Here is a 227713-nt window from a genome sequence, read left to right as displayed (position 1 = left end):
GCGCATCGGTGACAACAAAGGCGCCCCGTACGCCTCCGACAACTTCTGGACCATGGGCGATACCGGCCCGTGCGGCCCCTGCACCGAGATTTTCTACGACCACGGCGCCGACATCTGGGGCGGCCCACCCGGTTCCCCGGAAGAAGACGGCGACCGCTACATCGAGATCTGGAACAACGTCTTCATGCAGTTCAACCGCACCGCCGATGGCGTCCTGCACCCGCTGCCAGCCCCTTCGGTAGACACCGGCATGGGCCTGGAGCGTGTCAGCGCGGTCCTGCAGCATGTTCACTCGAACTACGAGATCGACCTGTTCCAGAACCTGCTCAGCGCCGCGGCCAAGGCCATTGGTTGCAGCAATGACAACCAGGCGTCGCTCAAAGTGGTTGCCGACCATATCCGTTCTTGCGGCTTCCTGATTGCCGACGGCGTGCTGCCGTCCAACGAAGGCCGTGGCTATGTGCTGCGCCGCATCATTCGCCGTGCTTGCCGCCACGGCAACAAGCTGGGTGCCAAGGGCAGCTTCTTCTACCAGATCGTTGCCGCACTGGTGGCCGAAATGGGTGAAGCCTTCCCAGAGCTCAAGAGCCAGCAGGCGCATATCGAGCGCGTGCTCAAAGCTGAAGAAGAGCAATTCGCCAAGACCTTGGAGCAAGGCCTGCGCATCCTCGAACAGGACCTGGCGCAGCTGCAGGGTGACGTGGTCCCAGGTGACGTGGTGTTCAAGCTGTACGACACCTATGGCTTCCCCATGGACCTGACCGCCGACATCGCCCGTGAGCGCGAGCTGACCATCGACGAAGCCGGTTTCGAACGTGAAATGGACGCCCAACGTGAGCGCGCTCGCTCTGCCAGCGCCTTCGGCATGGACTACAACAGCCTGGTCAAGGTCGATACCGCCACGGACTTCCTGGGTTACACCACCACCGAAGGCCAGGCCAAGGTCATTGCCCTGTACAAGGACGGCCAGGCCGTCGAGCAGCTGGGTGAGGGCGAGCAGGGCGTGGTGATCCTCGATCGCACGCCGTTCTACGCCGAGTCCGGCGGCCAGGTGGGTGACAGCGGCTACCTGCAGGCTGGCGCCGTGCGCTTCGACGTGCGCGACACCACCAAGACCGGCGGCGCTTTCCTGCACCACGGTGTAGTGGCCAGCGGCGCGCTGAGCGTCGGTGCCGAGGTCGAAGCCAAGGTCGATGCTGATGTGCAGCACGCCACCTCGCTGAACCACTCGGCCACCCACCTGCTGCATGAAGCCCTGCGCCAGGTGCTGGGCGATCACGTTCAACAGAAAGGCTCGCTGGTCGACAGCCAGCGCCTGCGTTTCGACTTCAGCCACTTCGAGGCCGTCAAGCCAGAGCAGATCAAGGCGCTGGAAGACATCGTCAACCGTGAAGTGCGCCGCAACACCGAGGTGCTGACCGAGGTGACCGACATCGAGACCGCCAAGCGCAAAGGCGCCATGGCCCTGTTCGGCGAGAAGTACGGCGATACCGTGCGCGTGCTGAGCATGGGTGGCGATTTCTCGGTAGAGCTGTGCGGGGGTATCCATGCCAAGCGCACCGGCGACATCAGCCTGTTCAAGATCATCAGCGAAGGCGGCGTGGCCTCTGGCGTACGCCGTATCGAAGCAGTTACCGGCGCGGCTGCGCTGGCCTACCTGAACGCTGCCGAAGAGCAGGTCAAGGAAGCCGCGCAACTGGTCAAGGGTAATCGTGACAACCTGATCGACAAGCTGTCGGCTGTGCTTGAGCGCAACCGTCAGCTGGAGAAGCAGCTGGAACAGCTGCAGGCCAAGGCCGCTAGCGCCGCCGGGGATGATCTCTCCACTGCGGCCGTTGAGGTCAAGGGTGCCAAGGTGCTTGCCGCTCGCCTGGATGGGCAGGATGGCAAGGCCTTGCTGGCCCTGGTCGATCAGCTGAAGAACAAGCTCGGCCACGCAGTGATCCTGCTGGGCAGCGAGCATGAGGGCAAGGTCGTGCTGGTGGCCGGCGTGACCAAGGACCTCTCCAGCCAACTCAAGGCTGGCGATCTGATGAAACAAGCCGCTGCGACAGTGGGTGGCAAGGGCGGTGGCCGTCCGGACATGGCCCAGGGTGGCGGCGTCGATGTCGCTGCGCTGGACCAGGCCTTGGCGCTGGCCGTGCCGTTCGCAGAGCAGGGACTTTGAGATGAAGGGGGTGGCGGTCTAGTCGTCGTCCCCTTCATGTTGGATTGTTTTTTGGGGCCCTGTATGGGCTGAGGCACCATTGAAATGGCGTTGATCGTACAGAAATTTGGCGGCACCTCTGTCGGTTCCATCGAGCGGATCGAGCAGGTAGCCGAAAAGGTCAAGAAACACCGTGAGGCAGGCGATGACCTGGTGGTCGTGCTGTCGGCCATGAGCGGTGAAACCAATCGCCTGATCGAGCTGGCCAGGCAGATCACCGATCAGCCGGTTCCGCGTGAGCTGGACGTGATCGTCTCGACCGGGGAGCAGGTCACCATTGCCCTGCTGACCATGGCCTTGATCAAGCGTGGTGTGCCAGCGGTGTCTTACACCGGTAACCAAGTGCGCATTCTGACTGACAGCTCGCACAACAAAGCCCGCATCCTGCAGATCGACGACCAGAAGATTCGCGCCGACCTCAAGGAAGGGCGTGTGGTCGTAGTCGCAGGTTTCCAGGGTGTCGATGAGCACGGCAGCATCACCACCCTTGGCCGTGGTGGTTCCGACACCACCGGCGTGGCCCTGGCGGCGGCGCTCAAGGCCGACGAGTGCCAGATCTACACCGACGTCGATGGCGTCTACACCACTGACCCGCGCGTCGTGCCACAGGCGCAGCGCCTGGAGAAGATCACCTTCGAAGAGATGCTGGAAATGGCCAGCCTCGGCTCCAAGGTGCTGCAGATCCGTTCTGTGGAGTTCGCCGGCAAGTACAACGTCCCGCTGCGCGTGCTGCACAGCTTCAAGGAGGGTCCAGGTACCCTCATTACCATTGATGAAGAGGAATCCATGGAACAGCCGATCATTTCCGGTATCGCCTTCAACCGTGATGAAGCCAAGCTGACCATTCGCGGCGTGCCGGACACCCCGGGCGTGGCCTTCAAGATCCTCGGCCCGATCAGCGCTTCGAACATCGAGGTCGACATGATCGTGCAGAACGTGGCGCACGATAACACCACCGACTTCACCTTCACCGTACACCGCAACGAGTACGAGAAGGCACAAAGCGTGCTGGAAAACACCGCCCGCGAAATCGGTGCCCGTGAAGTGATCGGCGACACCAAGATCGCCAAGGTCTCGATCGTTGGCGTTGGCATGCGCTCCCACGCGGGCGTTGCCAGCCGTATGTTCGAAGCCCTGGCCAAGGAGAGCATCAACATCCAGATGATCTCCACCTCCGAAATCAAGGTTTCGGTCGTGATCGAAGAGAAGTACCTGGAGCTGGCCGTACGCGCGTTGCACACCGCGTTCGAGCTGGATGCTCCTGTTGCCCGACAGGGCGAGTAAGGCGCTGCCTGGAAGGGCGCGGCTTGCCGCGCCCTTCGCGTTTCTGCTCGCCACGCACGCGCTGCTGCGGGGTGGGCAACCAGGGCTGGGTCGTCGTCCGCGACCAGGCCCCGATACCAAAGACTGTTATCCCTGAATGTATTGCGTAAGGAGAAAGCTATGTTGATTCTGACTCGTCGGTGCGCCGAGAGCCTGATCATTGGAGACGGCGAGATCACCGTGACGGTGCTCGGCGTCAAAGGCAACCAGGTGCGTATTGGCGTCAGCGCCCCGAAAGAAGTGGCTGTGCACCGCGAGGAAATCTACCTGCGGATCAAGAAAGAGAAGGACGAGGAGCCAAGCCTTTAATTCTTTTGAAGTTTTTTTCAAAAAAAGGGTTGCAAAGGTGAAAGAGGTTCTTTAATATTCGCCTCGTGTTGCGGTGAGGTGGCCGAGTGGCCGAAGGCGCTCCCCTGCTAAGGGAGTATACCTCATAAGGGTATCGGGGGTTCGAATCCCCCCTTCACCGCCATTATTCGCTTAGGGCGCTGTAAACTGTAAGAACGCTAAGTCGTTGAAATTAAACGAAAAAAGTTCTTGCAAAAATGTTTCAGCGATCTATAATGCGCGGCAAGACACGGACTCATAGCTCAGCTGGATAGAGTACTCGGCTACGAACCGAGCGGTCGCAGGTTCGAATCCTGCTGAGTCCGCCACTTTTAAAGTGGCTTTGCTTACAAAGCTACTTTAAAGAACCAGTGGTAATCTGGTCTAAAACTACCAACCACGGACTCATAGCTCAGCTGGATAGAGTACTCGGCTACGAACCGAGCGGTCGCAGGTTCGAATCCTGCTGAGTCCGCCACTTTTTGAAGTGGCTCTGCTTGCAAAGACGCTTCAACAGCCAGTGGTAATCTGGCCTAAAACTACCAACCACGGACTCATAGCTCAGCTGGATAGAGTACTCGGCTACGAACCGAGCGGTCGCAGGTTCGAATCCTGCTGAGTCCGCCATACATCAAGAAGCCCGCTCAATTGAGCGGGCTTTTTGTTTTCCCTCGCTCACTGATTTATCAGTGACGCCCGCTAGACTTCACATCAACTGGCCCGACATTCTTTTGCGCGGCACATGTGTTTTTTCTTTCGCCCCCGCCGTCGCACAGATAGCTTCGAGCGTTGTCCTAGCTTTAGTTCGCAAACGATTGTTCTGGCCAAAAATTTAAACGATCTGGCCGCTTAGGCAGTGTATGATTGCGCCCGTCAGCCCCGCCGGGGCTTGTGGAATACCACCATGGACTTACCCAGTAGTTACTCCTTAACACGTTTCATACAGAAAGATCTGACCGATTGATTCCCCCGGCGTGCTCCGCTGCTGGGAGTGGAGTTCGCCTATGACTGAAGTAGAAGTAAAGAAAGCGCAAGAGAGCCTGCAGGATCGCCTGGCCCAGGTGGTCGAACTGCTGCAGCGCCAGCGCGTGGTCGAAGACCTCACCCACCGCCAGGAGGGTGCTCACCACGACCTGGTCGAGAACCTCGTCCACCGCCAGAACCTTGTCGAGCTGCAGCGCAAGCTCGATGACCTGCACCCCGCCGACGTCGCCTACATCCTCGAAGCATTGCCCCTGGAAGACCGCCTGACGGTCTGGCAGCTGGTGCGCTCGGATCGCGACGGCGACATCCTGCTTGAAGTATCCGATTCGGTTCGCCAATCGCTGATCGCCGACATGGACGATCACGAACTGCTCGCCGCTGCCAAGGAAATGGACGCCGACGAACTGGCCGACCTGGCGCTAGAGCTGCCGCGCGACGTCGTTCACGAGTTGATGGAAACCCTCGATGCCCAGCAACGCGAGCGTGTACGTTCGGCGCTGAGCTACGACGAGGAGCAGGTCGGTGCGTTGATGGACTTCGAGATGGTGACCATCCGCGAAGACGTCAGCCTCGAAGTCGTACTGCGTTACCTGCGTCGCCTGAAAGAACTGCCGAACCATACCGACAAACTGTTCGTGGTCGACTATGACGGCATCCTCAAGGGCGTATTGCCCATCAAGCGTCTGTTGGTCAACGACCCGGAGAAGAAGGTAGCGGAGGTCATGGCGACCGACCCGGTGTCCTTCCACCCCGAGGAAGATGCCTACGACGCCGCTCAAGCCTTCGAACGTTACGACCTGGTCTCCGCCCCGGTGGTGGACAAGAGCGATCGCCTGATCGGTCGTTTGACCATCGACGAAATGGTCGACCTCATCCGTGAGGAGAGCGAGAGCGAAGTGCTGAACATGGCTGGTCTGCGCGAAGAAGAAGACATCTTCGCCTCGGTCTGGCGTTCGCTGCGCAACCGCTGGGCGTGGCTGGCCATCAACCTGATCACGGCGTTCCTGGCTTCGCGGGTGATCGGCCTGTTCGAGGGCTCGATCGAGAAGCTGGTGGCGTTGGCTGCGTTGATGCCCATTGTGGCAGGTATTGGCGGTAACTCCGGCAACCAGACCATCACCATGATCGTGCGCGCCATGGCGCTGGACCAGGTGTCGCCGGGCAACACAAGCCGGCTGATGCGCAAGGAGCTGGCCGTGTCGCTGCTAAACGGCCTGATCTGGGGTGGTGTGATTGGTGCGGTGGCGTTCTGGCTGTATGACAGCTGGTCGTTGGGCCTGGTGATGACCGCGGCGATGACCTTGAACCTGCTGTTGGCCGCGCTGATGGGGGTATTGATCCCGATGACCCTGACGCGTCTGGGGCGCGATCCGGCAATGGGGTCCAGTGTGATGATTACCGCCGTGACCGACAGCGGCGGGTTCTTCATCTTCCTGGGGCTGGCAACGCTGTTCCTGCTCTGAAAAATGTGGGCTGCAAAGCAGCCCCATTGGCCTTAACAACGAAAAAAGCCAGCTTACGCTGGCTTTTTTGTGCTCGCTTGCAACCTTCAGGAAGCGTCTGCGGCCATTTCCACATCGTGAGCGATGAGGGCGACCAAGGCGTTCTGCTGGCGGTGGGAGAGTTGGCGGAAGCGTTGTAGCAGCTCGCGCTCATGCAGGGACAGTTCAGGGCTGTCCAGGCGCATGCTCAGCTCTTCACCCAACGCGCCTTCCTGGATAAGGCTCTGTTCCAGGCGCGCGATGATTTCGGAGTTCATGCTGCGGTGATGGTTGCGCGCTACCTCGGCAATGCGCTCACGCATCCCGTCAGGCAGGCGGACGACGAACTTGTCAGCAGTGCGGCTCGAATAAATAGCCTGTTTCATTGGGCGCATATAAATTGACCGGATTTTCTGGTTCAGGGGACGCGGTTCTCAAATTGGCCGCACGGGATGGTAGTACGACCGTGGCGACGACAAAATGTTCAACCGTCATGGAAAATTGGATGCTCATCTTGTCTCATGGTCGCCGTTTCCTTGGCGTCAATTCTGTGACAAATAGTGAGCTTGATAAAGGCTTTCTGCCAGTACCAATTATCAGAAATGAGCACTGGTTTGAAAAGTTTTACATGCTCCCATTTGTCCCGCCGTCAGTCTTCTGCCGTCAAAAACTGGTAAAACGCAGCAAAAGGCCAAGAAAACTCCTAGAATGCGCGGGTTTCCTTCCATAGAGCATAGTGGCTATGCAACATGACGCAAGCGCTCGGCGATCAGCGACAGGCCGACTGATATTTCTGATAGGACCCTCGGGTTCCGGCAAAGATTCCCTGATCGATGCTGCGCGCGAGCAACTGGTTGCGGCCGGGGTGGAAATTGCCCGTCGCGTGATCACCCGCTCGGCCGAAGCCAAGGGCGAGGCAGCCCATGGCGTTACTGCCGAGCAGTTCGAAGCGATGCGCGCGCAAGGTGCGTTCGCCATGCACTGGCGGGCCAATGGCCTGGATTACGGGATCCCGCAGCAGGTTGATCAATGGCTGGCGGCGGGCAGGCCAGTGCTGGTGAATGGTTCCCGGGCCTACCTGGGCGAAGCACGGCAGCGCTACCCGGATCTTCTGGCAGTGCTTATCGACGTAAAGCCCCACGTACTGCGCGAGCGCCTGCTGGCCAGAGGCAGAGAGACCCCGGAAGAGATCGAACAGCGCCTGGCGCGTAACGCCAGGCTGCAGGCCTTTGATGACCCCGCCGTGCACGTGCTGGACAATTCCAGCACGCTTGACGCAGCGGTGATCGGCTTGTTCAAGCTGCTGCATGATGAAGGCGTGATCCCAAGCGCAGCGCAGCCAAACGCGGGCCCTCAGAAAAGGATTACGTGAAAAAGGCCTGTTGCAGCATGACAAACGCCAGCATGCTGGTTAACATGCTGGCCGTCCAACCGTGCAGTGTTCACTGCCGGTTCTTGCGTCTCAGTAGCTCAATTGGATAGAGCATCCCCCTCCTAAGGGGAAGGTTGCAGGTTCAATTCCTGCCTGGGACGCCATTTCTTCAAGCGTGTTCCACGCTTTCGCTACCCAGCGACGCCGTTACCCATTCAGCCCGGTCTGCCAGCCCTTGCGCTCGGCGTATGATCGTCTCGGGCGCATCATCGCTTGTAATCGTCAGCCGAAAGCACCCGATGGGTGATCAGCACGATGGTCAGCCCCAGGCGTTTATTGATGTCGCGCAACAGGTCAAGGACCGACTGGGTGCTTTGCGGGTCGAGGGCCGAGGTCGCTTCACCGCACAGCAGGATTTCGGGTTGCAGCACCAACGCCCGGGCGATCCCGACACGTTGTTTCTGCCCGCCCGAAACGACTCATTTTTGGTATCCCATGGCGCCTTGGCCACAAAGGTTAGAAACCCGGTGCGATCTGGCCTTTGTAACGGGTCAGGATGAAGTTGCGCACCTCAGGGGAATTCAACGCTTTCGCCAGTTTCTGGATGCTTGGGTCCTGCAGGTTGTCCGGGCGCGCCACAAGGTATTCGACGTAGAGGTCTTTGCCTTTTTCGACGATGAGGGCGCTGTTGGTATCGATCCCGGCCTCCAGTGCGTAGTTGGCGAAAACGAACGCGAGGTCGACCTGGTTTACTGAGCGGGCCAGCATGGCCCCTTCCAATTCGCGGATCTTCAGGTGGCGAGGGTTCGCGGTGATGTCGCGTTGGGTTGATTGTGGGTTGCTCGCATCCTTCAACGTGACCAGCCCGGCCTCGGCCAGCAACACCAGGGCCCGCCCGGTGTTCACCGGGTCATTGGGGATGGCCACGCTGGCGCCGTCAGGCAGGTCGGCCAGGTGCTTGTACTTGGCGGAGTACGCCCCGAACGGCTCGATGTGCACGCCCACCACCGGCACCAGGTCGGTGTGCCGCGCCTTGTTGAAGTCGTTGAGAAACGGCCGGTACTGGTAGTAGTTGGCATCCAGGTTCTTTTGCGCCAACTGCAGGTTGGGCTGGATGAAATCGTTGAACACCTTGATGTCGAGTTCGACACCTTGTTTGGCCAGCTCCGGTTTGACGAACTCAAGGATTTCAGCATGAGGCACCGGGGTGGCGCCGACGACCAGATGTTCTGCTGCGTGAGCACCGAGAGCGCTGAAGGTAACGCAGACGGCCAGGGTGGAAAGGATTTTTTTCATGGCAGGTACCTGAAGCGTGTAGAGGGGAGGGTTCAACGTCGAGTGAAGTGCCTGACCAGGCGGTCGCCGCTCATCTGCAGCGCTTGCACCAGTAGAATCAGGAGAATGACCGTCACGACCATGACATCGGTCTGAAAGCGCTGGTAACCGAAGCGGATGGCCAGGTCGCCCAGGCCGCCGCCGCCGATTACCCCAGCCATGGCGGTGTAGTCGACCAGTACGATCGCGGTCACCGTGATTGCCGCAATGAGGCCCGTGCGAGCTTCGGGTAGCAGCGTGTACCAGATGATTTGCCGGATGCTGCCGCCCATGGCCTGGCTGGCTTCCACCAGCCCCCGGTCCACTTCCCGCAGCGCGGTTTCCACCAGGCGCGCAAAAAAGGGTGTGCACCCGACCACCAGTGGTGGGATCGTGCCCCTGACGCCCAGTGAAGTGCCGGTTACCAGGGTGGTGATCGGGATCAGAACGATCAGCAGGATGATGAACGGCAGCGAACGCAGCACGTTCACCACCACGGACAACCCACGGTACAAGGGGCCGTGGGCCAGCAGCTGGCGTTGCCCGGTCAGGTACAGCAGCACCCCCAGTGGCAAGCCGAGTAGTACGGTGAGCCCCAGGGCCGCACCGAGCATGCTGAGCGTTTCGACACCGGCCTGGGCGATCTCCATCCAATCGACATTGGCGAGCAGTTCGTTCATGGGCGCGCCCTCAGTTCCAGTCGTGCCGGGTGGGTTTGATGCCGTTCAACGCCCAATTGCCCACCAGGTGATACTTCCACCGCACCGGGTCGTGAAGGGTATGCACACGCGCGTTGCGCCAGTGGCGATCGTGGTTGTAGCGGGTCAGCGACGAGCGCGTGCCACCGAGTTCGAACAGGCGGTTACTGGCCTCGATGGCCACTTCGGTGGTCAGCACCTTGGCCTTGGCAACGGCGATAGAGGCTGCGGCAACATTGTTTTCGTCCGGCGCCGGTTTGGCCGCATCCAGCACCCAGCCGGCGCGTTCGAGCAAGGCTTCGGCCGCCTCCTGGCGGATTTCCAGGGCGCCGACCTGAATGATCGTCAAAGGGTCTTCGCTGGCCTTCTCGACCTTGGCATCGACCCATGGCCGGGCGTGCTCGCGGACGAAGGCAATGGTGTCGTCCAGGGCCGCCCGGGCGATGCCTGCGTCGATGGCGGCCGTGGTGAGTTGGGCGAAGGGGCCTGCCAGCGTCGGGTTGTCGTAGGAGCGGTAGGTGGGGAAGAGGTTGAACGCCGGTACCCGCAAGCCGTCCAGCAGCACGGTGCCGCTTGAAGTGGTGCGCTGGCCCATGCTGCTCCAGTCATCGATCACCACCAGGCCCGGGGTGCCACGCGGTACGAATGCAAGCTGGGCGCGGCCCTGTTCATCCAGCGCCAGCACGCCTATCCAGTGGGCGTACAACGACCCTGTGCAGTAGCCTTTTTTGCCGTCGATGCGGTAGCCGTCACCCTCGGCGACCAGGCGTGTACGGATGTCCTGGACGGTCTTGCCGCCGGTTTCCGACAGCGCATTGGCAAAGCGATGCCCTTGCAGGGCTAGATTGAAGAAGTAGTGCTTCTGCTGCTCGGTGCCTTGCAGGCGGATGTCTTCGAGCAGGCAATAGTGGTTTTGCGGGATCTGCCCCAGCGACGGGTCCGCCGCCGAAACAATGGCAATGACCTGCGCCAGCGTGGCAAAGGACACTTCGGCACCACCATGCACGCGTGGCACGGTAATGCCCCAGAGCCCACTGTTGGAGAATGCATCGACGATGTCGGCGGGTACTTCGCGGGTTCGATCACGTTGCGCAGCCTCTTCGCGAAGCAGGGCTGCTATCTGGTGGGCGACTGAAAGCGCTTCGGCATCGTCGCGGATGACATGGGCCGCTGGGTCGCGGATTTCGTAAAAGGCAGAGATGAATTCGGTAGACATGGACTGCTCGTGTGAGGTCGGTTGTCTATCGATAGCATCTGTCATGCCAAAGATTAATTTCAGTTAAATCAATGTGTTGAGAGGGTGTTACGGCAGTGCTCCTGTTTGCCTGCGCGGCTAATTGTTGATCCCCTGTCTGTGTCCCAACAGTGCCTGCAAAGTCAACGAGCCTAAAGCCCCCAGTGCTTCAATGCCCACAGCACGCCCATACCCACGCCCAGCGTCAGCAGCGTGCTACGTGTACGCCAGGCAACCAGGCCCGCCAGTATCGCTGCGGGAATCTGCGGGTTCATCCAGTCGAAGTCGGCGTGTCGGTCAGGGAACACCACGGCGGGCAGCACCAGCGCGGCCAGTACGCTGGCCGGCACATAGGCCAGCGCGCGACGAAACAGCGGCGGGATGCGCAGCACGGTGTAGAACTCGATGAAAGACAACCGGACAGCGAAGGTGCCCAGGCCGATCAACAGGAAGGTTATCCACTGGCTTATTTCGCTCATCATGCATCCTGCTCGACTTTTTCATCCGCCACGGGCTGTACGGTTTTTGTTTTCTGCAGGCCCTCAAGGGTCAAGCCGGTGATGATCCCGCCCAGTGCGCCCGCCAACAGGCCCAGGTTATAGGGCAGGTCGATCGCCAGCACCGCGAGCACCCCGCCGACCAGCGCTGCGCCGAGCGTCGCCCGGTTGCGAATGCTGGGGACCAGCAGCGCCAGGAACGACAAGGGGATGGCAAAGCCCAGCGACCAGTCTTCGGGAATCCCTGCACCGAGGTACATGCCCGCCAGCACCGAAAGGTTCCAGCCGAACCACATGGTGATCGCCGTGCCGGCGTAGTAGTGAAAGGCGAAACGCCCGAGCTCGCCCGAAGACATTTTCAACGAACACAAGGCAAAGGACTGGTCCGAAAGCAGATAGGCCATCGGCCATTTGTGGCGTCGTGGCAGGTGGCCAAGGTGCGGGGCGAGGCTTGCGCTGTACATCAGGAAGCGAAGGTTGATCACCAGCGCGGTGACCACCATGGTCACCGGGAGGGCGCCGTTTTGCATCAACTGCATCACCACCATCTGCGCCGAGCCGGAGTAGAACAGCAACGTCATGCCGAGGGCATCGGCTGGCGACAGGCCCATGCCAATGGCCGTAACCCCGGTGATCAAGCCGAACGGCACGACGCCGGAGGTCAATGGCAGAACGCTGTGTGCGCCTTGCCTGAACGCTTGGCTCGCACTGGGGTACGGCATGATAATTCCTTGACGATAGTCGGGAGGGGCGATGGGCTATGCCAAGGTAATGCGCGTGAGCGTTGGCCACAACGACAGATTTCTGAAATATTAGGCCTAAATCGCTGCGTGCCACTGGGCATGGCCATCGTCGCGTGGAAGCTGCCTGGGGCCAAGGCTAACCAGCGGGTGGCGGCAGTGGAGGAGGCGCTGGTGCAGTTAGCGTGATCGGTGGGGGGTGGTGCCCCCTTGCCTCAGGCCGGGGGCAGCCAAACCAGTCCCCTGTTGCCTCACGCCTGGCGTGCTGTCAGGCCCTGTTCAACTGAGGCGCCTTCCTGCTCGGCTACCTGCTCCTCGATCTTCGCCTGGGTCTTGTGCGCCATGTCGTCTTTCATACGCTGTGCGGGAGAGCATTCATGATTCAGGAAATCACGCCGGCACCCGCCGGCTTCAGTGAGCAGCAGCTGCTGACCTTGTTCGAATTGATCAGCGACGGCATCTGGGACTGGAATGCCAACACCGGCTACGTTTATCGCAACCCGGGCTGGTACGCCCTGCTCGGCTACGCCAGCCATTCCATGGCCAACTCGGTGCTGACGTGGGAAAGCGTCATTCACCCGGAGGACTATCCGCGGGTCATGGCGCATTTTGAGGCCTATATCAACCAGCGCAATGAGCGCTACCTGATCGAGTACCGGTGCCGCTGCCAGGATGGCAGCTACCTGTGGATCGAAGACAGCGGCTACATCATTGCCCGCAACGACGACGGCTCGGTGGCCCGCATGCTCGGCGCCCACCGCAATATCGATGCCGGCAAACGGCGGGTGGCGCAGCTTGAACAGCAGAACCTGTCGCTGGAGAGCCTGGTGGCCGAACGCACCCGTGAGCTGTCTTGGGTCAACCAGCAATTGCAGCGCCAACTGGATGAAAACCGCGAACTGGCCGAGCGCGATGCGCTGACCCGCATCGCCAATCGCTATCGGCTGGAAAAGGTGTTGCAGCTGGAATGCGAGCGCGCCCATCGCTTCCGCCAGCCGTTGTCGCTGATAGCCATGGACGTGGACGACTTCAAACCGATCAACGACCACTACGGCCATGCCCGTGGCGATGCGGCGTTGATCCAGGTAGTCGACAATCTGCGCACCTGCCTGCGCGAGCATGACCTGCTGGCCCGTTGGGGCGGTGACGAGTTCGTCATCGTGCTGCCGCAGACCTCACTGGCCGAGGCGCTTGAGGTGGCGGCCCAGTTACGCCAGGTGATGGAGCAGGTTGAGCCGGTCGGCGACTGTCGCCTGACCATGAGCTATGGGGTGGTGCAATGGCAGGAAGGTGAGGACCAGCATGACGTGCTGGCCCGTGCGGACAAGGCCCTGTATCGCGCCAAGGGGGCGGGCAAGAACGCCGTAGCCGAATGACCTGACGGCCTCTTCGCAGCACAAGGCTGCTCCACAGTCAGAATGAAAAAAGACCCGCTGCGCCTTGGGCGCAGCGGGCCAAATCGGCCTCAGCCGCTTCAGTGTCAGATATGCAGGGCGTGGCCCAGTGCGCGCAATGCGGCTTCCTGTACCGCTTCACCCAGCGTCGGGTGGGCGTGGATGGTGCCGGCGATGTCCTCCAGGCATGCACCCATTTCCAGCGACTGGGCAAAGGCCGTGGACAGCTCCGAGACCGCCACGCCTACCGCCTGCCAACCCAGGATCAGGTGATTGTCGCGGCGCGCCACCACGCGTACGAAGCCGGCCTTGGACTCAAGGCTCATGGCCCGGCCGTTGGCGGCGAACGGGAACTGCGCGACGATGCAATCCAGGCCTTGTTGGCTGGCTTGCTCAGGGGTTTTGCCAACCACCACGATCTCCGGGTCGGTGAAGCACACCGCAGCGATTGCACTGGGTTCGAAGCGTCGTGCCTTGCCGGCGATGATCTCGGCGACCATCTCGCCCTGGGCCATGGCCCGGTGCGCGAGCATCGGCTCACCGGCCACGTCGCCGATGGCCCAGACATTGCGCATGCTGGTCTGGCAGCGCTCGTCGATAGCGATGGCGGCGCCGTTCATCTTCAGCTCGAGCGATTCCAGGTTGAAACCTTGCGTACGCGGGCGGCGACCTACAGCCACCAGCACCCTGTCGGCTTCCAGGCGCAGTTGCTCGCCCTGGCCGTCACGGGCCAGCAGGCAACCGTTGTCGTAACCTTCGACGCTATGGCCCAGGTACACGGCAATACCTAGCTTCTTCATCGCCTCGGCCACGGGGGCGGTCAATTCGCTGTCGTAGGTGGGCAGGATGCGCTCGCGCGCTTCCACCACGCTCACCTGGGCGCCCAGCTTGCGGTAGGCAATGCCCAGCTCCAGGCCGATATAGCCACCGCCCACCACCACCAGGTGCTGCGGCAAGGCCTCAGGGGCCAGTGCCTCGGTCGAGGAAATTATCGGCCCGCCGATGGGCAGCATGGGCAGTTCGACGCTGTTCGAGCCTGTGGCCAGCAACAGGTGCTCGCACTGAATACGCTGGCCGTCGACGTCGACATGCTTGCCGTCGAGGATCTTCGCCCAGCCATGGATCACCTTGACCCCGTGCTTTTTCAGCAAGGCAGCCACGCCAGTGGTCAGGCGGTCGACGATGCCGTCCTTCCAGGCCACGCTGCGGGTGATGTCCAGGCGTGGCGAGCTGACACTGATGCCCAGTGCCGACGGCTCGGTATAGCGCGAGGTCTGGTGGAACTGCTCGGCGACATGGATCAACGCCTTGGACGGAATGCAGCCGACGTTCAGGCAGGTGCCGCCCAGCGCCTGGCCTTCCACCAGCACGGTGGGGATACCCAGTTGCCCGGCGCGGATGGCGGCCACATAGCCGCCAGGGCCACCGCCGATGATCAGCAGGGTGGTTTCGATAGTCTGTTGCATGCTCACTCCACGAACAGGCAGGCGGGTTGCTCAAGCAGGCCACGCACGGCCTGGATGAACAGCGCGGCATCCATGCCGTCGACCACGCGGTGGTCGAACGAGCTGGACAGGTTCATCATCTTGCGTATGACGATCTGGCCGTCGATCACCATCGGCCGTTCGACCATGCGGTTGACGCCGACGATCGCCACTTCCGGGGTGTTGACTACCGGCGTGCTGACGATGCCGCCCAGCGCGCCGAGGCTGGTCAAGGTGATGGTCGAGCCGGACAGCTCGTCGCGGCTGGCCTTGTTGCTGCGTGCGGCGGTTGCCAGGCGCGCGATCTCGCTGGCATTGCTCCACAGGCTGCCGGCCTCGGCATGGCGCAGTACCGGCACCATCAGGCCGTTGTCGCCCTGGGTAGCGATGCCCACATGCACCGCACCATGGCGGGTGATGATTTGCGCTTCGTCGTCATAGGTGGCATTGATCTGCGGGAAATCGCGCAGGGCCACGACCAGGGCGCGGACCAGGAACGGCAGCAAGGTCAGCTTGCCGCGGCTGTCACCGTGCTTCTGGTTGAGCTGCTGGCGCAGGGCTTCCAGGGCGGTGACGTCGATTTCTTCAACGTAGCTGAAGTGCGCGACCCGGCGCTTGGCGTCCTGCATGCGCTGGGCGATCTTGCGGCGCAGGCCGATGACTTGCACCTGCTCGCTGTCGGTACGCTTGGCGTAGCCGCCAGGGGCTTGCCCAGCGGTGGTTTGCGGCTTGCTCATGAAGGCGTCGAGGTCTTCGTGCAGGATGCGCCCGGCTGGGCCGCTGCCATGTACGTAGCGCAGTTCGATACCGGCATCCAGGGCGCGCTTGCGCACGGCCGGGGAGGCCAGTGGCTTGTCGCCGGCCTGGCGCGGCACGATCGGCGCGGCCGCCTGGGTAGCGGCGGCCTGGCAGGCGGGTGCTGGCGCTGCGGCACGCGCTTGCGGCGCGCTGGCCACTGGCGCGGCTACTGCCTCGGCCGGCTTGGCTTCGGCTTGCTGGGGCTGCGGCGTGTCGACATGGTTGCCGCTGCCTTCCACTTCGATGCGGATCAGCTCGCTGCCGACCGCCATCACTTCACCTGGCTGGCCGCCCAGGGCCAGCACCTTGCCACTGACTGGCGAAGGGATTTCCACGGTTGCCTTGTCGGTCATGACATCGGCCACCACCTGGTCTTCGGCGATCACATCGCCGACCTTGACGAACCACTCGACCAACTCGACTTGCGCGATGCCTTCGCCGATGTCCGGCATCTTGATGACGTGCGTGCCCATTCAGACCTCCATGACCCGTTTCAATGCCGCACCTACCCGCGAAGGCCCTGGGAAGTAAGCCCATTCCTGTGCGTGGGGGTAGGGGGTGTCCCAACCGGTGACGCGCTCGATCGGCGCTTCGAGGTGATGGAAGCAGTGCTCCTGGACCAGCGACACCAGCTCGGCACCGAAACCGCAGGTGCGGGTAGCCTCGTGCACCACCACGCAGCGGCCGGTCTTTTTCACCGACGCGACGATGGTTTCCAGGTCCAGCGGCCACAGGCTGCGCAGGTCGATGACCTCGGCGTCGACACCGGTCTCTTCAGCGGCCACTTGTGCCACGTAAACCGTGGTGCCGTAGGTCAGCACGGTAACGTCGTTGCCGGGGCGGGTGATGGCGGCCTTGTCCAGCGGCACGGTGTAGTAGCCATCCGGCACGGCGCTGTGTGGGTGCTTCGACCACGGCGTCACGGGGCGGTCGTGGTGGCCGTCGAACGGGCCGTTGTAGAGGCGTTTGGGCTCAAGGAAGATGACCGGGTCGTCGCATTCGATCGAAGCGATCAACAGGCCCTTGGCGTCATAGGGGTTGGACGGCATGACCGTGCGCAGCCCGCACACCTGGGTGAACATTGCTTCTGGGCTCTGGCTGTGGGTCTGGCCGCCGTAGATGCCACCACCGCACGGCATGCGCAGGGTCAGCGGGGAGATGAACTCACCGGCCGAGCGATAACGCAGGCGGGCCATTTCCGACACGATCTGGTCGGAGGCCGGGTAGAAGTAGTCGGCAAACTGGATTTCCACCACCGGGCGCAGGCCGTAGGCACCCATGCCCACGGCAGTACCGACGATACCGCTTTCGGAGATCGGCGCGTCGAACACGCGCGACTTGCCGTACTTGGTCTGCAGGCCTTCGGTGCAGCGGAACACGCCGCCGAAGTAACCGACGTCCTGGCCGTAGACCACGACATTGTCGTCACGCTCAAGCATGATGTCCATGGCCGAGCGCAGGGCCTGGATCATGGTCATGGTAGTGGTGGCCATGGCGGTTTCCGGGTTGATGCTGTTGTTGTGGTCGTTCATCTCAAACCCCCAGTTCCTGGCGTTGACGGCGCAGGTGTTCGGGCATTTCCTTGTACACGTCCTCGAACATCGAGGCCGCGCTTGGGATATGGCCGTTGGCCAGGGTGCCGTACTGTTCGGCTTCTTTCTGTGCAGCGATGACGGCGGCCTCGAACTCGGCGGTAACCGCCTGGTGTTCTTCCTCGGACCAGTGGCCGATCTTGATCAGGTGCTGCTTCAGGCGGGTGATCGGGTCACCCAGCGGGAAGTGGCTCCAGTCATCGGCAGGCCGGTATTTGGACGGGTCGTCGGAGGTCGAGTGCGGGCCGGCACGGTAGGTGACCCATTCGATCAGGCACGGGCCCAGGCCACGGCGGGCGCGTTCGGCGGCCCAGCGCGAGGCTGCGTACACGGCGACGAAGTCGTTGCCGTCGACGCGCAGGGAGGCGATGCCACACCCCACGCCACGGCCGGCAAAGGTGGTCGATTCACCCCCGGCAATGGCCTGGAAGGTGGAGATTGCCCACTGGTTGTTGACCACGTTGAGGATGACCGGCGCGCGGTACACGTGGGCGAAGGTCAGGGCGGTGTGGAAGTCCGACTCGGCAGTGGCGCCATCGCCGATCCAGGCCGAGGCGATCTTGGTATCGCCCTTGATCGCCGAGGCCATGGCCCAGCCGACCGCCTGCACGAACTGGGTCGCCAGGTTGCCGCTGATGGTGAAGAAGCCTGCCTCGCGCACCGAATACATGATCGGCAGCTGGCGGCCCTTGAGCGGGTCGCGCTCGTTGGACAGCAGCTGGCAGATCATCTCCACCAGCGACACGTCGCGGGCCATCAGGATGCTTTGCTGGCGATAGGTGGGGAAGCACATGTCGGTGCGGTTCAGGGCCAGGGCCTGGGCGCTGCCGATGGCTTCTTCGCCCAGGCTCTGCATGTAGAAGGACATCTTTTTCTGGCGCTGGGCTACCACCATGCGGCTGTCGAAGATGCGCGTCTTGAGCATGGCGCGCATGCCTTGACGCAGTACCTGTGGGTCGATGTCTTCGGCCCATGGGCCCAGGGCGTCACCGTGCTCGTCCAGCACGCGGATCAGGCTGTTGGACAGCTCTGCGGTGTCGGCAGCATCGACGTCGATAGAAGGTTTACGGACAACACCTGCATCGTTCAGACGCAGGTAGGAAAAATCGGTCTGGCAGCCTGGCCGGCCGGTGGGCTCGGGCACATGCAAACGCAGGGGGGCGTACTCGTTCATGCTTTTTACGCTCGCTCGAATGTTGTTTTTGTGAGCTCTGAAGCGGCCGCCGCTGAGTACCGGCTTGTGACTGGTAAGTCAGCGTCCTGTACATCTTAGTGGCACAGCAGAAGAATTTTTCTCTCAAGTTGGTTGCCTTTGCCTACGGGCGCAGATAAACATTCCGCATAAACACAAAAAACCGGTGAATTTGTCTCATGCGCAAACTCGATCGTACGGATATCGGCATTCTCAACAGTCTTCAGGAAAACGCGCGCATCACCAATGCGGAGCTGGCGCGCTCGGTGAACCTGTCGCCCACCCCCTGTTTCAACCGGGTCAAGGCCTTGGAAGAGCTGGGGGTGATCCGCCAGCAGGTGACGTTGTTGTCGCCTGAGGCGCTGGGGCTGGATGTAAATGTATTCATTCATGTGAGCCTGGAAAAACAGGTGGAGCAATCGCTGCACCGCTTCGAGGAAGAAATCGCCGAACGCCCCGAGGTGATGGAGTGCTACCTGATGACCGGGGATCCGGATTACCTGCTGCGGGTGCTGTTGCCGAGCATTCAGGCGCTGGAGCGGTTTCTCGATTACCTGACGCGGTTGCCGGGGGTGGCGAATATCCGGTCGAGTTTTGCCTTGAAACAGGTGCGGTATAAAACGGCGTTGCCGTTGCCTTCCAATGGGATGACGTTGCGGGAATGAGGGTTGCCCATTCCGGCCTCTTTGCGGGGCAAGCCCGCGCCCACGGGTACATGCTTTCGCTCAGTATCGGCGGTATATCTGTGGGAGCGGGCTTGCCCCGCGAAGAGGCCAGCACAGCAATCAAGTCAGGTGCTTGATATTTTAAACACCCCCAGCCTATGTTGTTGTCAGCCTATAACAACAAGGACAAGCGTCATGACCACCCCCGGCCCGAATACTCTCGCCGAGCACCTCCAGGGCATCGATGAAATCGAATGCGTCACCCCCGACCTCAACGGTGTACCGCGCGGCAAGGTGATGACCGCCGAGGGGTTCCTCGAAGGCCGGCGCCTGCAGATGGCCCGTGGCGTACTGCTGCAATGCATCATGGGAGGCTACCCCCCGGCAAGGTTTTACGGCAGCGATGACGGTGATCTGGCGCTGGTGGCTGAGCCCAGCCAAATCCATCGCCTGCCCTGGAGTGACGACGGGCGCGCCTTGGCCATTTGCGATGCCAACGAACTGGATGGCAGGTCTTCTGCGTTGTCCACCCGTGGTCAGCTCAAGGCGGTGATCGCCCGCTACGCAGCCTTGGGCCTGGCGCCCGTGGTGGCGACGGAGCTCGAATTCTTTGTCTTCGCACCCAATACCGACCCGCTGCAGCCGTTTGTGCCGCCGCTGGGCAAGGATGGCCGCCGGGAGCTTGGTCATTCGGCGTTCAGTGTCAGCTCCAACAACGGCTTGCGACCGTTCTTCAACGAGGTCTACGCGTGCATGGCGGCGCTCGGCCTGCCGCGTGACACCTTCATGCACGAGATGGGCATCAGCCAGTTCGAGATCAACCTGTTGCACGGTGACCCACTGCTGCTGGCCGACCAGACGTTCCTGTTCAAGCACCTGCTCAAGGAAGTGGCGCTCAAGCATGGGCTGACCGTGGTGTGCATGGCCAAGCCGTTGGCGAAAACCCCCGGCAGTTCCATGCACATCCACCAGAGCCTGGTGGAGATCGGCAGCGGGCGTAACGTGTTCAGCGATGACCAGGGGCAGCCGACCGAGACCTTCCTGCACTTTATTGGCGGTTTGCAGGCGTGCATGGCGGACTTCACCGCGCTGTTCGCCCCCAACGTCAATTCCTACCAGCGCCTGTGTCATCCCTACGCCTCGCCCAACAATGCCTGCTGGTCGGAGGACAACCGCGCGGCAGGCCTGCGCATACCGGCCAGTGCGCCGGTGGCCCGGCGCGTGGAAAACCGTCTGCCCGGTGCCGACGCCAACCCGTATCTGGCGATCGCCGCGAGCCTGGCCGCAGGGTTGCACGGCATCGAGCAACGCTTGCAGCCGACTCCGGCCATTCAGGGCGAATTCGAGGTGCCGGAGCACCTGAGTCTGCCCTGTACCCTACACGCGGCGCTTGAACGCCTGAAGCGCAGCGCGCTGGCGCGGGAACTGTTCGGCACTGAGTTCATCGAAGGCTACGTCGCCACCAAGACCCTGGAACTGACCGACTTCTTCGACGAGATCACGCCCTGGGAGCGTCGGGTCCTGGCGGCACAAGCCTGATCGCGACACGACCGCTACTGGACGCGTCCCCTGTTCTGCTATTTCGCCGGCAGGGGACTGCGCTGCGGCACATTTGCTTTTATGCTAGCCAACAAGCCAACGCCACCTGACCAGGGAGCCCGACGGGACGTATGCGAAACATCTGGAAGCCGTTTCAGTCGCTGTATTTCGCTGCCTTGATGATGCTTATCGGCTCAGGCCTGCTCAGTACTTACCTGGCACTGCGCCTGGCGGCCGATCATGTCGACAGTTTGTGGGTCGGTGCGTTGATGGCGGCCAACTACTTCGGCCTGGCCGTGGGCGGCAAGGTCGGCCACCGGCTGATCGGCCGGGTAGGGCACATCCGCGCCTATGCGACCTGCGCGGGCATCGTCTGCGCGGCGGTGCTCGGCCATGGCATGACCAACTGGCTGCCGGCTTGGGTCGGGCTGCGGATGGTGGTCGGCTTGGGGATGATGTGCCAGTACATGGTCATCGAGAGCTGGCTCAATGAACAAGCCGACGCCAAGCACCGTGGCGCGGTGTTCAGCGGCTACATGATCGCCTCTTACCTGGGCCTGGTGCTCGGCCAGCTGATCCTGGTGGTGCACCCCGAGCTCGGCCCTGAACTGCTGATGTTGGTCGCCATGTGCTTCGCCCTGTGCCTGGTGCCCGTGGCGATGACCCGGCGCATTCACCCGGCGCCTTTGCGCCCGGCACCGATGGAGCCCAAGTTCTTCATCAAGCGGGTGCCCCAGTCGCTGAGCACGGTACTCGGTTCGGGGCTGATCGTCGGTTCGTTCTACGGCCTGGCGCCGCTGTATGCTTCTAGCCAAGGGCTGTCCACCGAGCAGATCGGTCTGTTCATGGGCAGCTGCATCTTTGCCGGGTTATTGGTGCAGTGGCCGTTGGGCTGGCTGTCCGACCGCTACGACCGCGCGGTGCTGATTCGCAGTGCCGCAGTCGGCCTGGCGCTGGCCTCGGCGCCGTTGGCGATTTTACCCAGCGTGCCGCTGGAGTTGCTGTTCGGCATCGGCTTTGTCATCTCGTTGCTGCAGTTCTGCCTGTATCCGTTGGCGGTGGCGTTCTCTAATGACCATGTCGAGAGCGAGCGCCGCGTATCGCTGACGGCCATGTTGCTGGTCACTTATGGCGTGGGCGCCTGTATCGGCCCGCTGGCAGCCGGGGTATTGATGAAGGTGCTGGGCTCGCAGATGCTCTATGCCTTCTTCGTGTTCTTCGCGCTGGTGCTGGTGTGGCGGATTCGGCCGAAAGCGGTCACCGGGCTGCACCAGGTGCAGGACGCACCGTTGGGCCACGTGGCGATGCCTGCAGCCGGTTCGCCGTTGTCGGCGGCGCTGGACCCACGGGTCGATGAACAAACCGTGCAGGACGTGATGCAGGCACCGGTGGCGGCGGAAGATACCGAGCAGGATCAGGCGTCGAGCGCCGAGGGCGTCAAGCCTGAAGCTGAGGTGCAGCGGTCGGTTTGACCCGCTCCCCCCATGAACAGAGCTGAGTGAGTCTCCTCGCATGTCATCGGTACTCAGCCAGCCGTCCTGATCAGCCGAAAAAAAAGGATGGGCGCCCAGCGGCGTATCAACCACGCCAATCTGGCCGAATTGGCAATGCAGCTCGGCGGTGAATGTGCAACGAATCATAAAGGGCATGTTCCGCGAAGCGCCCGAGGTGGGCAGGCGCCAAACGAAAACGCCACCCGATTGGGTGGCGTTCAGGCCTGAAGCGGCGCTATCAATAGTCGTCTTTATCGAACCGCCGCGCCTCACGCTGCAGTTGGTAGACAAAGCTCTCGATCTTGCGCTGCGCCTGGCCGCTGAGGTTATGGAAACGTACGCCAGCGAAGGTGGTGTTGATACGCTCTTCGAAGTGCAGGTGGCGCAGTTCGACCATGGTATCGCCCAGGCCCAGTGGGTTGCCAGCCTTGAAGCGCTCGTACACCTGGCCCAGTTGCAGGCGGTCCTCGACATTGCCTTCGAAGCGCAGCTTGCAACCGGTGGCCGAGATGTCCAGCAGCTTGCCGCGCAGGGCGCCGTTGCCCTTGAGGTGAGTGCCGTCGAGGGTGATGTCGACCAGCTGTGACAGCTTGAGTGCGGCGCGGAATGCGTTGCGGCGCTGGTGGTAGGTCATTTCTTCCGGCATCGCGCCGCGGTAGCAGCGGTGGCCGTTGACTTCACTGATGGTCAGCGGGGCATTGCATTCCCAGGCGATGCGCACACCATCGTGGAAGCCTTCGACGCGAAACGATTCGCCGTTCTCGATGAATTTTTCGCCGTCGCGGGGGATCATCTCGTCCAGTGCCAGGGTTTTGCTGTCGCGGTCGACATGTACCACGTAGCTCTGAAAGCGCTGGCTGCGATCATGGAAGGTGATGATCAGGGGGTCATGACTTTCCTGCAGCTGTCGCAGGTTGGCCGCGATCTCCAAAGGCGTACTGAGCACCTTTGGCGGCTGCGGGGCATCGGCTTCATTGAACACGGCTAATCAATCTCCAGGCAAAAACGACACACGCAAGTAACGGCATTTTGCCAGTATGTTCTGTGCCTTGATAGAAGTATCACACTTGGCTGAGTGCGCGCGGCTTGGCCAGCAGCGAGGTGCTGCCCCGGCTGTCGTAGAGCGACGGAGAATCGCCACCCATGAGGATTCTGATCTGGTTGTTGGTGACGTGTTGCTGAACCTGGATGATCCGGCCGTTAGTCTCGTTGACCTGCCGGCAGGTGTCCATTAGCTGGGTCAGCACGTCGAGTTGCTGCATGAGCACTTCACCATTCGCTGACTGTGCGGCCACGGCCTGTATTCCGGCGCGGTTGGCACTCAGGCCGAGGCCGGCAAGCAAGTTGTTGCGCCGCTGGCCTTGCTGTTCGAGCAACACGATCAGCGACTGCTTGCGGGCCAGGATGCCCTCCAGTGGCGCCATGTCGCGCCCATGCAAGGCGACTGCTTCCTGTTGAAGAAGGTCAAGCAGCTCCTGCATCGGGGCAATGTCATCTTCGATCAGTTGCAGCAAAGTGATGTCGTGCATGGCTAACTCTTGGCTTCAGTAAGCGTCCATGAAGTCAGCGCGCCGAACGGTCAGCGCTGGGCTTCGAAATCGAGCAGTTTGCTGGCGACCCGGCCGGCATCGACCTGGTAGCTGCCATCGGCGATCGCCTGTTTCAACTGGGCCACGCGGGCACTGTTGACGACGGGCTGCTCGCGCAGCGTGTCGCTGACTTTTTGCAACTGCTGTGCCTCTTGGCTGAGGTGTACTGCTTCTCCGCTGGCGACGGTGCTTTTAGGCGTTTCCTGGCTCGCGCCGGGCTTTTCGGCGGTGCCGGACGCGGCAGAGCCACGAACGCCGCCCGTGACGGACGGAGAGTTATTCAAACGACTGAAGTCGATGACCATGATCAGAAACCCCTGGGTATTTGGACGCTTGCCTTGTTTTCGGCCAACCCGATAGAAACTTTAGGCACAAATGCTTAGCCGCCTGTCAGCAAGCTCGCGAACCCGTTTTCTGACACAGTTTAGGAAAAGCCGTTCCACACTGCCAGCGCAATCCTGCTACATCGTCACCTCGACCTGGCCGGGGCCGGTCACTCTGGCCTTGATCACGCGTTTGGAATTCAGGTTGCGCACCCGGATCTGTTCGCTCAGGCCGCCCTTGCTCAATGCTTCGCCCGGCATGCGCACGCTCAGGCTGCCGCTGCGGGCGATGATTACCACCTGGTCGCCCTTGCGCACCACCTCGGCCTGCTCAAGGTGCTGCGGGGTGAGCACCTGGTCGATGACGGTGGGCCGTAGCATCTTCATGCCCACTGCCTGGTCGAGTTCGCTGAGAAAACCCTGGCCGAGGGTGCCGACATCGCGCTCGCGCAGGGCCACGTCGCCTTCGCCCACCACGTTGTCGCGCTTGAGCGGGCGGGTAACCACCACCACATCGCGGAACAACCGCACCGTTGCCGGCACGAACACGGTCCATGGCGCGGCACTGTCGCAGCGTACCCGCACGGTGACCCGGCCTAGTGGCTGCGAGGGGCTTTCCAGTGACGCGTCCAGCGGCTGGCTGCACAGTGGCATGCGCAAACGAGGGTCGAGCGTGCTGACCTGGATCTCGTAACGGCCGACGGTCTGGGTGGTGGCCAGATAATCTTCTACGGTGAATTCAAGAAACCCTTGGGTGACACCGATAAGCTGTTCAGGCAAGGTAAACGCGTCCGCCAGCGTGCGAACGCCGGGCACCAGCAGGCACAGCGTGGCCAGCGAGCCAGTCAGCAGGTGCGTCAATCGTCGGAAAAATGTCGTTTTCGTGTACATGGCGCTCAAAAAAGCAAAGCCCGTGCCGACTCGGTACCTGATTTGCAACGAAAGGCTGAAACGTAAAGGAGTCTGGCATGGCGGGTGTTATGGATTCGGTCAACCAGCGTACACAGCTGGTGGGGCAGAATCGCCTGGAATTGTTGCTGTTTCGCCTCAATGGCGGGCAGCTCTACGGCATCAACGTGTTCAAGGTCAGAGAAGTACTGCAGTGCCCAGCGCTGACCTTGCTGCCCAAGTCCCACCCGGTGGTGCGCGGCGTGGCCAACATTCGTGGGGCGACCATCCCGATCCTCGACCTGTCGATGGCCACCGGGCTGGCGCCGCTGCAGGAAGACACGCGCAACAGTTTCGTGATCATCACTGAGTACAACACCAAGACCCAGGGCTTCCTGGTGCACTCGGTCGAGCGCATCGTCAACATGAACTGGGAAGAAATCCATCCGCCACCCAAGGGCACCGGCCGCGACCACTACCTGACTGCCGTCACCCGGGTGGACAATCGCATGGTCGAGATCATCGACGTAGAGAAGGTGCTGGCCGAAGTGGCGCCGTCGTCCGAGCAGGTGTCTGCCGGGGTGGTCGATGCCGAAGTGCAGGACAAGGCCGTGCTGCTGCGGGTGTTGACCGTCGACGATTCGTCGGTGGCGCGCAAGCAGGTCAGCCGCTGCCTGCAAACCGTCGGTGTCGAGGTGGTGGCGCTGAACGACGGCCGCCAGGCGCTCAACTACCTGCGCCAGCTGGTGGAGGAGGGCAAGCGTCCGGAAGAAGAGTTCCTGATGATGATCTCGGACATTGAAATGCCAGAAATGGACGGTTACACGCTCACGGCGGAGATCCGCAGCGATCCGCGCATGCAAAAATTGCACATCGTCCTGCATACTTCGCTCTCTGGGGTATTTAACCAGGCGATGGTCAAGAAAGTCGGCGCCGATGATTTTTTGGCCAAGTTCAAACCGGACGACCTGGCCCAGCGCGTGGTTGATCGGATCAAAGCAACGCATTGAAGCAGCCGGGAGCCCGCTCCCGGCACCAGCGATTGAAAAGAGGCGGCAAGAGTGTCTACGGGTAATTTGGATTTCGAACAGTTCCGGGTCTTCCTGGAGAAAGCCTGTGGCATCCTGCTGGGCGAGAATAAGCAGTACCTGGTCTCCAGCCGTCTCAACAAGCTGATGGAGCAACAGGGCATCAAGAGCCTGGGTGAGCTGGTGCAGCGCATCCAGACCCAGCCGCGCAGCGGCTTGCGCGAACAGGTGGTCGACGCGATGACGACCAACGAGACCCTGTGGTTCCGCGATACCTACCCCTTCGAGGTGCTGAAGAACAAGGTCATCCCCGAGTTCATCAAGAATAACCCGGGCCAGCGCCTGCGCATGTGGTCGGCGGCCTGCTCATCGGGGCAGGAGCCTTACTCCATCTCGATGGCCATCGACGAGTTCGAGCGCAGCAACCTGGGCCAGTTGAAGATGGGGGCGCAGATTGTCGCCACCGACCTGTCCGGGACCATGCTGACCAACTGCAAGACCGGCGAATACGACAGCCTGGCGATTGCCCGCGGCTTGTCCCAAGAACGCCTGCAGCGTTACTTCGACCCCAAGGGGCCGGGGCGTTGGGCGGTCAAGCCGGCCATTCGCAGCCGCGTCGAGTTCCGCTCGTTCAACCTGCTCGACAGCTACGCCAGCCTGGGCAAATTCGACATCGTGTTCTGCCGCAACGTGCTGATCTATTTTTCGGCCCAGGTGAAGAAGGACATCCTGCTGCGCATCCACAGCACGCTCAAGCCTGGGGGTTACCTGTTCCTTGGGGCTTCGGAGGCGTTGAATGGGCTGCCGGACCATTACCAGATGGTGCAGTGCAGCCCGGGGATTATCTACCAGGCCAAGTAAGGCCAGGTGGGTATGCCTTGAGGGTTGTGGTGCCTGTGAGATCGAGCGCCGCCCGGGCGGCGCTCGATCTCACAAGCGCCAAATCGCTATCGTCAAACCCTGACGTCAATATTTTGTTTTGCCGCTTTTGCCGCCCGGCAATTGCCGCTTTTCCCTCCCCAGGCGGAAGCACTTTGCCGCTTTTCTGGCATCAAGCCTGCCAGTTCATCCCTCGCAACCCCGTGTTTCCGGCCTTTCCGGTGGTTGGCACAGCCCTTGCTATACCTTGCTCAACGACACTCCGGTCAACCTTTGAAGGTTTCCCCGACATGAGCATCAGCTTCGACAAGGCGCTTGGCATTCACGAAAAGGCTCTGGGCTTCCGCGCCCAGCGCGCTGAAGTGCTGGCCAACAATATCGCCAACGCCGACACGCCCAACTACAAGGCGCGTGACATGGACTTCTCCTCGGTGCTCGCTGCCGAGAGTGAAAAACAGCAAAGCGGCCGCTTCGCCCTGGACCGTACCAACAGTCGGCACATCGAGGCCGACGGCCTGGCCATCGCCGACGACACGCTCAAATACCGCACCCCGATGCAGCCATCGATCGACCAGAACACCGTCGACGCTCATCTAGAGCAATCGAACTACACCGAAAACGCCATCGGATTCCAGGCAAGCTTCACCTTGCTCAACAGTAAATTCAAAGGGCTGGTTTCGGCCCTGCGCGGAGAGTAATCATGTCCCTTTCCAGTGTCTTCAATATTGCCGGTAGCGGCATGAGCGCGCAGAACACCCGCCTCAACACTGTGGCCTCGAACATCGCCAACGCCGAGACCGTGTCGTCGAGCATCGACCAGACCTACCGCGCCCGTCACCCGGTGTTCGCCACCACCTTCCAGAATGCGCAGGGCGGTACCAGCCAGTCGCTGTTCGAGGATCAGGGCGAAGCCGGGCAGGGTGTGCAGGTCAAAGGCATCGTCGAGGACCAGAGCAACCTGGAGGCGCGCTACGAGCCAAACCACCCGGCGGCGAACAAGGACGGCTACGTCTACTACCCAAACGTCAACGTGGTCGAGGAGATGGCTGACATGATCTCTGCCAGCCGTGCGTTCCAGACCAACGCCGAGCTGATGAATACGGCCAAGGCCATGATGCAGAAGGTCCTGACCCTGGGTCAGTGATAAGGAATTCAGACCATGGCAATCGATACTACTGGCGTTAATCTCAAAGACGTACTCGCAGCGTCGGGTGTCGGTACTGCTGCCAAGAAGGCTGCGGACACGGCATCCAAAACTGGCAACGACTCGCTTGGCAAGGACGCGTTCCTGCAATTGCTGGTCACCCAGATGCAGCACCAGAACCCGCTAGACCCGCAGGACAACGGCGAGTTCGTTGCTCAGTTGGCGCAGTTCAGCAGCCTGGAAGGGATTACATCGCTGAATGACTCGGTCAGCGCGATCACCAGTTCCCTGGGCTCGTCCCAGGCCCTGCAGGCCTCTTCGCTTGTCGGGCGCTCGGTGGTGGTACAGAACAACAAGGCGGTGGTCGACACCACTGAAAGCTTCAACGCGCAGTTCGTTGTGCCGCAGGCGATCAGCGAAGCGAAGATCACCATCAAGGACAAGGACGGTAACACCGTCAAGACCATTGAATTGGGTGAGCAGAAAGCCGGTTATGCGGACTTCATCTGGGATGGCACCAATGCCAGCGGCGAAAAAGTCGACCCAGGTACCTACACCTTTACCGCCAGTACCACCGTGGATGGCAAGTCGGTGCAGATGAGCACGTTGCTCCCGGCAAAGGTCACCAGCGTCAGCTTCAGCGCCGCTGGCGAGATGGTGTTGAACCTTGCTGGTGTGGGCAAGGTTTCCCTGTCTGACGTACAAACCATCGGTATCTAAGGCCGGTCAACACGGCAAATGGAGTGTCCTTATGTCTTTCAATATCGGCCTTAGTGGTCTGTACGCAGCGAACAAGCAGCTTGATGTCACTGGCAACAATATTGCAAACGTCAATACCACCGGGTTCAAATCGTCTCGTGCCGAATTTGCAGACGTCTATGCAGGTTCCAACCGCCTGGGCGTAGGTAAGAACCAGATCGGTAACGGCGTGCGCTTGGCTGCTGTTTCCCAGCGGTTTGCCCAGGGCGATGTCAACACCACCGGGAATGCGCTGGACATGGGCATTCAAGGGCAGGGGTTCTTTGTGCTGTCTGACAATGGCTCGCATGTCTACACCCGAGCGGGCGCCTTCCAGCCCAGTAAAGACAACTTTGTGATTACCTCGGATGGCCTGCGGCTGCAGGGTTATGCGGCCGACGCGAGCGGCAAGATCCAGAAGAGTGGGCTGACTGACCTGAAGATTGATACCTCGGCATTGCAGCCCAAGGCGACTTCGCTGATCGATCAGGGCATCAACCTGAACTCGTCGGCAAAATCGATTCCATTCCAGGTCTATGACAACACCACGCCGCCGACCATGGGTGCGTTCAACCCGGCGGATGCAAGTACCTATCAGCGTTCGACGTCCAGCACCGTGCAAGACAGTGACGGTGTCGACCACACCGTGGAGCAGTACTACCGAAAGACCGGTACCAATGAGTGGACCATGTACACCTTGGTCGATGGGCGCAATCCGTTCGATCCGACCAGCACAACCCCGGTGGCGGGTGTCATCGACTACAACAGCGATGGGTCCATCAGTGGCATGCTTGCTGACAGCAATGGCGTGCCGAGCGGGGCGTCGTTCACCGTAAGCAACGGTAACTTCAACATGACCGGCTGGGTGCCTGCCATGCAGGATGCCAATGGTGACTGGGCCGCCAGCGGTGCTACCGGTGCTGCTCAAACGCTGGGCGTCACTTCGCCAGCCTTGGTTGCGAACAAACCGTTCGATCCGGCCGACGAAGCCACTTATAACCGTTCATTCCCAACCAAGGTGTATGACAGCCAAGGCAACGAGCACACCCTGGAGCAGTTCTATCGCAAAACTGGCACCAACGAGTGGACCATGTACACCCTGGTCGATGGGCGTAACCCGTTCGATCCAAGCAGCACCCAGCCGCTGGTGGGCACCATCAATTTCAATAGCGATGGCTCGGTCAACTCAATGACGGCGGACAACACCGGCCTGCCTGTCGGTACGTCGTTCACTGTTGCCAACAATACCTTCAGCATGGTGGGTTGGGTGCCGGCGTCCCAGGGGGCTTCGGGTAACTGGGGTGCCAATGGCGCGGTGGGCAATGCCACTGGCATGAAGCTGTCGATGGCCAGCACGACCTCCTACAACACTGAGACTGCACGTATGTCGCAATCTCAGGATGGCTATGCCACCGGTATTTTGTCGAACTTGAGCATCGATGCGACAGGCGTGCTGTTCGCCAGCTTCAGCAATGGGCAGTCCCGCGCCATTGGCCAGGTGGCGTTGGCCAGTTTCGCTAACGAGCAGGGCCTTCAGCAGATCGGTGGTACCCGTTGGACTGAAACCTACAACTCCGGCATTCCCGGTATCGATGCGCCGAAGACCGGTACCCTGGGTGCTATCGAGTCCAATGCGCTGGAAGGGTCGAACGTCAACCTGACTCAGGAGCTGGTGGAGCTGATCAAGGCACAAAGCAACTACCAGGCGAACGCCAAGACCATTTCGACTGAAAGCACCATCATGCAGACCATCATCCAGATGGCCTGATGGACGCTTTTTGATGGTGTGTAGATAAACCCCTTTCTTGTGAAGGGGTTTGTCGTTTTGTAGGAGGGCTCATGAAAAAGCAGCTTGTCGCTTGGCTGGCAGCGTTCTGCCTCTATCACGCGCAGGCAGGTACCGCGCCGTGGTGGCGCTGGGAGAGCCAGGTGGATGGGCGCTTGGTGTGTTCCCAGTGGTCGCCAGGGGAGGGGTGGAAGCGGTTCGCGGGGCCTTACAACAATGGTGGGTGTCGTGAACGCTAGCGGTCGCTTTGCCGTTATCGGCAATCCGGCGCCGGATAACCGACGTTCAGCGTGTGGGGGGTTCCCGCAAGAGCCCGTATCCACGGGCTTTTTCATGATTTCATGAAGTTGGTTCGGAACTTGCTTTACTGCCTCCATAGCGACGGCGAGCGGCAAACGACCGCCACTGCAGCGGAGGATAACTGTGGACAAGATGCTTTACGTGGCCATGACCGGCGCCAGCCAGAACGCGCTGGCGCAGAAGGCCCATGCCAACAACCTGGCGAACATTTCCACCAACGGCTTTCAGCGCGACCTGGAGCAGGCGCGCTCGATGCCGGTGTTTGGCGACAGCTTTCCGGCGCGCGCCTTCGCCATGACCGAACGCCCGGCCACCGACTTCAGTGAAGGCCCGATGGTCGAGACCGGCCGCGAGCTGGACGTGACCGTGGCCGGCAAGGGTTTCATCGCCGTGCAGGCCCCGGATGGCAGCGAAGCCTACGTGCGCACCGGCAGCCTGAACATCGACGCCTTGGGCGTGCTGCGTGCCGGCAACGGTATGCCGGTGATCGGCAACGGCGGCCCGATTGCCATTCCGCCGGAGCAGAAAGTTGAAGTGGGTGCTGACGGCACTATCAGCATTCGCGCCATGGGTGAAGACCCACGCGTGATGGCCGAGGTCGACCGCATCAAACTGGTCAACCCCGACATCAAAGGCCTGACCAAGGGCCTGGACGGCATGATCCACACCACCAATGGCCAACCGGCAGATGCCGACGTCAACGTTCGCGTGGTGTCGGGCTTTCTGGAAGGCAGCAACGTCAACGCCGTCGAGGAAATGACCTCGGTGCTGGCGTTGTCCCGCCAGTTCGAACTGCACGTCAAGATGATGAACGCGGCCAAGGAAGGCGACGAAGCCATGGCGCGTGTTTTGCAAATCGGCTAATCACATTTGAACGGGTGCCGTAAAACAGGCGCACGAGGAGAACAGCATGCTTCCGGCTCTTTGGGTCGCTAAAACCGGCCTGTCCGCCCAGGACACCAACCTGACGGTCATTTCCAACAACCTGGCCAACGTCTCGACCACCGGTTTCAAGCGTGATCGCGCCGAATTCCAGGACCTGCTCTACCAGATCAAGCGTCAGCCCGGCGCCCAGTCGACCCAGGACAGCGAGCTGCCTTCGGGCCTGCAGGTAGGTACCGGTGTGCGCATTGTCGGCACCCAGAAAAACTTCACTACCGGCAGCCTGCAGACCACCGAGAACCCGCTGGACATGGCGGTCAATGGCCGTGGCTTCTTCCAGATCCTGCAGCCCGATGGCACCGTTTCCTACACCCGCGACGGCACCTTCCACCTGAACTCCGATGGCCAGATCGTCAATGCCGACGGCATGGCGCTGGAACCTGCCATCGTCGTGCCAAATGACGCACAGACCTTCACCGTCGGCCAGGATGGCACGGTGTCGATCACCGTCGCGGGCAACCCGGCGGCGCAGGTAATCGGCAACATTCAGACCGCCGACTTCATCAACCCCGCTGGCCTGCAGGCAATGGGCAACAACCTGTTCCTGGAAACCGCCGCCAGCGGCGCGCCGCAAGTCGGCACCCCAGGCCTGAACGGCTTTGGCACCACCCTGCAGCAGACCTTGGAAAACTCCAACGTCAGCACCGTGGAAGAGCTGGTGAACATGATCACCACTCAGCGTGCCTACGAGATGAACTCCAAAGTCATCTCCACCGCCGACCAGATGCTGTCGTTCGTCACCCAGCAGCTGTAAGCCCCTGAACCTGGCCCCGTAGCCCAGTTACACCGTGAGGTAAGCGTCATGAATCGTCTGTTGTCCGTCTTCGCCCTGGGGGGGGCGGTGTTGTTGGCAGGTTGCGTCGGCCCGACGCCCAAGCCCAACGACCCGTACTATGCGCCGGTGTTGCCGCGCACCCCGTTGCCGGCGGCGGCCAACAACGGTTCGATCTACCAGGCCGGGTTCGAGCAGAATCTGTACAGCGACCGCAAGGCGTTCCGGGTGGGTGACATCATCACCATCACGCTTAACGAACGCACTTCTGCCAGCAAGAACGCAGGCTCGCAGATCCAGAAGAACAGCAAGGCCGACATCGGCCTGAGCTCGCTGTTCGGCAGCACGCCCAACACCAACAACCCGTTCGGCGGCGGTGACCTGTCGCTGGAAGCCGGTTACAGCGGCGAGCGCGCTACCAAGGGCGACAGCAAGGCCACCCAGGGCAACACCCTGACCGGTTCGATCACCGTGACCGTGGCCGAAGTGCTGCCTAACGGCATCATCGCCGTGCGCGGCGAGAAGTGGCTGACCTTGAACACCGGCGAAGAGCTGGTGCGCATTGCCGGCATGATCCGCGCTGACGACATCGCCACCGATAACACCGTGCCGTCCACTCGTGTGGCCGATGCGCGTATCACCTATTCCGGGACCGGCTCGTTTGCCGATGCCAGCCAGCCCGGGTGGCTGGACCGCTTCTTCATCAGCCCGCTTTGGCCTTTCTGAGTACGGATGACCATGTTCAACGTGAGGCAGCTGATTGCCGCAACCCTGCTACTGTCCTGCGCCTTCGCGGCCCAGGCCGAGCGCCTGAAGGACATCGCCAGCATCTCTGGCGTGCGTTCCAACCAGCTGATCGGTTACGGCCTGGTGGTGGGGCTCAACGGCACGGGTGACCAGACCACCCAGACGCCGTTCACCCTGCAGACCTTCAACAACATGCTGTCGCAGTTCGGCATCAAGGTGCCGGCGGGTTCTGGCAACGTGCAGCTGAAAAACGTCGCGGCGGTGTCGGTGCATGCCGACCTGCCGGCGTTCGCCAAGCCCGGCCAGGTGGTGGACATTACGGTGTCGTCGATCGGTAACTCCAAGAGCTTGCGCGGTGGCAGCCTGCTGCTGACCCCGCTCAAGGGTATCGACGGCAACGTCTACGCCATCGCCCAGGGCAACCTGGTGGTGGGCGGCTTCGATGCCGAAGGCCGCGATGGCTCGAAGATCACCGTCAACGTTCCGTCGGCCGGGCGTATTCCCGGTGGCGCCAGCGTCGAGCGGGCGGTGCCGAGTGGGTTCAACCAGGGCAACAGCCTGACCCTGAACCTCAATCGCCCAGACTTCACCACCGCCAAGCGGATCGTCGACAAGGTCAACGAACTGCTCGGCCCTGGAGTCGCCCAGGCTGTGGATGGTGGTTCGGTGCGTGTCAGCGCGCCGATGGACCCGAGCCAGCGGGTGGACTACCTGTCGATCCTTGAAAACCTCGAGATCGACCCGGGCCAGGCGGTGGCGAAGGTCATCATCAACTCGCGTACCGGCACCATCGTGATTGGCCAGAACGTCAAGGTTTCGCCTGCTGCGGTGACCCACGGCAGCCTGACCGTGACCATTACCGAAGACCCGATCGTCAGCCAGCCGGGCGCGTTCTCCAATGGCGAGACCGCCGTGGTGCCACGCTCGCGGGTCAACGCCGAGCAGGAAGCCAAGCCGATGTTCAAGTTTGGCCCGGGTACCACGCTGGATGAAATCGTCCGCGCGGTGAACCAGGTCGGTGCGGCGCCCAGCGACCTGATGGCGATCCTCGAAGCCCTGAAACAGGCCGGCGCCTTGCAAGCCGACCTGATCGTGATCTGAGGACGCAGCGGATGAACAGCAAAAGCCTGGTTTCCGGCAGCGTCGACAGCGGCGCCTACACCGACCTCAATCGCCTGAGCTCGCTCAAACACGGCGACCGCGACAGCGAAGGCAACGTGCGCAAGGTGGCGCAGGAGTTCGAGTCGCTGTTTATCAGCGAAATGCTCAAGGCCTCGCGCAAGGCCAGCGATGTGCTGGCCGACGACAACCCGATGAACACCGAGACGGTCAAGCAATACCGCGACATGTATGACCAGCAGTTGGCCGTGAGCATGTCCCGCGAGGGCGGCGGTATCGGCCTGCAGGACGTACTGGTGCGCCAGTTGACCAAGAGCAAGAGCACGGCCGGCACCAGCAGCCCGTTTGCGCGCGGCGAGGGCAGTGGCCCGGCGCTGTGGGGCAACAAGGTGGCGGAGCCTGTGCGTGCCGCCGAGTCGGGCGCGCCCCGTAACGACGTCGCTGCCCTCAATTCGCGGCGCCTGGCGCTGCCGAGCAAGCTGACCGACCGCTTGCTGGCCGGCATCGTGCCGTCGGCCGCAACCAGCAACAGCGCTGCCGTGCCGCCCCGTGACGGCCAGCAGGTGGCCAAGGCCTTTGCCGTGCCGGACAACGGCCTGCGCATTGTCGGGCGTGCCGTGGCCCAGCCACCGCTGGCGCCGAACAAGGCGTTCTCTGACAGCGACACGTTCGTTGCCACCATGCTGCCGATGGCCGAGCAGGCCGCCAAGCGCATCGGTATCGACCCGCGCTACCTGGTGGCCCAGGCGGCCCTGGAAACCGGCTGGGGCAAGTCGGTCATGCGCAACACCGATGGCAGCAGCAGCCACAACCTGTTTGGCATCAAGGCCAGTGGTAACTGGCAGGGCGAGCAGGCGAGGGCGATCACCAGCGAATTCCGTGATGGCCAGTTCGTCAAGGAAACGGCGGCGTTCCGCTCGTACGATTCCTACCAGGACAGCTTCCACGACCTGGTCAGCTTGCTGCAGAACAATTCGCGCTATCAAGATGCGGTGAGTGTGGCCGATAAACCCGAACAGTTTGTGCGAGAGCTGCAGAAGGCCGGTTACGCCACCGACCCGAACTACGCCAGCAAGATCTCGCAGATCGCAAGACAGATGAAGTCGTACGAGCGCTACGCAATGCTCGGTACCACAACGAAACTTTAAGGGCATGCAACCATGGCGAGTCTGATCAACATTGGTATGTCGGGGCTTGGCGCCGCGCAGTCGGGGATGTACACCCTCGGTAACAACATCGCCAACGCCGATGTCGAAAGCTATTCGCGCCAGCAGAACGTGCAGAAGACCAAAGGCGGCCAACAGGTTGGCCAGGTCTTCATCGGCAGCGGTACCACCTTGGCCGATGTGCGCCGGGTGTACAACGCGTTCCTCGAGAACCAGCTGCGTACCACCACCTCGCTGAGCAGCGAAGCTGGCTCGTATCTGAAGCAGATCACGCCGCTGGATACTGCCCTGTCCAGCAGCGACACCGGCATTACTGCCGCGCTGCAGAGTTTCTTCAGTAGCATGCAGGACGCTGCTGCCAAGCCTACCGAGGATGCCTCGCGACAACTGTTGCTGACCAGTGCTCAGTCCCTGGCCAAGCGCTTCAACACCTTGTCTTCGCAGCTGAACCAGCAGAACAGCAATATCAGCAGCAACATGGCATCAATAGCCGATCAGGTTAACAACCTGACCAAGACCGTCGCAGATCTGAACGATCAGATTGCCAAGGTGAGCGCGGTCACCGGCCAGCCCAACGACCTGCTTGACCAGCGTGATGGCGCGGTACGCGAACTGAACGCATTGATTGGCACCGATGTGGTGGAGCGTGATGGCAACTACGACATCTACCTGAAGAACGGCCAGGCACTGGTGCTGGGCAAAACCACCCAGACCCTGGGTGTCGAGCCAAGCGCCACCGACCCGACCCGCACGAGCCTGATCCTCAATCGCGGCTCGACCAAGATGGACATCACCAGCAGCGCCACCGGTGGTGAGCTGGGCGGCCTGCTGCGTTACCGCAGGGAAACCCTCGATCCGGCGCTCAATGAACTGGGGCGTGTGGCCCTGGTGGTGGCCGACGCGATCAACAGCCAGTTGGCCCAAGGCATCGACAGGAACGGCGACTTCGGCGCCACCCTGTTCGGTGACATAAACAGCGCCAAAGCCATCAGTGAGCGCAGTGTTGCCAAGTCGGGCAACAGCGCCGGCTCCGGCAACCTCGATGTCACCATCAAGGACACCGGCAAGCTGTCGATCAGCGATTATCAGGTGACCTTCACCAGTACCACCGGCTACAGCGTGCGCAAACTGCCTGAAGGCACTGACATGGGTAGCTTCGACCTGAGTGACAGCCCGCCACCGGTGATCGATGGCTTCACCTTGTCGCTTAATGGCGGTGGTTTGAGTGCCGGCGACAGCTTCAAGATCACCCCCACCCGCAATGCCGCGGCCAGCATCGAAACCGTGCTGACCGACCCCAAACGCCTGGCGCTGTCGTCGTCGCTGACCGCCACCAGCGGCTCTGGCAACAAGGGCACTGGGGTGATTACCCAGCCGAAGCTGACCTCCGAGCTGGACATCTATGACGCTGCCCAGCGCTCGCAACTGCAGGCCGGGTTGAAGTACTCGACCCCGGTGAAATTGGTGTTCGCTGACGACACCGCCTCGCCGCAGGCTTACAAGCTTTACGACGCCAAGGGTACCGAGATCGGTAGCGGTACCATTGTGCCGGGCCAGGATAACAAGCTGCAGTTGTCGGTGCCGATGGTCGATGGCAATGGCAACTCGTTGGGCAGCAACTTCACCTTCGAGATGAGCGTTTCCGGCGCACCGAAGAATGGCGATAGCTATACCGTGGCCTTGACCGGTGCCGGCTCAGCGGACAACCGCAACGCCCTGTCGGTGATCGACCTGCAGTCCAAATCCACCATTGATGTGGGCGCCAATGGCAAGGGCATCAGCTTCACCGATGCCTATGCCAAGCTGGTATCCGGAGTTGGCGGCAAGGCTGGCCAGGCCCAGATGGACGGCGACGCCACCAGTGCATTGCACGCCTCGGCACTGGACAGCCGCAACGGCCTGTCGGGTGTATCGGTCGACGAAGAGGTCGGTAACTTGGTCAAGTTTCAGCAGTACTACACCGCGTCGTCGCAGATCATAAAGGCGGCCCAGGAAACCTTCGCCACCCTGATCAACAGCCTTTAAGGAGTCGTAGACCGTGAGCGTACGCATTTCTACTTCGCAGTACTACAACACCACCAGTGCAAACTATCAGCGTAATTTCGCCAATTCGCTGAAGACCCAGCAGGAGGCCAGCGATGGCATCCGTGTACGTTCTGCAAAGGATGACCCGGTGGGTGCCGCACGCTTGCTGCAGTTGGAGCAGCAACAAAGCATGCTCAAGCAATACGCCACCAATACTGTCAATGTTCGTAATGCCCTGGGCACTGCGGAAAGCACGTTGAAGTCGATTGGTAACGTCCTGCAGCGGGTCAACGAGTTGGCAGTGAGCTCCGGCAACGGCGCGTTCACCGACTCTGACCGTAAGGCCAATGCCGATGAACTGGCTTCGCTGGAAGACCAACTGTTCAACCTGATGAACAGCAAAGATGAGAGCGGAAAGTACATTTTCTCGGGTTCCAAGGGCGAGACGCCACCCTACCAGCGCAACGCCGATGGCACCTACAGCTACCAAGGCGACCAAGGCAAACTGAACCTGCAGGTGGGGGACATGCTCAGCCTGGCCGCCAACGAGACTGGCTACGATGCCTTCGAGCAGGCACTCAACACCAGCCGCAGCGAGACCAAGCTGACCGCGCCTGCTACGGACGATGGCCGCGTCAGCCTGTCCAACGGCCAGGTATCCGGTAGCGCGACGTTTAACGACCGTTTCCGCAGTGGCGAGCCTTACACGCTCGAGTTTGTCAGCAGCACCGAGTACAAGATCACGGATGCCAAGGGTAATGACGTTACGCTCGAGGCCAGCCAGGGCGGTAAATTCGATCCCAAGGGCGAAAACACTTCAGTCAACTTCCGCGGTGTCGATCTGCGCCTGGCCATCACCTACAAGGATGGCGACAAGGGTAACGAAGATGCCGCCATCGCGGGTCATACGTTCAGCTTGAGCTCCAAGGCCGATGAGGTGTCCGGAACGCGAAGCCCAGGTAATAGTTCTTCTGAGCAGGTCACCGGTGCAACCATCACCGACCCGGACCTCTACAAGGCAGCCTTCCCGTCAGGCGGCGCCGTGCTCAAGTTCACCGGCAGCAATACTTTCGAGCTGTATGCATCGCCTGTCACTGCCGACAGCCGCCCGGTCGCCAAAGGTGCGCTGGGTGGGCCGAACGGTACTACCGCGTCGGCTGCGGGTGTCAGCTTCGAGCTGTCGGGTGCGCCGAGTGCCGGCGATTCGTTCGAGGTGAAGGTCGACACTCACCAGACCCAGAACGTGCTCGATACCATCAGCAAGCTGCGCACCGCGCTGAGCACGCCGATGGACGGTGATCCGGCAGCAAAGCAGAGCTTCCTGGTCTCGCTGGATTCGGCGATGGGCAACGTCGCTAGCGCCATCAACCAGGTCTCTTCGTCGGTCAGTGCTATCGGCGGTCGCGGCCAGGCGCTGGATGTGCAAGCAGAAACCAACGAGGCGTTGAGTACTGAAAACACCAAGACCCAAAGCTCGATTCGCGAAAGCGATCCGGCCGAGGTGATGCTGCGCCTGAACATGCAGTCCAACATGCTGCAGGCTTCCTTGCAGGCCTATGCAAAAATCGCCGGGCTGTCGTTGGTCAATTACATCTGATCGAGGCTTTTTGGGGTGAGGTGATCTGCATGTAAAGGGTCATCTTGCCTTCCCTCGCCGCATAAAATGCTTTACCGCTTAAGTGAGTAACCTGTGAGCGCACAGCCCCTCGTCACTATCGCCATTCCAGCGTTCAATCCAGAGTTCTTTCGCAGCACGCTGAGTAGCGCGCTCATTCAGGACTACCCCAGGCTGGAGGTGGTCATTTGCGACGACAGCCCTGGCCAAGAGATCGAGGCGATTTGTGAGGAGTTGGGCAGGGCTTCCCCGCTGGTCGTGCGTTATGTGCGCAATCCCCAGCGCTTGGGCTTTGCCCGCAACTTGCTGGCTTGCTTGAGCCACGCTTCAGGTGAGCTGATCAAGTTTCTCTGTGATGATGACCTGTTGTTGGAGCAGTGCATCAGCCATCAGGCGAAGGTCATGTGTGACCATGAGCAAGTGAGCATGGTGAGTAGCCAGCGTTTGCTTTGCGATGCGGATGACATTCTTCTGCCCTCTCGAGGGCTTAATGCAGTGATCGCCCCGACCAGTGCCTTGCTTCATGGCACTGACCTGCTTGCATGTATAGCGGACAGTACTGCCAACCTTTTTGGTGGCATCAGCCATGCCCTGTTCCGTCGTGCTCAGGTTGAGGAATACTTGGCAACACTGGTGCAGGATGGTCAGGGGTTCTCCGCACGCCTCGATATGGCCCTGTTTATCTGCTTGTTGCGTCGTGGGCATCTGGCCAGCCTGGAGCACGTGCTGAGTATTGAGCGTATTCATGCGGGCAGGCTCAGCCATCACGTGTCGATGAGAGAGGCGACCAAGGTCGAGACGGATTGGCTGCACCAGATGCTGGCTGCACGAGCGGGAGAACACGAGCCTGCCGAGGGGTGGGTACGCTACTTGCCTCTGGCATTGTGCAGCGGCGATATCGAAGAGCAGTGGCAAGAGCTGGACTTCCGAAATTTCACCACCCGGCAGATCGCTTCCTTCCAGATGCAGGTCGGTACTTACAGCCTTAGCTTCACGGAGTTGTACGCTGAATGGCTGGAGTCTCGCTCATTGTCGCAAGGCCAGCAGCGCCTGCTGCCCAAGCGTATCGAGCAGTGGCCATGCCAACCCCGTATCGTGCCTGTGGTGTTCTACAACGAGGACGAAGAGCTTGCCCTGCGCGCTACGCTGGATAGCTTGGCTGCGCAGTCCTATGGTGCCAGCCGTATTCAGTTACTCGGCCCCGCTGATCTGCCGCCGCCGGCCATTGCAGGGGTACAGCATCAGATTCGCCACGATGACGGCTTCGGTGATGTCAATGCACTGCTGCTGGACGGCCAGGCCGATTGGATCGTCCTGCTGCGCGCAGGGGATCGTCTGCACCCCCATGCACTGGTGATCATGGCCGAACGCATGGCCTTGAACACGGGTAGTTTGTGCCTGTACAGCGATGAAGGTGCGTACAACGGGCGGGAGTCGAACCAGCCGATCTTCAAGCCCGACTTCAATCTGGATTTGATGCGCAGCCTGCCTTATGTAGGCCGTCAATTAGCGTTCAAATGTGACGCTGTGCGTGCCGTTGGCGGTTTTGATTCGCAGTTCGCCAGCCTGGCGCCGCACGATTTGCTCTGGCGGCTGGTCGAGGTGCATGGCTTGCAGGTGGTTGAGCACATCCCCGAATTGCTGGTACAGAGCCAATACACCTATGCCGACTGGATGCATGACCCGGCAGTGCAAGCGCATGCCGCAGCGGTGTTGCGGGCGCATTTGAAGCGAGTGGGTGTGGCGGCCGAAGTGGAGGCTGTTACGGGTAGCATGGCCACTCAGGTGTGTTATCAGCATGAACAGCAGGCGAGTGTGTCCATTCTGATCGTGGTTGGGAGTGATCTGCTCGCGCTGCGTCGCTGTGTTGAGTCCTTGTTCGAGTACACCCGCTACGGCATTTACGAAGTGTTGTTGATCGCCAGTGGTGATGAGTCGGTTGAGGTGCGTGACTGGTTGGCGGCCATGGGCGGGTTGGGCGGCGACCAGTTGCGCATACTTGAGGTGCAGGCTCAAGGGAAGGCTGCATGCCTGAACATGGGCAGTGAATATGCCCGCGGCGAATACCTGCTGTTACTCGATGTCGGGTGCGTCCTGTTTGACGCGCACTGGTTGCAAGCGTTGATGAGCCAGGCCCAGCGCCCGGAGGTTGGGGCCGTCGGGCCAAAGCTGTACGCACGTGACGGTACTGCGGCTTGCAGTGCAATGGTTCTAGGGTTGGGGGGGGCTGCTGGTAACCCATTTGCGGGCAATGCGGCAGATGCTGATAGCTACCTGGATCGGTTGCGCCTGGTGCAAAACTGGAGTGCGCTCAACCTGGATTGTCTGTTGGTTCGGCGCGAGTTGTTCCATGAGCTGCAGGGCTTGGATACGCAGGCATTTCAACAAGATTGGTTTGATGCAGATCTCTGCCTGAGGGTGCGTGAGGCGGGTTATCTCGTAGTCTGGACGCCGTTTTCGAGGGTCATCCGGTTGCCTTCGAGCATGCCCGGCAAGGGGCGTGCTGACCAACAGGCGTTTTACCAGCGCTGGCTGGGCCTTGTTGCCAATGATCCGGCCTACAACAAGAACCTGAGCCTTAAGCAGGGGAACTTCAGGCTTGAGCCAGGGTTGCGTAGCGGTTGGGATCCTTTCATTGCGCGAGCGATGCCGTCAGTGTTGGCGTTGCCATTCAATGCGTCTGCAGTCGGGCATTATCGAGTCATCCAGCCGTTCACGGAGCTGGAAGGCGCAGGCTGGATTCAGGGGCGGATCGGGTACCAGATGCCGGAACCCATTGTGTCGGAGCGTGAGAAGCCTGATGCGATGATCCTGCAGCTTCGGTATTCCGCTGAACATTTGAAGGAGTTGACTGAAATCAGGCAGTTCTCCAATGCTCGGCGCATCTTCGAAATCGACGATTATGTAATCCAGCCGCCTGAGAAAAACGACCATACCCGGAATTGGCCGAAAGACATTGGCGAGTTGCTCAGCCAGGCTGTTGGTCTTTGTGATCGGCTGGTGGTTTCCACCGAGCCCTTGGCTGACGCTTTGTCGCACATGCACCACGACATCCGTGTGGTGCCCAACATGTTGGCCGCTTCGCTGTGGACAGGTCTTTCCAGCCAGCGCCAGACCAGCATGAAACCTCGTGTGGGCTGGGCAGGTGGTACCAGCCACAGAGGGGATCTGGAGTTGATGCTGGGCGTTGTCCGGGCTTTGGCGGATGAGGTCGACTGGGTGTTCTTCGGCATGTGCCCGGAGGTGCTGCGTCCCTATATCAAGGAGTTCCACAAAGGCGTACCACTGGCTCAGTATCCGCGTAAGTTGGCCAGCCTCAATCTTGACCTGGCGCTGGCTCCGCTTGAGCAGAACTTGTTCAACGACTGCAAGAGTAACTTGCGCCTGCTGGAGTATGGCGCCTGTGGGTTCCCTGTCATTTGCACTGATACCAAGGCGTACGCTGGCTACCTGCCCTGCACGCGAGTCAAAGACAATACGACCGAACAGTGGCTAGAGGCGATACGCATGCACCTTTGCGATCCTCAGGCCAACTACCGTCAGGGTGATGCCCTGCGCGAAGCGGTACTGCGGGACTACGTACTGACGCCGCAACACTTGCAGCATTGGGCTAATGCCTGGTTGGCAGACTGAGCCTATGGCTCGGCGCCGGGCGCTGAATCGAAAAATTGAAGAGGGTATTATGGCCGAAATTGCAACTGCGCCGAGTAGTGAAGTCACCGTCGTTTTGCTGGGGCAGGGCAAGGCCGATTACTGTGCTCGAGCGCACTACCATTACCAGCAAGCCGGTATCCCGTCAGTGGTGGTGGGTTCGGTTTCGGCGGGGCAGGCAGGGGAAGACCTGCGCGAGCAACTGCAAGAGGTACTGCAGCGGATCGCTACACCATTCGTGGTGCTTGCCATGGAGACCGACTTTGTCTTGGTCGATGCGCTGCAGGGGGCAGTGGCCTGCTTGCATGAGCAGTCACAGGCGCTCGCAGCCCAGGGCTGTGCGCTGGGCTTCGTCGTGGGTAATGCCAAGATGAAGTACCACAAACTCGGTAGTGCGCTGCCAGTATCGGCAGAGCCTGGAGCGAGAGCGCGCCTGCTCCAATACGCTCAGGCTGGCCGCCAGGCTTGGCGTGCGATGGTCCGTCGGCCTGCCTTGCAGGCGGCGCTGGCCAGTGTGCCTTCACATGCGGATGTCGCCACGTTCCAGTTGGCGTTGTCCTACGCGATCCTTGCGCTTGGCGAGATAGCCCAGCTTGATCAGACCGATGTGCTTTGCGCGTATGAGCCACTTGCCTCCAGCCGGGTAGCGCGTGAAGAACAGTTGAACAAAGCGCTGCGCTATCTGCGTCAGCACGATGCCGAGTATCAGGCGTTGTGTGTCGACGATGCTGGATATGCCGTACTCAATCAGTATGTCCGCAGCACCTACGACCATGGTGAGGCACCTTTACTGTTCACTTCCAGCTGGAGCAGTGTGAATGGTGATCCTCAGCGCGTGTTTGAACCTAGCCAGTATGTGGAGATGCCCTATTACAATAGTGCGTTGTTCGCTCAGCTGTCGGCTGTGGAGTTCATTTGCCATGCCTGGCCGGCGGGCGTGGAACAGTACAGGGCGCTGGAGGGGATGTGGGTTCGCCAGCATCACCTGGCAAGGGTGCATGCTAACGATACTGCGGAGAGTTTGCAGTTGCGCTATTGGCAGGCGATGGTCCTAGGGCTTTTCGATCCGCAGATCTGCCGGCAGTTGGTTGCGACCCTGACCGGACCAGACGAGGGCGATCGTGTCCGAGAACTGAACGAATGGCTCCTGCGCCTGGAGCGGATACCTGGTATTGCTCAACTCCCGCGTCTGGAGGCAACGCCCTCGGGGCAGCTTCTGTCAGACTTGCAGGCAGCTACGCCAGATGCCGCCGCGCTCAAGCGCGTGCAGGGCTATCTGGCCAATCGCTCTGCTGGGCAGATTGCCTTCGTGGTGTTAGATCTGGCCAACGATGATGTCGGCCTGCAAAATACTTTCGATAGTGTGCTTGCCAGTGGTGCACAGGGCTTCAAGCTGGTGGTGCTCAAGGCAGGTAAACCGCCAGTCATCACCACCGCTCGAGATACCCTGCATTTCATCCAGGTCAATGACAGCAACTGGGTGGCCCACTTGAACCAGGTGGTGCGGCAGTTGCCGAGCGAATGGTTGTTGATGCTGCAGGCGGGTGATGAATTGCTTGCTGGTGGCTTGATGCAATTGTTGGTCGAGCTCTGCGAGTCGCCCGCTTGCCAGGCCATTTGTGCCAATGAAGTGCAGCGCGATGAAGAAGGGCGGATGCATGCGGTCGTCCGCCCAGGCGCCGACGTGAATCTGCTTCGCAGTCAGGCGGGGCTGATGTCGCGGCACTGGTTGTTGCGCCGTCAGGCGGTGCTGGATCTTGGTGGCTATAGCGAAACCCATCGTCAAGCTTTGGAGCTGGACTTCTTGCTTCGGCTGGTCGAAGCCCAAGGTCTGAGCAGCTTGGCACATCTGGACGATTACTTGGTCATCGGTGAGCAGGCCAGCCCTGCGTTGGAAGGGGAGGCCGTTAAGGTGGTTAGCCGGCACCTCACGCAATTGGGGTATCGCGCTCAGCTCAAGGAGCAGGAACTCGCTGGCGTGTCGATCGACTACCGGCATGACGCCACGCCGCTGGTTAGCATTCTGGTGGCGAGTGAAGGGGATGCGGCCCTGTTGCAGGCTTGCCTCACCAGGGTGGTACAGCGTACCCGTTATCCACGTTATGAGGTGCTGGTGGTCTGCGCCGATCATGAAGCGCCGATGCTTCAAGGCTTCGGAGGGCGGGTCCGAGTGCTGGTCGGTCAGGTGGGTGAGTCACGCAGCAGCTGGCTGAACCAGGCGGCCGGTCAGGCTCTGGGGGACTACCTTGTGTTGTTGTCCGCACGCTGCCAAGTCATCACCCCTGCCTGGCTCGAGATGTTGCTCAATGAGGCGCAGCGCCCGGAGGTCGGCGTGGTGGGGGCATTGCTGCAAGCGGCTGATGCGACCTTGTTGCATGCTGGGTATGCCTTGCTCGATGGGCCGAAAGTCGCCATGCCTTGGCAGGGTTTGTCGCCAGAGGAGCGTGGTGAGGCGCGTTGGTCACTCTCGGTGCGCAGTTGTCAGGCGGTCAGTGCGGACTGCTTGATGGTCAGTAAGGGTGTGTTCGAGCACTGTGGGGGTTTGCAGATCGAGGAAGGGGCTGACATCGACTTGTGCTTGGCTGCCATGGAAGCTGGGCAATCGGTGGTCTGGACACCTCAGGCGCAATTGCAGGTTTGCGCTATGCCTAGTGCAAGTGAGGGCTTGGCGCAGGCGCTGTTTGTACGCTGGCCGTCGGCTTTCACGGGGCGTGTTGGGTCTGCCTCGACGCTGGACTGGCTGTCTCGGGTTGAATAGCCAACCAGGCGGTTTATTGACGGTGCTGCGATCCTGGCCATCGTAGCCCCTGAGTCATGGACCGATGATCGGCCAGTTCTCCATTCGCTGGCCGCGCTTACCGTCAAGGGTTTACTGCTTATTATTCTATCTGGCGGCGGCTGCTTGCTCCGACGCCAAGCCTAATTGGCAATCTTTTTGCTAGGTAGCTGCAACTTACTGAATTGGTCAGTATTTTGTCAGCCCTCTGAGGGCGCTAGCCCGTCAAGGTGGGTCGACAATGAAAGCAGTCATCCTGGCCGGAGGCCTGGGTACCCGTATCAGTGAAGAGTCACATCTTCGCCCCAAACCGATGATCGAGATTGGTGGCAAGCCGATCATATGGCACATCATGAAGATCTATTCCCATTACGGGATTACCGATTTTGTGATCTGTCTGGGCTACAAGGGCTATGTGATCAAGGAATACTTCGCTAACTATTTCTTGCATATGTCCGATGTCACCTTCGACATGTCGGAAAATCAGATGCACATCCACAACCGTCATGCCGAACCTTGGCGCGTGACGCTTGTGGATACCGGTGAGAATACGGCAACCGGTGGGCGCCTCAAGCGCGTGCGCGACTATGTTGGGGACGAGGCCTTCTGCCTGACCTATGGTGACGGCGTAGCCAACGTCGACTTGTCTGCATTGCTCGAATTCCACAAGTATCACGGCAAGCTGGCAACGGTCACCGCCGTCCAGCCGCCGGGGCGTTACGGCGCATTGGATGTTCGTGGTGAGCAGGTCCATGGTTTCCAGGAAAAGCCTTTGGGCGACGGCGGCTGGATCAATGGCGGATTCTTCGTGCTCGAACCGGGGATCTTCGACTACATCGAAGGTGACACGACCACCTGGGAGTACGAACCAATGCGCGCCTTGGCGCAGGACGGCCAGCTGATGAGTTATGTGCATCGAGGGTTCTGGCAGGCTATGGACACCCTGCGTGATCGCAATTACCTGGAAGAGCGGTGGAAGGCGAGTGAGGCGCAATGGCGAGTATGGCAGTAAGTCGCAGCTTCTGGTCGGGGCGCCGGGTCTTCTTGACTGGGCATAGCGGTTTTAAAGGTGGTTGGCTTGCCCTTTGGTTGAGAGAGCTCGGTGCCGAAGTCCATGGCTACTCGCTGGCACCCGACACGTCACCGGCACTTTACGATAGCGCTCGGCTGGCCGCGTGCGTCGGGGGGGAATTTGCCGATGTCCGTAATGCCGAGCATGTGCTGCGCAGTGTGGTGGCATTCCGCCCGGAAATTGTAATGCACCTGGCTGCGCAGCCGTTGGTGCGTGAATCCTATCGCAGCCCGGCGCAAACCTATGCGACCAATGTCACCGGCACGCTCAACGTGCTAGAGGCTGTGCGTCAGTGCGCGTCGGTGCGTGCTGTATTGGTGGTGACCAGCGACAAGTGCTACGAGAACCGCGAGTGGATATGGCCTTATCGCGAGCAGGATGCTTTAGGCGGGCATGACCCCTACAGCAGTAGCAAAGCCTGCGTCGAGCTGCTTTGTGCTTCATGGCGCGAGTCCTTCCTGCGTGAACGGGGTGTCGCGCTGGCGACGGCACGCGCGGGTAACGTAATCGGTGGTGGGGACTGGTCCGCTGACCGTCTGCTACCAGACATCCTGCGTACGTGGGGGGCAGGTGAGTCGCTGACGCTGCGTTATCCAAGTGCTGTGCGTCCGTGGCAACACGTGCTTGACCCGCTTCAGGGCTATTTACTTCTGGCGCAGGCGTTGGTCGAACACGGTCAGGACATGGCTCAGGCCTGGAATTTCGGGCCAGACAGTGAGGGTACGGCAACCGTTGGTGACGTGGTGAAAACCATGGCGCAGCTATGGCCCAGCGAGGTCCGCTGGGCCATCGAGCCGCAAGCCCAGCCCCATGAAGCTGGGCTACTGACCCTCGATTCGTCCAAGGCGCGTCAACTGCTGGGTTGGCGCCCGCGCTGGGGGTTGAGGCAATCCTTGCAAAAGACGCTGGAGTGGCATCACGCCTGGCACGAGCATCAAGACATGCAGCAATACTGCCGCACGCAGATAGCGGCCCATGAAGGTGAGAACCAATGACTGATCAAACGGCGCAGCAGTTGCGCCAGCAAATTGCCGAACTCGTAGGCCGCTATGCAGAGCTGGAACTGGCTGCGCACCCGTTTGTACCGGGCCAACATGCGGTTCCACCGTCAGGCAAAGTCATTGGTGCTCCAGAGTTGCAGGCCATGACCGAGGCGGTGCTTGACGGCTGGTTGACTACCGGGCGTTTCAACCAGGCGTTCGAGAAGCGTCTGGCACGTTACCTTGGCCGACGCGGTGTGCTGACTGCCAACTCCGGCTCTTCAGCCAACCTGTTGGCATTTTCTGCCCTGACTTCGCCGCGACTGGGTGATCGCGCAATTCGCAAGGGGGACGAGGTCATCGGTGTGGCTGCTGGCTTCCCCACAACGGTTAACCCGATTCTGCAGTTTGGCGCCGTGCCGGTTTTCGTCGATATCGAAATGGGCACTTACAACGTCGACCCGACTTTGATCGAGGCGGCCATCGGCCCAAGGACCAAGGCCATAATGCTGGCCCATACCTTGGGCAACCCGTTCAATCTCAAAGTGGTGCGCGAGTTGTGCGACCGCTATGGGCTGTGGCTGATTGAAGACTGCTGCGACGCCCTGGGCGCGACCTACGATGGCCGTCAAGTGGGTGGTTTCGGCGACCTGGGAACGTTGAGTTTTTACCCGGCGCACCATATCACCATGGGAGAGGGGGGGGCGGTATTCACGGATTCTCCTTTGCTCAAGCGTATCGTCGAGTCGTTCCGTGATTGGGGGCGTGACTGCTATTGCGGGCCAGGCGAGGACAATACCTGCAGCAAGCGTTTCTGTTGGCAGTTGGGCGATCTGCCGCAAGGGTACGACCACAAGTACACCTATTCCCATTTGGGCTACAACCTGAAAATTACTGACATGCAGGCCGCTTGTGCCCTGGCGCAGATGGACCGAGTCGATGACTTCATCGCTGCCCGCAAACGCAATTTCGCCTGGCTCAGCGATCGGCTCGCTGGTTGTGCCGAGCAGTTGATTCTCCCGCATGCCACGCCTAACAGCGACCCTTCTTGGTTCGGCTTCCCCTTGACGTTGCGTGATGGTTGTGGCGTCGAGCGTCTGGACCTGTTGCGCCACCTTGATGCACAGAATGTCGGTACCCGGCTGTTGTTTGCGGGCAACCTGATTCGACAGCCTTACATGAAGGAGCAGCAGTACCGGGTGGCCAGTGAGTTGCCGGTGACCGACAAAGTGATGAGAGATACGTTCTGGATCGGCCTGTGGCCTGGCCTTGGCGAGGATCACCTTGAGCACGCCGCGAGCAGTATCGAAAGTTACGTGCGGAGAGTGCGCTGATGTCCACCTTCAATCGTGCGCTTGTTATCAGGCACGGTCGTCAGTGGTTCGATCGAGCCACCGCCCGGCCAACTTCGACACAGCGACCCGGATATAGCCTGTGATTACTCAAGGTCTCCCGCCCCTGCATGTGGCTTCCCCGCGCCCTTATTACATATTCGCGCCGGATTACCGTCAGAACTCGGCAGGCGTCCGGGTCATGCACATGCTTTGTCATCTGCTCAATCGCTGCGGCCAGGACGCCTACCTGGCCCCCGCCGTTACCAACCCGATGTGGCACACGCCTTTACTGACGGATGAGCTCAAGTTTCAGCATGAGCAAGCAGGGCGCGAGCCTATCGTGGTGTATCCGGAGGTGGTCCCGGGTAACCCGATTAAAGCACGATCGGTCGTGCGTTATCTTTTGAACATACCAGGGCTGATTGGCAGTGATACGGAGTTCGCGGATTCGGAAATGATCTTTGCCTACGGCCAGCATCTGTTGCCCGAGGGTGAAAGCGCCGAGCGGATACTGTTCCTGCCTCCGATCGATACTTCGCTGTTCAACAACCTCGCCAACCCCTATGACAAGCATCGCAAGGGTTGGTTGATTTACCCAGGCCGGCATGCGGACGCTCTCAAGGAGCATCCAGATCTGGCTGCGAAGTGCACCGTCATCACCCATGCGTGGCCGGCTACCCCGCGGGAAATGGCCGAACTTTTTCGGCGAAGCGAGGGCATCTATTGCTTTTCTTCCACGGCCACAGCTTTGGAAGCCATGTTGTGTGGTTGCCCCGCCGTTGTACTGAAATCCCCCTTCTTCGATGGTACGCCGCTCGGTGTTGGGGAGTTCGGGACGCATGGACTGGCGTTCGAAGATGCGCCAGAGGCGATTGAGCAGGCCAGGAGTGGCCTGGCCATCGTCCAAGAAAGGTATACGGACCTACAGAATCGATTTTGGGGGCAATTGGGCAGATTTATCGAGCTAACCCAGGCGATGCCGTATATCACTCAGCAACGAGACGGGGCGTCTGGGAATAATGAGGGTCAGGCGGGGCATCAGCAAGAGAGTCACGGTATTGGTCAGTGGTTGCGGCAACGTTGCCCCACAGATACACAAGTGGCGTTGATCGCTCGTCGTCTTGAAGCGCGGCAACATGACTTGCCGCACTTTGACTTCATCATTGTCCCGGATGGACTGCCCGCGGCGATTGAGGCAACGCGACAAAGCCTGCGGGAGCAAATTTATCAGCATATCCACATTCACCTTCCAGCCGATGGTGAGCTCGTCACCCTCAATCAGATGGTCGAACGGCAAGCAGAGGGTCAGTGGCTTTGCTTTGTGAGCGCCGGCACGACGTTTACACCGTTTGGGCTGTTGATGCTCGCACTTGAATTACTTGACGCAGGCAATGTCCGAGCGGTCTACGCGGATGAGCTGGTCTCAATCCCCGGGGGGGCACAGCAGGCTCTCTTGCGGCCGGATTTCAACCTGGACATGTTCCTTGCCCAACCTGCGCAGATGGCCCGTCATTGGTTCTATCGCCGCGATGTATTCCTCAATGCGGGAGGCTTCGCGCCTGAGAGCAAGGGCGCGGCAGAGGTTGGCTTGCTGTTGCGGCTGATCGAAGAGGCCGATGGGCTGGACGGGTTGGCGCATGTCAGTGAGCCCGTGTGTATCACGCCTATGGCTGAGCCTGCGCACAGTCCTCAGGAGCAGGCGGTGCTGCTCCAGCATCTGCATCGGCGGGGGTATGGACAGGCGCAGGTGCAGATGCACCTGCCAGGCATCCACCGTATCGTTTACGGCCACCTCGACAAGCCACTGGTTTCAGTGGTGGTCCCAATCGGGGAGCGATTCGAGCCGTTGCGTCGTTGCATTAATTCTTTGATGGGAATCACCACCTATCCCCATTACGAGATTCTCCTGGTGGGCGATGGCAGCAGCGATCTGGCCACCCGCACATGGCTCGATGGTCTTGTTGCGCAGGAGAGCCGGCAGATAAGAGTGCTGAGTAACTCATCCGCACGTGATTACGCTTCTGCCAGCAATCTGGCAGCCCAGCATGCGCTCGGTGAATATCTGGTATTGCTGCACGACGATACCGTCATTGTGCAGAGCGACTGGTTGGATGCCTTGCTCAATCATGGGCAGCGTCCGGAAGTGGGAATCGTCGGCGCCAAGTTGATGCACCCCAATGGAATGGTTGAGCAGGCAGGTCAGATTCTGGGCTTGAATGGACCCGCTGGCACGGCATTTTCAGGCGTGGCTGACGACGGGTGCATGAGGCGCCTGGAGCTGGATCAAAACTTCAGTGCTGTGTCCGGTGCCTGCCTCATGATTCGCCGAGCGCTATACGAAGCCTTGGGGGGGATGGGTATGCCCCAGGTGCAAGGGGCCGGCGCAAGTATCGATCTTTGCCTGAAGGCCGGGCATGCCGGTTATCTTACGGTTTGGACACCCCATGCGGTCGTCATGTGCGAGGGGCGCGGTGCCAAGAACGGGCCAACCTACGCGCTTGAGGCGGAGCAGGATGCGCTGTATTTCAAGTGGTTGCCCCTCATTGCCCGCGATCCTGCTTACAACCGCAACCTGTCTCTGCAGGGGAGAGGTTTCGAGCTTGAGACAGATCCAGGCCTGACCAGCAGTCTCTTGCCTTGGCGTCCCTTGCCTGTAGTGCTGGCAATGCCGGGCGATCTGGAGGCCAGCGGCCGCAACCGGATAATTAACCCCGCATTGTCTATGCGCATCGCTGAGCTTGCTGATGTCCGCCTGGGTCTACGCCCCTATCTGCCAGCTGAACTGGAGCGGCTTAAGCCGGATACCTGGGTGATGCGGCCGCCCGCAACCGAGGCACAGGTCGAATCGTTGCGCCGTAATGCCCAGTTCACCCGGGCATTCAGAGTGGCCGAAGTTGACGCCTGCTTGGCGAGCTCGCCTGTGGGAATCTGGCTTCAAGGGGGGCGGTGTGAGGATGCAGAGTTTGCATTGCACCGTTTTGCAGGGCTGGTGGATCGTCTGGTGGTGCCCACTGAGGCCTTGGCTGAAGCGCTGAGGGGCTTGAGCCCGGATATACGGTTAATACCTGAGCGTTTACACCCTGCGCACTGGGGCTCGTTGGAGATTCGCCGAAACGCAGGCCAACGTCGGCGAGTGGGTTGGGTCGAAGGCTCATTCGACGCAAGCCTGCACGCGCTGATGCTGGAGGTTATCCAGGCCTTGCATGCCGATGTGGATTGGGTGTGCTTGGGCGATTGCCCGCAGCAGATTCGCCCCTATCTCAGTGAGCTGCATGAACAAGTGCCATTCGATGAGTACCCGCAAAAACTTGCGTCGCTTCGCCTTGATCTGGCGTTAGCCCCCTTGGGCGGTGGCCTGTTCAACGAATGCATGAGCAATGTGCGGGTATTGGAATATGCCGCTTGCGGTTACCCCGTTGTTTGCAGTGACGTGCCGGCCTATCGGGAATTGCCTGTGACAAGAGTCATGAACACCACAAGGGATTGGGTGGGCGCGATTCAGATGCACCTCGCCGAGCTTGAGGCAAGCGTGAAGGGGGCAGATGCCGTGCGTGAATTGGTCTTGGCCCAGCACACACAGGATGATCGCCATATACAGCAGTGGCTCAACGCGTGGCTTCCTGATTAAGGACTGCGCGAGCATCGACAGCGAACATCCATGAAGCACACGACGGGCCGCCTTGCGCTTTCAGCAGCGGCTCGACAAGTAGAAGTGGGCCGTCCCGGTAAAGCATGCCCTGGCGCCTCTTTCAATCGAGCAACGGCAAATAGGGGAGTATTCAGTGAAAACCATTAGCCAGCGTGACAAAGATTTATTTGAAAACCTGTTTGTTCTGGAACTCGCCAACAACCATTGGGGCAGGCTCGAACGTGGGCTGAAAATCGTCCGTGACCACGGCGCGATTGCCCGTTTCAATAACGTCAAGGCTGCCATCAAGCTGCAGTTTCGTGATGTGGATGAATTCATTCATCCTGATTTCAAAGGTACCTCCGCGCTACGCTACGTCAAAAAAACCGAGGACACTCGGTTAAGCAAGGCCGAATTCACCCGGATGGTGGAAGAGATCAGGAATCTGAGCTGCATTCCCATGGCCACGCCATTCGACGAAGCGTCTGTTGACCTGTGTGTCGAATTCGATATGCCGATTATCAAGATTGCCAGTTCCGATATGAACGATTGGCCGCTAATCGAGAAAGTTGCATCTACCCGTCGCCCCACCATTATCTCGACCGGCGGCGCGTCGGAAAAGGACCTTGACGATGTCGTCCGCTATTTTGAGAAGCGCGACATTCCGCTGTCTATCAACCATTGTGTTTCGCTTTACCCCAGCGAAGACGACGAACTTCAGCTAGACCAGATCGACTACCTGCGCAATCGCTACCCAGACCATGTCATCGGTTTGTCCACGCATGAGTACCATGACTGGCACTCGTCCATGTTGATTTCCTACGGTAAAGGCGTTCGTACCTGGGAGCGACACATCGACATTCAATATGAAGAGGTACCGGTGTCCAACTACTGCTCGCTGCCCGAGCAGTGTGATACTTGGTACAAGGCTTTCCATAAGGCCAAGGAAATGTGCGGGGGTGTTAGCGGCTCTCGGCGCATCATTTCGCGTAAGGAAACCGAGTACCTCAATGCGCTGGTGCGCGGCGCTTACGCGCTGCGGGATCTGGAGCCGGGTTATGTACTGAGTCGAGATGAATTTGAGAAAGATTTTTATCTTGCCATCCCCTTGCACAAGGGGCAGCTGTCGTGCCGGGAAGTAATGAATGGCGAGAAGTTGCTGCGGCCGATCAAGGCGAACGAGCGTTTGACCATTGACCATATCGACGGACCTTACAGTGAAACGCCTGCTTTGAAGAGTTTGATTCAGGGGCGAGGGATTTGATTATGCCGACTGTTTCTCAGCAAATCGCGCAGTGGCTGGTGCGCGAAGGTGTCGAGCAGGTTTTCAGTGTTACTGGTGGCGGCGCCATGTTCCTCAACCAGGCACTGGGTGGGCACGAGCAGTTGCGTTGCACCTTCATGCATCATGAGCAGGCTTGTGCCATGGCTGCCGAAGGGTACGCACGCATTACCGGTAAACCGGCAGTGGTGATGCTGACCACAGGTCCAGGCTCGATCAATGCGTTCAATGGCGTGCACGGTGCCTTCACAGACTCCATACCGATGATCGTGATTTCCGGACAGGTCAAACGAGAGACCTGTATCGATTTCCAGGATGTGCCGGGCCTGCGCCAACTGGGTGACCAAGAAGGGCCGACGATCGCAATGGCCAGTGCGATCTGCAAGTACGCGCAAATCGTACGCTCGGAGAAAGATGTTGAGGTGATGTTGCCCGAGGCCTACGCGCAGGCTGTAGGCGGCCGCCCGGGGCCGGTGTGGCTCGACATTCCGCTGGATATTCAGCAATCGAAGGCGACCATCGACATCCCAGCGCCGCTACGGGTTCAGCCTTGTGCTTCCGAAGGTTTGCGCGTTGCATGCCGGGACATCGTGGGCAAACTGTTGCAGTCCCACCGCCCATTGATTCTGGGGGGCACTGGAGTACGCCTTTCGCGTACCGAGAAGCGGCTTCTGGCGCTGGTGGAGCGTTATGGTATTCCCCTCGCAACCGCCTGGACGCATGACCTGATCGCTTCTGATCATCCCTTGTTTGCGGGTCGCCCAGGCACTATTGGCACCCGCGCTGGCAACTTCTGCGTGCAAACCGCCGATTTCGTGCTGGTACTGGGGTCGCGCTTGAATGTCCGGCAGGCCAGCTATAACTGGCAGGCGTTTGCCAAGCATGCCTGGGTGGCACAGGTCGACGTCGATGCCGCCGAGCTTAATAAGCCCACCGTCCGGCCTGACTTTGGCGTTGTCGCCGACGTGTCGGAGTTCCTGGATGTACTGGAGCAAGAGTTGGCGAAAGCAACCCTGCAGAGTTTCACGCCTTGGGTGCAATGGTGTCAGCAGATCGGGCGCACCTATCCGGCGTCGGCAGAGCACACTCAAAAAACAGGTGCTGCGCTCAATCCATATGTGATGGTCGAGCGTATTTTCGCGCAGATACGTCCAGATGACATCGTTGTGTGTGGTAATGCCTCTGCCTGCATTCTGCCGTTCCAAGTAGGGGCATTGCAGAAAGATCAGCGTTTGTTCAGTAACTCGGGTTCTGCCTCGATGGGTTACGACTTGCCGGCGGCTATTGGCGCGGCAACGGCCGCTCAAGCTGAAGGTTCCCGGCGCGTGATCTGCTTTGCCGGAGATGGCAGCTTGCAGATGAACATCCAGGAACTGCAGACCCTTAAAACCCTCGGCGTCAATGTGATCGTGATCGTGCTCAACAATCGCGGATATCTGTCCATTTGGCAGACGCACGAGAACTTCTTCGGGCGTGTTATCGGTGCCACGCCGGAATCAGGCGTGGAGTTCCCTGACTTTACGGCCGTGGCCAGGGCTTATGGTCTGCGTGCTGAGAGTATTGCGACTGAGGGCGACCTGGCGAAACTCGACGCGCTGCTCGAAGGTGATGGGCCGTTGTTGATCGACCTGCACGTCGATCCCCGCCAGGAGTTCGTTCCGCGTATCAAGTCGCGGGTCGATGCTCAGGGTGCGTTTGTGACGCCGGAGCTTGACGATATGCACCCGTTTCTGGACCCGGCAACGATGGCGCAGATTCGTGGCGAAGCGCTGGCGATACGCGCCATTCCCTATATCGAAAAAGACTGAGGATGCAACGGCGATGGCTGACAAGACCTACCGCTCTGAAGATTTCACTGCACTGCGTGATCGGGTGCGCGATGCCGTGCCAATTCGCATTGACGTGAACCGACCGCTGTGGATTTTTGGAGCTGGGAATTTCGGCCGTAGTCTTGCCGCTGCAATGAAGCAGCAAGGTATTGTAGTCGCGGGGTTTGTAGAAACGTCGCCTCGGGTGGCTACAGCACTTGGATTGCCGGTATGGGATTGGCAATCGTTGTCCCAGAAGTGCCCTGAGGCACAACTGGCGCTCGGTATTTTCAACCGTGATACACCGTACGACGAGTTGTTGAGCCTTATCGCCAGTGCCGGCTTCGCGCCCCCCTTGATGCCTTGGATGCTTTATGAGCAGTTTTCGCAAGCCCTGGGGTGGCGCTTTTGGCTGGGCGCGCGTTCAGTCTTGCTGGGGGCGATGGAGCGAATCGGGCGCGTGGCCGACGCGTTGGCGGACGATGAGAGCAGGAAAATCCTGTATCGGATGTGCGCTTTCCGGCTTGGCCTGGATACGGAATATTCGAGTTTCTTGTCACCCGAGACCAGGTACATCAATGAGTTGACTTTGCCTGCTTTACAGGGGCGTGACATAACCTACGTGGATTGTGGCGCCTATGACGGCGACAGCTATGAAGAGCTGATTGCATGGCCCGAGATTTCTTGCAAGCTGGCGTTCCTGCTAGAGCCCGATCCAGAGAATTTTGCTCGCCTGGTTCAGCAAGTGGCACAAAAGGGCACCCCGGCAATCTGCTTGCCAATGGCGGCTGCTGAGGCCTATAGCATCTTGACTTTCAATGCGGGGCAGGGCGAAGCCTGTTCCATTAGTCAGCAGGGTGTGGGGGTATCAATTGCAGCGGTTGCGCTGGATCAACTGCTGCCCTGCGTGCCAGTCGATCTCATCAAGCTTGATGTGGAGGGCGCCGAGGTGCAGGTGTTGCGAGGGGCGGAGCAACTTATTCGACGTAGTCGTCCGGTTCTGGTCGTGTCGCTGTACCATAATCCGGAAGACGTTTGGGCGCTGCCCGAACTGCTGTTCGAGATGTGCTCGAACTACAGATTCCATATTCGACAGCATGGTATGAATACCTTCGACTCCGTCCTTTACGCCGTGCCAGTCTGATGAATCTGTTATTGACGGGGGGGACCGGGTTCTTTGGCAAAGCGCTGTTACGCTACTGGACCGCTGGAGGTGATACTGGCTCGCCAAGGCCGTCAGTCACCGTATTGAGTCGATATCCCGAAGTTTTTCTGGCGCAATTCCCAGAATTCGATGGCCAGCCATGGCTGCGCCTGCATCGTGGTGACATTCTGGACCCTGCGTCTTTACCTGAGGGCGGCGATTTCACGCATGTGTTGCACGCCGCAGCCGATTCCACGGCAGGGCCGCAACTCAGCCCGTTGCAACGCTACACCCAGATTGTCGATGGCACTCGCCATTTGCTGGAGTACGCGGCGGCAAATCAGATTCCGCGTTTTTTGATGACCAGTTCTGGTGGTGTCTACGGCCCACAGGCGCCGGAGTTGGAACAGATCCCCGAGCATTACCATGGCATGCCCGATCCGTTAGAGGCGGCGCATGCCTATAGTGTCGCCAAGCGCTGTGCCGAGCACCTTTGCATGCTGTACCAGCAGCAGTTCGGTATTGAGGTTTTGATTGCCCGTTGCTTCGCTTTCGTGGGTCGCGACTTGCCGCGTCACGTGCACTTCGCGATTGGCAATTTCATTCGTGATGCCCTCGAAGCGCCTGCTATTACTGTCAGCGGCGATGGTACGCCTGTGCGCTCGTACATGGACCAGCGCGACCTGGCCCGCTGGCTGGATGTACTGTTACGCAAGGGGCGGGCCGGTAACGCTTACAATGTTGGTTCGGACCAGGCCATCACCGTCCGTGACCTCGCTTATTTAGTGCGCGATACACTCTCGCCACACAAGCCGGTGCTGATTGCCTCGGCAGGGGCGGCGGCGGGGAGTTTTCGAAATCGCTATGTGCCGCAGATCTCCAAAGCGCGCTTGGAGCTAGGGTTGCGATTGCAGTACACCCTGGCTCAGTCGATCAAGGATGCGGTGGATTAGAAGCGCATGAAGCGGGTGCGCAGATGGTAATAATGGCGAAGGCTGAAACATTCCAACATTCTCGATGTGCCAGGTATCTATCGATGATAAGAGACGTATCCTCACTGGAACGTGAGCGAGTTGCCACGCGATGCGTGTGCTGTGGAGGAGCACAGTTGCAGAGGTCTCCGGCTGTCCTCATGCCTTTTGTATCGCATCGGGCACTGGGGTGGCCGCCTGCGGCCATCGACGACACCTGGGGCTTGAATACCATCGCGCAAGGAATGGCATATTGTGTGTGCAGTACCCTTCATTGCGCGCATTGCGAGTTTTTGTTTCTGGATATCCGCTTCTCGGATCAAGAAATGGAGCGTTTGTACGAGGGGTATTATGGCAAGGCCTATGAAGCGCTCCGTGAGCATTACGAGCCGGGGTTCAGGGAGCGCAACAAGGTGCTGAACGCCCCGAGTGGGCTGCTGGAAATCACCAGGTCATACATCCTTCAATACAGTACGCCGGAGCATATTCTAGATTGGGGAGGAGGGGACGGGACCAATACGCCATTCAAAGGTGACGGCTATTCGATCGATATTTTCGATATAAGTAACAAGCCCACCGTGCCTGGCACTCGGCGTGTCTCCATGGGCGATATGCGCGACCGCGCCTATGACCTGGTCGTCTGTCGGCACGTCCTGGAGCATGTGCCCTATCCAGCGGAAACCCTCGCGCAGATGCGCCATTGCATGCAAGATGACACATTGCTCTATATCGAGCTTCCGCATGAGGCATTGATGGTGGGAAATCGTGAGGTCTCGCCTGAGCAGAAGCGGCATTGGCATGAACACATCAACTTTTTCTCGGTTGCGGCGCTCAACAACCTCCTCGATGCTGGTGGGTTCAGTGTTCTTAATGTGCAGTCAACCCCTATTGATGGCGATGCGCGACGAGGGTCGGCGTCCTATATCCTGCAAGCTATCGTGAAAAAAACGCAGCCAGTGGGTTGATGGCCTTGGGTAGGAAAGGCAGCCATGGCGTTGCGGCTTGCAACGCTTTGGTCGTATAACCGTGACTTGGCAGTCGAAACGCGCATCTCTAATCTATTGAGTCAGCGGGCAGCCACGTCGACGCGCCTGGCTAGGTCTGTCATAGGCCTGATCCCGCAATATCCGCCATGTCTACCGGGAAGCCACAATGATTGGCATAAAAAACATCGCCAGTTACGTACCTGTCGAGGGTGTCGACAACTATGCCCAGGGTGCGAAATTTGGCAAAGATCAGGATTTCATTTTCGGCAAGATCGGCTCCACCTTCTTGCCGCGCAAGGGTGCTGAGCAGGAAACCTCCGATCTGTGTGTCGAGGCCGCAAAGAATCTGTTTGCTGCTAATCCTTCATTTGACCCGGCATCCGTCGACATTGTCATTGTCGTGACCCAGAACGGGGATGCTGAAGGCCTGCCGCACACTGCTGCCATCGTCCAGCATAAGCTTGGCCTACCGACAGCAATTGCCGCCTTCGATATTTCCCTGGGGTGCTCCGGCTATGTCTATGGCATTTATGCCATGAAAGGCTTCATGGAGGCTGCCGGGCTGAAAAACGGCTTGTTGCTTACTGCTGACCCGTATTCGAAGATCGTCGATCCTGAGGATCGCAATACCACCATGTTGTTCGGTGATGCCGCCACCGCGACCTGGATGGGCGAGGATGCCACCTGGCAGCTCGGCAAATCGCTTTTCGGCAGTGATGGTGCGGGCGCCGAGCATCTGCGTACGACCGACGGCAAGTTCTTCATGAATGGCCGTCAGGTATACAACTTTGCCTTGGTCAAAGTCCCGGCACACCTGCAGGAGCTACTCGAAGCCAGCCAGTTGCAGGCCGATGACATCGATTTGTATTGCCTGCACCAAGGTAGTGCTGCGATCGTCGATGCAGTGTCGCAGCGTTTCAAAGACGGCGAGCACAAACAGAAGTTCGTCAAAGACATGGTTGAGACCGGTAATACCGTGTCGTCGAGCATTCCGCTGCTGCTGGAGAAGCATGTGCTTGGCTCGCAGCACAAGCGCATTGCGTTGAGCGGCTTTGGCGTGGGGTTGTCGTGGGGCTCGGCAATCATTGAGCGTCGTGACTGACAGTTTTTACCAATAAACAAACGCCGCCGACTCCCGGGCGGCGTTTTTGTTTGGGTCTTTTTTGAACGTGCCAGCCCCTTCGTGGAGGTGCTCCTCCCTCCATAAAGGAAGGGGCGCCCAGGGCTAGGTCGTAGTCGAAATCTTGGCGTCAAAACCTTGATTTCATTGGGCTGGCAGGATGCCATTAATTTTTTTTAAAAATCCGCTAAAGCAACCCGGCCTGACGACGATAACTATTACGAAGGTTCTCTGTGCCACACCCGGCGAATTGCCAAGGCCGGAAGCCGTAGTACACACTCCAACGAGGAATTCGTCATGGCTTTGACTGTTACCACCAACACCACCTCTCTGGGCGTTCAGAAGAACCTGAACCGTGCTTCCGACGCACTGGCCACCTCGATGACCCGTCTGTCCTCCGGCCTGAAAATCAACAGCGCCAAAGACGACGCCGCCGGCCTGCAGATCGCAACCCGCATGACTTCGCAGATTCGTGGTCAGACCATGGCGATCAAAAACGCCAACGACGGTATCTCCATCGCCCAGACTGCTGAAGGTGCGATGCAAGAGCAGACCAACATGCTGCAGCGTATGCGTGAACTGGCACTGCAAGCACGAAACGACAACAACAGCTTCAAGGACCGTGACGCGCTGAACGGCGAGTTCCAGTCGATGCTGAAGGAAATCAACCGTGTTGCTGACAGCACCGAGCTGAACGGTAAAAAGCTGCTGAGCGGCGCTGCCGGGACCATGACCTTCCAGGTGGGTTCCAACGGCGGTAGCGGTAACCAGATCTCGATTACCCTGAGCGCAGCTGTTGACAGCACCTCTAGCGGTGTTCTGTCTGCTCTGGGTACCAACTCGAGCATTGCCATGACTGGCACTGGCATGGCTGCTTCTGACTACGACGCACTGTTCCAAAAAGTGATCACCGGTATTGATGACGCGCTGCAGAACATCAACAGCACTCGTGCTGATCTGGGTGCTGCCCAGAACCGTCTGACCAGCACCATCAACAACCTGCAAAACATCAACGAAAACGCCGAAGCGGCCCGTGGCCGCGTACAGGACACCGACTTCGCTGCTGAAACTGCCCAGCTGACCAAGCAGCAGACTCTGCAGCAAGCGTCGACCTCGGTTCTGGCCCAGGCCAACCAGCTGCCATCGGCAGTTCTGAAGCTGCTGGGCTAATCTGCCTGACAGTCATTAGCGGGGGAGTGCCCATGTGGCACTTCCCCGCTTTTTCATTGCGAGGTGGCAGAGATGGACATGAACCTCAAGTTGAACCTGTCTTATCAGTCAGCGCGAACGGCGGAGCAGCTTGCCGACAAGCCGATTGCCAAGTCGATAGGGGTTTCTGCTGATAGCAAGAAAGACGACCCGGTGAAGGTTCAAGGCGTTGACGATGTTAAAAGCGCCGTTGCCGAGATCGAAAAGTTTTTGAGCGAAACTCGACGAAATCTGCAGTTCTCCACCGACGAGGAGTCCGGCAAGATTGTAGTCAAGGTCATCGCCAGTGACAGTGGAGAGCTGATTCGCCAGATACCCTCCGAAGAGGCCCTGCGGATCGCCCACAGCCTGAGCGATGTCAACAGTATTCTGTTCGACGCCAAGGCTTGATCGGCGGCGAACACCAAGGATGTAATCACGTCAGCACTTGCAGGTAGTGGGGCTGACGCTGTAACGAGAGGAAAACTTCATGGCAAGCCCGATTCTTCCCTCTACTGGCCTGGGTTCTGGTCTTAAAATTACTGAAATCGTCACGGCGTTGGTCCAGTCCGACACCGCTGCGAAGCAGGCGCAGATCACCCGGCAGACCAGCAATAACAGTGCGATGATTTCGGGTGTCGGTGCGCTGCGCAGTGCGCTTACGGCGTTCCAGAATGCCATGAAGAAGCTCAATGATACGAGTGCGCCTGCATTCAATGCGTATGCGGCCACTTCATCCAATGACAAGGCAGTGAAGGTGACCTCCGGTAATACTGCAGTGGCCGGTAGTTATGACATTCAGGTGACCAAGCTGGCCGCGGGTTCAAAGGTGGCCAGTCAGCAATTTGTCGGGGGTGCCAGCACAGCGATTAGCAAGGGTGTGCTGACTATTGGGCAGGGCGACCCCGCGAAGGGTGGTAAAGCCTATACGCTCGATATCGGTCCGGATTCCACGTTGCAAAGCGTTCGCGACCAGATCAACAAGGAAATGGGGGCTAATGGTATTAGCGCCAACATCGTCAATGGCGAGGGCGGTGCACGCCTGGTGTTGTCGTCCACTGTCACGGGGAAGGGGTCGGACCTGAGTTTGTCAGGGATTCCTGAGTTGATCATTGATGGCACCCAGTCTATGGCGGAAAGCGATAACGGTGCTGGCCATATTGCGGGTGTGGCCCATGATGCGGAGCTGACCATCGACGGCCTGAAGGTCACCAGCGCTACCAATAAGCTCACGGACGCGGTCAGTGGCTTGAGTCTGGAATTGTTGAGCGAGACGGTAACGGCTGCCAAGGTCACTGTAGCGCCCAACAATGACGGCCTGAAAACCTCGGTGCAGTCTTTTGTCGACGCTTATAACACTTTGCAAAAGGCAATTACGTCCCTCACGGCGACCGAACGTGATAAAGATGACAACCTAGTGTTGGGCTCCTTGACCAATGACCCGACCACTCGTTCGTTGCTCGGTGATATTCGCAAGGTGCTTGCCGAGGTTGGTTCCGGGAATCAATTGACAACCTTGGGGCAGCTCGGGATCAATACCCAGAAAGACGGTACCCTGGAGTTCAATAGCACCAAGTTCACGGCGGCGCTGGACGACAAGAAGCTGGGGGCCGAGGTGCAAGAGCTGTTCACGGGCACCAATGGTGTCTTCGAGCGTATGAACAAGGCCATTGATCCTTACAATGGGACGGATGGTAGCTTGGCCAATCGGAAGGCCAGCCTGGATAAGGCGGCCAAGAACCTTACGGACCAGCAGGCCGCGCTTGATCGCCGTACCAGCTCCTTGACCGAGTCGTTGACCCGAAAATACGTAGCCCTGGATACCGCGCTGGGCAAGATGAAGGCGCAGTCGGACCAGATTACCTCGATCTTCGAAGCGATCAACGCTCAAGCCAAGAAGTCCTGATTGGCACATGCCAGTCGAAAAGCCCGGCCACGCCCTAGGTGTGCCGGGCTTTTTGCTGGGGGTTGCCGCTAAAGTTTTTTGACGGGCCACCGATAAACCGGGTATACGCAACCTTTACCGCAGCAACGAGGTAGACCATGAATCCGATGTTGGCCCTTCGTCAGTACCAGAAAGTAAACAGCGTGGCGCAGACTTCCGAGGCCAGCCCGCACCGCCTGGTACAGATGCTCATGCAAGGCGGCCTGGATCGTCTGGCGCAGGCCAAGGGTGCTATCGCCCGCAAGGATGTGGCGCAGAGGGGCATTCTGATCGGTAAGGCCATCGATATCATCGGCGGGCTGCGTGAAGGGTTGGACCTGGAGAATCATGCCGACACCCTGAGCGACCTCGACAGCCTCTATACCTATATGAGCCGTCGCCTGATCGAGGCAAATGCCAAGGGCGACCCGGCAATTATTGATGAAGTGGCGCGTTTGCTGATCACTGTCAAGGAAGGTTGGGATGCGATTGCCGATCAGCAACCCGAAGCAGTCTAGGAGAGCGGTATGAGCGAGGTGATCGAGCGTATCGAGCAGACCCGTGAGGCGCTGGTGTCTGCACTGGCCTCGCGCGACTGGAATGCAGTCGGCGAGCTCGACCTCGAATGCCGCTTGTGTGTCGATGATGTACTGGCCGAAGCCCGTGAAAATGAGGCCGAGGTGCGTGGCAGCCTGGAGCAGTTGCTGGGCGTTTATCGGCAATTAATTGAGGTCGCAAGTGACGAGCGTCAATCAATGGTCGATGAAATGACGAAAATCCGTCAGGCGAAAAACGCCGCAAAGGTATACCATCTGTTCTCGTGACCACAGATCTTGCAAAAAACCATGCGTCATTAATTTGACTGGATGGTGTTTTTTGACTTTACTAGTGGCTGTTTTCGAATTTCGTACGTCCGAACGCTGACCGTTCAGTCGGAATGATGTCGAGCACGCCCCAAAGGGCGCCGATATGACTAGGGAAGTTGCTATTGCATGTGGCGTGAAACCAAGATTCTTCTGATCGATGACGACAGCGCTCGCCGCCGCGATCTGGCGGTGGTCCTGAATTTTCTAGGCGAAGAAAACCTCGCGTGCTCGAGCCAAGACTGGCGGCAGGCGGTGGAATCGTTGTCTTCGAGCCGGGAAGTGCTGTGCGTGCTTGTCGGTGCTGTGGATGCTCCGGGTAATCTCCTTGGGCTCGTTAAGACAGTGGCTGGGTGGGATGAGTTCCTTCCAGTGCTGCTTTTGGGTGAAAATTCTTCTGCGGAGTTCCCGGAAGAGCTTCGCCGTCGGGTCCTTTCCAACCTCGAAATGCCGCCGAGCTACAGCCAGTTGCTCGATTCGCTGCACCGTGCCCAGGTCTATCGCGAGATGTACGACCAGGCACGCGAGCGCGGGCGCCAGCGCGAGCCAAACCTGTTCCGCAGCCTGGTCGGCACCAGCCGCGCCATTCAGCATGTGCGGCAGATGATGCAGCAGGTGGCGGACACCGATGCCAGCGTGTTGATCCTCGGCGAGTCGGGCACCGGCAAAGAGGTGGTGGCGCGCAACCTGCACTACCACTCCAAGCGCCGTGATGCGCCCTTCGTGCCGGTCAACTGCGGCGCGATTCCGGCTGAGCTGCTGGAAAGCGAACTGTTCGGTCATGAGAAGGGGGCCTTTACCGGTGCCATCACCAGCCGTGCCGGGCGTTTCGAGTTGGCCAACGGCGGCACTCTGTTCCTCGACGAGATCGGCGACATGCCGCTGCCGATGCAGGTCAAGCTGTTGCGCGTGTTGCAGGAGCGCACTTTCGAGCGGGTTGGTAGCAACAAGACTCAGAGTATCGATGTGCGCATCATCGCCGCGACCCACAAAAACCTCGAAAGCATGATCGAGGATGGGAGCTTCCGCGAAGACCTGTACTATCGCCTGAACGTCTTCCCCATTGAAATGGCGCCCCTGCGTGAGCGGGTGGAAGACATCCCGTTGCTGATGAACGAGCTGATCTCGCGCATGGAGCACGAGAAGCGTGGTTCCATCCGTTTCAACTCTGCCTCGATCATGTCGCTGTGTCGGCATGGCTGGCCGGGCAACGTGCGCGAGCTGGCCAACCTGGTCGAGCGTATGGCGATCATGCACCCGTACGGGGTGATCGGTGTGTCCGAACTGCCGAAGAAATTCCGCTACGTCGATGATGAAGACGAGCAGATGGTCGACCACCTGCGCAGTGATCTCGAAGAGCGCGTCGCCATCAACGGCCATGCGCCGAACTTCGCCAGCCCGGCTATGCTGCCGCCTGAAGGCCTTGATCTCAAGGACTACCTGGGCAGCCTGGAGCAGGGCCTGATCCAGCAGGCGCTGGACGATGCCAACGGTATCGTTGCGCGCGCGGCTGAACGTTTGCGTATCCGTCGCACCACCCTGGTCGAGAAGATGCGCAAGTACGGCATGAGCCGTCAGGGTGGCGAGGAGCAGGCGGAGGATTGAGGTGTTGCCTGCGGGGTGTAGGGCTTTAGTTTTGTGTCGCGCTCGATCTCCCAGGCACCCAATACCTCAAGGCCAGCAATAAAACCCCATCTCCGGCACGGCTATTGCTACATCGCTGGCACCACACCGTTTTTATGACGGTCAGCCACGCGAGAGAGCACGATGCCCCAGGCCGCCCACGTTTCCCGAGCCCCCGATCTGCAGGGGCATACCCAGGTCGAGCAGGAAAGCCGACAGGGTGTCGAGCAGGCTTTCGCCTTGTTCAATCAGGTCTCCAGCCAGCTAAGCCAGTCGTACAGCCTGCTCGAGGCCCGCGTCAGCGAGCTCAAGGGCGAGCTGGCTGTGGTCAGCGCCCAGCGCATGGATGAACTGAACGAAAAGGAACGCCTGGCCAACCGCCTGCAGAACCTGCTGGACCTGTTGCCCGGCGGGGTGATCGTGATTGATGGCCAGGGCAGGGTGCGTGAAGCCAACCCGGCCGCCTGCGAGCTGCTCGGCGAGCCGCTGATCGGTGAGCTGTGGCGCCAGGTAATTGCCCGCAGCTTCGCCCCGCGCAAGGATGACGGTCACGAGGTGTCGCTGCGTGACGGTCGCCGCCTGTCTATCGCTACCCGTTCGCTGGATGCCGAGCCCGGCCAGTTGGTGCTGCTCAACGACCTGACCGAAACCCGTCGCCTGCAAGACCAGCTGGCGCGTCACGAGCGCTTGTCGTCCTTGGGGCGCATGGTCGCCTCGCTGGCCCATCAGATCCGCACGCCACTGTCGGCAGCCATGCTCTACGCCAGCCACCTGGCCGATAGCGAGCAAGACTTGAGCGCTGAAACCCGGCAGCGCTTCGCCGGCACCTTGAAAGAGCGCCTGCACGAGCTGGAGCACCAGGTGCGCGACATGTTGGTGTTCGCCCGCGGCGAGCTGCCGCTGGGCGATCGTGTGACCCCAAAAGCATTGTTCCAGGCCCTGCAGCAGGCGGCACAGTCGCACGTGCAAGGGCATGCCGTGCGTTGGCAGTGCGACAGCCACCTGGGCGAGCTGCTGTGCAACCGCGACACCCTGGTCGGCGCCTTGCTCAACCTGATCGAGAATGCCCTGCAAGCCTGCGAAGAACCGGCCCGGCTCAAGGTGCACGTGTTCCGTCGCGAGCAGGTGTTGCACCTGTGCGTGAGTGATGCCGGCAGCGGTATCGACGTCGATTTACTGAGTCGCCTGGGCGAGCCATTCTTGACCACCAAGGCCACTGGCACTGGGCTGGGCCTGGCCGTGGTCAAGGCCGTGGTGCGCGCGCACCAGGGCACCCTCAGTGTGCGCTCGAAGGTTGGGCGCGGGACCTGCGTGCGGGTGGAGCTGCCGCTGATCGATGGGCAACTGGCGGAGGCGGGCTGATGGCGATCAAGGTGCTGCTGGTCGAAGATGACCGCGTATTGCGCCAGGCGCTTGGCGACACTCTGGAAATCGGCGGTTTTGCCTACCGCGCCGTGGGCAGTGCCGAAGAGGCGCTGGAGGCGGTGCTGGCCGAGGCGTTCAGCCTGGTGGTCAGTGACGTGAACATGCCCGGCATGGATGGGCATCAGCTGCTGGCGCAATTGCGCCGCCAGCAGCCGCAACTGCCGGTGCTGCTGATGACGGCGCATGCCGCAGTCGAGCGTGCCGTGGAGGCGATGCGACAGGGCGCTGCCGATTACCTGGTCAAGCCCTTCGAGCCCAAGGCATTGCTGAGCCTGGTGGAGCGCCACGCCGCCGGGCGTGTGAGCGCGGCGGACGAGGAGGGGCCGGTGGCCTGCGAGCCAGCCAGCCGACAGTTGCTGGAGCTGGCGGCGCGGGTGGCGCGCAGCGACTCGACCGTGTTGATCTCTGGCGAGTCGGGCACCGGCAAGGAAGTGCTGGCACGCTACATTCATCAGCAATCGCTGCGGGCAGCCCAGCCCTTTGTGGCGATCAACTGCGCCGCCATCCCCGACAACATGCTCGAAGCCACCCTGTTCGGTCACGAGAAAGGCGCCTTCACCGGCGCTATCGCGGCCCAGGTCGGCAAGTTCGAGCAGGCCGAGGGTGGCACCTTGTTGCTCGACGAGATTTCCGAGATGCCTCTGGGTCTGCAGGCCAAGCTGTTGCGGGTGCTGCAGGAACGTGAGGTGGAGCGGGTGGGTGGGCGTAAGCCGATCAGCTTGGACATTCGTGTGTTGGCCACCACCAACCGCGATCTGGCTGGCGAAGTAGCGGCTGGGCGCTTTCGTGAAGACCTGTATTACCGACTGTCGGTGTTCCCCCTGGCCTGGCGCCCGCTGCGCGAGCGGACCGGCGACATCCTGCAGTTGGCCGAACGCTTGCTGGCCCGTCACGTTGCCAAGATGAAACACGCGCCGGTGCGTTTGTCTGCCCAGGCGCAGGCCTGCCTGCAGTCGCATGCCTGGCCGGGTAACGTGCGCGAACTGGACAGCGCCTTGCAGCGGGCGCTGATCCTGCAGCAGGGCGGGGTGATCGAGGCGGCAGATTTCTGTCTGGCAGGCGCCATTCCATTGTCAGCTGGTGCGGCGCCTTCTACGGCCGAGGTGGCCGCTGAGGCCAGTGCCCTGGGTGATGACATGCGCCGCCATGAGTACCAGATGATCATCGACACCTTGCGCGCCGAGCGCGGCCGCCGCAAGGAAGCTGCCGAGCGCCTGGGCATCAGCCCGCGCACCCTGCGTTACAAGCTGGCGCAGATGCGCGACGCCGGGTTCGATGTCGAGGCCAGCCTCTTCGGCTGATAAGCCGCAGGTGCGTGTTATGTCGGTGCGGCCCATTCGCGCCACGAGGCCGCTCCCACAAAGGCGCGTCAAATCAGAAGGGGTGGCAAGGCTGGCACCTTTGTTGCTTTACACGAGCTATCCGCCGCATGAGTGTCAAAAAAATGCGGCCGCCGGAGAGAGAAGGTCATGAGCCAAGGTGTTGAATTCAATCGTCTGATGCTGGACATGCGGGCCATGCAGGCCGATGCCATGTCGCTGCCCAAAGTGTCCGCCGCCCCTGAGCTGGCGCCGGGCCAGAGCAGCTTTGCCGACATGCTCGGCCAGGCCATCGGTAAAGTGAGTGATACGCAACAAGCCTCGACTCAGTTGGCCAATGCCTTCGAGATCGGCAAGAGTGGCGTCGATCTGACCGACGTGATGATCGCTTCGCAAAAGGCCAGCGTCTCCATGCAGGCACTCACCCAGGTACGCAACAAGCTGGTCCAGGCGTACCAAGACATCATGCAGATGCCGGTTTGAGGACGGACGTAACCCATGGCTGAAGCAGTCGTCGATAACGCCCCCGCCAAGAGCGGCCAGCCAGCGGCCAAGCCGCCGCTGTTCGGCATGGCGTTTCTGGAAAACATCTCGCAGATGCCCATGCTGCGTCAGGTCGGCCTCATGGTCGGGTTGGCGGCAAGCGTGGCGATCGGCTTCGCCGTGGTGCTGTGGTCGCAGCAGCCGGACTACCGGCCGCTGTACGGCAGCCTGTCGGGCATGGACACCAAGCAGGTCATGGAAACCCTGGCCGCCGCAGACATCCCCTACAACGTCGAGCCCAATTCCGGCGCTCTGCTGGTCAAGGCCGACGACCTCTCCCGTGCGCGCCTGAAGCTTGCGGCCGCAGGCGTGGCACCGAGCGATGGCAACGTCGGTTTCGAGTTGCTCGACAAGGAGCAGGGCCTGGGCACCAGCCAGTTCATGGAGGCGACCCGTTACCGCCGCAGCCTGGAGGGCGAACTGGCGCGTACGGTGTCCAGCGTAAACAACGTCAAGGGTGCACGGGTGCACCTGGCGATCCCGAAAAGTTCGGTGTTCGTGCGTGACGAACGCAAGCCCAGTGCCTCGGTACTGGTCGAGTTGTACCCTGGCCGCGCATTGGAAGCCGGGCAGGTGATGGCGATCGTCAACCTGGTCGCCGCCAGCGTGCCGGAGTTGGACAAGTCGCAGGTTACCGTGGTCGACCAGAAGGGCAACCTGCTGTCCGAGCAGTTGCAGGACACTGCCCTGACCATGGCGGGCAAGCAGTTCGACTACAGCCGGCGCATGGAAAGCATGCTCACCCAGCGCGTGCATAACATCCTGCAACCGGTGTTGGGTAACGATCGCTACAAGGCTGAAGTGTCCGCCGACCTGGACTTCAGTGCGGTCGAATCGACCTCCGAGCAGTTCAACCCAGACCAGCCGGCGCTGCGCAGCGAGCAGTCGGTCGATGAGCAGCGCGCCAGCAGCCAGGGCCCGCAAGGCGTGCCGGGCGCGCTGAGCAACCAGCCACCCGGTGCTGCGTCCGCGCCGCAAACCACCGGCGCTGCCGCCACCCCGGCCGCCGCCATCCAGCCCGGCCAGCCCCTGGTGGATGCCAACGGCCAACAGATCATGGACCCGGCCAGCGGCCAGCCGATGCTCGCGCCGTACCCGTCAGACAAACGTCAGCAGAGCACCAAGAACTTCGAACTGGACCGCTCCATCAGCCACACCCGTCAGCAACAGGGCCGCATGACCCGCCTGTCGGTGGCGGTGGTGGTCGACGACCAGCTTAAGATCGACCCCACCAGCGGCGAGAGCACGCGGGCCCCATGGGCTGCCGAGGACCTGGCGCGCTTTACCCGCCTGGTGCAGGACGCGGTCGGCTTCGATGCCAGCCGTGGCGACAGCGTGACGGTGATCAACGTGCCGTTTGCCGCCGACCGTGGCGAAGAGATCGCCGACATCGCCTTCTATCAGCAGCCGTGGTTCTGGGACATCGTCAAGCAAGTGCTGGGCGTGGTGTTCATCCTGGTGCTGGTGTTCGGCGTGCTGCGCCCGGTGCTCAACAACATTACCGGGGGTGGCAAGCAGGCTGCCTCGGACAGCGACATGGAGCTGGGCGGCATGATCGGTCTGGATGGCGAACTGGCCAACGACCGCGTCAGTCTGGGTGGCCCGACAAGCATTCTGTTGCCAAGCCCGAGCGAGGGTTACGAGGCGCAGCTCAACGCAATCAAAGGCCTGGTGGCCGAAGACCCGGGCCGCGTGGCCCAGGTTGTGAAAGACTGGATCAACGCCGATGAGTGATAACCGAGCCGTTACCGCCAAGCTGAGCCGCGTCGACAAAGCGGCGATCCTGTTGCTCTCGCTGGGCGAGACCGATGCTGCCCAGGTACTGCGGCACATGGGGCCCAAGGAAGTGCAGCGGGTGGGCGTGGCCATGGCGCAGATGGGCAACGTGCACCGCGACCAGGTCGAGCAGGTGATGAGCGAGTTTGTCGACATCGTCGGCGATCAGACCAGTCTGGGTGTGGGGTCCGACGGTTATATCCGCAAGATGCTCAACCAGGCCCTGGGCGAGGACAAGGCCAACGGCCTGATCGACCGCATCCTGCTGGGCGGCAACACCAGCGGCCTGGACAGCCTCAAGTGGATGGAGCCGCGTGCCGTGGCCGATGTGATCCGCTACGAGCACCCGCAGATCCAGGCCATCGTGGTGGCCTACCTGGACCCTGACCAGGCCGGTGAAGTGCTGAGCAACTTCGACCACAAAGTGCGCCTGGACATCATCCTGCGCGTGTCGTCGCTCAACACCGTGCAGCCTGCGGCGCTCAAAGAGCTGAACCAGATTCTCGAGAAGCAGTTCTCGGGCAACTCCAATGCCGCGCGTACCACCTTGGGTGGCATCAAGCGTGCCGCCGACATCATGAACTTCCTCGATAGCTCCGTGGAAGGTGCGTTGATGGACTCGATCCGCGAAGTTGACAACGACCTGTCGGAGCAGATCGAAGACTTGATGTTCGTCTTCAACAACCTGGCCGATGTCGACGACCGCGGTATCCAGGCGCTGCTGCGCGAAGTGTCTTCGGACGTGCTGGTGGTGTCGCTCAAGGGCGCTGACGAGCGGGTCAAGGACAAGATCTTCAAGAACATGTCCAAGCGTGCCTCCGAGCTGCTGCGCGACGACTTGGAAGCCAAGGGGCCGGTGCGGGTCAGCGACGTGGAAACGGCGCAGAAAGAAATCCTCACCATCGCCCGACGCATGGCCGAGGCCGGCGAGATCGTGCTCGGTGGCAAGGGCGCCGAGGAAATGATTTAAGCCGCAGCTCTGCAGAGTGCTACTGGCCCGCTCCCACAGGGGCCAAGCCCGTCTACCTGTCGAACAGGGTTTTGAGTACCTGAGAACATGTCCAGCAAAGAGCATCACCCCAGCGACCTGATCCGCGCCCGCGACCTCGAGGGCGTCGATGTCTGGGCGTTGCCCAGCTTCGACCCGCAGCCCGAGCCTGAACCCGAGCCTGAGCCCGAAGTCATCGAAGAGGAAATCGAGGAAGTGCCGCTGGAAGAAGTCCAGCCGCTGACCCTCGAAGAGCTCGAAGCCATTCGCCAGGACGCCTACAACGAAGGTTTCGCCACCGGTGAGCGCGAGGGCTTTCACAGCACCCAGCTGAAGGTGCGCCAGGAAGCCGAGCAGGCCCTGGCAGCCAAGCTGGAAAGCCTCGAACGGCTGATGGTGAACCTGATGGAACCCATCGCCGAGCAGGACACGCAGATCGAAAAAACCGTGGTGCACCTGGTCGCGCACATGACCCGCCAGGTGATCGGCCGCGAGCTGCGCAGCGATTCCAGTCAGATCGCCCATGTACTGCGCGAAGCCCTGAAGTTGCTGCCGATGGGCGCGGACAACATCCGCATTCACCTCAATCCCCAGGACTTCGAGCTGGCCAAGGCCCTGCGCGAGCGTCACGAGGAAAACTGGCGGCTGCTCGAAGACGAAGCCCTGCTGCCAGGTGGCTGCCGCATCGAAACCGCCCATAGCCGTATCGACGCCAGCATGGAAACGCGTATCGAGAAGGCCGTGGCGCAGCTGTTCGATCAGCTTCACGACCATTCGCTGCACCCGGCACCGGCGGATGTTTCCATCGACCTGGATCACCCCGATGCGCCTTGATCGCACCAGTTTCGGCAAGCGCCTGGGCAGTTACGCCGAGACCATAGAGCTGCCGACCCAGCCGGTTGTCGAGGGTCGCCTGCTGCGCATGGTCGGCCTTACCCTGGAAGCCGAAGGCCTGCGCGCTGCGGTGGGCAGCCGCTGCCTGGTGATCAATGATGACAGCTACCACCCGGTGCAGGTCGAAGCTGAGGTCATGGGCTTTGCTGGCTCCAAGGTGTTCCTCATGCCTGTCGGCAGCATCGTCGGCATTGCCCCTGGGGCGCGGGTGGTACCGCTGGATGACGGTGGCCGCTTGCCCATGGGCATGAGCATGCTCGGGCGGGTGCTCGATGGTGCCGGGCGCGCCCTCGATGGCAAAGGTGGCATGAAGGCCGAAGACTGGGTGCCGATGGACGGCCCGGTCATCAACCCGCTCAACCGCGACCCCATCAGCGTGCCGCTGGATGTGGGCATTCGCAGCATCAATGGCCTGCTGACCGTAGGTCGCGGCCAGCGCCTGGGCCTGTTTGCCGGTACCGGCGTGGGTAAATCGGTGTTGCTGGGCATGATGACGCGTTTTACCGAAGCCGAGATCATCGTCGTCGGGCTGATCGGTGAACGGGGCCGTGAGGTGAAAGAATTCATCGAGCATATCCTCGGTGAGGAAGGCTTAAAGCGCTCGGTGGTGGTCGCATCGCCTGCCGATGATGCACCGCTGATGCGGTTGCGCGCTGCCATGTATTGCACGCGCATTGCCGAGTACTTCCGGGACAAGGGCAAGAATGTCCTGTTGTTGATGGACTCGCTGACCCGTTTTGCCCAGGCCCAGCGCGAGATCGCCCTGGCCATCGGCGAGCCGCCCGCGACACGCGGTTACCCACCGTCGGTGTTCGCCAAACTGCCCAAGCTTGTGGAGCGGGCGGGTAATGGCGAGCCCGGCGGCGGTTCGATCACCGCCTTCTACACAGTATTGTCGGAAGGCGATGACCAGCAGGACCCGATCGCTGACTCGGCGCGGGGTGTGCTCGACGGGCATTTCGTGCTGTCGCGCCGCTTGGCCGAAGAAGGCCACTACCCGGCAATCGACATCGAAGCCTCGATCAGCCGGGTCATGCCCCAGGTGGTCGATGCCGATCATCTGCGTCAGGCGCAAAAGTTCAAGCAGCTGTGGTCGCGCCTGTCGCAGAGCCGTGACCTGATCAGCGTGGGTGCCTATGTGCCCGGGGGCGACCCGGAGACCGACCTGGCCATCGCCCTGCAATCACGGCTGGTGGACTTTCTGCGCCAAGGCCTGGACGAGAACGTCGGCATGGCGCAGAGCCGCGAGCAGCTGGGGGCGATTTTCACGCCTCCGGCGGGCGGTTAACAGGCCATGGCGCTGCCCGGACGTGCTGCGCGCCTGGCGCCGGTGGTGGCTATGGCCGAAGAAGCCGAGCGCAAGGCCGCCCAGCGTCTGGGGCATTTCCAGCAGCAGGTGGCCCAGTCCCAAGTCAAGTTGGCCGAGCTGGAGCGGTTTCGCGAAGACTACCAGCTGCAGTGGATCAACCGCGGCGGGCAGGGCGTCAATGGCAACTGGCTGGTCAACTACCAGCGTTTTCTCGGGCAACTGGAAACAGCCATGACCCAGCAGCGCCAGAGCCTGAGCTGGCACCAGAACAACCTGAACAACGCCCGCGGCACCTGGCAGCAGGCCTATGCCCGGGTGGAGGGGTTGCGCAAGCTGGTACAGCGTTACCTGGAGGAAGCGCGGCGGGCCGAAGACAAGCGCGAGCAGCGTTTGCTGGACGAGTTGTCGCAACGCTTGCCCCGGCAAAATCATCTGTAGCCGGTGCTAGCTTGCCACGCCCACTTCAGGCTGCTAAACCTTAAAGTTGCATCCGCCATCATCGAAGGAATCGCTAGCATGGCAGTCGAGACTGTTTTTTCGCAGGACGGGAAAAAGCTCACGATCAAGATCAAGGGGCGCTTCGATTTCGGCAAGCATCAGGAGTTTCGCGACGCCTACGAGCGCCAGCCTGATCGGCCGGACTCGGTGGTGGTCGATCTGAAAGACACCACCTACCTCGATAGCTCCGCGCTCGGCATGCTGCTGTTGCTGCGCGATCACGCGGGCGGCGACGACTCGGATGTGCGCGTGGTGCATGCCAGCTCCGATGTGCGCAAGATCCTCGCCATCTCCAATTTCGAAAAACTGTTCGATATCAGTTGAGCCTGGTGATGGCTGCCGAACAGGCGTTGACCGTGCTGGTCGCTGAAGACGGGGCGGCAGACCGCTTGCTGCTGGCGCAGATCGTCCGGCGCCAGGGCCATCAGGTGTTCACGGCGGAAAATGGCGAGCAAGCGGTGGCGCTGTTTGTCGAGCGCCGCCCGCAACTGGTGCTGCTCGATGCGTTGATGCCGGTCATGGACGGTTTCGAAGCGGCCCGGCAGATCAAGGCCCTGGCCGGCGAGGCGCTGGTGCCAATCATTTTCCTGACCTCGCTGAACGAAGAAGATGCGCTGGTGCGCTGCCTGGAAGCGGGCGGCGATGACTTCATGGCCAAGCCGTACAGTGCGGTGATCCTCGCGGCCAAGATACGCGCCATGGACCGCCTGCGCCGGCTGCAGGCCACCGTGCTCGCCCAGCGCGACGAGATCACCCGCCACCATCACCACCTGCTTAACGAGCAACGGGTGGCCAAGGCGGTATTCGACAAGGTGGCCCATGCCGGTTGCCTGGCCGCGCCCAATATCCGCTACCTGCAATCGCCCTACGCATTGTTCAACGGTGACCTGCTGCTGGCAGCGTTCACGCCCTCCGGGGACATGCAGGTGCTGCTGGGGGATTTCACCGGCCACGGCCTGCCTGCCGCCGTCGGCGCCATGCCCCTGGCCGAGGTGTTCTACGGCATGACGGCCAAAGGCTATGGCCTGGCGCAGACCCTGCGCGAGATGAACGCCAAGCTCAAGCGCATCCTCCCGGTGGATATGTTCTGTTGTGCCTTGATGCTCAACCTGAGCGTGCAGCGGGGTTCGGTGGAGGTATGGAACGGCGGCATGCCCGACGGCTATCGCTTGTCGGCGGGCGGCGTAGTGCTGTCGACGCTTGCCTCGCGCCATCTGCCGCTGGGCATTCTTGCCCCCGAGCGCTTCGATGACAGCACCGAAGTGCTGCCGCTGGCGGCGGGCGAGCGCTTGTTGCTGTTGTCGGACGGGGTGCTCGACACCGCCGATGATCAGGAGCGCTTGTTCGGAGTCGAGCGCCTGCATGAGGTGTTGGCCGACAACCGTGACCCGGCGTGCCTGTTCGACGAGGTGATGCTGGCCTTGGAGCGTTTCGGCGGGCGCCCTCGGGATGACATCAGCCTGTGTGACATCCGCATGTTCACGGCTGATGAGCGGGTGCCGGCGCCAATGATCTACGCTGAAAGCGGCCGCCCCAGCCCGCTGGATTGGTCGCTCGGTTTCGAGCTGCGCAGCGAAAGCCTGAAGCGGTTCAATCCGGTGCCGTACCTGGTGCAGTTGTTGCAGGAGATTCACCCACTGCAGTCGCGTACCGGCAATCTGCACAGCGTGCTCAGCGAGCTGTATTCCAATGCCCTGGAGCATGGCGTGCTGGGCCTGAATTCGCGGCTCAAGCGTGATGTCCAGGGCTTTGCCGACTACTACCGGGAGCGTGCCCGGCGCTTGGGCGAATTGGCCGACGGCTTCGTGCGTATCGACCTCAAGGTGGAACCCCTTGCCGAAGGCGGGCGTCTGATGATCGAGGTGCGGGACAGCGGTGCAGGGTTCGATGTACAGCGCGTACTGTCGCGGCCATCCCGGGAGCACGGCTTGAGTGGCCGTGGTTTGAACCTGGTACAGCGGCTCTGCAGCGACGCCCAGTGGTGCGAGGGTGGTCGCTGTGCGCGGGTCGAGTTCGTGTGGTGAGCGCTTATGGTGAGCGCTTTAATAAAGAGCCACGCCCTGGCTTGATCAAGGAGTGAACAAGTGACAGAGATTCATATCGACCACAAGGTGCTCAGTGATCTGCGTGAGGTCATGGAGGATGGCTACCTGCACCTGGTGCAGACGTTCCTGGACGACTCCGAGCGGCGCCTGAGCGAGTTGCACGCCGCCAAGAGTGCTGAAGAACTGGGCTCGGCGGCCCACAGTTTCAAGGGCAGTAGCAGCAACATGGGGGCTGTCGCCCTGGCCGCCCTGTGCCAGCAACTCGAAGACCGCGTACGGCAGCCACCCTTGTATGGCATCGAGGACCTGATCAACCGCATCGACAAGGAGTATGTGGAGGTTCGGCGCTTCTACCGCGGCGAGGGGCAAGGTATCTCGGCTGGCTGATGCGCGAGTTGGCGCGAGTTTTGCCTGTCTTTGCCCGGATGACTTTTCAGTTTCTGGCGCGGAGACCGCTCAATGCCTGTCGCACCCAATCCTTTGTTGCAACCAAGCGCCGTAGGCAAATCGTCGCGAGCAACCGGCTCGATTGCCGACAAGCCGTTGCAGGCGCAGGGCGACGCGGGCGGCGGCTTCGGCCAGGTCATGGCCAAGCAGCAAGCGTTCGGGCACGACGACAAGGTCGCCCAGGCCAAGCCCAAGGATAAACCTGAGGTGGCACACGGCGGCAAGAAACACGCTGCCGACAAGCCGTCGGTTGCCGATGACGGCAACAAATTGCCAGCCGAAGATCAGGCGCCAGCCGCAAACGACACGGGGTTGCGTGATGCCAGCCTGGTGGCCGGCCAGGTCACTGATGCGCAACCTGGGGCGCAATTGATTCAAGCCCAGGCCGAGGCGGTGGCGCCGGTGCTGCAGGCTGCCACGGCACAATCGCAGGCGCTTGCCGAGCTGCCTGAGGAGCCACTCGCTGCAGAGGCCTTCGACGCCGACGCCGACCCCTTGGCTAACCTGCCGACCTTGCGCCTGGCCCTGGAGCAGAGCGCTCAGGCCAAGGGCACCACCTCGGCACACGCCGTGGACCCTTCGCAGGTCCAGGGCGACGAGGGGCGGGCAGCCGTCAATACCTTGGCGAATCTGATCGACAATGCCGAGGGTGACGCGGGTGAGCCCGGCGACAAGGCGTTCGGCGCGCTGTTCGAAGATGGCTTGAAAGACACCAAGAGCGCCAGCAGCGACACGCGCATCGACGATTTCGCCGATCGACTGGCCAGCCTGACCCAGGCCGCCACGGCCAAGACCGCCAATGCCGTGCCAGCGAGTACCAGCCCCTTGCACCAGCCATTGCCGATGAACCAGAGCGCCTGGACCGAGGGCTTGGTCAATCGGGTCATGTACCTGTCCAGCCAGAACCTCAAGTCGGCGGATATCCAGCTGGAGCCGGCAGAGCTGGGGCGGTTGGACATCCGCGTCAATGTTGCGACGGACCAGTCGACCCAAGTGACGTTCATCAGCGGCCACGCCGGTGTGCGTGACGCCCTCGACAGCCAGGTGCACCGCCTGCGCGAGTTGTTTGCCCAGCAGGGGCTGGCGCAGCCGGACGTCAACGTTGCTGACCAGTCGCGTGGGCAGCAGCACCAGCACGCGCAGGAGCAGGGCAGCAATCTCTCGGGCGTTGCAGCGCGGCAGCAGGCCGGGCAGGGCGGCGCCGAGCAGGTCGACAGTGCAAGACCGGTTGAGCAGCAGGTGGTGATTGGCGACAGTGTGGTCGATTACTACGCGTGATGTTCTGTTGTCTGTGCTGGCCTCTTCGCGGGCAAGCCCGCTCCCACAGGTGTTGTACTGGCTTCTAGGGCAGTGAGGTACCTGCGGGAACGGGCTTGCCCGCGAAGAGGCCAGCACCGGTAAACCTGGATAAACCCTGGGGTCGCCAAATCTGGCATAACACTTGCTCAAGCCACGTCATCCTCCTTTGAACCCCCGATGGACGACGGATTATTGGCATGGCGAATACCGAAGCAGTAAAAGACCCCGCCACAAATGGCAAACTCAAGCTGATCCTGCTGTTGGTGCTGGGCCTGGTGCTGGCAATCGGCCTGTCGGTGGGCGCTACCTGGTTCATCATGCACAAGAGCGAGCCTGCGCCGGCCACCGACCCGGCAGCTGCCAACGTCAAGCCTGCAGCCATCTACGAGGTGCTCACCCCGGCCTTCGTGGTCAACTTCAACCAGAACGGCCGCCAGCGCTACATGCAGTTGAGCGTCACCCTGCAAGGTCGCAGCCAGGCTGATCTGGATGCCCTCAAGGTGCACATGCCGGTGATTCGCAACAACCTGGTGATGATGTTCTCTGGGCAAGGCTTCGACACCCTGGCCGCCAGCCCGGTCGGGCAGGAGATGCTGCGTCAGAAAGCCACCGCCGTGGTCCAGGAAGTCGCCCAGAAGGAAGTCGGCAAGCCGGTCATCGACCAGTTGCTGTTCACCAATTTCGTATTGCAGTAGGAGTCCGCAATGGCCGTACAGGACCTGCTGTCCCAGGATGAAATCGATGCGCTGTTGCACGGTGTCGACGATGGTCTGGTGCAGACCGAAAGCGCTTCCGAGCCAGGCAGTATCAAAAGCTACGACCTGACCAGCCAGGATCGAATCGTCCGCGGTCGCATGCCGACCCTGGAAATGATCAACGAACGCTTTGCCCGCTATACCCGCATCAGCATGTTCAACCTGTTGCGCCGCTCCGCCGACGTGGCGGTGGGCGGCGTGCAGGTGATGAAGTTTGGCGAATACGTGCATTCGCTGTATGTGCCGACCAGCCTCAACCTGGTCAAGATCAAGCCGCTGCGCGGCACGTCGCTGTTCATCCTCGACGCCAAGCTGGTGTTCAAGCTGGTGGACAACTTCTTCGGCGGTGACGGCCGTCACGCCAAGATCGAGGGCCGCGAGTTCACCCCGACCGAGTTGCGCGTGGTGCGCATGGTCCTCGACCAGTGCTTCGTCGACCTCAAGGAGGCCTGGCAGGCCATCATGCCGGTCAACTTCGAGTACATGAACTCTGAGGTCAACCCGGCCATGGCCAACATCGTCGGCCCCAGCGAGGCGGTGGTGGTGTCGACCTTCCACATCGAGCTGGACGGCGGTGGCGGCGACCTGCACGTGACCATGCCGTACTCGATGATCGAGCCAGTGCGCGAAATGCTCGACGCGGGCTTCCAGTCCGACCTGGACGACCAGGACGAGCGCTGGGTCAAGGCCCTGCGCGAGGACGTGCTGGACGTCGCCGTGCCACTGACCGCCACCGTTGCCCGCCGCCAGCTGAAGCTGCGCGACATCCTGCACATGCAGCCTGGCGATGTGATCCCGGTGGAGCTGCCCGAGCACCTGGTGCTGCGCGCTAACGGCGTGCCGTCGTTCAAGGCGCGCCTGGGTTCGCACAAGGGCAACCTGGCGCTGCAGATCATCGACCCGATCGAACGCCGCTGACGGCGTGCCGGTCGCTCACTACGAATTGAATGCCTGTCGAGGAAATCATGGCTAACGAAAACGAGATCACCTCCCCAGAGGACCAGGCCCTGGCCGACGAATGGGCCGCGGCGCTGGAGGAAACCGGTGATGCCGGCCAGGCCGATATCGATGCGCTGCTGGGTGGCGACACCGGCAACAGCGGTGCGGGCCGCCTGCCAATGGAAGAGTTCGCCAGCTCGCCGCGGCCGAACGAGAACGTCAGCCTCGAAGGCCCAAACCTGGACGTGATCCTGGATATTCCGGTGAACATTTCCATGGAAGTGGGCAGCACCGAGATCAATATCCGCAACTTGCTGCAGCTGAACCAGGGTTCGGTGATCGAGCTTGATCGCCTGGCTGGCGAGCCGCTCGACGTGCTGGTCAACGGCACGCTGATCGCCCATGGCGAAGTGGTGGTGGTCAACGAGAAGTTCGGCATCCGCCTAACCGACGTGATCAGCCCCAGCGAACGTATCAAGAAGCTGCGCTGAGTGAAGGGCTCGATGCGCGCCGGCGCCGCCGTTGCCGGGCTGTTCGCCAGCCAGTTGGCTTGCGCGGCGGCAAGCCCCACGGCGAGCACTGCCGCCGCACCCGGCAGCCTGGGTGGGCAGCTGGCGCAGATGGTCTTTGGCCTGCTGTTGGTGGTTGGCCTGATCTTCTTCCTGGCCTGGTTGTTGCGCCGTATGCAGGGCGCGGCGGTCAAGGGCGGGCAGGTGATCGAGATCGTCGGCAGCCGGGCCATCGGCCCGCGTGACCGGCTGTTGCTGGTGCAGGTCGGCAAGGAGCAGATCCTGATCGGCCACACCCCAGGCAGCATCGAGGCCCTGCATGTGCTGGCCGAACCCGTCGAAGTGCCCGCTGCTGCCCGTCAGGCGGCGCCGGAGTTTGCCCAGCGGCTGATGGAGCTGATGGGCAAGGATCAGAAGGACAAGAAGTGATGACCGGCGTGCTGCGCATGATGTTGACCTTGGCGCTGCTGCTGGCCGCGCCGTTGGCCCTGGCCGCCGACCCGCTGTCGATCCCGGCCATTACCCTGTCCAATGGGGCGGACGGGCAACAGGAGTATTCGGTCAGCCTGCAGATCCTGCTGATCATGACGGCGCTGAGCTTCATCCCGGCGTTCGTGGTCCTGATGACCAGCTTCACCCGCATCATCATCGTGTTCTCGATTTTGCGTCAGGCCCTGGGCCTGCAGCAGACGCCTTCGAACCAGATTCTGACCGGCATGGCGCTGTTTTTGACGATGTTCATCATGGCCCCGGTGTTCGACCGGGTGAACCGGGATGCGCTGCAGCCGTACCTGAAGGAGCAGATGACCGCCCAGCAGGCCATCGACAAGGCCCAGGTGCCGCTCAAGGACTTCATGCTGGCGCAGACCCGGCAGAGCGACCTGGACCTGTTCATGCGTTTGTCCAAGCGCACCGACATCGCAGGCCCCGACCAGGTGCCGCTGACCATCCTGGTGCCGGCCTTTGTCACCTCCGAGCTCAAGACCGCGTTCCAGATTGGTTTCATGATCTTCATCCCCTTTCTGATCATCGACATGGTGGTCGCCAGCGTGCTGATGGCCATGGGTATGATGATGCTGTCACCGCTGATCATCTCGCTGCCGTTCAAGATCATGCTGTTCGTTCTGGTTGATGGCTGGGCGCTGATCATGGGCACACTGGCCAGTAGTTTCGGCGGCGTCTGACGCCGTCAAGGAGAGCCATGCATGACCCCTGAAGTTGCTGTCGACCTGTTCCGCGATGCCCTCTGGCTGACCACGCTGATGGTCGCCATCCTGGTGGTGCCGAGCCTGCTGGTGGGCTTGATGGTGGCGATGTTCCAGGCCGCCACGCAGATCAACGAACAGACCCTGAGCTTTCTGCCGCGTCTGTTGGTGATGCTGATCACGCTGATCGTCGCCGGGCCTTGGTTGGTGCAAAAGTTCATGGAGTACATCACCACCCTCTACACCAGCATCCCGCAGCTGATCGGTTGACACGGCCATGCTGGAGCTGACCAACGCACAGATTGGCACCTGGGTCGCCACCTTCATCCTGCCGTTGTTCCGGGTGACGGCGGTGCTGATGACCATGCCGATCTTCGGCACGCGCATGCTGCCGGCACGGGTGCGCCTGTACGTGGCGGTGGCCATCACCGTCGTGATCGTCCCGGCGCTGCCGCCCTTGCCCGAGTTCGAACCGTTGAGCCTGCAGGGCCTGTTGTTGTGTGGCGAGCAGGTCATCGTCGGCGCGTTGTTCGGTTTCTCGTTGCAGTTGCTGTTCCAGGCCTTCGTCATCGCCGGCCAGATTGTCGCGGTTCAGATGGGCATGGCCTTCGCTTCGATGGTCGACCCGGCCAACGGCGTCAACGTCGCGGTGGTCAGCCAGTTCATGACCATGTTGGTCAGTGTGCTGTTCTTGCTGATGAACGGGCATTTGGTGGTGTTCGAGGTGCTGACCGAGAGCTTCACCACCTTGCCGGTGGGCAATGCGCTGATGGTCAACCAGTTCTGGGAAATGGTCGGGCGCCTGAGTTGGGTGTTCGGTGCTGGGCTGTTGCTGGTCTTGCCAGCGATAGCGGCGTTGTTGGTGGTGAACATCGCCTTTGGCGTGATGACGCGCGCGGCGCCACAGTTGAACATCTTCTCCATTGGTTTCCCGCTGACCCTGGTCATGGGTATGGGGATTTTCTGGGTCGGCCTGGCCGATATTCTTTCCCATTACCAGGCATTGGCCAGCGACGCGCTGCAATGGTTGCGTGAACTGGCAAGGGCGCGCTGAGCATGGCTGAAAGCGAGAGCGGTCAGGACAAGACAGAGGACCCCACCGAAAAACGCAAGCGCAGCGCGCGCGAAAAAGGCGAGATCGCCCGCTCCAAGGAGTTGAACACGGTGGCGGTGACCCTGGCCGGCGCCGGCGGCCTGCTGATGTTTGGCGGGTACTTGGCCGAGACGCTCCTGAGCGTGATGCGCATGAACTTCAGCCTGACCCGTGACATGATCGTCGACGAGCGCGCCATGGGTGCGTTTTTGCTGGCCTCGGGCAAGATGGCGATCTGGGCAGTGCAGCCTGTGCTCATCCTGCTGTTCGTGATCTCTTTCGTAGCCCCGATCATGCTGGGTGGTTTCCTGTTTTCTGGCAGCCTGCTGCAGCCGAAATTCAGCCGCATGAACCCGCTGTCGGGGATCAAGCGCATGTTCTCGATGCATGCCTTGACCGAGTTGCTCAAGGCGTTGGCCAAGTTTTTCGTGATCCTGATCGTCGCGGTGGTGGTGTTGGTCGGTGACCGCCAGGCATTGCTGTCCATTGCCAATGAGCCCTTGGAGCAGGCAATCATTCACAGTGTCCAGGTGGTGGGGTGGAGTGCGTTGTGGATGTCGGCGGGGCTGCTGCTGATTGCGGCTGCGGACGTGCCGTTCCAGCTGTGGCAGACGCACAAGAAAATGAAGATGACCAAGCAGGAAGTGCGTGACGAGTACAAGGACTCGGAGGGCAAGCCTGAGGTCAAGCAGCGTATTCGCCAGTTGCAGCGCGAGGCATCGCAGCGGCGCATGATGGCGGCCGTACCGCAGGCAGACGTAATTATCACCAACCCGACGCACTATGCCGTGGCCCTGCAGTACGACCCGGAGAAGGGCGGGGTGGCGCCATTGCTGCTGGCCAAGGGTACCGATTTCATAGCGTTGAAGATTCGTGAGATTGGTGTCGAGCACAAGATCCAGATCCTCGAATCGCCGGCCCTGGCGCGGGCGATCTATTACTCCACCGAGCTTGAGCAGGAGATCCCGGCGGGGTTGTACCTGGCGGTGGCGCAGGTGTTGGCGTATGTGTTCCAGATTCGTCAGTACCGGTCGGGCAAGGGCAAGCGGCCGGAGCCGTTGAAGGACGATTTGCCGATCCCGCCGGATTTGCGCCGCGACAGTTAGCTTTGTGCCAGGGCTGCTGGCCCTTTTGCGGGCAAGCCCGCTCCCACAGGTTTTCTACATGACTTCAGGGCATGGATGATGCCTGTGGGAGCGGGCTTGCCCGCGAAAGGGCCCGCCCTGACCGCGCAAATGTAAAAGTTGGAAGGCTTCTTGCAGAGCCACGCCCAGGCGCCCCCTGGGCGTCAAAGTTTTGCATCAAGAGGACTCGCGGTGGATCGCACTCAGTTAATCAACAACGCACGCCACAACCTGGCCGGCCTCGGCCGGGGCAACTTGGGTGTGCCGCTGTTGCTGCTGGTGATGTTGGCAATGATGATGCTGCCAATACCGCCGTTCCTGCTCGACGTGTTCTTCACCTTCAACATCGCCCTGTCGATCGTGGTGCTGCTGGTCTGCGTCTACGCCCTGCGCCCGCTCGACTTCGCCGCGTTCCCGACCATCCTGCTGGTGGCGACCCTGCTGCGTCTGGCGCTGAACGTGGCGTCCACGCGTGTGGTCATGCTCCACGGCCAGGAGGGTCACGGCGCCGCGGGCAAGGTGATCCAGGCCTTCGGTGAAGTGGTCATCGGCGGTAACTACGTGGTCGGTGCGGTGGTGTTCGCCATCCTCATGATCATCAACTTCGTGGTCGTCACCAAAGGTGCTGGGCGTATTTCCGAGGTGAGCGCACGCTTTACCCTCGATGCGATGCCTGGCAAGCAGATGGCCATCGACGCCGACCTCAACGCCGGCCTGATCGACCAGGCCCAGGCCAAGGCCCGCCGGTCCGAGGTGGCGCAGGAGGCTGAGTTCTACGGTTCGATGGACGGTGCCAGCAAGTTTGTGCGCGGCGACGCCATTGCCGGCCTGCTGATCCTGTTCATCAACCTCATCGGCGGCATGCTCATCGGCATGCTCCAGCACGGCATGCCATTCAGCGAAGCCGGTAAGGTGTACGCTTTGCTGACCATCGGTGACGGTTTGGTGGCGCAATTGCCATCCCTGCTGTTGTCCACGGCGGCGGCCATCATGGTTACCCGGGCTTCGGGCTCGGAAGACATGGGCAAGCTGATCAACCGGCAGATGTTCGACTCGCCCAAGGCCCTGGCGGTCTCCGGTGGGCTGATGATCGTCATGGGCCTGGTGCCGGGCATGCCGCATGTGGCGTTCCTCGGCCTCGGCCTGTTGGCCTGTGGCGGCGCATACCTTGTGTGGAAGAAACAGCAACAGGTCAAGGTCAAGGCCCAGCAGGAGGCGCAGCGTCAGCAAGACCTGCTGCCCTCGCCACAGCGTGCGCTGGAGACCAAGGAGCTGGGCTGGGACGACGTCACCCCGATCGACATGATCGGCCTTGAGGTCGGCTACCGCTTGATTCCGCTGGTCGACCGCAACCAGGGTGGCCAGTTGCTGGCGCGGATCAAGGGCGTGCGCAAGAAGCTGTCCCAAGACCTGGGCTTCCTCATGCCCACCGTGCACATTCGCGACAACCTCGACCTGCAGCCCAGTGCCTACCGCCTGACCTTGATGGGGGTGATCCTGGCTGAAGCGGAGATTTACCCCGACCGGGAGCTGGCGATCAACCCAGGTCAGGTATTTGGCACCCTCAACGGCATTGCCGCGCGCGACCCGGCCTTTGGCCTGGAGGCGGTGTGGATTGACGTGGGTCAGCGGTCCCAGGCGCAGTCGCTGGGGTATACCGTGGTCGATGCCAGTACCGTGGTGGCCACCCACCTCAACCAGATTTTGCAGAAGCACTGTCACGAGCTGATCGGCCACGAAGAGGTCCAGCAACTGCTGCAGGTGTTGTCCAAGGCATCGCCTAAACTTGCAGAAGAGTTGGTGCCGGGTGTCATTTCCTTGTCGGGCCTGCTCAAGGTGCTGCAGGCGTTGTTGTCCGAGCAAGTGCCGGTGCGCGACATCCGCAGCATCGCCGAGGCTATCGCCAACAACGCCGGCAAGAGTCAAGATACCGCCGCGCTGGTGGCAGTGGTGCGCGTCGGATTGTGTCGCGCCATCGTGCAAAGCATTGTCGGCGTTGAGTCGGAGCTGCCAGTGATCACCCTTGAACCAAGGTTGGAACAGATTTTGCTCAATAGTCTGCAAAGGGCCGGGCAGGGTCAGGAAGACGGTGTTCTTCTGGAACCGAGCATGGCCGAAAAGCTGCAGCGTTCGCTGATTGAGGCGGCCCAGCGCCAAGAGATGCAGGGCCAGCCGGCCATTCTTCTGGTCGCCGGCCCGATCCGCGCCATGTTGTCGCGCTTCGGTCGCCTGGCTGTACCGAATTTGCATGTTCTGGCGTATCAGGAAATACCTGACAACAAGCAAGTCACCATCGTTGCCACCGTGGGCCCTAACGGCTGAGGTAGTGGATAATGCAAGTTAAGCGATTTTTCGCCGCCGATATGCGTCAGGCCATGAAGCTGGTCCGGGATGAGCTTGGCTCCGATGCCGCCATCATCGGTAACCGCCGCATCGCCGGTGGTGTTGAATTGACAGCCGCGCTGGACTACAAGTTGTCCGCCCTGGCCCCGCGCGTGCCCAACGCCGAGCTTGAAGAAGAGCTGCGCAAGACCCACACGCGTATCGCCACGGCCCAGGCCGAACTGGACCAGCGCAGCGACAACAGCGACAACAACCGCCAATTGTTCGCCGGTCAGTCGCTGACCGCCTCGGAGCCGCTGGTCGAGCCGCACGTGGATGCCCCGGCGCCTGCTGCTGCGCCTACCCCGGCACCGGTCGATCCTCGGCTGTTCGATGCCATGCGCTCGGAGCTGTCGGGTTTGCGCGAGCTGCTGGAAGTGCAGCTCGGCTCGCTGGCCTGGAGCCAGCTGCAAGGCAGCAAACCGCAGCAAGCCAACCTCTGGCGCCGTCTGCAGCGCATCGGCCTGTCTGGGCCGATTGCCCGTGAACTGCTCGAACTCACCACCGAAATCGAAGAGCCGCGCCAGGCATGGCGCATGCTGCTGGCGCACCTGGCGCGGATGATCGAAGTCCCTGAGGTCGAGCCGATCGAAGAGGGCGGTGTGATCGCCATGGTCGGCCCCGCCGGCATGGGCAAGACCACTACCCTGGCCAAGCTGGCCGCGCGCTATGTGCTCAAGTACGGCGCGCCGCAGTTGGCGTTGGTGAGCATGGACAGCTTCCGCATCGGTGCCCAGGAGCAGCTCAAGACCTTGGGGCGGATCCTCAACGTGCCGGTGACCTACGTCGACCCGGGCCAGTCCCTGGCCCAGGCGCTGGAGCCGCTGCTGCGCAAGCGCGTGGTGCTGATCGATACCGCCGGCCTGCAGGCCAGCGACCCGGCCCTGCGCATGCAGCTGGAAACCCTGGCCAGCCGCGGCATCGCCGCGAAGAACTACCTGGTGCTGGCAACCACCAGCCAGAAGCAGGTGCTGACCGCCGCCTACCACAGCTACAAGCGCTGTGGCCTGGCCGGTTGTATCCTGACCAAACTCGATGAAACGGCAAGCCTCGGCGACGTGCTGAGCCTTGCCATCAGTCATGAATTGCCGGTGGCCTACCTGACCGATGGGCCACGCATTCCTGACGACTTGCACTTGCCACGGGCGCACCAGCTGGTCACCCGCGCGGTCAATGTGCAGCAGCAGGACGAGCCCAGCGAAGAGGCCATGGCCGACATGTTCGCTGATCTCTACCACAACCCGCGGCGAGCGGGCTGATGATGAAGCGTGTGCAAAGTAGCTATGCCAAGGGGCACGCAGAATTGCCTCACGTGTGGCCTGAGTCCCAGCGAGACAAGGTAAAGAACAGACATGGGTAGCATGCATCCCGTACAGGTGATCGCCGTCACCGGTGGCAAAGGTGGCGTCGGCAAGACTAACGTTTCAGTGAACCTGTCTCTGGCGCTGGCCGAGCTTGGCCGCAGGGTCATGTTGCTGGACGCCGACCTGGGCCTGGCCAATGTCGACGTATTGCTTGGCTTGACCCCAAAACGCACCCTGGCCGATGTCATCGAAGGGCGCTGTGAGCTGCGCGATGTGATGCTGCAGGGGCCGGGCGGTGTGCGCATCGTGCCGGCGGCCTCCGGCACCCAGAGCATGGTGCACCTGGCGCCGGCCCAGCATGCCGGCCTGATCCAGGCCTTCAGTGACATCGGCGACAACCTCGACGTACTGGTGATCGATACCGCTGCGGGTATTGGTGACTCAGTGGTCAGTTTCGTTCGCGCGGCCCAGGAAGTGTTGCTGGTGGTCTGCGACGAACCCACCTCGATCACTGATGCCTATGCCCTGATCAAGCTGCTCAACCGTGACTACGGCATGAACCGCTTCCGCGTGCTGGCCAACATGGCTCAGAGCCCGCAGGAAGGGCGCAACCTGTTCGCCAAATTGACCAAGGTCACCGACCGCTTCCTAGACGTCGCCCTGCAGTACGTGGGCGCGGTGCCGTACGACGAGTGCGTGCGCAAGGCGGTGCAGAAGCAGCGCGCGGTGTACGAAGCCTTCCCTCGCTCCAAGTGCGCGCTGGCCTTCAAGGCCATTGCGCAGAAGGTCGACAGCTGGCCGTTGCCGGCCAACCCGCGCGGGCACCTGGAGTTCTTCGTCGAGCGTCTGGTGCAGCCCACCAGCGCAGGACCGGTGCTATGAGTGCGAGCGGCTTCAAGATGTACAGCAGGGCGTCGAAAGACGCCCAGTACGAGCTGATCGAACGCTACGCCCCGCTGGTCAAGCGCATCGCCTATCACTTGCTGGCGCGGCTGCCGGCCAACGTCCAGGTCGAAGACCTGATTCAGGCCGGCATGATCGGCTTGCTGGAAGTGGCCAACAAATATGACGCCAGCAAGGGCGCCAGCTTCGAGACCTACGCCGGCATCCGCATCCGCGGCGCGATGCTGGACGAGGTGCGCAAGGGCGATTGGGCGCCGCGTTCGGTGCACCGCAATACACGCATGGTCAGTGATGCAATGCGCGCCGTGGAAGCAAGAACCGGTCGCGACGCTAAAGATCATGAGGTTGCTGCCGAACTCCAATTGAGTCTCGACGATTACTACGGGATTTTGAACGATACCCTGGGCAGCCGACTGTTCAGCTTCGACGACCTGTTGCAGGACGGCGAGCACGAAGGGCTGCACGAGGACGGCGCCAGTGGCCAGGTCGAACCGTCGCGGGACCTTGAAGACGAGCGCTTCCAGGCTGCCCTGACCGATGCGATCGCCAACCTGCCAGAGCGCGAGCGGCTGGTGCTGGCGCTGTACTACGACGAAGAGCTGAACCTCAAGGAAATCGGTGAGGTGCTGGGGGTCAGCGAATCGCGCGTGAGCCAGTTGCACAGCCAGTGCGCCGCACGTTTGCGCAGCCGTCTGGGTGAATGGCGGGCGCGCTAGTCGCCGCCGTTCGCCGTTGAAGACGCTGCAGTCGTTTCACGTTGTGCCGAATTGAATGAATGCGTGCTCGGGGACCGAGCGCGTCTGAGACTGCTTGGAGGTCTAATTGGACAAGAACATGAAAATCCTCATCGTTGACGACTTTTCGACGATGCGGCGGATCATCAAGAACCTGCTACGTGATCTGGGCTTCACCAACACCGACGAAGCCGACGACGGCACCACGGCGTTGCCGATGCTGGAAAACGGCCACTACGACTTCCTGGTGACCGACTGGAACATGCCGGGCATGTCCGGTATCGACCTGCTGCGCAAAGTCCGCGCCAGCGAAAAGCTGAAAACCATGCCGGTACTGATGGTGACCGCCGAAGCCAAGCGTGACCAGATCATCGAAGCGGCCCAGGCCGGCGTCAATGGTTACGTGGTCAAGCCGTTCACCGCTCAGGTGCTCAAAGAAAAGATCGAGAAGATCTTCGAACGCGTCAACGGCTGAGTCACGTCAGGGGGCGCGCCATGGATTCATCAGAAACGTCTTTGGGGGAGTTCGAATCGACCCTGAAGAAGCATGCCCAGGAGCTGGTCGAAAGCCTGGAACGAGGGCGCTTCGGCGAGGCGGTGCAGCTGATCCATCAGCTGAACCAGACCCGCGACCGCGGCCTGTACCAGGAAGTCGGCAAGCTGACCCGTGAGCTGCACAGTGCAATTGTCAGCTTCCAGATCGACCCGCACATGCCGCAGGCCGAGGAGGTCTCGCAGATCACCGACGCCACCGAGCGCCTGTCCTATGTGGTCAAGCTGACCGAGAGTGCGGCCAACCGCACCATGGACCTGGTCGAAGAAAGCACCCCGGTGCTCAACGACCTGGCGGGCGAGGCCAAGGCCCTGAGCGTGGACTGGCAGCGCTTCATGCGCCGCGAAGTTGCCGCGCCGGAATTCCGTGACCTGGTCAAACGTGTCGACAGTTTTCTGACGCACAGCGCCGAAGGCAATCGCAAGGTTTCCGGCCACCTCAACGACATTCTGCTGGCTCAGGACTATCAGGACCTGACCGGCCAGGTGATCAAGCGCGTCACCGCGTTGGTCACCGAGGTGGAAAGCAACTTGCTCAAGCTCGTGCTGATGGCCAGTCAAGTCGACCGTTTTGCCGGTATCGAACATGACCACCAGCAGCTGCGTGCTGAAAAAGATCAAGAAAAACATCCGACTCGGGGTGAAGGTCCGCAGATTCATGCCGATAAGCGTGAAGACGTCGTGTCCGGTCAGGACGATGTCGATGATCTGCTGTCCAGTCTGGGTTTTTAAGGAGCACGTTTAATGAGCTTCGGCGCCGATGAAGAAATCCTTCAGGATTTCCTGGTAGAAGCCGGCGAAATTCTTGAGCAACTGTCCGAGCAATTGGTCGAGCTGGAAAGCCGACCCGATGATGCCGACCTGCTCAATGCCATTTTTCGCGGTTTCCACACTGTAAAAGGGGGCGCCGGCTTCCTCCAGCTCAACGAGCTGGTGGAGTGCTGCCATATCGCCGAGAACGTGTTCGACATCCTGCGCAAAGGTGAGCGCCGGGTCGACGCAGAATTGATGGACGTGGTGCTCGAAGCGCTGGACACGGTCAACAGCATGTTTGGCCAGGTTCGCGAGCGCAGCGAGGTCATCCCGGCCACCCCAGAGCTGCTGGCGGCGTTGTCGCGTCTGGCCGAGCCTGCGGCTGCCGACGAAGTCGCCGCCGCAGTGCCTGAGGCCGCCGCTGAACCGGTCGCTGCGGCACCTGCTGAAGAGCCGGACATCACCGACAGCGAATTTGAACAGCTGCTCGACTCGCTCGACGCGGTCAAGGCCCAGGCCGCCGCCGATGAGCAGATGCAAGGCGAAACCGTCAGCGGCGCCGGTGATGAAATCACCGACGCCGAATTCGAATCGCTGCTCGACCAGTTGCATGGCAAAGGCCAGTTCAGCGCCGAAGTCGCTGCCGAACCGGTGGCAAGCGCCGCGACGCCCGTCAGCGACGAAATCACCGATGAAGAATTCGAGTCGCTACTCGACCAATTGCATGGCAAAGGCACGTTCCAGGCCGACGCTTTGCCCGCGGCCAATGCGCCGGCGGCGACAGCGCCCGAAAGCGTTGCACCGGCCAGCACGACCAGCGACGAAATCAGCGAGCACGAGTTCGAAGCCTTGCTCGATCAGTTGCACGGCAAGGGCAAGTTCTCGGGCGATGCCGTTGCGGTCGATGCGCCAGTCGCCGCCAAGGTCGAGAGCAAGCCGGTGGCCAAGCCGGCCCCGGCCCCGACAGCCGCCAGCAAGCCTGCGCCTGCACCCCGCGCGCCGGCCCCAGCGGCAGAAAAGCATGCGGTCAGCGAGGCGGAAACCACCGTGCGCGTCGACACCGCGCGCCTGGACGAGATCATGAACATGGTCGGCGAACTGGTGCTGGTGCGTAACCGCCTGGTGCGCCTGGGCCTGAACAGCGGTGACGAGGCCATGTCCAAGGCCGTGTCGAACCTCGACGTGGTCACCGCCGACTTGCAGACGGCGGTCATGAAGACCCGCATGCAGCCAATCAAGAAAGTCTTCGGCCGCTTCCCGCGCCTGGTTCGCGACCTGGCCCGCCAGCTCAAGAAAGAAATCAACCTGGAGCTGGTCGGTGAAGAGACCGACCTGGACAAGAACCTGGTAGAGGCCCTGGCCGACCCGTTGGTGCACTTGGTGCGCAACGCGGTCGACCATGGCGTCGAGATGCCTGACGAGCGTGAAGCCGCCGGCAAGGCACGTACCGGCCGGGTGGTGCTGTCGGCCGAGCAGGAAGGCGACCACATCCTGCTGTCGATCTCCGATGACGGCAAGGGCATGGACCCCAATATCCTGCGTGCCAAGGCGGTGGAAAAGGGCCTGATGGACAAGGACGCCGCCGAGCGTCTGAGCGAGTCGGACTGCTACAACCTGATCTTCGCCCCGGGCTTCTCGACCAAGACCGAGATCTCCGACGTGTCCGGCCGTGGTGTCGGCATGGACGTGGTGAAGACCAAGATTTCTCAGCTCAATGGCTCGATCAACATCTACTCGGCCAAGGGCCAGGGCTCGAAGATCGTCATCAAGGTGCCGCTGACCCTGGCGATCATGCCGACCCTGATGGTGATGCTGGGCAACCAGGCCTTCGCCTTCCCGCTGGTCAACGTCAACGAGATTTTCCACCTCGACCTGTCGCGCACCAACGTGGTCGATGGCCAGGAAGTGGTGATCGTGCGCGACAAGGCGCTGCCGCTGTTCTACCTCAAGCGCTGGCTGGTGCAGGGCCAGGTGCATGAAGAGCAGCATGAAGGCCACGTGGTGATCCTGTCGGTGGGCACCCAACGCATCGGTTTTGTCGTCGATCAACTGGTCGGCCAGGAAGAAGTGGTAATCAAGCCGCTGGGCAAGATGCTGCAGGGCACGCCGGGCATGTCCGGGGCCACGATCACCGGCGACGGTCGCATCGCGTTGATCCTCGACGTCCCGAGCATGCTCAAGCGTTACGCCGCGCGGCGTATTTGATTTCGGTGGCGCACCCTGGCGGGTTGCGCCGCCTAATGGAGTGTTTATGGCAGTCAAGGTCCTGGTGGTGGATGATTCCGGTTTCTTCCGCCGCCGTGTCTCGGAAATCCTCTCGGCGGACCCGACGATCCAGGTAGTGGGTACCGCGACCAATGGCAAGGAAGCAATCGACCAGGCGCTGGCGCTCAAGCCCGATGTCATCACCATGGACTACGAGATGCCCATGATGGACGGCATCACGGCGGTGCGGCACATCATGCAGCGCTGCCCGACCCCGGTGTTGATGTTCTCTTCGCTGACCCATGAAGGCGCCCGGGTAACCCTGGACGCGCTGGATGCCGGTGCGGTGGATTACCTGCCGAAGAACTTCGAGGACATCTCGCGCAACCCCGAGAAGGTCAAGCAGATGCTGTGTGAGAAGGTGCATACCCTGTCGCGCAGTAACCGTCGTTTCGGCAGCTACAACCCAGCGCCCGCCGCCGTGCCGGCCGCTGCCAGCAGCCCTGCACCGACCAGCAGCTTTGCAAGCCCCGCACCGGCGCGCACGGTGGCGCCGGTACGTGCGGCGCCAGCACCCGCGGCACATGCCCCGGCGCCCAAACGCAAGCCTTACAAGCTGGTGGCCATCGGTACCTCCACTGGCGGCCCGGTGGCACTGCAGCGGGTACTGACGCAACTGCCTGCCAACTTCCCGGCGCCGATCGTGTTGATCCAGCACATGCCTGCGGCCTTCACCAAGGCGTTTGCCGAACGCCTGGACAAACTGTGCAAGATCAACGTGAAGGAAGCCGAGGACGGTGACCTGTTGCGCCCAGGCCTGGCGCTGCTGGCCCCGGGTGGCAAGCAGATGATGATCGACGGCCGTGGCACGGTGAAGATCCTGCCGGGTGACGAGCGCCTGAACTACAAACCGTGCGTGGACATCACCTTCGGCTCGGCAGCCAAGTCGTACGGCGACAAGGTGCTCTCGGTGGTACTCACCGGCATGGGCGCCGACGGCCGTGAAGGTGCGCGCCTGCTCAAACAGGGCGGCAGTACCGTGTGGGCCCAGGATGAAGCCAGCTGCGTGATCTATGGCATGCCCATGGCCATCGTCAAAGCCAACCTGGCCGATGCGGTGTACAGCCTGGACGAGATCGGCAAGCACCTGGTCGAGGCCTGCGTCTGATGGACGTGCTAAGCCTGATCGGCCTGATCCTGGCGTTCGTCGCGATTGTCGGCGGCAACTTCCTCGAAGGCGGGCATGTCGGTGCGCTGCTCAATGGCCCGGCGGGCTTGATCGTGCTCGGCGGCACCCTGGCGGCGGCGCTGTTGCAGTCGCCGCTGCCGGCCTTCAAGCGTGCCTTGCAGATTCTGCGCTGGATCCTCTTTCCGCCCCGCGTCGACCTGGCGGGCGGTATCGACCGGGTGGTCAACTGGAGCCTGACGGCGCGCAAGGAAGGCCTGCTTGGCCTGGAAGGGGTCGCTGAAGCCGAGCCCGACCCGTATGCGCGCAAGGGCCTGCAGCTACTGGTCGACGGTGCCGAGCCAGAAGCCATTCGCAGCATTCTTGAAGTCGACTTCCTGACCCAGGAGGGCCGTGATATCCAGGCCGCCAAGGTGTTCGAGAGCATGGGCGGCTACGCGCCGACCATCGGCATCATCGGTGCGGTCATGGGCCTGATCCATGTGATGGGCAACCTGGCCGACCCCTCGCAACTGGGTAACGGCATCGCCGTGGCGTTCGTCGCCACCATCTACGGCGTGGCCAGCGCCAACCTGATCCTGTTGCCGATCGCCAACAAGCTCAAGGCAATCGTCATGCGCCAGTCGCGCTACCGCGAAATGCTGCTCGAAGGCCTGTTGTCGATTGCCGAGGGTGAAAACCCGCGCTCGATCGAACTGAAGCTGCAAGGCTTCATGGAGTAACCATGCGTCGCCGTCGTCATACCGAGGAACACGAGAATCACGAGCGCTGGCTGGTGTCGTACGCCGACTTCATCACCTTGCTGTTCGCGTTTTTCGTGGTCATGTACTCGATTTCCTCGATCAACGAGGGCAAGTACAAGGTCATCTCGCAGGCTTTGCTCGGGGTGTTCAATGACCCCGAGCGGAGCATGAAGCCGATCCCCATCGGTGATGAGCAACCGCTGAGCGTGCGCCCGGCCGAGCCGCTGGTCAGGGACAGCGAGCAGACCGAAGCGGGCCTGGCGCAGACCAACGTCGACCCGCTGAAGACCATCAGTGATGACGTGCGCGACGCCTTTGGCGACCTGATCAAGACCGACCAGATGACCGTGCGCGGCAATGAGCTGTGGATAGAGATCGAGCTTAACTCCTCGCTGCTGTTCGGCAGCGGTGATGCCATGCCCAGTGACAAGGCCTTCGACATCATCGAAAAGGTGGCGAACATCCTCAAGCCGTTCGCCAACCCGGTGCATGTCGAAGGCTTTACCGACAACCTGCCGATTCGTACCGCGCAGTACCCGACCAACTGGGAGCTGTCGTCGGCACGGGCGGCGAGCATCGTCCGCCTGCTGGCCATGGAAGGGGTGAACCCTGCGCGCATGGCGTCGGTGGGCTATGGCGAGTATCAGCCAGTCGCCAGCAATGACAGCGCCGAGGGGCGTGCCCGCAATCGTCGCGTGGTACTGGTGATTTCGCGCAACCTCGAAGTGCGCCGCAGCCTGACCGGCTCCGGCAGCGCCAATGCCACGCCGGATGCGGCATTGCGCCGGGCTGGCACACAAAGTGCACCGGCAACAGCGAGTCACTAACTCGTCAATTCTCCGTCACTGCGTGTTGTCGTGCTTGCTGAGCGCGGTCCCTGTGGGAGCGGGCTTGCCCTGCGAAGCCGGCGACGTGGTGGATGGCACGGGCTACGCCCGTGTTCGCGGGACAAGCCCGCTCCCACAAGGGTGGGCGCTAAATTTATGAGTCAAGAGTTGTCCTATGAGAGTCTGGGCAGTAGCCAATCAAAAAGGTGGCGTCGGCAAGACCACCACGACCATCGCCCTGGCTGGCCTGCTGGCTGAGGCGGGCAAGCGCGTGGTCGTCGTCGACCTCGACCCGCACGGTTCGATGACCAGTTATTTCGGGCATAACCCCGATGCGCTGGAGCACAGCTGTTATGACCTGTTTCTGCACCAGGGCAGCGTGCCCGAAGGTTTACCTGGGCAACTGCTGCTGCCTACCAGCGATGAGCGTATCTCGCTGTTGCCTTCGAGCACTGCGCTGGCGGTGCTGGAGCGCCAGTCACCGGGGAAAAACGGCCTGGGCTTGGTGATCGCCAAGAGCTTGGCGCAGCTGTGGCAGGATTTCGACTTTGCCTTGATCGACAGCCCGCCCTTGCTCGGCGTGCTGATGGTCAATGCCCTGGCCGCGAGCCAGCAACTGGTGATACCGGTGCAGACCGAGTTCCTGGCGGTCAAGGGCCTGGAGCGCATGGTCGGTACCCTGGCCATGGTCAACCGTTCGCGTAAACAGGCGTTGCCTTACCAGATTGTGCCGACCCTGTTCGACCGCCGTACCCAGGCTTCACTGGGCACGCTCAAATTGTTGCGCGACACCTACGAGCAGCATGTCTGGCAGGGCTACATCCCGGTAGACACCCGCTTGCGCGACGCCAGCCGCAAGGGCGTCACGCCTTCGCAGTTCGATGGCAAAAGCCGTGGGTTGATTGCCTACCGGGCGTTGCTCAAGCACTTGCTCACTTACAAAACCGCAGTGCAGGTAGCCTGATGACCCAGACCCGGCAAACCAGCACGCGGCCGCAGATGGCGCTGCAGTCTTACCTCGATGGGTTGTTGCAGGAGGCCACCGAGGCCGACGACCTGATCGAGCAGCCGGCAGCGCCGCAAGCATTCGCCGACGCGGTGCGTGAGGAACAAGCGCCTGATGCGCGCCAGCCTGCCCAGGCCGCCAGCGCCGCGCCGCGACCCTTCGCCGAGCCACGCCTGCAGGTATTGCCCAGCGTGTTGCCGGTGGAAGAACCGGTGGTTGCGGTGGCCGAGAGCCAAGTGCTGGCCGAGGCCAGCATCCCGGTCCTGATCGAAGAGCACGCAGTGGAACCGGCGGTGCCGCTGGTGGATGTGCACCTGCCCGCGCCGAACCTGCCGGTACCCCCGGCGAGCGTCGATGGCCGCCCAGCCTGGGCGGCGGAACCCTTCGAGTGCCTGCTGTTCGACGTCGCCGGCTTGACCCTGGCCGTGCCCCTGGTGTGCCTGGGCTCGATCTACAACCTGGCCGGCCAGGAGCTGACGCCGCTGTTTGGCCAACCGGACTGGTTTCTCGGCATCCTGACGTGCCAGGCCGGCAACCTGAAGGTCCTCGACACCGCGCGCTGGGTCATGCCCGACCGCTACCGCGAGGATTTTCGTCAGGGCCTGCAGTATGTGATTTCCGTCCAGGGCTATGAATGGGGGTTGGCCGTGCACCAGGTCAGCCGCTCCTTGCGCCTGGACCCGTCCGAGATCAAGTGGCGCAGCCAGCGTGGTCAGCGTCCGTGGCTGGCCGGCACGGTGATCGAACACATGTGTGCCCTGCTCGACGTCGCCGAACTGGCCGAGCTGATCGCCAGTGGCGCGGTCAAGCAGATGCACGCCAAACACAAATGACACCGAACACACCGCCTATGGCGGATTTTGAGGGGTAGGGGAATGAAAAAGTCGTCTGCACAAGGTTCCGAAGATCCGATCCTGCAGTGGGTAACCTTCCGTCTGGACAACGAGTCCTACGGGATCAATGTCATGCAGGTGCAGGAAGTGCTGCGCTACACCGAGATCGCCCCGGTGCCGGGCGCGCCGAGCTACGTGCTGGGCATCATCAACCTGCGCGGCAACGTGGTGACGGTCATCGACACTCGCCAGCGTTTTGGCCTGATGTCGACCGAGGTGACCGACAACACCCGTATCGTCATCATCGAGGCGGACAAGCAAGTGGTCGGCATCCTGGTCGACAGCGTGGCCGAGGTGGTCTACCTGCGTCAGTCCGAGATCGAGACGGCGCCGAATGTGGGTAACGAAGAGTCGGCCAAGTTCATCCAGGGCGTTTGCAACAAGAACGGCGAACTGCTGATCCTGGTCGAGCTGGACAAGATGATGACCGAGGAAGAGTGGTCCGAGCTTGAGAACATCTGAGTTGATCCTTGAGGTTGCTGTCATCTTCCTGGCGTTGCTCTGGGCGCTGGGCTTGTGGATGTTCCTCAACCATGCCAAGCGCCAGCGCGAGCTGGCCGCGCAACAGGCCGAGGGCGACGCCCTGCGTGATCAGCGCATCAAGGACCTGGCCAAGCGCCTGGACGACTACCAGAACGGTACCGTGCGCATGGGTGAAGCCATTCATGAGCTGGGCGAAACCTTGGCCACCTTGCCTGACCGGCTGGAGCGGCTGGAGCAGCGCGACCCCAGCAGCGTCACCTTCAGCCAGGCGGCCAAGCTGGTCGGCATGGGCGCGAGTGTGTCCGAGCTGACCGAAACCTGTGGCCTGACCCAGGCCGAGGCGGAGTTGATGAGTAAGCTGCACCGCACGGAGTAAGAAGAAGGCGACCCTGAGGTCGCCTTTTTTGTGCCTGGTGCGAGCTTCAGGTATTGGCCCATGAATGCATCCCACCCACCTTGGCCAGGCGGCTGAGAGGCATGCGCTCACGCTGCACGGCAGTGAAGGTCTCCATCTGGACATACATGAAGCTGTTGATGCGCGGCATCATGTACAGGTTGTAAATCTGGCGCAGGCGATAGAGATCCGGCTGTAGTCGCTTTATCACGGCGTCCAGCATCGCCGGGCCGCTCAGTTGGCTCAAACGGTTGGCGTAGTTGTAGAAGCCTTGCGGATCGTTGGCCAGCGTGGGGCGGTACTGGTAGAAGCCCGAATCGACCAGGTAACGGGCACGCATCTCTTCTGAAATAGCGATCAGTGTCGGGTTGCCAGCGTGGCTGCCGATCATGCTGGTGTTGTACAGGGAGTTCATGCCGAGTTTCTCGTTCTGCATCGGTGGGTGCAGCAACAGCCCGTCATCGCTGGTTGCCAGTTCGACGGTATCGATCGCAGCGCCCGCGTGCGGTGTGCCATCGGCCGCCGTTTGTGCCAGCAAGTGGTCGTCGACGTCCATATAGAGCCCACCTTCACTGTGCAGCATCGGGTAACGCAAGACGTCTGATGCGGAGGAGAAGTTGGTAGCCACGCCGCCATTGCCATCGATGGCCGCCTGGTACTGGGCGAAGTACTCGCTCTGGGCGAAGGCTGTGAAGAAAGGCTGCTCTTCCAGCGTCAGAACCTGCAAGCCGGGCGCTTTTGCACTCAGCTCGCCGAGATTGTGCGCAAAGGCCTGAGGGTTTGCCTTGGACAGGTACAGCCGGTACTGGTACGGGCTGTTGCGCAACCTTCCTGCATTGGCCGCTAGCGTGTCTATCAGTTCTGGGGCCAGCGCTTTGTCCCCGACCCATAGCGAGGAGATGAGCTTGGGAATGGGGTGTGCGCCGATTGCAACCGGGCTGGGCATGTGCACGGGAAGCGGTAGATCAATGCCCAGGGCACGCAGGGATGCCATGCGCATCTGATTAGTGACCGGCCTGCCTGCGGGGTCGACGATGCGCATGTTGCCCGTTTCAGGCTCGGCTTCGTAGAACGTCGGGTTGACCTCGTTCGTGCCGTGTTCGGTCATGAACAGGTCGGACTGCATGTCATAGACCAGATCAAGATGTTCTGCATAGTCAGGTACGGGTTCGTAGTAGCCGGTCAGCCGATCGACATCGCCATCGTACCGGGGGTAGCGCCTGACTGAATAAGCGACTGCGGGGTTGGCCTCCTCCAGCGGGGCGATGCGGGCAGGGCGGTTAAAGAAGGGCGCGATATCCATTTCCGGCAAGTGCGGTGGGCTGACAGGGCTTAGCGGGTACCCCCACTGATCGTTGATGCGGCGCGGCACAACGAAGCCGTCTTGCTGGAAGTGGAACAGGGCATCACCCTTGACCACGGCTTCAATAGCCAGTGGTGTGGCATTCAACAGCCCATAGGCGATGTTGCCGATGCCCTCGCGCTTGTCTTGCAAGGTCTTGCCATTGATTGCCTGATCCAGGCCCAGGCCCAGGCCCAGTTGCACAATGCCGCCGAGGGCCAGCAAGGGGGCAAGCCCAGGTACTACAAAGGTGAGGGGCGCGACCAGGTTGAGCGTGGTGTTGAGGTAGCTGCGCCACTTGCGCTTGGTTACTTCGCTGTTGCTGGTGATGAGGAAGTCGGCATCGTCATAGCAACGTTGGCGCTGGCGCTCGGCCATGGCCTGAAACAGGTCGCCGGTGATTCTCGGGTTGTACTTGCCCGGCCGGTAGTTGACGTAGGTGCGGGGCGGCCAAGCGCCATCGTCATTGAAGAAACCATGCTCTGGCGGCAGCCTGTGGTTGCGTGGATAAACGCCCAACCCTTCCAGAGCAGTGTCCAGGCCGCTGAAATCGATACCCTGGGGGCCATCGGCCAACCTGAAGTGCTGTTTGAGCGCCTGGCGTTTGGCGGCGTCCTTGCATTGCTGGCCAACCCAGTCCTTCAGCAGGTTTTCATTGGCGAACTCCAGCAGTGGTGAGCTATTGCCGGGCGCATAGAGCAGCGTGAGTTGTGAGTTGACGTCGTGGATGTAGAGCAAGTCGGTGGCGGCGTAGCCATAGATGCTCAAGGTACTCAGGCGCAAGCCCTTGCCCCGGGGGATCAGCGCGGCGGCGCGCCAGGCGAGTTTGCGTGCGGCGTCGCTGAGCCTGCCTGCGCTGACCTGTTGGTTGCAGGCAGCAATGAAGTTCAGCTTGCAGCAAAGGCGATAGCTTGCCAGGTGCTGGTGCCAGTAAGTGTCGAGCGAGGTCTTGTAAGCGGTGTGGAAATCCAATGCCTCGATGTGGCGCTGCAGTTCATCAGCACGGATGTTTAGCAGAGTCGATTGGTCGTAAAGGGCCGGTTCGGTGCGCCGGAACAGGCCATTGAAGACCTCATAGCACGCGCCGTTGTCGTATATCGGCTGCGGGGGGAGTTGGGCGACGAGGGTGATCGGGCCATCCTCGGGTAGGGTGCCGGCCCAGGGGGCCTTGAACAGCGCACCGAAAAAGTCGTTGTTGGACTCACCTTGCCAGTTCATCAGTACTGCTTGTGTCAGGCTGACGCGCTGCATTACGACAGCCTGGTAACCGTCGATGTCGTGCGGATGCAGGTGCAGTGTGACGACATCGATCTGGTCGGGGTCCAGGTTTACGCCTTGTGTCGCAAGCCAGCCCTTGATGGCGCGCTTGGCGTCGCGATCGGGCCGGGGGAGGGTGGCGAGATGGTCGCGTACGTACTGCACGCCCTCTGCGTTGATGTGGGGGGTGGGCATGTGGGTCTCCGTGGTGCGGGGAAAACCACAGGATCGACCGACGGGCCCGGCGTGCGACGGTACATAATGCTTGCTGGGCGCTTCAGCCCGCCTGGCCGGGCAGGTGCGGTAAGCGCTCGGTCACGTCTCGCTCGCCTTTGGGCGTGTCGTCGAAGCCTGGCGGCACCTTGCCGCGCAGTTGCCAGGCGAAGGCAATGATCTCGGCAATGGTCAGGTACAGCGCTTCGGGGATCTGTTCGCCCAGTTCCAGGCGTGCCAGCAGGCGCACCAGCTCGGCGTTTTCGTAGATCGGCACTTCGTGTTGGCGGGCCAGGGCGAGAATCGCTTCGGCCAAGGCATCGTCGCCCTTGGCGCTGAGGGTGGGGGCCTGTTGGCCGTCGTAGCTTAGGGCAATGGCCTGGCGGGGTGTCTTGGCACTCATGCGTTTTCGTCCACCCAGCGTTGTTCGACCCGCGTGCGTGGCCCTTGGGGAGGTATGCCGGGGTGGCATTGCAGGTCGCCGACGTCCAGGCCGCGAGCCAGCAGGCGCTCGCGCAGGGTGCCGAGCTGGCTGTCGATCAGCCGTGCGGTTTGTTCGCGTTCTGCCCATAGCTGGCCACTCAAGCGGCCTTGGCTCAATTGTGCCTGGACTTGCAGTGGGCCAAGCGGCGCTAGGTCGAAGGCCAGCTCGATACGCCACAGGGCTTGCAGCGGGTCTTGCGCTTCGTGCTGGCGATCGGCCTGCTGTTGCGGCGTCTCTTCGCGCTGCAGCTTGACCTGCAGCGGGATGAACTCCTGGCCATGGCGGATGGGTACTTCAGTTTGCCAGGTGGTCTGCAGGTTGCCGTTTTCAAGGTTGCCGGTCTGCTGCAGGCTGCTCATGGCATGGCTTTGCAGGCGCGAAATGGCCGCAGCGGCCAGGCGCAGCAGGTGTTGCAGGTCGCCTTCGTCTTCCATGGCCTTGAGCAGCCGTGAAGGCAGCGGAAACGCCCCTGGCTGAGGTTTCGGGCTGACCCGGTCGAGCATGCCCAGGGCGCCGCGAGCCAGGGCTGGAAGGGCCAGGGCCAAGGTGCTTGGCGCCAACCCTGGTGCGCCGGGCATGGTGACCGAGGCCTGGGTGATCAACCTGAGTAGATGGGCCTTGAGGTCCGTAGCCACGCTTGCGGGGAGGCCGCCCAGCAACTTCGCCTCAAGGAAGGTGCCGCTGTTGTTCAGGGCCTGGGCGAGGGCCTTGGTATCGCCGAGTTGACGCGCGTCCGGCAGGCCGGCGAGCAATCGCTCGGCGGTAGCGCGCAGGTCGCTGTCGGCGCCGGGGTCGCGGGCGACCTGTTGCAGGGCGCTGAGCAGGCCAGGCAACGAGGCCTGACGGTTTTGCTGGGTGAGCAGTTGCTGGGCGATGCTGAGCTGGTCTTGCCGGCCGCTGAGCGGCACGAACTGCAGCGATTGGTCGCCTTGCACCCGCGCGCTGAGCAGGCTGCCCACCGGCAGTGGGCGTGGGCTGTCGATGGTAAGGGTGGCGCCGGCCTGGGCACTGTTGAGCAGGCTCACCAGCGAACGGTAACCGGCGGATTGGCCGGGCGCTTGAGGGATGGGCTGGTTGGTCAGGACCTTGCCTTGCAGCAGGGTGCCGACCGGGACCTTGGCCGTGTCCAGGCGGGTGAGGGTGGCGAGGTTACTGGCGCTGGCCTGCTGCAACATGATCGCCAGGCGATTGCCTTCGGTCTGGCTGACGGTGACCTGGCTGCCCTGGGGCAAGGGCTGACTGGCGCTGGCCTGCAATTGAGTCTGGGCGCCGTTGGCCAGGATCAGCCGCAGCACGAACTGGAACTCCCGGCCCAGCTGACGCATCGACAACACCTCGGCCTGCGCCGTTTCGCCCGGTGCCAGCAAGCCGGGTTGCGCTTGCGTGAGGCGCAGCAGTTCGCCGGTCATGCCCGCCTTGATGGCCTGGGCGCTGATCGCGGTTTGTGCGCCGAGACTATTGATTTCAGTCATGATTGTATACAACCTGTCGAACCCGCCCTCTTGGCAGCGAGGCCGTGCATGTAATAATGCCGCCCGTCCGCCACTGCCACTGTAACGGCAGCGAGGGGGGCGACTTGAGACACTGGGTTGAAGTTCGGCGTCGCCTGCTTCGCGGGCAAGCCCGCTCCCACAGGTGCGCGCAGGCCTTGAACCCTATTGAGATAAGGCGAAACCGTGACCCTTCACCTCCAAGCCGCGGGCCTGGCCTGCGAGCGCGACTGGCGCCTGCTGTTCGAACACCTCGATTTCGAGCTGCGGCCCGGCGACATGCTGCAAATCAGCGGCCCCAACGGCAGCGGCAAGACCAGCCTGCTGCGCCTGCTGGCCGGGCTGATGCAGCCGACTGCCGGGCAGGTTCTGCTCGGTGGCAAGCCGTTGGCCGAACAGCGCCATGCCCTGGCCAGCATCCTGCTGTGGATTGGCCATGCGGCGGGGATCAAGGACCTGCTCACCGCCGAAGAAAACCTCACCTGGCTCTGTGCCTTGCACCAACCAACCAGCGCCGAGGCCATCTGGGCGGCGCTTGCGGCGGTCGGCCTGCGCGGTTTCGAAGACGTGCCTTGCCATACCTTGTCCGCCGGCCAGCAGCGCCGTGTGGCCCTGGCCCGGTTGTACCTTGCCAGCCCGCCCTTGTGGATTCTCGACGAGCCGTTCACCGCCCTCGACAAGCAAGGCGTGGCGCAGCTCGAAGCGCACCTGGCGGCGCATTGCGAGCAGGGTGGCACGGTGGTGCTGACCACCCACCACAGCCTCGAACGCAAACCTTCGGGCTACCGAGAACTGAACCTGGGGCAATGGGCGGCATGAGCGTATTCATCCTGTTGCTGCGCCGCGAAGCGCGGCTGTTGTTCCGCCGCCCGGCCGAGCTGGCTAACCCGCTGGTGTTCTTCGCCATCGTCGTTGCCCTGTTCCCCTTGGCGGTAGGCCCTGAAAGCCAATTGTTGCAAACCTTGTCGCCGGGGCTGGTGTGGGTGGCGGCCTTGCTTGCCGTACTGCTGTCGCTCGATGGCCTGTTCCGCAGCGATTTCGAGGACGGCTCGCTTGAGCAGTGGGTACTGTCGCCCCATCCGCTGGCGCTACTGGTGCTGGCCAAGGTGCTGGCACACTGGATCTTTTCCGGGCTGGCGCTGGTATTGTTGGCCCCACTGCTGGCGTTGATGCTGGGGCTGCCTAGCCATTGCCTGCCGGTGCTGCTCGCCTCGCTGCTGCTGGGCACGCCGGTACTGAGCCTGTTGGGCGCGGTGGGGGCGGCGCTGACGGTCGGTCTCAAACGCGGTGGTCTGCTGCTGGCATTGCTGATTCTGCCGTTGTATATCCCTGTATTGATCCTGGGCAGTGGTGCGTTGCAGGCGGCGTTGCAGAATATGCCAGCCACCGGCCATCTGCTCTGGCTCGCCAGCCTCACGGCCCTGGCGGTGACACTGGCACCCTTTGCGATAGCGGCCGGCCTGAAGATCAGCGTCGGCGAATAACGAGTCCTGGGCTCTCAAGCCTGGCAAATACCCTGGATGTACCCTGATGAAAATGAGTTGGACGTGGTTCCACAAACTCGGTTCTCCCAAATGGTTCTATGCCATCAGCGGCCGCATGCTGCCGTGGCTGGCCGTCTCTGCCATCGTGCTGCTGCTGGTGGGCGTCACCTGGGGCCTGGCCTTTGCGCCCCAGGATTACCAGCAGGGCAACAGTTTCCGCATCATTTACATTCATGTGCCGGCGGCGATGCTGGCGCAGTCCTGCTATGTACTGCTGGCGGTGGCCGGGGTGGTGGGGCTGGTGTGGAAAATGAAACTGGCCGACGTCGCCCTGCAGTGCGCAGCGCCGATCGGCGCCTGGATGACCGCCGTGGCGCTGGTCACTGGCGCCATCTGGGGCAAGCCGACCTGGGGCAGCTGGTGGGTGTGGGATGCGCGCCTTACGTCGATGTTGATCCTGTTGTTCCTGTACTTCGGCATTATTGCTTTGGGCCAGGCAATCAGTAATCGTGACAGCGCGGCCAAGGCCTGTGCGGTGCTGGCGATTGTCGGTGTGATCAACATCCCGATCATCAAGTACTCGGTGGAGTGGTGGAACACCCTGCACCAGGGCGCCACCTTCACCCTTACCGAAAAGCCGGCCATGCCCGCCGAGATGTGGCTGCCATTGCTGTGCACGGCACTGGGCTTCTACTGCTTCTTCGGCGCCGTGCTATTGCTGCGCATGCGCCTTGAGGTGCTCAAGCGCGAGGCACGCGCCAGTTGGGTCAAGGAGGAAGTGTTGAACAGCCTGGGGCGGAGGGCCGCACAATGAGTTTTGCCTCGTTCGGCGATTTTCTCGCCATGGGCCACCATGGCCTGTACGTGTGGACGGCCTATGGCATCTGCCTGGCGGTGCTGGCGCTCAACGTCGCCGCGCCGCTGCTGGCCCGCCGTCGCTACCTGCAAGAAGAGGCGCGCCGATTGCGCCGGGAGAACAACCAGTGAATCCGCAGCGCAAGAAACGCCTGTTGCTCATCGTCGGCCTGCTGGTCGGTGTCGGGATTGCCGTCGGCTTTGCCCTGAGCGCCTTGCAGCAGAACATCAACCTGTTCTACACGCCGACCCAGATCGCCAATGGCGAGGCGCCACAGGATACCCGTATCCGTGCCGGTGGCATGGTCGAAAAAGGCTCGGTGCAGCGTTCGGCCGACTCGCTCGACGTGCGCTTCGTGGTCACGGACTTCAACAAGTCGGTGCCGATCACCTACCGTGGGATCCTCCCCGACCTGTTCCGCGAAGGGCAGGGTATCGTCGCCCTCGGCAAGCTCAATGCCGAAGGCGTGGTGGTGGCCGATGAAGTACTGGCCAAGCACGACGAGAAATACATGCCGCCCGAGGTGACCAAGGCCCTGAAGGAAAGCGGCCAAGCCGCCGCAGGCGCGGAGGCGAAACCATGAACGCGGCACTGGTGATACCCGAACTTGGCCAGTTGGCGATGATCCTGGCCATCTGTTTTGCCGCCGTGCAGGCCAGCGTGCCGCTGCTCGGTGCCTGGCGCGGCGATAGCCTGTGGATGAGCCTGGCGCGGCCGGCGGCCTGGGGGCAATTTGCCTTCCTCAGCTTTGCCTTCGCCTGCCTCACCCATGCCTTCATGACCGACAACTTCTCGGTCGCTTACGTGGCCAGCAACTCCAACAGCGCCTTGCCCTGGTACTTCAAGTTCAGTGCCGTGTGGGGCGCGCACGAGGGCTCGTTGCTGCTCTGGGCGTGGATCCTGGGGGGCTGGACCTTCGCCGTGTCGGTGTTCTCGCGCCAGCTGCCGCAAGTGATGCTGGCCCGTGTGCTGGCGGTGATGGGCATGATCAGCGTGGGCTTCTTAAGCTTTTTGATCATCACCTCCAACCCGTTCCAGCGCTTGCTGCCGCAAGTGCCGACTGACGGTCGTGACCTCAACCCGTTGCTGCAGGACATCGGCCTGATCGTCCACCCGCCGATGCTGTACATGGGCTACGTGGGCTTCTCGGTGGCCTTTGCCTTCGCCATCGCCGCGCTGCTGGGCGGGCGCCTGGACGCGGCCTGGGCACGCTGGTCGCGGCCGTGGACCATCGTTGCCTGGGCTTTCCTGGGGGTGGGTATCACCTTGGGCTCGTGGTGGGCTTACTACGAGCTGGGCTGGGGCGGCTGGTGGTTCTGGGACCCGGTGGAAAACGCCTCGTTCATGCCTTGGCTGGTGGGCACGGCATTGATCCACTCACTGGCGGTGACCGAGAAGCGCGGGGTATTCAAGAGCTGGACCGTGCTGCTGGCGATCGCGGCCTTCTCGCTGAGCCTGCTGGGCACCTTCCTGGTACGTTCCGGGGTGCTGACGTCGGTGCATGCGTTCGCCGCCGACCCTTCGCGCGGCGTGTTCATCCTGATCTTCCTGCTGTTCGTGGTGGGTGGTTCGCTGACCCTGTTCGCCCTGCGCGCGCCGGTGGTCAAGAGCCAGGTCGGTTTTGCCTTGTGGTCGCGCGAGACGCTGCTGCTGGCCAACAACCTGGTGCTGGTGGTGGCAGCGTCGATGATCCTGCTGGGTACGCTGTACCCACTGGTGCTCGATGCCTTGACCGGGGCCAAGCTGTCGGTTGGCCCGCCGTACTTCGATGCGTTGTTCCTGCCGTTGATGGCACTGTTGATGGTGGTGCTCGGGGTGGGCGTGGTGGTGCGCTGGAAAGACACCCCCGGCAAGTGGCTGGCGAGCATGATGACGCCGGTACTGATCGGCAGCGCAGTGCTTGCCCCGCTCGCCGGCTTTATCGTCGACGACTTCGACTGGCCCACGCTGACGGCCTTTGCCCTGGCGGCCTGGGTGGTGCTCAGCGGGCTGCGCGATGTACTCGAGAAGACCCGCCACAAGGGCCTGGCCAAAGGCATGCGCGGCCTCACCCGTAGCTACTGGGGCATGCAGCTGGCGCACCTGGGCCTGGCGCTGTGCGCGCTGGGCGTGGTGCTGTCGAGCAACAACAGCGCCGAACGCGACCTGCGCATGGCGCCAGGTGAAAGCGTCGAGCTGGGTGGGTATCACTTCCTGTTCCAGGGTGCCAAGCACTTCGAGGGGCCGAACTTCATTTCCGACAAGGGCACCGTGGTGGTGTCCCGTGATGGTCGCGAAGTGAGCACGCTGCACCCCGAGAAGCGCCTGTACACCGTGCAGCAGTCGATGATGACCGAAGCCGGCATCGACGCAGGCTTCACCCGCGACCTGTACGTCGCCCTCGGCGAGCCGCTGGAAAACGGCGCCTGGGCCGTGCGCGTGCATATCAAGCCTTACGTCCGCTGGATCTGGCTGGGCGGTCTGCTGACCGGCCTGGGCGGGTTGCTGGCGGCCCTCGACCGGCGTTACCGCGTCAAGGTCAAGACCCGGGTGCGTGATGTCCTGGGCGTGTCTGGAGCAGCTGCATGAAGCGTTGGATCATGGTGGTGCCACTGGCGGTGTTTCTGCTGGTGGCGGTTTTCCTCTACAAAGGGCTGTTCCTCAAGCCCGACGAGCTGCCTTCGGCAATGATCGGCAAGCCATTCCCGGCGTTTTCCCTGGCCTCGGTGCAGGGCGATCGCAAGCTGACCCAGGCCGACCTGCTGGGCCGCCCAGCGCTGGTCAATGTGTGGGGGACCTGGTGCCCGTCGTGCAAGGTCGAGCACCCCTACCTGAACCAGCTGGCCGAGCAGGGCGTGGTGATCCACGGGGTCAACTACAAGGACGACAATGGCGCAGCATTGAAGTGGCTGGCCGATTTCCACAACCCTTACCAGCTGGACATCCGCGACGAGCAGGGCACCCTGGGCCTGGACCTGGGCGTGTATGGCGCGCCGGAAACCTTCCTGATCGACGCCAAGGGCATCATCCGCTACAAGCACGTGGGCATCGTCGATGCCAGCGTCTGGCGCGAACAGCTGGCGCCGCTGTACCAGGGCTTGGTCGATGAGGCCAAGCCATGAAGCGGGGGCTTGCAGCTGCCGTACTGGGGTTGGCCCTTGGCCTGGGCGTGGCGGGCGTGGCCAGGGCGGCCATCGATACCTACCAGTTCCGCGATGACGCCGAACGTGAGCGCTATCAGCAACTGACCAAGGAACTGCGCTGCCCGAAGTGCCAGAATCAGGACATCGCCGACTCCAACGCCCCGATTGCCGCCGACCTGCGTCGTGAGATCTTCCGCATGCTGGGCGAAGGCAAGAACAACGAGCAGATCGTCGATTTCATGGTCGACCGCTATGGCGATTTCGTGCGCTACAAGCCGGCGCTCAGCGGGCGCACCTGGCTGCTGTGGTTCGGGCCGGGGATCTTGCTGGCCGGTGGCTTTGTGGTGCTGCTGGTGATCGTTCGCCGACGCCGCAATGCCGCGGCCCAACCTGCGAATGAGCTGTCCGTCGAAGAACGCGAGCGTCTCGCCAAACTGCTGGAAAAAGAACAGACCCATGATTGAATTTTGGCTTAGCGCGGGCCTGCTGCTGCTCGCTGCCCTCAGCTTTCTGCTGATCCCGATCCTGCGTGGCCGTCGCCGTCAGCAAGAGGAAGACCGCACCGCTCTGAACGTCGCCTTGTACCAGGAGCGCGTTGCGGAACTTGCGGCGCAGCAGGCCGCCGGCGTGCTCGATGACGCGCAGCTGGCCAAGGGCCGTGACGAAGCGGCTCGCGAGCTGCTGGCCGACACCGAAGGCAGCGAGGCTGCGCGCCAGGGCCATCTGGGCAAGGCCTTGCCGCTGCTGGCCGCGGTGCTGGTGCCGTTGATGGCGTTGGGGCTGTACCTGCACTTTGGCGCGGCCGACAAGGTCGAACTGACCCAGGAGTTTGCCCAGGCGCCCAAGACCATGGAGGAGATGACCACCCGCCTTGAGCGTGTGGTCAAGGCCCAGCCGGATTCGGCCGAGGCCCTCTACTTCCTTGGCCGTGCCTACATGGCCGAACAGCGTCCGGCCGATGCGGCGCGCACGTTTGAACGTGCCGTGGCCCTGGCGGGCCGCCAGCCCGAGTTGCTCGGGCAATGGGCCCAGGCGCAGTACTTCGCTGCCGACAAGCAGTGGAGCCCGCAGTTGCAGGCCTTGACCGACGAAGCCCTCAAGGCCGACCCGAACGAAGTGACAAGCCTGGGGCTGCGCGGGATCGCTGCTTTCGAGGGTGAGCGTTACCAGGAAGCCATCGACTACTGGAAGCGCCTGCTGGCGCAACTGCCTGAAGGCGATACCTCGCGTGCGGCCTTGCAGGGTGGTATCGACCGGGCTGCCGAGCGCCTGGGTGATGCGCCTGGGCAAGCGGACGCACCGGTGGCAGCACGCCTGAAAGTGCGCGTGGAGCTGGCGGCGGCGCTCAAGGACAAGGTCAAACCTGACGACACGGTGTTCATTTTCGCCCGAGCCAGCAACGGCCCGCCCATGCCGCTGGCGGCGAAGCGGGTGACCGTGGCGCAATTGCCGATCGAGGTGGAGTTGTCCGATGCCGATGCGATGATGCCGCAAATGAAACTGTCGGACTTTACTGAAGTCCAACTGGTTGCCCGTGTCTCGCGTGCCGGCCAACCTACCCACGGCGAGTGGATCGGCCAGGGTTCGCCACTGGCTACTGCCACCCAGGCCACGCAGCACCTGACCATCGACAGCCCTGACCCGTAAGAGAGCATTGCCATGCACAGCACCGTCCGCCTGACCCTGATCACCCTGGCCCTGGGTTTGTCCGCGTGTACGGTGCATGAGCCTTACGAGCAACCCGCGCCGCCCATCGAGCGCGTGCCGCCGCACCAGGGGCCGGTGGTCAAGCCGTTGCCGGGCGGTCAGCCTTCGACCCAGCCGAGCAAGCCTGCGGCGACGCCCAAGCCGATGCCGCGCACGTCCGCCAGCTTTGCACCGCCGCCAGGGGGGGCCAGCCACTGGGACCCGAAATTGGGCGTCTATGTGCTGGAGAAAAAACCCAACACCTTCTACCGCCAGCGCACCTACTACCGCTATGACGGTGGCTGGAGCTGGTCGCTGAGCCCGGATGGCCCGTGGCAGGACACCGACAGCAGCGGTGTGCCGGGTGGCCTCGGGCGGGCCTTTGCGCAATAGGTTGACCCCGGTACAGTACAGTTTTCGGCGCAATTACCGATTGACTGTACCGCCCGCTGACTCCGCATAATGCCCCCTCGTACAGACGCGGAGGTGGCATGAGCAAGACAGTCCTGGTGTTGGTGGAAACCGTCGACGATTACTTGCCCTTGCTGGAGCAGGCGGGTTATCGGCTGATCCGCGCACCGTCGCCGCAACTGCGCGCCGAAGCTGTTCAGCGTCACGCCGGCGAAATCGATGCAGTGCTTACCCGTGGTCCGTTAGGCCTGACCGCCGTGGAAATCGCTGCGCTGCCCGCGTTGCAGATCATCTGCGTGATCGGTGCCGGCTACGAGCAGGTTGACCTGGCCGCCGCCGCCGCGCGCGGTATTACCGTCACCAACGGCGCCGGGGCCAATGCGGCGGCAGTCGCCGATCACACCCTGGCGATGGTGCTCGCGCTGTTGCGCGACATTCCTCGTGCTGACGCCAGTACCCGCCGTGGCGAGTGGAACCGGGTAATCAGCCCTTCGGTGAGCGGCAAGCGCCTGGGCATTCTCGGCCTGGGTGCGGTGGGGCTGGCGATTGCCAAGCGTGCCCACCTCGGCTTCGATATGAGCATCAGCTACCACAGCCGCACGCCGCGCCAGGATGTGCCATACACCTGGTACGACAGCCCGCTGCACTTGGCCGATGCCGTCGACATCCTGGTCGTGGCCACGCCTGGCGGCGCCCATACCCGTCATCTGGTCGATGCACCCGTGCTCGAAGCCCTCGGCGCCGAGGGTTACCTGGTGAACATCGCCCGTGCCAGCGTAGTGGACACCCGCGCCCTGGTGGCGGCGCTGTCGAACGGGCAGCTTGCCGGCGCCGCACTGGACGTGTTCGACGACGAACCCGCAGTGCCCGATGCCCTGAAAGCCCTCGGCAACACGGTGCTGACCCCTCATGTGGCAGGCCAGTCGCCGGAGGCCGCGCGGGACACGGTGACCCTGGTGTTGCGCAACCTGCAGGCGTTCTTTGCCGGTGAGCCGGTGCTGACCCCGGTACGAAACTGATCTTTTTCATCCAGATGCCTGGCAGCGGCCCGGTCAACAAGGAGTGTGTGCATGCAACTTGAGATTTTCCAGGTCGATGCGTTTTCCGCCGAACCGTTCGGTGGCAACCCGGCGGCAGTCATCCCGCTGCAAAGCTGGCTGCCAGACGATGTGCTGCAGCGCATCGCCGAAGAGAACAACCTGTCCGAAACCGCTTACTTCGTGCGCAACGGGGAGGCTTACGACCTGCGTTGGTTCACCCCTACGGTTGAAGTCGACCTGTGTGGCCATGCCACCCTGGCGTCGGCCTATGTGCTGTTCGAACAACTGGGCGAGCAGGCGCACGTGCTGCGGTTCAATACGCGCAGCGGCGAGCTGCGCGTCAGCCGTGGTGCCGACGGGCTGCTGGCGATGGACTTCCCGGCCAAGCAGCCGGAAGCGGTGGATGCCCCTGCTGGCCTGCTGAAGGCGCTGGGCCTGAGCAGCGCGCGTGCGGTGTATCGCAGCGATGACTTTGTGGTGGTGATCGATGATGCTTCGCTGCTTGACCCACTGAAACCGGACTTCGTTGCGCTGTCGGCTTTTGATGTGCGCGGTATCGCCGTGACTGCGCCGGGGCGCGGATATGATTTTGTCACGCGGTGGTTCGGGCCACGGGTGGGTGTTAACGAGGACCCGGTGACGGGGTCAGCGCACACCTCGCTGGCGCCGTTGTGGGCCGAGCGGTTGGGCAAGAACGTCCTGAGCTGCGAGCAGGGTGGGGTGCGCAAGGGGCAACTACTGTGCGAGGTGCCGGGCAATGGCCGGGTGATCATCAGTGGGCGGGCAGCGTTGTATCTGCGGGGCAGGTGTACATCTGATTAGCGAGTGTCACGCTGGCACCGGCTTCGCCGGTGTTCGCGCTCTATACTGATCGGCCCAAGCCCACATCGAGGAGCCTGCCATGGCCCTGAAAAAACAAGGCACATGCCTTTGTGGTGAAACCCGTCTGCACGTGACCGTCGACAACACTCATATCAGCGCCTGCCATTGCAGCATGTGCCGCAAGTGGACGGGTGGACCGCTGCTGGTCGTGCATTGCAGCCAGCCGCCGGTCGTCGAAGGGCGCGCCCCTGGGGTCTATGATTCGTCCGAGTGGGCTCAGCGCGGCTTTTGCAACCGCTGCGGAACGCATCTCTACTACCGTCTCAAGGTAAATGATTCCTACGCTATACCGGTGGGCCTGCTCGATGGCGATGAAGACTGGGACTTCGACTTGCAGATCTTCGTAGAACAGAAGCCTGCATGGTATTGCTTTGCCAACCAGACTACAGAACTGACGGGGCAGGAGGCCTTCGACCAGTTCGGCTGATGCCGACATGAGCAAAGGCAACCTGGTCTATTTCGTTTTCCTGGTGGCCGCCATCCCGCCATTGACCCTGAGTGGCCAGCTGATCGTTTTCGAAACCCTGTTTGCCCTGCTCTACGCTTTCCTTTGGCGGCAGACCGGGCCGAGCGTGCTGGAAGCGGCCGCGATCGTCCTGGTGATGGGTGGCGTGCTGTGGTCCATGCGCCAGCACAGAACGCCGCGAGCGCTTGCCAAACCGGTGCATACCTGAGAAAAGGGCGGCTTTGATTTTTCAGCGTTGGAGCATGCCCATGAGCAGCGAACTGCAGATCATCGACCTCGTCGAAGGCGAGGGTAAAGCCGCCGTCAAAGGCGCCCTGATCACCACCCAGTACACCGGCTGGCTGGCCGACGGCAGCGAGTTCGATTCGTCGTGGTCACGCGGCAAGCCCTTTCAATGCGTGATCGGCACGGGGCGTGTGATCAAAGGGTGGGACCAGGGCCTGATGGGCATGCGCGTTGGCGGCAAGCGCAAATTGCAGGTGCCGGCGCACCTGGGGTATGGCGAGCGCAGTGTGGGGGCGATACCGCCGAATTCGGACCTGACGTTTGAGATCGAGCTCTTGGAAGTACTGACACGGGATGATTGAGTAGTCCCCGTCCTACGCCAAATGAAAAAAGGATTACACACCTTGTCGGCCTCCGTCTGATTGAGCGGTCACTCAGGGATGGCTACTCTTCCAAATGACTTGAGTGAAGAGGGCTTGGCTATGAAATCGCATTTTTCCTCGCGAGTGGTGCGAGAGGCAAATGCCTTGTTGGTGGCATCCGGAACCCGACTGGAGATTTCGCTGCCGCGCGAATTGGCAGGCGTCCTTACCTGTACGCAAAAATCCCGCTCGGAATTGAAGGCAGCATTCAAAGCGGCGTATTCACGCTTGCGCAAGGAGTAACAGCCCGATGGCCGATGGCTGCTACAACCCTATTGACTCGGTCCTTGTAGAAAATGAGCAAGACACGCTGGGTATCATCGCCTACTCGCTGTACAAGAGGCAGAAGATCGAATTCATTCAGGCCTTCAAGGTCAAGCATGACAGGGAACCAAAAGACGAAGACCTGGCGCCTTTCCACGATGTCAGCAATAGTCCCACACAGCTTGAGAGTTACCGTAACCAGGCCAGTCAGCTTGCTCAGGGGTTTCTCGATGCTTCTTTAGCTGGCTGCTTACGCGTGTATTTGCTTGGTCAGGAAATAATTCAGCAACACACGTCCTCTAATGTTGGCCTTGCCTAGGGAACGGCAATCACGCTCAGGGAGGAACCAAACGGGTTGACGGCACTCTGACCCTCACTCGTTGCCAAGGATGGCACTCACTACAAGGACGCCTTGCGGCTGCGGCGCAGGGCAACGTGGCGGGTCAACCCGATTTTCTCTGCCACAAGAGCCTGCCTTGATGAAGTTGCCAACCTTTCTCCGCCGTCGTCGCCACTTGCTGCTAAGCCTGGTGGTCACGGCCGTCGCCATACCGCTGGCGCTGGATGCTGTCGAAAGCCGTGCGCAGCCGGTCGATGGCACCCAGACACTGGTCTTCCTGCGCCACGCCGAGAAGCCTGGAGAAGGGCTGGGGCAACTCAACTGCCAAGGCCTCAATCGTGCGCTGGACCTGGCCACGCTGCTGCCGGAGCGCTTTGGCAATGCCGACTATGTGTTCGCCGCCAACCCATCACGGCATGTCGAGGAAGGCAGCAAGGACGAGAGCTACAGCTACATCCGCCCGTTGATGACCATCACCCCCAGTGCCATCCGCCTGGGCCTGCCGGTGAACATCGACTACGGTGCCAACGACACCGATGAGCTGGCCGAAGAGCTGTTGAGCGACAAGTACCGCAACGCGACGGTGTACACAGCTTGGTCCCATGGTTACCTCCCAGAGCTCATCAATACCGTGGCCGGCAAGGCCCTGGGTGAGGAGCGGGTGATCACCGAGGACTGGAACGGCGACGATTTCGACACCTTGTACGTACTCACCCTGACCTGGCACGACGGCAAGGCCAGCCTGCTCAGCCGTAATGTGCGGCAGGGCCTCAACGATGGTGCCCATAGCTGCCCGACCTGATCCGCTGCTACTGTCTTGGCAGGGAAGCCGAAACAGGGGCCATGCATGAAGCACAAGGTGACGGTCATTGGGGGCGGTGTGATTGGCCTGGCGACGGCCTATGCGCTGGTGCGTGAAGGGCTATCGGTAGAGCTGATCGAGGCGCGGGACAGCCTGGCGTCTGCCACCAGTTTTGCCAATGGTGGGCAGCTGTCATACCGCTATGTGGCGCCACTGGCCGATGCCGGTGTGCCCTGGCAGGCGTTGGGCTGGATGCTGCAGGGGGACTCGCCGCTGCGTTTGCGGTTGCGCGTGGACCCGGCGCAGTGGCGTTGGTTGCTGGCGTTCATGATGGCCTGTCGCAGCAGTGTCAATGCTCGCAATGGTGCACAGCTACTCGCGTTGGCGCTGGAAAGCCAAGCCGCGTTGACGCGCTGGCGTGAGGAGGATGGGCTGACGGATTTTGCCTGGCGGCGTAACGGCAAGCTGGTGGCCTATCGCAGTGAGCGGGCGTTCACCCAGGGGCGCGGGCGCCTGCTCGATCAGCACGGCCAACGGGTGCTCGATGCTGCCGAACTCCGGGCCCTGGAGCCAGCATTGGCCGAGGCACCGTTCGTGGGGGGTGTGCTAACCCCTGATGAGGAAGTCGCTGACTGTCATCGTTTTTGTGAACGCCTGGCCGAGCGCTTACGCGCATCGGGGCAGTGCCGGTTTTTGCTCGGCAGGCCGGTGACGCGTTTGCTCGCGCAGCAGGATCAGGTGGTTGCACTGCAGCTGGGGCGCGAGCAGGTCGATGTGCAGCGCCTGGTGCTGTGCGCAGGGCATCGCAGTGCGGGGTTGGCGCTAGCGGGTTTGAAATTGCCGGTCTATCCGCTGAAGGGCTACAGCCTGACGGCGCCGATCAACCAGGAGCATCGGGCGCCGGAGGTCAGCGTTACCGATTACGAACGCAAGATCGTCTATGCGCGCCTGGGCCGCCAACTGCGGGTTGCGGCGATGGTGGATATCGTCGGCTACGACGAATCGGTGGATGCGCGCCGGCTCGACAGTATGCGTCGGCTGGCCCGTGATACGTTGCCCAATGCGGCGGACTACGGGCAGGCGGTGGAGTGGGCGGGGATGCGCCCGGCGACGCCTACCGGGGTGCCTATTATTGGGGCTACGGCTTACCGAAACCTGTGGCTGAACCTGGGGCATGGGGCTTTAGGCTTTACCTTGGCCTGTGGCAGTGGGGAGCGCTTGACCAGGATGTTGCGCTGACTGTACCGGCCTTTTCGCGCAACGCTCACGCCATCGGCGGCAGGCGTCGCTTCACCGGGCTCTTCTTGATGATTGCAGTGTTGGTCTCGGCCAGTACATTGATCCGGTCGAGCAGGGTGTCGAGCTGTTCCATCGTGCGCACATGCAGACGGGCAATGAAACAGTCCTCGCCGGTGACCTTGTCGCATTCGGTAAACTCAGGGATCGCAATGATCTGCCGCTCCACTTCCTGCAACTGCCCCGGCAGCGGGCGAATACGCACGATCGCCTGCAACTGGTAACCAAAACTGCGTGGGTCGACATCCACCGTATAACCACGCAATACGCCGCGCTCTTCAAGGCGGCGCAAACGCTCGCTGACGCTTGGCGCGGACAGCCCGCTGATCTGTGCCAGGGCTTTTAGCGAACGGCGTGAATCGTCCATCAACGCGTTGATCAGGAGTTGGTCGATAGCATCGGTCATGTTTCACCTCGTCAGGCCATTCCAATAATTAGCCTTGATAGTAAAGGCAAGTTGGCCGATGTGCCTTTGATATCCGCTGGAAGGCCCCCTGCCTTCCTTTGCATACTGTTGCCATCGTCAACGGGAGGTGTGAGATGGACAGTTCATTGCGCCGTGGCTCGCTGGAAATGGTCGCCGCCATGCTGATTTCCGGGACCATCGGCTGGTTTGTATTGGTGTCGGGCCAGCCGGTACTCGAAGTGGTGTTCTGGCGCTGCGTGTTCGGTGCCGGCACGTTGCTGGTGATCTGCGCGGCCTTGGGCTTTCTCAAGCCTGGGGTGATCAGCCGTACGGCGTTTCTGCTGGCGATTGCCAGCGGGGTGGCCATCGTTGGCAACTGGGTCTTGCTGTTCGCCTCCTACTCGCGCGCTTCGATTGCCATTGGCACTGCGGTGTACAACGTGCAGCCGTTCATGCTGGTGGGGCTGGCGGCAGTGTTTCTGGGCGAGAAGATCACACTGCCCAAAGTCACCTGGTTGAGTGTTGCCTTCCTGGGCATGCTGGCTATTGTCAGTGCCCACGGTGCGGGGCAGGGCAGCGGCGAGGATTATCTGCTGGGCATTGCCCTGGCGCTGGGCGCGGCATTTTTGTATGCAATCGCTGCGCTGATCATCAAACGCTTGAAAGGCACGCCGCCGCACCTGATTGCGTTGATCCAGGTCACCACCGGTGTTCTGTTGTTGGCGCCGTGGGTCACACTGGGCGGGTTGCCTGGCGAAACGTCGGCACTGGCCAGCCTGTTGACCCTGGGCATCGTTCACACCGGTGTGATGTATGTCTTGCTGTACAGCGCTATCCAACGCCTGCCCACGGCACTGACCGGTGCGCTGTCGTTTGTTTACCCGATTGCCGCGATCCTGGTTGACTGGGTGGCGTTCGGGCACCGGCTGGCCCCCTTGCAATGGTTGGGCGTGGCGCTGATTCTGCTTGCAGCGGCCGGGATGCAGCAAGGGTGGTGGTTCCGTTCGGCACCCGTCGCGGCCAAAGGGTAGAATGTCCCCTTTTACGTGCTTGCGACCCGCCATGACTTCACCGATCCAGACCCTCGAACAGCATCTGCTTACTGCCCTCGACCCCGCCCCCCAGGAAACCCGCCGCCTGTTCCACGGCCGCGGCCGCTGCTGGCCGGGCCTGGAGCAGGTGACGGTGGACTGGCTGCAAGGCGTGCTGTCGGTGGCGCTGTTCCGCGAACCCGCTGAAGGCCAACTGGCCGAGCTGGAGGCCATGCTGGGTAATCTCGCCCAGCGCCCGCAATGGACCGGACAGGCCATCCTCATTCAGCACCGCTACCTGCCGGACAGCCCTGGCCAATGGCTATGGGGCGAGCCATGCCAGCAGCGAGAGGTGATCGAGGACGGCCTGACCTACTTGCTGGACCTGGGCGTGCGGCAAAACACCGGCCTGTTCCTGGACATGCGCTATGGCCGGCGTTGGGTTCGTGAACAGGCGGCGGGCAAGCGGGTGCTCAACCTGTTTGCCTATACCTGCGGTTTTTCGGTGGCGGCCATCGCGGGTGGCGCCGAGCAGGTGGTGAACCTAGACATGGCCAAGTCGGCGTTGTCCCGTGGGCGTGACAACCACCGGCTCAATGGCCACGATGCATCGCGGGTGGCGTACCTTGGGCATGAGCTGTTCAAGTCCTGGGGCAAGGTGCGCAAGTACGGGCCCTATGACCTGATCATCATCGACCCGCCGACTTTCCAGAAGGGGAGCTTCGTGTTGACTCAGGATTACGCGAAGATTTTGCGGCGTTTGCCTGAGTTGTTGAGCGAAGGCGGGACGGTGTTGGCGTGTGTCAACGACCCGGGGATCGGGCCGGAGTTTCTGATCGAAGGCATGGCCGAGCAGGCGCCGGCGTTGGCCTTTGTCGAGCGGTTGGAGAACCCGCCGGAGTTTCCTGATGCCGACCCGGCTGGGGGCTTGAAGGCCCTGGTGTTCAGGCAGGCCTGAGTCTGCCTGTACCGGCCCTTTCGCGGGGCAAGCCCGCTCAAGAGGCCGGTACTGCCTGCATCAATTACTGGTTGGTGTAGATCTGGTCGAACACGCCACCGTCGTTGAAGTGGGTTTTCTGCACGGTGCGCCAGTCACCAAAGGTTTTTTCCACCGACAGGAAGTCCACTTTCGGGAAGCGGTCGGTGTACTTGGCCAACACCGCTGCATCACGCGGGCGCAGGTAGTTGTTCGCCGCGATTTCCTGTGCCGCTGGCGACCACAGGTACTTCAAGTATTCCTCGGCCGCAGCCTGGGTACCTTTTTTCGCGACTACCTTGTCGACCACACTCACCGGTGGCTCGGCTTCGGCGGACACGCTCGGGTAGACCACTTCAAACTGATCGCGGCCGAACTCGCGGGCGATCATTTCGGCTTCGTTTTCGAAAGTCACCAGCACGTCGCCGATCTGGTTGGTCATGAAGGTAGTGGTGGCGGCGCGGCCACCGGTATCGAGCACCGGCGCCTGCTTGAACAGCTTGCCGACGAAATCTCGGGCCTTGCTCTCGTCACCGCCTTGCTTGAGCACATAGCCCCACGCCGACAGGTAGGTGTAGCGGCCGTTACCCGAGGTCTTGGGGTTGGGTACGATCACTTGCACGCCGTCCTTGAGCAGGTCAGGCCAGTCTTTGAGTGCCTTGGGGTTGCCCTTGCGCACGATGAACACGGTGGCCGAAGTGAACGGTGCGCTGTTGTTCGGCAGGCGCGTGACCCAGTTGTCCGGCACCAGCTTGCCGTGGTCGACCAGGGCGTTGATGTCGGTGGCCATGTTCATGGTGATGACATCGGCCGGCAGGCCATCAATCACCGCGCGCGCTTGCTTGCTCGAACCACCGAAGGACATCTGCACATTGACCTTCTCGTTGTGCTCGGCTTCCCAGTGCTTCTGGAAGGCTGGGTTGTAGTCCTTGTAGAAGTCGCGCATCACGTCGTAGGAGACGTTGAGCAGGGTCGGGGCGGCCTGGGCGAGGTTACCGAGGGCCAGGCCTGCGGCGAGCAGCGAGGCGGTGAAGAGTTTTTTCACGTTGCTTCCTTGTTCTTGAGAAGTTATGGGCAGATAGCCAGCGACTATAGCGGGTGCCTTTGCAGGGGTTAAAGAACAAAAAACACTTTGGTTATGCCGCTGCCTGTACCGGCCTCTTCGCGGGCAAGCCCGCTCCCGCAAGATCAGCGCAGGCCTGAACATCATGCCGTCCAAGTGGGAGCGGGCTTGCCCGCGAAGAGGCCGGTACAGGCAGCATTACTGCTTGGGAAATAGCCCATTGCCGCAGCGCGAACAGAATGACGCATCATGTTCGTGGCTGCTCTTGCGGCAGGTTGGGCAGTCATGCTGCAACTGTTCCCCGCGCATGGCATTGGCCAACTCGGCGGTAAAGATGCCGGTAGGCACGGCAATGATCGAATAACCGGTGATCATCACCAGCGACGACAGCACCTGCCCCAGCGGCGTCTTCGGCACGATGTCGCCGAACCCCACGGTCGTCAGGGTGACAATCGCCCAGTAAATGCCCTTGGGAATGCTGGTAAAGCCGTGCTCCGGCCCTTCGATCACGTACATCAAGGTGCCGAACACGGTCACCAGGGTGGACACAGTGACCAGAAACACGATGATCTTCTGCTTGCTGCCGCGCAGCGCGGCCATCAGGTAATTGGCCTGCTTGAGGTATTGGCCAAGCTTGAGCACGCGGAAGATCCGCAGCATGCGGATGACCCGGATGATCAGCAGGTATTGCGCGTCGCTGTAGTAGATGGCGATGACCCCGGGGACGATCGCCAGCAGGTCGACCAGGCCGTAGAAGCTGAAGGCATAGCGCAGGGGTTTGGGCGAGCAATACAGGCGGGTCAGGTACTCGACAAGGAAAACTGCGGTGAAACCCCATTCGATGGCAGCCAGCAGGCCGGCGTAGCCCTGGTGGACCTCATCGATGCTGTCGAGGATCACTGTGACCAAGCTGGCGAGGATAATCAGTAGAAGGGTCTTGTCAAAGCGTCTTCCAGCCACGGTGTCGGTCTGGAAGACGATGACGTAGAGCCGCTCACGCAGGCTCACAGGGTTATTCATTGGCTCGTTCCACAAGGCGCTAGAAAGTGCGATGGGGTGAGCCTAGGGGCTGCATTTCAGCCGTGCAAGCGCGTTGTGTTACGCCGTTGATTGAGCTCAGCCAGGTAGTTGCCCAGGTGCATAAGCCAGCAAGCGGTGACAAAGGGGGCGGTTAGCCCGGCAACGGGCAGCAATTTGAACAGGGTTTGCAGCAACAGGGCCAGTGCAATCGCCAGCAGTGCCACCCACGGGCGTTCGCCCTGCCTGCTGAACGCCAGTGCCGCCAATGCAGCATTGAAACCGTACAAACCCATCCAGGCAGCCTGTGCCTGATCGGTCAGCAAGGCCACACCACCGCCGATGGCAGAACCGATCACCGCCCAGGTTGCCGCGTAGGGGTTGGCAAGGTACATCCCGATTACGATCAGCAGGCCAGCCATTGGTTTGTCGAGCAGGAAGATCTGGCCCACGCCACGCAGCAGTGCATACAGCGGGTCGGCATCCACATGAGGTGCGGCCGAGGGTTCGGCCAGTAGCAGGGCGCCCCAGCCCAGCAGTACGAATGGCGCGGTGTAGGCGATCAGCAGCTTGCCGCCACGCTTGCGCCATTGGTGGGTAATGATGCTCGACAACCCGCCCGCAGCGATGATCAGCGGCGGCATGATCGCCGACCAAGGCAGTACCGCACTGATCAGGATGCCGATCAGCACACCGTTGTAGCAGTACAGCCCAGCCTGGCGGTCAGCGCGGTCATAGCCGCGACGTTGCGCGGTGAGCAGGCCGGCGAGGGCGCCGAGCAGTGCGCCGCCGACCAGTGTAGGGGCGGTCAGCAAGATGGCCAGCAGGCAGCACAGGCCGCACAGGGGGTTGCGCAGCAGCAGCACCTGGCTGAAGCCGTTGAGCAGCGCCGTGGCCCAGTCAGGGCACGGGTTGACGAAATTTTTGGTGTACATGGGGCAGTCGGTAAGGTTGAGGGTTGAGCGGTGGGCCTCTTTGGGCCTCGGGTTTTCCGCAGGGTTGTTGTATCGGTGTTCGGGGAGGGCGTTGCCCTCCATTCGCGGGGCAAGCCCGCTCCCACAGGTACTGCATGGCATTCAATTTCCAGATGCACCTGTGGGAGCGGGCTTGCCCCGCGAAAGGGCCCCGGCGTTAGACCAAGGTCTCGATCCGCAGCGTATTAGTCGAACCCGGCTTGCCGAAAGGCACACCGGCAGTAATCAACAGCGTGTCGCCGCGGCTGGCCATGCCTTGTGCCTGGGCAATCTCCAGCGCAGTCGAGCAAATTTCGTCAACCTGGCGCAGGCGGTCGTTGACCACCGAGTGCACACCCCAGGCCACGCTGAGGCGGCGCGCAGTGTTCAGGTTTGGCGTCAGGTTGAGGATCGGCGCCCGTGGTCGCTCGCGGGCGGCGCGCAGGGTCGAGGCGCCCGACTCGCTATAGTTGACCAGCACCGCCACCGGCAGGATGCCGCTGATACGGCGGATCGCGCAGCTGATGGCGTCCGACACAGTGGCTTCGGCTTTTGGCCGGCCCACGTCGAGCTGGGCTTGGTAATCCGGGCCGTTTTCCACCTGGCGAATGATCTTGCTCATCATCTGCACGGCTTCCAGCGGGTAGTCGCCCGACGCGGTCTCGGCCGACAGCATCACCGCATCGGCGCCTTCGGCCACGGCGTTGGCCACGTCGGTGACTTCGGCGCGGGTCGGGGCGGGCGAGAAACGCATCGATTCGAGCATCTGCGTGGCCACCACCACCGGTTTGCCCAGCTGGCGGCAGGTGCCAATGATGCGCTTCTGGATCTGCGGCACGCTTTCGGCCGGCACTTCCACGCCCAGGTCGCCACGGGCCACCATGATTGCATCGGAGAGCTCGGCGATCGCTTGCAGCTGTTCGACGGCGGAGGGCTTCTCGATCTTGGCCATCAGGTAGGCGCGGTCACCGATCAACTGGCGTGCTTCGGTAATGTCTTCTGGGCGCTGGACGAACGACAGGGCCACCCAGTCCACACCAAGCTCAAGGCCAAAAGTCAGGTCGCGGCGGTCTTTCTCGGTGAGCGGGGAGAGGTCCAGCACCGCTTGGGGCACGTTCACCCCCTTGCGGTCGGACAACTCGCCGCCGTTCAGCACGTTGGTGTCGATGGCGTCGGCGTGCTTGGCGGTCACCCGCAGGCGCAGGCGGCCGTCGTCCACCAGCAGGTCCATGCCCGGTTCCAGCGCGGCGATGATTTCCGGGTGGGGCAGGTTGACCCGCTCGCTGTTGCCCGGCGTCGTGTCCAGGTCCAGGCGCAGTGACTGGCCGCGCTGCAGTTGCACCTTGCCTTCGGCCAGGCGGCCAACGCGCAGCTTAGGCCCTTGCAGGTCCATGAGGATGCCCAGCGGGTAGTTCAGCTGCTGCTCGACTTCGCGGATCCACTGGTAGCGCAGGGCGTGGTCGGCGTGCTCGCCGTGGCTGAAGTTGAGGCGGAAGATGTTCACCCCGGCTTCGACCAGCTGGCGGATGTCGTCAATACCCTTGGTTGCAGGGCCGAGGGTGGCGAGGATTTTGACTTTTTTATCAGGCGTCATGATTGCGGAGTCTCGAGGATCAGAATGGCGCGGAAGTCGTTGACGTTGGTACGTGTCGGCTCGGTGACGATCAACGCATCAAGCGCGGCGAAGTAGCCGTAGCCGTTGTTGTTGTCCAGTTCATCGCTGGCCGACAGGCCCAGGGCTTCGGCACGGGCATAGCTGCTCGGGGTCATGAAGGCGCCGGCGTTTTCTTCCGAGCCATCGATACCGTCGGTGTCACCGGCCAGCGCGTAAACGCCCGGCAGGCCTTTGAGGTTTTCGGTGAGGCTGAGGAGGAACTCGGCGTTGCGCCCGCCACGGCCATTGCCGCGCACGGTGACGGTGGTTTCGCCACCGGACAGGATCACACAGGGCGCCTTCAGCGGTTGGCCGTGCTGGACGATCTGCCGGGCAATGCCAGCATGCACCTTGGCCACTTCGCGCGACTCGCCTTCCAGGTCGCCGAGAATCAGCGGGCTGAAACCGGCCTGGCGGGCTTTGACCGCAGCGGCTTCCAGCGACTGCTGGGGCTTGGCGATCAGTTGGAAATGGCTGCGGGCCAGGGCCGGGTCATCGGCCTTGACGGTTTCTGACGCTGGGTTGTTGAGCCAGTCGATGACCGCCTTGGGTGCCTCGATGTTGTAGCGCTTGAGGATGGCCAGGGCGTCGGCGCTGGTGCTCGGGTCGGCGACGGTAGGGCCGGAGGCGATGACCGTGGCCAGGTCGCCGGGTACATCGGAAATCGCATAGGTGTAGACCGTGGCCGGCCAGCAGGCTTTGGCCAGGCGGCCGCCCTTGATCGCCGAGAGGTGCTTGCGCACGCAGTTCATCTCGCCGATGGTGGCGCCGGACTTGAGCAGTGCTTTGTTGATGTGTTGCTTGTCAGCCAGGGTCAGGCCCTCGGCGGGCAGCGCCAGCAGGGCCGAACCACCGCCAGACAGCAGGAAGATGACGCGGTCGTCTTCGTTCAGATTACTGACCAGCTCCAGCACGCGTTTGGCCACGGCCAGGCCGGCGGCATCGGGGACCGGGTGGGCGGCTTCGACCACTTCGATCTTCTGGCAGTTGGCGCCGTGGCCATAGCGGGTGACGACGAGGCCGGAGACTTCGCCCTGCCAGCTTTTCTCGACCACTTCGGCCATGGCGGCTGCGGCCTTGCCGGCGCCGATGACGATGACCCGGCCGCTGCGGTCGGCGGGCAGGTAGGGTTCGAGGACTTGGCGCGGGTGGGCGGCGGCGATGGCTGTGTCGAACAGCTCGCGAAGAATTTTTTGCGGATCGACCGACATGGCAGGCTCCCAATTATTGTTGTTCTGCAAAATCGAAAACGCCCCTGGAACTGCCTCCGTGCAGGCCGAACCAGGGGCGGGTGTTGCTCGGTGTTGGCTTCTTCGCGGGCAAGCCCGCTCCCACAGGGTTGTCATGGCCCTCAGGCCTTGTAGAGAACCTGTGGGAGCGGGCTTGCCCGCGAAGGGGCCAATGGATGCTTACTTGTCGTCGCGGATCGAGAAGTTGGCCATGTGCTCCAGGCCTTTGATCAGCGCCGAGTGGTCCCAGTTGCCGCCGCCCAGTGCCTGGCAGGTGTTGAACACTTGCTGGGCGTTGGAGGTGTTGGGCAGATTGATGCCCAGTTCCTTGGCGCCTTGCAGGGCCAGGTTCAGGTCCTTCTGGTGCAGGTTGATGCGGAAGCCTGGGTCGAAGGTGCCTTTGATCATGCGCTCGGCGTGCACTTCGAGGATTTTCGACGAGGCGAAGCCGCCCATCAGTGCTTCACGCACCTTGGCAGGATCGGCGCCGTTCTTGGCGGCGAACAGCAGCGCTTCGGCAACGGCCTGGATGTTCAGCGCGACAATGATCTGGTTGGCCACTTTGGCGGTCTGGCCGTCGCCGTTGCCACCCACGCGGGTGATGTTCTTGCCCATGGCTTCGAACAGCGGCAGGGCGCGCTCGAAGGCTTTTGGGCAGCCGCCGATCATGATGCTCAGGGTCGCGGCCTTGGCACCGACTTCACCGCCGGACACCGGGGCGTCCAGGTAGGCGGCGCCGGTGGCCTTGATTTTCTCGGCGAAGGCTTTGGTGGCAGTAGGCGAGATCGAGCTCATGTCGATCACGACCTTGTTCGGGCCGACGCCTTCGGCCACGCCGTTTTCACCGAACAGGACAGCTTCTACCTGCGGGGTGTCGGGGACCATGACGATGATGAATTCAGCTTCCTGGGCCACTTCTTTCGGGTTGGCCAGGGCCACCGCGCCAGCGGCGATCAGGTCGGCCGGGGCGGCGTCGTGGTGGGTGGAAACGAACAGGCTGTGACCTGCTTTTTGCAGGTTCTGGGCCATGGGCTTGCCCATGATGCCGGTGCCGATAAAGCCGATTTTAGCCATGAGAATGTGCCTCTTGTATTTGTATATTCAGATTCTCGGGGTAGCCCTGAACCCCGTGGGAGCGGGCTTGCCCCGCGAATGCGGTTGATCAGGCCGTGGTGGTGTCCTTGCGGACGCTTTCGCGGGGCAAGCCCGCTCCCACATGGGTCTTCAGCCAGCCCAGGCCGGCTTCGGTCGTGGTCAGTGGCTTGTACTCCGCGCCCACCCAGCCCTGGTAGCCGATGCGGTCCAGACGCTCGAACAGGAAGCGGTAGTTGATCTCGCCGGTGCCTGGCTCGTTGCGGCCTGGGTTGTCGGCCAGTTGAATGTGGTTGATCAGTTTCAGGTTGGCTTCCATCGTGCGAGCCAGGTCACCTTCCATGATCTGCATGTGGTAGATGTCGTATTGCAGGAACAGGTTGTCGCTGCCGACTTCGGCCTGGATTTCCAGGGCTTGTTGCGTGGTGTTCAGGTAGAAGCCTGGGATGTCGCGGGTGTTGATCATTTCCATGACCAGGCGGATCCCGGCGGCTTTCAATTTTTCGGCGGCAAACTTCAGGTTGTCGACGAAGGTCTTGCGTACGTCGGCGCACTGCAGGCCTTGTGGACGAATGCCGGCCAGGGCGTTGACCTGGGTGTTGCCCAGGACCTTGGCGTATTCGATGGCCTTGTCGACACCGGCGCGGAACTCTTCAATGCGGTCGGGGTGGCAGGTGATGCCACGCTCGCCTTTCGCCCAATCGCCTGCCGGCAGGTTGAACAGCACCTGGGTCAGGCCGTGAGCGTCGAGCTGCTGCTTGATTTCGGCAGCGCTGAAATCGTACGGGAAGAGGTATTCGACACCGCTGAAACCAGCATCGGCGGCGGCCTTGAAGCGGGCCAGGAAGTCCTGTTCGGTGAACAGCATGGACAGGTTGGCAGCGAAGCGAGGCATGGTTGTCTCCTTGCAGATTAAAGCCCCCGGCGCCACTTGGGCTCGGTGCACGGGGGCGTCAGGCAATCAGTCGAGCATCGAGATCGCGGTTGGCGCGTCGTTGCCGACCAGCGCCAGGTCTTCGAACTCGTTGACGGCGTTGATCTCGGTACCCATGGAAATGTTGGTGACGCGCTCGAGGATCACCTCGACCACCACCGGCACGCGGAACTCTTCGGCCATCTTCTGCGCCTTGAGCAGGGCAGGGGCGATCTCGCCTGGCTCGAATACTCGGATAGCCTTGCAGCCCAGGCCTTCGACCACGGCGACGTGATCCACACCGTAGCTGGCGGCGTCGGTCGAGTTGATGTTCTCGAATGCCAGTTGTACACAGTAATCCATGTCGAAGCCACGCTGCGCCTGGCGGATCAGGCCGAGGTAGGCGTTGTTCACCAGCACGTGGACATACGGCAGGTTGAACTGCGCACCGACTGCCAGCTCTTCGATCATGAACTGGAAGTCGTAGTCACCCGACAGGGCGACGACCTTGCGCGATGGGTCGGCCTTGACCACACCCAGGGCGGCAGGGATGGTCCAGCCCAGCGGGCCGGCCTGGCCGCAGTTGATCCAGTGGCGTGGCTTGTACACGTGCAGGAACTGCGCGCCGGCGATCTGCGACAGGCCGATGGTGCTGACGTAGGTGGTGTCCTTGCCGAACACCTGGTTCATCTCTTCGTACACGCGCTGGGGTTTGACCGGCACGTTGTCGAAGTGGGTCTTGCGCTGCAGGCTGGCTTTGCGCTGCTGGCAGTCTTCCAGCCAGGCGCTGCGGTCCTTGAGCTTGCCAGCGGCTTTCCACTCGCGGGCTACTTCGAGGAACACGTCCAGCGCCTTGCCGGCGTCCGAAACGATGCCCAGGTCCGGGGTGAATACGCGGCCGATCTGGGTCGGTTCGATGTCCACGTGCACGAACTTGCGGCCTTCGGTGTAGACGTCGACGGAGCCGGTGTGGCGGTTGGCCCAGCGGTTGCCGATACCGAATACCAGGTCGGATTTGAGCAGGGTGGCGTTGCCGTAGCGGTGCGACGTCTGCAGGCCGACCATGCCGACCATCAGTGCGTGGTCGTCCGGGATGGTGCCCCAGCCCATCAGGGTCGGGATCACCGGTACGCCGGTCAGTTCGGCGAATTCGACCAGCTTGTCGCTGGCGTCGGCGTTGATGATGCCGCCACCGGCAACCAGCAGTGGGCGCTCGGCGTCATTGAGCAGGGCCAGGGCTTTTTCGGCCTGTACGCGGGTGGCGGATGGCTTGTTGATGGCCAGCGGCTCGTAGGCGTCGATGTCGAATTCGATCTCGGCCATCTGCACGTCGAACGGCAGGTCGATCAGTACAGGGCCTGGGCGGCCGGTGCGCATTTCATAGAAGGCTTTCTGGAACGCGTAAGGCACCTGGCCTGGCTCCAGCACGGTGGTCGCCCACTTGGTCACCGGCTTGACGATGCTGGTGATGTCGACGGCCTGGAAGTCTTCCTTGTGCAGGCGTGCACGCGGGGCTTGGCCGGTGATGCAGAGAATAGGGATGGAGTCGGCCGACGCACTGTACAGGCCAGTGACCATGTCGGTGCCGGCAGGGCCGGAAGTGCCGATGCACACGCCGATATTGCCTGGGTTGGCACGGGTGTAGCCCTCGGCCATGTGCGAGGCACCTTCGACGTGACGAGCGAGGACGTGATCGATGCCACCGACTTTCTTCAGGGCTGAGTACAGCGGGTTGATGGCAGCCCCTGGGATGCCGAACGCGGTATCTACACCTTCACGGCGCATGACCAGAACGGCTGCATCGATTGCTCTCATTTTGCTCATGGGTTGTGCCTCATCGATTTTGTAATTGTATACAACTTTCTGTGCGGCAGAGTGTATTCACGCCTGCCTGCTTAGGTCAATGGATTTTCATCGGGGAGAATGGCTTTCGTCGGAGAGCCCATGAAAACCGCGTTCCGTCGGATCGAGTACGATCGATTTAAAATATTGTATACAAAAATATCCTTCGTTGTGTTCTATTTGCGCTATTGGTTTTCAACTGCCCTTAGGGCTTCTCACAACAAGAAGAGGACCTTTTCATGAACGTTCTGAACCTGAAAGTCGCGGTAAGCCTGGTCAATGCCGCGCTGGCCGCAGGCCGCAAGATCAATGCGGCGCCTTTGACCGTGGCGGTGCTGGATGCTGGCGGGCACGTGCTGGCGCTGCAGCGCGAGGATGGCGCCAGCCTGATTCGCCCGGAAGTGGCCACGGGTAAGGCCTGGGGTGCGATTGCCCTGGGCAAGGGCTCGCGCCTGCTGGCGCTGGATGCGCAGCAGCGGCCGGCGTTTTTTGCCGCGTTGAATGGGCTGGGGGAGCGGCCGGTGGTGCCGGCGCCGGGGGGCGTGCTGATTCGTGATCAGGACGGCAAGGTGCTGGGTGCGGTGGGGATCAGCGGGGATACGTCGGATATCGACGAGCAGTGTGCGATCAGTGCGATCGAGGAGGTGGGGTTGAAGGCGGATGCAGGGGTGGCTGCCTAAACCTCTATTGGCTGTACTGGCCTATTCGCGGGCAAGCCCGCTCCCACAGGTCACCGCAATGCTGGAAACTGCGGTGAACCTGTGGGAGCGGGCTTGCCCGCGAATGGGCCCTGTCAGGCCGCCTCAGGCTCACAACCCTTGAGCACCAGCCGAATGATGGTCTCGGCCGCCGCATCATAATCACTCTCGGCCAACTTGGCCTTGCCCGTCACCGCTGAAATCTGCCAATCGAAATCGGCATAGGTCTGGGTCGCCGCCCAGATGCTGAACATCAGGTGATGCGCGTCCACATTGGCAATCTGCCCACGCTCGATCCAGCCCTGGATGCACTCGATGTTGTGCCGCGCCTGCTCGTTGAGCTGCTCGACCTGGTTGGGCGACAAATGCGGCGCGCCGTGCATGATCTCGCTGGCAAACACCTTGGAGGCATGCGGCAGGTCGCGGGAAATGCGAATTTTCGAGCGGATGTACGCACTCAGCACTTCCTTCGGGTCACCGTCGGCATTGAACGGCGTCGAGGCCTGCATGATCGGCGCGATGATGCTCTCCAGGACCTCGCGGTAGAGGTTGTCCTTGGATTTGAAGTAGTAGTACACGTTTGGCTTGGGCAGGCCGGCCTTGGCCGCGATATCGCTGGTCTTGGTGGCGGCGAAGCCCTTGTCGGCGAATTCCTCGCTGGCTGCGCGCAGGATCAGTTCCTTGTTGCGCTCGCGAATGGTGCTCATTGTCGGGGATCTTCCTCGTGTCTGGCCGCCTCTAAGAGGGATCGCGCATGTTAGCACCGCGTCTGACGGGCGCTCAAGGCAGCGACTTTCGGCTAGACTCCGGCACATTCATTTCACGGGAAACAGGCACATGGCAGGAAGCAGTCTACTGGTACTGATCGACGACATCGCCACGCTGCTCGACGACGTCTCGCTCATGACCAAAGTCGCGGCGAAGAAGACTGCGGGTGTGCTGGGTGACGACTTGGCGCTCAACGCCCAGCAGGTGACCGGCGTGCGCGCCGAGCGTGAAATCCCGGTGGTTTGGGCGGTGGCCAAGGGCTCGTTCGTCAACAAGGCGATCCTGGTGCCGGCGGCGCTGCTGATCAGTGCGTTCATTCCGTGGGCGGTTACGCCCCTGCTGATGATCGGTGGCGCCTACCTGTGCTTCGAAGGCTTCGAGAAGCTGGCGCACAAGTTTTTGCACAGCAAGGAAGAGGACGACGCGCAACACCAGGCCCGCAAGGAAGCCGTGGCTGACGCCACTGTCGACCTGGTGGCCTTCGAGAAGGCCAAGATCAAGGGCGCGGTGCGCACCGACTTCATCTTGTCGGCCGAGATCATTGCCATCACCCTGGGGATTGTGGCGGATTCTCCTCTGCCCCAACAGATCATCGTGCTGTCGGGCATCGCCATCGTCATGACGGTTGGCGTGTATGGGCTGGTGGGCGGCATCGTTAAGCTCGATGACCTGGGCCTGTGGATGACCCAGAAGGCATCGAAGCTGTCTCAGGCGGTGGGTAACGGCATTTTGCGCGCCGCGCCTTACATGATGAAGAGCCTGTCGGTGATCGGCACTGCAGCAATGTTCTTGGTCGGCGGCGGGATTCTGGTGCATGGCATCGCGCCCCTGCATCATGCCATCGAGGCCTTCAGCGAGGGGCGCGGTGGTGGGCTGACCGTGGCCCTGCTCAACGGCCTGGCCGGTGTAGTGGCCGGGGCCGTGGTGCTGGCGGTGGTCAGCGCTTTTTCGAAGTTGTGGCGGGCGATCAGGGGCTGACGGCCACGCCGCTGTCCTCTGGTTTCCAGGCAAGCAGGCCCTGGTTGAAGCCGTAGGCGGCGCTCTGGTAATAGGCAATGGCCCGACGTATCAGCAGGTTGTCGTTGCCAACCGTGGTTTCGCGACTGTTGCCCAGGGCATCTTCATGCACGCGCATGCCACCGCGTGGGCTGAGGATGGCCAGGTTGTTGCCGTCGAACAGGCCCAGGTGCTGGTAGTTGCCAATCAGTACACGCGGTGGCAGGGCATCGTCCTTGAGCAGGTCGCGGCCGAAGAACGTCGAGGTGTAGTCGATGTTGAGCAGGCCGAGCAGGGTTGGCGCCAGGTCGATCTGGCTGGCCAGCTTGGCGTCCTCACGGGGTTCGATGAGCTTCGGTGCGTAGATCCACAGCGGGATCTGGTAGTTGCTCACCGGCAGGTCTTCGACACCTGCGCTGCCAGCAGTGTGGTCAGCGACGAAGATGAAGAGGGTGTTGTCGAACCACGGCTTGCCCTTTGCCTCGCGCAAAAATTGCGCGATGGCGTGGTCGGTGTATTTCACCGCACCTTCACGGCCTTCACCTGAGGGGATGTCGATTCGGCCTTCCGGGTAGGTGTAAGGGCGGTGGTTGGACGTGGTCATCAGCTGCAGGAAGAACGGCTGTTGCTTGGCATGGTCGGCATCGGCCAGCTTGAGGGTTTGCCGATACAGGTCTTCATCGGCCATGCCCCAGGCGTTCTTGAAGCTGATTTCGCTTTCATCGATGCTGCTTTGGTCAACGATGCGGTAACCATTACCGCTGAAGAACGCGTTCATGTTGTCGAAGTAGCCGCGCCCGCCGTAGACGAACACGGCGTCGTAACCCCTGGCCGTCAACTGCTGGCCGAGGCTGGCATAGCCGCTTTCGCGGCCGATGCGTTTGACGATCGAGCGCCCTGGGGTTGGCGGGATCGACAGGGTGATGGCTTCCAGGCCGCGGTCGGTGCGGGTGCCGGTGGCGTAGAAATTGTTGAAGTACAGGCTCTCACGGCGCAAAGCGTCGAGGTTTGGCGTGAGGTTGCGCGCGTCGCCGTTGCTGCCCATGTATTTCGCGCTGAAGCTTTCAATGGTTACCAGGATGATGTTCGGGGTGCGCTGCGGGCCATCGGCGCTGATGTGGCGGCGAATGTCCTGAGGCTCCTGGCCCTGGAAGCGGGCGTTGGGTTCGGCCAGTTCCTGATGCATGTGCGCGCCCACGTCAGTGGCGTCGAGGCTGGCATAGAACTGCGTGTAGTCCAGTTCATTGTTACGGAAGGCCGCGAAGAACTGGTACGGCCCATTGCTGGCCAGCTCGCGCTGGTAGGCGTTGCCGCCCTGGCCACGCGGAAACTGCTGGTCGATCACCAGCACGTTCAAGCCTCCCAGGGCCGCCAGCAAGGCAATACCCAACAGGCGTTGACGCAGGTTTACGCCGGGGCCTGACATGGCCTTGGCCAGCGGTTTGCGCAGCAGCACCGCGAGTATCACCGCAAACAACGCGATAGCGCTGAGCAGCGTGGGCAATGGGTAGGATTCGCGGATGTTGTCCAGTACTTCCTTGGAGTAAACCAGGTAGTCGACGGCGATGAAGTTGAAGCGTACGCCGAATTCGTCCCAGAACAGCCATTCCGACACTGCGACGAACAGCATCACGAACAAGCTGACTACCAAGAGCCCGGCCAGCAGCCCGCGGTGGGCGCGTGTACGCCACAAGGAGGTTGGGCAAAGCGCGAGGTACAGACCCAGTGGCAGGGCTGCGTAGACGAGGAAACTCAGGTCGTAAATTGCGCCGTCTAAGAATAATGAGAAGTAATTGCCACTGACTTCGTCCAGGTGGGTGACCAGCAATACAAACCGCGTCAGCAGGAAAATGCCGAACCAGAGTGAACAAAGTAGTACCAGGTAGCGCCAAGGGGCGGCGAGGGTAGTGCGCATCAATCAGGCCTGTTTTCTTTTTTAGTTGTGCGAAGAAAGTCAGGCTAGAACAGCGGTTGCAAAAAAAATGTCAAAATTTTGCGGTGCGTTCATTGAAAGCCGGATTTATAGTCGGACCTTGTCGCTTACAAACTCGATGAGGAGGTGTGCACATGTTTGGCAATGTACTGACCTACGACGCCTATCACTTGGCGCTGTACCTGATCACGGCGATGGCCTGGGTAAGCCTGGGCTTTTGTTTCCTGCTGCGTGGGGTAGACGTGCAGGCCCTCTACAAGGGGTGTGCCATGTTTGGCGTGGCGTTGACCATCAGTGTGGTAATGCTGGTGGTGGATATCATGCGGATGCTTGAGCACCATCAGGTGGAGATGGCATTGGTGATAGTCGGCATGGTATTGCCGGTTATGGTTGTTTTGACCTTCAAGGCAAGTTCTTTGCTAAGTAAGCCTTCTCTTAAAAGAATGTAAGAAGTTTCTTACAGCTTGGCGCGTAACAGCGTCGCCTTTTGGTAACGCTGTCACGTTTCAGCGGGTTAGAAGTGCACTTTTACCAGGAAGCTTGCAGTGTTCTGATCAGTGGTGAACGCGTCGGAATCTTTGATGCCGTACTTGTTCTTCCAGTAGTCGTATTCAAAACCGACATACAACTGCTTCTCACCCAGGTGCAACGCCTTGCCTAGGTCGTATTTGACCTGCGGGTTGAAGTGCAGGTTGGCCTGATAGGTGCCGCGACGGTTCTCGTCGTTGTCCACCACCCAGTCCATGAAACCGTCGATAAGAATGTCGGACGAGCCCACCGGAATGGTGTAGGACCATACCGGGGTAATCTGCCAGACGTTGTCACCGGCGCGGCTGCCGTCGGTGGTGCGCTGGTAGAAGTTCAGCTGGAAGTAGTCGAAGCCTGGGATGTCGAGGTCGAAGCCAGGGCCGATCAGGTAGGACTCGGTATCACCCTCGCCGAACTCGTAGGTCATCGCCAGCAGCACATCCTTGACCGGGCCGAACGCCAGCTTCTGGTCGAAGATCTTGCCAAACGACAGGCGTGGGCTGATTTCACCGTAGTAGGTGTTCGGGCCGTTACCCGAGTCTTTCTTGCCCTGGTAGAAGATCTTGTCGACGAAAATGAAGTTGTCGCCGTACTTCCAACCATCGGCATGCTCGAAGGTGACGGTTTGCTGGATTTCGGGGTTGACCTTGAAGTTCTTGCCCCACAGGTAGGTGAGGCTGTTGTTCTGCCACTGCAGCAGGTCGCCGCCGAAGGTGGTGCCGCAGGCCAGCAGGCCGCCCGCGAGGATCAGGCTGTTGATGGTACGCATTGTCGCTCCCTTGATTGATCTGTTGTCAGCGCTCGGTGGTGGCGCTGTTTTTGTCTTTTGAGTCAGCTTTTTTCGATAGGCCACAGCTGTTTGGCAAGAGTTGCGCCAACTTTTCCGGGTTGGCACAACCTTCCTGCTCGACTTCGTTCTGAACGGATGAAAAGGGTCTTTCAGGCTGGCAACACGTTGGCCAACCGCCCGTATTCATTGACTGAGCGGTCAGTAAACGCAGGCAGAATCCGTTCTGCCCTGATCGAGGGGGCGCGCAGATTACTGGCTTGCGCGCCGGTCCTCAAGTGCTCCGTCCTGGAGCGTGGTGAAACAAACTTGTGCGTTTGGTCAGGTTCTTAGAAGTGGACTTTGACCAGGGCGCTTGCGACGCTCTGGTTGCTGTCCACATTGCCGCGGCTGTCGATGCCGTACTTGTCCTTCCAGTAGCTGTATTCAAACCCCACGTACAACTGCTTGGCGCCCAGGTTCAGGGCTTTGCCCAGGTCGTATTTGACCTGTGGGTTGAACTGCAGGTTGGCGTGGTAGGTGCCACGGCGGGTCTGGTCGTTGTCCACTACCCAGTCCATGTAGCCATCGATGAGGATGTCGGACCTGCCCACGGGAATGGTGTACGACCAGGCCGGGGTAATCTGCCAGACATTGTCCCCAGGGCGGCTGCCCTCGGTGTTGCGCAGGTAGAAGTTCAGGGTGAAATAGTTGAAGCCGGGGACGGCCAGGTCAAAGCCTGGTCCGATCAGGTAGGCCTCGTTGTCGCCTTCGCCTCGCTCGTAGGTCATGGCGATGAGCACGTCCTTGATCGGGCCGAACTCGAACTTGTGGCCGGTCATCTTGCCAAGCGACAGGCGTGGGCTGAACTCACCGTAGTAGGTGGTCACGCCTTTGCTGCGGTCGGCCTTGCCGTTGTAGAAAATCTTGTCGACGAACATGAAGGTGTCGCCGTACTTCCATTTGTTGGCGTGCTCGAACGTGATGGTCTGCTGGATATCAGGGTTGACCTTGAAGTCCTTGCCGTACAGGTAGCTCAGGCTTTCGCCGTGCCATTGCAGCCATTCGCCTGCATGCGAGGGGAGGGTGGCCAGCAGGCTGCTGCCCAACAACAGGGACGTGGTGATGCGCTTCATGTCGTGATTCCCGGACTTATTGTTTTTGTTGGCGGTTTTTTTAGCGCGCAGGGGCGCCCCGAGCGGCCCATTCCGGCGGGCCGACGGTATAGCGGTTACTGCGGGTGTGAGTGAGGGGCGGCCATTGCGCCGCCCCGTCTGGCTCAGTGCTGGTGACAGGCGTCGTTATGCGCCGCGCGGTCGGCACCACCTAAGATGTTGAACAGCACGTTCAACACCAGGGCGCTGACCGTGGCCATGGCGATGCCACTGTGGGTGATCGGTTCCATCCACTGCGGCATCTGTGCGAAGAACTCCGGGCGCACCACTGGGATCAACCCAAAGCCGACGCTCACCGCAACCAGCAACTGGTTGCGACGGTCGCCGATGTCCGCTTCCTGAAGGATCTTGATCCCGGTGGCGGTGACCATGCCGAACATGGCAATGGACGCGCCGCCCAGTACCGCAGGCGGGATCGAGGCGATCAGGAAGGCTGCCTTGGGCAGCAGGCTGAGCAGGATCAACAGCGCGCCAGCCACGATGGTGACGAAGCGGCAGCGTACCCCGGTCATCTGCACCAGGCCGATGTTCTGCGCGAACGAGGAGTGGGTGAAGGTGTTGAAGAACCCGGCGATGAACGACGCACCGGCGTCGCACAGCAGGCCACGGCGGAGCATGCCTGGGGTGACTTCACGATCGGTTACCTTGCCCAGGGCCAGGAACATGCCCGTGGACTCGACGAAGATGATCACCACCACCAGGCACATCGACAGGATCGGTGCCAGGCTGAAGGTCGGCATGCCGAAGTGCAGTGGGGTGACCACTTGCAGCCACGGTGCGTCTTTCAGGCCCGTCAGGTCGACCATGCCGATGGAGCCGGCCAGGATGTAACCCAGGCCCATGCCCACCAGCACCGACACGTTGACCCAGAAGCCACGCATGAAGCGGTTGATGAGCAGGATCACGGCCAGTACCAGGCCTGCGACCATCAGGTAGATGGGCGAGCCGAAGGCTTCTGCCTCATGGCCGCCACCGGCCCAGTTGACTGCCACCGGGAACAGCGACAGGCCGATCGAGGTAATGACGGTACCGGTGACCAGCGGTGGGAAGAAGCGGACGACCTTGGACATGAACGGCGCGATCAGCATGCCGAAGAACCCGGCGGCGATGGTCGCTCCGAAAATCCCCTGCAAGCCGACGCCGGGCATGCCGGCCATGGCCACCATGCTGCCGACGGCCGCGAAACTGGCGCCCATCATCACTGGCATGCGAATCCCTACCGGGCCGATACCGAACGACTGGATGATAGTGGCGACGCCCGCGACCAGCAGGTCGGCGTTGATCAGGAAAGCGACTTCTTCACGGGACAATCCGGCGGCTTGGCCAATGATCAAAGGCACGGCAATCGCGCCTCCGTACATCAGCAGAACGTGTTGCAGGCCAACCAGGATCAGTTGGAACAGGGGCAGAGGCTCTCGCGGCGGCGCAACAGGGATGTACGCCATGCGTGACTCGGACATGCAGCACCTCGAGTTTTGTTTTTATTCTCGGATCCAAGCGCCAGGCTGCAGGCCTGGGCGCTCGATGCTTGCTAGTTGCGTATTGCCTTGAAGCAGAGGCCGGACATGCCGGCCTCTTCGCGGGTAAACCCGCTCCCACAGGGAGCGGAGTGTGCCCGGTGCATCAGTTGACCGGGGCGCCTTTGGCGATCCAGTCACCGACGAGCTTGCGCTCTTCGGTGGTCATCTGGGTGATGTTGCCCAGCGGCATGATCTGGCTGGCAACCGCTTGCGCCTGAATGCGCGCGGCCTGGGCCTGGATCTGCTGCGGGGTATCGAACATCACACCGGCAGGGGCGGCGCTGAACAGTGGGCTGGTCGGTTTGGACGAGTGGCACACGGTGCAGCGTTCCTGGATGACATTGTGGATCTTGTCGAAGCTGTCGCCGCCTGCCTGGGCAGTGGCTTGCGCCGGTGCCGCGGCGGGGGCTTCGGCGGCCTTGGTGGCTTCCTCGGCGCGCAGTTCGGCAGCGGTCTTGCCGCCGACGGCGGTGGCGGGCAGCGGCTGGTACTCGACTTTCGCAGCAGCTTGCTCAGGGCTGACGGCCATCGGCTTCGGGCCGGTGACGTAGGCCAGGCAGATCATCGCCAGGGCGCCGACGGGCAGGGTCCAGGCGTACTTGGCGCTGTCATGGCGGGTGTTGAAGTAGTGACGGATCAATACCGCAGCCACTGCAATGCCGGCCAGGATCAGCCAGTTGTACTGGCTGCCGTAGGTGCTCGGGAAGTGGTTGCTGATCATGATGAACAGCACCGGCAGGGTGAAGTAGTTGTTGTGACGCGAACGCAGCAGGCCCTTGGCCGGCAGGCGCGGGTCGGGGGTAGTGTTGGCTTCGATCGCGGCTACCAGCTGGCGCTGGGCAGGCATGATGATGCGGAACACGTTACCGACCATGATGGTGCCGATGATCGCGCCGGTGTGCAGGTATGCGCCACGGCCGCTGAATACCAGGCTGAAGCCCCAGCAGGCAGCGATGATCAGCACGAACAGCACGCCGCCCAGCAGCATCGGGCGCTTGCCCAGCGGCGAGTCGCAGAGCAGGTCGTAGATGAACCAGCCGGCCACCAGCGAACCGATACCAATGGCCACGCCCTCGGCACCGCTCAGGGTGCTGCCAGGGGCCAGCAGGTACAGGGTCGGGTTCCAGTAGAACACCACGCACAGCAGGGCGATACCGGACATCCAGGTGAAGTAGGCTTCCCATTTGAACCAGTGCAGGTTCTCGGGCATTTTCGGGGGTGCCAGCTTGTACTTTTCAAGGTGGTAGATACCACCGCCGTGGATGGCCCAAAGGTCACCCGACAGCCCGTCACGCGGATTGCTCCGGTTCAGGTTGTTTTCCAGCCAGACGAAGTAAAACGATGCACCGATCCAGGCGACACCGGTGATCATGTGAACCCAGCGAATGCTCAGGTTCAGCCATTCGTGAAGGTGTGCTTCCACAGTATGTACCTCTGCCGATCACCTTACGATGATCGACCTTTTCTTATTGGTGGGGATTGAGGATCAGCATCTGTTCCTCGGTGAAGTAATGCTCATCGCAGTTGTTGCCAGAACCACTGCGATCAACCACCAGGAAATCATCCCGCTTTTCGATCGTCAGCACCGGGTGGTGCCAGACGCCGCGATGGTAATTGATGCCCTGCCTGCCGTTACTGCGGAAGGCGCGGACCAAACCTGATACAGGTGCATCGCCAACGGGCGCGACCACGATCAGAAAGGGGTTGCCGAGCAGCGGGATGAAAGCCTGGCTGCCCAGCGGATGGCGTTCCAGCATGCGTACGGTCAGCGGCATGTCCAGCGCGTCGGCGCGGAAGATGCTGATGATCGCCTTGTCTTCAGGCTCGGCGGTTTCGACCGTGGCGAGCTTGTGAAAGCGCATGGTCGAGCCGTTGTTGATCATGAAGTGGTCACTGCCATCGGTTTCGATCACGTCACCGAACGGGGCGAAGGCTTCTTTGGTCAGGGGCTCGATCATCAGGGTGCGCATGCGGTTATCTCTTCTAAGTTCGTTATTCTGGATAAGGCTCTAACGTTGCTGCGGCGTTTTACAGCTGCAGCAGGCGGAACAGGGCGATCAGGTTGATCTGCGCCAAGGCTTCCTTGAATTCGGCATCCGCGTCGTTGTGGATGCGTTTTTCGAAAGCGGCGAGGATCTGGTGCCGGTTGCTGCCCTTCACGGCCATGATGAAGGGGAACTGGAACTTGGCCTTGTAGGCGTCGTTGAGCTCGGTGAAACGGGCGAACTCTTCGGCGGTGCACTGGTGGATACCGGCGCCGGCCTGCTCGTTGGTGCTCGATTCGGTCAGCTCGCCCTGGATGGCGGCTTTGCCGGCCAGGTCCGGGTGAGCGTTGATCAGGGCCAGTTGGTCGGCGTGGTTGGCGCTGAGCAGGATGTCGCTCATGCGCTGGTGCAGTGCCTCGATTTCGTCCAGTTCGCTCAGGTTGCCCAGGTCATAAGCTTTTTCAGCGACCCACGGCGAGTGCTCGTAGATGTCGGCGAAGGTGGCGACGAACGCGTCACGGCCCAGGGTCGATGGCTTGAGGGTCTTGAAGGCGGTCATCAGGCGTTCTCTTTCTTGTACGGGTGGGTGGTGTGCCAGTGGCGGGCGATGTCCGCGCGACGGGCGAACCAGACCTGGTCATGGCTTTTGGCGTAGTCGACGAAACGCTTGAGCGCGGCCAGGCGCGCTGGGCGGCCGACCAGGCGGCAGTGCAGGCCGATGGAAAGCATCTTCGGTGCTTCGGCGCCTTCTTCGTACAGCACATCGAAGGCGTCTTTAAGGTACTGGAAGAACTGCTCGCCGCAGTTGAAGCCCTGTACCTGAGTGAAGCGCATGTCGTTGGTGTCCAGGGTGTAGGGGATCACCAGGTGCGGCTTGCCGGTCGGGTTGTTCGGCTCCCAATAGGGCAGGTCGTCGTCGTAGGTGTCGCTGTCATAGAGGAAGCCACCTTCCTCCATCACCAGGCGGCGGGTGTTCGGGCCGGTGCGGCCGGTGTACCAGCCCACCGGGCGCTCGCCGGTCAGTTCGGTGAGGATGCGGATGGCTTCGAGCATGTGCTCGCGCTCTTGCGCCTCGTCCATGTTCTGGTAGTCGATCCAGCGGTAGCCGTGGCTGCAGATCTCGTGGCCGGCTTCGGCCATGGCGCGGATCACGTCGGGGTGGCGCTGGGCGGCCATGGCCACGGCGAACACGGTCAGCGGTACGCCGCTGTCCTTGAACAGCTTGAGCAGGCGCCACACGCCGGCACGGCTGCCGTACTCGTACAGCGACTCCATGCTCATGTTGCGCTGGCCCTGCAACGGCTGGGCGGCGACCATCTCGGACAGGAAGGCTTCGGACTCTTTGTCACCGTGCAGGATGTTGCGCTCGCCACCTTCTTCGTAATTGAGGACGAAAGACAGCGCAATGCGGGCGTTGCCCGGCCATTGCGGGTGAGGTGGGTTGTTGCCGTAACCGATCAGGTCGCGAGGATAGTCAGCGCTCACTGCAGTCTTCCTTCTTGTGCGTTAGTGCGGGGGTGGGCGGACCGCGTCGGTATGTCGCACCACCGGATGGGCTGATTGTATACAACTTCTGAAATCTTTTGTAAGCCTGTTTTTCCGCATTTCTTCCCTTTTGTCGCTTGAGAATCCCTTGCAATAAACCTGCCTGCTTGGTCAGCTAATGACGTCGACGTCGGCATGGTGCCTGTATTTGCGACGGATAGGGGCTTTGCCAAGGGCGCGACAGACGGGTTCAAAAAATTGTGTACAATTTGGCGATGGAATGTCTTAATAACGTCATTCCCGCACATCGCAGGCCGGTTGGCGTGATGATGGCCGTGTATTTTTTGCCCACAGATTGAACAAGAGGCGACAAGCAATGGGACGTTTGACCACACACGTACTGGATGCCGCGCATGGCTGCCCGGGCAGCTCGATCAAGGTCGAGCTGTACCGCGTCGAAGGCCAGCAGCTGGAGCTGGTGAACACCGCCCTGACCAACAGCGATGGCCGCGTCGATGCGCCGTTGTTGCAGGGTGACGATTACCGTACTGGCGTTTATCAGTTGCAGTTCAGCGCTGGCGATTACTACCGCGCTCGCGGTGTGCAACTGCCGGCCCAGGCGTTTTTGGATGTTGTCGTGCTGCGCTTTGGCATCGACGAGCAGCAAGATCACTACCACGTGCCCCTGCTGATCTCGCCGTATAGCTATTCGACCTATCGCGGAAGCTAGTTGGTCGCTAGAAGAATCTTCGTAGGTCCTTTGGCCCGCTCTCACACTGGCGGGCTTTTTTTATTGGCGAATGGCGGTTTGTTGATTTGTTGGCGCGGACAGTATCCGGCCTGTTTTGTAGTCTGAGTGAACTGCAGCACCTACCATGATCCCACCTGCAGAGTTGAAGGTGAGCCCCACCACTGCAGCCCCCACCTGTTCAGTGTTACCGCGTTGCCAGGCATCTACTGCCACTTGGCCCCACTCGAAACTCGAACCGAAGAACAGCGTCGGCTCGCTCAAACTGCTTTTCTTGTTTGCGCTCAAACTGGCTGAGGCATTCTGTGATCGCTGGATATAGCTGTCCGCTTTCCAGCTAGGAATGCTGCTATCCCCGTTGCTACCCAATGCCTTGTTGATGGACGCTGTGGCTTGCCCCCATCGGGAAGACGTGTCGACCTGCTCGTGTAGCTGTTTGCGTGTAGGGGAGAACTGTTCAACCGGAATATCGCCTGTGATGAATATATTCTTCATCGTTTTAGACACGCCTTTTAAAAAAGGGCTTCTTCCTTCGGGGTCGGTGAGGTTTATTGGGTCTCCCAGGCAATAGGCATAAGCATTCAAGCCACCTTCTCTAAATGGGCTGTAACTGTCATGGCTCAAGAACCTCATCAGCATGGGGCGGAATATCCTGTGGCCTTTACCGAGAGGGTACGACCCGGAAATCGGATCCCGGAACTCGCCATTGAAACCAATCGGGCTTTTGCCTGCCTCTGAGTGGCCATAAGGGGTGTAAGCGCATATGCGCAGAGTGATAATGTTCATTGGGTATCTTCTGGAAATGACGCCTGTGCCGTTTGTATCAAGCTCCGAAGGACTTCACAGCTAGTACAATTACCAGTCCGGTGCTGTGGGAACACCCCGGCAAGGCCGCTCTCACAGGGGCGTATTTGCAGAGAATGAGCGATGAACGAAGGGCGCCGAAGCGCCCTTTGTCGACCGAGTGGAGGTCAGAGGAACACAAACTTGGCAATGAAAATCGCGCACAGCACCCACAGGCTGGCCGAGATCTCTTTGTACTTGCCGGTACCCGCCTTCAGCGCTACATAGGTGATGAAGCCCAGGGCAATACCGTCCGCCACCGAGAAGGTCAGCGGCATCATGATCACCGTGACGATCGCCGGAATGCTGTCGGTGGCTTCGTCCCAGTGGATGTGCGCCATGCTGCCCATCATCAGCATCGCCACGTAGATCAGCGCACCGGCGGTGGCATAGGCCGGAATCATCCCCGCCAGCGGGGCGAAGAACATCGCAGCGACGAATAGCAGGCCGACCACGACTGCAGTCAGGCCCGTACGCCCACCCGCCGCAACCCCCGCAGCACTTTCCACATAGCTGGTCACTGGCGGCACACCTACCACGGCACCGAACACGCTTGAAGCACTGTCGGCCTTCAATGCCCGCGACAGGTTTTCGATGCGGCCATCCGCTGCCACCAGGTTGGCCCGCTGCGCCACGCCCATCAGCGTGCCAGCAGTGTCGAACATGTGCACGAACAGGAATGCCAGCACCACGCTGATCATGCTGACGTTGAACACGCCGGCCACATCCATGGCCATCCAGGTGGGCGCCAGGCTTGGCGGCATCGACATCACCCCGCCAAATTTCACCAGGCCCAGGCCCCAACCGGCCAGGGTGACGCCGATGATGCTGATCAGGATCGCGCCGAATACCCGTTTGTAGCTGAGGATGGCAATCGACAGGAAGCACACTGCCGCCAGCAGTGGGCCGGGTTCATGCAGCGAGCCCAGCTTGATCAGCGTGGCCGGGCTGTCGACGATGATGCCAGCAGTCTTGAGGCCGATCAGCCCGAGAAACAATCCGACGCCGGCCCCCATCGCATGGCGCAGGCTCACTGGGATGCTGTTGAGCAGCCATTCGCGCACTTTTGACAAGGTCAGGAACATGAACAGCACACCCGAGACGAACACTGCGCCCAGTGCCGTTTCCCAGTTGTAGCCCATGGTGCCGACCACGGTGTAGGTGAAGAAGGCGTTAAGCCCCATGCCCGGCGCCAGGCCCACCGGCCAGTTGGCGTACAGCCCCATCAGCAGGCAGCCCAGCGCGGCGGCGATGCAGGTGGCGACGAATGCCGCGCCGTGATCGATGCCGGCGTCGGCCATGATGTTGGGGTTGACGAAGATGATGTAGGCCATGGTGATGAAGGTGGTCACCCCGGCGATCATTTCGGTTTTGACGGTGCTGCCATGTTGCTTGAGTTTGAAAATCCGTTCCAGCCAGCTCGTTTCGAGCGGTGGGGCGAGATCCAGCGTAGGGGCTTCGGATTTGCGGCTTTCCACAGCGGGTACTCCTCAAGTCTTTCTTGTTGTTTTGGAGCCATTGTCCTGCGCATGCACTTGGCGGCTCCGCGAGGGAAGGCAGACGCCTGACCGTTTTGTTGACTTATGGGTCAGGAAGTTGCACGGTGGATTATGCTTTTGTGTACAAAGAATGCAAATAATGTTTTATATTTTATGTGCGCAATGCGTCGTACAACGGCTATATAGGTAAAAGGCCACCTGCAGAAACGGCTCAGCCTGTGTACAATGGCGCCATACTTTGGTCCTTCATCCCTTTTTCAGGACTTGCCAGCCACCCTCTGACACGCGTTACAGTCAAGGTCCGACTGGTGGATCCACGTGCTCGAGTGCCCATGAACGAACAGCTGCAACCTCTGAAAAAACCTGTGCGCGCTGGCAAGGCCGGGCGCAGCGGTACCCAGGACGACATCGTCTACGCACATATTTTCGAGGCGATCCTCGAACAGCGTCTGGCTCCGGGCACCAAGTTGAGCGAGGAAGCGCTGGGCGAGATCTTTGGCGTCAGCCGCACCATCATCCGCCGCGCCCTGTCGCGCCTGGCCCACGAGAGCGTGGTGCTGTTGCGGCCCAACCGCGGTGCGGTGGTGGCCAGCCCGACGGTAGAAGAGGCACGCCAGGTGTTCTTCTCGCGGCGCATGGTCGAACGCGCTATCACCGAACTGGCCGTGCAGCACGCCACCCTCGAGCAGCTCAACGAGCTGCGCCAGATGGTGCGTGAGGAGCGCGACAGCTTCTCCCGTGGCGATCGTGGTGCGGGCATCCGCCTTTCCGGCGAATTCCACCTCAAGCTGGCCGAAGCAGCAGGTAATGCGCCGCTGGTCAGCTTCCAGCGCAGCCTGGTGTCGCAGACTTCGCTGATCATCGCCCAGTACGAAAGCGGCAACCGCTCGCATTGTTCGTATGACGAGCACATGCAACTGATCGATGCCATCGAAGCGCGTGACGCTGAGCTTGCGGTGAGCCTGATGATGCATCACATGGATCACATCGACAGCAAGCTGAACCTGGACGAGGAAAGTGCCTCGGACGATCTGCATGCGGTGTTTTCGCATCTGTTGAAAAAGCCCAAGGTTTCGGCCAAGGGTTGATCGTTTGTTTGCATGAACAAGGGGCCGCTTCGCGCCCCATCGCAGGCAAGCCAGCGCCCACAGAATGACGCCAGCCTCAAGGGCAGTGCATACCTGTGGGAGCTGGCTTGCTTGCGATGGGGTGCGATGCGGCCCTTTGGTTATTACTGGCCATTGGCTAAACGTCTGCTAAATTCTTGTGAGCAAACCTTCATCAAGCAGTTGGGCTTGCGCATTCGTTGCGTTCAACTTCTTGAGGAAAGGATTCATGAGCATGTCCCTCGGTAAACGCATGGGGGCCGAACTGATCGGCACCTTCTGGCTGGTCCTCGGCGGCTGTGGCAGTGCGGTACTCGCAGCCAGTTCCCCGCTCGGCATCGGCGTTCTCGGTGTCGCCTTCGCGTTCGGTCTCACTGTGCTGACCATGGCGTTCGCCATCGGTCATATCTCTGGCTGTCATCTCAACCCTGCCGTTTCGTTCGGGCTGGTGGTGGGTGGGCGCTTTCCGGCCAAAGAGCTGCTGCCCTATGTCATCGCCCAGGTGATCGGCGCGATCCTCGCGGCTGCGGTGATCTACCTCATCGCCAGTGGCAAGGCCGGTTTCGAGCTGTCGTCGGGGTTGGCGTCGAACGGCTACGCCGACCACTCGCCCGGCGGTTATTCGCTGGGGGCGGGGTTTGTCAGTGAGGTGGTGATGACGGCCATGTTCCTGGTGGTGATCATGGGGGCTACCGATGCCCGTGCGCCAGCAGGCTTCGCGCCGATTGCCATCGGCCTGGCCCTGACCCTGATCCACCTGATCTCGATCCCGGTGACCAATACTTCGGTCAACCCCGCGCGTAGCACGGGGCCGGCACTGTTCGTCGGTGGCTGGGCCCTGCAGCAGCTGTGGCTGTTCTGGCTGGCGCCGCTGATCGGGGCTGCGATCGGCGGCGCGTTGTACCGGGGCCTGGCGAAAGAGCCTTAGCGCTGGTGCACGCAACGCCCGGCGGCGTAGGTTTCGCGCACGGTGCGGTCATCGCCCAGGGTAGTGAGCACGAACAGGGTCTCTTCAATGCTGTTGGACTGCTGGATACGGTAGTCCAATAGCGGCGTGGCCTTGTAGTCGAGCACCACGAAGTCGGCATCGTTACCGGCGCGCAGGCTGCCGATGCGGTCGTCCAGGCGCAGCGCGCGGGCGCCGCCGAGGGTGGCCAGGTACAGCGACTTGTACGGGTGCAGACGTGCGCCCTGCAGCTGCATGACCTTGTACGCCTCGTTGAGGGTGTTGAGCAGCGAGAAGCTGGTACCGGCGCCCACGTCGGTGCCCAGGCCCACATTGACCTTGAAGCGCTCGGCCTGGGGCAGGTTGAACAGGCCGCTGCCCAGAAATAGGTTGGAAGTCGGGCAGAAGGCCACGGCCGAGCCGGTTTCGGCCAGGCGCTGGCATTCCTCGTCGCACAGGTGCACGCCGTGGGCGAACACCGAGCGCTCGCCAAGCAGCTCGAAGTGGTCGTAAACGTCCAGGTAACCCTTCTGCTCCGGGAACAGCGACTTGACCCAGTCGATTTCCTTGAGGTTCTCCGACAGGTGCGTGTGCAGGTACACGCCTGGGTGCTCCTTGAGCAACTGGCCGGCCAGTGTCAGTTGCTCCGGGGTGCTGGTCGGCGCGAAGCGTGGGGTGACCGCGTAATGCAGGCGGCCCTTGCCGTGCCAGCGCTCGATCAGTGCCTTGCTTTCGGCGTAACCGGACTCGGCCGTGTCCGTCAGGTAATCAGGGGCATTGCGGTCCATCATCACCTTGCCGGCGATCATCCGCAGGTCGAGGCGCTCGGCCTCTTCGAACAGGGCGTTGACCGATTCCGGGTGCACGCTGCCGAACACCAGGGCGGTGGTGGTGCCGTTGCGCAGCAGTTCCTTGAGGAAGATTTTCGCGACCTGGTCGGCATGGCCCTTGTCGGCGAACTGTTTCTCGCACGGGAAGGTGTAGGTGTTGAGCCAGTCCAGCAGCTGTTCGCCGTAGGAGCCGATCATGCCGGTCTGCGGGAAGTGGATGTGGGTATCGATGAAGCCTGGGGTGATCAGGGCATCCTGGTAATGCACCACATCGATACCGGCCTCCAGGGTCGGCAGCAGCTCGCTGGCGTGGCCGATGGCGCTGATGCGGCCATCGTCGACCACCAGCAGGCCGTCTTCGTAGTATTCATGGGAGGCCTCCAGGCCGACCTCGGCCGGGTCGGCGATGCTGTGCAGGATGGCGGCACGGTAGGCTTTGCGGGTTGCGGTCATAAAGCGCTCGTCAAATGGCTTGGCTGCGCCGGGAGGGCGGCAGCAACTGGGCAATGGGGCCAGCGTTGGCGGCAGCGTCGTGCTGGCCGAAGCAGGCGTTGTAGGTGGCAATGATTTCCCCGGCGATGGACACGGCGATCTCGATCGGCAGCTTGCCCTTGACCTCGGCAATGCCCATCGGGCAGCGCATGCGCGCCATCACGGCATCATCAAAGCCGCGCTCGCGCAGGCGGTGCTCGAACTTGGCCCGCTTGGTCTTCGAGCCGATCAGGCCGAACCAGGTGAAATCATTGCGCTTGAGAATGGCTGCAGTCAGTTCCAGGTCGAGCTGGTGGTTGTGGGTCATGACGATGCAGTAGCAACCGGCTGGCAGCTCGGCCACTTCATCGACCGGCTCCTCGTTGACCACCTTGGTCACCCCTGGGGGGATGAGCTCGGGGAATTCCTGTTCGCGCGAATCGATCCAGCGCACCCGGCAGGGCAGCGCCGCGAGCAAGGGTACCAGAGCACGCCCGACATGGCCTGCACCGAACACCGCGATTTGCGCCTGCACCGCAGCCATCGGTTCGAACAGCAGCACGGTCACGCCGCCGCAGCACTGGCCGAGGCTGGCGCCGAGGCTGAAGCGCTCCAGGTGCGGGGTGGTGCGCTGTTCTTCGAGCATCTGCCGGGCGATGTGCAAGGCCTTGTATTCCAGGTGGCCGCCGCCGATGGTGTCGAACAGTGCCGAGGCGCTGACGACCATTTTCGAGCCGGCATTGCGCGGGGTGGAGCCGCGTTCCTCGATGATGGTGACCAGTACGCAGGGTTCGCCACGGGACTGGTGGTCGGCGAGGGCGTTGATCCATTGGTGCATGATTCAACCTCTCTTGAAGGCTGACATTGTCCTTGTGGGAGCGGGCTTGCCCCGCGAATGCGGCAGTGGCCACACCATCGTATTCGCGGGGCAAGCCCGCTCCCACAGGGTTACACGATGTCAGTGAGTCACGGTTTCCAGTTCTTGTTCGGCAGGCTGCGCTGCAGCCACTTCCTTGCGCATCTGCTCACACCCCCACAACACCCGCTCCGGGGTCGCCGGTGCATCGATGTTCGGCTGCACGCGGTAGTCGGCCAGGCTCGCCACGGCGTCCTTGATCGCACACCAGGCGGCGATGCCGAGCATGAATGGCGGCTCGCCCACGGCCTTGGAATGGAACACCGTGTCCTCCGGGTTCTTGCGGTTTTCCACCAGCTTCACACGCATGTCCAGCGGCATGTCGGCCACCGCCGGAATCTTGTAGCTGGCCGGGCCGTTGGTCATCAGTTTGCCCTTGGCGTTCCACACCAGTTCCTCGGTGGTCAGCCAGCCCATGCCCTGGATGAAGCCACCTTCGACCTGGCCGATGTCGATGGCCGGGTTCAGCGAGTCGCCCACGTCATGCAGGATGTCGGCGCGCAGCATCTTGTACTCGCCGGTCAGGGTATCGACGATCACTTCCACGCAGGCTGCGCCGAAGGCGAAGTAGTAGAACGGCCGGCCACGGGCCTGGCTGCGGTCGTAGAAAATCTTCGGGGTGCGGTAGAAGCCGGTGCTCGACAGCGACACCTGAGCGAAGTAGGCCTGCTGCACCAGTTGCTCGAAGCTGACGATCTGGTCGCGCATGCGCACATGGCCGTTGCGGAACTCGACGTCTTCCTCGGTCACCTGGTAGTGCCGCGCGGCGAATTCGGTCAGGCGCTTCTTGAGGATCTCGGCGGCGTTCTGCGCCGCCTTGCCGTTCAGGTCGGCGCCGCTGGAAGCAGCAGTAGGCGAGGTGTTGGGCACCTTGTCGGTGTTGGTGGCGGTGATCTGGATGCGGTCGAAATCGACCTGGAAGATCTGCGCGACCACCTGGGCGACCTTGGTGTTCAGGCCCTGGCCCATCTCGGTGCCGCCGTGGTTCAGGTGGATACTGCCATCGGTGTAGATGTGGATCAGCGCACCGGCCTGGTTGAGGAAGGTGGCGGTGAACGAAATGCCGAATTTGACCGGGGTCAGCGCAAGGCCCTTCTTGAGGATCGGGCTGTTGGCGTTGAAGCGGCGAATCGACTCGCGGCGTTCGGCGTAGTCGCTGCTGGCTTCAAGGTCGGCGGTCATCTCGTCGAGCATGTTGTGCTCGACGGTCTGGTAGTAGTGGGTGACGTTGCGCTCGGTCTTGCCGTAATAGTTGGCTTTGCGCACGGCCAGCGGGTCGCGGCCCAGGTGGCGGGCGATATGGTCCATTACCTGCTCGATGGCGACCATGCCTTGCGGGCCGCCGAAGCCACGGTAAGCCGTGTTGGAAGCGGTGTTGGTCTTGCAGCGGTGGCCATGCACGGTGGCATCGCCCAGGTAATAGGCGTTGTCGGAGTGGAACATGGCCCGGTCGACGATCGAGCCGGACAGGTCGGGTGAATAGCCGCAGTTGCCAGCCAGGTCGAAGTTGATGCCGTGCAGGCGGCCGTTGTCATCGAAACCGACGTCGTACTCGACATAGAACGGGTGGCGCTTGCCAGTCATGGTCATGTCTTCGACGCGCGGCAGGCGCATCTTGGTCGGCTGGCCGGTCAGGCGCGCAATCACTGCGCACAGGCACGCGGGGCTTGCGGCCTGGGTTTCCTTGCCGCCGAAACCGCCGCCCATGCGGCGCATGTCGAGGACGATTTTGTTCATCGGCACGTCCAGCACTTCGGCCACCAGCTTCTGCACCTCGGTGGGGTTTTGCGTGGAGCAGTAGACGATCATGCCGCCGTCTTCGGTGGGCATCACCGAGGAAATCTGCGTTTCCAGGTAGAAGTGCTCCTGGCCACCGATGTGCAAGGTGCCTTGCAGGCGGTGCGGGGCGCTGGCCAGGGCCGTGGCGGCGTCGCCACGCTGGTGGGTGTGGCTGTCCAGCACGAAGTGCTTCTTGCGAAACGCTTCGACCACATCCAGTACCGGCTCCAGGTCCTCATACTCGACGATGGCCGCCATGGCGGCGCGGCGGGCGGTTTCCAGGTCGCGGGCAGCGACGGCGAGCACCGGCTGGCCGAAGAACTCGACCTTGTCGATGGCCAGCAGCGGGTCGCCGGCCACCACCGGGCCGATGTCCTTGAGGCCGGGGATGTCTTCGTGGGTGATGGCGATGCGTACGCCTTCGAAGGCATAGCATGGCGTGGTGTCGATGCGCAGGATGCGTGCGTGGGCACGGTCGGCGGTGCGCGCATAGACGTGCAACTGGTTGGGGAATTCGAGGCGGTCATCGATGTACACCGCTTCGCCGGCCACGTGCTTGTCGGCGCTGTCGTGCTTGACGCTGCGGCCGACCCCGGTGGTCAGGTCCTGGCTGAACAGTTCGGCCATCTCGGCCTGGCTCTTGGCTACGTGATGGTTAGACATAAGCGGTCACCCGGGTTTCGATGTACGGCGTTTGCTGTTCGATGAAGTACTTGCGCAGCAGATTTTGCGCAGTCAGCAGGCGGTATTCCTTGCTGGCGCGGAAATCGCTGAGCGGGGTGAAGTCCTCGGCCAGGGCTTGGCAGGCGCGCTCGATGTTGGCCTGGTTCCACGGTTTGCCGCGCAGGGCCGCTTCGCAAGCGCGGGCGCGTTTCGGAATCGCAGCCATGCCGCCGAAGGCGATACGCACGCCGCTGACCACGCCGTTGTCGATGCTCAGGTTGAACGCTGCGCACACGGCAGAGATGTCGTCGTCCAGGCGTTTGGACACTTTATAGGCGCGGAAGGCCCAGTCATTGCTGGCGCGCGGCACGATGATCTTCTCGATGAACTCACTGTCCTGGCGCGCGGTGATGCGGTAGTCGATGAAGTAATCCTCCAGCGCCAGGGTGCGCTGGCGTTCGCCTTGGCGCAGGACCACCTGGGCATCCAGCGCAATCAGCAGGGGCGGCGAGTCGCCAATCGGCGAGGCGTTGCCGATATTGCCGCCCAGGGTGCCCTGGTTGCGGATCTGCAGCGAGGCGAAGCGGTGCAGCAGGTCGCCGAAATCAGGGTACTCGGCGTTGAGCGCCTCGTAGCAGTCGGTGAGCGGGGTGGCCGCGCCGATTTCCAGATGCCTGGCGGTCGTGTCGATGCGCTTGAGTTCGGCCACATGGCCGACATAGATCATCACCGGCAGGGTCTTGTGGAACTGGGTGACTTCCAGCGCCAGGTCGGTACCACCGGCCAGCAGGCGTGCTTCGGGGTGCGAACTGTACAGGTCGGCCAGGTCGGCCACGGTCAGCGGCACCAGGCAGCGCTTGTCGCCACTGTTGAGCTCGCCGGTCTGGGTCGGTGCAATGGCCTTGAGGCGGCTGATGGTCTGCGCTTGCTGGGCGTCGAACTGGTCGCGGCAAGGCTGGCGGCAGCTTTGCTCGGCGGCATCGAGGATCGGCCGGTAGCCGGTGCAGCGGCACAGGTTGCCGGCCAAGGCTTCTTGAGCCTGGTGCACGTCTGCGCCTTGGCTGTTTTTCTGCAGGGCGAACAGCGACATGACGAAGCCTGGGGTGCAGAAGCCGCATTGCGAGCCATGGCAGTCGGCCATGGCTTTTTGCACGCTGTGCAGTTCACCTTGGTGCTTGAGGCCTTCGACGCTGATCAACTGCTTGCCGTGCAGTGACGAAACGAAGGTCAGGCAAGAATTGAGGCTACGGTAGCGCAGGGTGTCGTTGCCCTGGTCGTCCTGGGTCAGTTCGCCGACCACCACAGTGCACGCACCGCAGTCGCCGCTGGCGCAGCCTTCCTTGGTGCCGGGTTTGCCCAGGTGCTCGCGCAGGTATTGCAGCACCGTCATGTTCGGGTCCAGGGCATGCTCATTACGCAGCTCCTGGTTGACGAGAAACTGGATCACGGGGATGGCCTCGCAATGGTTTTATTGTTGTTGGGCGGACAATAAGCAGACCTGACGAGCTGGTCAATATTTTTCTGACTCAAAGGTCAGGAAAATGCCTATGCCTACACCCGGCAGAACACATTGCCCATATCACAAGCATAGATCGCGCCGTGCAGGTGGCTGCCTGGCAAGCCAAATAAAGCGCAAGGCCCCTCTGCGCGAGTGCAGGTCAAGTACGCTACAATCCGCCACTTGTGCACAGTTCAATGATTTTGAAGGAAAACCATGACGTTCAAGGCCCCGGACAGCCTCTCAGAGCAGATTGCCGACTACCTGGCCGAACGCATCATTCGCGGCGAGCTGGAGCCCGGCGAGCGCATCCAGGAGCAAAAGGTCACCCAGGCGCTGAATGTCAGCCGCGGTTCGGTGCGTGAAGCGCTGCTGATCCTCGAACGTCGGCATCTGGTCGCCATCTTGCCGCGTCGTGGCGCCCATGTGACCAGGCTGGATGAACGCAGCGTGCGCAGCCTGTGCGACCTGATGGGCGAGTTCTACATCCTGCTGGGCAACGCCGTTGCACAAAAATGGCGCCTGGAGGCCGACCTGCGCCCGTTCCTGGAGATCCAGCAGCGCTTGCAGCAGGCCCGTGACCAGCAAGACATCAAGGCCTTCGTCGCCGAAAGCTTCGCCGTCATGCGTGCGGCTTACCCGTTCGCCGACAACCCTTACCTGCAGGAAACCGTCGAAAACCTGCAGCCGGCCATGAGCCGCGCCTACTACCTGGCCCTGGATCAGCGCCAGGCCAGTACCGACGACTACCTGGAGCTGTTCGCCCGCCTGCTCGAAGCGGTGGTCGCGCGCGACCTGCCGCGCATTCGCGAGGTACTCACCGCCTACTGCCAGCGCAGCTGCGAGCTGGTGCTGGCGGCGTTGGCCCGGGCCTGACGATGCGCCTCAAATGCATTCGCCTGGCCGGGTTCAAGTCGTTCGTCGACCCAACTACGGTCAACTTCCCCAGCAACATGGCAGCCGTGGTAGGCCCCAATGGTTGCGGCAAGTCCAACATCATCGACGCGGTGCGCTGGGTGATGGGCGAGAGTTCGGCAAAAAACCTGCGCGGCGAGTCGATGACCGACGTCATCTTCAACGGCTCCACCAGTCGCAAACCGGTCAGCCAGGCCAGCATCGAGCTGGTGTTCGACAACAGCGACAACACCCTGGTTGGTGAGTACGCGGCCTACGCTGAGATTTCCATTCGCCGCAAGGTGACCCGCGACGCGCAGAACAGCTATTACCTCAATGGCACCAAGTGCCGCCGCCGCGATATCACCGATATCTTCCTCGGCACCGGCCTCGGGCCGCGCAGCTACTCGATCATCGAGCAGGGCATGATCTCCAAGCTGATCGAAGCCAAGCCCGAAGAGCTGCGCAACTTCATCGAAGAGGCAGCGGGCATCTCCAAGTACAAGGAGCGCCGCCGCGAGACCGAGAACCGTATCCGCCGCACCCAGGAAAACCTGGCCCGGCTGACCGACCTGCGTGACGAACTGGAGCGCCAGCTCGAACGCCTGCACCGTCAGGCCCAGGCAGCCGAGAAGTACCGCGAGTACAAGGCCCAGGAGCGTCAGCTGAAAGCCCGCTTGTCGGCCTTGCGCTGGCGTGACCTGGACGAACGCGTACGTCAGCGCGAAGCGGTGATCGGTGATCAGGACGTGTCCCACGAAGCCCTGGTGGCTGAGCAGCGTAATGCCGATGCAAGCATCGAGCGCCTGCGCGATGGCCACCACGAATTGTCCGAACGCTTCAACCAGGTGCAGGGCCGGTTCTATTCGGTGGCAGGCGATATCGCCCGGGTCGAGCAGAGTATCCAGCATGGCCAGCAGCGCCTGCGCCAATTGCAGGACGATTTCAAGGAAGCCGAGCGCACGCGCCTGGAGACCGAATCGCACCTGGGCCATGACCGCACCTTGCTGGCGACCCTCGGCGAAGAGCTGGTGATGCTGGAGCCTGAACAGGAAATGACCCTGGCGGCTGCTGAAGAGGCCGCGGCCACCCTTGAAGAAGCCGAGCTAGGCATGCACGGCTGGCAAGAGCAGTGGGACAGCTTCAACACCCGGTCCGCCGAACCTCGTCGTCAGGCTGAAGTGCAACAGGCGCGGCTGCAACAGCTGGAAGCCAGCCTGGAGCGGTTGTCGGAGCGTCAGCGCAAGCTGGGTGAAGAGCGCGACCTGTTGGCTGCCGAGCCGCAGGACGCCGCCATGCTTGAGCTGGCCGAGCAGTTGGCCAGCAGCGAAATGCTGCTGGAAGAGTTGCAGCTGTCCGAAGAGCAAGTGGTCGAGCGGCTCGACGGCACCCGCGAGCAATTGCAACAGGCCACTCAGGCGCAACAGCAGGCACAGGGCGACCTGCAGCGTCTGGGCGGGCGGCTGGCCTCGCTTGAGGCCTTGCAGCAGGCCGCGCTGGAGCCGGGCGTAGGTGCCGCAGACTGGTTGCATGGGCAAGGCCTGGCACAGCGACCGCGCCTGGCTGAAGGGCTTCGGGTCGAGCCGGGCTGGGAGCTGGCAGTGGAGACGGTGCTGGGCGCTGATCTGCAAGCCGTACTGGTCGATGATTTCAGCAGCCTCGATTTTGCCGATCTGGAACAAGGCGAGTTGCGGTTGCTGCTGGCAAGCGGCGAGGGCGCGCGGCTGGCGGGCAGCCTGCTGGACAAAGTCGAAGGGCGCATCGACCTGACGCCCTGGTTGGGGCAGGTGAAACCGGTCGATGACCTGGCCCAGGCGCTGGCGCTGCGTGCGAGCCTGGGCGAGGGGCAGAGCCTGGTCAGCCGGGACGGTTATTGGGTTGGCCGGCATTTTTTGCGGGTCAGCCGAGGCGGCGAGGCCGAAGGCGGCGTGTTGGCCCGTGGCCAGGAGATCGAGCGCCTGGGCCAGCAACAGCTGGAGCAGGAAGCCGCCCTGGAGCACCTTGAGCAACAGCTTCAAGGTTTGCGCGAACAGCAGCTGGGCCTGGAAGAACAGCGCGAGCAGTTGCGCCGGCGTACCCAGGAAGAGGGGCGCCAACATGGCGAGCTCAAGGCCAGCCTGTCGGCAAGCCGCGCCCGCGCCGAGCAAGTCGAATTGCGTCGCCGCCGTCTGCAGGAAGAGCTGACCGAGTTGCAGGAGCAGCGTGCTCTGGAGCACGAGCAACTGGGTGAGGCGCGCCTGGTGCTGCAAGAGGCCCTGGACCTGATGGCCCAGGACACCGAGCAGCGTGAGCAGTTGATGGCCCGTCGCGATACCCTGCGCGAAGGCCTCGACCGCATTCGCCAGGAGGCCCGCCAGCACAAGGACCATGCCCACCAGTTGGCTGTGCGCCTGGGCTCGCTGCGCGCCCAACACGATTCCACCCGTCAGGCCCTGGAACGCCTGGAGCAACAGGCGGCACGCCTGACCGAGCGCCAGGAACAGCTGAGCCTGAACCTGGAGGAAGGCGAAGCGCCCCTCGAAGAGCTGCGCCTCAAGCTTGAAGAATTGCTGGAGCGGCGCATGAGCGTCGACGAAGAAATGCGCCAGGCGCGCCTGCACATGGACGAAGCCGACCGTGCGCTGCGCGACGCCGAAAAGCGCCGCACCCAGGCTGAGCAGCAAGCTCAGTTGCTGCGTGGCCAGCTGGAGCAACTGCGCTTGGAATGCCAGGGCCTGGATGTGCGGCGCAAGACCCTTCAAGAGCAGTTGCTGGCCGATGGCTACGACCTGCAAGGCGTGCTTGCCACCCTCGAAGCCGACGACACCGAACAGAGTACCGAGCAGGCGCTGGAGCAGACCGAGGCGCGTATCCAGCGTTTGGGCGCGATCAACCTGGCTGCTATCGAAGAATACGAGCAGCAGTCTGAGCGCAAACGCTACCTGGACGCCCAGAACGCCGACCTGGTCGAAGCGCTGGAGACCCTGGAAAACGTCATCCGCAAGATCGACAAGGAAACCCGCAATCGCTTCAGGGATACCTTTGATCAGATAAATGCCGGATTACAGGCACTTTTTCCAAAAGTTTTCGGTGGTGGCAGCGCTTATCTGGAACTGACGGGCGAAGATCTACTCGATACAGGGGTAACGATCATGGCGCGACCACCGGGCAAGAAGAACAGCACCATCCATCTGCTGTCCGGTGGCGAGAAGGCACTGACCGCCCTGGCGCTGGTGTTCGCCATCTTCAAGTTGAACCCCGCACCGTTCTGCATGCTCGACGAGGTCGATGCGCCGCTGGACGATGCCAACGTCGGGCGATACGCCCGGCTGGTGAAAGAAATGAGTGAAAGTGTGCAGTTCATCTACATCACCCATAACAAGATTGCCATGGAGATGGCAGATCAATTGATGGGGGTGACGATGCATGAGCCAGGATGCTCACGCCTTGTTGCAGTGGATGTGGAGGAGGCGATGGCTATGGTCGACGCCTGATACGCGAAGATAGGGCACATTCTGTAGCGAAATGGCCCCGCCATGTGCGACAGACGGTGTAAAGTTGTCTTTGGTCGTGCTAGCTTAATGTCACTCGTTTTTTGCGTGGGTAAAACGCCTGTCAGAACATAGAGTTGGCGCCACGTGTTAAAGGGCTTTGAACCCTTTGTTTTCAAGCATATTTTTATAGAGGCACGGGATTACATGGAAATCGGTCTGCGCGAGTGGCTGATCCTCATCGGCATCATTGTCATTGCCGGTATTCTTTTCGACGGCTGGCGCCGCATGCGCGGCGGGAAAGGCAAGTTGAAATTCCGTCTGGATCGCAGTTATTCCAATACCCCCGAGGAAGAGGGCGGTGCCGAAGTGCTCGGCCCATCGCGGGTGCTGGATAACCACAAGGAACCAGAACTGGACGAGAGCGACCTGCCCTCGCTCAGCGCGTCGTCGCGTGATCGCGAGCGCGAGCCAAAGCCGGTCAAGGCCAGCAAGCGTGGCAAGCGTGCCGCAGAAGTGCCGCAGGGTGACCTGAACCTGGTGGCCGAGGCGCGCGAGCCCGATCTGTTTGCCGATGCCGATGATGATTTTGCTGCCGACAACAACCGCAACAGCGGTACGGCGTCCAGCAACAACACGGTCAAGGAATTGCCCCCCGCTGAAGAAGTGCTGGTGATCAGCGTCATCTCCCGCGACGAGGGTGGTTTCAAGGGGCCGGCACTGCTGCAGAACATTCTCGAGAGCGGCCTGCGTTTTGGCGAGATGGACATCTTCCACCGCCACGAGAGCATGGCGGGCCACGGCGAAGTGCTGTTCTCCATGGCCAACGCCGTGAAGCCCGGTATTTTCGACCTGGACGACATCGACCACTTCAGCACCCGTGCGGTGAGCTTCTTCCTGGGGCTGCCGGGCCCGCGTCACCCTAAACAGGCCTTCGACGTGATGGTTGCAGCGGCGCGCAAGTTGGCCCATGAACTCAATGGCGAACTCAAGGACGACCAGCGCAGCGTGCTGACCGCCCAGACCATCGAGCATTATCGCCAGCGCATCGTCGAGTTCGAACGCCGTGCGCTGACCCAGAAGCGCTGATAGATCCAGACGAAAGAGCAGCCTGCGGGGCGTGCTGGCCGGTTCGGGATTTGATGTTGTTGGTCCCGGCCCTTTCGCGGGCAAGCCCGCTCCCACAGTTACCCCACTGCCTTTGAGCGCCGTGGAGTACCTGTGGGAGCGGGCTTGCCCGCGAAAGGGCCGGATCAGCAACTAAAGATCCAGAACCCCAGACAACGTCCCCCAGGCTGCTCTTTTGCTTTGCAAGAGAAGACAAACGAATGACCGCCGAATCCCGAATCCACGCCCTGCGCGCCGAGCTCGACCAGCACAACTACCGCTACTACGTGCTCGATGAGCCTAGCGTGCCCGATGCCGAATACGATCGCTTGTTCAACGAGCTCAAGGCGTTGGAAGCCGAACACCCGCACTTGGTGACGCCTGACTCGCCGACCCAGCGCGTCAGCGGCCAGGCCCTGGCCGCGTTCAGCCAGGTGCGTCACGAAGTGCCCATGCTCAGCCTGGGCAATGCCTTCGAAGAAACCGACCTGCATGAATTCGGCCGCCGCGTGGTCGACGGCCTCGATCAGCCGGGTGCGGTCGATTACAGCTGCGAACCCAAGCTCGATGGCCTGGCGGTGAGCCTGCTGTACCGCGACGGCCAGTTGGTGCAGGGTGCCACCCGCGGCGATGGCACCACCGGCGAAGACATCAGTGCCAACGTGCGCACTGTGCGCAACATTCCGCTCAAGCTGCAGGGCGAAGGCTGGCCGGCGGTGCTGGAAGTGCGCGGCGAGGTGTACATGAGCAAGGCCGGTTTCGACCGGCTCAATGCCGTCCAGGCAGAAGCCGGTGGCAAGACTTTTGCCAACCCGCGCAACGCTGCAGCCGGCAGCCTGCGCCAACTGGATTCGAAAATCACCGCCAGTCGCCCGCTGGAATTCTGCTGCTACGGCGTAGGCCAGGTGTCCGAAAGCATCGGCGACAGCCACATTGGCGTCCTCGAGCAGCTCAAGGCCTGGGGCCTGCCGATCAGCCGTGAGCTCCGGCATGCCGCAGGCATCGAAGAATGCCTGGCTTACTACCGCGACATCGGTGAGCGCCGTAACAGCCTGCCGTACGAGATCGACGGCGTGGTGTTCAAGGTCAACAGCCTGGCGTCCCAGCGTGAACTGGGCTTCCGCGCCCGCGAGCCGCGCTGGGCGATTGCCCACAAGTTCCCGGCCATGGAAGAGCTGACCGAAGTACTGGATGTCGAATTCCAGGTGGGTCGTACCGGGGCGGTGACGCCTGTGGCGCGGCTGAAGCCGGTCAAAGTGGCCGGCGTGACAGTGTCCAACGCCACCCTGCACAACATGGACGAGATCGCCCGTCTGGGCCTGCGTATTGGCGACACGGTCATCATCCGCCGCGCCGGCGACGTGATCCCGCAGGTCATGCAAGTGGTGCTCGAGCGACGCCCCGAAGATGCCCGCCCGGTTGAAGTGCCGAGTGCGTGCCCGGTGTGTGGCTCGCACGTCGAGCGCACCCAGCTGGTCAAGCGCAGCAAGGGCAAGGAAACCACCAGCGAAGGTGCGGTGTACCGTTGCGTCGGTCGTCTGGCCTGTGGTGCCCAGCTCAAGCAAGCGATCATCCACTACGTTTCGCGCCGCGCGATGGATATCGACGGCCTGGGCGAAAAGAGCGTCGAGCAGTTGGTGGACGAAGGGTTGATCGGCTCGCCAGCAGACCTGTACAAACTGGAGTTCGACCAGATCGTTGGCCTGGAAGGGTTCGCCGAGGTGTCCAGCAAGAAGCTGCTGGATGCCATCGAAGCCAGCAAGCGCCCGAGCCTGGCACGTTTCATCTACGCCCTGGGCATCCCGGATGTGGGTGAAGAGACCGCCAAAGTCCTGGCGCGCTCGCTGGGCAGCCTGGCGCGGGTGCAGCAGGCGTTACCGCAGGTGCTGACCTACTTGCCGGACATCGGGCTTGAAGTGGCTTACGAAATCCACAACTTCTTCGAAGACGAGCACAACCGCAAAGTCATCGAGCAGTTGCTCGCCTGTGGCATGCAATTGCAGGACGAAGGCGACCTGGCCGCCGAGTTCGCCGCCAGCACCACCCTGGCCGGGATGATCGCCAAGCTCGATATCCCCTCGGTCGGCCCGACCGGCGCTGAAAAGCTGGTGGCCAAGCTCGACAGCCTGGACAAGATCATCGCCGCCGATGGTATCGACTTGCGTCAGGCCCTGGCCGCCAAGCAGGCCGAGGCGGTGCGCGAGTTCTTCAAGGACGAAGCGAACCAGAAGCTGGCACGGGACATCGAAGCCCAGTTGCTGGCGTTTGGCATGCACTGGAACAGCGAGAAAAAAGTCGCCGAAGGCCTGCCGTTGGCAGGGCAGACCTGGGTATTGACCGGCACCCTGGAGCGCATGAGCCGCGACATTGCCAAAGAAAAACTGGAAAGCCTCGGCGCCAAGGTGGCAGGTTCCGTTTCCGGCAAGACCCACTGCGTGGTCGCAGGCCCCGGCGCGGGCTCCAAGCTGGCCAAGGCCAGTGAACTGGGTGTGAAGGTGCTGGACGAAGATGCGTTCATCGTCTTCCTAGGCGAGCAGGGCATCGCCGTCTGACCAGCCTTTCGATCAAGTCATTGAGAAATGATGACTTTTTCTCCCATCAGAGGTTGTAACTTCGCCTCAGACCGGTACAATGGCGCGGCTCGCTGCTTAGCGAGTTGCGTCAGTGGTGGCCCCATCGGTCCCCCCGCATTGATTACCCGTTAACCTGGTCAGGCCCGGAAGGGAGCAGCCATAGCGGGAACATCGAGTGCCGGGGTGTGGCTGGTGGGGCCGCCTCCATTTCCTAAGTCCTTAATTCTAAAGGGCTTTTCTCGCTCAAAATCTTGAAGTGGACCAGTGCCGTAGTACACCTAAGTGGTGCACTGTAAACGGCATGCTAGCGCTTATCTTGCATTTCCTCCAGCTGAACAGTCTCAAATCTTCGCGTGTGATCCGTCCCATTACGAGGGGAGGTCATTTCTACCTCATCTGTCCATCGAATCTGTGCGGCGTACAGGTGATGGCTAACTAGTGGCTGAGGCTGTTAAGCTTTGTTAGAATCAGAAAACTATCCGGCTCGTTAGCAGTTGATCTCAAAAAAGGAATTGTCTTGAATCCCATCGACTGGTTAAATCAGAACTATCAATGGTTCCTTTCAGGACTTGGTTTGACAATATTCAGTACCGCTATCTATTTTCTCGGGCAATGGAATACAGTGCGGTCTGAATCAAAGAAAAAAAACAAGTTGAATATTTCTGAGTCAATTACAAAGTTTGAGTTGCCGCGCAACGATGTTTTCGAGCATGAGACAATCTCAGTATCCTATAACTCAAAATCTTACGATAATCTTGTCCACTACCATGTGGCGGCTGAGAACATAGGACTGACCTCAATACAGGGTCAGAATATATTTTTAGAGCTTCCTGCTGGCTTAATTGTCGTTAGCAAGAAAACCACTACCAGTAGCAAAGCAATCGGTCTGTCCGAAAATGCAAGCGCAGATGGCGAAGGGATAAATTATGTTATTGATCGACTGGAGCCGGGAGAGTTTGTGTCTATTTCGGTTTTAGCCGATACTTGCTTTTCGGATCAGATAAAAGCGAGGCCGAGAGGGGTGGAAAATGCAGAATACAGCAGTGGTAAGAGGCAATTGCTCGGAAGCTCAGATGATGTTCAGCTTGCCATAATGCTACTAGGCGCCTTTATTGCCGTGGGTTCTGTCCCGGGTATTGGTGTTTTTCTGCAGGCGGCATTGTTAATGGTCGGTGCACCTATTTTTGCCCGAGCCATTCGTAGTGTAATGACTAGCAGAAGACAGGCAGTCGGAAGTGGTTCAGATTTGAATGCTGAGGCGGGTAAATTAGATGAGAAAACCAATTCAGCGGGGGAGGTCAAGGCTCAGTACATAAAGCATTAATTTCTACTTCCATACCGAGCTGGTTTCATAAGGCACCGATTATATTTTTCTGACTAGCGCCTTGTTGTGTTTCGATGGTGATTGGCGGTGCCAGTTGTCAGGTTAAGTTGTTCAGCGCGATGCTTAACCTCTCGGTTTGCAGCTATTAGATAAGGCAAACTAATGGTTTTTGAGATTATTGAGGTGAGCTATTATGGATCGTGCGTATTGCATTAGCCTCAAGCGAGAGGTCAGTGCAAAGGAGGTGGTAGAGCTATATCGTCAGCAAATAATTACAAAAAAAGATGATTTCGCGTGCTTGGACGCATCTTGTAGGGCAAGATATGTTTGTGCGAACTTAGGGCGGAAAATCTATAAGGTCGACCATTATTTCAAAACGGCACGCAGATCTGAGCGACATTTCCCGGGGTGCTCATTTGAGCCTAAGTATTCAGTTCCAACTCTCAATGTCTTAGCGAAGGGGAGGCGCGAAAGGTCTTCTATAGCAGATACTGCAGAAGTCGTATTTGAAGCCAAGCGTCGGAAGGGGTATTTCGGAGTTCCAAGCCGTATACGACAATTTCCAACTGATGACATAGTAAGCCTTCGTTACGTGTCTAATCGTCCGTCGGGTAAAGGTTTTGGAGTGGCTAACCCGAAGTGCTACTCTATTGAAACGCTTTTAAATGGTGGGTGGTCTCTTTGTCGAGGGCTGGTTATTGATGGTAATTCGGGTACTATCAAGTCTTCTTTCGTTCCGGTAGATAATCAGAGTCCGGATATCTATAGGCGATATATATATTGCGGCTTAGCAGTCAATATAGATTCCTGTGAAAAGTATACATATTTCAAATTTGGGCGATGCTTCTCAGTTCCGCATAATGGGGCTCCTGTTGTTGTACGGCTCTTGGCGGCTACTGTCTCTGAATCTGTTGGTCAGGCGCGAGCATATTATCGGGTTCTGTTAGATCGGCTTCTGGCGGTTGCTAAGGTTGTGAGTAAGCGCCCGGAAAACCAATTTTTTCTTTATGCATTTGGTGTTCCTAAATATGATGATTCTAATGGCGTTTGGAATATAGATATCGAGAGCATTGATCATATTTATATGGAGGGGCGGTGTTACCGCTCTGAGCTTATAGCAAACATATATCGTGATCCCGAACTTAATTATCACTATTTTGTTTGATTTTATTTGTGTGTGCAGTGGATGGACAGGTTTCGTTTGCTGAAGCAACGTGTGCATTTAGTAAAAATCAAACGTGGCGGTTGTTTTAAATTCTGTGGTGGTGGCTTGGGTGCGGGCTAGGGTTTGTCTGAGCCGTAGGCAAACACGCTTTTCAAACACCTGCTCTTTATTTCGTTTTTTATCATGTCAAATGGTAGGTTTGAATGGTACTTTTTCCCATTCATCACGCATTCCATAAAGCTCGGCGGTGTCGTATCGACCGCTGGCTGCGAGTTTTGCATGGCTTGTGATGCGATTTGAGGTTGTGCCATGGCGATGACTTTTTCGGGCTCCAAGCCTTTCTGGCTGAGAAGGCAACCAATCAGCAGGGCAACGGATACCAAGAATCTGCCAGAACCTATGAAGAACCTTGCTATAACTCCTTTATTTTTGGTGGCAAAGCTCAATAAGCCGGGAGTCAGCACAGCTACTGATAGAAACAGGTAGATCGACCATATTGGAATCGGTTCGTCTTGGACGTAGCCGGTGTAAACCTTCACACCTTCTGTGAAGCAAATGGCCCCGTAGCAGAGAAAGTAAAGAACTCTTGTGAGTTTCCAGAGTTTGTTGTTCAACGTTTGTAGCTTTTCCACGGTTGGGTTCCATTGCAAATCATTAGTTGAAATCAATCATTAGATGGGCTATGCCGCCCTCAAGCAGACGGTAGGTAGGTGCACCAAAGCTTCTTGTCTTCGGCATTCCTACCCGGCTTCCAGTACACCTCGCCTGACAGCTCGTTGGGTACCTTGTAGACAATCTTCGTGTTGAGCTTGATTAGCGGGTTCAGCGACCGCATACGGATACCGTAGCCCTCGCTCATCACAGTCTCCGTGGTGTCGAATTTGAAGTCTTTGCCGTCCTTCTTGATAAGTAAGCTGCCTTCCAGTGGGAGTCGTCCCTCGTTGTCAGTGTTCTTGAAAGTCGCATTCACAGTGAGGAATCGCGCATCAGGATCTGGCTTTATCGTGGAGAAGCGGTTGCCGGTGTCGATAGACTTGCTGATGGTGCAGTCGTTTACCGTCACATCGAAGTACCCAATCTGACCATGCATAGCCTCCTGCTTCGCTTGAAGCCCTTTGAGGTAGCTCGTGGCATACACGTTGTACGCATTGATCGCGGTATCACCTATAGCCCCTACACGGCAGGAAATGACGTTATAGGCATCCTTTGGAAATTTATGGTCATTGAGCGCCTCGTCCAAAGCTGCATTGGCTGCATCGAAGTCAGCGTCTACCCCGCGCTTAAACGGTCCTTGCTTGGCTAGCTCCCTGATTTTCAGAACGTCAGCGTTGAATTCCTTACCTTTACCTTGAGCGTAGTAATCGCCAAGAACGGTGTCGGCTCCGACTGCAAAGCCCAAAGTTTCGGCTGTCATCAAGGTTTTCTGGATCGAGAACATGAAATCGTTCTCTTCAGACGTGAGACTGGAGCCGTCGAGCTGGACAGTGGTGCAGTCTGGAAGCTCGCGCTTGGTGTCTTTCTTAGCTGCTGCGCAGGAGAAGCCGGGCACAGTAAGGCAGGTCATCAGAGCCAAGACAAGGCGGCTGCGGTGCATCTTAAATCCCTTGTAGGTAGTTGTGATGAACAAAGCCTATCCGCACGACATGGGGCAATCAACCGAATTCTTAGGCGCAAGTTTACTTGATTAAGAATGGTATAATTTGGCCATAAAATTCAAGTGCCCATGCTTGAATCAGATTGTACAAAAAGGTACTTGCGAAAAGCTTTGTGAGCCTTGGAGGTGTCTACGAAGGTTTACTCCTCCCCCCCCCAATTTCAGAATCTGGTTTTGAGGCTGACAGTGTATTTCAATGTGGTCAGAATCCCCTGTGACACAGCACCACTGCTTGACTGCAAGCCATGGGCCAAGGTGGATGGGTCTATAGATTCACCAAATCCCTACATGACAGACGACCAAATGCAAGAACGCCCCGCACAAGCTCCAAGTAAGCTCAATGCGAGGCGATTATATGAAATGGCTTGATAGGTGTGGGGGTTATCAGAAGCTCTCAGATCGAAGCTGAGAGCAGTCACACTGCTGACTTGTTCCAGTGACGCTTGATGGTGGCCAAACTGATACGCAGCTTCTCAGCGGTTTGACTCTGGCTCAGACCATCCACCTTGCATTCCTGCACTTCCTTGGTTGTACCCACTGCCTCTGGCCGTCCCAGCTTCTTGCCTTCACTTTTCGCACGATTGATGCCTGCATGGGTGCGCTCGATCAGTAGGTCACGCTCAAACTCAGCCACAGCACTCAGCACTTGCATGGTCATCTTGCCTGCTGCACTGGTGAGGTCTACACCACCCAAAGCGAGACAGTGAACGCGGACACCAGCATTGGACAGCGATTCGACAGTTGTTCGCACATCCATTGCATTCCGGCCAAGACGGTCAAGCTTGGTGACGATCAACACATCACCCTTCTCCATACGTTCCAACAGCTTTTGAAAGCCGGGGCGCTCGCTGGCTTGTGTGCTGCCACTGATTGTCTCAGCGATCACCCGATGATCCTGTACATCGAATCCAGCCGAACGGATTTCAAGCAGTTGGTTGTCAGTGGTTTGGTCAGTTGTGGAGACACGGGCATAAACAAAGGTGCGGGACATGATTGGCTTCCTGCTGTGCTCATCAAATGTGGTGTCATTTTATCGGTAGTATCATAAAATTGGAAGCACAATTTATGACACCAATATTTGGCTGTTACTGCTGGTGTCGCTTAACAGACGATTGTTGATACCACAGCAGCGGCGCAGGTTGATAACCCCTCAGTAAACGTCTTGATCAGTGGAAGAGCCCAATAATCAAAAATGGAATCAGTGGGGAATCGAATCGGCCTGTAGCGGCATCTGTAGAGGGCGTATAGGGGAACCTGAGGCGGTATGGCTCAGCTACCAGTGCCAACCAGCATCTCCACATCTTCAACAAGGCAGGACGGGCTGCATCCTAAAGCACCGGCAAGCTTGAATATGATGGTTATGGTGGGCTGATTAAGGCCGCGCTCAATGAGGCTGACGTAATTCCGCTGAATGTCAGCTTCAAGAGCTAGCTGCTCCTGTGTGAGTCCCGCGTCCTTCCGCCTTTTGCGAAGAACCTTCCCAAATGCCAGCCCTATGTCCAAAACCTGCTCCCCCTGCTGAAGAGAGGGACTGTCGGACGTAGGGGCGATTAGGTCTTCACAATATACTGTGAAAAAATAGCTGATGTGGCATCATTGCAATCAGAATGGTGGCCGTCCGCCACTGCTCAGCGTTTGGATCTGGACAATCGCTGGTTTCGTAATGTCAAGACATGGAGTGGCATATGTATGAAGATGAAAACTCACTGCCCGCAATGTGCTGAACTCATAAAATGCCAAGCAGCGAAGTGTAGATTTTGCGGTTTTGACATTGATTATAATCAGCGTTTAAATTCTGGATTTCCTGCTCGACGTATACTTTACCTTATGGCGTTAGCGTCATTCGTTGTGAGTGGTATGGATTTAGCTGGCGCTACTGCCGGCAGTCCACGCCAAACCGAAGGATACATACTGACTATTCTATTTGTCTTGCTTATGACTGCTGGCGTGATTGTTCAAGTCGCACAAAGAAAGGCAGGGGACAAACGGAGTGATAAGAAGTTCTGGGCTATAAGTATCGCTTTGATGCTGGTCTTGCTATTTGCAGGAATGGTCGCTATCGACTGATTTGTGTGATTTATTTTTTCTCAAAAATAGCTAGGGCTCAATATATGCGTAAGTTTCTATTATTGTTATCCATGGTGTCGCTCAGTGCTACTGCTCAATGGTCCGCGTACACAGAAAAGGACGAGTTGCGGAAAAGTCAAACAGTCGGTGTCGATACTACAGTTTCCCCCGTTAGTGGAGATGGGCCTAAACTCTACGTTAATATTATGACCCCGCCCGACCATCCTGATTGGCGATTTGCAATTGTAAAATTTTCAGATGACATGGAAAAAATCCAATGCGAGAGCATATGTCAGATAACGATGCGGCTTGATGACTATAAGGTCGTTGAAGATTCATTCACCATGGTTAATGGTGAGTTTATTAGGCCGCTTTATTCTAATGCATTGGTCAAGGCAATGAATATTGCAGAGACAATGTATATTGAAATTCCTACAGCTAGCGGTAGGGCGTATCAATATCGGTTAGACTTGAAAGAATTTGACGTAAAAGTTGACATGAAACCGCAGGTGAGCATGGGCGGAGTTACTATTGGTGATGATCAGTCATCAATACCCACTAATTTCGAGAAAATGAAAAATCCAGACTGTTTTAGCGCAAATAATGTTCCGTTGACTCAAGGAGGGGTTGTTGCTCCTAGCGCTACTACTTGCGTGACAAAGGGAAAAATTTCAAGCATATCTTTCTATGATATTCCAGAAAAAGATAGAGCCAAAGTTAATGGCTACTTTTTGAAGCAATTTGGTAGTGTCGATAAGTCCAGTGCTAAGTATCACATGCTAAGTTGGCCATTGGAAAAGAGCTTGGGGCACTTCCACACTGTCGATGGAACCTCCATTTTGGGTAGATATATGATTTATGACTCATCCAATAGATACTTGACCAAACAGACCAATTAAACTCATTTCGGCTTTCAGGTGAATGGGGCAGCGAATGATCTTAAAATCTGGATTAATCAACCCAAGATACAGCCCGCTCTTGCTCTCTTTTCTGTGGTGACACAGGTAGCATACCCACAACAAGGTGTTGTGAGTACAACATCTAGGGGGCTTTGCCCCTGAGAGTCAATATCTTAGATTGTTGGGGTGATTTGATTAATTATATTAATCACCCCTTTCTTTCTTAAATGCACTATGCAGGGTGTACAGTATCTCTATAATGACTCTATAGAATTAGTGTACAGGCAGGTTAGCTTTGCCATCATCATGCAGCAAGCTGCTGATCTTTCCACTTCCTGATGGTGGTTCTACTTATACCAGTCTCACGATTGATTCTATTTTCAGACATACCTTGTGCAAGCAAGCCCAAGACTACCTGCCTCCTATCTGGATCAATCTTCCGCCTATCCTCCTTTGTAGGAAGGCACTCAGAAAAGCTCCAATCCACTTTGGCATTTGCCAGATAGGAGCCTACTAGATAGTTAGCCACTCGTTCATCCTGAACAAACATTCTGATGGACTTGGTGTTGCCCGGGTTACGGATAGCTGTCCTCGTGACAAACTGGAGGCTTGGCTCAAGGAGCCGAGTAGTAATGAAAGCATTTTCAAAACTATCGTATGGTCTGCCATACTTGCCAGCTAAAGACTCTAGATTCAACTTGTCAGCACGAGACGGATTACCACCAAATAGGGCTATAGCCTCTGTTGCATCACTATACTGGTTCAACCCTCGATTATCTTTCGACAGGTAGTGTACATTTAGCGTGTTGTCTAGCTTACCCCACTTGTTAGCCGATAGCAGAGGTGTGCTGCCGGTGTTGTCTAATGCTGTACGCAGTACAAGGTCAAGGTTACGACCTTGCTCTGTCCTCTCAATCATATTTGTCTGACTAAACTTCGACCCTTGTTTCACCATGGGATAAATGGTGATAGGACATTCGTAAGCACCCGCCGGTGGTGTGAACACAGATTGCTCAAATTGGAAGCCATGTATTTGCGCGAAAAGCTCAAACTCACCAACAACATTAGCGGCCAGCACATGAACTTCATCAGCGGCAGAAAATATAGACCACCAATTATCAATTTCCTCTACAGCATAAACAAGTCGATTCCCGCTCTTATCTACAGCCTCTATGAATACATCCGCCCTCTGCATCAGCAGTCGAAATATATTTAGCGCTGCATCACTCCAAGTGGATGATGTACCACCTCGCACACCATTACTGCCAGATGTCACGAACTTCTCCAAGTCTGCCTCGTGGCCATCTTGTATGAGCAGTCTCTTATCAATCTCTTCCAAGTGAAAAAGCAGGCGGTTAGTTTCATTTTCATCAAATGAATAGTCGATATAGCTAACCACCTTGGGCAGTTCATCAACTATCAACATCCAGCCACTTAGGCTCTCTGGATTCACCTTCTGCATTGATTGCTGTGTGCAGAGAAGGATTGAATGTTTCTCGTACTTGAGTGCGGCATTCAGCTTATTAACTACTGGGATTCTATTAGCGCCAGTGTCGGTGCTGCTGTCGATTCGCTTGCAAGCTAGTCCAATAGCATCAATACGTTGCTCCACTTCAGCAATCAAGGCGATGGTTGGAAGTGCAATGACAATACGACTACCTTTCCTCATCAGCATCGGCAATGCTTGTAGCATCGTTTCAGTTTTGCCACTTCCCGGGCGACCTTCAGCTTTGTATATCAATTTCCTCATGTGTAGTTTTCCTCATTTGTTCAGATTGCCCCATAGGCATTTCCTCTGGTTGGTGGTCTTTGTGGTTTCTCAAATCTCAGGCACGACGAAGCCCCCTGCGAGGCATGATTCCTTTAAAAGAACACGGTCGCGTGGAGGCTGGGCGCTTGAAGAACGGCCAACCTTAGCACTATTGATTCTCGACTACAATAAATAATTAATTAACTAAATGAGAAAAGTAATTTCTAGCTTATTCCAATAGGTAGGCGATTTAGTTAATTCGAAAAATGGCTTTTCTTGCAGGGTTCTACCACTGGCCGTAAGGCCCTAATGCAACCATTCTCTCACCTACCCGCCATCCTATCCTTGCCTCAAGCCAGATAGTGCGCAGAATCGCCTGAGAATGCGCCCTAGGCACATGGCAACTGGGTATCCCCCACTATTTACCAAATAAGCTGTTGAATCTGTGACAGCCACTCATTTATGAGTGAGGAAAACGATTCTGGTCTAGCACCCACACCGGCCATCCCCAGCATTCATCGGGGTCAAAAGTGTTTGGAAACCTTTTCGCAGACACAAAAAAAGCCCACCAGCAATAGCTAGCAGGCTTTTTAATCCTGTTGTTTTCATTGTTAACGCTCAGGTTGGATTACGCAGGGATCTCCAAAGGCGAGTAACAGGCTTGCACTTCTGCCTCGATCTGAGCCAGCTGCTTGGCTTTAGCTGTCTCAGCAGCCTTACGCTCTTTCTCTTGTAGCTTCTGGATTAGTTGCTGCCGCAGTAGATCTTGATAACGGGAGTGTTCCGCTTCCAACCATTCAACATACTCAGATTTTACTTTTATTTTTAACTCTGCAATATCTTGCTCTTGCAGATGTTCTGGTTTGATGAGCATACAGCTGTAATGGAGTGGGTCCGTAACTACCGCATGATTGCGGGCGATGGTGTATCCCTCTGCAAATTTGGCAGCAACAAGCTCAAGGAAGTCATATGGCAAGGGTGCATATACCCCTTGCTTTGATTGCGTGGTGAGCTTGTAGAGCTTCACAGCATCTTCTAGGCGGCGCTTAAATTCAGCATCATTCCATTTCGGCGGGACACCGTTAATTTGGATCTTCTCAGACATTATTTATTTCCTCTTTTCTGCATGTAATGGTAATAGGCGGTCATCACTTTGATTCTGTATCCAGTAGCGTCAAACTCAGTAGACTTAGTAGGCGCTGACACTTTAGTGGTTGGTGTTTTCGTGACAGACGATCTAGTTGCTTGAAGAGCTTGGCTAATAGCTGGTGTTTGTTTGCGGCGTTCTACAGCTCTCGCAAAAGCTGTCATAAAGTTGTTTTTCTTCATTCAGATTCCCCATGTCTGTTTAGGTGTAGGTTGTGCTTGGTAGTGAGAATGTCAATCTGATCTACACAGCGGCGATATTCAGCCTTATCCCCACTTGCAGCAGCTGCTGCTTGTAGGCGGCGATAGTGGCTCACCTGCTCAATTGCAAGCTGCCTTTCAAAACCATGTAAGGTCATAAGTACTCCTTTTAATATAGGGAAGGAACAGTCTCAGCCTCGACTGTTTCGGGTTATTGAACCCTCGTAAATCAAGGGCTGCAGAGGTGCAAATGTAGGGGGCGCGTAGGGTGGCCCTCCCTAGAGAAACATCGCTCAAAACGCACCACGGAGCGTTCTAGAGGCATATAGGGTTTAGGGCGGAATAGGGCTAAGACGCTTGGAGAGCCTCTTTGAATGAGGGGCTGATGAGAGCAAACTCACCAGCATCTACGCATGTGCCGTCTTTGTGCTTGGCTAATACTGAAAAATATCGTTCTAGTACGAAATCTGAAACCGCGATTAGTTTGTGCTGAGGGGCGATCCTGTCAGGCTTCTCGTTCTCAAAGCAATTTACAATAAGGTTAGATTGACGGTGGATGACGAGCCAGTTATTCATGATTCACCACCAGATCGCTCAAGTACTCATTGATGGTTTGATTGGCCGAGAAAGCCTTAACTGTAAGCTCGGTAAAGATGATGTGCGGCACACGAAACTTTACCAACATTGTTTGATTTCTGTTGGAGCGAAAGAGTTTCGATCTGCAAGAGCTAGAGCAGGTTCGACTGTCTGATCGTCTATGTTGAAGCGATTTTTTGCAGATACAGCAGGTACGGGTATTCGTCATAAGACCTCCTTGGGTTATGAATTGAGTGGTTATGTTGTGTTATATAGAGCCCGGAACGGGTAATCCGTTGGACAAAAAGAAGCCCTCAAGCCGCAAGCGGTAGAGGGCATAAGGAAAGAATAGGTGCCTTTGGGGAAATTAGAGGAAACCCAAAGGCGTGAGTGCTGTACAGAGATGAGAAATACAGCACTCAGGAAACGTCATGCGACATAGAGGAATATGCGAAATTGAATCTCTAAAACAATTTAGATATTTATTAATAATATCAATTAGGCTCCGTTATTGTCAATAGATGTTTTGAATATTTTGAACTTTTATCAATATAAAATATTCACTGAATGCATAGTAGTGCTTCATGCATTGCCGCAGTTGGAGTTCTACTTCCATAGATGCCAAAGGTGACTGAGCTGTCCTCATGGCCAACCATGCGCTTGATCAATGAATCTTGTACTGCGGCGTCACGAAGATCGTCAATGAATGTATGGCGGAAACTATGGAATGTCTTTCGTGTGTCAGTGATGCCCAGCTTCGTCTTGTATCTACCAAACCATTTTGAAGGTGCGTGCCCTAGTTTTCCGCGCACAGCTTCCAGATCAGGGAATAGGCGATCTGTCCCGGTCGCCTGAACTGACGCTACATGCTGTAGCAAACCCAATCCGATCAGGGTAGGGTGGATCGGAAGCACACGCCGACTACCTGAGTTTTTGAGACTCTGGCCTTCACTGCTGTCATCAATACGGAAGCAGTGGAAACCTTGTTGCTCGATGAAGTCATCTACCCTCAGCTGGCACAGTTCTTCCAGTCGTGCTCCGGTGTATCGACCTAGTAGTGGTATCCAGAAGCGCCACTGATGTTTGTGGGCTTCCTTTCGTAATGCTTCATGGTCCAACAGAGTCACGAGATCGTGGCGGTCAAATGACAGTCGTGCTTCTTTTGCTGAGCCAGTCATTACCTTCATTCCCGCCAACGGGTTTTCTGTGACGTACCTGTTCACCTTGCACCAGTTGAGGAAGGCAGTGAGCTTGCGTAGTCGGTTGTTCACCGTGACGGCGGTGATAGTCTTATAGTTGCTGCCCGACTCAATCACCTGCTTCAAAGTCTTCCCCTTGAACTCTGGCCGTAAGCCGAAGTACTGGGGACAGCGGCTAAGCCGTTCTTTCAAAAGGCGGGCTTGCTGAGCATCGAAGGCAATCGCAGGCATGTCACCCATTAGCTCAAACAGCTCAGTTAGGGCGCGCTCAATGTCTTCGGTGCTGGTTTGTCGCCATGTGCCGCCGCGTTTACCTTCTTCTATATACAGCTTTGAGAGGGTGGCCAGTGTGGGGCCTTCGGCAATCCGCTTCTGTGTGGCTGCTGAAACCATCCTTGGAGCAGTAGGGACGAAAGGTTGAGGTATCGCTTCACGCCAATGCTCACAAAGCGCACGCAGCGTCTCCGGGGCGGTCAACGGGTGCTCACTCAAGTGGCTATACACCCTCTGGACAAGTGAGGTTGCTAGGAATACAGCTACCTGACGCTCACGCACTCGCAGGGATACGCGAAGGGTGTGACGGTTGGGGAACAGGTGCTTTGGTAGTCGAAGGTTGAGGTAGTAGACGGACTGGCGGCGGACGATATAGGCCATGGGGAGCACCAGAGTGGACCAGTAAAGTGGACCAATTGAGTGGAACAATTCTGGTCACACCCCAAGCTTTGAGCGTGTATCTGAGAGCTCACGCGGATAGAGAATCTGCTGCCCCGTTAACCTGAAACCCTTGCCCTATAAGGCTTGCACCGATTGCTGAACACTCCCCCATGACATTGATTCAGGCCCGGAAGGGAGCAGCCATAGCGGGAACATCGAGTGCCGGGGTGTGGCTGGTGGGGCCGCCTCCATTCTTTAAATCCTTGAGCTCTCAAGGATCTCTCGTTCAAAAAACCTCTTAGTCAATGTGCCAAAGCGCATGACGTCTCGACGTTCCAACCCCTGCTCTGTGAGAATGCCAGAAGGCCATATCGCCTCCAGAACGGACGCTGCGCAATGGACAGCCTTCCTACCCTCGAAACCTCGCGCCTGATACTCACGCCGCTGCAGTTGGGCGATGCCCCCGCTATTCAGCAACTGTTCCCGCACTGGGACATTGTCCGCTACCTGGACAGCCGTGTGCCATGGCCCTATCCCGAAGACGGCGCGCTCGTCTATGTCCGAGACATCGCATTACCCGCCATGTACGCTGGGTATGAATGGCACTGGATGATCCGCCTGAAGACGGCGCCAACGCAGATCATCGGCAGCATCAGCCTCTATGACCAGCCGGGTAACAACCGAGGCTTCTGGCTTGCCACCGCATGGCAGAAAAACGGCTACATCCGCGAGGCCTGTGTGGTGATCAACGACTACTGGTTCGAGACGCTTGGGCGTTGTGTCATGCAGGTGCCCAAGGCGGCGAGCAACGACAGATCGCGCAGTGTTTCCGTGCACGAAGGCATGCGCCTGGTTGGCACTGAAGCGGGGCATTTCGTCTGTGGTGCCGTGGCTAAAGAGACCTGGGAGCTGAGCCGTGATGAGTGGCGTGGACGGAGGGCGGTCGTTTAGGTACTGAAGTGGCGATCTCAACGTCAGCAAATGCTTGCCTTTGCCAGTGCCTTGTCGTGATAGAAAACAAAACCTTTCAGCAAGGACTGCTTACATGTCGTCTGTACCCACGCCTCGGTCTTGGCAATTTGCCGTGTTCTGCATTGCCTGTTTCCTGCTGTCGATCAGCTACGGCTCGACGTTTTTGCTTTCTATGCTGGTAAAGGCGTTGGGTGGGGCGGCGAGCGATGCAGGGCAGGTGTTTGCAGTCGCAATGCTGAGTACGCTGCTGTCTGTGGTGGGTTCGGGGCATCTGTTGCAGCGCGTTGGCGCTGCTCGCGCTATCGCGGTTGGGGCGCTCTGCCTGGTCGTGGCGTCAGTAGGCTTTGCCTTGGTGCCCGGTCTGGGCGCCGCCTTATTGGTGTGTGGCCTGATGCTCGGGATCGGCTGGGGGCTCTTCTACACGATAGGGCCGATCATGGTTGCGCAAATGGTCGAGCCATCACGGCGCACCCACTGTTTTGCATTGCTCTCCGGCAGCATGTTGACAGGCATAGGTACCGGGCCATTGCTGGGTAAGTTCGCTGCCCTTGTGGCTTTGCCGACTCAGTTCGCTTTTTGGGTAGCGGCGTGTGCTGCTGGGGTGGCGGGGTTGTACTTCGCTTGGCTCGGTTCGACCGCTCATGGGCAGCGGCCGGCTGAGAAGGTGCAGATCGATTTGGCGTCCGCGCTCAAAGTGATGCGTTCGCGTTCAGGTTTGTCGATCCTGATGGTAGGGCTGGGTGGGGCGATTTTCGGCACCATGGGCAGTTTCCAGACCAGCTATGCCGACCGCCTCGGGCTTGATTATTCACTCTTCTTCATTGGCTTCATGGGCGCTGCGATTGCCTGCAGGCTCTTGCTGGCCGGCTGGGTTGTGAAGCAACAGCCGCTAGCGACCTCCTGGGTTTTGACTTTGATCATGGCCACCGCCGTACTGGGGTTTGATCAGTGGGTGCACAGCGCTGAGAGCTATTTGGCCATGGCCATGCTACTGGGCGTGGGGTATGGCTTGAATTACTCGGTGATCAACGGGCTCGCTGCCAACGAGGCGCCGGCAGGGCTTACGGCGCAAGCGTTGCTGCTTTTCAGCCTGTCGTATTTCATCGGCGTGTTCGGGTTTCCCTATGTCGCCAGCCAATTGATCACGCAGCTAGGTATCAACGCGATGATGCTCAGCATTGAAGGCGTTGCGCTTGTGGTCGTTGGGCTGAGTACGGGGCGATGGCTTGCTTCGCGTTTTTACAAGCCTGCTCTGGCGTAAGGGCGTTTCTCCCAGCACCCCTGCTGCTGAAAGCTTCAACATACGCTGAAATTTCGGACAGGCCAGGTGATCGTCCTCTGGGCACTGCGCCGCATGCCGCAGGCCTTTGCTCATTGCCTGCAAGCGCTTGATCCGTGCATCGATTTCGTCCGCTTTGGCAATCAGCATTTGCCGATCGACCTGCAGGGCCGCCAGCATCGCACCCACTTCATCCAGGGAAAAGCCTGCGGCCTGCCCCAGCGCAATCAGTGCCAGGCGGTCCGCCACGTCGGCAGCGAACTGGCGCCGCTGACCGCGCCCGGCGAGGGATTTGAGCAAGCCTTTCTTTTCGTAATAGCGCAGCGTTGACGCGGGTACGCCTGTGCGCTTGGCGACATCGGCAATGTCCATGGTGGCCCTTGACTTGAAGTTGACTTCAACTTCTATGCTGCGCGGCATGTTGCTGAACGTCAATCTTAGAGGGCTGAATCAATGACGCTTGCCATGCTAAAAGCCGCTTTGCTGATCGGGGTCGGAGCCACCGTGGTCATGGACCTGTGGGGGATGTTGCTGCGGCGCATGGGCATCCCTACTTTGAATTTCGCCATGGTAGGGCGCTGGGCGGGTCACTTGATGAGGGGGCAGGCGCAGCACGAAGCTATCGCCAAGGCCGAACCGGTCGCGAACGAGATGGCTTGGGGGTGGGTTATCCACTATGGGATTGGCGTGCTGTTTGCGGTGATGCTGGTGGGGATGGTCGGGGAGGGCTGGCTGAGTGCGCCGACGCTGTGGCCTGCGCTGATTTGGGGTATGGCTACGGTGGTGGCGCCGCTGTGCTTCATGCAGCCGATGATGGGGGCGGGGTTCTTTGCCTCCAGGACGCCGACGCCTGGGCGTAATTGCCTGAAGAGTCTGGTTATGCATTCGGTGTTTGGGGTTGGGTTGTTCTTGAGTGCCGATTTGATTGCGGCAGTGTGAAGGCAGCGCTCGGGATTACAGCAGTCGCAAGATCAAGAGGCCGGCGAGAAGTAATGCCAAAGCAAAGCCCGCACCTAGGCTGAACGGCAAAAGCGCTGACCAAGGAGAAAAGGCTCTGGCCTTGCGCATGTCTTCGGCCAGGGCCTCTACTTCGCGATGGGATTGCTCAACCCTATCTTGAGTGGAACGGGGCATGATCTTTCCTCTTGCCGAAAACGGGAGTGCTCAGAGTTTAACCAGCAGCGCCATGATACCCGCAATGGCAGTCAAAATGACCGAGCCAGTTGCGAAGGGGTGCCAGAACGCCTCTTGTCTAAGCTTGCGCTCTTCAGCCACGAATTTGAGTGCTTCTGCAGCTAGCTTGCGATTCTCGATCTGTAGTTTGTCGAGTTCCAGATTGTCTCGATCATCTTGGAGCATCGGGAGGTGTCTTTTTGAGGGGTGGCGATAATTGTGCGCCATCAGGCGAGAGGTCGGAATCGCGCTATACACCAGATTTTGTAGTCCAATTGCCAACTAAGGAAGGATCCTACTCTCGTATAGCCGATTTCCTGCTGCATCTGTAAGGCTCTTAGAAATATCCTACGCATCCCGTCGACTCCCGTCTGATTGTCCTTGGAAACCCCACCCAATAGGCTTTTACGGTCGTTGTCAGTTCAGCGATCGGGTGTGGAAGCCCGGGAACGACTTGGAGCAGTTGTCTGTTATGACAGCTGTGCGCGGGAGGTACTTGTATCTGCCGGGTTTTCCATGTGCCTGGTCTTCCACCCCGCGTACAGTTGTCACCCTAATGCGTGGAAGCAAAAGGGTGCAGCTCATGTCACATGGAGCCTGCATGAAAAAAATCGTCCCCAACCTACCCCATACCTTCGACCTGCCCCCCGGCAAATCCCTTTCCCGCGCCATCAGCGAAGGCATCGTGCCGATAGAGTTCGCGCTGATGAATGTCTCCCATTACCTGATGTTCGCCTACAGCGACAGCCGTCGAGCACTTGAGCGTATCCAGGACGAAGAAACGCGACAGCTACTGGAGCATGGCCTGCGCGCCATGCAAATCGCCTGGGGCCAGGCGGATGCGGTGACGTTGGCTGTGGAGCGCCAGAAGTAGCGAGGGCTGCCCACAGTCAGCGGAGTGTTTTAAACAGCGATGTTTATTGCAGGTGAAATATCTCGGAGCAGCCCCACGTGTCGGTAGGACACCTCCTGCATCCAGGCTCAATGAATGTCATTACAGTAATGCATGCCGCAACAAGGGAGAGCAGGCATGAAAATGAGCAAGCGGGATTTGGTCGCCGGTGTTCTGGTGACGGTCCTATGGGGCTGTAACTTCTCTGTCATCGAACTAGGCTTGAGAAGCCTGGATCCCTACCTTCTGACGCTGTTGCGTTTCGTCTTCTGCGCTATGCCTCTGGTGTTTTTCGTCAAGCGCCCGGCAGGCATTTCATATGGGGTGCTGGCCCTATACGGTGTGATGTTCGGCGCTGGCTTGTGGTGGGTGGTCAACTTCGCAATGTACCAAGGCTTGTCCCCCGGCATGTCGTCGGTGTTTCTACAGTTCAGTGCCTTTTTCACTATCCTCCTCAGTAGCCTCTTTCTGGGCGAGCGAGTCAGTGGGGTCCATCTCTGCGGCATGGCCTCAGCCGCCTGCGGTCTGATAATGATCTTGGCATTAGGGGGTGAGTCGTCGACGGTTACCGGCGTTCTTCTCGTGCTTATCGCTGCCCTGGCCTGGTCACTCTGCAACCTGGTGGTCAAGCTCAAGCGCCCGGTTGATATGGTCGCGTTCATTATCTGGTCGAGTCTTTTTTCGGTACCGGCAATCTTCGTTTTGACAGTCGCAGCTAATGGCTGGGCCTCATTCTTTTCGGTACCGGCAATCTTCGTTTTGACAGTCGCAGCTAATGGCTGGGCCTCATTCGCAGTGCTTGCCGGCGGTATAGCGTGGGAAGCCTTGTTCTCTGTGCTATTTCAGAGCTACATCACAACCATCCTGGGCTACCTGGTATGGAACAACTTGATGAAGAAATACCCGGCTGCCCAAGTCGCACCGCTCTCGCTGCTCGTGCCTGTATCGGGGCTGGTTGCTTCCTACCTGTTTTTGGGTGAGCAGATGAGCATTGCCAAAGCGATTGCGATTGCCTTCGTCTTGCTGGGTATCTTGATCTTCGTCAACGCCCAAAACCTGCAGCGGATCATGTGGGGCAGAGGCTTGGCGGAATAGCGCATTAACCTAACTGGACGTTCAACGCACGGATGCACTTTGTCAGAGGATGATGAAATGTTTGATGTGAACAAACACAGGCGAGAGTACTTCTATGAATTGCTGACAGTAATCGAAGGTGTGTTGCCGGAGGCGTTGAGCATGGCAAAATCCATGCGCGCAAAGGGGCATCGCTGCTCATGCAAGGGCGCAAAGTGTTACATGATTGTGAGCCAACTGTGAGTGAGCAAAAACTTTCAGTGGTTTACAACTACTATGAGCGGCATGATACCTATCGCCATGCAGACTTTGACAACTTTGTGTATTACGGATCGCAGTCGCGACAGCTTGCATGAGTAAGTTGTAAAACTGGTAGTTCGCTTTATCTGGCCGTGTGCTGCGAATAGGTTGCGCAGAAACTGCGCCCTCTTCGCAGCACACGCCTGCTCCAAAAAGTGTGCGAAATGCCTCTATTCAAGGCGTTCTCGCTGCGGCATTCCCAGCATACCCCGCACCCCCATACCGCTGGCTAATCCGCTCGATCTCCCCAGACTGTTTCATACGCACCAGCGCCCTGAGCACCCCCTGCGTCGGCACCCCTGGGTCACTGCGCACCATGCACCCCAGGTCCTGCTCCTCCAGCACTGCCAGCGTTTGCAACTGCTGCCCCGCCGGCAAGCCTTGGTTGAACCACTGCAGCGACAGCTCGTTGCTCACCGCATGCAGATACCGCCCCGCGTGCAGCTTCTGCAGGGCCAGCAGTTGGCTGCGGCTGTCTTCACGGTGCAGGCGGCCCTGTTCGAACAAGGGTTGCAGGGTGCCATAGGCATAACCCAGCACCGTGCCGATGGCTTGTGGCGCCAGTTGCTCTGGGCGGGTAGGGTTGCTTGCGTCAGCGCCGCCAACCAACACGTCGCGCTGGTGAATCAAAGGGATGCTCCAGACAAAATTGCCCGGCCGATCATGAAACCACTGGGGGCTGACATAGCAGCGCACATCAATATCGCCGTTTTCCATGGCTTCCTGAAGGCGCAGGCGTGCCAGTACGTGATACTCCGGGCGCATACCCACTTCCCGGGCAATGGCCTGCATCAGGTCGAACAGCAAACCTTCCACCGGTTGCTCGCCTTCGACGCGCATCAGCGGCATGCTCCAGCTCTCGGCGACGGAAAAACGCAGCACGGGTGGGTCGGCCAGGCTGTGGGTGGTCCACAGCATTAGCAAGGGCAACAGTCTTCGCAAGGCACATCCTCCCTGGATAGCGCGCCAGTTTCATAGCTTAGACCAGTCGCGCAGGGTGCAATTTCGGCCCCGCTCCGCTAGCATTAGCGATCTTCCGCTCGATCAGGCTACGATGGTTTTTCGATGAGTTATCAGGTTCTTGCACGAAAATGGCGTCCGCGCTCGTTCCGCGAAATGGTCGGCCAGGCCCATGTGCTCAAGGCCTTGATCAATGCCTTGGACAACCAGCGTCTGCACCATGCCTACCTGTTTACCGGTACCCGCGGCGTGGGCAAGACTACCATTGCCCGCATCATCGCCAAATGCCTGAACTGCGAAACCGGCATCACCTCGACGCCTTGCGGCACCTGTTCGGTGTGCCGGGAGATCGACGAGGGCCGTTTCGTCGACCTGATCGAGATCGACGCCGCCAGCCGCACCAAGGTCGAAGACACCCGCGAGCTGCTCGATAACGTGCAATATGCCCCGAGCCGTGGGCGCTTCAAGGTCTACCTGATCGACGAAGTGCACATGCTCTCGACCCACTCGTTCAACGCCTTGCTCAAGACGCTGGAAGAGCCGCCACCCTACGTCAAGTTCATCCTTGCCACCACCGACCCGCAGAAGCTGCCGGCGACCATCCTGTCGCGCTGCCTGCAGTTCTCGCTGAAAAACATGACCCCGGAGCGGGTGGTCGAGCACCTCAGCCATGTGCTGACCGCCGAAAGCGTGCCGTTCGAGCCAGATGCCCTGTGGTTGCTGGGCCGAGCTGCTGACGGCTCGATGCGCGATGCCATGAGCCTGACTGACCAGGCCATCGCGTTCGGTGAGGGCAAGGTACTGGCTGCCGATGTGCGTGCCATGCTCGGCAGCCTTGATCATGGCCAGGTCTACGGTGTGCTGCAGGCACTGCTCGAAGGCGATGCCAGGGCACTGCTGGAGGCCGTGCGCAACCTTGCCGAGCAAGGGCCGGACTGGAGTGGCGTGCTGGCCGAAATGCTCAATGTGCTGCACCGTGTTGCCATTGCCCAGGCACTGCCGGAGGCGGTGGACAACGGCCAGGGCGACCGCGACCGGGTGTTGGCGCTGGCCTCGGCGTTACCGGCCGAGGATGTGCAGTTCTATTACCAGATGGGCCTGATCGGCCGTCGCGACCTGCCTCTGGCGCCGGACCCGCGTGGCGGCTTCGAGATGGTCCTGCTGCGGATGCTGGCGTTCCGCCCGGCCGACACCGACGATGCACCGAAACCGGTGCTAAAGCCGGTGGGGATCAGCCAGGCCACAGCTGATTCTGCAAACCCGGTGGCAGCTGCGGTGGTGGCTACCCAACCGCCTGTGGTCGAGCGTGTCGAGCCGGCTGTCGCGCCAGCGGTAGAGGCCCCGGCCCCGGCTGCGCCTGCTGTCGAGCAGGCGCCTGCCGCTTCCCTGCCAGAACCCGTCGCCGAGGCGCCAGCAGAAACCGCTGCACCGGCGCCAGAGCCTGTTGAAGAAGTCATCGACCTGCCCTGGGAAGAGCCCGTAGCGCCGCCCGTGCCGGTTGCCGCCACGCCCGAGCCGGTGGCTGCGCCCCAGCCAGCCGTTGCCGAGCCGCAGCACAGTCAGCCAGCGTACGACGAGCCGCCATTCGACCCGTCCGCTTATGCGGCAGCGGGTATGGACCGCGACGACGAACCGCCGGCGGACGAAGATTACTACGTGGGTGACAGCGACCCGGTCGGTTTCAGTTACCTCGATGAACTGGCCGAGCACGTCCAGGAAGAGCAGCCCAAACCGGCCGTCGAACCGCTGCCGGCCGCCCAGCCGGCCACCGGCCTGGCCCTGCAATGGCTGGAATTATTCCCACAGTTGCCTGTCTCCGGTATGACAGGCAACATCGCGGCAAACTGTACGTTGATTGCCGCCGACGGCGACGACTGGCTGCTGCACCTGGACCCTGGCCAAGGCGCGCTGTTCAACGCCACCCAGCAGCGGCGTTTGAACGACGCGCTCAATCAGCACCTGGGGCGCACCCTTAACCTGCGTATCGAGCTGATTCGCCCTGAACAGGAAACGCCGGCCCAGGCGGCCTCGCGCAAGCGTGCCGAGCGCCAGCAAGACGCGGTTGTTTCGATTGAGCAGGATCCGTTGATCCAGCAGATGATCAAGCAGTTCGGTGCCAAGGTGCGACAGGATACAATCGAGCCTGTAGAGGCCCTGGCCAATCAGGGCCAGTAACGGATAACCATGCGGCCGGCCCGGCGCCGGGCCGCATCACATGACCCAATCGAGGTATACCCCCATGATGAAAGGTGGCATGGCTGGCCTGATGAAGCAGGCCCAGCAGATGCAGGAAAAGATGGCCAAGATGCAGGAAGAACTGGCCAACGCAGAAGTGACCGGCCAATCCGGTGGTGGCCTGGTGAGTGTGGTGATGACTGGCCGTCACGACGTGAAGCGCGTCAGCATCGATCAAAGCCTGATGTCGACCGATGAAGACGACAAGGAAGTGCTCGAAGACCTGATCGCTGCAGCACTGAACGATGCGGTCCGTAAAGTCGAGCAGAGCAGCCAGGAAAAAATGGGCGGCATGACTGCCGGCATGCAGCTGCCGCCAGGCTTCAAAATGCCGTTCTGATTCACCTTTCGCGTCAAATGGGGAGCAACGGCCTTGGGGCCGTTGCTCCCTTGTTCATTCTGATCCCCCGACTTGCAGGCCTGCCTACATGAGCTTCAGCCCCCTGATCCGCCAACTGATCGATGCTTTGCGCACCCTGCCGGGTGTCGGCCAGAAAACCGCCCAGCGCATGGCCCTGCAGCTGCTCGAACGTGACCGCAGCGGCGGCCTGCGTCTGGCTCAGGCGCTGACCCAGGCGATGGAAGGGGTTGGTCATTGCCGCCAGTGCCGCACCTTGACCGAGCAGGAGCTGTGCCCGCAATGCGCTGATACGCGCCGTGACGACACGCAGTTGTGTGTGGTGGAGGGGCCGGTGGATGTGTATGCGGTGGAACAGACCGGTTATCGCGGCCGCTACTTTGTGCTCAAGGGGCATCTGTCGCCGCTCGACGGGCTGGGGCCTGAGGCGATTGGCGTACCGCAGTTGATGGCGCGGATCGAAGAGCAGGGCACCTTTACCGAGGTGATCCTGGCGACCAACCCGACGGTGGAAGGGGAGGCGACGGCGCATTACATCGCGCAGTTGCTGCACGAGAAAGGTTTGGTGGCGTCGCGCATTGCCCATGGTGTGCCGCTGGGTGGCGAACTGGAGTTGGTGGATGGCGGGACACTGGCCCATGCCTTTGCCGGGCGCCGGCCGATTTCGCTTTGATTTCAGATATTGGGGCCGCTTTGCGGCCCATTCGCGGGGCAAGCCCGCTTGTGTCTTGGAGAGGGAATAGAATCTGAAGTGAGAGCGGTGAATGGCAAGCTGATAGCCCGAGGTGCCCAGAGCACGTGTGGGAGCAAAAGCTGCCATTCACCGTTCCACTTTGGCGAGAGCCCGAACAGTTGGATGAGGGGCGTAATCTCGAATCACAAGCGTGGGCCAAGCCAAAGCGCTCTCACTCCTTGAGTTTAAGAGGGTTTGGCCATGTCTTCCTCTGTCGGCATCGATGTTTCCAGTGCCACACTTGCTGTTCACATCCGCCCTGAGGGGGTGAACTTCAGTGTTTCCAATGACTTGAAGGGATTCCAACTGCTCGTCGAAAAGCTTGGCGGGTATGCAGTTTCAATGGTCTTGCTCGAAGCTACCGGTGGCTACGAGTGCAATGTCCTCAAAGCGCTGCAGGATGCCGATTTTCCGGTTTGCCGGATCAATCCCAGTCGTGCCCGGGACTTTGCCAAGTCGATGGGTAAACGCGCCAAGACCGATCCCATTGACGCAGCGGTTTTGGCTCACCTGGCTGAAGTTATGCCCCCACGGCCTTGCCAGGTGATGACACCCGAGCGGGCCTTGCTGCGCGAACTGCTTATGCAGCGGGATCGCTTCGTCCAACAGCGCGACGATGACAAGCGGCGCCTGAAGCAGGCGCGGGCTCCCAGTGTTTGTTTGCGGTTGGAACAACACATCGCCTATCTGAAGGGTGAAATTCGAGCGCTGGAACAAGAGATCGCACAGCAGGCAGCAGCTTTGCCTGATGACCGGGTTAAACAGCTCACTCAAGTCAAAGGAATTGGTCTGATTACTGCCGGAAAGCTGATGGCCTTGCTGCCAGAGCTGGGCCAGGTGGATAAGAAGGAAATTGCCGCCTTGGTCGGTGTTGCGCCGTTCAACCAGGACAGCGGCAAGCAGTCGGGCAAGCGTTCAATCTGGGGGGGGCGCTCACAAGTCAGGCGGGCGCTCTATATGGCCTGCTGGGTGGTGATACGGCACAACAAGGACTTCTGCGAGCGCTACAAAGCACTGCGAGCCCAAGGGAAGTGCGCGAAAGTATCGGTGGTGGCGTGTATGCGAGTATTGATAGTGAGGCTAAATGCGATGCTCAAGACCGGAACGCCCTGGAAGGAGCAAATAGCTCATTCGTAGGAGCAAGCCTTGCTGGCGATGCCCGGCACAGCCGGGCCTGGGGCGCTACGCGCCCCATCGCCGGCAAGGCCAGCTTCCACAAGAAGACAGTTGCTCCCACAGGTGCTGCGGTGCCTGTAAGGCCTGCACAAAACCTGTGGGAGCGGGCTTGCCCCGCGAATGGGCTGCAAAGCAGCCCCGGTATGTAACTCAATTTTCGCTAAGCGAAAACTCGGTCAGGCAAAAGGTCGGCACCCCCGCCGCCTGCAGCCGGCGCGAACCGTCCAGCTCCGGCAGGTCAATGATCGCCGCCGCTTCAAATACCTGGGCCCCCGTACGGCGTACCAGATTAGCCGCCGCCAGCAGGGTGCCGCCAGTGGCAATCAGGTCATCGAAAATCAACACCGAGTCGCCTTCGCACAGGCTGTCGGCATGCACTTCGAGGAAGGCCTCGCCGTACTCGGTCTGATAACCCTCACTCAGCACGTCAGCCGGCAGCTTCCCCTGTTTGCGGAACAGGATCAGCGGCTTGTTCAACTGGTGGGCGATGATCGAGCCGATCAGGAAGCCGCGCGCGTCCATGGCGCCAATGTGGCTGAACTCAGCCTCCACGTAACGCTCGATGAACTGGTCGGCGACATAGCGCAGCCCGCGCGGGGATTGGAACAGCGGGGTGATGTCGCGAAAAATCACGCCCGGTTTGGGGAAGTCCACTACCGGGCGGATCAGGGCTTTGAGGTCGAAGGCTGCGCTATGCATTGTTGCGGGTATCCTGGGAAAACGTATGCGCCAGTATACCCGTTAACAAAGGCTCAGGCCTCTATTGCACCGCCGGCCAGCGCGCACAGCTGAATCGGGTCGAGGATATGCACTTCCTTGCCTTCAGCGCGGATCAGGCCGTTTTGCTGGAAGCGGGTGAACACCCGCGACACGGTTTCCACCGCCAAGCCCAGGTAATTGCCGATTTCGTTGCGCGACATGCTCAGGCGGAACTGATTGGCCGAATAGCCGCGGGCGCGGAAGCGTGCGGACAGGTTGACCAGGAAGGTGGCAATGCGTTCGTCGGCGGTTTTCTTCGACAGCAGCAGCATCATCTGCTGGTCGTCGCGGATCTCGCGGCTCATCACACGCATCAGTTGACGGCGCAACTGCGGCAGTTGTACCGAGAGCTCGTCGAGGCGTTCGAAGGGGATTTCACACACCGAGGTGGTTTCCTGGGCCTGGGCCGACACCGGGTAGGCTTCGGTGTCCATACCGGACAGGCCGACGAGTTCGCTGGGCAGGTGGAAACCGGTGATCTGCTCTTCGCCGCTGTCGCTGAGGCTGAAGGTTTTGAGGGCGCCGGAACGTACTGCATAGACCGAGCCGAAATTGTCACCCTGGCGGAACAGGAACTCGCCTTTCTTCAGCGGCCGTCCACGTTTGACGATTTCATCCAGTGCTTCCATGTCTTCCAGGTTCAGCGAAAGAGGCAGGCACAGGGGGGCCAGGCTGCAATCCTTGCAATGGGCCTGGGTATGTGGGCGCAGTTTAACTGGCTCGGACATTTTCAATCGATCCTTGTGGGAAAGCACACATAAGACGTAAGGGTAACTCACGGCGTAGGTTGTAGGCCAGCGTGCGCTATTGTGGTGCGTGCTGGCGAAGCCTCGGCGAGTGCGCGCCGAGGCCTTTCGTGTACCCATAGTGTGCCGCACAAGCCCACTTGTCCATGCGGTTGAACGTCTCGCTTTTCAGATGACCCGTGAGAAGCGCTGGCGGTTTTGCATCGCCAGGTAGGCGTCGAACACCATGCATACCGAGCGCGCCAACAGGCGGCCGGCAGGCAGGATGCGGATGCCCTTGTCGTCCAGGCTGATCAGGCCATCACGCTGCAAGGTCAGCAGTTCTGGCCAGAGGTCGTTGAAGTAGCCGCGAAAATCGATGGTGAAGGCCTGTTCGATCGGTTCGAAGTCCAGTTCGAAATGGCAGATCAACTGCTGGATCACAGCCCGGCGCAGGCGGTCGTCGTGGTTGCACAGCAGGCCGCGCTGGGTGGCCAGCTGGGCGTTGGAGAGGCTGTCCTGGTAGGTGTTGAGGTCGCTGCTGTTCTGGCAGTAGAGGTCGCCGATCTGGCTGATGGCAGACACTCCCAGGCCGATCAGGTCGCAGTGGCCGTGGGTGGTGTAGCCCTGGAAGTTGCGCTGTAGGGTGCCTTCTTCCTGGGCCATGGCCAGCTCATCGTCGGGCAGGGCAAAGTGGTCCATGCCGATGTAGCGGTAGCCGGCGGCGGTGAGTTGGTCGATGGTGGCATGCAGCATCTCAAGCTTTGCCGCCGGGGACGGCAGGTCATTGCTGTCGATGCGGCGCTGGGGCATGAAACGCTCCGGCAAGTGGGCATAGTTGAACACCGACAGGCGATCGGGCTGCAGGCGGATGACCTCATCGACGGTGCGGGCGAAGCCTTCTGGCGTCTGCTTGGGCAGGCCGTAGATCAAGTCCAGGTTGATTGAGCGAAACTGCAGGGTGCGCGCGGCTTCGATCAGGGTGCGGGTCTGTTCCAGGCTCTGCAGGCGGTTGACCGCACGCTGCACGGCCGGGTCGAGGTCCTGCACGCCCAGGCTGACACGGTTGAAGCCCAGCTCGCGCAGCAGGCCCATGGTCGACCAGTCGGCTTCGCGTGGGTCGATTTCGATGCCGTAGTCACCGGAGTCGTCGTCCAGCAGGTTGAAGTGCTGGCGCAGGGTAGCCATCAGCTGGCGCAGTTCCACGGGGCTGAGGAAGGTGGGCGTGCCACCGCCAAAGTGCAGTTGCTCGACCCGTTGTTTAGGGTCCAGATGGCAGGCGATCAGCTGGATTTCCTGCTCCAGGCGTTGCAGGTAGGGCGCGGCGCGGCCGCGGTCCTTGGTGATGACTTTGTTGCAGGCGCAGTAGTAGCAGATGTTGGCGCAGAACGGCACGTGTACGTACAGCGACAGCGGGCGCACTGCCCGGCGGCTCTCACGCAGGGCGTGGAGCAGGTCGAACGAGCCTACTTCGCTGTGCAGTTGCACGGCGGTCGGGTAGGAGGTGTAGCGTGGTCCGGCCAGGTCGTAGCGGCGGATCAGGTCGGTATCCCAACGTAGGTCGTCGAGCATGTGGGCGGTCCCCGGATAGAGCGAGCAGTGTCCGGAGTCTATGGCGGTCTGTAGGAATCTGTGTTGATTTGTATCAAGAGCCATTAGGGCTGCACTGCAGCCCGCTTCAGTGGCCCATCAGCCAATGCTGGTGCGGCCCGGGCAACGTCCACAGGCCAAACAGGATGACCAGCAAGCCGCCCGCCATGCGCACGCTGCGCCGACGCAACAGGCTGCTGACGCGCTCCGCTGCCAAGCCCGTGGCCAGCAATACCGGCCAGGTACCCAGCCCGAATGCCAGCATCAGCGCCGCGCTATACCCCGCATTTCCCTGGCTCGCAGCCCACAGCAATGTGCTGTACACCAGCCCGCACGGCAGCCAGCCCCACAAGGCGCCCAGCAACAACGCGCGCGGCAGGCTGGATACCGGCAGCAGGCGCGAGGCCACTGGCTGGATATGCCGCCACAACCCTCGACCCAGGGCCTCGATACGGGTCAACCCACTCCACCATCCCGCCAGGTACAGCCCCATGGCGATCAATAGCAAGGCGGCCACCACCCGTAGCGCCAAGGCCGCCGGGCTGCTGGCCACGGCCCAGCCCGCCAGGCCTACCAGCAAGCCGGCGCAGGCATAGCTGAGAATGCGCCCGACGTTGTAGGCCAACAGCAGCCGCACGCGCCGGCCGCGTTGCTCAGGCGGGATGGCCAGGGTCAGCGCGCCCATCAGGCCGCCGCACATACCCAGGCAGTGGCCGCCACCGAGCAGGCCGAGGATCAGCGCCGAGCCGAGCAGGGGAAGCAGGTCAGGCACGGGGTGGGGGTTCCTTGTCGTCTTCGGCCTTGCCGTCGTCCGGTTTGACTGCGGCTTGGTGGCGTGGGTCCTGGTCGTCGAACAGGATGCTGTGGGCGGGGCCTTCGAGGTCGTCGTATTGGCCGCTGTCCACCGCCCAGAAGAAGATGTAAACGGCGACGCCGACAAGCAGCAGGGCGGCCGGGATCATGACATAAAGGGCAGGCATGGGCGGCTCCTGTTCAGGCGGTGGCGGGTTGCGGGTGGCTGCCGGTGGCCGGTGCGCTTGGCAGCCGGGTCAGGCGCAGGGCGTTGAGGACCACGATCAGCGAACTCACCGACATGCCGATGGCGGCCCACACGGGGGTGATCCAGCCGAGCGCGGCAAACGGCAACATGAGGCCATTATACAGGGTCGCCCACAGCAGGTTCTCGAGGATGTTGCGGCGCGTGCGACGGGCCAGGTCGAAGGCCTGCACCAGTGCTTGCAGGCGGTTGGACAGCAGCACGGCATCGGCGCTGGTCTTGGCCAGGTCGGTGGCGCTGCCCATGGCGATGCTGATGTCGGCGGCCGCCAGCACCGGCACGTCGTTGACCCCGTCGCCCAGCATCAGCACCTTGCGGCCCGCCGCCTGCAGTGCTTTGAGTCGGTCTAGTTTGTCGTCGGGGCGCAAGCCGCCGATGGCCTGGTCGATGCCCAGTTGCGCCGCCACCTCGGCAACCATCGGCGAGCTGTCACCGGACAGCAGCAGCGTCCGCCAGCCCCGCGCCTTGCAGGCGGCAAGCAGGGCCGGGGCGTCATCGCGTAGGCGGTCATCGAGGCCGAACCACGCCAGCGGCCCCTGGCGATCACCCAGCAGCAGCCATTGGCCGCGCGGCTCTGGCACGGCGGGGATTTCGGCGCCACTCAAGGCGCACACAAACGTGGCCTGGCCGATGCGCAGGCGCTGGCCGTCAACCTGCCCCTCCAGGCCCAGGCCGGGCACCGTCTGCACATCGTCCGCAGGCGCGGCGGTGCGGCCGAACGCGCGTGCGATCGGGTGTTCGGAGCGATTCTCCAGCGCCGCAGCAAGGGCCAGGCAACGGTCGGCGGCCGAGGCACCCAGCGGGCGGATGCTGCGCAGGGTCAGGCGGCCTTCGGTGAGCGTGCCGGTCTTGTCGAAGATGACGGTGTCGATCTGGTTGAGGCCTTCTAGCACATGGCCGCGGGTCACCAGCAGGCCGAGCTTGTGCAGGGTACCGGTGGCGGCGGTGAGGGCGGTAGGGGTGGCCAGCGACAGTGCGCAGGGGCAGGTTGCCACCAGCATGGCCAGGACGATCCAGAAGGCGCGGTCCGGGGCCAGGTGCCACCACCACAGGCCGATGGCGACGGCGGCTACCAAGGTGAACAGTAAAAACCACTGCGAGGCGCGGTCGGCGATTTCGGCCAGGCGCGGTTTTTCGGTCTGCGCACGTTCCAGCAGGCGGACGATGGCCGACAGCTTCGAATCATGGCCGAGGGCTTCGACGTGCACGTTCAAGGTGCTTTCGACGTTCAGGGTGCCACCGGTGACCCGATCACCGACGCGGCGCGGTTGCGGCAGGTATTCGCCGGTCAGCAGTGATTCGTCGACGCTGGAGCGGCCTTCGACGATGCGCCCATCGGCAGGGATTACCGCGCCGGGCAGCACTTGCACCGTGTCGCCGCGCTGCAGTTCGCTGAGCAGGATGCGCTCGGCGCGGCCGATCACGTCCAGGCGCAGGCACGAAGCGGGCAGCAGGTTGACCAGTTGCGCGGTGGCCGCTGCGGTGCGCTCGCGGGCGCGTCGTTCGAGGTAGCGGCCGGTCAGCAGAAACAGGGCGAACATGCCCACAGTATCGAAGTACAGCTCGCCGCTGCCGCTGATCGCGGTCCAGATCCCGGCACCGAACGCCAGGGCGATCGCCAGCGAGACCGAGACGTCCATGGTCAGGTGACGGGTGCGCAGGTCGCGCGCCGCGCCTTTGAAGAATGGCGCGCAGCTGTAGAACACGATCGGGATGGTGAGAAACAGCGCCACCCAGCGCAGGATGGTGTGCAGCTCGGGCGAGAGGTCGATGTTGAATTCTGGCCAGGTGGCCATGGTCGCCATCATCGCCTGGAACCACAGCAACCCGGCGACACCCAGGCGCCGCAAGGCACTGCGGTTCTCCCGGGCCAGCTGTTCGGCGGCCTGGTCGGGTTGGTAGGGGTGGGCGGCGTAGCCGATCTGGCGCAGTTCGGCGAGCAGGCGCGAGAGCGCTAGCTGGTTGTCGTCCCAGGTCAGCAGCAAGCGATGATTGGACAGGTTCAGGCGGGCTTCGGCGACCCCGGGCAGGTTGCGCAGGTGCTTTTCGATCAGCCAGCCGCAGGCGGCGCAACTGATGCCCTCGACCAGCAGGGTGGCTTCGGCCAATTGGCCTTCGTGGCGGACGAAGGTGGCTTGCACGTCGCTGCGGTCGTAGAGCGCCAGCTCATCCTGCAGTTGCCTGGGCAGGGCTTCGGGGTTGGCGCTGGTATCACTGCGGTGCTGGTAGTAGTGCTCCAGGCCCCCGGCGACGATCGACTCGGCCACCGCCTGGCAACCCGGGCAACAGAACTGCCGGGGCTCGCCGAGGACCACGGCGGTGAAGCGGTTGCCGGCGGGGACGGGCAGGGCGCAGTGGTAGCAGGGGGTGGGTTGGGTCATTGGGCTGTTGCCTTACACAAATCAGCTGGTTTGCATCGAACCCTGTGGGAGCGGGCTTGCCCGCGAATGCGATAGGTCAGGCATTACGGTTTTCAGGTCTGGCGCATTCGCGGGCAAGCCCGCTCCCACAGGGGTAGTGGTGTCGCGATTATTTGTGTTCTGCGCCTAGCAACGCTTCATCGCCCAGCTGCAGGGTCACACCATGCTCCACCTTCTCTTCCTCGAACAACCGCCACACCTGCCCTTGCTGGCTGCCCAGCAACTCGACGAAACGCCGCCCTTCGACCTTGTCGTCCAATTGCCCGACATAGCGCCCGGCCTCGGCGCGGGTTAGCGCCACCTTGCGGTCCTTGTCTGGCTGGGTGGGCGAGATCAGGTTCAGCTCAAGCGTCTGCGGGTCGCTGTTGCCGGTCAGGCGCAGGTCGACTTCGCCGGTGAGCTCGTCGAGGTGCACGCTGGCCTTGAGGTTCAAAGTCTGCGCCAGCAGCTCACGGTCCAGCGAGCGGTTGATGCCCTTGCCAGCCTCGTAGTAGTTGTCGTTGACCAGGTTGTCTGGGTTGCGCACGGCAATGCTGACCATGGTCAGGCTCAGGCACACCGAGGTGGTGAGGATGCCGATGATGATCCAGGGCCAGAGGTGTTTGTACCAAGGGCTGGCGGCGGTGGCGGCAGGCATTGTCGATAGTCTCTCTCAGCGGATCTGTGGGCCGATGAAGCGGCTCTTGGCTTCAACCTGGGCGTCGCTGTCATCGGCGCTCTTGAGGATGAAGGTGATTTCGTTGGTGGTCGATGGCAGTTTCTCGGGGGCTATCGACAGTTGCACAGGCAGGCTGACGATATCGCCGGCTGCCACGCGGATTTCGCGTTGGCCTTCGAGCTTGAGGTCTGGCAGGCCGGCCGCGTCGAGCACGTAGACGTGGTCGCGCTGGTCCTTGTTCATGACCTTGAGGCTGTAGACGTTCTCGATCCGGCCCTGGGCGTTTTCGCGGTACAGCACGCGGTCTTTGCTGACGTCGAAGCCGACCAGCGAGCGGGTGGCGAAGGCGGTGACCAGGGCGCCGATCATTACCAGCAGCACCAGTGCGTAGCCGATCAGCCGAGGGCGCAGCATGTGGGTTTTCTGCCCGGACAGGTTGTGCTCGGTGGTGTAGCTGATCAACCCCTTGGGGTAGTTCATCTTGTCCATGATGGTGTCGCAGGCGTCGATGCAGGCGGCGCAGCCGATGCATTCGATCTGCAGGCCGTCGCGGATGTCGATGCCGGTGGGGCAGACCTGCACGCACATGGTGCAGTCGATGCAGTCGCCCAGGCCCTGAGCCTTGTAGTCGATGTCTTTTTTACGCGGCCCACGGGTTTCACCACGGCGCGGGTCGTAGGAGACGATCAGCGTGTCCTTGTCGAACATCACGCTCTGGAAGCGGGCATAGGGGCACATGTACACGCACACCTGCTCGCGTAGCCAGCCGGCGTTGCCGTAGGTGGCGAGGGTGAAGAAGCCGACCCAGAAGTAGGCCCAGCCATCGGCTTGGCCGGTGAAGAATTCGATGGCCAGCTCCCGGATCGGCGAGAAGTAGCCGACGAAGGTCATGCCGGTGACGAAGCCGATCAGCAGCCACAGGCTGTGCTTGGCGAACTTGCGCAAAAACTTGTTGCCGCTCATGGGCGCCTTGTCCAGCTTCATGCGCTGGTTGCGGTCACCCTCGGTGACTTTTTCGCACCACATGTAAATCCACGTCCACACGCTTTGCGGGCAGGTGTAGCCGCACCACACCCGGCCGGCATAGACGGTGACGAAGAACAGGCCGAAGGCGGCGACGATGAGAATGCCTGACAAAAGGATGAAGTCCTGGGGCCAGATGGTGGCGCCGAAGATGTAGAACTTGCGCTCGGGCAGGTTCCACCACACGGCCTGGTGACCGCCCCAGTTCAGCCACACGGTGCCGAAGTACAGCAGGAACAGTACCGCACCGCCGACCATGCGCAGGCGGCGGAAGATGCCTGTGAAGGCGCGGGTGTAGATTTTCTCGCGGGAGGCGTAGAGGTCGACGGAATCCTTCCCTTTGTTGGCAGGCGGGGTGACGTCATGTACCGGAATTTGCTTGCTCATCATCAAGTCCCACGGCAGTGGAGAAATGCCGCGGCCAGTGCGTGCCGGCCGCAGTCTCGCGCAATCTGCTAGCGCTCTGCGACCCATGATACGCCTGTGATGGCGCTCAAGGGTTGCACTGCGACCTTTAGTCGCGTTGGGTTCGTGGTGTGAATCGTGATATGGCGGGTGTCAATTGATCCAGGTCATCTTGTGTTGCATTCACTGGCCTATTCGCGGGCAAGCCCGCTCCCACAAGGTATTGCGCACTCCTTGTGGGAGCGGGCTTGCCCGCGAATAGGCCTGGCCTGCCTTACTCTGCCTTGGCCGGTTCTGCCTGATGCGACAGGCTATACACATACGCCGCCAGCAAATGCACCTTGTCATTACCCTGCAGTTGTTCCTGCGCTGGCATCTGCCCTTGGCGGCCATAACGGATGGTCTGCTGCAACTGGGCAAAGCTCGAACCGTAGATGAACGCCTGCGGATGGGTCAGGTTTGGCGCGCCCATGGCTGGGGTCCCTTTACCCTCCGGCCCGTGGCAGGCCACACAGTTGGCGGCGAAGATCTTCTGCCCGTTCTCGGCATCGGCCTTGACGCCTTCCGGCAGGGCGCGGCCATCGAGCTTGCTGACCACAAAGGCCGCGACATCGGCAACGCCCTGTTCACCGATCACCTCGGACCAGGCCGGCATCACGCCGTGGCGCCCGCCCATGATGGTGGTCTTGATGGTTTCCGGCTCGCCGCCCCAACGCCAGTCGCTGTCAGTCAGGTTGGGGAAGCCGTAGGCGCCCTTGGCGTCGGAGCCGTGGCACACCGAGCAGTTGGAGGCGAACAGCCGTGCGCCCATCTTCAATGCCTGCGGGTCTTGGGCGACTGCCTCGATGGGCATGGCCGCGAACTTGGCGAAGATCGGCCCGAAGCGGGCATCGGCCTTGGCCATTTCTTTCTCCCACTCGTGCACGCCGGTCCAGCCCGGCTGGCCGTCGGCAAACTCGGCCTGCTTGTCGGTATCCAGGTACGAATAGCCCGGCAGGATGCCTTTCCAGTTACCCAGGCCGGGGTACAGCACCAGGTAGCCCAGGGCGAAGATGATGGTGCCGACGAACAGCCAGAACCACCATTTCGGCAGTGGGTTGTCATATTCTTCGATGCCATCGAAGGCATGCCCGACGGTCTCGTCGGTGACCTCTTCACGCTGGCCCTTGCGGGTCGACAGCAGCAGCCAGGTCAGTGCGAAGATGGTGCCCAGGGTCAGAACGGTGACGTACAGACTCCAGAAGGTTGTCATTGTTTTTTGCTCCCAGAAGCTTTTGCTTGCGCTTGCGCTTGCTCGACGTGTCGGGTGGCTTCGGGATCATCCGCGAAGGGCAACCGGGTCGCCTCGTCGAACTCCTGCTTGCGCCGTGGGTTGAACACCCACAGCGCCAGGCCCACGAAGGCCACCATCACCACGACAGTGCCCAGGCCGCGAATCATCCCGATATCCATCAGCGTCACCGTTTGCTTTTGATGATGGTGCCAAGACCCTGCAGGTACGCGACGATGGCGTCCATCTCGGTCTTGCCCTTGACCGCGTCACGCGCGCCGGCGATGTCGGCATCGGTGTACGGTGTGCCGAGGGTCCGCAGGACTTCCATCTTCTTCGCGGTGTCCTTGCCGTCGAGCTTGTTCTCGACCAGCCACGGGTAGGACGGCATCTTCGATTCGGGTACCACGTTGCGCGGGTTGTACAGGTGCGCGCGGTGCCAGTCATCGGAGTAGCGGCCACCCACGCGGGCCAGGTCCGGCCCGGTGCGTTTGGAGCCCCACAGGAACGGGTGGTCCCACACGCTTTCACCGGCCACCGAGTAGTGGCCGTAGCGCTCGGTCTCGGCACGGAACGGGCGGATCATCTGCGAATGGCAGCCCACGCAACCTTCGCGGATGTAGATGTCGCGGCCTTCAAGTTCCAGCGCGGTGCGCGGCTTCATGCCTTCAACGGGTTTGTTGGTGACGTCCTGGAAAAACAGCGGGACGATCTGGGTCAGGCCACCGATGCTGACGGCGATGACCATGAAGAAGGCCAGCAGGCCTATGTTCTTCTCGACGGCTTCATGCTTCATCAGTGCGCTCCCACGACGACGATCTTGGCGGCTTCCTCGGCCTGTACCGGGTTGGCGGCACGCACGGTGCGGAACACGTTGTAGGCCATCAGCAACATGCCGGAGGCGAAGAACGCACCGCCCAGCGCACGGACGATGAAGCCCGGGTGACTGGCTTGCAAGGCTTCGACGAAGGAGTAGGTGAGGGTGCCGTCATCGTTGATGGCGCGCCACATCAGGCCCTGGGTAATGCCGTTGACCCACATCGAGGCGATGTACAGCACGGTGCCAATGGTCGCCAGCCAGAAGTGCGCGTTGATCAGGCCGACACTGTGCATCTGCGCCCGGCCATACAGCTTGGGAATCATGTGGTACACCGCACCAATCGAGATCATCGCCACCCAGCCCAGGGCGCCGGCGTGGACGTGGCCGATGGTCCAGTCGGTGTAGTGCGACAGCGAGTTCACGGTCTTGATGGCCATCATCGGGCCTTCGAAGGTGGACATGCCGTAGAACGCCAGCGACACCACAAGGAAGCGCAAGATCGGGTCGGTGCGCAATTTATGCCAGGCACCGGACAGGGTCATCATGCCGTTGATCATGCCGCCCCAGCTTGGCGCCAGGAGGATGATCGACATCACCATGCCCAGCGACTGCGCCCAGTCGGGCAGTGCGGTGTAGTGCAGGTGGTGCGGGCCGGCCCAGATGTACAGGGTGATCAGCGCCCAGAAGTGCACGATCGACAAGCGATACGAGTAGATCGGCCGCTCGGCCTGCTTGGGCACGAAGTAGTACATCATCCCCAAAAAGCCGGTGGTGAGGAAGAAGCCCACCGCGTTGTGGCCGTACCACCACTGGATCATCGCGTCAGTGGCACCGGCGTAGGCCGAGTACGACTTGAACAGGCTGACCGGCAGCGAGATGTGGTTGACGATGTGCAGCATCGCGGTGACCACGATGAAGGCGCCGTAGAACCAGTTGCCGACGTAGATGTGCTTGGTCTTGCGCTTGACGATGGTGCCGAAGAACACCAGCCCGTAGGTCACCCAGACGATGGCCAGGAGGATCGCCAGCGGCCATTCCAGCTCGGCGTATTCCTTGGTGGTGGTGTAGCCCATCGGCAGGGTGATCAGGGCGCCGACGATCACCGCTTGCCAACCCCAGAAGGTGAAGGCCGCCATGCTGTCGGAGATCAGCCGGGTCTGGCAGGTGCGCTGCACCACGTAGTAGCTGGTGCCGAACAACGCACAGCCGCCAAAGGCGAAGATCACCAGGTTGGTGTGCAACGGGCGCAGGCGGCCGAAACTGGTCCAGGGCAGGTCCAGGTTCAGTTGCGGCCATACCAGTTGCGAGGCGATGAAAACGCCGAGGCCCATGCCAAGGATCCCCCAGACCACCGTCATGATGGCGAACTGGCGGACGACCTTATAGTTATAAGCAGTCGGACTGATTGCTGTGCTCATTCTAAGGTTCCACGGTTTTGATGTTCTTGTTGGTCGAAAAATCGGCGCCAGTATCGATAACCCCTCGGGTTACCGCAACGCAACTTTGGTACGCCGACCCGTGTCCAAGCCCGTTCACCTGTGTCCAGCGGTGGTGGGTCTGAACGATTGTACACAAATAAATATTTGTAATGTGTACCGTTTTTCATATTTTTCTGATCGATCGGTCAGGCTTTTTTGTCGGACGGCGCCAGGCTATGCGCCGCGTCTGCTTCGCTGAATTGGCAGCGAAGCCCACTGAGGCAACAAGCTTAGTTCGGTTAGGGGGGGGTGCAAGGGGAGGGGTATGGCGGGGGAGGGCGCGGGGGCTGCTTTGCAGCCCTTTCGCGGGCAAGCCCGCTCCCACAGGGCAGCGCCGAATTCAAAGGCAGCGCAGAACCTGTGGGAGCGGGCTTGCCCGCGAATGGGCCGCAAAGCGGCCCCGGGGGTATTACTTGGCAGTCACTGCGTCAGAGGCCTCACCGTGCGACAGGCTATACACATAAGCCGCCAGCAGGTGCACCTTGTCATTGCCCTGGATCTCGGCTTGCGCCGGCATCTGGCCCTGGCGACCATAACGAATGGTCTGCTGCAGCTGGGCAAAGCTCGAACCGTAGATGAACGCCTGCGGGTGGGTCAGGTCAGGCGCGCCCATGGCCGGGGTGCCCTTGGCTTCAGGCCCGTGGCAGGCCACACAGTTGCCGGCGAAGATTTCCTTGCCCTTGGCAGCGTCGGCCTTGACCCCTTCCGGCAGGCTGCGGCCATCCAGGTTGGTCAGCACGAACGCCGCCACATCGGCCACGCCCTGCTCACCGATCACCTCGGCCCAGGCCGGCATCACGCCGTGACGACCGTTCATGATCGAGGCCTTGATGGTCTCCGGCTCGCCACCCCAACGCCAGTCCTTGTCGGTCAGGTTGGGGAAGCCATAGGCGCCTTTGGCGTCCGAGCCGTGGCACACCGAGCAGTTGGAGGCGAACAGGCGGCTGCCCATCTTCAGTGCTTGCGGGTCCTTGGCCACTTCTTCTACAGGCATGGCCGCGTACTTGGCGAAGATCGGGCCGAACTTGGCGTCGGCCTTGTCCATTTCCTTCTGCCATTCGTTGACCCCGGTCCAGCCGTTGTCGTAGCCCGGCAGGATGCCTTTCCAGTTGCCCAGGCCCGGATACAGGATCAAGTAGCCCACCGAGAACACCAAGGTGCCGACGAACAACCAGAACCACCACTTGGGCAGTGGGTTGTCGTATTCCTCGATGCCATCGAAGCTGTGGCCCATGGTCTGGTCGGTGGTGTCGGTACTCTGGCCCTTGCGGGTCGACAGCAGCAGCCAGGTAAGGCCGATCAAACTGCCGATGGTCAGTACGCTGATGTACGTACTCCAGAAGGTGGTCATTGCCCGGAACTCCTCTTGGCAGCAGGTTCCTGCCCGGCAGCGGGCAGGCGGTCGTCGACGAAGGGCAGCAGGCGCGCTTCGGCGAAATCACGGTCGCGGCGGCGGTTGAATACCCAGAGCGAGAGGCCGATGAAGGCGATCATCACCACCAGGGTGCCCAGGCCGCGGATCATGCCGATGTCTATTTCCATCGCACTCACCTCTTGTTTTTGATCGCGGTGCCGAGCACCTGCAGGTAGGCGACCAGCGCGTCCATCTCGGTCTTGCCCTTGACGGCGTCGCGGGCACCGGCAATGTCCTCGTCGGTGTACGGCACGCCGAGGGTACGCAGGGTGCGCATCTTGGTTTCGGTGTGGCTGTTGTCGACCTGTTCGGCGACCAGCCACGGGTAGGACGGCATCTTCGACTCGGGCACCACGTTGCGCGGGTTGTACAGGTGCGCGCGGTGCCAGTCGTCGGAGTAGCGGCCGCCGACACGGGCCAGGTCCGGGCCGGTGCGTTTGGAGCCCCACAGGAACGGGTGGTCCCACACGCTCTCGCCGGCCACCGAGTAGTGGCCGTAGCGTTCGGTCTCGGCACGGAACGGGCGGATCATCTGCGAGTGGCAGCCTACGCAGCCTTCGCGGATGTAGATATCACGGCCTTCCAGTTGCAGCGCGGTGTAGGGCTTCATGCCTTCGACCGGCTTGTTGGTGACGTCCTGGAAGAACAGCGGGACGATCTGGGTCAGGCCGCCGATGCTCACGGCAAACACCATCAGCAGGGCCATCAGGCCGATGTTTTTCTCGATGACTTCATGTTTCATCAGGCAGGTCTCCTCACGCCAGCTGGGCGTTCACAGGGGCGGCATCAAGGGCTGGCGAGCGCACGGTCCGCCAGGTGTTCCAGGCCATCAGGAACATGCCGCTGAGGAAGATCGCACCACCGACGAAGCGCACGACGAAGCCAGGGTGGCTGGCCACCAGGGTTTCGACGAACGAGTAGGTGAGCGTGCCGTCGCTGTTGATCGCGCGCCACATCAGGCCCTGGGCGATGCCGTTGACCCACATCGAGGCGATGTACAGCACGGTGCCGATGGTCGCCAGCCAGAAGTGCGCGTTGATCAGGCCGATGCTGTACATGCGCGCTTTGCCGAACACTTGCGGGATGGTGTGGTACAGCGCGCCGATCGAGATCATCGCCACCCAGCCAAGGGCGCCGGCGTGGACGTGGCCGATGGTCCAGTCGGTGTAGTGCGACAGGGCGTTGACCGTCTTGATGGCCATCATCGGGCCTTCGAAGGTGGACATGCCGTAGAACGCCAGCGACACCACGAGGAAGCGCAGGATCGGGTCGCTGCGCAACTTATGCCAGGCGCCGGAGAGGGTCATCATGCCGTTGATCATGCCGCCCCAGCTCGGTGCCAGCAGGATCAGCGACATCACCATGCCCAGCGACTGCGCCCAGTCAGGCAGCGCGGTGTAGTGCAGGTGGTGCGGGCCGGCCCAGATGTACAGGGTGATCAGCGCCCAGAAGTGAACGATCGACAGGCGATAGGAATACACCGGCCGCTCGGCCTGCTTGGGCACGTAGTAGTACATCATCCCCAGGAAGCCTGCGGTCAGGAAGAAGCCCACCGCGTTGTGGCCGTACCACCACTGGACCATGGCATCGGTGGCGCCCGCATAGACCGAGTACGACTTGGTCAGGCTGACCGGCAGCTCCAGGTTGTTGATGATGTGCAGCATGGCCACGGTCAGGATGAAGGCCCCGAAGAACCAGTTACCCACGTAGATATGCTTGGTGTTGCGCTTCATCAGTGTGCCGAAGAACACGATGGCGTAGCAGACCCAGACAATGGTGATCAGGATGTCGATCGGCCATTCCAGCTCGGCGTATTCCTTGGAGCTGGTGTAGCCCAGCGGCAGGCTGATGGCCGCGAGCAGAATCACCAGTTGCCAGCCCCAGAAGGTGAACGCGGCCAGTTTGGGTGAGAACAGGGTGGTCTGGCAGGTACGTTGCACCGAATAATACGAGGTGGCGAACAGCGCACAGCCGCCGAACGCGAAGATCACCGCATTGGTATGCAGGGGGCGCAGGCGGCCGAAGCTGGTCCAGGGGAGGTCGAAGTTGAGGGACGGCCAGGCGAGCTGGGCGGCGATGAAGACGCCGAGCCCCATCCCGACGATTCCCCACACCACCGTCATGATGGCGAATTGGCGGACCACCTTGTAGTTGTAGGCGGTACTGCTGGTTGTGTTCATGTATGGGTTCCCATCCACGGTTATTGGCAGGCTATATAGCGAGGCAAGCATGATTAATGGGCAAAGTGCCGGTATTGACGGGGATCAATGGGCGAAGGTCGGAAATGTCCCAGGCTTGCGCTGCGATCTTGCGCAAATTCAAGGCGATGGCGGCGCCAACGGCTGCTTGATCCTGGCCCATGGCGCCGGTGCGCCGATGGACAGCGAGTTCATGAACGAGATGGCGCAAAGGCTTGCGGCGCTTGGGGTAGGGGTGATTCGCTTCGAGTTCCCGTACATGGCCGAGCGCAGGGTAAACGGCGGCAAGCGGCCGCCCAATCCGCAGAAGGTGCTACTGGATTGCTGGCGCGAGGTGTACCGGCAGGTGCGACCATTGGTCACGGGGACGTTGGCCATTGGCGGCAAGTCCATGGGCGGGCGCATGGCCAGCCTGGTGGCGGACGAGCTGGGCGCTGATGCACTGGTGTGCCTGGGGTATCCGTTCTATGCGGTGGGCAAGCCGGAAAAGCCCAGGGTCGAGCACCTGGCGGGGCTCAAGACGCCGACGCTGATTGTGCAAGGCGAGCGTGATGCGCTGGGTAATCGTGAGGCCGTGGCGGGGTATGCGCTGTCACCGGCGATCGAGGTGAGCTGGCTAGTGACGGGGGATCATGACTTGAAGCCGTTGAAGGCTTCGGGGTTCAGCCATGCGCAGCATTTGCAGGCGGCGGCTGAGAAAGTGGCGGGGTTCTTGTCGAAATAGTGCTGGCCTCTTCGCGGGGCAAGCCCGCTCCCACAGGTCTACCACAGGGCTCAAGGCTTGTGATGTCCCTGTGGGAGCGGGCTTGCCCGCGAAGAGGCCGGTGCAGCCCAGCGTTTAGTCGCGGTACTCGCACAGGTAAGCAGTGTCCACCGCTACCTTCAGCTGGAACTTGCTGTCAGCGGCCACATTGAACTTGTCGCCGGCCTTGAAGGTTTCCCAGTTGTCGCTACCCGGCAGCTTGACGGTCAGGGCACCGGAAACCACATGCATGATTTCGCGCTTGGCCGTGCCGAACTCGTATTCGCCCGGTGCCATCACACCCACGGTGGCCGGACCTTCTTCGCCCGCGAAAGCGATCGACTTGACGGTGCCGTTGAAGTACTCGTTGACCTGGAACATGGGCGACTCCTGAAAAGAGGGGGATGAAAAAGGGCTGGCCAGTATGCCCAAGGCCATCCCCGTCGTCATCTGCTTTCAGGTGCCGTTGGCTGGCAGGCTCAAGGGCAACAACCGGGCCGTGTTGCGCGCATCTTCCAGGGCCCTGTGCTGCTGCCCGCAAAAGTGCATGCCGGCCAGCTGCAAGGCGCCATTGAGGCCGGTCGGCCGCTGCAGGTGGCGGGCTTTGGCGAAGCGCTGCTTGAGGTTGATGTGCGGCACGTTGCGCAGCAGGCTGTCGAGCCCGTGCTGCTGCCATTCCTGCACCAGTTGCTGACGGTCGTAGTCCCCCCAGCTGACCCACGCCTGCAACTGCCCGCGGTGGTGCCCCAGCCAGCGTTCGAACCGTGCCCACACCTCAGGGAAGGCGGCGGCGCTGTCAACGCTGGCCTGGCTGATGTGCGTCAGTTCACGGCAGAACGGCGTCAGCTGTGGCCGCCGCCGGGGCCGTACGAAGCGCTGGAAGTGGTCGACTTCGCGGCCCTCGCGGGTCACCAGGCTTGCGCCGATTTCAATGATTTCCATCTCTGTGACCGGCCATCCACCATCGTCGGTGGTGGCTTCCAGGTCGATCACCAACCAATGGCCCATACCAGGCTCCCTTGCAGATCCTGCTAGAGCGTAGCCAAAGTCTGGCCTTACGGCACCCCCTGGCATTTTGCCGCCTGCTTTGGCGTAAAGACCAGCGACCAGCAGTTGTGCCCTGCCAGGAAAACGCCTAGCTTAGGCGCAACCAGGTACGAACCGTGATGAGTGTCTGTCTTGACTCCAGCGCCCGGCTTAAAGGCCTTGCCCACTTTGCTGATGCTGGCCGCGCTGTGGCTGGCGATACCGGGCTGGGCTGCCGACGCGATCGAAGTGAAGATCGGTGCCGCGCATTTCCCACCCTACACGGTGCGCCCTGAACAGGGGGCCGACACCGGCCTGTTGCCGCAACTGGTCCAAGCCCTGAACCGCTTCCAGCAGGGCTACCATTTTGTCCTGGTACCCACGTCGATTCAGCGGCGTTTTGGTGATTTTCAGCAGGGTCGCACCGACATGGCGATCTTCGAGAACCCGCAGTGGGGCTGGCAGCAGATTGCCCATCAGACGGTGGACATGGGCCTGGAAGACGCCGAGGTGTTCGTTGCCAGCAAGGCCAATGGCCGTGACCCGCACTACTTCGATGACCTGCGCGGCAAGCGGCTGGCGCTGTTCAACGGCTACCACTACGCCTTCGCCCGTTTCAACTCCGACCCGGATTACCTGCGCAAGGCCTTCAATGCGACGCTGACCTACTCCCACGACAGCAACCTGCTGATGGTGCAGGCAGACCGCGCCGACATCGCCCTGGTCACGCGCTCCTACCTGAGCGACTTTCTGGACCGTAACCCGGACAGCCAGGCGCAGTTGGTCGCCTCGCAGCGAATCGACCAGGTCTATCACCACTACGCCTTGCTGCGCCCCGGTGCGCCCATTGGCGAGCGATCGTTCGCGGCCCTGTTGCGTGCCCTGCGCGAGAACGGCGAGCTGACGCGTATCTTCCAGCCTTACCGGATCACGGTGCAGGTGCCGCGCGACTAAATTCCGGGGTCGCGGCAACGTTTCAGGGGTGAGCCTTCTCTTCATTTTCGTGAGCCAAGACCATGCCGTTCGATGCCGCTTCGCAGCCACTGTCACCGCCACGCTGGCGCAACCTCAGCGCCGATGAGGGCGACAGCTGGCTGAGCCTGACCCTTGAAGGGCGCCCACTGATCCAGCTGCGCCTGGCCCAGGGCGCGACCCTGGAGGTGCAGGTGCAAAGCCTTTGCCCAGAGCGCCCTTACCTGGCGTTGTGGGCCGCCTGTTACTGGCTGCTTTCGCGTGATGTCGCCTGCCAGCGCCTGGCCTGGCACCTGCCCGAGGTGCCGGCGCAAGCCCTGGTCAGTGGCCTGTTGCTGCAAGGCGAGCAGCCTGGCGTGTACCTGTGCGAACGTGCGCTGTTCTGGCAGTTGCCCCAGCCTTGGCTCGGCGAGTCGGTCACCGGGGTGTACCCGCAACAGATGCAGATCAGCAACGGCAAGCGCCACCCGCGCCGGGCGCCCAAGCCCCGTGGCGAAGTGTATCGGCGCTTCGATGCGCGCCTGGGTAGCTGGGTTTCGCTGCGCACTCTGGAGATTGACCAGGACCTGGAACGTTTCAACCGCTGGCAGAACAACCCGCGAGTCGATGCGTTCTGGCAGGAGAGCGGCGCGTTGCAGCAGCACCGCGAATACCTGGCAAAGCTCGAAGCCGACCCGCATACCCTCACGCTGATTGGCTGTTTCGACGACGAGCCGTTTGCCTACTTCGAGGCGTACTGGGCGAAAGAGGACCGTATTGCGCCGTTTTATGCGGCCGATGATTACGACCGGGGCATTCACATGCTGGTGGGGGAGGAGTCGCACCGTGGGCCGCACAAGGTGGCCAGCTGGCTATCGGCGCTGGTGCACTACCTGTTCCTCGATGACCCGCGCACCCAGCGGGTGGTGGCCGAGCCGCGTGCGGACAACGGCAAGATGATCGGCTACATGCACGACCAGTGCTTCCATTGCGAAAAAGAGTTCGATTTCCCGCACAAGCGCGCGGCGCTGATGATTCTGGGGCGGGAGCGGTTTTTCGATCGGTGCACGTTGGCCTGAGGGTGTTGGGGGCGCATCGCGCCCCCAGCTAATTCAAACATTCAAGCCTGGCGATTGGCCGTCTTGCGGCAGTGCACCAGGGCATCGCGGATCATGAAGTTGACCAAGGTCGGCGATACGCCCAGTTCTTTGGCGATGTCCTTTTGCGGCACGCCATGCAAACGGTACATCTCGAACGCATAACGGGTGCGCTGTGGCAGCTCGTTCAATGCTTCGGCGATGTCATCGAGGGCGGCCAGGTTGATGTGCGTGGCTTCGGGCGAGGCGTTCTGGATGACCACGTTCAGGCCTTCCTCCTCGCTGCCGGAGTACTTCAGCTCCATCGCCTGCTTGCGGTAGTGGTCGATGGCCAGGTTGCGCACGATCTGGAACAGGTAGCTCAGCTGCGCCTTGAATGACGAGGTGATCTGCGGGGCGGCACTGAGCCGGAAGAATGCATCCTGCACCACGTCTTCCGCGCGTGAGCGGCAACCGGTGATGCGCGCAGCAATCTTGACCAGAATGCTGCGATTGTCGACGAAGGCCTGGAGTAATGGTGAATCGCACTTACTTGTGGATAGTTGTTCCGCCATGGAAATCACCTTGTCACAGAGAGGAAGGGAGGCACCCAAGGTTGGGAAGCTTCCTGAGACGTGCGACAAGCTATTCAGAATGATAATGATTGTCAAATACGAAACGTAATTAGTATCTGTAAGTTTCGGTTCTAAGCAGTCGGCGTGAAACAGTTCACCTTTTGCCCTGCCTGCTACTGCGTTATCCGTTTAATTTCTTGCCCCGCCCATCCGTTCCCCTGTGTACATCCGGCCGCCGAGTGCTGCCCGCCGACGTGCGCGGCGCAGCCGGCCCGACTTCACCAGACACTGGCAGGAACACCCCATGACGGACGCCTTCGAACTCCCGCTCTCGCTGGTCCAGGCCCTGGCGCAACGCGCCGCGCAGACCCCGGACAAGATAGCCCTGCGCTTTCTGGCCGACGCTCCCGGTGAGCAGGCCGTGCTCAGCTATCGGGACCTGGACAGGCGCGCGCGCACCATCGCCGCCGCCTTGCAGGCCCGCGCCGGGTTCGGCGACCGTGCGGTGCTGCTGTTCCCCAGCGGGCCGGACTATGTCGCGGCGTTCTTTGGTTGCCTCTACGCCGGCGTTATCGCCGTGCCGGCGTACCCACCGGAATCCACCCGTCACCATCACCAGGAGCGCCTGCTGTCGATCATCGACGATGCCGAACCGCGCCTGCTGCTGACGGTAGCCGCGCTGCACGACAGCCTGCAGGGCCTGGAGGCGCTGACGGCAGCTAACGCCCCCGAGCTGCTGGCCGTGGATGGCCTTGAGTCGGCCTTGGCCGATGCCTGGCGCGAACCTACCCTGGCCGGCGACGACATTGCCTTCCTCCAGTACACCTCTGGCTCCACCGCATTGCCCAAGGGCGTGCAGGTCAGCCACGGCAACCTGGTGGCCAACGAGCAGTTGATCCGTCACGGCTTCGGCATTGCTGTGAACCCCGACGATGTCATCGTCAGCTGGCTGCCGCTGTACCACGACATGGGCCTGATCGGCGGCTTGCTGCAGCCAATCTTCAGCGGCGTGCCGTGCGTGCTGATGTCGCCAGGTTACTTCCTCGCCCGGCCACTGCGCTGGTTGCAGGCCATCAGCGAGTACGGCGGCACCATCAGCGGTGGCCCCGACTTCGCCTACCGTCTGTGCAGCGAGCGGGTCAGCGAGGCGTCCCTCGCCGGGCTCGACCTGAGCCGCTGGCGCGTGGCCTATTCCGGCTCCGAACCGATCCGCCAGGACAGCCTGGCAACCTTCGCCGACAAGTTCCAGGCCTGTGGCTTCGACCCGCAGAGCTTCTTCGCCAGCTATGGCCTGGCCGAGGCGACCCTGTTCGTCAGCGGCAGCCGCCGTGGCCAGGGCATCGGCGCCCTGTCGCTGGACGCCGAGGCCTTCGCTGCCAACCGCGCCGAAAACGGCAGCGGCAGCGTGCTGATGAGCTGTGGCTACCCGCAGCCAGGGCATGCGGTTCGCATTGTCGAGCCCCAGCGCCTTGAACAACTGGGCGACAACCAGGTCGGTGAGATTTGGGCGGGTGGCCCGAGCATCGCCCTGGGCTACTGGCGCAACCCCGAGGCCAGCGCCCGCACCTTCGTCGAGCGGGATGGCCAGACCTGGTTGCGTACCGGCGACCTGGGTTTCATGCGCGAGGGTGAAGTGTTCGTCACTGGGCGTTTGAAAGACATGCTCATCGTCCGTGGCCAGAACCTCTACCCGCAAGACCTTGAGAAGACCCTGGAGCGTGAAGTCGATGTGCTGCGCAAAGGCCGCGTGGCGGTATTTGCCGTGGACCACCAGGGCGAGGAGGGCATCGGCGTGGCGGTGGAGATCAGCCGCAACGTGCAAAAAGCCGTCGACCCTCAGGCACTGATCAAGACCCTGCGCCAGGTCATTGCCGATGCCTGCCGCCAGGCGCCGGCCGTGGTCCTGCTGCTTAACCCGGGCGCACTGCCCAAGACCTCCAGCGGCAAGCTGCAACGCTCGGCCTGCCGCCAGCGCATGGACGATGGCAGCCTCGACTGTTACGCGCGCTTCCCCGAGGCCTGCGAGCAACACGCAGGCGGCGCTGTGGTCGATGATCTGCAGGCCCGTATCGCTGCGGTGTGGCGCGACGTGCTCAAGGTTGAAGCCGTGGCGGCGGACGACCACTTCCTGCTGCTGGGTGGCAACTCCATCGCAGCCACCCAGGCCACGGCGCGCCTGGCGGATGAGCTGGGTGTCAACCTGAGCCTGCGTAGCTTGTTCGAAGCCCCGCTGCTGGGCGAGTACAGCGCTGCGGTCGCTGCGATCCTCGCTGAAGGCGGGGCCCAAGCCCATGCCATCACCACCCTGGGCCGCGATCAATCGGTGCCGCAATCGCTGGCACAGAACCGCCTGTGGCTGCTCTGGCAACTGGAACCGCAATCGGCGGCCTACAACATTCCGGCCGGCCTGCACCTGCGCGGTGAACTGGACGTTGCCGCGCTGGAGGCTGCCTTCCAGGCCCTGGTGGCACGCCATGAATCGCTGCGCACGGTGTTCAGCGAAACGGATGGCCAAGCCCTGCAGCGGATTCACCCGCAACAGCCGTTCAGCCTGCGTCGCCTGGACCTCGAAGGCCAGCCCGCCGAACGGATTGCAGCGTGCCGCGAGGAAGAGGCCCAGCAGCCGTTCGACCTCAGCCAAGGCCCACTGCTGCGCGTGACCCTGGCGCGCCTGGACGATGAAGACCACCAACTGTGGGTGACGCTGCACCACATCGTCGCCGATGGCTGGTCGCTGAACATCTTGCTCGACGAGTTCGCCAAACTGTACGCCGCGCACTGCCAGGGCCAAACGGCCAACCTGGCGCCGCTGCCACTGGGTTACGCCGACTACGGCACCTGGCAACGGCAATGGCTGGCCGACGGCGAGGCCGAGCGCCAGTTGCACTACTGGAAAGCCAAGCTGGGTGATGAACTGCCAGTGCTTGACCTGTGCACCGACCAGCCCCGCGCCAGCCAGCGTGACAAACGCGCGGCGCGCTACCACCTGAAGGTGCCGGCCAAACTGACCGAAGCGCTCAAGGGCCTTGCCCGCGAGCAGCAGGCGAGCCTGTTCATGGTGCTGTTGGCCGGCTGGCAAAGCGTGCTGCACCGCTACACTGGCCAGGCAGACATCCGCGTCGGCGTGCCCAATGCCAACCGCCCGCGCCTCGAAACCCAAGGCCTGGTCGGTTTCTTCATCAACAGCCAGGTGCTGCGTGCGCAATTGCATGGCCGCTTGCCCTTCGAGCAACTGCTGGCCCAGGCCCGTCAGGCCACCCTGGAGGCCCAGGCCAATCAGGACCTGCCGTTCGAACAACTGCTCGAAGCCTTGCCCGAAGCCCGCGAGCAGGGCCTGTTCCAGGTCATGTTCAACCACCAGCAGCGCGACCTTTCGGCGCTGCGGCGCTTGCCTGGCCTGCTTGCCGACGAATTGCCCTGGCACAGCCGCGAAGCCAAGTTCGACCTGCAACTGCACAGCGAAGAGGACCATCAAGGCCGCCTGACTTTGGCCTTCGACTATGCCGCCGAACTGTTCGAGGCCAGCACCGTAAAACGCCTCGCCGCCCACCTGTTGGCGTTGCTGGAGCAGGTGTGCGCCCAGCCGCAGCTAGCGCTGGGCGAGGTGCAGTTGCTCGATGAACACCACCGCGCACAGCTGCTCGGCTGGGGCCAGGCAGCGGCTGCGGTGCCTCAGCGTCTGTTGGTCGAGCAGCTCAACGAACAGGCCCGGCTGACCCCGCAGCGCACGGCGCTGGCCTGGCAGGGCGGCAGCCTCGACTACGCCGAGTTGCACCAGCAGGCCAACCGCCTGGCCCATTACCTGCGTGACAAAGGCGTCGGCCCCGACACCTGCGTGGCCATCGCCGTCGAGCGTTCGCCGCAGTTGCTGGTCGGCCTGCTGGCCATCCTCAAGGCCGGCGGCGCTTACGTGCCGCTGGACGTGGACTACCCGGCCGAGCGCCTGGCCTACATGCTCGGCGACTGTAATGCCAGCCTGCTGTTGAGCCACAGCGGCCTGCTGGGCAAGCTACCGCAGGTCGAAGGCGTCAGCGCCATCGCCCTGGACCAGTTGCACCTGGACAGCTGGCCCAGCCATGCCCCCGGCCTGCACCTGCACGGCGACAACCTGGCCTACGTGATCTACACCTCGGGCTCCACCGGCCAGCCCAAGGGCGTGGGCAATACCCATGCGGCCCTGGCCGAACGCCTGCAATGGATGCAGGCCACCTACGCGCTGAACGACAGCGACGTGCTGATGCAAAAATCGCCGATCAGCTTCGACGTCTCGGTGTGGGAATGCTTCTGGCCACTGATCACCGGCTGCAAACTGGTGCTGGCAGGCCCTGGCGAACACCGCGACCCACAGCGCATAGCCGCACTGGTGCAGCAGCATGGCGTGACCACGTTGCACTTCGTGCCGCCGCTGTTGCAGGTGTTTGTGCAGGAGCCGCAGGCAGCGGCATGCACCAGCCTGCGTTGGCTGTTCTCCGGGGGCGAGGCGTTGTCGGCCAGCCTGCGAGACCGGGTGCTGCAATTGCTGCCGCAGGTGCAACTGCATAACCGTTATGGCCCGACCGAAACCGCGATCAACGTCACCCACTGGCACTGCCAGGCCGAGGACGGCGAGCGTTCGCCGATCGGCCGCCCATTGGGCAACGTGCTGTGCCGTGTGCTGGACGCTGAACTGGAACTGACCGCCCCCGGCGTGCCGGGTGAGCTGTACCTGGGCGGCGCAGGCCTGGCCCGCGGTTACCTGGGCCGCCCGGGCCTGACCGCCGAGCGCTTCGTGCCCCTGGCCGATGGCGACGGCCAGCGTCTGTACCGCAGTGGTGACCGGGCCCGCTGGCAAGTCCAACTGCAGGCATTGGAATACCTTGGGCGTCTCGATCAGCAAGTGAAGGTGCGCGGTTTCCGCGTCGAGCCCGAGGAAGTCCAGGCCTGCCTGTTGGCGCTGCCAGGTGTCGAGCAGGCACTGGTGCTGATCCATAAGGACGCCGTGGGTGCGCAACTGGTCGGCTACTACAGCGGTGCGGCCGAACCGGCTGTACTGCTGGCCGCCTTGGCCGAGCAACTGCCGGCCTACATGGTGCCGGCGCAACTGATCCCGCTGGCACACTTGCCATTGGGCCCAAGCGGCAAGGTCGATCGCAAGGCGCTGCCCGCCCCGGTGTGGCAACAGCGCGAGCATGTCGAGCCGCAAAGTGCGTTGCAGCAACAGGTCGCCGCTATCTGGCGCGAAGTGCTGAACCTGCCGCGTGTAGGCCTGCAGGACGACTTCTTCGCCCTGGGCGGCCACTCGCTGCTCGCCACCCAGATCGTCTCGCGAACCCGTCAGGCGTGCGATGTCGAGCTGCCGCTCAAAGTGCTGTTCGAGGCCAGTGAGCTGGGTGCTTTCTGCATCGAGATCGCGCGCATCCGGGCTGCCGGCGAGCATAACCTGCAAGGCGAGATCGCCCGCGTCGACCGCCGCCAGGCGGTGCCGTTGTCGTACTCGCAACAGCGCATGTGGTTCCTTTGGCAGATGGAGCCAGACAGCCCCGCCTACAACGTCGGCGGCATGGCCCGCCTGCGTGGCGCGCTGCACGTGGACGCGTTCGAACGCGCGTTGCAGGCACTGATCGTGCGTCACGAAACCCTGCGCACCACCTTCCCCAGCATCGACGGCGTGGCGTACCAGTGCGTGGCCGAAGACAGTGGCCTGCAGCTCGACTGGCAGGACTTCAGCGCCTTGCCCGCCGAGGCCCGCCAGCAACGCCTGCAACAGCTGGCCGACGACCAGGCACACCAGCCGTTCGACCTGGAGCGCGGCCCGCTGCTGCGCGCCTGCCTGGTCAAGGCCGAGGAGCGTGAGCACTACTTCGTCCTGACCTTGCATCACATCGTCACCGAAGGCTGGGCCATGGACATCTTCGCCCGCGAGCTGGGCGAGCTGTACGAAGCCTTTGTCGATGATCGCGAATCGCCACTGACGCCGCTGCCGGTGCAATACCTGGACTACAGCGTGTGGCAGCGGCAATGGCTGGAAAGCGGCGAAGGCGCTCGGCAGTTGGCCTACTGGAAAGCCCGCTTGGGCGATGAGCACCCGGTATTGGCATTGCCGTCCGATCGCCCGCGCCCAGCGGTGCAGAGCCATCGTGGCGAGTTGTACCGCTTCGAGCTCGACCCAGCGCTGGTGGCCCGCGTGCACGCCTTCAACAGCCAGCGCGGGCTGACCCTGTTCATGACCATGACGGCCACCCTGGCGGCCTTGTTGCACCGCTACAGCGGCCAGCGTGATCTGCGCATCGGCGCGCCGGTGGCCAACCGTATCCGCCCGGAGAGCGAGGGGCTGATCGGCGCCTTCCTCAACACCCAGGTGCTGCGTTGCGAACTGGATGGCCAGATGACCGCCGCCATGCTGCTGGAGCAGATGCGCCAGGCCGCCATCGAAGGCCAGTCGCACCAGGACCTGCCTTTCGACCAGTTGGTCGAAGCCCTGCAACCACCGCGCAGCAGTGCCTACAACCCGTTGTTCCAGGTGATGTGCAACGTGCAGCGCTGGGCGTTCCAGCAAAGCCGCGAGCTGGCCGGTATGCAGGTCGATTACCTGGTCAACGACGCCAGTGCCACCAAGTTCGACCTGTACCTTGAAGTCACCGACCTTGATGGCCGCCTGGGCTGCTGCCTGACCTACAGCCGCGACCTGTTCGACGCGCCGCGCATTGCGCGCATGGCCGAACACTGGCAACAGTTGCTGGTCGGCCTGTTGGACGACCCGCAACAGCGCCTGTGCGAGCTGCCGATGCTGAGCGCGGGCGAGCAGCAGGTGCTGGTGGGCCAGTTGCAGGGCGAGCAGGGTTTCGCCCTCGACCAGACCTTGCACGGCCTGTTCGACGCCCAGGCTGCGCGCACACCGCACGCCCCTGCGCTGACCTTCGCTGGCCAGCACCTGAGCTACGCCGAGCTGGACCTGCGGGCCAACCGCCTGGCCCGCGCCCTGCGCGAGCGCGGGGTCGGCCCGCAGGTGCGCGTCGGCCTGGCCCTGGAGCGCTCGCTGGAAATGGTCATCGGCCTGCTGGCCATCCTCAAGGCGGGCGGTGCCTATGTGCCGCTCGACCCCGAGTACCCCCTCGACCGTTTGCGCTACATGATCGAAGACAGCCGTATCGGCCTGCTGCTCAGCCAACGCGCACTGCTCGAAAGCCTGGGCGAGCTGCCCGTCGGGGTGGCGTGCTGGAGCCTGGAAGACGATGCTGCAAGCTTGTCGGCCTTCAGCGATGCCGCGCTGGACAACCTCAACCTGCCGCAGCATCAGGCCTACCTGATCTACACCTCAGGCTCTACCGGCAAGCCCAAGGGCGTGGTGGTCAGCCACGGTGAAATCGCCATGCACTGCCAGGCCGTGATCGAGGCCTTCGGCATGCGCAGCGATGACTGCGAACTGCACTTCTACTCGATCAACTTCGACGCTGCCAGCGAACGCCTGCTGACCCCACTGCTGTGTGGTGCCCGTGTGGTGATACGGGCTCAGGGCCAGTGGGGCGCTGAAGAGATTTGCCAGCTGGTGCGTGAGCAGCAGGTGAGCATCCTTGGCTTTACCCCAAGCTACGGCAGCCAGTTGGCCCAGTACCTGGCCGGGCAGGGCGAGCAGTTGCCGGTGCGCCTGGTGATCACCGGCGGCGAGGCGCTGACCGGCGAGCACCTGCAGCGCATTCGCCAGGCGTTCGCGCCGCAGCAGTTCTTCAACGCCTACGGCCCGACCGAAACCGTGGTCATGCCGCTGGCTTGCCTGGCCCCACAAACGCTGTCGGCTGACATGGGCAGCGTGCCGATTGGCCGTGTGATCGGCACGCGCAGTGCCTACATCCTCGATGAGGACCTGGCCTTGCTGCCACAAGGTGGTATCGGCGAGCTGTACATCGGTGGTGCCGGCCTGGCCCAGGGGTATCACGACCGCCCGGGGCTGAGCGCCGAGCGCTTCGTGGCCGACCCGTTCAGCACCGAGGGTGGGCGCCTGTACCGCACCGGCGATCTGGTGCGCCTGGGCGTCGATGGGTTGGTGGAGTATGTCGGCCGTGCCGACCAGCAGGTGAAAATTCGCGGTTTCCGCATCGAGTTGGGCGAAATTGAAAGCCGCCTGCAGGCGCATGCCGATGTCGATGAGGCGGTGGTCCTGGCCCTCGACTTGCCGGGCGGCAAGCAACTGGTGGGTTACCTGGTGTGCAAGCAGGCCGGCGCTGGCAGCGAGGCCCAGGCCGCGCTGCGCGAAGCGGTCAAGGCCGATGCCCGTCAGCAGTTGCCGGACTACATGGTGCCTGCGCACCTGGTGTTGCTCGACAGCCTGCCGCTGATGGGTAACGGCAAGCTCGACCGCAAGGCGCTGCCGCTGCCGGACCTGGAACAGGCGCAGCAGCGTTACCAGGCCCCAGGCAGCGAAGTGGAGGCGCAGCTGGCGAACATCTGGCGCGATGTGCTCAACGTTGCCCGTGTCGGCGTGCAGGACAACTTCTTCGAGCTGGGTGGCGACTCGATTCTGTCGATCCAGGTGGTCAGCCGTGCCCGTCAGCTGGGCCTGCAGTTCACCCCGCGTGACCTGTTCCAGCACCAGACCATCCAGACCTTGGCCAGCGTGGTCAGCCTGAGCGCCGCGCCAAGCAGCATCGAGCAGGGCCTGCGCCAGGGGCAAACCGGGCTGACGCCGATCCAGCACTGGTTCTTCGACAGCGAAGTGGCCCAGCCCCAGCACTGGAACCAGGCGGTGTTGCTGGAGGCGCGTCAGCCTCTGGATGGCGCCGCCCTGGAGCAGGCCCTGGCCGCGCTGGTGCAGCATCACGACACCCTGCGCCTGCGCTTCAGCCAGGCCAATGGCCGCTGGCAGGCCGAGTACGCCCAGCCTGTCGCTCCGTCGTTGCTGTGGGCGGCCACGGTCGCCGACTTCGGCGAGTGCCAGGCGTTGTACACCGACTTGCAGCGCAGCCTCGACCTGGCACAAGGCCCACTGTTGCGCGCCTTGCTGGTGACGGACGGGCAGGGCCGCCAACGCTTGCTGCTGGCGATCCATCACCTGGTGGTCGATGGTGTGTCCTGGCGCGTGCTGCTTGAAGACTTGCAGGCGCTGTACCGTGGCCAGTCGCTGGCGGCCAAGACCCACACCTTGGGCGATTGGGCCGCACGCCTGGCCAGCTATGCCGGTAGCGATTCGCTGCGCGATGAGCTGGACTGGTGGCACGGCCAGCTCGGCACGGTGCGCCACGAACTGCCGTGTGATCACCCGCAGGGCGGCAACCTGCACCGCCACGCCCGTACCCTGGCCATCGGCCTGGATGCCGAGCAGACCCGACAGTTGCTGCAACAGGCGCCGGCGGCCTACCACACTCAGGTCAACGACCTGCTGTTGACGGCCCTGGCCCGAACCTTGTGCCGTTGGAGTGGTGACGGCGAGGTGCTGGTACAGCTCGAAGGCCATGGCCGCGACGGGCTGTTCGAGGACATGGACCTGACCCGCAGCGTCGGCTGGTTCACCAACGCCTACCCGCTGAGCCTTTGCCCGGTGCTGGGTGATGACGATGCCGCTCGCGCCAGCTCGATCAAACGGGTCAAGGAGCAACTGCGCCAAGTGCCGCACAAAGGCCAGGGCTATGGCGTGCTGCGCTACCTGGCCGACGAGGCCGGGCGTGAGCGCATGGCCGCACTGCCGCAGGCACGGATCACCTTCAACTACCTGGGGCAGTTCGACCAGCAGTTTGACGCCGATGCGCTGTTCCAGCCGCTGGACGCACCGGTGGGCCTGGCCCATGACCTGGAGGCGCCGCTGCCCAACTGGTTGAGTGTCGATGGCCAGGTCTATGCCGGCGCCCTGCAGTTGCGCTGGACCTACAGCGCCGAACGCTACGACGAGCAGACCATCGCCACCCTGGCCGAAGGCTACCGCCAGGAGCTGTTGGCACTGGTCGGCCATTGCCTGGCCGACGGCAACGGCAGCTTCACGCCATCGGACTTCCCGTTGGCGCACCTGACCCAGGAGCAGATCGACAGCTTGCCGGTCGCCGCCGCCGAGATCGACGATGTCTACCCGCTGACACCGATGCAGGAAGGCATGCTGCTGCACACCCTGCTGGAGCCGGGCACCGGCATCTACTACATGCAGGACCGCTACCGCATCAACAGCGCGCTCGACCCCGAACGCTTCGCCCAGGCCTGGCAGGCGGTGGTGGCGCGTCATGAGGCACTGCGGGCGTCGTTCAGCTGGAACGCCGGCGAGGCGATGCTGCAGATTATCCACAAGCCGGGCAAGACGGCAGTGGATTACCAAGACTGGCGCGGCCTCGACGACAGCGCCCAGGAAGCGCGCCTGCAAGCCTTGCACAAGCAAGAGCGTGAGGCCGGTTTCGAACTGCTGCGAGAAGCGCCGTTCCACCTGCGCCTGGTGCGGGTCGCCGATGAGCGCTACTGGTTCATGATGAGCAACCACCACATCCTCATCGATGCCTGGTGCCGCTCGTTGCTGATGAACGACTTCTTCGAGGTCTACCAGGCCCTGGGTGAAGGCCGCCCGACCCAGTTACCGGTACCGCCGCGCTACCGTGACTACATCGGCTGGCTGCAACGCCAGGACCTGAACGAAGCGCGCCAGTGGTGGCAGGCCAACCTGGTCGGCTTCGAACGGGCCACGGCGGTCCCCAGTGACCGCCCGTTGCGCCACGACCACGCCGGTGACGGCATGATCGTCGGCGACTGCTACACCCGCCTGGACATCAGTGACGGTGTGCGTTTGCGTGAACTGGCCCAGGCCCATCAGCTGACCATCAACACCTTCGCCCAGGCGGCCTGGGCCCTGGTGCTGGCCCGCTACAGCGGCGAGCGCGACGTGGCCTTCGGCGTCACCGTGGCCGGGCGCCCGGTGAGCATGCCGCAGATGCAGCGCACCGTCGGCCTGTTCATCAACAGCATCGCCTTGCGTGTGCAGTTGCCAACGGCAGGCGAGCGCTGCAGCGTGCGCCAGTGGCTGCAAGGCCTGCTTGAGCACAACATGGAAGTGCGCGAGTACGAGTACCTGCCGCTGGTGGCGATTCAGGAATGCAGCGAACTGCCCAAGGGCCAGCCGCTGTTCAACAGCCTGTTCGTGTTCGAGAACGCGCCGGTGGAAACTGCGGTGCTCGACCATGCGCAGCACCTCAACGCCAGCTCCGACTCGGGCCGTACCCACACCAACTTCCCGTTGACGGCGGTGTGCTACCCCGGTGATGACCTGGGCCTGCACCTGTCGTTCGACCAGCGCTACTTCGACTTTTCGACCGTCGAACGTCTGCTGGCCGAGTTCAAGCGCCTGCTGTTGGCGTTGGTGCAGGGCTTCGAAGGGGAGGTGAGCAACCTGCCGCTGCTGGGTGCCGAAGAACAACGCTTCCTGCTTGAAGACTGCAACCGCACCGAGCACGCCTACGCGCTGGAGCAGAGCTATGTCGAGCAGTTCGAAGCACAGGTCACTGCGCACCCGCAGCGCACCGTGGCACGTTGCCTTGAGGCGTCTTTTGACTACGCGGGCCTGAACCTTGCGGCCAACCGCCTGGGCCATGCCTTGATCGGCGCTGGCGTGACAGTCGATCAGCCGGTTGCGCTGTTGGCCGAACGCGGCTTGCCGCTGCTGGGCATGATCGTCGGCAGCTTCAAGGCAGGTGCCGGTTACCTGCCGCTGGACCCTGGCCTGCCGACCGCGCGCCTGCAGCGCATCGTCGCGCTCAGCCGCACACCGGTGCTGGTGTGCAGCGCGGCCTGTGCCGAGCAGGGCCGGCAGTTGCTCGACGAACTGGGTGGTGTGGCGCGGCCAAAGTTGCTGGTGTGGGAAGACATCCAGGCAAGCAACGTCGCCAGCCACAACCCCGGTATCCAAAGCGGGCCGGATAACCTCGCCTACGTCATCTACACCTCAGGCTCCACCGGGTTGCCCAAAGGGGTGATGGTCGAGCAGCGCGGCATGCTCAACAACCAGCTCAGCAAGGTGCCTTACCTGGCCCTGAGCGAACAGGACGTGATCGCCCAGACCGCTTCGCAGAGCTTTGACATTTCGGTCTGGCAGTTCCTGGCCGCACCGTTGTTCGGCGCCAGGCTGGAGATCGTGCCCAATGCCATCGCCCATGATCCGCAGGGCCTGCTGGCACATGTCCAGGCCACCGGCATCACCGTGCTGGAAAGCGTACCGTCGCTGATCCAGGGCATGCTGGCCAACGATCACCAGGCCCTCGACGGCCTGCGCTGGATGCTGCCGACCGGCGAGGCCATGCCACCGGAGCTGGCCGCGCAATGGCTGCAGCGTTACCCCGATATCGGCCTGGTCAATGCCTACGGCCCGGCGGAGTGCTCGGACGACGTGGCGTTCTTCCGTGTCGATGTCGAGTCCACTCGCGGCAGTTACCTGCCGATTGGTACCCCGACCGACAACAACCGCCTGTATCTGTTCGGCGAGGACCAGGCGTTGGTGCCCTTGGGCGCGGTTGGCGAGCTGTGTGTTGCCGGTACCGGCGTGGGCCGTGGCTATGTCGGCGACCCGGTGCGTACCGCCATGGCCTTCATCCCGCATCCCCATGGCGCGCCGGGCGAGCGCCTGTACCGCACCGGCGACCTGGCGCGCCAGCGTCCGGACGGTGTGCTGGAGTATGTGGGCCGGATCGATCACCAGGTGAAGATCCGCGGCTATCGCATCGAATTGGGCGAGATCGAGGCGCGTCTGCACGAACAAGCCGAGATCCGTGATGCTGCAGTTGGCGTGCAGGAAGGCGTCAACGGCAAACATCTGGTCGGCTACCTGGTGGCCCACCAGGGCGTCACCCCTGATGCGGCGTTGCTCGAACAGATCAAGCAGCGTCTGCGCGCGGCATTGCCCGAGTACATGGTGCCCCTGCATTGGGGCTGGTTCGACAGCCTGCCGCACAACGCCAACGGCAAGCTCGACCGCAAGGCACTGCCGGCCATCGATATCGGCGGGCAGCACAGCCAAGCCTACCAGGCGCCGCGCAACGAGCTGGAAACGGTGTTGGCCGGTATCTGGGCCGATGTGCTCAAGGCTGAACGGGTGGGGGTACACGACAACTTCTTCGAGCTGGGCGGGCATTCGCTGCTGGCCACGCAGATCGCTTCGCGGGTGCAGAAGCAGTTGCAGTTGAATGTACCGCTGCGGGCGATGTTCGAGTGCAGCACGGTGGAGGAGCTGGCGGTGTATGTGGAGGGGTTGCAGGGGAGTGTGCTGGATGACGACAAGGTCGACCGGCTTAGTGACCTGATGGCGGAGCTCGAGGGGCTGTAGGGTTAGGGTTTCGCCTTGAGTTTTGCAGGGCGGCGGAAATCGAGCGCCGCCCACGCGGCGCTTCGCGGGGCAAGCCCGCTCCCACATTTGTTTCGGGCCAATCACTCCTGAGTCATTGGCGCGCGCCCCCTGTTTGTCCCATTGGATATCGAAGGGTAAGCATTTGCTCTTCTTCTATTTCCAGCCATGCGCCAAGGGTGCGCGCGCGGAAGGCACAGGCGAAACTGGCCCGAAACAAATGTGGGAGCGGGCTTGCCCCGCGAAGCGCCGCGTGGGCGGCGCTCGATTTCCGCCTCACTGCAAAACTCAAGACATGCGCTAGCGTTTGCCGAGAATCTTCCCAAGCATCTCCGGCCGTGGTGCGCCTTGCTGGCTCTGCAAGTTGCCCTGCTCATCCTGATAGAAGATCGCCGGGGTCGCCTGCAGCCCCATTTCTTCCATCAACGCCATGTTCGCCGCCAGCTTCTGCTGCACGGCTTCTGGCACCTTCTCCAGCGGCTTGAGCGTACTGGCCTTGCCGGCCTTCTCGTGCTCTGCCAATGCCTTGGCCGGGTCTTTTGCGGCCAGCAATGCCGCCGACTTGGCGGGGCTGTCCTCGCGAATGATGCCAACCATGATGTGGCGCAGTTGCACCTTGCCCGACGCCACCCATGGCCGTGCCTGCTCCCAGAACATATTGCAGTACGGGCAGTTGGGGTCGCTGAACAGGTACACCTTGCGCGGCGCATCAGCCTTACCATCGGCGATCCAGGACGTTTTCTCCATCTTCGCCCAGATTTCTTTGCTCATCGGCCCGTACACCAGTTTTTCCAGCGGTGCGGCGCTGAGGTCTTTGCCTTGTTCATCGAACAGGCTACCGACCAGCACATGCTTGCCATCAGGCGTCAGGTACAGGGCGATGCCGTTGTTCTGGTATTCGGCGGCGTAGCCGCGCAGGCCATCGGGGGCGTCGAAGCTGCCCTTGATCACGGCGCCCTTGGCTTGCAGTTGCTGGATCGCCATGGGCAGGGCTTCTTCGGCGTGCAGGGGCGGGGTGGCCAGCAGGGCCAGGGACAGGGGCAGCAGTGCAGTCAATCGCATGTCAGTTTCCTTGTGCGGCAGGGGTGGGCACGGCGGCCCGGTCGAAGGGTTCCAGGGCATGGCGCAGGCTTGCCCGGGACAGCTCGCCAAGGTGGCTGCCGATCAGCCGCCCGTCACTGTCGTAGAACAGCGTGGTGGGCAGCGCCATCGAGCCGACGCGCTGGGCCAGTTGGCCGGCGCCGTCGAACAGCACGTGGGTCAGGCTCAAGCCGGTGGTGGCGAGGAAGGTGCTGACATTCTCGGGCGTCTCACCCTGGTTGACGAAGATGAAGGTCACGTGGGGATAGTCGCCCTGGGCCTGTTGCAGCACCGGCATTTCGCGCCGGCAAGGCGGGCACCAGGTGGCCCAGATGTTGATGACCAGTGGCTTGCCACGGTAGCTGTGCAGCGCCACGGGTTGCCCGCCGGCGTTGCGCAGGCTCAGTTCAGGCAGTTCGGTGCCTTTGCTGTACAAATGGCTGCCCAGGCTACTCAGGCCCCAGAACAGCGCGCCGCTGAACAATGCCCAGCCCAGCGGGCGGCGCAGGCCAGGCTGACGCCAGCCTTGCCAGAGCGCCGCAAGCACGATACCGGCAAGGCCAGACCAGAACAGGAAGCCCCCGTCGCGGATGTCGATGACTTGCACCCAGTCGTCCCGGTACATCGGCCAGTAAGCCACGACGAAGCCCAGGCGCGCGCACAGCACTCCGATCAGAAACAGGTTGAACAGTGCCGACTCCGGGCTTTCGCCGCCGCGTCGGGCGACCCACCAGCCGACCACGCTTGCGATCACCAGGGCGGTGAGCATCAGCAGGTGGTTGAGGGCCATGGTCAATGGCCCGAGGGTTACGGTCAGCATCAGCCTTGGCTCCTGGTCTGGGTCCAGTGTTGCAGGAACGCGGCGGCATCCACTTCACCGGTGATGCGCCGCGCGCGGCGTTCGTCGCCTTCCGGGCCGACCCAGAGGATGCTGGGCGGGCCGGGTACCTGGTAGCGTTGCAACAATGCCTTGCTCGCCGGAGTGTCGGCGGTGACGTCCAGGCGCAGCAGGTGCACGCCGGCCAGGCTGGCTTGCACGTCGGCGCGGGTGAAGACGGTTTTTTCCATGACCTTGCACGACACGCACCAGTCGGCATAGTAGTCGACCATCACCCACTGGCCACGGGCCTTGGCCGCGTCCAGCTCGCGTTGCAGGTCTTCGGGGCGGCTGACGGTGACGAATGCATCCTCTGCGTGTTGCGCGGCCGCAGGGGCAGTGCCCCCGGCGAACGGTCGCAGGGGTTGCCAAAGGTCATCGCCCCCAGCCGCCGCACCGACCAGCAGCAGCCCGCCCCAGAGTGCGCCCAGCAACGGCACCGCGCGAAGCGCAGGCATACGGTGCAGGGCCGGCCACGCGGCCCAGGCCAGGGCGATCAGCCAGGCGCCGCTCAGGGCCAGCAGCAGGGCCTCTGGCAGCAAGCTGCGCACGGTGTACAGAGCCATGGCCAGGAACACGAAGCCGAATACACCTTTGACCAAGTTCATCCACGCGCCTGGGCGTGGCAGGTAGCGATTGCCCAAGGTCACCAGCAACAGCAGTGGCACGCCCATGCCCAGGCCCAGGCTGAACAACACCAGCGCGCCTTGCAGCACGTCGCCGCTCTGGGCGATGTACAGCAGCGCGCCGGCCAGCGGTGCGGTCATGCACGGGCCGAGCAGCAAGCCGGAGAGTGCGCCGAGCAACGCCGCACCGTACAGATTACCGCCACGGGTGCCTTGCCCCGCGCGGTCGAGGCGGTCGCGCAGGGCGGCTGGCAATTGCAGCTCGAAGGCGCCGAACATTGGCAGGGCCAGCAACACGAACAGTGCCGCCAGGCTGCCCAGCAGCCAGGGTTGCTGCAACCAGGCCTGCAGGCTGGCGCCGAGCAGCGCGGCGACCACCCCCAGGGCGGCATACACCAACGCCATGCTCAGCACGTAGACACCGGCCAGCAGCCAGCCGCGCCGGGCGCTGGCGCCATTGCCCAGCACCAGCCCGGCGAGGATCGGCAGCATCGGCAGCGAGCAGGGGGTAAAGGCCAGCAGCAGGCCAAGGCCGAAGAAGGCCAGCAGGCCCCATGCCAGGTTGCCCTGTTGCAGGTCGCTGGCCAGGGCTTGGTCGCTGGCCTGATCGGCGGCGGGCGCCACGCTGCCGCCCAGGTCGATGGCAGTGGTCTGCGGCGGGTAGCACAGGCCAGCGTCGGCACAGCCTTGCCACCCAAGGCGCAGCTGGCCTTGCGCGCTGGCGGGGATCAGCAGTTCGAGCTGGTCGCGGTACACCGCGCTGTCGCCGAAGAATTCGTCATGGTGATTGAGCGCAGGCGGCAGTTGTGGCTGCTGCTCGGCGCTCAGGCCGTCGAACTTCAGGCGCTTCTGGTACAGGTAGTAGCCTTGCTTGATCTGGAAGAACAGGCGCATCTGGCCGTCGGGTTGGCGGTCGTGACTCAGCACAAAGGCCTGGTCGACCGGCAGGAAGTCGGATTTGACCTCGAATGGGTTGGCTTGCAGGGGGCCGGCCAGCAGGAATGTCAGGAAGAGTAAGAGGGCGCGCATGTCTTCGCCTTGGCAGTACGTTGAAGTTGGCCATGCTGGCCTGGGTCGATTAACCCAAGGTTAACCCGGTCTTACTTCCCCCAAAACGCCCGCGCCGGGTTCATAATCTCCACTTAATCCACCCGTGGTGCAGTATCTGCCTCACCCAACCCGGAGCCCCCACCATGCATGTTTTGCTCTGCGAGGACGATGACCTGATCGCCAGCGGCATCTGCGCCGGCCTCACCGCCCAGGGCCTGACCGTGGACCGGGTAGCCAATGCCGCGGGTGCGCGGGCGATGCTCCAGGCTGCGCAGTTCGATGTGATGATTCTGGACCTCGGCCTGCCCGACGAGGACGGCCTCAAGCTGCTGCGGCGCCTGCGCCAGCAGGGCGAAACCCTGCCCGTGCTGGTGCTCACCGCCCGCGATGCGGTCACCGACCGGGTCGATGGCCTGCAAGCCGGTGCCGACGATTACCTGCTCAAGCCGTTCGACCTGCGCGAGCTGGCCGCGCGCCTGCACACCTTGCTGCGCCGGGTGGCCGGGCGGGCGGTAAATGCCATCGAGCATGGCCCTTTGCGTTATGACCCCAGCAGCTGCGAAGCAACCCTGGCCGGCCGGTCGGTCGACCTTTCCCGGCGTGAGCAGGCACTGCTCCAGGCCTTGCTGCAGAATCCAGGGCGGGTGCTGTCCAGCGAGCAGTTGAAGGATTGCGTGTACGGTTTCAGCGACGAGGTCGAGAGCAACGCCCTTAACGTGCATATCCACCACCTGCGCCGCAAGCTGGGTAACAGCATTGTTGAGACCGTGCGCGGCCTGGGTTACCGGCTTGGCCCTGCGCAGGCACCGGAAGAGGTCGCACCATGAGCCTGCGGGTACGCCTGAGCCTGATCCTGGGCAGCGCCTTCGTGATCATCTGGGTGCTGGCAGCTGCATGGATGCTGCGCGACCTGCGCCAGCAGATGATGTTTTCCCTCGACCAGCGCCTGGTGGCCTCGGCGCGCATGGTGGCCGGGCTGATCGACCAGTTGCCGCAGCCGCTGGCGGCCAAGGGCGAAGATGCGCATTTTTCCGCCGACCAGTTCAGCGTGCCGGATGGCATGGCCTGCCAGGTGAGCTCGTTGCGCGGTGAAATCCTGGCCAGCAACCACAAGCATGATGGCGCCATGGACGATCAGCGCAGCGGCTTCCGTGACCAGACCATCGACGGCGCGCTGTGGCGCACGTTTACCTACAACCACGGCGATGTGCGCATCACCACCGCTGACCGCCACATGGAGCGCGAGGCACTCAACCAGTCGATTCTACTGGCGGCCTCGGCGCCGGTGCTGATGGCGTTGCTCGGCAGCCTCGGCCTGCTGTGGATCGGCCTGGGCAAGGGCCTGGAGCCGCTCAACCGGATGCGCGATGCCTTGCGGCGAAGGCGCGCCGACAGCGTCGAACCCTTGCAAGTGGCGGGCATGCCCAGCGAGCTGCAACCGCTGCTGGAAACCCAGAACCAGTTGTTCCTGCGCATCGCCCAGACCCTTGAGCGCGAGCGGCGCCTGACCGATGACGCTGCCCATGAGCTGCGCAGCCCGCTGACGGCGATCAAGACCCACTTGCAGGTCGCGCGCATGACCGATGGCGCGGTGCGTGAACAGGCGCTGGAGCATGCCGAGCAGGGTACTGACCGCATGCACCGCACGCTTGAGCAACTGCTGATGCTGGCACGTGTCGAGGGCAGCCTGTCGTTCGAGGATGGCGTGCAGTGCAGCGCCGAGCAGGTCGCCCGCCAGGCGGTGCAGGATGCAGGCGGTGGCGACAATCGGCGCATCGTCCTGCGATTGCCCGAGGAGGCCACGCAAATCTACCTGGGCATGCCGGCGCCGCTGGCAGTTGCGGCCTTGCGCAACCTGCTGGACAACGCCCTGCGCCACGGTGGCGAAAGCGCGGTGGAGCTTGAGGTGCAGATGGCTGACGGCCAGGTGGGGTTCATGGTGCGCGACCACGGGCCGGGCATTGCCGAAGACGACTTGCAGCACCTGACCGAGCGCTTCTGGCGCAATGGCCAGAGTGGCGGGTGTGGGCTGGGGCTGGCGATCGTCCAGGCGATTGTCCAGCGCTGTGCCGGCAGCCTACGCTTCGACAGCCGCAGCGATGGGTTGCGGGTGCTGCTGCAGGTGCCAGCGCGCTCGGGGCGTTGATCTTCTTGGCCTGGGCCGGTCTATGGGCCTGCCCAGGCTGCAAAAATCCCACAACAACCGCTAAATCCTCCTACCGCTGAAGCGTTCTCCAAGCGACAACTACCCGCACACATCTGCTTACAGGGGCGTGGCGGGGCACTTTCGCTTGCTTGCGAGGATCTACCCATGTCGACCGCTTCCAGCCTTGCCCAGGTCTTGCCGGCCAGTGCGCCGCAACCCCTGTACGAGTTCACCGATTCGCCGTTGCTGCAACGCCAGCAGCAGCAAGAATCCAACGCCCGCAGCTACCCGCGGCGCATCCCGCTGGCGCTCAAGCGCGCCCGCGGCATTCATGTTGAAGATGTCGAAGGCCGTCAGTTCATCGACTGCCTGGCCGGTGCCGGCACCTTGGCCCTGGGCCATAACCACCCGGTGGTGATCGAGGCGATCCAGCGTGTACTGGCCGACGAGCTGCCGTTGCACACCCTGGACCTGACCACGCCGGTCAAAGACCGCTTTGTGCAGGACCTGTTCGGCGTGCTGCCCGAGGCGCTGCGCCGTGAAGCCAAGGTGCAATTCTGCGGTCCGACCGGGACCGATGCCGTTGAGGCGGCGCTGAAGCTGGTGCGCGGTGCCACTGGGCGCAGCACCGTGCTGGCCTTCCAGGGCGCCTACCATGGCATGAGCCAAGGTGCGCTGAGCCTGATGGGCAGCCACGGGCCGAAGCAGCCGCTGGGGGCCTTGCTGGGTAACGGTGTGCAGTTCATGCCGTACCCGTACGACTACCGTTGCCCGTTCGGCCTGGGTGGCGAAGCCGGGGTCAAGGCCAACCTGCATTACCTGGAGAACCTGCTGCTCGACCCTGAAAGCGGTGTGCCGCTGCCGGCTGCAGTGATTCTTGAAGTGGTGCAGGGCGAGGGCGGGGTAATCCCGGCCGATATCGAGTGGCTCAAGGGCGTGCGGCGGATCACCGAGCAAGCCGGCGTGGCGCTGATCGTCGACGAAATCCAGAGCGGCTTTGCCCGCACCGGGCGGATGTTCGCTTTCGAGCATGCCGGTATCGTGCCGGACGTGGTGACCTTGTCCAAGGCGATTGGCGGCAGCCTGCCGCTGGCGGTGGTGGTGTACCGCGACTGGCTGGACACCTGGAAGCCGGGCGCCCATGCCGGCACCTTCCGTGGCAACCAGATGGCCATGGCCGCAGGTTCCGCAGTGATTAATTACCTGGTCGAACATCGCCTGGCCGAGCATGCCGAGGCCATGGGTCAGCGCCTGCGTCAGCATTTGCTGCACCTGCAGCGCGATTATCCGCAACTGGGTGATATCCGTGGCCGTGGGCTGATGCTTGGGGTGGAGTTGGTCGACCCGCAGGGCCAGCGCGATGCCCTGGGGCACCCGGCGGCCAACCGTGAGTTGGCGCCAAAGGTGCAGCGTGAATGCCTCAAGCGCGGCCTGATTCTGGAACTGGGTGGGCGCCATGGTGCGGTGGTGCGCTTCCTGCCACCGTTGATCATCAGTGGCGAGCAGATCGATGACGTGGCACAGCGTTTTGCCGAGGCGCTGAGAGCAGCTGTCTGATCATTGCCGGGCCGCTCTGCGGCCCAATCTGCGGCGGTCCGACTTTTCCCGCGAATGGGGCCACGCGGTGCTTGGCACCGGCTTCGCCGGTGTTCGCGGGGCAAGCCCGCTCCCACAACAGGGATCGTGCCGTCCTTAAAATTTCGAACCAGACAGTTGCTCCCGCAGAGCTTTTGCCGAATCAGTCAAACGTGCGTCCGGCCCGCCAATACCCCATCAACGTCAGGCAGTCTCGCGGCAAGCCACGCTCCTTGATCAGGTACCGGCGGATATCCATCACCGTCGCCGACTCCCCCGCCACCCAGGCATGAAATGCACTGTTGGAGGTGCTGGCCTGTTCCCACAAGATGCGTGTGTCGATATCTACCTCTTCCAGCCGCAGCCGAGGCGCGGCGTCCCCGTCTGGCAGGCTGGCCAGTTCACGCACGGCATGCTGCATGGCCTGGCCATGCTCGCAGTGCAGCAGCTCGCGGGGCAGCCAGTGCACGTGGGTGGCGGCGCTATGGCGCAACGCCAGGCAGTCGGCCTCCAGGGGCACTTCGATAAAGGCCTGCACGGCGAGCTCGGGCTGTACGTCGGCCAATTGTTCGAGGATGCCGGCAATGGCCGGCAGGGCCGTTTCATCCCCGATCAGCAACACCTCGCGTACCCCCTGCGGTGGCTTCCATTCATAGCCGCCCGGGTCGCCGGCATAGGCCAGGTTGGGGGCGACCATCTGCAGGCCGTCGCCCACCTGGGCGTGGGTGGCCCAGGCCGAAGCCGGCCCGTTGACGCCATGCAGCACGAAATCGACATCGACCTCCAGGGCTTCCCGGCGCAAGTCACGAATGGTGTAGGTACGCATAGGTGGGCGTTGGGCCGGTGGCAGGGCGCTGTGCGCGGCCTTCCAGTGCCGGTCGTTCGGCAGGCTGGGCAGCGAGCCATCGGGGGCAGGGAAGAACAGCTTCACGCGCTGATCGGGGGCCAGGGTGGTCATCTCGGCGACCTCGGGGCCGGTGAAAACCAGGCGCGTCAGCGACGGGCTGAGGCTGATGCGCCGGGCAAGCACCAGGTCGAACACGCGATAGGCGCTGGTGCTCGGCGAGCGGCCCTTGATCAGCCGGCGCAAGCCTTGCTGCAGCGCCTGGGCCAGGCTGGCGGGGTGGGACATGCGGGAGTCCTCTTGCAAGCGGGTTTCTCTAAAAACGAGCCAACCCCACCGCAAATTAGCCCGTAAGGGCGGTTACCAGCCGCGCCCAGAGTTCACCCAGAAGTTCACCGACAACGAAGTGGACACCGACTCTACCTGGTGGAACCAGCCTTCGGGCAAAAACAGCAGGTCACCGGCCTGCAACACCACGCGCAGCAAGGGCACCTCGCGCGCGGCGGGGAAACGCTGGTAGTCCGGGGCATCGGGGTTGAAGTCGCAGCCGTCCAGGCCGCCTTTGGGGCTGGTCGACCAAGTGCCCAGTGCCGCCCGGTGGTGGGGTGCGGCCAGGGTGAACGATTTTTGCCCCCAGACCTGGGCGAACAGGTTGTCGGTGTCATCGCGGTGCAGTGGCGTCAGGGTGCCCTTGGGCCCGATCCAGATGCGTGGCGAGATGAAGCGCTGGCGCTCGAAGTAATCGGGAAAACGGATCAGCGTCAGGAGTTTTTCCGGGACGATGTTGTTGCCCATGTAGGCCGGCGTTTCGCCAGGCTTGGCCGGTGTGTCCAGCGAGGCAATGAAATCGGCCATGGAGGTCGAGCGGAAGTCGCGGTCGGTGGAGAAGGTTTTCTTGACGTAGTCACCGTGCCGGGTAATGCCCTGCAGTTCGGCGAAATGCTCAAGCGACGCTTCGCGGCCCATGGTGAACAGAGGCCAGTCCTGCAGGGCATCGCTGAGCACCACCGGTATGCCGTGGGCCAGGTAGTCGCTTTGAAACCGATGCAGGGGCAGGTCTGCCCGGGCAATACGCAGCACCTCACGCTGCACTGGCAGCGCGGCCGAGACCCGCTCGCTGAGGCGTGCCGGCGTTGGGTAGCGCTGGTTCATCGCTACCTTGGTCGCCGCGGCGCCTTTGCGGGCGTTGTTGATGATCTGCGGCAGCAAGGTAGCCAGGCCCATGTTGCCGGTGATTTTCAGGCGGGCGCTGGCGAACAGCTCCTCGACGTTGGCCGTGCCGCCCATGATGCCGAGAAAATCGCGCTCGGCCACTTCGATGGTGACATCCGGGCTGCTGTGCCGGCCCACACCCGTGCGGCTGGTGTCGCGCACTTCCGACCAAAAGGCCCGGTCCTGGCCGAAGATGAACTGGAATACGCCTTCGATGCCCACGGCATGGGCGTTGGCGAACAGTTTGCTGAGGATGCTCTGAAGGTCCACGGTTAGCCTCTGGCGGGATTTCGTTGTGCAGGGTTAACGAGTGTGTCCGCCATCGATTTAGCCGTGCCTGTGGCTAATTTTTGGTGGGTCTTCTACGTCCCGTAGGGACAGCAGACACATTGTTCAAGCAAGGATCCAACATGGCATTGCACCCTGATCTGGCGGGATTTCTGGAGTTGGTCGAATTTGGCCGGTTGACGGGCAGAAGCCTGCCCATGCACGCGATGGATGTGGCCCAAGCCCGGGCGGAGTTCGAGGGCAGCTCGCAAGTGCTCGACCCAAGCCCGCCCGGCAGCGTGACGGTGAGCGAGCTGCAGATACCGGCGCGCGACGGCGCCAGCCTGCCGGCTCGGCTATACCGCACCGGCGACGTGGGCGATGCCTTGGCGCCGGTGATCTTCTACCTGCACGGTGGTGGTTATGTGGTGGGCAGCCTCGACTCGCATGATTCGGTGTGCCGCCGCCTGGCGGCCATGGGTGAGTTTGCGGTACTGGCGCCGGACTACCGGCTGGCACCGGAGCAGCAGTTCCCGGTAGCACTGCACGATGTGCTGGATGCCGCCAACTGGCTGGCCGAGCAGGCTGAGGCGCTGGGCCTGGATAACCGCCGGGTGGTGGTGGCTGGGGACAGCGTCGGTGCCAGCCTGGCTGCGGTATTGGCCATCACTGCCGTCGAACAGCCCGAGGCGTTGGCGTTCAAGCCGCTGGCGCAGTTGCTGTTCTACCCGGTGACCGATATCTCCTGCCAGCGCGATTCCCACCGCGAACATGCCGAAGGGTACCTGCTGGAGACGCCTACGCTGGAGTGGTTCTACCAGCACTATGCACCGCAGCCGGAGCAGCGGCTGGACTGGCGTGTATCGCCCTTGCTGTCGACGGTGCGCGAGCCGTTGGCGCCGGCTTATCTGTTCGTGGCCGAGTACGACCCGTTGCATGACGAAGGGCTTGCCTACCGTGACTGGCTGGTGGCCGGTGGGACCGAGGTGACGTTTGCGCGTGTCGAGGGGCTGACCCATGACTTCTTGCGCATGTCCGGGATCGTGGGGCAGGT

Annotated in this window: 203 protein-coding genes, 5 tRNA genes, 1 other RNA gene and 1 pseudogene (2 of these 210 running past the window's edge); 132 read left to right on the top strand and 78 right to left on the bottom strand. The window is 61.3% G+C overall.

The window, feature by feature from the left end:
- From alaS to mgtE, 8 genes are all read left to right on the top strand, one after another.
- Positions 1-2167: the 3' portion of an alanine--tRNA ligase gene (gene alaS / locus ACSSU5_RS03525; protein ID WP_492560614.1), read on the top strand. Its footprint begins 458 nt before the window's first position; the window shows 2167 of its 2625 coding nt (coding positions 459-2625); its start codon lies beyond the left edge, outside the window; the stop codon is at positions 2165-2167.
- 84 nt (positions 2168-2251) lie between these two features.
- Positions 2252-3490: an aspartate kinase gene (locus ACSSU5_RS03520; RefSeq protein WP_264312142.1), complete on the top strand. Its 1239-nt coding sequence runs from the start codon at positions 2252-2254 to the stop codon at positions 3488-3490.
- Positions 3491-3649: 159 nt separating this feature from the next.
- Complete coding sequence (gene csrA, locus ACSSU5_RS03515) at positions 3650-3838, top strand: carbon storage regulator CsrA (RefSeq protein WP_003254503.1); 189 nt, start codon at positions 3650-3652, stop codon at positions 3836-3838.
- A gap of 72 nt (positions 3839-3910) precedes the next feature.
- Positions 3911-4001: transfer RNA gene (locus ACSSU5_RS03510), tRNA-Ser, on the top strand.
- 107 nt (positions 4002-4108) lie between these two features.
- Positions 4109-4185: transfer RNA gene (locus ACSSU5_RS03505), tRNA-Arg, on the top strand.
- Positions 4186-4257: 72 nt separating this feature from the next.
- A tRNA-Arg gene (locus ACSSU5_RS03500) sits at positions 4258-4334 on the top strand.
- 72 nt (positions 4335-4406) lie between these two features.
- A tRNA-Arg gene (locus tag ACSSU5_RS03495) sits at positions 4407-4483 on the top strand.
- Between the two features lie 377 nt (positions 4484-4860).
- The gene (gene mgtE / locus ACSSU5_RS03490) at positions 4861-6303 is read left to right on the top strand and encodes a magnesium transporter (protein ID WP_492560613.1); all 1443 of its coding nucleotides are present in this window, start codon (positions 4861-4863) and stop codon (positions 6301-6303) included.
- A gap of 86 nt (positions 6304-6389) precedes the next feature.
- On the opposite strand, the gene ACSSU5_RS03485 is transcribed toward mgtE, so the two are convergent.
- Complete coding sequence (locus ACSSU5_RS03485; RefSeq protein ID WP_027915923.1) at positions 6390-6716, bottom strand: Arc family DNA-binding protein; 327 nt, start codon at positions 6714-6716, stop codon at positions 6390-6392.
- 347 nt (positions 6717-7063) lie between these two features.
- On the opposite strand from ACSSU5_RS03485, the gene phnN reads away from it, so the two are divergent.
- Together phnN and ACSSU5_RS03475 are read left to right on the top strand one after the other, a co-directional pair.
- Complete coding sequence (gene phnN / locus ACSSU5_RS03480) at positions 7064-7693, top strand: phosphonate metabolism protein/1,5-bisphosphokinase (PRPP-forming) PhnN (protein ID WP_264312144.1); 630 nt, start codon at positions 7064-7066, stop codon at positions 7691-7693.
- A gap of 87 nt (positions 7694-7780) precedes the next feature.
- Positions 7781-7857 (top strand) — tRNA-Arg (locus ACSSU5_RS03475).
- Between the two features lie 129 nt (positions 7858-7986).
- Here the strand turns inward: ACSSU5_RS03475 and ACSSU5_RS03470 are convergent.
- From ACSSU5_RS03470 to ACSSU5_RS03445, 6 genes and pseudogenes are all read right to left on the bottom strand, one after another.
- Positions 7987-8169: pseudogene (locus tag ACSSU5_RS03470) on the bottom strand (ATP-binding cassette domain-containing protein); the annotation flags it as partial.
- A 40-nt stretch (positions 8170-8209) separates the two neighbouring features.
- Positions 8210-8989 (bottom strand): MetQ/NlpA family ABC transporter substrate-binding protein, encoded by a 780-nt coding sequence (locus tag ACSSU5_RS03465; RefSeq protein ID WP_492560612.1) that lies wholly within the window; start codon positions 8987-8989, stop codon positions 8210-8212.
- 32 nt (positions 8990-9021) lie between these two features.
- Positions 9022-9687 carry a methionine ABC transporter permease gene (locus ACSSU5_RS03460; RefSeq protein ID WP_264312146.1) on the bottom strand — a complete coding sequence of 222 codons (666 nt, stop codon included), beginning with the start codon at positions 9685-9687 and terminating at the stop codon, positions 9022-9024.
- Positions 9688-9697: 10 nt separating this feature from the next.
- Positions 9698-10921 carry an SfnB family sulfur acquisition oxidoreductase gene (locus tag ACSSU5_RS03455; protein ID WP_492560611.1) on the bottom strand — a complete coding sequence of 408 codons (1224 nt, stop codon included), beginning with the start codon at positions 10919-10921 and terminating at the stop codon, positions 9698-9700.
- Between the two features lie 170 nt (positions 10922-11091).
- Complete coding sequence (locus ACSSU5_RS03450) at positions 11092-11418, bottom strand: AzlD domain-containing protein (protein ID WP_492560610.1); 327 nt, start codon at positions 11416-11418, stop codon at positions 11092-11094.
- Entirely contained in the window at positions 11418-12158 is a 741-nt protein-coding gene (locus ACSSU5_RS03445) for an AzlC family ABC transporter permease (protein WP_264312149.1), read from the bottom strand. The genes ACSSU5_RS03450 and ACSSU5_RS03445 overlap by 1 nt, the downstream gene beginning before the upstream one ends.
- Positions 12159-12553: 395 nt before the next feature.
- Here ACSSU5_RS03445 and ACSSU5_RS03440 point away from each other — a divergent pair, with 395 nt between their 5' ends.
- Positions 12554-13552 carry a sensor domain-containing diguanylate cyclase gene (locus tag ACSSU5_RS03440; RefSeq protein ID WP_264312150.1) on the top strand — a complete coding sequence of 333 codons (999 nt, stop codon included), beginning with the start codon at positions 12554-12556 and terminating at the stop codon, positions 13550-13552.
- A 104-nt stretch (positions 13553-13656) separates the two neighbouring features.
- Here ACSSU5_RS03440 and lpdA read toward each other — a convergent pair whose 3' ends face one another.
- Genes lpdA through ACSSU5_RS03420 form a run of 4 tightly spaced genes read right to left on the bottom strand, consistent with a single transcriptional unit; the run spans position 13657 to position 18618 of the window.
- A complete protein-coding gene (gene lpdA, locus ACSSU5_RS03435; protein WP_492560609.1) occupies positions 13657-15036 on the bottom strand; it encodes a dihydrolipoyl dehydrogenase in 1380 nt (459 codons plus the stop codon).
- Between the two features lie 2 nt (positions 15037-15038).
- Positions 15039-16325 carry a dihydrolipoamide acetyltransferase family protein gene (locus ACSSU5_RS03430; protein WP_492560608.1) on the bottom strand — a complete coding sequence of 429 codons (1287 nt, stop codon included), beginning with the start codon at positions 16323-16325 and terminating at the stop codon, positions 15039-15041.
- Positions 16326-17384, bottom strand: a complete 1059-nt coding sequence (locus ACSSU5_RS03425; protein ID WP_264312153.1) for an alpha-ketoacid dehydrogenase subunit beta — start codon at positions 17382-17384, stop codon at positions 16326-16328.
- A gap of 1 nt (position 17385) precedes the next feature.
- Positions 17386-18618, bottom strand: coding sequence for a 3-methyl-2-oxobutanoate dehydrogenase (2-methylpropanoyl-transferring) subunit alpha (locus tag ACSSU5_RS03420; RefSeq protein ID WP_264312154.1), 1233 nt, complete (start codon positions 18616-18618; stop codon positions 17386-17388).
- 197 nt (positions 18619-18815) lie between these two features.
- On the opposite strand from ACSSU5_RS03420, the gene bkdR reads away from it, so the two are divergent.
- The 3 genes from bkdR to ACSSU5_RS03405 all read left to right on the top strand — a co-directional run bounded on the left by bkdR (position 18816) and on the right by ACSSU5_RS03405 (position 22312).
- Positions 18816-19301, top strand: coding sequence for a Bkd operon transcriptional regulator BkdR (gene bkdR / locus ACSSU5_RS03415; protein WP_264312155.1), 486 nt, complete (start codon positions 18816-18818; stop codon positions 19299-19301).
- Between the two features lie 297 nt (positions 19302-19598).
- Positions 19599-20840, top strand: coding sequence for a glutamine synthetase family protein (locus tag ACSSU5_RS03410; RefSeq protein ID WP_264313880.1), 1242 nt, complete (start codon positions 19599-19601; stop codon positions 20838-20840).
- 131 nt (positions 20841-20971) lie between these two features.
- A complete protein-coding gene (locus ACSSU5_RS03405) occupies positions 20972-22312 on the top strand; it encodes an MFS transporter (RefSeq protein ID WP_492560607.1) in 1341 nt (446 codons plus the stop codon).
- Between the two features lie 259 nt (positions 22313-22571).
- On the opposite strand, the gene ACSSU5_RS03400 is transcribed toward ACSSU5_RS03405, so the two are convergent.
- From ACSSU5_RS03400 to flgA, 4 genes are all read right to left on the bottom strand, one after another.
- On the bottom strand, positions 22572-23315 hold the full coding sequence (locus ACSSU5_RS03400) for a flagellar brake protein (protein ID WP_264312157.1): 744 nt from the start codon (positions 23313-23315) through the stop codon (positions 22572-22574).
- A gap of 79 nt (positions 23316-23394) precedes the next feature.
- On the bottom strand, positions 23395-23862 hold the full coding sequence (locus tag ACSSU5_RS03395; RefSeq protein WP_264312158.1) for a flagella synthesis protein FlgN: 468 nt from the start codon (positions 23860-23862) through the stop codon (positions 23395-23397).
- A gap of 50 nt (positions 23863-23912) precedes the next feature.
- Complete coding sequence (gene flgM, locus ACSSU5_RS03390) at positions 23913-24227, bottom strand: flagellar biosynthesis anti-sigma factor FlgM (RefSeq protein ID WP_492560606.1); 315 nt, start codon at positions 24225-24227, stop codon at positions 23913-23915.
- Positions 24228-24383: 156 nt separating this feature from the next.
- Complete coding sequence (gene flgA / locus ACSSU5_RS03385) at positions 24384-25136, bottom strand: flagellar basal body P-ring formation chaperone FlgA (RefSeq protein ID WP_264312160.1); 753 nt, start codon at positions 25134-25136, stop codon at positions 24384-24386.
- A gap of 77 nt (positions 25137-25213) precedes the next feature.
- Here flgA and ACSSU5_RS03380 point away from each other — a divergent pair, with 77 nt between their 5' ends.
- The 66 genes from ACSSU5_RS03380 (at position 25214) to ACSSU5_RS03055 (ending at position 98259) form a co-directional block, all read left to right on the top strand.
- Positions 25214-26143 carry a chemotaxis protein CheV gene (locus ACSSU5_RS03380; protein ID WP_099428629.1) on the top strand — a complete coding sequence of 310 codons (930 nt, stop codon included), beginning with the start codon at positions 25214-25216 and terminating at the stop codon, positions 26141-26143.
- A 51-nt stretch (positions 26144-26194) separates the two neighbouring features.
- Entirely contained in the window at positions 26195-27022 is an 828-nt protein-coding gene (cheR, locus tag ACSSU5_RS03375) for a protein-glutamate O-methyltransferase CheR (RefSeq protein WP_264312161.1), read from the top strand.
- Between the two features lie 308 nt (positions 27023-27330).
- Positions 27331-27738, top strand: a complete 408-nt coding sequence (gene flgB, locus ACSSU5_RS03370; RefSeq protein ID WP_264312162.1) for a flagellar basal body rod protein FlgB — start codon at positions 27331-27333, stop codon at positions 27736-27738.
- Between the two features lie 2 nt (positions 27739-27740).
- Positions 27741-28184 (top strand): flagellar basal body rod protein FlgC, encoded by a 444-nt coding sequence (gene flgC, locus ACSSU5_RS03365; protein WP_264312163.1) that lies wholly within the window; start codon positions 27741-27743, stop codon positions 28182-28184.
- Between the two features lie 15 nt (positions 28185-28199).
- The gene (gene flgD, locus ACSSU5_RS03360) at positions 28200-28904 is read left to right on the top strand and encodes a flagellar hook assembly protein FlgD (RefSeq protein ID WP_264312164.1); all 705 of its coding nucleotides are present in this window, start codon (positions 28200-28202) and stop codon (positions 28902-28904) included.
- 31 nt (positions 28905-28935) lie between these two features.
- Positions 28936-30690: a flagellar hook-basal body complex protein gene (locus ACSSU5_RS03355; protein WP_264312165.1), complete on the top strand. Its 1755-nt coding sequence runs from the start codon at positions 28936-28938 to the stop codon at positions 30688-30690.
- A gap of 71 nt (positions 30691-30761) precedes the next feature.
- Entirely contained in the window at positions 30762-30947 is a 186-nt protein-coding gene (locus tag ACSSU5_RS03350; RefSeq protein ID WP_264312166.1) for a hypothetical protein, read from the top strand.
- Positions 30948-31131: 184 nt separating this feature from the next.
- On the top strand, positions 31132-31872 hold the full coding sequence (locus ACSSU5_RS03345; RefSeq protein ID WP_264312167.1) for a flagellar basal body rod protein FlgF: 741 nt from the start codon (positions 31132-31134) through the stop codon (positions 31870-31872).
- Positions 31873-31918: 46 nt separating this feature from the next.
- Positions 31919-32704 (top strand): flagellar basal-body rod protein FlgG, encoded by a 786-nt coding sequence (flgG, locus tag ACSSU5_RS03340; protein ID WP_264312168.1) that lies wholly within the window; start codon positions 31919-31921, stop codon positions 32702-32704.
- Between the two features lie 48 nt (positions 32705-32752).
- Positions 32753-33448 (top strand): flagellar basal body L-ring protein FlgH, encoded by a 696-nt coding sequence (gene flgH / locus ACSSU5_RS03335; protein ID WP_264312169.1) that lies wholly within the window; start codon positions 32753-32755, stop codon positions 33446-33448.
- Between the two features lie 12 nt (positions 33449-33460).
- Complete coding sequence (locus ACSSU5_RS03330; protein WP_413470110.1) at positions 33461-34570, top strand: flagellar basal body P-ring protein FlgI; 1110 nt, start codon at positions 33461-33463, stop codon at positions 34568-34570.
- 11 nt (positions 34571-34581) lie between these two features.
- Positions 34582-35736 carry a flagellar assembly peptidoglycan hydrolase FlgJ gene (gene flgJ, locus ACSSU5_RS03325; protein WP_492560605.1) on the top strand — a complete coding sequence of 385 codons (1155 nt, stop codon included), beginning with the start codon at positions 34582-34584 and terminating at the stop codon, positions 35734-35736.
- Positions 35737-35748: 12 nt separating this feature from the next.
- Positions 35749-37779, top strand: coding sequence for a flagellar hook-associated protein FlgK (gene flgK / locus ACSSU5_RS03320; RefSeq protein WP_492560604.1), 2031 nt, complete (start codon positions 35749-35751; stop codon positions 37777-37779).
- 13 nt (positions 37780-37792) lie between these two features.
- On the top strand, positions 37793-39376 hold the full coding sequence (locus ACSSU5_RS03315) for a flagellar hook-associated protein 3 (protein WP_492560603.1): 1584 nt from the start codon (positions 37793-37795) through the stop codon (positions 39374-39376).
- A gap of 93 nt (positions 39377-39469) precedes the next feature.
- On the top strand, positions 39470-43027 hold the full coding sequence (locus ACSSU5_RS03310) for a glycosyltransferase (protein ID WP_492560602.1): 3558 nt from the start codon (positions 39470-39472) through the stop codon (positions 43025-43027).
- A gap of 49 nt (positions 43028-43076) precedes the next feature.
- Positions 43077-45803: a glycosyltransferase gene (locus ACSSU5_RS03305; protein ID WP_492560601.1), complete on the top strand. Its 2727-nt coding sequence runs from the start codon at positions 43077-43079 to the stop codon at positions 45801-45803.
- A 259-nt stretch (positions 45804-46062) separates the two neighbouring features.
- Complete coding sequence (gene rfbF / locus ACSSU5_RS03300) at positions 46063-46833, top strand: glucose-1-phosphate cytidylyltransferase (RefSeq protein ID WP_492560600.1); 771 nt, start codon at positions 46063-46065, stop codon at positions 46831-46833.
- A complete protein-coding gene (rfbG, locus tag ACSSU5_RS03295) occupies positions 46815-47888 on the top strand; it encodes a CDP-glucose 4,6-dehydratase (protein ID WP_492560599.1) in 1074 nt (357 codons plus the stop codon). The genes rfbF and rfbG overlap by 19 nt, the downstream gene beginning before the upstream one ends.
- Positions 47885-49207 (top strand): lipopolysaccharide biosynthesis protein RfbH, encoded by a 1323-nt coding sequence (gene rfbH / locus ACSSU5_RS03290; protein WP_492560598.1) that lies wholly within the window; start codon positions 47885-47887, stop codon positions 49205-49207. Before rfbG ends, rfbH begins: the two co-directional genes overlap by 4 nt.
- A gap of 199 nt (positions 49208-49406) precedes the next feature.
- Positions 49407-52835: a glycosyltransferase gene (locus ACSSU5_RS03285; RefSeq protein ID WP_492560597.1), complete on the top strand. Its 3429-nt coding sequence runs from the start codon at positions 49407-49409 to the stop codon at positions 52833-52835.
- Positions 52836-52989: 154 nt separating this feature from the next.
- Complete coding sequence (locus ACSSU5_RS03280) at positions 52990-54099, top strand: N-acetylneuraminate synthase family protein (RefSeq protein ID WP_492560596.1); 1110 nt, start codon at positions 52990-52992, stop codon at positions 54097-54099.
- A 2-nt stretch (positions 54100-54101) separates the two neighbouring features.
- A complete protein-coding gene (locus ACSSU5_RS03275; protein ID WP_492560595.1) occupies positions 54102-55925 on the top strand; it encodes a thiamine pyrophosphate-binding protein in 1824 nt (607 codons plus the stop codon).
- Between the two features lie 13 nt (positions 55926-55938).
- On the top strand, positions 55939-57069 hold the full coding sequence (locus ACSSU5_RS03270; protein WP_492560594.1) for an FkbM family methyltransferase: 1131 nt from the start codon (positions 55939-55941) through the stop codon (positions 57067-57069).
- The gene (locus ACSSU5_RS03265; RefSeq protein ID WP_492560593.1) at positions 57069-58022 is read left to right on the top strand and encodes an NAD-dependent epimerase/dehydratase family protein; all 954 of its coding nucleotides are present in this window, start codon (positions 57069-57071) and stop codon (positions 58020-58022) included. Before ACSSU5_RS03270 ends, ACSSU5_RS03265 begins: the two co-directional genes overlap by 1 nt.
- A gap of 179 nt (positions 58023-58201) precedes the next feature.
- A complete protein-coding gene (locus ACSSU5_RS03260; RefSeq protein WP_492560592.1) occupies positions 58202-59005 on the top strand; it encodes a class I SAM-dependent methyltransferase in 804 nt (267 codons plus the stop codon).
- Positions 59006-59192: 187 nt separating this feature from the next.
- A complete protein-coding gene (locus ACSSU5_RS03255; RefSeq protein WP_492560591.1) occupies positions 59193-60128 on the top strand; it encodes a ketoacyl-ACP synthase III in 936 nt (311 codons plus the stop codon).
- A 315-nt stretch (positions 60129-60443) separates the two neighbouring features.
- Entirely contained in the window at positions 60444-61316 is an 873-nt protein-coding gene (locus ACSSU5_RS03250; protein WP_492560590.1) for a flagellin domain-containing protein, read from the top strand.
- 72 nt (positions 61317-61388) lie between these two features.
- Positions 61389-61745 (top strand): flagellar protein FlaG, encoded by a 357-nt coding sequence (locus ACSSU5_RS03245; RefSeq protein WP_264312178.1) that lies wholly within the window; start codon positions 61389-61391, stop codon positions 61743-61745.
- A 79-nt stretch (positions 61746-61824) separates the two neighbouring features.
- The gene (fliD, locus tag ACSSU5_RS03240) at positions 61825-63240 is read left to right on the top strand and encodes a flagellar filament capping protein FliD (protein WP_492560589.1); all 1416 of its coding nucleotides are present in this window, start codon (positions 61825-61827) and stop codon (positions 63238-63240) included.
- A 137-nt stretch (positions 63241-63377) separates the two neighbouring features.
- Positions 63378-63776: a flagellar export chaperone FliS gene (gene fliS / locus ACSSU5_RS03235; RefSeq protein ID WP_492560588.1), complete on the top strand. Its 399-nt coding sequence runs from the start codon at positions 63378-63380 to the stop codon at positions 63774-63776.
- Positions 63777-63785: 9 nt separating this feature from the next.
- Positions 63786-64082 carry a flagellar protein FliT gene (gene fliT, locus ACSSU5_RS03230; RefSeq protein ID WP_492560587.1) on the top strand — a complete coding sequence of 99 codons (297 nt, stop codon included), beginning with the start codon at positions 63786-63788 and terminating at the stop codon, positions 64080-64082.
- A gap of 168 nt (positions 64083-64250) precedes the next feature.
- The gene (gene fleQ / locus ACSSU5_RS03225) at positions 64251-65726 is read left to right on the top strand and encodes a transcriptional regulator FleQ (RefSeq protein ID WP_264312182.1); all 1476 of its coding nucleotides are present in this window, start codon (positions 64251-64253) and stop codon (positions 65724-65726) included.
- Positions 65727-65888: 162 nt separating this feature from the next.
- Positions 65889-67106, top strand: a complete 1218-nt coding sequence (locus ACSSU5_RS03220) for a sensor histidine kinase (protein ID WP_492560586.1) — start codon at positions 65889-65891, stop codon at positions 67104-67106.
- Positions 67106-68470, top strand: a complete 1365-nt coding sequence (locus ACSSU5_RS03215) for a sigma-54-dependent transcriptional regulator (RefSeq protein WP_492560585.1) — start codon at positions 67106-67108, stop codon at positions 68468-68470. Before ACSSU5_RS03220 ends, ACSSU5_RS03215 begins: the two co-directional genes overlap by 1 nt.
- A gap of 168 nt (positions 68471-68638) precedes the next feature.
- Entirely contained in the window at positions 68639-68971 is a 333-nt protein-coding gene (gene fliE / locus ACSSU5_RS03210; RefSeq protein WP_264312185.1) for a flagellar hook-basal body complex protein FliE, read from the top strand.
- A 15-nt stretch (positions 68972-68986) separates the two neighbouring features.
- Positions 68987-70765, top strand: a complete 1779-nt coding sequence (gene fliF, locus ACSSU5_RS03205; protein ID WP_264312186.1) for a flagellar basal-body MS-ring/collar protein FliF — start codon at positions 68987-68989, stop codon at positions 70763-70765.
- Positions 70758-71777, top strand: a complete 1020-nt coding sequence (gene fliG, locus ACSSU5_RS03200) for a flagellar motor switch protein FliG (protein WP_027593031.1) — start codon at positions 70758-70760, stop codon at positions 71775-71777. Before fliF ends, fliG begins: the two co-directional genes overlap by 8 nt.
- Before the next feature lie 87 nt (positions 71778-71864).
- Positions 71865-72629, top strand: coding sequence for a flagellar assembly protein FliH (gene fliH, locus ACSSU5_RS03195; RefSeq protein ID WP_264312187.1), 765 nt, complete (start codon positions 71865-71867; stop codon positions 72627-72629).
- On the top strand, positions 72619-73977 hold the full coding sequence (gene fliI, locus ACSSU5_RS03190; RefSeq protein ID WP_264312188.1) for a flagellar protein export ATPase FliI: 1359 nt from the start codon (positions 72619-72621) through the stop codon (positions 73975-73977). The genes fliH and fliI overlap by 11 nt, the downstream gene beginning before the upstream one ends.
- 6 nt (positions 73978-73983) lie before the next feature.
- The gene (gene fliJ, locus ACSSU5_RS03185; protein ID WP_492560584.1) at positions 73984-74436 is read left to right on the top strand and encodes a flagellar export protein FliJ; all 453 of its coding nucleotides are present in this window, start codon (positions 73984-73986) and stop codon (positions 74434-74436) included.
- A 78-nt stretch (positions 74437-74514) separates the two neighbouring features.
- Complete coding sequence (locus tag ACSSU5_RS03180) at positions 74515-74820, top strand: STAS domain-containing protein (RefSeq protein ID WP_264312191.1); 306 nt, start codon at positions 74515-74517, stop codon at positions 74818-74820.
- Between the two features lie 8 nt (positions 74821-74828).
- Positions 74829-76520 carry an ATP-binding SpoIIE family protein phosphatase gene (locus tag ACSSU5_RS03175; protein ID WP_492560583.1) on the top strand — a complete coding sequence of 564 codons (1692 nt, stop codon included), beginning with the start codon at positions 74829-74831 and terminating at the stop codon, positions 76518-76520.
- 60 nt (positions 76521-76580) lie between these two features.
- Positions 76581-76928: an Hpt domain-containing protein gene (locus ACSSU5_RS03170; protein WP_492560582.1), complete on the top strand. Its 348-nt coding sequence runs from the start codon at positions 76581-76583 to the stop codon at positions 76926-76928.
- A gap of 72 nt (positions 76929-77000) precedes the next feature.
- Positions 77001-78266 (top strand): flagellar hook-length control protein FliK, encoded by a 1266-nt coding sequence (locus ACSSU5_RS03165; RefSeq protein WP_492560581.1) that lies wholly within the window; start codon positions 77001-77003, stop codon positions 78264-78266.
- A 218-nt stretch (positions 78267-78484) separates the two neighbouring features.
- Positions 78485-78982: a flagellar basal body-associated protein FliL gene (gene fliL / locus ACSSU5_RS03160; protein ID WP_264312195.1), complete on the top strand. Its 498-nt coding sequence runs from the start codon at positions 78485-78487 to the stop codon at positions 78980-78982.
- A 9-nt stretch (positions 78983-78991) separates the two neighbouring features.
- Entirely contained in the window at positions 78992-79960 is a 969-nt protein-coding gene (fliM, locus tag ACSSU5_RS03155; protein ID WP_027593022.1) for a flagellar motor switch protein FliM, read from the top strand.
- Positions 79961-80007: 47 nt separating this feature from the next.
- Positions 80008-80472: a flagellar motor switch protein FliN gene (fliN, locus tag ACSSU5_RS03150; RefSeq protein WP_027593021.1), complete on the top strand. Its 465-nt coding sequence runs from the start codon at positions 80008-80010 to the stop codon at positions 80470-80472.
- A gap of 12 nt (positions 80473-80484) precedes the next feature.
- Positions 80485-80919 (top strand): flagellar biosynthetic protein FliO, encoded by a 435-nt coding sequence (fliO, locus tag ACSSU5_RS03145; RefSeq protein WP_492560580.1) that lies wholly within the window; start codon positions 80485-80487, stop codon positions 80917-80919.
- Positions 80919-81674 carry a flagellar type III secretion system pore protein FliP gene (gene fliP / locus ACSSU5_RS03140; RefSeq protein WP_264312198.1) on the top strand — a complete coding sequence of 252 codons (756 nt, stop codon included), beginning with the start codon at positions 80919-80921 and terminating at the stop codon, positions 81672-81674. Before fliO ends, fliP begins: the two co-directional genes overlap by 1 nt.
- A gap of 21 nt (positions 81675-81695) precedes the next feature.
- Positions 81696-81965 (top strand): flagellar biosynthesis protein FliQ, encoded by a 270-nt coding sequence (gene fliQ, locus ACSSU5_RS03135; RefSeq protein WP_492560579.1) that lies wholly within the window; start codon positions 81696-81698, stop codon positions 81963-81965.
- Between the two features lie 7 nt (positions 81966-81972).
- Entirely contained in the window at positions 81973-82749 is a 777-nt protein-coding gene (gene fliR / locus ACSSU5_RS03130) for a flagellar biosynthetic protein FliR (RefSeq protein WP_492560578.1), read from the top strand.
- A 2-nt stretch (positions 82750-82751) separates the two neighbouring features.
- Positions 82752-83894: a flagellar biosynthesis protein FlhB gene (gene flhB, locus ACSSU5_RS03125; RefSeq protein WP_264312200.1), complete on the top strand. Its 1143-nt coding sequence runs from the start codon at positions 82752-82754 to the stop codon at positions 83892-83894.
- A gap of 210 nt (positions 83895-84104) precedes the next feature.
- Entirely contained in the window at positions 84105-86234 is a 2130-nt protein-coding gene (gene flhA / locus ACSSU5_RS03120; protein WP_264312201.1) for a flagellar biosynthesis protein FlhA, read from the top strand.
- An 11-nt stretch (positions 86235-86245) separates the two neighbouring features.
- Positions 86246-87553: a flagellar biosynthesis GTPase FlhF gene (gene flhF, locus ACSSU5_RS03115; protein WP_264312202.1), complete on the top strand. Its 1308-nt coding sequence runs from the start codon at positions 86246-86248 to the stop codon at positions 87551-87553.
- 93 nt (positions 87554-87646) lie between these two features.
- On the top strand, positions 87647-88480 hold the full coding sequence (fleN, locus tag ACSSU5_RS03110; protein ID WP_264312203.1) for a flagellar synthesis regulator FleN: 834 nt from the start codon (positions 87647-87649) through the stop codon (positions 88478-88480).
- Entirely contained in the window at positions 88477-89217 is a 741-nt protein-coding gene (gene fliA, locus ACSSU5_RS03105; protein WP_033699449.1) for an RNA polymerase sigma factor FliA, read from the top strand. Before fleN ends, fliA begins: the two co-directional genes overlap by 4 nt.
- A 118-nt stretch (positions 89218-89335) precedes the next feature.
- A complete protein-coding gene (locus tag ACSSU5_RS03100; RefSeq protein ID WP_077068541.1) occupies positions 89336-89710 on the top strand; it encodes a chemotaxis response regulator CheY in 375 nt (124 codons plus the stop codon).
- Between the two features lie 20 nt (positions 89711-89730).
- A complete protein-coding gene (locus tag ACSSU5_RS03095) occupies positions 89731-90519 on the top strand; it encodes a protein phosphatase CheZ (protein ID WP_492560577.1) in 789 nt (262 codons plus the stop codon).
- Positions 90520-90531: 12 nt separating this feature from the next.
- On the top strand, positions 90532-92745 hold the full coding sequence (locus tag ACSSU5_RS03090; RefSeq protein WP_264312205.1) for a chemotaxis protein CheA: 2214 nt from the start codon (positions 90532-90534) through the stop codon (positions 92743-92745).
- Positions 92746-92791: 46 nt separating this feature from the next.
- The gene (locus tag ACSSU5_RS03085; protein ID WP_492560576.1) at positions 92792-93913 is read left to right on the top strand and encodes a protein-glutamate methylesterase/protein-glutamine glutaminase; all 1122 of its coding nucleotides are present in this window, start codon (positions 92792-92794) and stop codon (positions 93911-93913) included.
- Entirely contained in the window at positions 93913-94653 is a 741-nt protein-coding gene (locus tag ACSSU5_RS03080) for a flagellar motor protein (RefSeq protein ID WP_264312207.1), read from the top strand. Before ACSSU5_RS03085 ends, ACSSU5_RS03080 begins: the two co-directional genes overlap by 1 nt.
- 2 nt (positions 94654-94655) lie before the next feature.
- A complete protein-coding gene (gene motD, locus ACSSU5_RS03075) occupies positions 94656-95501 on the top strand; it encodes a flagellar motor protein MotD (RefSeq protein ID WP_264312208.1) in 846 nt (281 codons plus the stop codon).
- A gap of 175 nt (positions 95502-95676) precedes the next feature.
- On the top strand, positions 95677-96465 hold the full coding sequence (locus tag ACSSU5_RS03070) for a ParA family protein (protein WP_264312209.1): 789 nt from the start codon (positions 95677-95679) through the stop codon (positions 96463-96465).
- Positions 96465-97340, top strand: coding sequence for a CheW domain-containing protein (locus tag ACSSU5_RS03065; protein WP_492560575.1), 876 nt, complete (start codon positions 96465-96467; stop codon positions 97338-97340). Before ACSSU5_RS03070 ends, ACSSU5_RS03065 begins: the two co-directional genes overlap by 1 nt.
- Before the next feature lie 42 nt (positions 97341-97382).
- Positions 97383-97862, top strand: a complete 480-nt coding sequence (locus tag ACSSU5_RS03060; protein WP_213657703.1) for a chemotaxis protein CheW — start codon at positions 97383-97385, stop codon at positions 97860-97862.
- A gap of 1 nt (position 97863) precedes the next feature.
- Positions 97864-98259 (top strand): DUF2802 domain-containing protein, encoded by a 396-nt coding sequence (locus ACSSU5_RS03055; protein WP_264313883.1) that lies wholly within the window; start codon positions 97864-97866, stop codon positions 98257-98259.
- A 46-nt stretch (positions 98260-98305) separates the two neighbouring features.
- On the opposite strand, the gene ACSSU5_RS03050 is transcribed toward ACSSU5_RS03055, so the two are convergent.
- The 3 genes from ACSSU5_RS03050 to fliK all read right to left on the bottom strand — a co-directional run bounded on the left by ACSSU5_RS03050 (position 98306) and on the right by fliK (position 103045).
- On the bottom strand, positions 98306-101071 hold the full coding sequence (locus ACSSU5_RS03050; RefSeq protein WP_492560574.1) for a dermonecrotic toxin domain-containing protein: 2766 nt from the start codon (positions 101069-101071) through the stop codon (positions 98306-98308).
- Between the two features lie 82 nt (positions 101072-101153).
- The gene (locus ACSSU5_RS03045) at positions 101154-101492 is read right to left on the bottom strand and encodes an EscU/YscU/HrcU family type III secretion system export apparatus switch protein (RefSeq protein ID WP_492560573.1); all 339 of its coding nucleotides are present in this window, start codon (positions 101490-101492) and stop codon (positions 101154-101156) included.
- Positions 101489-103045 carry a flagellar hook-length control protein FliK gene (gene fliK, locus ACSSU5_RS03040; protein WP_492560572.1) on the bottom strand — a complete coding sequence of 519 codons (1557 nt, stop codon included), beginning with the start codon at positions 103043-103045 and terminating at the stop codon, positions 101489-101491. Before fliK ends, ACSSU5_RS03045 begins: the two co-directional genes overlap by 4 nt.
- A 204-nt stretch (positions 103046-103249) precedes the next feature.
- On the opposite strand from fliK, the gene ccmA reads away from it, so the two are divergent.
- From ccmA to ACSSU5_RS02950, 18 genes are all read left to right on the top strand, one after another.
- Positions 103250-103882 carry a cytochrome c biogenesis heme-transporting ATPase CcmA gene (gene ccmA / locus ACSSU5_RS03035; RefSeq protein ID WP_264312213.1) on the top strand — a complete coding sequence of 211 codons (633 nt, stop codon included), beginning with the start codon at positions 103250-103252 and terminating at the stop codon, positions 103880-103882.
- Positions 103870-104547: a heme exporter protein CcmB gene (gene ccmB, locus ACSSU5_RS03030; protein WP_371097214.1), complete on the top strand. Its 678-nt coding sequence runs from the start codon at positions 103870-103872 to the stop codon at positions 104545-104547. Before ccmA ends, ccmB begins: the two co-directional genes overlap by 13 nt.
- 46 nt (positions 104548-104593) lie before the next feature.
- A complete protein-coding gene (locus ACSSU5_RS03025; RefSeq protein ID WP_264312214.1) occupies positions 104594-105361 on the top strand; it encodes a heme ABC transporter permease in 768 nt (255 codons plus the stop codon).
- Positions 105358-105534, top strand: coding sequence for a heme exporter protein CcmD (ccmD, locus tag ACSSU5_RS03020; protein WP_099428656.1), 177 nt, complete (start codon positions 105358-105360; stop codon positions 105532-105534). Before ACSSU5_RS03025 ends, ccmD begins: the two co-directional genes overlap by 4 nt.
- Positions 105531-105986: a cytochrome c maturation protein CcmE gene (ccmE, locus tag ACSSU5_RS03015; protein WP_099428657.1), complete on the top strand. Its 456-nt coding sequence runs from the start codon at positions 105531-105533 to the stop codon at positions 105984-105986. The genes ccmD and ccmE overlap by 4 nt, the downstream gene beginning before the upstream one ends.
- 11 nt (positions 105987-105997) lie before the next feature.
- Positions 105998-107971 carry a heme lyase CcmF/NrfE family subunit gene (locus ACSSU5_RS03010; RefSeq protein WP_264313884.1) on the top strand — a complete coding sequence of 658 codons (1974 nt, stop codon included), beginning with the start codon at positions 105998-106000 and terminating at the stop codon, positions 107969-107971.
- Entirely contained in the window at positions 107968-108504 is a 537-nt protein-coding gene (locus ACSSU5_RS03005; RefSeq protein WP_264312215.1) for a DsbE family thiol:disulfide interchange protein, read from the top strand. Before ACSSU5_RS03010 ends, ACSSU5_RS03005 begins: the two co-directional genes overlap by 4 nt.
- A complete protein-coding gene (locus tag ACSSU5_RS03000; protein ID WP_492560571.1) occupies positions 108501-108989 on the top strand; it encodes a cytochrome c-type biogenesis protein in 489 nt (162 codons plus the stop codon). Before ACSSU5_RS03005 ends, ACSSU5_RS03000 begins: the two co-directional genes overlap by 4 nt.
- Complete coding sequence (gene ccmI / locus ACSSU5_RS02995; RefSeq protein ID WP_264312217.1) at positions 108982-110172, top strand: c-type cytochrome biogenesis protein CcmI; 1191 nt, start codon at positions 108982-108984, stop codon at positions 110170-110172. Before ACSSU5_RS03000 ends, ccmI begins: the two co-directional genes overlap by 8 nt.
- A gap of 12 nt (positions 110173-110184) precedes the next feature.
- The gene (locus ACSSU5_RS02990; protein ID WP_264312218.1) at positions 110185-110604 is read left to right on the top strand and encodes a hypothetical protein; all 420 of its coding nucleotides are present in this window, start codon (positions 110185-110187) and stop codon (positions 110602-110604) included.
- Between the two features lie 98 nt (positions 110605-110702).
- The gene (locus ACSSU5_RS02985; RefSeq protein WP_492560570.1) at positions 110703-111641 is read left to right on the top strand and encodes a 2-hydroxyacid dehydrogenase; all 939 of its coding nucleotides are present in this window, start codon (positions 110703-110705) and stop codon (positions 111639-111641) included.
- Between the two features lie 51 nt (positions 111642-111692).
- Complete coding sequence (locus ACSSU5_RS02980) at positions 111693-112484, top strand: PhzF family phenazine biosynthesis protein (RefSeq protein WP_492560569.1); 792 nt, start codon at positions 111693-111695, stop codon at positions 112482-112484.
- A gap of 79 nt (positions 112485-112563) precedes the next feature.
- Complete coding sequence (locus ACSSU5_RS02975; RefSeq protein ID WP_264312221.1) at positions 112564-112971, top strand: GFA family protein; 408 nt, start codon at positions 112564-112566, stop codon at positions 112969-112971.
- Positions 112972-112978: 7 nt separating this feature from the next.
- Positions 112979-113218: a hypothetical protein gene (locus ACSSU5_RS02970; protein WP_264312222.1), complete on the top strand. Its 240-nt coding sequence runs from the start codon at positions 112979-112981 to the stop codon at positions 113216-113218.
- Between the two features lie 40 nt (positions 113219-113258).
- Positions 113259-113597: an FKBP-type peptidyl-prolyl cis-trans isomerase gene (locus ACSSU5_RS02965; protein ID WP_264312223.1), complete on the top strand. Its 339-nt coding sequence runs from the start codon at positions 113259-113261 to the stop codon at positions 113595-113597.
- 310 nt (positions 113598-113907) lie between these two features.
- On the top strand, positions 113908-114240 hold the full coding sequence (locus ACSSU5_RS02960; RefSeq protein WP_492560568.1) for a hypothetical protein: 333 nt from the start codon (positions 113908-113910) through the stop codon (positions 114238-114240).
- A 160-nt stretch (positions 114241-114400) separates the two neighbouring features.
- Positions 114401-115063 (top strand): histidine phosphatase family protein, encoded by a 663-nt coding sequence (locus ACSSU5_RS02955; RefSeq protein ID WP_264312225.1) that lies wholly within the window; start codon positions 114401-114403, stop codon positions 115061-115063.
- Between the two features lie 45 nt (positions 115064-115108).
- Positions 115109-116302, top strand: a complete 1194-nt coding sequence (locus ACSSU5_RS02950; protein WP_492560567.1) for a D-amino acid dehydrogenase — start codon at positions 115109-115111, stop codon at positions 116300-116302.
- Positions 116303-116327: 25 nt separating this feature from the next.
- On the opposite strand, the gene ACSSU5_RS02945 is transcribed toward ACSSU5_RS02950, so the two are convergent.
- Entirely contained in the window at positions 116328-116765 is a 438-nt protein-coding gene (locus tag ACSSU5_RS02945) for an Lrp/AsnC family transcriptional regulator (protein ID WP_264312227.1), read from the bottom strand.
- 134 nt (positions 116766-116899) lie between these two features.
- Here ACSSU5_RS02945 and ACSSU5_RS02940 point away from each other — a divergent pair, with 134 nt between their 5' ends.
- Complete coding sequence (locus ACSSU5_RS02940) at positions 116900-117796, top strand: DMT family transporter (RefSeq protein ID WP_492560566.1); 897 nt, start codon at positions 116900-116902, stop codon at positions 117794-117796.
- Positions 117797-117827: 31 nt separating this feature from the next.
- Positions 117828-118754 (top strand): class I SAM-dependent methyltransferase, encoded by a 927-nt coding sequence (locus ACSSU5_RS02935; protein ID WP_492560565.1) that lies wholly within the window; start codon positions 117828-117830, stop codon positions 118752-118754.
- 64 nt (positions 118755-118818) lie between these two features.
- On the opposite strand, the gene ACSSU5_RS02930 is transcribed toward ACSSU5_RS02935, so the two are convergent.
- From ACSSU5_RS02930 to gcl, 8 genes are all read right to left on the bottom strand, one after another.
- Positions 118819-119817, bottom strand: coding sequence for a sulfate ABC transporter substrate-binding protein (locus tag ACSSU5_RS02930; RefSeq protein WP_264312230.1), 999 nt, complete (start codon positions 119815-119817; stop codon positions 118819-118821).
- A 216-nt stretch (positions 119818-120033) separates the two neighbouring features.
- Positions 120034-120855 (bottom strand): ion transporter, encoded by an 822-nt coding sequence (locus ACSSU5_RS02925; protein ID WP_264312231.1) that lies wholly within the window; start codon positions 120853-120855, stop codon positions 120034-120036.
- 56 nt (positions 120856-120911) lie between these two features.
- On the bottom strand, positions 120912-121787 hold the full coding sequence (locus tag ACSSU5_RS02920) for an urea transporter (RefSeq protein WP_492560564.1): 876 nt from the start codon (positions 121785-121787) through the stop codon (positions 120912-120914).
- A gap of 196 nt (positions 121788-121983) precedes the next feature.
- Positions 121984-123399 (bottom strand): pyruvate kinase, encoded by a 1416-nt coding sequence (pyk, locus tag ACSSU5_RS02915; RefSeq protein WP_492560563.1) that lies wholly within the window; start codon positions 123397-123399, stop codon positions 121984-121986.
- Entirely contained in the window at positions 123396-124670 is a 1275-nt protein-coding gene (locus ACSSU5_RS02910; RefSeq protein WP_264312234.1) for a glycerate kinase type-2 family protein, read from the bottom strand. The genes pyk and ACSSU5_RS02910 overlap by 4 nt, the downstream gene beginning before the upstream one ends.
- A 198-nt stretch (positions 124671-124868) precedes the next feature.
- Positions 124869-125762: a 2-hydroxy-3-oxopropionate reductase gene (locus ACSSU5_RS02905; protein WP_492560562.1), complete on the bottom strand. Its 894-nt coding sequence runs from the start codon at positions 125760-125762 to the stop codon at positions 124869-124871.
- 88 nt (positions 125763-125850) lie between these two features.
- Positions 125851-126675, bottom strand: a complete 825-nt coding sequence (gene hyi, locus ACSSU5_RS02900) for a hydroxypyruvate isomerase (RefSeq protein WP_492560561.1) — start codon at positions 126673-126675, stop codon at positions 125851-125853.
- A 66-nt stretch (positions 126676-126741) separates the two neighbouring features.
- Positions 126742-128517: a glyoxylate carboligase gene (gene gcl / locus ACSSU5_RS02895; protein WP_264312237.1), complete on the bottom strand. Its 1776-nt coding sequence runs from the start codon at positions 128515-128517 to the stop codon at positions 126742-126744.
- A 257-nt stretch (positions 128518-128774) separates the two neighbouring features.
- On the opposite strand from gcl, the gene ACSSU5_RS02890 reads away from it, so the two are divergent.
- Entirely contained in the window at positions 128775-129215 is a 441-nt protein-coding gene (locus tag ACSSU5_RS02890) for a GlcG/HbpS family heme-binding protein (RefSeq protein WP_099454902.1), read from the top strand.
- 113 nt (positions 129216-129328) lie between these two features.
- Here the strand turns inward: ACSSU5_RS02890 and ACSSU5_RS02885 are convergent, their stop codons facing one another.
- Positions 129329-129940, bottom strand: a complete 612-nt coding sequence (locus ACSSU5_RS02885; protein ID WP_099428678.1) for a TetR/AcrR family transcriptional regulator — start codon at positions 129938-129940, stop codon at positions 129329-129331.
- Positions 129941-130070: 130 nt separating this feature from the next.
- Between ACSSU5_RS02885 and ACSSU5_RS02880 the strand changes: the two genes are divergently transcribed.
- Entirely contained in the window at positions 130071-130979 is a 909-nt protein-coding gene (locus ACSSU5_RS02880) for a DUF808 domain-containing protein (RefSeq protein ID WP_264312238.1), read from the top strand.
- On the opposite strand, the gene ACSSU5_RS02875 is transcribed toward ACSSU5_RS02880, so the two are convergent.
- Positions 130969-132912 carry an LTA synthase family protein gene (locus tag ACSSU5_RS02875; protein ID WP_492560560.1) on the bottom strand — a complete coding sequence of 648 codons (1944 nt, stop codon included), beginning with the start codon at positions 132910-132912 and terminating at the stop codon, positions 130969-130971. The two genes, ACSSU5_RS02880 and ACSSU5_RS02875, sit on opposite strands and share 11 nt — an antisense overlap.
- A 152-nt stretch (positions 132913-133064) precedes the next feature.
- On the opposite strand from ACSSU5_RS02875, the gene ACSSU5_RS02870 reads away from it, so the two are divergent.
- Positions 133065-133379 (top strand): hypothetical protein, encoded by a 315-nt coding sequence (locus ACSSU5_RS02870; RefSeq protein WP_264312240.1) that lies wholly within the window; start codon positions 133065-133067, stop codon positions 133377-133379.
- Positions 133380-133444: 65 nt separating this feature from the next.
- Here ACSSU5_RS02870 and ACSSU5_RS02865 read toward each other — a convergent pair whose 3' ends face one another.
- The 7 genes from ACSSU5_RS02865 to puuE form a co-directional block, all read right to left on the bottom strand.
- Positions 133445-134227, bottom strand: a complete 783-nt coding sequence (locus ACSSU5_RS02865; protein WP_264312241.1) for an outer membrane protein OmpK — start codon at positions 134225-134227, stop codon at positions 133445-133447.
- A gap of 347 nt (positions 134228-134574) precedes the next feature.
- Complete coding sequence (locus ACSSU5_RS02860; RefSeq protein WP_264312242.1) at positions 134575-135360, bottom strand: outer membrane protein OmpK; 786 nt, start codon at positions 135358-135360, stop codon at positions 134575-134577.
- 143 nt (positions 135361-135503) lie between these two features.
- Entirely contained in the window at positions 135504-136859 is a 1356-nt protein-coding gene (locus tag ACSSU5_RS02855) for a nucleobase:cation symporter-2 family protein (protein ID WP_264312243.1), read from the bottom strand.
- A 163-nt stretch (positions 136860-137022) separates the two neighbouring features.
- Positions 137023-138342: a urate hydroxylase PuuD gene (locus ACSSU5_RS02850; RefSeq protein ID WP_264312244.1), complete on the bottom strand. Its 1320-nt coding sequence runs from the start codon at positions 138340-138342 to the stop codon at positions 137023-137025.
- A gap of 43 nt (positions 138343-138385) precedes the next feature.
- Complete coding sequence (locus ACSSU5_RS02845) at positions 138386-138889, bottom strand: ureidoglycolate lyase (protein ID WP_027592958.1); 504 nt, start codon at positions 138887-138889, stop codon at positions 138386-138388.
- A gap of 58 nt (positions 138890-138947) precedes the next feature.
- A complete protein-coding gene (gene uraD, locus ACSSU5_RS02840; protein WP_492560559.1) occupies positions 138948-139463 on the bottom strand; it encodes a 2-oxo-4-hydroxy-4-carboxy-5-ureidoimidazoline decarboxylase in 516 nt (171 codons plus the stop codon).
- The gene (puuE, locus tag ACSSU5_RS02835) at positions 139463-140389 is read right to left on the bottom strand and encodes an allantoinase PuuE (protein ID WP_264312246.1); all 927 of its coding nucleotides are present in this window, start codon (positions 140387-140389) and stop codon (positions 139463-139465) included. Before puuE ends, uraD begins: the two co-directional genes overlap by 1 nt.
- 376 nt (positions 140390-140765) lie before the next feature.
- On the opposite strand from puuE, the gene uraH reads away from it, so the two are divergent.
- Entirely contained in the window at positions 140766-141119 is a 354-nt protein-coding gene (uraH, locus tag ACSSU5_RS02830) for a hydroxyisourate hydrolase (RefSeq protein ID WP_264312247.1), read from the top strand.
- Positions 141120-141179: 60 nt separating this feature from the next.
- Here the strand turns inward: uraH and ACSSU5_RS02825 are convergent, their stop codons facing one another.
- Together ACSSU5_RS02825 and ACSSU5_RS02820 are read right to left on the bottom strand one after the other, a co-directional pair.
- Positions 141180-141923, bottom strand: coding sequence for an RHS repeat-associated core domain-containing protein (locus tag ACSSU5_RS02825; RefSeq protein ID WP_492560558.1), 744 nt, complete (start codon positions 141921-141923; stop codon positions 141180-141182).
- A gap of 185 nt (positions 141924-142108) precedes the next feature.
- A complete protein-coding gene (locus ACSSU5_RS02820) occupies positions 142109-143458 on the bottom strand; it encodes an NCS2 family permease (RefSeq protein ID WP_186704050.1) in 1350 nt (449 codons plus the stop codon).
- 353 nt (positions 143459-143811) lie between these two features.
- On the opposite strand from ACSSU5_RS02820, the gene ACSSU5_RS02815 reads away from it, so the two are divergent.
- Positions 143812-144567: a GntR family transcriptional regulator gene (locus tag ACSSU5_RS02815; RefSeq protein ID WP_492560557.1), complete on the top strand. Its 756-nt coding sequence runs from the start codon at positions 143812-143814 to the stop codon at positions 144565-144567.
- A gap of 247 nt (positions 144568-144814) precedes the next feature.
- Positions 144815-145513: an aquaporin Z gene (gene aqpZ / locus ACSSU5_RS02810; RefSeq protein WP_264312250.1), complete on the top strand. Its 699-nt coding sequence runs from the start codon at positions 144815-144817 to the stop codon at positions 145511-145513.
- Here aqpZ and guaD read toward each other — a convergent pair.
- The 4 genes from guaD to xdhA all read right to left on the bottom strand — a co-directional run bounded on the left by guaD (position 145510) and on the right by xdhA (position 151637).
- Positions 145510-146814 (bottom strand): guanine deaminase, encoded by a 1305-nt coding sequence (gene guaD, locus ACSSU5_RS02805; RefSeq protein ID WP_492560556.1) that lies wholly within the window; start codon positions 146812-146814, stop codon positions 145510-145512. The two genes, aqpZ and guaD, sit on opposite strands and share 4 nt — an antisense overlap.
- A gap of 10 nt (positions 146815-146824) precedes the next feature.
- On the bottom strand, positions 146825-147670 hold the full coding sequence (gene xdhC / locus ACSSU5_RS02800) for a xanthine dehydrogenase accessory protein XdhC (RefSeq protein ID WP_264312252.1): 846 nt from the start codon (positions 147668-147670) through the stop codon (positions 146825-146827).
- 120 nt (positions 147671-147790) lie between these two features.
- On the bottom strand, positions 147791-150190 hold the full coding sequence (xdhB, locus tag ACSSU5_RS02795) for a xanthine dehydrogenase molybdopterin binding subunit (protein WP_264312253.1): 2400 nt from the start codon (positions 150188-150190) through the stop codon (positions 147791-147793).
- Positions 150183-151637: a xanthine dehydrogenase small subunit gene (gene xdhA / locus ACSSU5_RS02790; protein ID WP_492560555.1), complete on the bottom strand. Its 1455-nt coding sequence runs from the start codon at positions 151635-151637 to the stop codon at positions 150183-150185. Before xdhA ends, xdhB begins: the two co-directional genes overlap by 8 nt.
- Positions 151638-151904: 267 nt before the next feature.
- Here xdhA and ACSSU5_RS02785 point away from each other — a divergent pair, with 267 nt between their 5' ends.
- From ACSSU5_RS02785 to ACSSU5_RS02755, 7 genes are all read left to right on the top strand, one after another.
- Positions 151905-152564, top strand: a complete 660-nt coding sequence (locus ACSSU5_RS02785) for a GntR family transcriptional regulator (protein WP_264312255.1) — start codon at positions 151905-151907, stop codon at positions 152562-152564.
- A gap of 2 nt (positions 152565-152566) precedes the next feature.
- Positions 152567-156055: a chromosome segregation protein SMC gene (gene smc / locus ACSSU5_RS02780; protein ID WP_492560554.1), complete on the top strand. Its 3489-nt coding sequence runs from the start codon at positions 152567-152569 to the stop codon at positions 156053-156055.
- 204 nt (positions 156056-156259) lie between these two features.
- The gene (gene zipA, locus ACSSU5_RS02775; RefSeq protein WP_264312257.1) at positions 156260-157141 is read left to right on the top strand and encodes a cell division protein ZipA; all 882 of its coding nucleotides are present in this window, start codon (positions 156260-156262) and stop codon (positions 157139-157141) included.
- 239 nt (positions 157142-157380) lie between these two features.
- Positions 157381-159711, top strand: coding sequence for an NAD-dependent DNA ligase LigA (ligA, locus tag ACSSU5_RS02770; protein ID WP_492560553.1), 2331 nt, complete (start codon positions 157381-157383; stop codon positions 159709-159711).
- A 122-nt stretch (positions 159712-159833) separates the two neighbouring features.
- An RNA gene (gene ffs / locus ACSSU5_RS02765) (signal recognition particle sRNA small type) lies at positions 159834-159930 on the top strand.
- A gap of 319 nt (positions 159931-160249) precedes the next feature.
- Complete coding sequence (locus ACSSU5_RS02760; RefSeq protein WP_492560552.1) at positions 160250-161056, top strand: hypothetical protein; 807 nt, start codon at positions 160250-160252, stop codon at positions 161054-161056.
- 625 nt (positions 161057-161681) lie between these two features.
- Positions 161682-162221 (top strand): hypothetical protein, encoded by a 540-nt coding sequence (locus tag ACSSU5_RS02755; RefSeq protein WP_492560551.1) that lies wholly within the window; start codon positions 161682-161684, stop codon positions 162219-162221.
- Between the two features lie 116 nt (positions 162222-162337).
- Here the strand turns inward: ACSSU5_RS02755 and ACSSU5_RS02750 are convergent, their stop codons facing one another.
- From ACSSU5_RS02750 to ACSSU5_RS02735, 4 genes are all read right to left on the bottom strand, one after another.
- Positions 162338-162853 (bottom strand): hypothetical protein, encoded by a 516-nt coding sequence (locus ACSSU5_RS02750; RefSeq protein ID WP_492560550.1) that lies wholly within the window; start codon positions 162851-162853, stop codon positions 162338-162340.
- A gap of 59 nt (positions 162854-162912) precedes the next feature.
- A complete protein-coding gene (locus ACSSU5_RS02745) occupies positions 162913-163815 on the bottom strand; it encodes a DUF4352 domain-containing protein (protein ID WP_492560549.1) in 903 nt (300 codons plus the stop codon).
- A 475-nt stretch (positions 163816-164290) separates the two neighbouring features.
- Positions 164291-164866 carry a recombinase family protein gene (locus ACSSU5_RS02740; RefSeq protein WP_492560548.1) on the bottom strand — a complete coding sequence of 192 codons (576 nt, stop codon included), beginning with the start codon at positions 164864-164866 and terminating at the stop codon, positions 164291-164293.
- Between the two features lie 278 nt (positions 164867-165144).
- Positions 165145-165378 (bottom strand): helix-turn-helix domain-containing protein, encoded by a 234-nt coding sequence (locus ACSSU5_RS02735; protein WP_063977256.1) that lies wholly within the window; start codon positions 165376-165378, stop codon positions 165145-165147.
- A 186-nt stretch (positions 165379-165564) separates the two neighbouring features.
- Here ACSSU5_RS02735 and ACSSU5_RS02730 point away from each other — a divergent pair, with 186 nt between their 5' ends.
- Positions 165565-165942: a hypothetical protein gene (locus ACSSU5_RS02730; protein WP_182362936.1), complete on the top strand. Its 378-nt coding sequence runs from the start codon at positions 165565-165567 to the stop codon at positions 165940-165942.
- A gap of 44 nt (positions 165943-165986) precedes the next feature.
- Entirely contained in the window at positions 165987-166841 is an 855-nt protein-coding gene (locus ACSSU5_RS02725; protein WP_492560547.1) for a hypothetical protein, read from the top strand.
- Positions 166842-167145: 304 nt separating this feature from the next.
- On the opposite strand, the gene ACSSU5_RS02720 is transcribed toward ACSSU5_RS02725, so the two are convergent.
- The 4 genes from ACSSU5_RS02720 to ACSSU5_RS02705 all read right to left on the bottom strand — a co-directional run bounded on the left by ACSSU5_RS02720 (position 167146) and on the right by ACSSU5_RS02705 (position 172367).
- Positions 167146-168591, bottom strand: coding sequence for a DEAD/DEAH box helicase (locus ACSSU5_RS02720; protein ID WP_492560546.1), 1446 nt, complete (start codon positions 168589-168591; stop codon positions 167146-167148).
- A 628-nt stretch (positions 168592-169219) separates the two neighbouring features.
- Positions 169220-169696 carry a hypothetical protein gene (locus tag ACSSU5_RS02715; RefSeq protein WP_280093845.1) on the bottom strand — a complete coding sequence of 159 codons (477 nt, stop codon included), beginning with the start codon at positions 169694-169696 and terminating at the stop codon, positions 169220-169222.
- The gene (locus tag ACSSU5_RS02710) at positions 169696-169920 is read right to left on the bottom strand and encodes a hypothetical protein (RefSeq protein WP_182363492.1); all 225 of its coding nucleotides are present in this window, start codon (positions 169918-169920) and stop codon (positions 169696-169698) included. The genes ACSSU5_RS02715 and ACSSU5_RS02710 overlap by 1 nt, the downstream gene beginning before the upstream one ends.
- Before the next feature lie 1154 nt (positions 169921-171074).
- Complete coding sequence (locus ACSSU5_RS02705) at positions 171075-172367, bottom strand: site-specific integrase (protein WP_182363491.1); 1293 nt, start codon at positions 172365-172367, stop codon at positions 171075-171077.
- A gap of 396 nt (positions 172368-172763) precedes the next feature.
- Here ACSSU5_RS02705 and ACSSU5_RS02700 point away from each other — a divergent pair, with 396 nt between their 5' ends.
- Both ACSSU5_RS02700 and ACSSU5_RS02695 read left to right on the top strand, forming a co-directional pair.
- Entirely contained in the window at positions 172764-173318 is a 555-nt protein-coding gene (locus ACSSU5_RS02700) for a GNAT family N-acetyltransferase (RefSeq protein WP_492560545.1), read from the top strand.
- 94 nt (positions 173319-173412) lie between these two features.
- Positions 173413-174600 carry an MFS transporter gene (locus tag ACSSU5_RS02695; RefSeq protein ID WP_492560544.1) on the top strand — a complete coding sequence of 396 codons (1188 nt, stop codon included), beginning with the start codon at positions 173413-173415 and terminating at the stop codon, positions 174598-174600.
- Here the strand turns inward: ACSSU5_RS02695 and ACSSU5_RS02690 are convergent.
- On the bottom strand, positions 174490-174990 hold the full coding sequence (locus tag ACSSU5_RS02690; RefSeq protein ID WP_492560543.1) for a helix-turn-helix domain-containing protein: 501 nt from the start codon (positions 174988-174990) through the stop codon (positions 174490-174492). The two genes, ACSSU5_RS02695 and ACSSU5_RS02690, sit on opposite strands and share 111 nt — an antisense overlap.
- Positions 174991-175071: 81 nt before the next feature.
- On the opposite strand from ACSSU5_RS02690, the gene ACSSU5_RS02685 reads away from it, so the two are divergent.
- A complete protein-coding gene (locus ACSSU5_RS02685) occupies positions 175072-175557 on the top strand; it encodes a DUF2938 domain-containing protein (protein ID WP_264312267.1) in 486 nt (161 codons plus the stop codon).
- 15 nt (positions 175558-175572) lie between these two features.
- Here ACSSU5_RS02685 and ACSSU5_RS02680 read toward each other — a convergent pair whose 3' ends face one another.
- Both ACSSU5_RS02680 and ACSSU5_RS02675 read right to left on the bottom strand, forming a co-directional pair.
- Complete coding sequence (locus ACSSU5_RS02680) at positions 175573-175752, bottom strand: hypothetical protein (protein ID WP_264312268.1); 180 nt, start codon at positions 175750-175752, stop codon at positions 175573-175575.
- Between the two features lie 30 nt (positions 175753-175782).
- Positions 175783-175977: a hypothetical protein gene (locus ACSSU5_RS02675; RefSeq protein WP_492560542.1), complete on the bottom strand. Its 195-nt coding sequence runs from the start codon at positions 175975-175977 to the stop codon at positions 175783-175785.
- Between the two features lie 415 nt (positions 175978-176392).
- Here ACSSU5_RS02675 and ACSSU5_RS02670 point away from each other — a divergent pair, with 415 nt between their 5' ends.
- On the top strand, positions 176393-176665 hold the full coding sequence (locus tag ACSSU5_RS02670; RefSeq protein WP_492560541.1) for a hypothetical protein: 273 nt from the start codon (positions 176393-176395) through the stop codon (positions 176663-176665).
- A 156-nt stretch (positions 176666-176821) separates the two neighbouring features.
- Complete coding sequence (locus ACSSU5_RS02665; protein WP_492560540.1) at positions 176822-177778, top strand: EamA family transporter; 957 nt, start codon at positions 176822-176824, stop codon at positions 177776-177778.
- Between the two features lie 453 nt (positions 177779-178231).
- On the opposite strand, the gene ACSSU5_RS02660 is transcribed toward ACSSU5_RS02665, so the two are convergent.
- Entirely contained in the window at positions 178232-178999 is a 768-nt protein-coding gene (locus ACSSU5_RS02660) for a substrate-binding periplasmic protein (protein WP_492560539.1), read from the bottom strand.
- Between the two features lie 123 nt (positions 179000-179122).
- On the opposite strand from ACSSU5_RS02660, the gene dnaX reads away from it, so the two are divergent.
- From dnaX to ACSSU5_RS02640, 4 genes are all read left to right on the top strand, one after another.
- Entirely contained in the window at positions 179123-181192 is a 2070-nt protein-coding gene (dnaX, locus tag ACSSU5_RS02655) for a DNA polymerase III subunit gamma/tau (protein WP_492560538.1), read from the top strand.
- Positions 181193-181256: 64 nt separating this feature from the next.
- Entirely contained in the window at positions 181257-181592 is a 336-nt protein-coding gene (locus tag ACSSU5_RS02650; protein WP_008093501.1) for a YbaB/EbfC family nucleoid-associated protein, read from the top strand.
- Between the two features lie 88 nt (positions 181593-181680).
- Entirely contained in the window at positions 181681-182283 is a 603-nt protein-coding gene (recR, locus tag ACSSU5_RS02645; RefSeq protein ID WP_492560537.1) for a recombination mediator RecR, read from the top strand.
- Between the two features lie 261 nt (positions 182284-182544).
- Entirely contained in the window at positions 182545-183480 is a 936-nt protein-coding gene (locus ACSSU5_RS02640) for an IS110 family transposase (RefSeq protein ID WP_264309399.1), read from the top strand.
- Positions 183481-183669: 189 nt separating this feature from the next.
- Here ACSSU5_RS02640 and ACSSU5_RS02635 read toward each other — a convergent pair whose 3' ends face one another.
- The 16 genes from ACSSU5_RS02635 to ccoN (ACSSU5_RS02560) all read right to left on the bottom strand — a co-directional run bounded on the left by ACSSU5_RS02635 (position 183670) and on the right by ccoN (ACSSU5_RS02560) (position 199318).
- A complete protein-coding gene (locus ACSSU5_RS02635; RefSeq protein WP_264312274.1) occupies positions 183670-184218 on the bottom strand; it encodes an adenine phosphoribosyltransferase in 549 nt (182 codons plus the stop codon).
- 53 nt (positions 184219-184271) lie between these two features.
- Positions 184272-185006 (bottom strand): Crp/Fnr family transcriptional regulator FnrA, encoded by a 735-nt coding sequence (gene fnrA / locus ACSSU5_RS02630; RefSeq protein ID WP_027592933.1) that lies wholly within the window; start codon positions 185004-185006, stop codon positions 184272-184274.
- Positions 185007-185192: 186 nt separating this feature from the next.
- Entirely contained in the window at positions 185193-186575 is a 1383-nt protein-coding gene (hemN, locus tag ACSSU5_RS02625; protein ID WP_492560536.1) for an oxygen-independent coproporphyrinogen III oxidase, read from the bottom strand.
- A 106-nt stretch (positions 186576-186681) separates the two neighbouring features.
- Positions 186682-187365 carry a sulfite exporter TauE/SafE family protein gene (locus tag ACSSU5_RS02620; RefSeq protein WP_264312276.1) on the bottom strand — a complete coding sequence of 228 codons (684 nt, stop codon included), beginning with the start codon at positions 187363-187365 and terminating at the stop codon, positions 186682-186684.
- Positions 187358-187573, bottom strand: coding sequence for a cbb3-type cytochrome oxidase assembly protein CcoS (gene ccoS, locus ACSSU5_RS02615; RefSeq protein ID WP_264312277.1), 216 nt, complete (start codon positions 187571-187573; stop codon positions 187358-187360). Before ccoS ends, ACSSU5_RS02620 begins: the two co-directional genes overlap by 8 nt.
- A gap of 13 nt (positions 187574-187586) precedes the next feature.
- Complete coding sequence (locus ACSSU5_RS02610; RefSeq protein WP_492560535.1) at positions 187587-190031, bottom strand: heavy metal translocating P-type ATPase; 2445 nt, start codon at positions 190029-190031, stop codon at positions 187587-187589.
- A 148-nt stretch (positions 190032-190179) separates the two neighbouring features.
- On the bottom strand, positions 190180-190707 hold the full coding sequence (locus ACSSU5_RS02605) for a FixH family protein (protein WP_492560534.1): 528 nt from the start codon (positions 190705-190707) through the stop codon (positions 190180-190182).
- A 15-nt stretch (positions 190708-190722) separates the two neighbouring features.
- Positions 190723-192138, bottom strand: coding sequence for a cytochrome c oxidase accessory protein CcoG (gene ccoG, locus ACSSU5_RS02600; protein ID WP_492560533.1), 1416 nt, complete (start codon positions 192136-192138; stop codon positions 190723-190725).
- A 292-nt stretch (positions 192139-192430) separates the two neighbouring features.
- The gene (gene ccoP, locus ACSSU5_RS02595; RefSeq protein ID WP_492560532.1) at positions 192431-193408 is read right to left on the bottom strand and encodes a cytochrome-c oxidase, cbb3-type subunit III; all 978 of its coding nucleotides are present in this window, start codon (positions 193406-193408) and stop codon (positions 192431-192433) included.
- A complete protein-coding gene (locus tag ACSSU5_RS02590; RefSeq protein ID WP_492560531.1) occupies positions 193405-193608 on the bottom strand; it encodes a cbb3-type cytochrome oxidase subunit 3 in 204 nt (67 codons plus the stop codon). Before ACSSU5_RS02590 ends, ccoP (ACSSU5_RS02595) begins: the two co-directional genes overlap by 4 nt.
- A gap of 5 nt (positions 193609-193613) precedes the next feature.
- Positions 193614-194222 carry a cytochrome-c oxidase, cbb3-type subunit II gene (gene ccoO / locus ACSSU5_RS02585; protein WP_264312282.1) on the bottom strand — a complete coding sequence of 203 codons (609 nt, stop codon included), beginning with the start codon at positions 194220-194222 and terminating at the stop codon, positions 193614-193616.
- Positions 194222-195664 carry a cytochrome-c oxidase, cbb3-type subunit I gene (gene ccoN / locus ACSSU5_RS02580; RefSeq protein ID WP_264312283.1) on the bottom strand — a complete coding sequence of 481 codons (1443 nt, stop codon included), beginning with the start codon at positions 195662-195664 and terminating at the stop codon, positions 194222-194224. The genes ccoO (ACSSU5_RS02585) and ccoN (ACSSU5_RS02580) overlap by 1 nt, the downstream gene beginning before the upstream one ends.
- 469 nt (positions 195665-196133) lie before the next feature.
- Entirely contained in the window at positions 196134-197075 is a 942-nt protein-coding gene (gene ccoP, locus ACSSU5_RS02575) for a cytochrome-c oxidase, cbb3-type subunit III (protein ID WP_492560530.1), read from the bottom strand.
- On the bottom strand, positions 197072-197266 hold the full coding sequence (locus ACSSU5_RS02570) for a cbb3-type cytochrome oxidase subunit 3 (RefSeq protein WP_264312285.1): 195 nt from the start codon (positions 197264-197266) through the stop codon (positions 197072-197074). Before ACSSU5_RS02570 ends, ccoP (ACSSU5_RS02575) begins: the two co-directional genes overlap by 4 nt.
- Before the next feature lie 5 nt (positions 197267-197271).
- A complete protein-coding gene (gene ccoO / locus ACSSU5_RS02565) occupies positions 197272-197880 on the bottom strand; it encodes a cytochrome-c oxidase, cbb3-type subunit II (RefSeq protein ID WP_033699340.1) in 609 nt (202 codons plus the stop codon).
- A 13-nt stretch (positions 197881-197893) separates the two neighbouring features.
- Positions 197894-199318, bottom strand: coding sequence for a cytochrome-c oxidase, cbb3-type subunit I (gene ccoN, locus ACSSU5_RS02560; RefSeq protein ID WP_264312286.1), 1425 nt, complete (start codon positions 199316-199318; stop codon positions 197894-197896).
- 49 nt (positions 199319-199367) lie between these two features.
- Between ccoN (ACSSU5_RS02560) and ACSSU5_RS02555 the strand changes: the two genes are divergently transcribed.
- A complete protein-coding gene (locus tag ACSSU5_RS02555; protein ID WP_264312287.1) occupies positions 199368-200060 on the top strand; it encodes an alpha/beta family hydrolase in 693 nt (230 codons plus the stop codon).
- Between the two features lie 114 nt (positions 200061-200174).
- On the opposite strand, the gene ppnP is transcribed toward ACSSU5_RS02555, so the two are convergent.
- Both ppnP and ACSSU5_RS02545 read right to left on the bottom strand, forming a co-directional pair.
- Entirely contained in the window at positions 200175-200459 is a 285-nt protein-coding gene (ppnP, locus tag ACSSU5_RS02550; protein ID WP_043203870.1) for a pyrimidine/purine nucleoside phosphorylase, read from the bottom strand.
- 75 nt (positions 200460-200534) lie between these two features.
- A complete protein-coding gene (locus ACSSU5_RS02545) occupies positions 200535-201086 on the bottom strand; it encodes a 3'-5' exonuclease (protein ID WP_264312288.1) in 552 nt (183 codons plus the stop codon).
- A 171-nt stretch (positions 201087-201257) separates the two neighbouring features.
- Between ACSSU5_RS02545 and ACSSU5_RS02540 the strand changes: the two genes are divergently transcribed.
- Together ACSSU5_RS02540 and ACSSU5_RS02535 are read left to right on the top strand one after the other, a co-directional pair.
- The gene (locus tag ACSSU5_RS02540; RefSeq protein ID WP_492560529.1) at positions 201258-202058 is read left to right on the top strand and encodes a substrate-binding periplasmic protein; all 801 of its coding nucleotides are present in this window, start codon (positions 201258-201260) and stop codon (positions 202056-202058) included.
- A 62-nt stretch (positions 202059-202120) separates the two neighbouring features.
- Positions 202121-203134, top strand: coding sequence for a GNAT family N-acetyltransferase (locus tag ACSSU5_RS02535; RefSeq protein ID WP_492560528.1), 1014 nt, complete (start codon positions 202121-202123; stop codon positions 203132-203134).
- A gap of 41 nt (positions 203135-203175) precedes the next feature.
- Here the strand turns inward: ACSSU5_RS02535 and ACSSU5_RS02530 are convergent, their stop codons facing one another.
- Positions 203176-203706, bottom strand: a complete 531-nt coding sequence (locus ACSSU5_RS02530; protein WP_201207791.1) for an RNA polymerase factor sigma-70 — start codon at positions 203704-203706, stop codon at positions 203176-203178.
- A gap of 304 nt (positions 203707-204010) precedes the next feature.
- Here ACSSU5_RS02530 and ACSSU5_RS02525 point away from each other — a divergent pair, with 304 nt between their 5' ends.
- Positions 204011-216964: a non-ribosomal peptide synthetase gene (locus ACSSU5_RS02525; RefSeq protein WP_492560527.1), complete on the top strand. Its 12954-nt coding sequence runs from the start codon at positions 204011-204013 to the stop codon at positions 216962-216964.
- Positions 216965-217282: 318 nt separating this feature from the next.
- On the opposite strand, the gene dsbG is transcribed toward ACSSU5_RS02525, so the two are convergent.
- The 3 genes from dsbG to dsbD are packed head-to-tail and all read right to left on the bottom strand — an operon-like array spanning position 217283 to position 220594.
- Positions 217283-218044 carry a thiol:disulfide interchange protein DsbG gene (gene dsbG / locus ACSSU5_RS02520; protein WP_492560526.1) on the bottom strand — a complete coding sequence of 254 codons (762 nt, stop codon included), beginning with the start codon at positions 218042-218044 and terminating at the stop codon, positions 217283-217285.
- 1 nt (position 218045) lies between these two features.
- Entirely contained in the window at positions 218046-218882 is an 837-nt protein-coding gene (locus ACSSU5_RS02515; RefSeq protein WP_492560525.1) for a TlpA family protein disulfide reductase, read from the bottom strand.
- Entirely contained in the window at positions 218882-220594 is a 1713-nt protein-coding gene (gene dsbD / locus ACSSU5_RS02510) for a protein-disulfide reductase DsbD (protein WP_264312294.1), read from the bottom strand. Before dsbD ends, ACSSU5_RS02515 begins: the two co-directional genes overlap by 1 nt.
- A 164-nt stretch (positions 220595-220758) precedes the next feature.
- Between dsbD and ACSSU5_RS02505 the strand changes: the two genes are divergently transcribed.
- The 3 genes from ACSSU5_RS02505 (at position 220759) to ACSSU5_RS02495 (ending at position 224318) form a co-directional block, all read left to right on the top strand.
- Positions 220759-221442, top strand: coding sequence for a response regulator (locus tag ACSSU5_RS02505; RefSeq protein WP_492560524.1), 684 nt, complete (start codon positions 220759-220761; stop codon positions 221440-221442).
- Positions 221439-222761, top strand: a complete 1323-nt coding sequence (locus tag ACSSU5_RS02500) for an ATP-binding protein (RefSeq protein WP_264312296.1) — start codon at positions 221439-221441, stop codon at positions 222759-222761. The genes ACSSU5_RS02505 and ACSSU5_RS02500 overlap by 4 nt, the downstream gene beginning before the upstream one ends.
- A 165-nt stretch (positions 222762-222926) precedes the next feature.
- Positions 222927-224318: an aspartate aminotransferase family protein gene (locus tag ACSSU5_RS02495; protein WP_264312297.1), complete on the top strand. Its 1392-nt coding sequence runs from the start codon at positions 222927-222929 to the stop codon at positions 224316-224318.
- Positions 224319-224499: 181 nt separating this feature from the next.
- Here the strand turns inward: ACSSU5_RS02495 and ACSSU5_RS02490 are convergent, their stop codons facing one another.
- Positions 224500-225468: a siderophore-interacting protein gene (locus ACSSU5_RS02490; RefSeq protein WP_492560523.1), complete on the bottom strand. Its 969-nt coding sequence runs from the start codon at positions 225466-225468 to the stop codon at positions 224500-224502.
- A gap of 72 nt (positions 225469-225540) precedes the next feature.
- Positions 225541-226662, bottom strand: a complete 1122-nt coding sequence (locus ACSSU5_RS02485) for a cupin-like domain-containing protein (RefSeq protein WP_492560522.1) — start codon at positions 226660-226662, stop codon at positions 225541-225543.
- Between the two features lie 140 nt (positions 226663-226802).
- On the opposite strand from ACSSU5_RS02485, the gene ACSSU5_RS02480 reads away from it, so the two are divergent.
- Positions 226803-227713: the 5' portion of an alpha/beta hydrolase gene (locus ACSSU5_RS02480; protein ID WP_492560521.1), read on the top strand. It continues 52 nt past the right edge of the window; 911 of the gene's 963 nt are visible here — the first part of the coding sequence; it begins with the start codon at positions 226803-226805; its stop codon lies off the right edge, out of view.

This window comes from Pseudomonas sp. E1MeOHC2 (assembly GCF_058745025.1).
The sequence above is the reverse complement of the archived record's forward strand: the minus strand, read 5'-3'. Positions and strand labels throughout refer to the sequence as shown.

What these genes read in the sequence shown, in the direction of transcription:
- ACSSU5_RS03070 (WP_264312209.1), top strand. Translation starts at nt 95,677, where the DNA reads ATGAGAGTCTGGGCAGTAGCCAATCAAAAAGGTGGCGTCGGCAAGACC.
- zipA (WP_264312257.1), top strand. Translation starts at nt 156,260, where the DNA reads ATGGAAATCGGTCTGCGCGAGTGGCTGATCCTCATCGGCATCATTGTC.
- ACSSU5_RS03265 (WP_492560593.1), top strand. Translation starts at nt 57,069, where the DNA reads ATGAATCTGTTATTGACGGGGGGGACCGGGTTCTTTGGCAAAGCGCTG.
- ACSSU5_RS02890 (WP_099454902.1), top strand. Translation starts at nt 128,775, where the DNA reads ATGAACGTTCTGAACCTGAAAGTCGCGGTAAGCCTGGTCAATGCCGCG.
- ACSSU5_RS03175 (WP_492560583.1), top strand. Translation starts at nt 74,829, where the DNA reads ATGGCTGCCGAACAGGCGTTGACCGTGCTGGTCGCTGAAGACGGGGCG.
- ACSSU5_RS02870 (WP_264312240.1), top strand. Translation starts at nt 133,065, where the DNA reads ATGTTTGGCAATGTACTGACCTACGACGCCTATCACTTGGCGCTGTAC.
- ACSSU5_RS03180 (WP_264312191.1), top strand. Translation starts at nt 74,515, where the DNA reads ATGGCAGTCGAGACTGTTTTTTCGCAGGACGGGAAAAAGCTCACGATC.
- ACSSU5_RS02725 (WP_492560547.1), top strand. Translation starts at nt 165,987, where the DNA reads ATGCGTAAGTTTCTATTATTGTTATCCATGGTGTCGCTCAGTGCTACT.
- flgM (WP_492560606.1), bottom strand. Translation starts at nt 24,227, where the DNA reads ATGGTCATCGACTTCAGTCGTTTGAATAACTCTCCGTCCGTCACGGGC.
- ACSSU5_RS03450 (WP_492560610.1), bottom strand. Translation starts at nt 11,418, where the DNA reads ATGAGCGAAATAAGCCAGTGGATAACCTTCCTGTTGATCGGCCTGGGC.
- ccoP (WP_492560532.1), bottom strand. Translation starts at nt 193,408, where the DNA reads ATGACAACCTTCTGGAGTCTGTACGTCACCGTTCTGACCCTGGGCACC.
- flgB (WP_264312162.1), top strand. Translation starts at nt 27,331, where the DNA reads ATGAGCATCAGCTTCGACAAGGCGCTTGGCATTCACGAAAAGGCTCTG.
- csrA (WP_003254503.1), top strand. Translation starts at nt 3,650, where the DNA reads ATGTTGATTCTGACTCGTCGGTGCGCCGAGAGCCTGATCATTGGAGAC.
- ccoO (WP_264312282.1), bottom strand. Translation starts at nt 194,222, where the DNA reads ATGAAGCATGAAGCCGTCGAGAAGAACATAGGCCTGCTGGCCTTCTTC.
- ACSSU5_RS03090 (WP_264312205.1), top strand. Translation starts at nt 90,532, where the DNA reads ATGAGCTTCGGCGCCGATGAAGAAATCCTTCAGGATTTCCTGGTAGAA.
- ccoG (WP_492560533.1), bottom strand. Translation starts at nt 192,138, where the DNA reads ATGAGCAAGCAAATTCCGGTACATGACGTCACCCCGCCTGCCAACAAA.
- ACSSU5_RS03420 (WP_264312154.1), bottom strand. Translation starts at nt 18,618, where the DNA reads ATGAACGAGTACGCCCCCCTGCGTTTGCATGTGCCCGAGCCCACCGGC.
- ACSSU5_RS02980 (WP_492560569.1), top strand. Translation starts at nt 111,693, where the DNA reads ATGCAACTTGAGATTTTCCAGGTCGATGCGTTTTCCGCCGAACCGTTC.
- ACSSU5_RS03005 (WP_264312215.1), top strand. Translation starts at nt 107,968, where the DNA reads ATGAAGCGTTGGATCATGGTGGTGCCACTGGCGGTGTTTCTGCTGGTG.
- ACSSU5_RS02730 (WP_182362936.1), top strand. Translation starts at nt 165,565, where the DNA reads ATGAAGATGAAAACTCACTGCCCGCAATGTGCTGAACTCATAAAATGC.
- rfbH (WP_492560598.1), top strand. Translation starts at nt 47,885, where the DNA reads ATGACTGATCAAACGGCGCAGCAGTTGCGCCAGCAAATTGCCGAACTC.
- fliJ (WP_492560584.1), top strand. Translation starts at nt 73,984, where the DNA reads ATGGCGCTGCCCGGACGTGCTGCGCGCCTGGCGCCGGTGGTGGCTATG.
- ACSSU5_RS03485 (WP_027915923.1), bottom strand. Translation starts at nt 6,716, where the DNA reads ATGCGCCCAATGAAACAGGCTATTTATTCGAGCCGCACTGCTGACAAG.
- ACSSU5_RS03355 (WP_264312165.1), top strand. Translation starts at nt 28,936, where the DNA reads ATGTCTTTCAATATCGGCCTTAGTGGTCTGTACGCAGCGAACAAGCAG.
- fliH (WP_264312187.1), top strand. Translation starts at nt 71,865, where the DNA reads ATGTCCAGCAAAGAGCATCACCCCAGCGACCTGATCCGCGCCCGCGAC.
- ACSSU5_RS03065 (WP_492560575.1), top strand. Translation starts at nt 96,465, where the DNA reads ATGACCCAGACCCGGCAAACCAGCACGCGGCCGCAGATGGCGCTGCAG.
- ACSSU5_RS02950 (WP_492560567.1), top strand. Translation starts at nt 115,109, where the DNA reads ATGAAGCACAAGGTGACGGTCATTGGGGGCGGTGTGATTGGCCTGGCG.
- fliM (WP_027593022.1), top strand. Translation starts at nt 78,992, where the DNA reads ATGGCCGTACAGGACCTGCTGTCCCAGGATGAAATCGATGCGCTGTTG.
- ACSSU5_RS03080 (WP_264312207.1), top strand. Translation starts at nt 93,913, where the DNA reads ATGGACGTGCTAAGCCTGATCGGCCTGATCCTGGCGTTCGTCGCGATT.
- ACSSU5_RS03220 (WP_492560586.1), top strand. Translation starts at nt 65,889, where the DNA reads ATGCCCCAGGCCGCCCACGTTTCCCGAGCCCCCGATCTGCAGGGGCAT.
- ACSSU5_RS02490 (WP_492560523.1), bottom strand. Translation starts at nt 225,468, where the DNA reads ATGTCCCACCCCGCCAGCCTGGCCCAGGCGCTGCAGCAAGGCTTGCGC.
- ACSSU5_RS02610 (WP_492560535.1), bottom strand. Translation starts at nt 190,031, where the DNA reads ATGACCCAACCCACCCCCTGCTACCACTGCGCCCTGCCCGTCCCCGCC.
- fleN (WP_264312203.1), top strand. Translation starts at nt 87,647, where the DNA reads ATGGGTAGCATGCATCCCGTACAGGTGATCGCCGTCACCGGTGGCAAA.
- flhF (WP_264312202.1), top strand. Translation starts at nt 86,246, where the DNA reads ATGCAAGTTAAGCGATTTTTCGCCGCCGATATGCGTCAGGCCATGAAG.
- ACSSU5_RS02940 (WP_492560566.1), top strand. Translation starts at nt 116,900, where the DNA reads ATGGACAGTTCATTGCGCCGTGGCTCGCTGGAAATGGTCGCCGCCATG.
- ACSSU5_RS02965 (WP_264312223.1), top strand. Translation starts at nt 113,259, where the DNA reads ATGAGCAGCGAACTGCAGATCATCGACCTCGTCGAAGGCGAGGGTAAA.
- ccmI (WP_264312217.1), top strand. Translation starts at nt 108,982, where the DNA reads ATGATTGAATTTTGGCTTAGCGCGGGCCTGCTGCTGCTCGCTGCCCTC.
- ACSSU5_RS02880 (WP_264312238.1), top strand. Translation starts at nt 130,071, where the DNA reads ATGGCAGGAAGCAGTCTACTGGTACTGATCGACGACATCGCCACGCTG.
- xdhC (WP_264312252.1), bottom strand. Translation starts at nt 147,670, where the DNA reads ATGCACCAATGGATCAACGCCCTCGCCGACCACCAGTCCCGTGGCGAA.
- fnrA (WP_027592933.1), bottom strand. Translation starts at nt 185,006, where the DNA reads ATGTCCGAGCCAGTTAAACTGCGCCCACATACCCAGGCCCATTGCAAG.
- gcl (WP_264312237.1), bottom strand. Translation starts at nt 128,517, where the DNA reads ATGAGCAAAATGAGAGCAATCGATGCAGCCGTTCTGGTCATGCGCCGT.
- ACSSU5_RS03215 (WP_492560585.1), top strand. Translation starts at nt 67,106, where the DNA reads ATGGCGATCAAGGTGCTGCTGGTCGAAGATGACCGCGTATTGCGCCAG.
- hemN (WP_492560536.1), bottom strand. Translation starts at nt 186,575, where the DNA reads ATGCTCGACGACCTACGTTGGGATACCGACCTGATCCGCCGCTACGAC.
- ACSSU5_RS02525 (WP_492560527.1), top strand. Translation starts at nt 204,011, where the DNA reads ATGACGGACGCCTTCGAACTCCCGCTCTCGCTGGTCCAGGCCCTGGCG.
- ACSSU5_RS02535 (WP_492560528.1), top strand. Translation starts at nt 202,121, where the DNA reads ATGCCGTTCGATGCCGCTTCGCAGCCACTGTCACCGCCACGCTGGCGC.
- flgK (WP_492560604.1), top strand. Translation starts at nt 35,749, where the DNA reads ATGGCGAGTCTGATCAACATTGGTATGTCGGGGCTTGGCGCCGCGCAG.
- ACSSU5_RS03250 (WP_492560590.1), top strand. Translation starts at nt 60,444, where the DNA reads ATGGCTTTGACTGTTACCACCAACACCACCTCTCTGGGCGTTCAGAAG.
- fliK (WP_492560572.1), bottom strand. Translation starts at nt 103,045, where the DNA reads ATGACTGAAATCAATAGTCTCGGCGCACAAACCGCGATCAGCGCCCAG.
- ccoP (WP_492560530.1), bottom strand. Translation starts at nt 197,075, where the DNA reads ATGACCACCTTCTGGAGTACGTACATCAGCGTACTGACCATCGGCAGT.
- ACSSU5_RS03255 (WP_492560591.1), top strand. Translation starts at nt 59,193, where the DNA reads ATGATTGGCATAAAAAACATCGCCAGTTACGTACCTGTCGAGGGTGTC.
- fleQ (WP_264312182.1), top strand. Translation starts at nt 64,251, where the DNA reads ATGTGGCGTGAAACCAAGATTCTTCTGATCGATGACGACAGCGCTCGC.
- fliP (WP_264312198.1), top strand. Translation starts at nt 80,919, where the DNA reads ATGACCGGCGTGCTGCGCATGATGTTGACCTTGGCGCTGCTGCTGGCC.
- ACSSU5_RS03000 (WP_492560571.1), top strand. Translation starts at nt 108,501, where the DNA reads ATGAAGCGGGGGCTTGCAGCTGCCGTACTGGGGTTGGCCCTTGGCCTG.
- ACSSU5_RS03520 (WP_264312142.1), top strand. Translation starts at nt 2,252, where the DNA reads ATGGCGTTGATCGTACAGAAATTTGGCGGCACCTCTGTCGGTTCCATC.
- ACSSU5_RS02605 (WP_492560534.1), bottom strand. Translation starts at nt 190,707, where the DNA reads ATGCCTGCCGCCACCGCCGCCAGCCCTTGGTACAAACACCTCTGGCCC.
- ACSSU5_RS02855 (WP_264312243.1), bottom strand. Translation starts at nt 136,859, where the DNA reads ATGTCCGAGTCACGCATGGCGTACATCCCTGTTGCGCCGCCGCGAGAG.
- guaD (WP_492560556.1), bottom strand. Translation starts at nt 146,814, where the DNA reads ATGACCGCAACCCGCAAAGCCTACCGTGCCGCCATCCTGCACAGCATC.
- fliA (WP_033699449.1), top strand. Translation starts at nt 88,477, where the DNA reads ATGAGTGCGAGCGGCTTCAAGATGTACAGCAGGGCGTCGAAAGACGCC.
- ACSSU5_RS03025 (WP_264312214.1), top strand. Translation starts at nt 104,594, where the DNA reads ATGAAAATGAGTTGGACGTGGTTCCACAAACTCGGTTCTCCCAAATGG.
- pyk (WP_492560563.1), bottom strand. Translation starts at nt 123,399, where the DNA reads ATGACGCCTGATAAAAAAGTCAAAATCCTCGCCACCCTCGGCCCTGCA.
- ACSSU5_RS02825 (WP_492560558.1), bottom strand. Translation starts at nt 141,923, where the DNA reads ATGAACATTATCACTCTGCGCATATGCGCTTACACCCCTTATGGCCAC.
- ACSSU5_RS02640 (WP_264309399.1), top strand. Translation starts at nt 182,545, where the DNA reads ATGTCTTCCTCTGTCGGCATCGATGTTTCCAGTGCCACACTTGCTGTT.
- ACSSU5_RS02505 (WP_492560524.1), top strand. Translation starts at nt 220,759, where the DNA reads ATGCATGTTTTGCTCTGCGAGGACGATGACCTGATCGCCAGCGGCATC.
- bkdR (WP_264312155.1), top strand. Translation starts at nt 18,816, where the DNA reads ATGCGCAAACTCGATCGTACGGATATCGGCATTCTCAACAGTCTTCAG.
- hyi (WP_492560561.1), bottom strand. Translation starts at nt 126,675, where the DNA reads ATGCCTCGCTTCGCTGCCAACCTGTCCATGCTGTTCACCGAACAGGAC.
- ACSSU5_RS02990 (WP_264312218.1), top strand. Translation starts at nt 110,185, where the DNA reads ATGCACAGCACCGTCCGCCTGACCCTGATCACCCTGGCCCTGGGTTTG.
- ACSSU5_RS03245 (WP_264312178.1), top strand. Translation starts at nt 61,389, where the DNA reads ATGGACATGAACCTCAAGTTGAACCTGTCTTATCAGTCAGCGCGAACG.
- ACSSU5_RS02700 (WP_492560545.1), top strand. Translation starts at nt 172,764, where the DNA reads ATGGACAGCCTTCCTACCCTCGAAACCTCGCGCCTGATACTCACGCCG.
- ACSSU5_RS03100 (WP_077068541.1), top strand. Translation starts at nt 89,336, where the DNA reads ATGAAAATCCTCATCGTTGACGACTTTTCGACGATGCGGCGGATCATC.
- ACSSU5_RS03095 (WP_492560577.1), top strand. Translation starts at nt 89,731, where the DNA reads ATGGATTCATCAGAAACGTCTTTGGGGGAGTTCGAATCGACCCTGAAG.
- ccmB (WP_371097214.1), top strand. Translation starts at nt 103,870, where the DNA reads ATGGGCGGCATGAGCGTATTCATCCTGTTGCTGCGCCGCGAAGCGCGG.
- ACSSU5_RS03050 (WP_492560574.1), bottom strand. Translation starts at nt 101,071, where the DNA reads ATGCCCACCCCCCACATCAACGCAGAGGGCGTGCAGTACGTACGCGAC.
- fliQ (WP_492560579.1), top strand. Translation starts at nt 81,696, where the DNA reads ATGACCCCTGAAGTTGCTGTCGACCTGTTCCGCGATGCCCTCTGGCTG.
- ACSSU5_RS02960 (WP_492560568.1), top strand. Translation starts at nt 113,908, where the DNA reads ATGGCCGATGGCTGCTACAACCCTATTGACTCGGTCCTTGTAGAAAAT.
- rfbF (WP_492560600.1), top strand. Translation starts at nt 46,063, where the DNA reads ATGAAAGCAGTCATCCTGGCCGGAGGCCTGGGTACCCGTATCAGTGAA.
- rfbG (WP_492560599.1), top strand. Translation starts at nt 46,815, where the DNA reads ATGGCGAGTATGGCAGTAAGTCGCAGCTTCTGGTCGGGGCGCCGGGTC.
- ACSSU5_RS02665 (WP_492560540.1), top strand. Translation starts at nt 176,822, where the DNA reads ATGAAAATGAGCAAGCGGGATTTGGTCGCCGGTGTTCTGGTGACGGTC.
- ACSSU5_RS02530 (WP_201207791.1), bottom strand. Translation starts at nt 203,706, where the DNA reads ATGGCGGAACAACTATCCACAAGTAAGTGCGATTCACCATTACTCCAG.
- ACSSU5_RS03410 (WP_264313880.1), top strand. Translation starts at nt 19,599, where the DNA reads ATGACCGCCGAGGGGTTCCTCGAAGGCCGGCGCCTGCAGATGGCCCGT.
- ACSSU5_RS02650 (WP_008093501.1), top strand. Translation starts at nt 181,257, where the DNA reads ATGATGAAAGGTGGCATGGCTGGCCTGATGAAGCAGGCCCAGCAGATG.
- ACSSU5_RS02670 (WP_492560541.1), top strand. Translation starts at nt 176,393, where the DNA reads ATGAAAAAAATCGTCCCCAACCTACCCCATACCTTCGACCTGCCCCCC.
- ccoN (WP_264312283.1), bottom strand. Translation starts at nt 195,664, where the DNA reads ATGAGCACAGCAATCAGTCCGACTGCTTATAACTATAAGGTCGTCCGC.
- ACSSU5_RS03430 (WP_492560608.1), bottom strand. Translation starts at nt 16,325, where the DNA reads ATGGGCACGCACGTCATCAAGATGCCGGACATCGGCGAAGGCATCGCG.
- ACSSU5_RS03085 (WP_492560576.1), top strand. Translation starts at nt 92,792, where the DNA reads ATGGCAGTCAAGGTCCTGGTGGTGGATGATTCCGGTTTCTTCCGCCGC.
- flgJ (WP_492560605.1), top strand. Translation starts at nt 34,582, where the DNA reads ATGAACAGCAAAAGCCTGGTTTCCGGCAGCGTCGACAGCGGCGCCTAC.
- ACSSU5_RS02545 (WP_264312288.1), bottom strand. Translation starts at nt 201,086, where the DNA reads ATGGGCCATTGGTTGGTGATCGACCTGGAAGCCACCACCGACGATGGT.
- ACSSU5_RS02720 (WP_492560546.1), bottom strand. Translation starts at nt 168,591, where the DNA reads ATGAGGAAATTGATATACAAAGCTGAAGGTCGCCCGGGAAGTGGCAAA.
- ACSSU5_RS03350 (WP_264312166.1), top strand. Translation starts at nt 30,762, where the DNA reads ATGAAAAAGCAGCTTGTCGCTTGGCTGGCAGCGTTCTGCCTCTATCAC.
- uraD (WP_492560559.1), bottom strand. Translation starts at nt 139,463, where the DNA reads ATGACCGCCTTCAAGACCCTCAAGCCATCGACCCTGGGCCGTGACGCG.
- ACSSU5_RS02905 (WP_492560562.1), bottom strand. Translation starts at nt 125,762, where the DNA reads ATGGCTAAAATCGGCTTTATCGGCACCGGCATCATGGGCAAGCCCATG.
- ACSSU5_RS03455 (WP_492560611.1), bottom strand. Translation starts at nt 10,921, where the DNA reads ATGTCTACCGAATTCATCTCTGCCTTTTACGAAATCCGCGACCCAGCG.
- ACSSU5_RS03275 (WP_492560595.1), top strand. Translation starts at nt 54,102, where the DNA reads ATGCCGACTGTTTCTCAGCAAATCGCGCAGTGGCTGGTGCGCGAAGGT.
- ACSSU5_RS02935 (WP_492560565.1), top strand. Translation starts at nt 117,828, where the DNA reads ATGACTTCACCGATCCAGACCCTCGAACAGCATCTGCTTACTGCCCTC.
- ACSSU5_RS03270 (WP_492560594.1), top strand. Translation starts at nt 55,939, where the DNA reads ATGGCTGACAAGACCTACCGCTCTGAAGATTTCACTGCACTGCGTGAT.
- ACSSU5_RS03060 (WP_213657703.1), top strand. Translation starts at nt 97,383, where the DNA reads ATGAAAAAGTCGTCTGCACAAGGTTCCGAAGATCCGATCCTGCAGTGG.
- ACSSU5_RS02845 (WP_027592958.1), bottom strand. Translation starts at nt 138,889, where the DNA reads ATGCGCACCCTGATGATCGAGCCCCTGACCAAAGAAGCCTTCGCCCCG.
- ACSSU5_RS02910 (WP_264312234.1), bottom strand. Translation starts at nt 124,670, where the DNA reads ATGTCGGTCGATCCGCAAAAAATTCTTCGCGAGCTGTTCGACACAGCC.
- ppnP (WP_043203870.1), bottom strand. Translation starts at nt 200,459, where the DNA reads ATGTTCCAGGTCAACGAGTACTTCAACGGCACCGTCAAGTCGATCGCT.
- ACSSU5_RS03380 (WP_099428629.1), top strand. Translation starts at nt 25,214, where the DNA reads ATGGCGGGTGTTATGGATTCGGTCAACCAGCGTACACAGCTGGTGGGG.
- smc (WP_492560554.1), top strand. Translation starts at nt 152,567, where the DNA reads ATGCGCCTCAAATGCATTCGCCTGGCCGGGTTCAAGTCGTTCGTCGAC.
- fliF (WP_264312186.1), top strand. Translation starts at nt 68,987, where the DNA reads ATGGCTGAAGCAGTCGTCGATAACGCCCCCGCCAAGAGCGGCCAGCCA.
- aqpZ (WP_264312250.1), top strand. Translation starts at nt 144,815, where the DNA reads ATGAGCATGTCCCTCGGTAAACGCATGGGGGCCGAACTGATCGGCACC.
- ACSSU5_RS03460 (WP_264312146.1), bottom strand. Translation starts at nt 9,687, where the DNA reads ATGAACGAACTGCTCGCCAATGTCGATTGGATGGAGATCGCCCAGGCC.
- ACSSU5_RS02675 (WP_492560542.1), bottom strand. Translation starts at nt 175,977, where the DNA reads ATGCTCCAAGATGATCGAGACAATCTGGAACTCGACAAACTACAGATC.
- fliG (WP_027593031.1), top strand. Translation starts at nt 70,758, where the DNA reads ATGAGTGATAACCGAGCCGTTACCGCCAAGCTGAGCCGCGTCGACAAA.
- ACSSU5_RS02975 (WP_264312221.1), top strand. Translation starts at nt 112,564, where the DNA reads ATGGCCCTGAAAAAACAAGGCACATGCCTTTGTGGTGAAACCCGTCTG.
- ACSSU5_RS02635 (WP_264312274.1), bottom strand. Translation starts at nt 184,218, where the DNA reads ATGCATAGCGCAGCCTTCGACCTCAAAGCCCTGATCCGCCCGGTAGTG.
- fliN (WP_027593021.1), top strand. Translation starts at nt 80,008, where the DNA reads ATGGCTAACGAAAACGAGATCACCTCCCCAGAGGACCAGGCCCTGGCC.
- ACSSU5_RS02815 (WP_492560557.1), top strand. Translation starts at nt 143,812, where the DNA reads ATGAACGAACAGCTGCAACCTCTGAAAAAACCTGTGCGCGCTGGCAAG.
- ACSSU5_RS02885 (WP_099428678.1), bottom strand. Translation starts at nt 129,940, where the DNA reads ATGAGCACCATTCGCGAGCGCAACAAGGAACTGATCCTGCGCGCAGCC.
- flgG (WP_264312168.1), top strand. Translation starts at nt 31,919, where the DNA reads ATGCTTCCGGCTCTTTGGGTCGCTAAAACCGGCCTGTCCGCCCAGGAC.
- phnN (WP_264312144.1), top strand. Translation starts at nt 7,064, where the DNA reads ATGCAACATGACGCAAGCGCTCGGCGATCAGCGACAGGCCGACTGATA.
- ACSSU5_RS02555 (WP_264312287.1), top strand. Translation starts at nt 199,368, where the DNA reads ATGATTAATGGGCAAAGTGCCGGTATTGACGGGGATCAATGGGCGAAG.
- fliD (WP_492560589.1), top strand. Translation starts at nt 61,825, where the DNA reads ATGGCAAGCCCGATTCTTCCCTCTACTGGCCTGGGTTCTGGTCTTAAA.
- ACSSU5_RS02715 (WP_280093845.1), bottom strand. Translation starts at nt 169,696, where the DNA reads ATGTCTGAGAAGATCCAAATTAACGGTGTCCCGCCGAAATGGAATGAT.
- dnaX (WP_492560538.1), top strand. Translation starts at nt 179,123, where the DNA reads ATGAGTTATCAGGTTCTTGCACGAAAATGGCGTCCGCGCTCGTTCCGC.
- ACSSU5_RS02875 (WP_492560560.1), bottom strand. Translation starts at nt 132,912, where the DNA reads ATGCGCACTACCCTCGCCGCCCCTTGGCGCTACCTGGTACTACTTTGT.
- ccoN (WP_264312286.1), bottom strand. Translation starts at nt 199,318, where the DNA reads ATGAACACAACCAGCAGTACCGCCTACAACTACAAGGTGGTCCGCCAA.
- flhB (WP_264312200.1), top strand. Translation starts at nt 82,752, where the DNA reads ATGGCTGAAAGCGAGAGCGGTCAGGACAAGACAGAGGACCCCACCGAA.
- ccmD (WP_099428656.1), top strand. Translation starts at nt 105,358, where the DNA reads ATGAGTTTTGCCTCGTTCGGCGATTTTCTCGCCATGGGCCACCATGGC.
- ACSSU5_RS02920 (WP_492560564.1), bottom strand. Translation starts at nt 121,787, where the DNA reads ATGTACACCAAAAATTTCGTCAACCCGTGCCCTGACTGGGCCACGGCG.
- flgA (WP_264312160.1), bottom strand. Translation starts at nt 25,136, where the DNA reads ATGTACACGAAAACGACATTTTTCCGACGATTGACGCACCTGCTGACT.
- recR (WP_492560537.1), top strand. Translation starts at nt 181,681, where the DNA reads ATGAGCTTCAGCCCCCTGATCCGCCAACTGATCGATGCTTTGCGCACC.
- flgD (WP_264312164.1), top strand. Translation starts at nt 28,200, where the DNA reads ATGGCAATCGATACTACTGGCGTTAATCTCAAAGACGTACTCGCAGCG.
- fliO (WP_492560580.1), top strand. Translation starts at nt 80,485, where the DNA reads ATGCGCGCCGGCGCCGCCGTTGCCGGGCTGTTCGCCAGCCAGTTGGCT.
- ACSSU5_RS02860 (WP_264312242.1), bottom strand. Translation starts at nt 135,360, where the DNA reads ATGAAGCGCATCACCACGTCCCTGTTGTTGGGCAGCAGCCTGCTGGCC.
- xdhB (WP_264312253.1), bottom strand. Translation starts at nt 150,190, where the DNA reads ATGTCTAACCATCACGTAGCCAAGAGCCAGGCCGAGATGGCCGAACTG.
- ACSSU5_RS02745 (WP_492560549.1), bottom strand. Translation starts at nt 163,815, where the DNA reads ATGCACCGCAGCCGCCTTGTCTTGGCTCTGATGACCTGCCTTACTGTG.
- uraH (WP_264312247.1), top strand. Translation starts at nt 140,766, where the DNA reads ATGGGACGTTTGACCACACACGTACTGGATGCCGCGCATGGCTGCCCG.
- ACSSU5_RS03165 (WP_492560581.1), top strand. Translation starts at nt 77,001, where the DNA reads ATGCCTGTCGCACCCAATCCTTTGTTGCAACCAAGCGCCGTAGGCAAA.
- flgH (WP_264312169.1), top strand. Translation starts at nt 32,753, where the DNA reads ATGAATCGTCTGTTGTCCGTCTTCGCCCTGGGGGGGGCGGTGTTGTTG.
- mgtE (WP_492560613.1), top strand. Translation starts at nt 4,861, where the DNA reads ATGACTGAAGTAGAAGTAAAGAAAGCGCAAGAGAGCCTGCAGGATCGC.
- fliR (WP_492560578.1), top strand. Translation starts at nt 81,973, where the DNA reads ATGCTGGAGCTGACCAACGCACAGATTGGCACCTGGGTCGCCACCTTC.
- ACSSU5_RS03445 (WP_264312149.1), bottom strand. Translation starts at nt 12,158, where the DNA reads ATGCCGTACCCCAGTGCGAGCCAAGCGTTCAGGCAAGGCGCACACAGC.
- ligA (WP_492560553.1), top strand. Translation starts at nt 157,381, where the DNA reads ATGACCGCCGAATCCCGAATCCACGCCCTGCGCGCCGAGCTCGACCAG.
- lpdA (WP_492560609.1), bottom strand. Translation starts at nt 15,036, where the DNA reads ATGCAACAGACTATCGAAACCACCCTGCTGATCATCGGCGGTGGCCCT.
- ACSSU5_RS02955 (WP_264312225.1), top strand. Translation starts at nt 114,401, where the DNA reads ATGAAGTTGCCAACCTTTCTCCGCCGTCGTCGCCACTTGCTGCTAAGC.
- fliI (WP_264312188.1), top strand. Translation starts at nt 72,619, where the DNA reads ATGCGCCTTGATCGCACCAGTTTCGGCAAGCGCCTGGGCAGTTACGCC.
- ccoO (WP_033699340.1), bottom strand. Translation starts at nt 197,880, where the DNA reads ATGAAACATGAAGTCATCGAGAAAAACATCGGCCTGATGGCCCTGCTG.
- ACSSU5_RS02515 (WP_492560525.1), bottom strand. Translation starts at nt 218,882, where the DNA reads ATGCTGACCGTAACCCTCGGGCCATTGACCATGGCCCTCAACCACCTG.
- ACSSU5_RS02985 (WP_492560570.1), top strand. Translation starts at nt 110,703, where the DNA reads ATGAGCAAGACAGTCCTGGTGTTGGTGGAAACCGTCGACGATTACTTG.
- flgC (WP_264312163.1), top strand. Translation starts at nt 27,741, where the DNA reads ATGTCCCTTTCCAGTGTCTTCAATATTGCCGGTAGCGGCATGAGCGCG.
- ACSSU5_RS02500 (WP_264312296.1), top strand. Translation starts at nt 221,439, where the DNA reads ATGAGCCTGCGGGTACGCCTGAGCCTGATCCTGGGCAGCGCCTTCGTG.
- ACSSU5_RS03440 (WP_264312150.1), top strand. Translation starts at nt 12,554, where the DNA reads ATGATTCAGGAAATCACGCCGGCACCCGCCGGCTTCAGTGAGCAGCAG.
- fliE (WP_264312185.1), top strand. Translation starts at nt 68,639, where the DNA reads ATGAGCCAAGGTGTTGAATTCAATCGTCTGATGCTGGACATGCGGGCC.
- ACSSU5_RS03305 (WP_492560601.1), top strand. Translation starts at nt 43,077, where the DNA reads ATGGCCGAAATTGCAACTGCGCCGAGTAGTGAAGTCACCGTCGTTTTG.
- ACSSU5_RS02925 (WP_264312231.1), bottom strand. Translation starts at nt 120,855, where the DNA reads ATGAATAACCCTGTGAGCCTGCGTGAGCGGCTCTACGTCATCGTCTTC.
- ACSSU5_RS02685 (WP_264312267.1), top strand. Translation starts at nt 175,072, where the DNA reads ATGACGCTTGCCATGCTAAAAGCCGCTTTGCTGATCGGGGTCGGAGCC.
- dsbD (WP_264312294.1), bottom strand. Translation starts at nt 220,594, where the DNA reads ATGCGCGCCCTCTTACTCTTCCTGACATTCCTGCTGGCCGGCCCCCTG.
- ACSSU5_RS02690 (WP_492560543.1), bottom strand. Translation starts at nt 174,990, where the DNA reads ATGGACATTGCCGATGTCGCCAAGCGCACAGGCGTACCCGCGTCAACG.
- ACSSU5_RS02495 (WP_264312297.1), top strand. Translation starts at nt 222,927, where the DNA reads ATGTCGACCGCTTCCAGCCTTGCCCAGGTCTTGCCGGCCAGTGCGCCG.
- ACSSU5_RS02590 (WP_492560531.1), bottom strand. Translation starts at nt 193,608, where the DNA reads ATGGATATCGGGATGATTCGCGGCCTGGGCACTGTCGTGGTGATGGTG.
- ACSSU5_RS03425 (WP_264312153.1), bottom strand. Translation starts at nt 17,384, where the DNA reads ATGAACGACCACAACAACAGCATCAACCCGGAAACCGCCATGGCCACC.
- ACSSU5_RS02705 (WP_182363491.1), bottom strand. Translation starts at nt 172,367, where the DNA reads ATGGCCTATATCGTCCGCCGCCAGTCCGTCTACTACCTCAACCTTCGA.
- ACSSU5_RS03260 (WP_492560592.1), top strand. Translation starts at nt 58,202, where the DNA reads ATGCCTTTTGTATCGCATCGGGCACTGGGGTGGCCGCCTGCGGCCATC.
- ACSSU5_RS03330 (WP_413470110.1), top strand. Translation starts at nt 33,461, where the DNA reads ATGTTCAACGTGAGGCAGCTGATTGCCGCAACCCTGCTACTGTCCTGC.
- ACSSU5_RS02865 (WP_264312241.1), bottom strand. Translation starts at nt 134,227, where the DNA reads ATGCGTACCATCAACAGCCTGATCCTCGCGGGCGGCCTGCTGGCCTGC.
- fliL (WP_264312195.1), top strand. Translation starts at nt 78,485, where the DNA reads ATGGCGAATACCGAAGCAGTAAAAGACCCCGCCACAAATGGCAAACTC.
- ACSSU5_RS02740 (WP_492560548.1), bottom strand. Translation starts at nt 164,866, where the DNA reads ATGTCCCGCACCTTTGTTTATGCCCGTGTCTCCACAACTGACCAAACC.
- ACSSU5_RS02680 (WP_264312268.1), bottom strand. Translation starts at nt 175,752, where the DNA reads ATGCCCCGTTCCACTCAAGATAGGGTTGAGCAATCCCATCGCGAAGTA.
- ACSSU5_RS02710 (WP_182363492.1), bottom strand. Translation starts at nt 169,920, where the DNA reads ATGAAGAAAAACAACTTTATGACAGCTTTTGCGAGAGCTGTAGAACGC.
- ACSSU5_RS03045 (WP_492560573.1), bottom strand. Translation starts at nt 101,492, where the DNA reads ATGAGTGCCAAGACACCCCGCCAGGCCATTGCCCTAAGCTACGACGGC.
- ACSSU5_RS03285 (WP_492560597.1), top strand. Translation starts at nt 49,407, where the DNA reads ATGCACATGCTTTGTCATCTGCTCAATCGCTGCGGCCAGGACGCCTAC.
- ccoS (WP_264312277.1), bottom strand. Translation starts at nt 187,573, where the DNA reads ATGCCTGCCCTTTATGTCATGATCCCGGCCGCCCTGCTGCTTGTCGGC.
- ACSSU5_RS02695 (WP_492560544.1), top strand. Translation starts at nt 173,413, where the DNA reads ATGTCGTCTGTACCCACGCCTCGGTCTTGGCAATTTGCCGTGTTCTGC.
- ACSSU5_RS02570 (WP_264312285.1), bottom strand. Translation starts at nt 197,266, where the DNA reads ATGGAAATAGACATCGGCATGATCCGCGGCCTGGGCACCCTGGTGGTG.
- ACSSU5_RS02785 (WP_264312255.1), top strand. Translation starts at nt 151,905, where the DNA reads ATGACGTTCAAGGCCCCGGACAGCCTCTCAGAGCAGATTGCCGACTAC.
- fliT (WP_492560587.1), top strand. Translation starts at nt 63,786, where the DNA reads ATGAGCGAGGTGATCGAGCGTATCGAGCAGACCCGTGAGGCGCTGGTG.
- dsbG (WP_492560526.1), bottom strand. Translation starts at nt 218,044, where the DNA reads ATGCGATTGACTGCACTGCTGCCCCTGTCCCTGGCCCTGCTGGCCACC.
- motD (WP_264312208.1), top strand. Translation starts at nt 94,656, where the DNA reads ATGCGTCGCCGTCGTCATACCGAGGAACACGAGAATCACGAGCGCTGG.
- ACSSU5_RS02970 (WP_264312222.1), top strand. Translation starts at nt 112,979, where the DNA reads ATGAGCAAAGGCAACCTGGTCTATTTCGTTTTCCTGGTGGCCGCCATC.
- ACSSU5_RS03395 (WP_264312158.1), bottom strand. Translation starts at nt 23,862, where the DNA reads ATGCACGACATCACTTTGCTGCAACTGATCGAAGATGACATTGCCCCG.
- fliS (WP_492560588.1), top strand. Translation starts at nt 63,378, where the DNA reads ATGAATCCGATGTTGGCCCTTCGTCAGTACCAGAAAGTAAACAGCGTG.
- ACSSU5_RS02945 (WP_264312227.1), bottom strand. Translation starts at nt 116,765, where the DNA reads ATGACCGATGCTATCGACCAACTCCTGATCAACGCGTTGATGGACGAT.
- ACSSU5_RS03405 (WP_492560607.1), top strand. Translation starts at nt 20,972, where the DNA reads ATGCGAAACATCTGGAAGCCGTTTCAGTCGCTGTATTTCGCTGCCTTG.
- ACSSU5_RS03465 (WP_492560612.1), bottom strand. Translation starts at nt 8,989, where the DNA reads ATGAAAAAAATCCTTTCCACCCTGGCCGTCTGCGTTACCTTCAGCGCT.